This window comes from Streptomyces klenkii (assembly GCF_003626645.1).
Taxonomy (GTDB): domain Bacteria; phylum Actinomycetota; class Actinomycetes; order Streptomycetales; family Streptomycetaceae; genus Streptomyces; species Streptomyces klenkii.
In genome coordinates, this window is the sequence record NZ_RBAM01000003.1 from 1 (window position 1) to 228623 (window position 228623).

209 protein-coding genes, 1 tRNA gene, 1 rRNA gene, 1 pseudogene and 1 riboswitch (1 of these 213 running past the window's edge) are annotated in these 228623 nt (G+C 72.2%); of the genes and pseudogenes, 92 read left to right on the forward strand and 120 right to left on the reverse strand.

Annotated features, from left to right (window positions below):
* Both D7231_RS06710 and D7231_RS06720 read right to left on the reverse strand, forming a co-directional pair.
* Positions 1-322, reverse strand: a 16S ribosomal RNA gene (locus D7231_RS06710); the annotation flags it as partial.
* A gap of 588 nt (positions 323-910) precedes the next feature.
* The gene (locus tag D7231_RS06720) at positions 911-1558 is read right to left on the reverse strand and encodes a DNA-3-methyladenine glycosylase (RefSeq protein ID WP_120754035.1); all 648 of its coding nucleotides are present in this window, start codon (positions 1556-1558) and stop codon (positions 911-913) included.
* A gap of 70 nt (positions 1559-1628) precedes the next feature.
* On the opposite strand from D7231_RS06720, the gene D7231_RS06725 reads away from it, so the two are divergent.
* The gene (locus tag D7231_RS06725) at positions 1629-2411 is read left to right on the forward strand and encodes a sporulation protein (protein ID WP_120754036.1); all 783 of its coding nucleotides are present in this window, start codon (positions 1629-1631) and stop codon (positions 2409-2411) included.
* 58 nt (positions 2412-2469) lie between these two features.
* On the opposite strand, the gene D7231_RS06730 is transcribed toward D7231_RS06725, so the two are convergent.
* Both D7231_RS06730 and D7231_RS36945 read right to left on the reverse strand, forming a co-directional pair.
* Positions 2470-2901, reverse strand: a complete 432-nt coding sequence (locus D7231_RS06730) for a barstar family protein (RefSeq protein WP_120754037.1) — start codon at positions 2899-2901, stop codon at positions 2470-2472.
* Positions 2898-3365: a guanyl-specific ribonuclease gene (locus tag D7231_RS36945; protein WP_241999598.1), complete on the reverse strand. Its 468-nt coding sequence runs from the start codon at positions 3363-3365 to the stop codon at positions 2898-2900. The genes D7231_RS06730 and D7231_RS36945 overlap by 4 nt, the downstream gene beginning before the upstream one ends.
* Before the next feature lie 138 nt (positions 3366-3503).
* On the opposite strand from D7231_RS36945, the gene D7231_RS06740 reads away from it, so the two are divergent.
* Together D7231_RS06740 and D7231_RS06745 are read left to right on the forward strand one after the other, a co-directional pair.
* Positions 3504-4043, forward strand: coding sequence for a YbhB/YbcL family Raf kinase inhibitor-like protein (locus tag D7231_RS06740; RefSeq protein ID WP_120754038.1), 540 nt, complete (start codon positions 3504-3506; stop codon positions 4041-4043).
* Positions 4044-4471: 428 nt separating this feature from the next.
* Positions 4472-4966: an HNH endonuclease gene (locus D7231_RS06745; protein ID WP_120754572.1), complete on the forward strand. Its 495-nt coding sequence runs from the start codon at positions 4472-4474 to the stop codon at positions 4964-4966.
* A gap of 14 nt (positions 4967-4980) precedes the next feature.
* Here the strand turns inward: D7231_RS06745 and D7231_RS06750 are convergent, their stop codons facing one another.
* From D7231_RS06750 to D7231_RS06765, 4 genes are all read right to left on the reverse strand, one after another.
* A complete protein-coding gene (locus D7231_RS06750) occupies positions 4981-5754 on the reverse strand; it encodes a sulfite exporter TauE/SafE family protein (RefSeq protein WP_120754573.1) in 774 nt (257 codons plus the stop codon).
* A gap of 117 nt (positions 5755-5871) precedes the next feature.
* Positions 5872-6807, reverse strand: coding sequence for an SPFH domain-containing protein (locus tag D7231_RS06755; protein WP_120754039.1), 936 nt, complete (start codon positions 6805-6807; stop codon positions 5872-5874).
* A 124-nt stretch (positions 6808-6931) separates the two neighbouring features.
* Positions 6932-7342 carry an NfeD family protein gene (locus tag D7231_RS06760; RefSeq protein WP_194960986.1) on the reverse strand — a complete coding sequence of 137 codons (411 nt, stop codon included), beginning with the start codon at positions 7340-7342 and terminating at the stop codon, positions 6932-6934.
* A gap of 100 nt (positions 7343-7442) precedes the next feature.
* On the reverse strand, positions 7443-8252 hold the full coding sequence (locus tag D7231_RS06765) for an ABC transporter ATP-binding protein (protein WP_030366709.1): 810 nt from the start codon (positions 8250-8252) through the stop codon (positions 7443-7445).
* Positions 8253-8342: 90 nt separating this feature from the next.
* Here D7231_RS06765 and D7231_RS06770 point away from each other — a divergent pair, with 90 nt between their 5' ends.
* Positions 8343-9149: a hypothetical protein gene (locus tag D7231_RS06770; protein WP_120754574.1), complete on the forward strand. Its 807-nt coding sequence runs from the start codon at positions 8343-8345 to the stop codon at positions 9147-9149.
* Positions 9150-9242: 93 nt separating this feature from the next.
* On the opposite strand, the gene D7231_RS06775 is transcribed toward D7231_RS06770, so the two are convergent.
* The 4 genes from D7231_RS06775 to D7231_RS06790 form a co-directional block, all read right to left on the reverse strand.
* The gene (locus tag D7231_RS06775; protein WP_120754041.1) at positions 9243-9668 is read right to left on the reverse strand and encodes a chaplin; all 426 of its coding nucleotides are present in this window, start codon (positions 9666-9668) and stop codon (positions 9243-9245) included.
* A gap of 177 nt (positions 9669-9845) precedes the next feature.
* Positions 9846-10082, reverse strand: coding sequence for a chaplin (locus tag D7231_RS06780; RefSeq protein ID WP_120754042.1), 237 nt, complete (start codon positions 10080-10082; stop codon positions 9846-9848).
* A 163-nt stretch (positions 10083-10245) separates the two neighbouring features.
* Positions 10246-10890 (reverse strand): response regulator, encoded by a 645-nt coding sequence (locus D7231_RS06785; RefSeq protein ID WP_120754043.1) that lies wholly within the window; start codon positions 10888-10890, stop codon positions 10246-10248.
* Positions 10883-12058 (reverse strand): GAF domain-containing sensor histidine kinase, encoded by a 1176-nt coding sequence (locus D7231_RS06790; protein WP_120754044.1) that lies wholly within the window; start codon positions 12056-12058, stop codon positions 10883-10885. Before D7231_RS06790 ends, D7231_RS06785 begins: the two co-directional genes overlap by 8 nt.
* Before the next feature lie 181 nt (positions 12059-12239).
* Between D7231_RS06790 and D7231_RS06795 the strand changes: the two genes are divergently transcribed.
* Positions 12240-12938: a nitroreductase family protein gene (locus tag D7231_RS06795; protein WP_194960871.1), complete on the forward strand. Its 699-nt coding sequence runs from the start codon at positions 12240-12242 to the stop codon at positions 12936-12938.
* 362 nt (positions 12939-13300) lie between these two features.
* Positions 13301-14008, forward strand: a complete 708-nt coding sequence (locus D7231_RS06800; protein WP_194960872.1) for a transglycosylase SLT domain-containing protein — start codon at positions 13301-13303, stop codon at positions 14006-14008.
* Positions 14009-14087: 79 nt separating this feature from the next.
* Here D7231_RS06800 and D7231_RS06805 read toward each other — a convergent pair whose 3' ends face one another.
* Complete coding sequence (locus tag D7231_RS06805) at positions 14088-16697, reverse strand: ABC transporter ATP-binding protein/permease (protein ID WP_120754047.1); 2610 nt, start codon at positions 16695-16697, stop codon at positions 14088-14090.
* 229 nt (positions 16698-16926) lie between these two features.
* Between D7231_RS06805 and D7231_RS06810 the strand changes: the two genes are divergently transcribed.
* Both D7231_RS06810 and serB read left to right on the forward strand, forming a co-directional pair.
* Positions 16927-18591 (forward strand): streptophobe family protein, encoded by a 1665-nt coding sequence (locus D7231_RS06810; protein WP_120754048.1) that lies wholly within the window; start codon positions 16927-16929, stop codon positions 18589-18591.
* Positions 18592-18684: 93 nt separating this feature from the next.
* Positions 18685-19917 carry a phosphoserine phosphatase SerB gene (gene serB / locus D7231_RS06815; RefSeq protein ID WP_120754049.1) on the forward strand — a complete coding sequence of 411 codons (1233 nt, stop codon included), beginning with the start codon at positions 18685-18687 and terminating at the stop codon, positions 19915-19917.
* A gap of 200 nt (positions 19918-20117) precedes the next feature.
* Here the strand turns inward: serB and D7231_RS06820 are convergent, their stop codons facing one another.
* From D7231_RS06820 to D7231_RS06830, 4 genes are all read right to left on the reverse strand, one after another.
* On the reverse strand, positions 20118-20636 hold the full coding sequence (locus tag D7231_RS06820; RefSeq protein WP_120754050.1) for a SixA phosphatase family protein: 519 nt from the start codon (positions 20634-20636) through the stop codon (positions 20118-20120).
* Between the two features lie 86 nt (positions 20637-20722).
* Complete coding sequence (locus tag D7231_RS06825) at positions 20723-20953, reverse strand: hypothetical protein (RefSeq protein ID WP_120754051.1); 231 nt, start codon at positions 20951-20953, stop codon at positions 20723-20725.
* Between the two features lie 203 nt (positions 20954-21156).
* The gene (locus D7231_RS38100; RefSeq protein WP_267470821.1) at positions 21157-21276 is read right to left on the reverse strand and encodes an SGM_5486 family transporter-associated protein; all 120 of its coding nucleotides are present in this window, start codon (positions 21274-21276) and stop codon (positions 21157-21159) included.
* Between the two features lie 104 nt (positions 21277-21380).
* Positions 21381-22667 carry a CynX/NimT family MFS transporter gene (locus tag D7231_RS06830; RefSeq protein ID WP_120754052.1) on the reverse strand — a complete coding sequence of 429 codons (1287 nt, stop codon included), beginning with the start codon at positions 22665-22667 and terminating at the stop codon, positions 21381-21383.
* A 43-nt stretch (positions 22668-22710) separates the two neighbouring features.
* On the opposite strand from D7231_RS06830, the gene D7231_RS06835 reads away from it, so the two are divergent.
* The gene (locus D7231_RS06835; RefSeq protein WP_120754053.1) at positions 22711-23391 is read left to right on the forward strand and encodes a FadR/GntR family transcriptional regulator; all 681 of its coding nucleotides are present in this window, start codon (positions 22711-22713) and stop codon (positions 23389-23391) included.
* A 29-nt stretch (positions 23392-23420) separates the two neighbouring features.
* Here the strand turns inward: D7231_RS06835 and D7231_RS06840 are convergent, their stop codons facing one another.
* From D7231_RS06840 to fabG, 3 genes are all read right to left on the reverse strand, one after another.
* Entirely contained in the window at positions 23421-23804 is a 384-nt protein-coding gene (locus D7231_RS06840) for a hypothetical protein (protein WP_120754054.1), read from the reverse strand.
* Between the two features lie 156 nt (positions 23805-23960).
* On the reverse strand, positions 23961-24731 hold the full coding sequence (gene fabI, locus D7231_RS06845; protein WP_120754055.1) for an enoyl-ACP reductase FabI: 771 nt from the start codon (positions 24729-24731) through the stop codon (positions 23961-23963).
* Positions 24732-24736: 5 nt separating this feature from the next.
* A complete protein-coding gene (gene fabG / locus D7231_RS06850; protein ID WP_120754056.1) occupies positions 24737-25456 on the reverse strand; it encodes a 3-oxoacyl-[acyl-carrier-protein] reductase in 720 nt (239 codons plus the stop codon).
* Positions 25457-25753: 297 nt separating this feature from the next.
* Here fabG and D7231_RS06855 point away from each other — a divergent pair, with 297 nt between their 5' ends.
* The 3 genes from D7231_RS06855 to tyrS all read left to right on the forward strand — a co-directional run bounded on the left by D7231_RS06855 (position 25754) and on the right by tyrS (position 30264).
* On the forward strand, positions 25754-27301 hold the full coding sequence (locus D7231_RS06855) for a TldD/PmbA family protein (protein ID WP_120754057.1): 1548 nt from the start codon (positions 25754-25756) through the stop codon (positions 27299-27301).
* A gap of 82 nt (positions 27302-27383) precedes the next feature.
* A complete protein-coding gene (locus D7231_RS06860) occupies positions 27384-28775 on the forward strand; it encodes a metallopeptidase TldD-related protein (RefSeq protein WP_120754058.1) in 1392 nt (463 codons plus the stop codon).
* A gap of 88 nt (positions 28776-28863) precedes the next feature.
* On the forward strand, positions 28864-30264 hold the full coding sequence (tyrS, locus tag D7231_RS06865) for a tyrosine--tRNA ligase (RefSeq protein WP_120754059.1): 1401 nt from the start codon (positions 28864-28866) through the stop codon (positions 30262-30264).
* A 113-nt stretch (positions 30265-30377) separates the two neighbouring features.
* On the opposite strand, the gene D7231_RS06870 is transcribed toward tyrS, so the two are convergent.
* Positions 30378-30668: a GlsB/YeaQ/YmgE family stress response membrane protein gene (locus tag D7231_RS06870; RefSeq protein ID WP_120754060.1), complete on the reverse strand. Its 291-nt coding sequence runs from the start codon at positions 30666-30668 to the stop codon at positions 30378-30380.
* A 229-nt stretch (positions 30669-30897) separates the two neighbouring features.
* On the opposite strand from D7231_RS06870, the gene D7231_RS06875 reads away from it, so the two are divergent.
* A complete protein-coding gene (locus tag D7231_RS06875) occupies positions 30898-31272 on the forward strand; it encodes a DUF3099 domain-containing protein (protein ID WP_120754061.1) in 375 nt (124 codons plus the stop codon).
* 215 nt (positions 31273-31487) lie between these two features.
* Positions 31488-31718, forward strand: coding sequence for a hypothetical protein (locus tag D7231_RS06880; RefSeq protein ID WP_120754062.1), 231 nt, complete (start codon positions 31488-31490; stop codon positions 31716-31718).
* A gap of 76 nt (positions 31719-31794) precedes the next feature.
* Here the strand turns inward: D7231_RS06880 and moaA are convergent, their stop codons facing one another.
* The 3 genes from moaA to D7231_RS06895 form a co-directional block, all read right to left on the reverse strand.
* Entirely contained in the window at positions 31795-32784 is a 990-nt protein-coding gene (gene moaA, locus D7231_RS06885) for a GTP 3',8-cyclase MoaA (protein WP_120754063.1), read from the reverse strand.
* Positions 32785-32965: 181 nt separating this feature from the next.
* Entirely contained in the window at positions 32966-34603 is a 1638-nt protein-coding gene (locus tag D7231_RS06890) for a solute symporter family protein (RefSeq protein WP_391473645.1), read from the reverse strand.
* A gap of 14 nt (positions 34604-34617) precedes the next feature.
* Positions 34618-35007, reverse strand: a complete 390-nt coding sequence (locus D7231_RS06895; protein WP_120754065.1) for a DUF485 domain-containing protein — start codon at positions 35005-35007, stop codon at positions 34618-34620.
* A gap of 227 nt (positions 35008-35234) precedes the next feature.
* Here D7231_RS06895 and D7231_RS38105 point away from each other — a divergent pair, with 227 nt between their 5' ends.
* Together D7231_RS38105 and D7231_RS06905 are read left to right on the forward strand one after the other, a co-directional pair.
* Positions 35235-35369, forward strand: a complete 135-nt coding sequence (locus D7231_RS38105; protein WP_267470822.1) for a hypothetical protein — start codon at positions 35235-35237, stop codon at positions 35367-35369.
* 289 nt (positions 35370-35658) lie between these two features.
* Positions 35659-37200 carry a S8 family peptidase gene (locus D7231_RS06905; protein WP_120754066.1) on the forward strand — a complete coding sequence of 514 codons (1542 nt, stop codon included), beginning with the start codon at positions 35659-35661 and terminating at the stop codon, positions 37198-37200.
* Here the strand turns inward: D7231_RS06905 and D7231_RS06910 are convergent.
* Together D7231_RS06910 and D7231_RS06915 are read right to left on the reverse strand one after the other, a co-directional pair.
* Entirely contained in the window at positions 37158-37877 is a 720-nt protein-coding gene (locus D7231_RS06910; RefSeq protein ID WP_241999599.1) for a lysoplasmalogenase, read from the reverse strand. The genes D7231_RS06905 and D7231_RS06910 overlap by 43 nt on opposite strands.
* The gene (locus D7231_RS06915; protein WP_120754068.1) at positions 37874-38770 is read right to left on the reverse strand and encodes a sterol desaturase family protein; all 897 of its coding nucleotides are present in this window, start codon (positions 38768-38770) and stop codon (positions 37874-37876) included. Before D7231_RS06915 ends, D7231_RS06910 begins: the two co-directional genes overlap by 4 nt.
* A gap of 95 nt (positions 38771-38865) precedes the next feature.
* Between D7231_RS06915 and D7231_RS06920 the strand changes: the two genes are divergently transcribed.
* Genes D7231_RS06920 through D7231_RS06940 form a run of 5 tightly spaced genes read left to right on the forward strand, consistent with a single transcriptional unit; the run spans position 38866 to position 46526 of the window.
* On the forward strand, positions 38866-42018 hold the full coding sequence (locus D7231_RS06920) for an NACHT domain-containing protein (protein WP_241999600.1): 3153 nt from the start codon (positions 38866-38868) through the stop codon (positions 42016-42018).
* Between the two features lie 59 nt (positions 42019-42077).
* Positions 42078-43085: a DEDDh family exonuclease gene (locus tag D7231_RS06925; RefSeq protein ID WP_120754069.1), complete on the forward strand. Its 1008-nt coding sequence runs from the start codon at positions 42078-42080 to the stop codon at positions 43083-43085.
* A 60-nt stretch (positions 43086-43145) separates the two neighbouring features.
* On the forward strand, positions 43146-43949 hold the full coding sequence (locus D7231_RS06930; RefSeq protein WP_120754070.1) for an SURF1 family cytochrome oxidase biogenesis protein: 804 nt from the start codon (positions 43146-43148) through the stop codon (positions 43947-43949).
* A 29-nt stretch (positions 43950-43978) separates the two neighbouring features.
* Positions 43979-45766, forward strand: coding sequence for a glycoside hydrolase family 15 protein (locus tag D7231_RS06935; RefSeq protein WP_120754071.1), 1788 nt, complete (start codon positions 43979-43981; stop codon positions 45764-45766).
* 4 nt (positions 45767-45770) lie between these two features.
* On the forward strand, positions 45771-46526 hold the full coding sequence (locus D7231_RS06940; protein ID WP_120754072.1) for an SDR family oxidoreductase: 756 nt from the start codon (positions 45771-45773) through the stop codon (positions 46524-46526).
* 195 nt (positions 46527-46721) lie between these two features.
* Here the strand turns inward: D7231_RS06940 and amaP are convergent, their stop codons facing one another.
* The 5 genes from amaP to D7231_RS06965 all read right to left on the reverse strand — a co-directional run bounded on the left by amaP (position 46722) and on the right by D7231_RS06965 (position 49070).
* Positions 46722-47318 (reverse strand): alkaline shock response membrane anchor protein AmaP, encoded by a 597-nt coding sequence (amaP, locus tag D7231_RS06945; RefSeq protein WP_120754073.1) that lies wholly within the window; start codon positions 47316-47318, stop codon positions 46722-46724.
* Positions 47319-47331: 13 nt separating this feature from the next.
* Entirely contained in the window at positions 47332-47967 is a 636-nt protein-coding gene (locus tag D7231_RS37400) for a DUF6286 domain-containing protein (RefSeq protein WP_416385381.1), read from the reverse strand.
* On the reverse strand, positions 47964-48356 hold the full coding sequence (locus D7231_RS06955; protein ID WP_120754074.1) for an Asp23/Gls24 family envelope stress response protein: 393 nt from the start codon (positions 48354-48356) through the stop codon (positions 47964-47966). The genes D7231_RS37400 and D7231_RS06955 overlap by 4 nt, the downstream gene beginning before the upstream one ends.
* Positions 48353-48544, reverse strand: coding sequence for a hypothetical protein (locus tag D7231_RS06960; protein WP_120754075.1), 192 nt, complete (start codon positions 48542-48544; stop codon positions 48353-48355). The genes D7231_RS06955 and D7231_RS06960 overlap by 4 nt, the downstream gene beginning before the upstream one ends.
* A 97-nt stretch (positions 48545-48641) precedes the next feature.
* Positions 48642-49070 carry an Asp23/Gls24 family envelope stress response protein gene (locus D7231_RS06965; RefSeq protein WP_120754076.1) on the reverse strand — a complete coding sequence of 143 codons (429 nt, stop codon included), beginning with the start codon at positions 49068-49070 and terminating at the stop codon, positions 48642-48644.
* A 281-nt stretch (positions 49071-49351) separates the two neighbouring features.
* Here D7231_RS06965 and D7231_RS06970 point away from each other — a divergent pair, with 281 nt between their 5' ends.
* Both D7231_RS06970 and D7231_RS06975 read left to right on the forward strand, forming a co-directional pair.
* Positions 49352-50152, forward strand: coding sequence for a hypothetical protein (locus D7231_RS06970; protein WP_147449690.1), 801 nt, complete (start codon positions 49352-49354; stop codon positions 50150-50152).
* A gap of 87 nt (positions 50153-50239) precedes the next feature.
* Positions 50240-51004 carry a hypothetical protein gene (locus D7231_RS06975; RefSeq protein WP_120754078.1) on the forward strand — a complete coding sequence of 255 codons (765 nt, stop codon included), beginning with the start codon at positions 50240-50242 and terminating at the stop codon, positions 51002-51004.
* A gap of 64 nt (positions 51005-51068) precedes the next feature.
* Here D7231_RS06975 and D7231_RS06980 read toward each other — a convergent pair whose 3' ends face one another.
* From D7231_RS06980 to D7231_RS06995, 4 genes are all read right to left on the reverse strand, one after another.
* Positions 51069-51878, reverse strand: coding sequence for an enoyl-CoA hydratase/isomerase family protein (locus tag D7231_RS06980; protein WP_120754079.1), 810 nt, complete (start codon positions 51876-51878; stop codon positions 51069-51071).
* A gap of 117 nt (positions 51879-51995) precedes the next feature.
* Entirely contained in the window at positions 51996-52217 is a 222-nt protein-coding gene (locus D7231_RS06985; RefSeq protein ID WP_030366669.1) for a helix-turn-helix domain-containing protein, read from the reverse strand.
* A gap of 471 nt (positions 52218-52688) precedes the next feature.
* A complete protein-coding gene (locus D7231_RS06990; RefSeq protein WP_120754080.1) occupies positions 52689-54287 on the reverse strand; it encodes an ABC-F family ATP-binding cassette domain-containing protein in 1599 nt (532 codons plus the stop codon).
* 390 nt (positions 54288-54677) lie between these two features.
* Entirely contained in the window at positions 54678-55340 is a 663-nt protein-coding gene (locus tag D7231_RS06995) for a hypothetical protein (protein WP_120754081.1), read from the reverse strand.
* A gap of 141 nt (positions 55341-55481) precedes the next feature.
* Here D7231_RS06995 and ypfJ point away from each other — a divergent pair, with 141 nt between their 5' ends.
* Together ypfJ and D7231_RS07005 are read left to right on the forward strand one after the other, a co-directional pair.
* The gene (gene ypfJ / locus D7231_RS07000; protein ID WP_120754082.1) at positions 55482-56369 is read left to right on the forward strand and encodes a KPN_02809 family neutral zinc metallopeptidase; all 888 of its coding nucleotides are present in this window, start codon (positions 55482-55484) and stop codon (positions 56367-56369) included.
* A gap of 44 nt (positions 56370-56413) precedes the next feature.
* Positions 56414-56815, forward strand: coding sequence for a VOC family protein (locus D7231_RS07005; protein WP_120754083.1), 402 nt, complete (start codon positions 56414-56416; stop codon positions 56813-56815).
* A 52-nt stretch (positions 56816-56867) separates the two neighbouring features.
* Here the strand turns inward: D7231_RS07005 and D7231_RS07010 are convergent, their stop codons facing one another.
* From D7231_RS07010 to D7231_RS07020, 3 genes are all read right to left on the reverse strand, one after another.
* Positions 56868-58280: a hypothetical protein gene (locus D7231_RS07010; protein ID WP_199739321.1), complete on the reverse strand. Its 1413-nt coding sequence runs from the start codon at positions 58278-58280 to the stop codon at positions 56868-56870.
* 111 nt (positions 58281-58391) lie between these two features.
* Positions 58392-59519, reverse strand: a complete 1128-nt coding sequence (locus tag D7231_RS07015) for an alpha/beta hydrolase (protein ID WP_120754085.1) — start codon at positions 59517-59519, stop codon at positions 58392-58394.
* An 81-nt stretch (positions 59520-59600) separates the two neighbouring features.
* On the reverse strand, positions 59601-60254 hold the full coding sequence (locus D7231_RS07020) for a class II aldolase/adducin family protein (protein ID WP_120754086.1): 654 nt from the start codon (positions 60252-60254) through the stop codon (positions 59601-59603).
* A gap of 125 nt (positions 60255-60379) precedes the next feature.
* On the opposite strand from D7231_RS07020, the gene D7231_RS07025 reads away from it, so the two are divergent.
* From D7231_RS07025 to D7231_RS07070, 10 genes are all read left to right on the forward strand, one after another.
* Positions 60380-61624 (forward strand): inorganic phosphate transporter, encoded by a 1245-nt coding sequence (locus D7231_RS07025; RefSeq protein ID WP_120754087.1) that lies wholly within the window; start codon positions 60380-60382, stop codon positions 61622-61624.
* Positions 61625-61643: 19 nt separating this feature from the next.
* Positions 61644-61871, forward strand: a complete 228-nt coding sequence (locus D7231_RS07030) for a hypothetical protein (protein ID WP_120754088.1) — start codon at positions 61644-61646, stop codon at positions 61869-61871.
* 300 nt (positions 61872-62171) lie between these two features.
* Positions 62172-62292: riboswitch (cobalamin riboswitch) on the forward strand.
* A gap of 128 nt (positions 62293-62420) precedes the next feature.
* Entirely contained in the window at positions 62421-63386 is a 966-nt protein-coding gene (locus D7231_RS07035) for a cobalamin biosynthesis protein (protein WP_120754089.1), read from the forward strand.
* 29 nt (positions 63387-63415) lie between these two features.
* Complete coding sequence (locus D7231_RS07040; RefSeq protein ID WP_120754576.1) at positions 63416-64963, forward strand: cobyric acid synthase; 1548 nt, start codon at positions 63416-63418, stop codon at positions 64961-64963.
* 38 nt (positions 64964-65001) lie between these two features.
* Positions 65002-67056, forward strand: coding sequence for a putative cobaltochelatase (locus D7231_RS07045; protein ID WP_120754577.1), 2055 nt, complete (start codon positions 65002-65004; stop codon positions 67054-67056).
* Entirely contained in the window at positions 67056-67664 is a 609-nt protein-coding gene (gene cobO, locus D7231_RS07050; protein ID WP_120754090.1) for a cob(I)yrinic acid a,c-diamide adenosyltransferase, read from the forward strand. Before D7231_RS07045 ends, cobO begins: the two co-directional genes overlap by 1 nt.
* A gap of 10 nt (positions 67665-67674) precedes the next feature.
* Positions 67675-69123, forward strand: a complete 1449-nt coding sequence (locus D7231_RS07055; protein WP_241999601.1) for a cobyrinic acid a,c-diamide synthase CobB — start codon at positions 67675-67677, stop codon at positions 69121-69123.
* Positions 69123-69545, forward strand: coding sequence for a cobalamin biosynthesis protein (locus D7231_RS07060; protein WP_120754092.1), 423 nt, complete (start codon positions 69123-69125; stop codon positions 69543-69545). The genes D7231_RS07055 and D7231_RS07060 overlap by 1 nt, the downstream gene beginning before the upstream one ends.
* Positions 69546-69637: 92 nt before the next feature.
* Entirely contained in the window at positions 69638-70690 is a 1053-nt protein-coding gene (gene cobC, locus D7231_RS07065) for an Rv2231c family histidinol phosphate aminotransferase CobC (RefSeq protein WP_120754093.1), read from the forward strand.
* Between the two features lie 47 nt (positions 70691-70737).
* Positions 70738-71757 carry a bile acid:sodium symporter family protein gene (locus D7231_RS07070; RefSeq protein WP_120754094.1) on the forward strand — a complete coding sequence of 340 codons (1020 nt, stop codon included), beginning with the start codon at positions 70738-70740 and terminating at the stop codon, positions 71755-71757.
* 40 nt (positions 71758-71797) lie between these two features.
* On the opposite strand, the gene D7231_RS07075 is transcribed toward D7231_RS07070, so the two are convergent.
* On the reverse strand, positions 71798-72898 hold the full coding sequence (locus D7231_RS07075) for an amidohydrolase family protein (protein WP_199739322.1): 1101 nt from the start codon (positions 72896-72898) through the stop codon (positions 71798-71800).
* 389 nt (positions 72899-73287) lie between these two features.
* Here D7231_RS07075 and ectA point away from each other — a divergent pair, with 389 nt between their 5' ends.
* The 4 genes from ectA (at position 73288) to thpD (ending at position 76570) form a co-directional block, all read left to right on the forward strand.
* Positions 73288-73872, forward strand: a complete 585-nt coding sequence (gene ectA, locus D7231_RS07080; protein WP_194960895.1) for a diaminobutyrate acetyltransferase — start codon at positions 73288-73290, stop codon at positions 73870-73872.
* Between the two features lie 80 nt (positions 73873-73952).
* Positions 73953-75221 (forward strand): diaminobutyrate--2-oxoglutarate transaminase, encoded by a 1269-nt coding sequence (gene ectB / locus D7231_RS07085; RefSeq protein WP_120754096.1) that lies wholly within the window; start codon positions 73953-73955, stop codon positions 75219-75221.
* A gap of 50 nt (positions 75222-75271) precedes the next feature.
* On the forward strand, positions 75272-75670 hold the full coding sequence (locus D7231_RS07090) for an ectoine synthase (protein WP_120754097.1): 399 nt from the start codon (positions 75272-75274) through the stop codon (positions 75668-75670).
* Between the two features lie 3 nt (positions 75671-75673).
* Positions 75674-76570, forward strand: a complete 897-nt coding sequence (gene thpD / locus D7231_RS07095; protein ID WP_120754098.1) for an ectoine hydroxylase — start codon at positions 75674-75676, stop codon at positions 76568-76570.
* A gap of 55 nt (positions 76571-76625) precedes the next feature.
* Here the strand turns inward: thpD and D7231_RS07100 are convergent, their stop codons facing one another.
* Positions 76626-77702: an aminotransferase class V-fold PLP-dependent enzyme gene (locus D7231_RS07100; RefSeq protein ID WP_241999602.1), complete on the reverse strand. Its 1077-nt coding sequence runs from the start codon at positions 77700-77702 to the stop codon at positions 76626-76628.
* A gap of 141 nt (positions 77703-77843) precedes the next feature.
* Between D7231_RS07100 and D7231_RS07105 the strand changes: the two genes are divergently transcribed.
* The 3 genes from D7231_RS07105 to D7231_RS07115 are packed head-to-tail and all read left to right on the forward strand — an operon-like array spanning position 77844 to position 80874.
* Positions 77844-78929, forward strand: a complete 1086-nt coding sequence (locus tag D7231_RS07105) for a hypothetical protein (RefSeq protein ID WP_241999603.1) — start codon at positions 77844-77846, stop codon at positions 78927-78929.
* Entirely contained in the window at positions 78926-80203 is a 1278-nt protein-coding gene (locus D7231_RS07110) for a sensor histidine kinase (RefSeq protein ID WP_241999604.1), read from the forward strand. Before D7231_RS07105 ends, D7231_RS07110 begins: the two co-directional genes overlap by 4 nt.
* The gene (locus D7231_RS07115) at positions 80200-80874 is read left to right on the forward strand and encodes a response regulator transcription factor (RefSeq protein ID WP_120754099.1); all 675 of its coding nucleotides are present in this window, start codon (positions 80200-80202) and stop codon (positions 80872-80874) included. Before D7231_RS07110 ends, D7231_RS07115 begins: the two co-directional genes overlap by 4 nt.
* A 58-nt stretch (positions 80875-80932) precedes the next feature.
* Here the strand turns inward: D7231_RS07115 and D7231_RS07120 are convergent, their stop codons facing one another.
* Entirely contained in the window at positions 80933-82102 is a 1170-nt protein-coding gene (locus D7231_RS07120; RefSeq protein ID WP_120754100.1) for a serine hydrolase domain-containing protein, read from the reverse strand.
* Between the two features lie 202 nt (positions 82103-82304).
* Between D7231_RS07120 and D7231_RS07125 the strand changes: the two genes are divergently transcribed.
* A complete protein-coding gene (locus D7231_RS07125; protein ID WP_120754101.1) occupies positions 82305-83141 on the forward strand; it encodes an NAD-dependent epimerase/dehydratase family protein in 837 nt (278 codons plus the stop codon).
* 117 nt (positions 83142-83258) lie between these two features.
* Complete coding sequence (locus tag D7231_RS07130) at positions 83259-84473, forward strand: TerD family protein (RefSeq protein WP_194960993.1); 1215 nt, start codon at positions 83259-83261, stop codon at positions 84471-84473.
* On the opposite strand, the gene D7231_RS07135 is transcribed toward D7231_RS07130, so the two are convergent.
* The 3 genes from D7231_RS07135 to D7231_RS07145 all read right to left on the reverse strand — a co-directional run bounded on the left by D7231_RS07135 (position 84448) and on the right by D7231_RS07145 (position 88884).
* On the reverse strand, positions 84448-85482 hold the full coding sequence (locus D7231_RS07135; RefSeq protein WP_120754103.1) for an MsnO8 family LLM class oxidoreductase: 1035 nt from the start codon (positions 85480-85482) through the stop codon (positions 84448-84450). The two genes, D7231_RS07130 and D7231_RS07135, sit on opposite strands and share 26 nt — an antisense overlap.
* A gap of 40 nt (positions 85483-85522) precedes the next feature.
* The gene (locus D7231_RS07140) at positions 85523-86986 is read right to left on the reverse strand and encodes an alkaline phosphatase PhoX (RefSeq protein ID WP_120754104.1); all 1464 of its coding nucleotides are present in this window, start codon (positions 86984-86986) and stop codon (positions 85523-85525) included.
* 392 nt (positions 86987-87378) lie between these two features.
* Positions 87379-88884: a hypothetical protein gene (locus D7231_RS07145; RefSeq protein ID WP_120754105.1), complete on the reverse strand. Its 1506-nt coding sequence runs from the start codon at positions 88882-88884 to the stop codon at positions 87379-87381.
* A gap of 307 nt (positions 88885-89191) precedes the next feature.
* Here D7231_RS07145 and D7231_RS07150 point away from each other — a divergent pair, with 307 nt between their 5' ends.
* Together D7231_RS07150 and dapA are read left to right on the forward strand one after the other, a co-directional pair.
* Entirely contained in the window at positions 89192-91036 is a 1845-nt protein-coding gene (locus tag D7231_RS07150) for an endonuclease/exonuclease/phosphatase family protein (protein WP_120754106.1), read from the forward strand.
* A 92-nt stretch (positions 91037-91128) separates the two neighbouring features.
* Positions 91129-92022 carry a 4-hydroxy-tetrahydrodipicolinate synthase gene (gene dapA, locus D7231_RS07155; RefSeq protein WP_120754107.1) on the forward strand — a complete coding sequence of 298 codons (894 nt, stop codon included), beginning with the start codon at positions 91129-91131 and terminating at the stop codon, positions 92020-92022.
* Positions 92023-92101: 79 nt separating this feature from the next.
* On the opposite strand, the gene dapD is transcribed toward dapA, so the two are convergent.
* A complete protein-coding gene (gene dapD, locus D7231_RS07160; protein ID WP_120754108.1) occupies positions 92102-93091 on the reverse strand; it encodes a 2,3,4,5-tetrahydropyridine-2,6-dicarboxylate N-succinyltransferase in 990 nt (329 codons plus the stop codon).
* A gap of 106 nt (positions 93092-93197) precedes the next feature.
* Positions 93198-93563: a VOC family protein gene (locus tag D7231_RS07165; RefSeq protein WP_120754581.1), complete on the reverse strand. Its 366-nt coding sequence runs from the start codon at positions 93561-93563 to the stop codon at positions 93198-93200.
* 48 nt (positions 93564-93611) lie between these two features.
* Between D7231_RS07165 and D7231_RS07170 the strand changes: the two genes are divergently transcribed.
* From D7231_RS07170 to D7231_RS36440, 3 genes are all read left to right on the forward strand, one after another.
* Complete coding sequence (locus D7231_RS07170; RefSeq protein ID WP_241999605.1) at positions 93612-94604, forward strand: agmatine deiminase family protein; 993 nt, start codon at positions 93612-93614, stop codon at positions 94602-94604.
* Positions 94605-94717: 113 nt separating this feature from the next.
* A complete protein-coding gene (locus tag D7231_RS07175) occupies positions 94718-96955 on the forward strand; it encodes an SEL1-like repeat protein (protein ID WP_120754110.1) in 2238 nt (745 codons plus the stop codon).
* Positions 96956-97112: 157 nt separating this feature from the next.
* Entirely contained in the window at positions 97113-97274 is a 162-nt protein-coding gene (locus D7231_RS36440) for a hypothetical protein (protein WP_158673725.1), read from the forward strand.
* Positions 97275-97323: 49 nt separating this feature from the next.
* Here D7231_RS36440 and D7231_RS07180 read toward each other — a convergent pair whose 3' ends face one another.
* The 8 genes from D7231_RS07180 to D7231_RS07215 form a co-directional block, all read right to left on the reverse strand.
* Entirely contained in the window at positions 97324-97662 is a 339-nt protein-coding gene (locus tag D7231_RS07180) for a metal-sulfur cluster assembly factor (protein WP_120754111.1), read from the reverse strand.
* Positions 97659-98123: a Fe-S cluster assembly sulfur transfer protein SufU gene (gene sufU / locus D7231_RS07185; RefSeq protein WP_120754112.1), complete on the reverse strand. Its 465-nt coding sequence runs from the start codon at positions 98121-98123 to the stop codon at positions 97659-97661. Before sufU ends, D7231_RS07180 begins: the two co-directional genes overlap by 4 nt.
* Positions 98124-98135: 12 nt before the next feature.
* Complete coding sequence (locus D7231_RS07190; protein WP_120754113.1) at positions 98136-99392, reverse strand: cysteine desulfurase; 1257 nt, start codon at positions 99390-99392, stop codon at positions 98136-98138.
* Positions 99389-100156, reverse strand: a complete 768-nt coding sequence (gene sufC / locus D7231_RS07195) for a Fe-S cluster assembly ATPase SufC (RefSeq protein ID WP_030366627.1) — start codon at positions 100154-100156, stop codon at positions 99389-99391. The genes D7231_RS07190 and sufC overlap by 4 nt, the downstream gene beginning before the upstream one ends.
* Before the next feature lie 7 nt (positions 100157-100163).
* Entirely contained in the window at positions 100164-100490 is a 327-nt protein-coding gene (locus D7231_RS07200; RefSeq protein ID WP_120754114.1) for a non-heme iron oxygenase ferredoxin subunit, read from the reverse strand.
* On the reverse strand, positions 100487-101677 hold the full coding sequence (sufD, locus tag D7231_RS07205) for a Fe-S cluster assembly protein SufD (protein ID WP_120754115.1): 1191 nt from the start codon (positions 101675-101677) through the stop codon (positions 100487-100489). Before sufD ends, D7231_RS07200 begins: the two co-directional genes overlap by 4 nt.
* Before the next feature lie 92 nt (positions 101678-101769).
* Positions 101770-103191 (reverse strand): Fe-S cluster assembly protein SufB, encoded by a 1422-nt coding sequence (gene sufB, locus D7231_RS07210; protein ID WP_058044943.1) that lies wholly within the window; start codon positions 103189-103191, stop codon positions 101770-101772.
* Complete coding sequence (locus tag D7231_RS07215) at positions 103188-104006, reverse strand: helix-turn-helix transcriptional regulator (RefSeq protein ID WP_391473082.1); 819 nt, start codon at positions 104004-104006, stop codon at positions 103188-103190. The genes sufB and D7231_RS07215 overlap by 4 nt, the downstream gene beginning before the upstream one ends.
* A gap of 236 nt (positions 104007-104242) precedes the next feature.
* On the opposite strand from D7231_RS07215, the gene D7231_RS07220 reads away from it, so the two are divergent.
* The 3 genes from D7231_RS07220 to D7231_RS07230 all read left to right on the forward strand — a co-directional run bounded on the left by D7231_RS07220 (position 104243) and on the right by D7231_RS07230 (position 107097).
* Positions 104243-105202, forward strand: coding sequence for an ABC transporter ATP-binding protein (locus D7231_RS07220; RefSeq protein ID WP_120754116.1), 960 nt, complete (start codon positions 104243-104245; stop codon positions 105200-105202).
* On the forward strand, positions 105199-105966 hold the full coding sequence (locus D7231_RS07225) for an ABC transporter permease (RefSeq protein ID WP_120754117.1): 768 nt from the start codon (positions 105199-105201) through the stop codon (positions 105964-105966). Before D7231_RS07220 ends, D7231_RS07225 begins: the two co-directional genes overlap by 4 nt.
* A gap of 135 nt (positions 105967-106101) precedes the next feature.
* Positions 106102-107097, forward strand: a complete 996-nt coding sequence (locus D7231_RS07230) for a COX15/CtaA family protein (protein ID WP_120754118.1) — start codon at positions 106102-106104, stop codon at positions 107095-107097.
* On the opposite strand, the gene D7231_RS07235 is transcribed toward D7231_RS07230, so the two are convergent.
* The 3 genes from D7231_RS07235 to D7231_RS07245 form a co-directional block, all read right to left on the reverse strand.
* Entirely contained in the window at positions 107070-108116 is a 1047-nt protein-coding gene (locus D7231_RS07235; protein ID WP_120754119.1) for an amidohydrolase family protein, read from the reverse strand. The genes D7231_RS07230 and D7231_RS07235 overlap by 28 nt on opposite strands.
* A gap of 168 nt (positions 108117-108284) precedes the next feature.
* Positions 108285-108647 carry a hypothetical protein gene (locus tag D7231_RS07240; protein ID WP_120754120.1) on the reverse strand — a complete coding sequence of 121 codons (363 nt, stop codon included), beginning with the start codon at positions 108645-108647 and terminating at the stop codon, positions 108285-108287.
* 24 nt (positions 108648-108671) lie between these two features.
* Positions 108672-109613 carry a heme o synthase gene (locus D7231_RS07245; protein ID WP_241999606.1) on the reverse strand — a complete coding sequence of 314 codons (942 nt, stop codon included), beginning with the start codon at positions 109611-109613 and terminating at the stop codon, positions 108672-108674.
* Positions 109614-110046: 433 nt separating this feature from the next.
* Here D7231_RS07245 and tkt point away from each other — a divergent pair, with 433 nt between their 5' ends.
* The 5 genes from tkt to pgl are packed head-to-tail and all read left to right on the forward strand — an operon-like array spanning position 110047 to position 116672.
* Positions 110047-112134: a transketolase gene (gene tkt, locus D7231_RS07250; RefSeq protein ID WP_120754122.1), complete on the forward strand. Its 2088-nt coding sequence runs from the start codon at positions 110047-110049 to the stop codon at positions 112132-112134.
* A 36-nt stretch (positions 112135-112170) separates the two neighbouring features.
* Positions 112171-113286: a transaldolase gene (gene tal, locus D7231_RS07255; RefSeq protein WP_120754123.1), complete on the forward strand. Its 1116-nt coding sequence runs from the start codon at positions 112171-112173 to the stop codon at positions 113284-113286.
* A gap of 1 nt (position 113287) precedes the next feature.
* A complete protein-coding gene (gene zwf, locus D7231_RS07260) occupies positions 113288-114814 on the forward strand; it encodes a glucose-6-phosphate dehydrogenase (RefSeq protein WP_120754124.1) in 1527 nt (508 codons plus the stop codon).
* On the forward strand, positions 114811-115896 hold the full coding sequence (gene opcA, locus D7231_RS07265; RefSeq protein WP_120754125.1) for a glucose-6-phosphate dehydrogenase assembly protein OpcA: 1086 nt from the start codon (positions 114811-114813) through the stop codon (positions 115894-115896). The genes zwf and opcA overlap by 4 nt, the downstream gene beginning before the upstream one ends.
* Positions 115893-116672 carry a 6-phosphogluconolactonase gene (gene pgl, locus D7231_RS07270; protein ID WP_120754126.1) on the forward strand — a complete coding sequence of 260 codons (780 nt, stop codon included), beginning with the start codon at positions 115893-115895 and terminating at the stop codon, positions 116670-116672. The genes opcA and pgl overlap by 4 nt, the downstream gene beginning before the upstream one ends.
* A gap of 126 nt (positions 116673-116798) precedes the next feature.
* Here the strand turns inward: pgl and pgi are convergent, their stop codons facing one another.
* The 13 genes and pseudogenes from pgi to D7231_RS07335 all read right to left on the reverse strand — a co-directional run bounded on the left by pgi (position 116799) and on the right by D7231_RS07335 (position 131993).
* Entirely contained in the window at positions 116799-118451 is a 1653-nt protein-coding gene (pgi, locus tag D7231_RS07275) for a glucose-6-phosphate isomerase (RefSeq protein ID WP_120754583.1), read from the reverse strand.
* Between the two features lie 114 nt (positions 118452-118565).
* Positions 118566-118901: an RNA polymerase-binding protein RbpA gene (locus D7231_RS07280; RefSeq protein WP_003957010.1), complete on the reverse strand. Its 336-nt coding sequence runs from the start codon at positions 118899-118901 to the stop codon at positions 118566-118568.
* Between the two features lie 161 nt (positions 118902-119062).
* On the reverse strand, positions 119063-119293 hold the full coding sequence (secG, locus tag D7231_RS07285) for a preprotein translocase subunit SecG (RefSeq protein WP_030366610.1): 231 nt from the start codon (positions 119291-119293) through the stop codon (positions 119063-119065).
* A gap of 116 nt (positions 119294-119409) precedes the next feature.
* Positions 119410-120186, reverse strand: coding sequence for a triose-phosphate isomerase (tpiA, locus tag D7231_RS37200; protein WP_120754127.1), 777 nt, complete (start codon positions 120184-120186; stop codon positions 119410-119412).
* A 6-nt stretch (positions 120187-120192) separates the two neighbouring features.
* On the reverse strand, positions 120193-121404 hold the full coding sequence (locus D7231_RS37205; protein ID WP_120754128.1) for a phosphoglycerate kinase: 1212 nt from the start codon (positions 121402-121404) through the stop codon (positions 120193-120195).
* A gap of 128 nt (positions 121405-121532) precedes the next feature.
* Positions 121533-122537, reverse strand: a complete 1005-nt coding sequence (gene gap / locus D7231_RS07300; RefSeq protein ID WP_120754129.1) for a type I glyceraldehyde-3-phosphate dehydrogenase — start codon at positions 122535-122537, stop codon at positions 121533-121535.
* A 335-nt stretch (positions 122538-122872) separates the two neighbouring features.
* A pseudogene (locus tag D7231_RS07305) lies at positions 122873-125083 on the reverse strand (M14 family metallopeptidase); the annotation flags it as partial.
* Between the two features lie 157 nt (positions 125084-125240).
* Positions 125241-126239 carry a DNA-binding protein WhiA gene (gene whiA, locus D7231_RS07310; protein WP_120754131.1) on the reverse strand — a complete coding sequence of 333 codons (999 nt, stop codon included), beginning with the start codon at positions 126237-126239 and terminating at the stop codon, positions 125241-125243.
* Entirely contained in the window at positions 126230-127282 is a 1053-nt protein-coding gene (locus D7231_RS07315; protein ID WP_120754132.1) for a gluconeogenesis factor YvcK family protein, read from the reverse strand. Before D7231_RS07315 ends, whiA begins: the two co-directional genes overlap by 10 nt.
* Positions 127279-128211, reverse strand: a complete 933-nt coding sequence (gene rapZ / locus D7231_RS07320) for an RNase adapter RapZ (protein ID WP_030366603.1) — start codon at positions 128209-128211, stop codon at positions 127279-127281. The genes D7231_RS07315 and rapZ overlap by 4 nt, the downstream gene beginning before the upstream one ends.
* Before the next feature lie 66 nt (positions 128212-128277).
* On the reverse strand, positions 128278-130302 hold the full coding sequence (gene uvrC, locus D7231_RS07325) for an excinuclease ABC subunit UvrC (protein ID WP_120754133.1): 2025 nt from the start codon (positions 130300-130302) through the stop codon (positions 128278-128280).
* 202 nt (positions 130303-130504) lie between these two features.
* A complete protein-coding gene (locus D7231_RS07330; protein WP_120754584.1) occupies positions 130505-131350 on the reverse strand; it encodes a hypothetical protein in 846 nt (281 codons plus the stop codon).
* A gap of 16 nt (positions 131351-131366) precedes the next feature.
* Positions 131367-131993 (reverse strand): papain-like cysteine protease family protein, encoded by a 627-nt coding sequence (locus D7231_RS07335; RefSeq protein ID WP_120754134.1) that lies wholly within the window; start codon positions 131991-131993, stop codon positions 131367-131369.
* A 236-nt stretch (positions 131994-132229) separates the two neighbouring features.
* Here D7231_RS07335 and D7231_RS07340 point away from each other — a divergent pair, with 236 nt between their 5' ends.
* Positions 132230-133189, forward strand: a complete 960-nt coding sequence (locus tag D7231_RS07340) for a hypothetical protein (RefSeq protein WP_120754135.1) — start codon at positions 132230-132232, stop codon at positions 133187-133189.
* 18 nt (positions 133190-133207) lie between these two features.
* On the opposite strand, the gene D7231_RS07345 is transcribed toward D7231_RS07340, so the two are convergent.
* On the reverse strand, positions 133208-133660 hold the full coding sequence (locus D7231_RS07345) for a Rieske (2Fe-2S) protein (protein ID WP_120754136.1): 453 nt from the start codon (positions 133658-133660) through the stop codon (positions 133208-133210).
* A gap of 145 nt (positions 133661-133805) precedes the next feature.
* Positions 133806-136718 (reverse strand): excinuclease ABC subunit UvrA, encoded by a 2913-nt coding sequence (gene uvrA / locus D7231_RS07350; RefSeq protein WP_120754585.1) that lies wholly within the window; start codon positions 136716-136718, stop codon positions 133806-133808.
* A gap of 252 nt (positions 136719-136970) precedes the next feature.
* Between uvrA and D7231_RS07355 the strand changes: the two genes are divergently transcribed.
* The 3 genes from D7231_RS07355 to D7231_RS07365 all read left to right on the forward strand — a co-directional run bounded on the left by D7231_RS07355 (position 136971) and on the right by D7231_RS07365 (position 139927).
* On the forward strand, positions 136971-137663 hold the full coding sequence (locus D7231_RS07355) for a maleylpyruvate isomerase family mycothiol-dependent enzyme (protein WP_120754137.1): 693 nt from the start codon (positions 136971-136973) through the stop codon (positions 137661-137663).
* Between the two features lie 39 nt (positions 137664-137702).
* Positions 137703-138359, forward strand: coding sequence for an MBL fold metallo-hydrolase (locus tag D7231_RS07360; RefSeq protein ID WP_120754138.1), 657 nt, complete (start codon positions 137703-137705; stop codon positions 138357-138359).
* 284 nt (positions 138360-138643) lie between these two features.
* Positions 138644-139927 (forward strand): MFS transporter, encoded by a 1284-nt coding sequence (locus D7231_RS07365; protein ID WP_120754586.1) that lies wholly within the window; start codon positions 138644-138646, stop codon positions 139925-139927.
* Between the two features lie 38 nt (positions 139928-139965).
* On the opposite strand, the gene D7231_RS07370 is transcribed toward D7231_RS07365, so the two are convergent.
* The 4 genes from D7231_RS07370 to uvrB form a co-directional block, all read right to left on the reverse strand.
* Positions 139966-141015, reverse strand: coding sequence for a TerC family protein (locus D7231_RS07370; protein ID WP_241999607.1), 1050 nt, complete (start codon positions 141013-141015; stop codon positions 139966-139968).
* A gap of 111 nt (positions 141016-141126) precedes the next feature.
* Positions 141127-143001, reverse strand: a complete 1875-nt coding sequence (locus D7231_RS07375; RefSeq protein WP_120754139.1) for a TerD family protein — start codon at positions 142999-143001, stop codon at positions 141127-141129.
* Positions 143002-143108: 107 nt separating this feature from the next.
* Positions 143109-143687, reverse strand: a complete 579-nt coding sequence (locus D7231_RS07380) for a TerD family protein (protein WP_106681282.1) — start codon at positions 143685-143687, stop codon at positions 143109-143111.
* Between the two features lie 158 nt (positions 143688-143845).
* Positions 143846-145990, reverse strand: a complete 2145-nt coding sequence (uvrB, locus tag D7231_RS07385; protein WP_120754140.1) for an excinuclease ABC subunit UvrB — start codon at positions 145988-145990, stop codon at positions 143846-143848.
* A gap of 224 nt (positions 145991-146214) precedes the next feature.
* Between uvrB and D7231_RS07390 the strand changes: the two genes are divergently transcribed.
* The 4 genes from D7231_RS07390 (at position 146215) to D7231_RS07405 (ending at position 149835) form a co-directional block, all read left to right on the forward strand.
* A complete protein-coding gene (locus D7231_RS07390) occupies positions 146215-147180 on the forward strand; it encodes a glycerophosphodiester phosphodiesterase (RefSeq protein ID WP_120754141.1) in 966 nt (321 codons plus the stop codon).
* A gap of 133 nt (positions 147181-147313) precedes the next feature.
* Positions 147314-147895 carry a methylated-DNA--[protein]-cysteine S-methyltransferase gene (locus D7231_RS07395; RefSeq protein WP_120754142.1) on the forward strand — a complete coding sequence of 194 codons (582 nt, stop codon included), beginning with the start codon at positions 147314-147316 and terminating at the stop codon, positions 147893-147895.
* 125 nt (positions 147896-148020) lie between these two features.
* Positions 148021-149451, forward strand: coding sequence for a WGR domain-containing protein (locus tag D7231_RS07400; protein WP_120754143.1), 1431 nt, complete (start codon positions 148021-148023; stop codon positions 149449-149451).
* Positions 149452-149520: 69 nt separating this feature from the next.
* Positions 149521-149835: a DUF6343 family protein gene (locus D7231_RS07405; protein ID WP_120754144.1), complete on the forward strand. Its 315-nt coding sequence runs from the start codon at positions 149521-149523 to the stop codon at positions 149833-149835.
* A gap of 27 nt (positions 149836-149862) precedes the next feature.
* Here D7231_RS07405 and D7231_RS07410 read toward each other — a convergent pair whose 3' ends face one another.
* Positions 149863-152016: a tetratricopeptide repeat protein gene (locus D7231_RS07410; protein WP_120754145.1), complete on the reverse strand. Its 2154-nt coding sequence runs from the start codon at positions 152014-152016 to the stop codon at positions 149863-149865.
* A gap of 80 nt (positions 152017-152096) precedes the next feature.
* Between D7231_RS07410 and D7231_RS07415 the strand changes: the two genes are divergently transcribed.
* Positions 152097-152903 (forward strand): hypothetical protein, encoded by an 807-nt coding sequence (locus D7231_RS07415; RefSeq protein ID WP_241999608.1) that lies wholly within the window; start codon positions 152097-152099, stop codon positions 152901-152903.
* Between the two features lie 159 nt (positions 152904-153062).
* On the opposite strand, the gene D7231_RS07420 is transcribed toward D7231_RS07415, so the two are convergent.
* From D7231_RS07420 to rpsA, 6 genes are all read right to left on the reverse strand, one after another.
* Positions 153063-153794, reverse strand: coding sequence for a WXG100-like domain-containing protein (locus D7231_RS07420; protein WP_120754146.1), 732 nt, complete (start codon positions 153792-153794; stop codon positions 153063-153065).
* Complete coding sequence (locus tag D7231_RS07425; protein WP_120754147.1) at positions 153794-154114, reverse strand: WXG100 family type VII secretion target; 321 nt, start codon at positions 154112-154114, stop codon at positions 153794-153796. Before D7231_RS07425 ends, D7231_RS07420 begins: the two co-directional genes overlap by 1 nt.
* Positions 154115-154124: 10 nt before the next feature.
* Positions 154125-154715, reverse strand: coding sequence for a hypothetical protein (locus D7231_RS07430; RefSeq protein WP_120754148.1), 591 nt, complete (start codon positions 154713-154715; stop codon positions 154125-154127).
* Positions 154716-154871: 156 nt separating this feature from the next.
* Positions 154872-155474, reverse strand: coding sequence for a dephospho-CoA kinase (coaE, locus tag D7231_RS07435; protein WP_120754587.1), 603 nt, complete (start codon positions 155472-155474; stop codon positions 154872-154874).
* A 25-nt stretch (positions 155475-155499) separates the two neighbouring features.
* Positions 155500-156444 (reverse strand): PAC2 family protein, encoded by a 945-nt coding sequence (locus tag D7231_RS07440; RefSeq protein ID WP_120754149.1) that lies wholly within the window; start codon positions 156442-156444, stop codon positions 155500-155502.
* A 187-nt stretch (positions 156445-156631) separates the two neighbouring features.
* Complete coding sequence (gene rpsA, locus D7231_RS07445; protein WP_058044905.1) at positions 156632-158134, reverse strand: 30S ribosomal protein S1; 1503 nt, start codon at positions 158132-158134, stop codon at positions 156632-156634.
* Between the two features lie 444 nt (positions 158135-158578).
* Between rpsA and D7231_RS07455 the strand changes: the two genes are divergently transcribed.
* Both D7231_RS07455 and hrpB read left to right on the forward strand, forming a co-directional pair.
* Positions 158579-159382: a class I SAM-dependent methyltransferase gene (locus D7231_RS07455; protein WP_120754151.1), complete on the forward strand. Its 804-nt coding sequence runs from the start codon at positions 158579-158581 to the stop codon at positions 159380-159382.
* 162 nt (positions 159383-159544) lie between these two features.
* Positions 159545-162079: an ATP-dependent helicase HrpB gene (gene hrpB / locus D7231_RS07460; RefSeq protein ID WP_120754588.1), complete on the forward strand. Its 2535-nt coding sequence runs from the start codon at positions 159545-159547 to the stop codon at positions 162077-162079.
* Positions 162080-162241: 162 nt separating this feature from the next.
* Here hrpB and D7231_RS07465 read toward each other — a convergent pair whose 3' ends face one another.
* The 4 genes from D7231_RS07465 to polA form a co-directional block, all read right to left on the reverse strand.
* Positions 162242-162448, reverse strand: a complete 207-nt coding sequence (locus D7231_RS07465) for a hypothetical protein (protein ID WP_120754152.1) — start codon at positions 162446-162448, stop codon at positions 162242-162244.
* Positions 162445-163476, reverse strand: coding sequence for a cell envelope lipid trafficking protein PgfA (pgfA, locus tag D7231_RS07470; protein ID WP_120754153.1), 1032 nt, complete (start codon positions 163474-163476; stop codon positions 162445-162447). The genes D7231_RS07465 and pgfA overlap by 4 nt, the downstream gene beginning before the upstream one ends.
* A gap of 16 nt (positions 163477-163492) precedes the next feature.
* A complete protein-coding gene (locus tag D7231_RS07475; RefSeq protein WP_120754154.1) occupies positions 163493-163627 on the reverse strand; it encodes an SPW_0924 family protein in 135 nt (44 codons plus the stop codon).
* A 165-nt stretch (positions 163628-163792) separates the two neighbouring features.
* A complete protein-coding gene (gene polA, locus D7231_RS07480; protein ID WP_199739334.1) occupies positions 163793-166450 on the reverse strand; it encodes a DNA polymerase I in 2658 nt (885 codons plus the stop codon).
* Positions 166451-166747: 297 nt separating this feature from the next.
* Between polA and D7231_RS07485 the strand changes: the two genes are divergently transcribed.
* The 8 genes from D7231_RS07485 to D7231_RS07520 all read left to right on the forward strand — a co-directional run bounded on the left by D7231_RS07485 (position 166748) and on the right by D7231_RS07520 (position 176313).
* Entirely contained in the window at positions 166748-169036 is a 2289-nt protein-coding gene (locus D7231_RS07485; RefSeq protein WP_120754156.1) for an FdhF/YdeP family oxidoreductase, read from the forward strand.
* A gap of 76 nt (positions 169037-169112) precedes the next feature.
* Positions 169113-169568 carry a PaaI family thioesterase gene (locus tag D7231_RS07490; protein WP_120754157.1) on the forward strand — a complete coding sequence of 152 codons (456 nt, stop codon included), beginning with the start codon at positions 169113-169115 and terminating at the stop codon, positions 169566-169568.
* A 241-nt stretch (positions 169569-169809) separates the two neighbouring features.
* Positions 169810-170193: a hypothetical protein gene (locus D7231_RS07495; RefSeq protein ID WP_120754158.1), complete on the forward strand. Its 384-nt coding sequence runs from the start codon at positions 169810-169812 to the stop codon at positions 170191-170193.
* Positions 170194-170494: 301 nt separating this feature from the next.
* Entirely contained in the window at positions 170495-171736 is a 1242-nt protein-coding gene (locus D7231_RS07500) for a branched-chain amino acid ABC transporter substrate-binding protein (RefSeq protein WP_120754159.1), read from the forward strand.
* Between the two features lie 218 nt (positions 171737-171954).
* A complete protein-coding gene (locus D7231_RS07505) occupies positions 171955-172887 on the forward strand; it encodes a branched-chain amino acid ABC transporter permease (RefSeq protein WP_120754160.1) in 933 nt (310 codons plus the stop codon).
* 5 nt (positions 172888-172892) lie between these two features.
* Positions 172893-174725 (forward strand): branched-chain amino acid ABC transporter permease, encoded by a 1833-nt coding sequence (locus tag D7231_RS07510; protein WP_120754161.1) that lies wholly within the window; start codon positions 172893-172895, stop codon positions 174723-174725.
* Positions 174722-175600 (forward strand): ABC transporter ATP-binding protein, encoded by an 879-nt coding sequence (locus tag D7231_RS07515; RefSeq protein WP_120754162.1) that lies wholly within the window; start codon positions 174722-174724, stop codon positions 175598-175600. The genes D7231_RS07510 and D7231_RS07515 overlap by 4 nt, the downstream gene beginning before the upstream one ends.
* Entirely contained in the window at positions 175597-176313 is a 717-nt protein-coding gene (locus D7231_RS07520) for an ABC transporter ATP-binding protein (protein ID WP_120754163.1), read from the forward strand. Before D7231_RS07515 ends, D7231_RS07520 begins: the two co-directional genes overlap by 4 nt.
* A gap of 59 nt (positions 176314-176372) precedes the next feature.
* On the opposite strand, the gene D7231_RS07525 is transcribed toward D7231_RS07520, so the two are convergent.
* Positions 176373-177023 carry an ANTAR domain-containing response regulator gene (locus tag D7231_RS07525; RefSeq protein ID WP_030366561.1) on the reverse strand — a complete coding sequence of 217 codons (651 nt, stop codon included), beginning with the start codon at positions 177021-177023 and terminating at the stop codon, positions 176373-176375.
* A gap of 93 nt (positions 177024-177116) precedes the next feature.
* On the opposite strand from D7231_RS07525, the gene D7231_RS07530 reads away from it, so the two are divergent.
* Positions 177117-177199 (forward strand) — tRNA-Leu (locus D7231_RS07530).
* A gap of 88 nt (positions 177200-177287) precedes the next feature.
* The gene (locus tag D7231_RS07535; protein WP_120754164.1) at positions 177288-178076 is read left to right on the forward strand and encodes a helix-turn-helix domain-containing protein; all 789 of its coding nucleotides are present in this window, start codon (positions 177288-177290) and stop codon (positions 178074-178076) included.
* Between the two features lie 11 nt (positions 178077-178087).
* Here D7231_RS07535 and pyk read toward each other — a convergent pair whose 3' ends face one another.
* Together pyk and D7231_RS07545 are read right to left on the reverse strand one after the other, a co-directional pair.
* Entirely contained in the window at positions 178088-179509 is a 1422-nt protein-coding gene (gene pyk, locus D7231_RS07540) for a pyruvate kinase (protein WP_120754165.1), read from the reverse strand.
* A 120-nt stretch (positions 179510-179629) separates the two neighbouring features.
* Positions 179630-180307, reverse strand: coding sequence for an SIMPL domain-containing protein (locus D7231_RS07545; RefSeq protein ID WP_120754166.1), 678 nt, complete (start codon positions 180305-180307; stop codon positions 179630-179632).
* 157 nt (positions 180308-180464) lie between these two features.
* Between D7231_RS07545 and D7231_RS07550 the strand changes: the two genes are divergently transcribed.
* Entirely contained in the window at positions 180465-182279 is a 1815-nt protein-coding gene (locus tag D7231_RS07550; protein WP_120754167.1) for a bifunctional metallophosphatase/5'-nucleotidase, read from the forward strand.
* Here D7231_RS07550 and D7231_RS07555 read toward each other — a convergent pair.
* Positions 182235-183755, reverse strand: a complete 1521-nt coding sequence (locus D7231_RS07555; RefSeq protein WP_120754168.1) for a lysine N(6)-hydroxylase/L-ornithine N(5)-oxygenase family protein — start codon at positions 183753-183755, stop codon at positions 182235-182237. The genes D7231_RS07550 and D7231_RS07555 overlap by 45 nt on opposite strands.
* Positions 183752-185281 carry a pyridoxal phosphate-dependent decarboxylase family protein gene (locus D7231_RS07560; protein WP_120754169.1) on the reverse strand — a complete coding sequence of 510 codons (1530 nt, stop codon included), beginning with the start codon at positions 185279-185281 and terminating at the stop codon, positions 183752-183754. The genes D7231_RS07555 and D7231_RS07560 overlap by 4 nt, the downstream gene beginning before the upstream one ends.
* A 220-nt stretch (positions 185282-185501) precedes the next feature.
* Here D7231_RS07560 and atpF point away from each other — a divergent pair, with 220 nt between their 5' ends.
* Positions 185502-186056, forward strand: a complete 555-nt coding sequence (atpF, locus tag D7231_RS07565) for a F0F1 ATP synthase subunit B (RefSeq protein WP_120754170.1) — start codon at positions 185502-185504, stop codon at positions 186054-186056.
* A gap of 129 nt (positions 186057-186185) precedes the next feature.
* Here atpF and pepN read toward each other — a convergent pair whose 3' ends face one another.
* The 4 genes from pepN to D7231_RS07585 form a co-directional block, all read right to left on the reverse strand.
* Complete coding sequence (gene pepN, locus D7231_RS07570; protein WP_120754171.1) at positions 186186-188723, reverse strand: aminopeptidase N; 2538 nt, start codon at positions 188721-188723, stop codon at positions 186186-186188.
* A 743-nt stretch (positions 188724-189466) separates the two neighbouring features.
* Positions 189467-189772: a chorismate mutase gene (locus tag D7231_RS07575; protein ID WP_030364772.1), complete on the reverse strand. Its 306-nt coding sequence runs from the start codon at positions 189770-189772 to the stop codon at positions 189467-189469.
* 11 nt (positions 189773-189783) lie between these two features.
* Positions 189784-190674: a helix-turn-helix domain-containing protein gene (locus tag D7231_RS07580; RefSeq protein ID WP_120754172.1), complete on the reverse strand. Its 891-nt coding sequence runs from the start codon at positions 190672-190674 to the stop codon at positions 189784-189786.
* A 93-nt stretch (positions 190675-190767) separates the two neighbouring features.
* Entirely contained in the window at positions 190768-193851 is a 3084-nt protein-coding gene (locus tag D7231_RS07585) for an endo-alpha-N-acetylgalactosaminidase family protein (RefSeq protein ID WP_241999609.1), read from the reverse strand.
* A gap of 169 nt (positions 193852-194020) precedes the next feature.
* On the opposite strand from D7231_RS07585, the gene D7231_RS07590 reads away from it, so the two are divergent.
* Complete coding sequence (locus tag D7231_RS07590; RefSeq protein WP_120754174.1) at positions 194021-194401, forward strand: VOC family protein; 381 nt, start codon at positions 194021-194023, stop codon at positions 194399-194401.
* A 67-nt stretch (positions 194402-194468) separates the two neighbouring features.
* Here D7231_RS07590 and D7231_RS07595 read toward each other — a convergent pair whose 3' ends face one another.
* Positions 194469-195374 (reverse strand): hypothetical protein, encoded by a 906-nt coding sequence (locus tag D7231_RS07595; protein WP_241999610.1) that lies wholly within the window; start codon positions 195372-195374, stop codon positions 194469-194471.
* A gap of 291 nt (positions 195375-195665) precedes the next feature.
* Between D7231_RS07595 and D7231_RS07600 the strand changes: the two genes are divergently transcribed.
* From D7231_RS07600 to D7231_RS07615, 4 genes are all read left to right on the forward strand, one after another.
* A complete protein-coding gene (locus D7231_RS07600; RefSeq protein WP_120754175.1) occupies positions 195666-196472 on the forward strand; it encodes a S1 family peptidase in 807 nt (268 codons plus the stop codon).
* A gap of 280 nt (positions 196473-196752) precedes the next feature.
* Positions 196753-197478, forward strand: a complete 726-nt coding sequence (locus D7231_RS07605) for a hypothetical protein (protein ID WP_120754176.1) — start codon at positions 196753-196755, stop codon at positions 197476-197478.
* A 60-nt stretch (positions 197479-197538) separates the two neighbouring features.
* Positions 197539-198216: a response regulator gene (locus D7231_RS07610; protein ID WP_120754177.1), complete on the forward strand. Its 678-nt coding sequence runs from the start codon at positions 197539-197541 to the stop codon at positions 198214-198216.
* Positions 198213-199364, forward strand: a complete 1152-nt coding sequence (locus D7231_RS07615; protein WP_120754178.1) for a sensor histidine kinase — start codon at positions 198213-198215, stop codon at positions 199362-199364. The genes D7231_RS07610 and D7231_RS07615 overlap by 4 nt, the downstream gene beginning before the upstream one ends.
* A gap of 25 nt (positions 199365-199389) precedes the next feature.
* On the opposite strand, the gene D7231_RS07620 is transcribed toward D7231_RS07615, so the two are convergent.
* The gene (locus tag D7231_RS07620; RefSeq protein ID WP_120754179.1) at positions 199390-200463 is read right to left on the reverse strand and encodes a glycoside hydrolase family 113; all 1074 of its coding nucleotides are present in this window, start codon (positions 200461-200463) and stop codon (positions 199390-199392) included.
* Complete coding sequence (locus tag D7231_RS07625) at positions 200460-202292, reverse strand: DUF2334 domain-containing protein (protein WP_120754180.1); 1833 nt, start codon at positions 202290-202292, stop codon at positions 200460-200462. The genes D7231_RS07620 and D7231_RS07625 overlap by 4 nt, the downstream gene beginning before the upstream one ends.
* A 323-nt stretch (positions 202293-202615) precedes the next feature.
* Here D7231_RS07625 and D7231_RS07630 point away from each other — a divergent pair, with 323 nt between their 5' ends.
* The 4 genes from D7231_RS07630 to D7231_RS07645 are packed head-to-tail and all read left to right on the forward strand — an operon-like array spanning position 202616 to position 206008.
* Complete coding sequence (locus D7231_RS07630; RefSeq protein WP_147449692.1) at positions 202616-202861, forward strand: hypothetical protein; 246 nt, start codon at positions 202616-202618, stop codon at positions 202859-202861.
* Positions 202858-204114, forward strand: a complete 1257-nt coding sequence (locus D7231_RS07635) for a glycosyltransferase family 2 protein (protein ID WP_120754182.1) — start codon at positions 202858-202860, stop codon at positions 204112-204114. The genes D7231_RS07630 and D7231_RS07635 overlap by 4 nt, the downstream gene beginning before the upstream one ends.
* A gap of 41 nt (positions 204115-204155) precedes the next feature.
* Positions 204156-205346 carry a non-hydrolyzing UDP-N-acetylglucosamine 2-epimerase gene (gene wecB / locus D7231_RS07640; RefSeq protein WP_241999611.1) on the forward strand — a complete coding sequence of 397 codons (1191 nt, stop codon included), beginning with the start codon at positions 204156-204158 and terminating at the stop codon, positions 205344-205346.
* The gene (locus tag D7231_RS07645) at positions 205343-206008 is read left to right on the forward strand and encodes a 3-keto-alpha-glucoside-1,2-lyase-like domain-containing protein (RefSeq protein WP_120754183.1); all 666 of its coding nucleotides are present in this window, start codon (positions 205343-205345) and stop codon (positions 206006-206008) included. Before wecB ends, D7231_RS07645 begins: the two co-directional genes overlap by 4 nt.
* A gap of 90 nt (positions 206009-206098) precedes the next feature.
* Here the strand turns inward: D7231_RS07645 and D7231_RS07650 are convergent, their stop codons facing one another.
* From D7231_RS07650 to hisI, 14 genes are all read right to left on the reverse strand, one after another.
* Positions 206099-207559 (reverse strand): glutamate synthase subunit beta, encoded by a 1461-nt coding sequence (locus tag D7231_RS07650; RefSeq protein ID WP_120754184.1) that lies wholly within the window; start codon positions 207557-207559, stop codon positions 206099-206101.
* A complete protein-coding gene (gene gltB / locus D7231_RS07655) occupies positions 207552-212102 on the reverse strand; it encodes a glutamate synthase large subunit (RefSeq protein ID WP_120754185.1) in 4551 nt (1516 codons plus the stop codon). The genes D7231_RS07650 and gltB overlap by 8 nt, the downstream gene beginning before the upstream one ends.
* Before the next feature lie 338 nt (positions 212103-212440).
* Complete coding sequence (locus D7231_RS07660; protein WP_120754186.1) at positions 212441-213172, reverse strand: VIT1/CCC1 transporter family protein; 732 nt, start codon at positions 213170-213172, stop codon at positions 212441-212443.
* Between the two features lie 402 nt (positions 213173-213574).
* The gene (gene lgt, locus D7231_RS07665) at positions 213575-214444 is read right to left on the reverse strand and encodes a prolipoprotein diacylglyceryl transferase (RefSeq protein ID WP_120754187.1); all 870 of its coding nucleotides are present in this window, start codon (positions 214442-214444) and stop codon (positions 213575-213577) included.
* Between the two features lie 83 nt (positions 214445-214527).
* Positions 214528-215310 carry a DsbA family protein gene (locus D7231_RS07670; protein WP_120754188.1) on the reverse strand — a complete coding sequence of 261 codons (783 nt, stop codon included), beginning with the start codon at positions 215308-215310 and terminating at the stop codon, positions 214528-214530.
* Positions 215311-215392: 82 nt separating this feature from the next.
* The gene (gene trpA / locus D7231_RS07675; protein WP_120754189.1) at positions 215393-216208 is read right to left on the reverse strand and encodes a tryptophan synthase subunit alpha; all 816 of its coding nucleotides are present in this window, start codon (positions 216206-216208) and stop codon (positions 215393-215395) included.
* Entirely contained in the window at positions 216208-217449 is a 1242-nt protein-coding gene (gene trpB / locus D7231_RS07680) for a tryptophan synthase subunit beta (protein WP_120754190.1), read from the reverse strand. Before trpB ends, trpA begins: the two co-directional genes overlap by 1 nt.
* A 52-nt stretch (positions 217450-217501) precedes the next feature.
* A complete protein-coding gene (trpM, locus tag D7231_RS38440) occupies positions 217502-217642 on the reverse strand; it encodes a tryptophan biosynthesis modulator TrpM (protein WP_369049618.1) in 141 nt (46 codons plus the stop codon).
* A 5-nt stretch (positions 217643-217647) separates the two neighbouring features.
* Positions 217648-218457: an indole-3-glycerol phosphate synthase TrpC gene (gene trpC, locus D7231_RS07685; protein ID WP_120754191.1), complete on the reverse strand. Its 810-nt coding sequence runs from the start codon at positions 218455-218457 to the stop codon at positions 217648-217650.
* A 149-nt stretch (positions 218458-218606) separates the two neighbouring features.
* Positions 218607-219035, reverse strand: a complete 429-nt coding sequence (locus tag D7231_RS07690; RefSeq protein WP_241999612.1) for a DUF2752 domain-containing protein — start codon at positions 219033-219035, stop codon at positions 218607-218609.
* 100 nt (positions 219036-219135) lie between these two features.
* On the reverse strand, positions 219136-219369 hold the full coding sequence (locus D7231_RS07695) for an HGxxPAAW family protein (protein WP_120754192.1): 234 nt from the start codon (positions 219367-219369) through the stop codon (positions 219136-219138).
* Positions 219370-219477: 108 nt separating this feature from the next.
* A complete protein-coding gene (locus tag D7231_RS07700; RefSeq protein WP_120754193.1) occupies positions 219478-220080 on the reverse strand; it encodes a TIGR02234 family membrane protein in 603 nt (200 codons plus the stop codon).
* A gap of 48 nt (positions 220081-220128) precedes the next feature.
* Positions 220129-221655, reverse strand: a complete 1527-nt coding sequence (locus tag D7231_RS07705; protein WP_120754194.1) for an anthranilate synthase component I — start codon at positions 221653-221655, stop codon at positions 220129-220131.
* Between the two features lie 11 nt (positions 221656-221666).
* The gene (gene hisI / locus D7231_RS07710) at positions 221667-222035 is read right to left on the reverse strand and encodes a phosphoribosyl-AMP cyclohydrolase (RefSeq protein WP_120754195.1); all 369 of its coding nucleotides are present in this window, start codon (positions 222033-222035) and stop codon (positions 221667-221669) included.
* A 74-nt stretch (positions 222036-222109) separates the two neighbouring features.
* On the opposite strand from hisI, the gene D7231_RS07715 reads away from it, so the two are divergent.
* Genes D7231_RS07715 through D7231_RS07725 form a run of 3 tightly spaced genes read left to right on the forward strand, consistent with a single transcriptional unit; the run spans position 222110 to position 224220 of the window.
* Complete coding sequence (locus D7231_RS07715) at positions 222110-222964, forward strand: hypothetical protein (RefSeq protein ID WP_120754196.1); 855 nt, start codon at positions 222110-222112, stop codon at positions 222962-222964.
* Between the two features lie 46 nt (positions 222965-223010).
* On the forward strand, positions 223011-223643 hold the full coding sequence (locus D7231_RS07720) for a TIGR03085 family metal-binding protein (protein WP_120754197.1): 633 nt from the start codon (positions 223011-223013) through the stop codon (positions 223641-223643).
* Positions 223644-223683: 40 nt separating this feature from the next.
* Positions 223684-224220: a DoxX family protein gene (locus tag D7231_RS07725; RefSeq protein WP_120754198.1), complete on the forward strand. Its 537-nt coding sequence runs from the start codon at positions 223684-223686 to the stop codon at positions 224218-224220.
* Between the two features lie 17 nt (positions 224221-224237).
* On the opposite strand, the gene hisF is transcribed toward D7231_RS07725, so the two are convergent.
* The 7 genes in view from hisF to D7231_RS07755 are tightly spaced (each overlapping or abutting the next) and all read right to left on the reverse strand, a layout consistent with a single transcriptional unit that may run on beyond the window.
* Complete coding sequence (gene hisF, locus D7231_RS07730; RefSeq protein ID WP_120754199.1) at positions 224238-224993, reverse strand: imidazole glycerol phosphate synthase subunit HisF; 756 nt, start codon at positions 224991-224993, stop codon at positions 224238-224240.
* Entirely contained in the window at positions 224990-225391 is a 402-nt protein-coding gene (locus D7231_RS07735; RefSeq protein WP_120754200.1) for a Rid family hydrolase, read from the reverse strand. The genes hisF and D7231_RS07735 overlap by 4 nt, the downstream gene beginning before the upstream one ends.
* Positions 225388-226113 (reverse strand): bifunctional 1-(5-phosphoribosyl)-5-((5-phosphoribosylamino)methylideneamino)imidazole-4-carboxamide isomerase/phosphoribosylanthranilate isomerase PriA, encoded by a 726-nt coding sequence (gene priA / locus D7231_RS07740; protein ID WP_120754201.1) that lies wholly within the window; start codon positions 226111-226113, stop codon positions 225388-225390. Before priA ends, D7231_RS07735 begins: the two co-directional genes overlap by 4 nt.
* Positions 226110-226751, reverse strand: coding sequence for an imidazole glycerol phosphate synthase subunit HisH (gene hisH / locus D7231_RS07745; RefSeq protein ID WP_120754202.1), 642 nt, complete (start codon positions 226749-226751; stop codon positions 226110-226112). Before hisH ends, priA begins: the two co-directional genes overlap by 4 nt.
* Positions 226748-226915: a hypothetical protein gene (locus tag D7231_RS36960; RefSeq protein ID WP_194960938.1), complete on the reverse strand. Its 168-nt coding sequence runs from the start codon at positions 226913-226915 to the stop codon at positions 226748-226750. The genes hisH and D7231_RS36960 overlap by 4 nt, the downstream gene beginning before the upstream one ends.
* Positions 226916-227509 carry an imidazoleglycerol-phosphate dehydratase HisB gene (gene hisB, locus D7231_RS07750; protein WP_120754203.1) on the reverse strand — a complete coding sequence of 198 codons (594 nt, stop codon included), beginning with the start codon at positions 227507-227509 and terminating at the stop codon, positions 226916-226918.
* A protein-coding gene (locus tag D7231_RS07755) for a histidinol-phosphate transaminase (protein ID WP_120754204.1) crosses the window boundary here: on the reverse strand, positions 227506-228623 show its 3' portion. It continues 73 nt past the right edge of the window; 1118 of the gene's 1191 nt are visible here — the last part of the coding sequence; its start codon lies off the right edge, out of view — the gene reads right to left on this strand; its stop codon occupies positions 227506-227508. Before D7231_RS07755 ends, hisB begins: the two co-directional genes overlap by 4 nt.

Below are 228623 nucleotides of genomic sequence, written 5' to 3' on the forward strand. Positions count from 1 at the left end.
GTGTCTCAGTCCCAGTGTGGCCGGTCGCCCTCTCAGGCCGGCTACCCGTCGTCGCCTTGGTAGGCCATCACCCCACCAACAAGCTGATAGGCCGCGGGCTCATCCTGCACCGCCGGAGCTTTCCACCTTCAAGCATGCGCTCGAAGGTCATATCCGGTATTAGACCCCGTTTCCAGGGCTTGTCCCAGAGTGCAGGGCAGATTGCCCACGTGTTACTCACCCGTTCGCCACTAATCCACCCCGAAGGGCTTCATCGTTCGACTTGCATGTGTTAAGCACGCCGCCAGCGTTCGTCCTGAGCCAGGATCAAACTCTCCGTGAATGTTTACCGGTAATCCGGTGTGACACTCGCGTTGAGCGGAACAACCAGGAGGAATAATCCCGGTCGTTCACAGCGTCCTCGCTGTGTGCCTTCCTCAAGAGGAAGGACTTTTCAAAGGAACCGCGTCCCAGTCAGATGACTGGAGACGGGGTATTTTATAGTCTGGCGTTGACTTTTGGCACGCTGTTGAGTTCTCAAGGAACGGACGCTTCCTTTGTACTCACCCTCTCGGGCTTTCCTCCGGGCGCTTCCCTTCGGTATTTCGTGTTCCGACTCTATCAGATCGTTTTCCTTGCCGTTTCCGGCTCGAAATTCGTTTTCCGATCCCCGTCGGCGGGGTGTTCACTACTTTAGCGGCTTTCCCGTCCGGCTCCTAATCGAGCCGATCGAGTCCGTCCGGCGTCATATTTCGGCACAGCAAAATATGACCCCGATCCGGGGTGACCTCGTAGGTAGTGAGTGGTGCCGCCCACCGGTCCGTGCACACAGCGCGTCCGTCTCAAGCGGCTCGGGCTACGTTAGGTCCTCCTCACCCCGAAGTCAAGCACCGGCCTGTCGGCCGGTCTTGCCCCCGCCTCACCGCCCTCCTCACCGACCGCCTCCCCTGTTCCGCGGAACGTGCGCCCGGTACGGGCTGACCGTCGGGTCGCCGTCCGCCCAGAAGCGCCAAGGGTGGGTCGCCCCCTCGCCGCCCACGCCGGTGCGCGGGCCGTTGCGGATGCGGTCCGGGTGCACGGGGTGGCCGGTGAGGACGGACAGCGGGGCGTCGGGGCCCGCGCACACGTCCGTGCCGTTCAATCCCCGGTCGACACTCAGTGCCGTGGCCAGCCGCGCCGGGCCCTGGGCCAGCTCGCGGTCCTTGCGCGCCTTGGGGCGGCGTTCCCGGGCGAGCTCCTGGCCCCTGATCACTTCGCCCGCCCTGAGGAGGACGCCGCTCGCGGTGCCCTCCTCCCCGCAGACGAGGTTGAGGCTGAACCACATGCCGTAGATGAAGTAGACATACGCGTGGCCGGGCGGTCCGAACATCGAGGCATTGCGCTCGGTCCGGCCGCGGTAGGCGTGGGAGCCGGGGTCCGCCTCGCCCGCGTACGCCTCGACCTCCGTGATGCGGACCTCGATCGGCCCGTCGGGGGTCGTGCGGACGAGGGTGCGGCCGAGCAGTTCGGGGGCGACCTCGAGCACGGGACGGGCGAAGAAGTCCCGGGTGATGGGCATACGGTCAGGCGCTGCGATCATGCCGATCGAGCGTAACGGACCGGGACGGCAAGACCGGATCGGTAAGAACAGAAGAGGAGAGGTCGCGGTCATGGGGTTCAAGAAGCTGCTGGCGAGCCTGGGCGCCGGGGGCGCTTCGGTGGAGACGGTGCTGTTCGAGGAGAACGTCGTCCCGGGCGGCATCGTCCAGGGCGAGGTCCGCATCCAGGGCGGCTCCGTCGCCCAGGCGATCCAGGCGCTGTCCGTCGGGTTGCAGGCCCGCGTCGAGGTCGAGGGCGACGACAGCGAGTACAAGCAGGACGTCGAGTTCACGCGCGTGCAGCTGGGCGGGGCGTTCGAGGTGCAGGCCGGGGCGGTGCACACGGTGCCGTTCGGGCTGGAGATCCCGTGGGAGACGCCGGTCACCACCTTCCTCGGGCGGCACCTCACCGGCATGAACGTGGGGGTGACCACGCACCTGGCGATCGCGCGCGCCGTCGACTCCGGGGACCTCGATCCGGTGAACGTGCACCCGCTGCCGGCGCAGCAGGCGATCCTGGACGCCTTCGGGCAGCTGGGCTTCGCTTTCAAGAGCGCGGACCTGGAGCGCGGCCACATCCGCGGGACGCGTCAGCGGCTGCCCTTCTACCAGGAGATCGAGTTCCGGGCCCCGTCGCAGTACCGGGGGCTGAACGAGGTGGAGCTGTCGTTCGTCGCGGACGACCGCGAGATGGACGTCGTGCTGGAGATGGACAAGAAGCCGGGGCTGTTCACCGAGGGCAGTGACACGTACCGGTCGTTCACGGTCGACCTGCACGCGTACGGGCAGACGGACTGGGCGGCCTACCTCAACCAGTGGCTGGCGGAGGTCGGCGGCCGGCGCAACTGGTTCTGATCGCTCCGGCCGGCTCGCCCGCCGCTCTCCCCCATCCCCCGCCGGTCACCCCCACCGGCTAACCCAGCAGTACCGCCAGCGGTGACTCCGCCTCGGCCCAGTAGTCGACGGCGTCGCCGAAGACGGCCTCGGCCGTACGGGCCTCGCGCGACGCCGCCTTCCTGAAGGCCGCCCACTCCTCGGCGAGCACCAGGAAGCCGCGTGCCTTGCCTTCCTCCCGCCACCACGAGAGGTCGGTGAGGCAGTCGGCGAGGGCGTCCCAGTTGCGGCCGAACCAGTCGGGGAGTTCGAGGTCGGTGGCGCAGCGGTCCATGAAGGCGGTCTTGGTGGTCACCCCGCCCAGGTGCAGGGTGGCCCCCCGCCAGTCGGCCTCGGCGGCGAGCGCCATGACGCGGGGGGCGGTGTCGGCGGGGGGCAGCCGGTAGACGCCCGGCGGGGTCGTGCCGAGGAGGAGTCCGGTGAGTCCGGGGGCGGGCAGCAGGTCGGTCATGGCTGTACCACCGCTTCGAAGGTTTCGTAGTGGTCGCTGGTGTAGTAGCGCTCGGCGTGGCTGCCGGCGATGATGCGGCGTGCGCCGCGGTTGCGGGCCCCGGGCGTGGGGACGGTGTACTCGTGGTAGTAGCCGCGGGCCTGTTTCGGCAGCCGGTTCTCGTAGTTGCCGAAGACGGTGCCGTCCTTGTCGTGCGGGAACGGGCCGCCCTTGTCGATGAGGTCGAGGGTCTTGCGGGCCTCGGGCGGCAGCTTCTCCCGCGAGACGGTCTTCATGCCGTGTGCCCACGCGGGCGCGGGTGGTGCGGCGGTCGAGGCTCCGCCGCCCCCGCCCTTCTTGCTGTGGCTGCCGTCCGAGGAGGAGCAGGCGGGCAGGAGGAGCAGGGGGAGGGCGGCGAGGAGGACGGTCAGGCTGCGCAGGGCGCGGCCGGCCGGTCGTCCGATGAGGCTGAACTGTCGAAGCACGCTTCGTATGGTCTCAGCCGGAGGCTCTGAGGGCTCGTTAGGCTGGCGTCCTCAGTGGATCCGCAGATCCGCCAAGTGATCCGCCGCGATCCGCAGCAAGTGATCCGCAGCATCCCGCGCGTTACAGGAGGCCCAGAGGTGTCCGAGCAGAAGCGACGGCCGCTCCCCCACGATTTCCACCCGCCGGTGCCCTCGTTCACGGTGGTGAGCGACGATCTGACGGATGGTGGGACGCTCGGCCGGGGTCAGGTCCACAGCGGGGGGAACACGTCTCCGCACCTGCGCTGGGAGGGTTTCCCCGCGGGCACGAAGAGCTTCGCGGTGACGTGCTACGACCCGGACGCGCCGACGGGCAGCGGGTTCTGGCACTGGGTGCTGTTCGACATCCCGGCCTCGGTGACGGAGCTGCCGGCGGGTGCGGGCAGCGGGGACATGAAGGGGCTGCCGGCGGGCGTGGTGCACGCGCGCAACGACTACGGCACGCGGGACTTCGGCGGGGCCGCTCCGCCGGCCGGCGACGGGCCGCACCGCTACGTGTTCACGGTGTACGCCGTGGACGAGGAGAAGCTCGGCCCGGACGCGGACGCGTCGCCGGCCGTGGTGGGCTTCCACCTGCGGTTCCACGCGCTGGGCCGGGCCCGGCTGATCGGTGAGTACGAGGTGCCGGCCGCGGGCTGAGGCCCCCGGGCGGGCCCGCCCACCGGCGCGGGCCCGGCACGGCCCGGCGTGGCCGCGGAAATTCCGTTGCGCCCCGCCGCCCTTGGATCGCACAGTGGTGCATGGCTGACGGCTCCGCATGGCCGTCGGGCAGTGGACACCGCAGTGGCGGGGGCGGCGGGGCGCTTTTTGTGCCCGCGGTCTGCCGGAGCCGGGCTGCGTGCCGGGCGACCGCGTCCGCTGCCGTACGCTCCGGGCCCGTGTTCGTCACGGGGGAAGGGCCCGGAGCGTTGCCCCCCGTTCCTCCCCGTTCCCTCCCTGCTCACTTCCCGTCTCACTCCTCTCAACTTCCTTTTCGTATAAGGAAATTGCGTTGTCCGGTCCGCGACGGCACCGGCACAGTTGAGCCATCTCGCCGCTGGGGCGGGATGAGCCGGGAGGTGGCCGGGATGCGGGAGACGTTGGTCCTCAATGCGAGCTTCGAGCCGCTGGCGACGGTGTCGCTGCGGCGTGCGGTGGTGCTCGTGCTTCAGGGCAAGGCCGTGGTCGAGCAGGCCCGGCCGGGGCGCCGGGTGCGGGGCCCGGCGGTCGAGGTGCCCGCACCGCAGGTGATCAGGCTCTGCCGGTACGTACGGGTGCCGTTCCGAAGACGGGCGCCCTGGTCGCGGCGGGGAGTGCTGGTGCGGGACGGGCACCGGTGCGCGTACTGCGGGCGGCGGGCCACGACGGTGGACCACGTGGTGCCGCGGTCCCGCGGGGGCGAGGACAGCTGGCTCAATACGGTCGCGGCGTGCGCGGAGGACAACCACCGCAAGGCGGACCGGACGCCGGAGCAGGCGGGGATGCCGCTGCTGAAGCTCCCGTTCGAGCCCACTCCGGCGGAGTCGCTGCTGCTGGCGGCGGGGGCGTACGGCACCCCCGGTCGCCGCAGCGCCGTGGCCTAACTCAGCGCCGTGGCCTAACGCAGCACCATCTGCACGATGGCGACGACGCCCACCGCGACGATGACGCCGCGCAGCGCCGTGGGTGACAGGCGGCGGCCGACCTTGGCTCCTATCTGGCCGCCGAGGGTGGAGCCGGCGGCGATGAGGAGGGCGGCGGTCCAGTCGACGTGGGCGGCGAAGACGAAGACCAGGGCGGCGACGCCGTTGACGACGACGGCCAGGATGTTCTTGAGGGCGTTGATGCGCTGGAGGTCCTCGCGGAGCAGCAGGCCCATCAGGGAGAGGTAGAGCACTCCTTGGGCCGCTCCGAAGTAGCCGCCGTAGGCGCTGGCGAGGAGCAGGCCCACGAGGAGGGCGGGGCCGCCGTCGGGGTGGGCGGTCGCTTCGGTGCCGTTGCGTTCGCGGCGGCGGGCGAGCGCCTTGGCGAGCCGGGGCTGGAGGATGACGAGGACGAGGGCGATGCCGATGAGGGCGGGCACGATCGCGTTGAACGCCTTGGACGGCAGGGCGAGCAGCAGGACGGCTCCGGCGAGGCCGCCGACGAGGGCGGTGAGGCCGAGGCGGACGGCTCGGGCGCCCTGGCCGCGGAGCTCGCGCCGGTAGCCGACGGCACCGCTGATGTTGCCGGTGACCAGGCCGATGGTGTTGGAGACGTTGGCGGTCACCGGCGGCAGGCCGATGGCGAGGAGCACCGGAAAGGTGAACAGGGTGCCGGAGCCGACGATGGTGTTGATGGTGCCGGCGCCGATGCCGGCGGCGAAGACCGCGAGTGCTTCCCAGATGGACAAGGCCATCTCCTTCATGATCCGTTTGTCGCCTCCCCGCCGTGACAGGTCGGGGGGCCTCGTTGATCATGCAGGAGAGGGCGGCTGCCGGTCGAAGACGAATCGTCGGAGGACGAACCGTCAGTCGATGCCCGGCTGCTCGCGGCGCGGGGAGTCCTTGCGGATCTTGGGCGCACCGGCCGTGGGGCTGAGGCTGCCGACGGCACCGCTGAGGCCCTTGAGCGCGTCGCCGATCTCGCTGGGCACGATCCAGAGCTTGTTGGCGTCGCCCTCGGCGATCTTCGGCAGCATCTGGAGGTACTGGTAGGCGAGCAGCTTCTCGTCGGCGTCGCCGGCGTGGATGGACTCGAAGACCGTACGGATGGCCTGGGCCTCGCCCTCGGCGCGCAGCGCGGCGGCCCGGGCCTCGCCCTCGGCGCGCAGGATCGCGGACTGCTTCTCGCCCTCGGCGGTGAGGATCTGGGACTGGCGGATGCCCTCGGCGGTGAGGATCGCGGCGCGCTTGTCACGGTCGGCGCGCATCTGCTTCTCCATCGAGTCCTGGATGGAGGTCGGAGGCTCGATGGCCTTGAGCTCGACGCGGTTGACGCGGATGCCCCACTTGCCGGTGGCCTCGTCGAGGACGCCGCGCAGCGCGGCGTTGATCTCCTCGCGGGAGGTCAGGGTCCGCTCCAGGTCCATGCCGCCGATGATGTTGCGCAGGGTGGTGACGGTGAGCTGCTCGATGGCCTGGATGAAGCTGGAGACCTCGTACGTGGCGGCGCGGGCGTCGGTCACCTGGTAGTAGATGACGGTGTCGATGTTGACGACCAGGTTGTCCTGGGTGATCACCGGCTGCGGGGGGAACGGCACGACCTGCTCGCGGAGGTCGATGCGGTTGCGGATGGAGTCGATGAAGGGGACGACGATGTTCAGGCCGGCGTTGAGGGTGCGGGTGTAGCGGCCGAAGCGCTCCACGATGGCGGCGCTGGCCTGCGGGATGACCTGCACCGTCTTCATGAGGGCGATGAAGACGAGCACCACCAAGATGATCAGGACGATGATGATCGGTTCCATCGGGGCTCCCCGTGCCTCTGGTCATTGATCGGGTGGACCGGGCTGATCCAGTTCGAGTCTTTCAGAACGCGGGACCGCCGTGCAGGCGTTGACGGCACTTCATGGGGCCGCGTCGGATCGCGCGTCACATGACGAGGGCCGTCGCCCCCTCGATCTCGACGACGTCGACGTGCTCGCCGGCCTCGAAGACGCGGTCCTCGTCGAGGGAGCGGGCCGACCAGGTCTCGCCCGCGAGCTTGATGCGGCCGCCGTTGCCGTCGACCCGTTCGAGGACGACGGCCTGCCGGCCCTTGAGGGCCTCCACGCCGCTCGCCAGCGCGGGCCGCTGGGCGCGGTGCCGCATGGCGATCGGCCGGACGACGGCGATGAGGGCGACCGAGACGGCCGCGAAGACGATGAACTGCGCCACGGTGCCCGCGCCGAGCGCATTGGTCACGGCGGCGGCGACGGCGCCGATCGCAAGCATGCCGAACTCGGGCATCGCGGTCACGACCAGCGGGATGCCCAGTCCGACGGCGGCCACCAGCCACCACACCCATGTGTCCACAAGGTCATGGTAGGCGGGGCGGGCGCCCCGGGACAGGGCGCCCGCGGCGGGGCGCCCCGCTCCGGGCGCGGCGTCAGGAAAAGCGGCGTCAGGAGAGCGGCAGGCCCTGGGCCGTCCAGCGGTCGCCCTTGCGCTCGACGACCAGCGGGAGGCCGAAGCAGTGCGAGAGGTTGCGGGAGGTGAGCTCCAGCTCGACGGGGCCCGCGGCCAGCACCTTGCCCTGGCGGATCATCAGGACGTGGGTGAAGCCGGCGGGGATCTCCTCGACGTGGTGCGTCACCATGATCATCGAGGGGGCCAGCGGGTCGCGGGCGAGCCGGCCGAGGCGGCGGACGAGGTCCTCGCGGCCGCCGAGGTCGAGGCCCGCGGCGGGCTCGTCGAGCAGCAGCAGCTCGGGGTCGGTCATCATCGCGCGGGCGATGAGGGTGCGCTTGCGCTCGCCCTCCGAGAGGGTGCCGAACTTGCGGTCCAGCAGCTCGGTCATGCCGAGGACGTCGAGGAAGGCGCGGGCGCGCTGCTCGTCGACCTCCTCGTAGTTCTCCTGCCAGGTGGCCGTCATGCCGTAGGCGGCGGTGAGGACGGTCTCCAGGACGGTCTGGCTGCGCGGCAGCTTGTCCGCCAGGGCGATGCCCGCCACGCCGATGCGCGGGCGCAGCTCGAAGACGTCCACGGAGCCCAGCTTCTCGCCCAGGACCTTGACCGTGCCGGTGGTCGGGAAGAGGTAGCTGGAGGCGACATTCAGGAGGGTGGTCTTGCCGGCGCCGTTGGGGCCCAGGATGACCCAGCGCTCTCCCTCCTTGACCGACCAGGAGACCTGGTCCACCAGAGCCCGGCCCTCGCGGACCACGGATACGTCCACCAGTTCCAGCACTTCGCTCATGAGCGCGTTGTCTCCCATTGCAGTCTCGTCGTCGCGGCGCCGGTAAGCGCAGCCCCCAGGGAAAACCTACGCCACCCGCCGGGGGCGCCAGTCCTTAGGCTGGTGACCATGCTCGATGAACATCGCTCAGGACGCCTCACCGCGTGGGGAAATGCCCTTATTGCGGGTTTTGCCGCACCTGATGACGCCGCGCACCACATCACCGGAGATGACGTCGTCCACCGCGTCATGGGCCTTCCCGGTGAATCCGGGCCCGTCGGCCTGACGCTCGCGCTCGGCCGGCTTCGGGCCCTCGGGGCCACGGGGCTGCGCCTCGCGCTGCCCGCGCCCGGGCACCCGCTGGGCCTGAGCGGCCCGCCGGAGTTCAACGCCCGCGCCCTGGAGGCCGGGGAGGCGGTCGTCGCCACGGGGGCCGCGCTGGGGCTCGTGCCGGAGGTGTACGAGGCCGGGCCGGAGGGCGACGTGCACGTCGAGGTGCTCTGGCACTGCCTGCCCGCGCGGGACGCGCACCCGGCGGACGTGCCCTCGCTCGGAGAGGCCGAGCGGGAGCTCGCGGAGGCACTGCGGGACGCCACGGAGGTGCTCACCCGGCTGGACGTGGCGGGCTCGGGGCCCGTGGCGCAGGCGGCACTGGAGGCGTACCGGGCGCGCGCGGAGCGCGGGAGCGAGGTGCTGGCCCCGGGGTATCCGCCGCGGGCGGTGCGGGTGCTGGAGCTGGCGCAGCGCGTGGGGGCGCTGATCGCGATCGCCCACGCGCCGGGGGACGGCGGCGGCCGCGAGCACGGGGCCGCGGTGAGCGCGTCGGAGATAGCGGCACGGGCGCAGGCGCTGCGGCCGGTGGAGCGGACGGCGCGGCGGGCCCAGGTGGCCGCGTACAACGCGATCGTCGAGGAGCGGGCCCGCAGACGGCACTGAGGCGGTGACCGCGGACGGGGGCGACGAGGGCGGGGCGCGGGAAGGCCCCGCGGTCCCTGAGGTCCGCGGGGCCTTCCCGTTGCGCCGGTACGGTCAGTCGTCGTCGTGGTCGCCGTGACCGCCGTGGTCACCGTGACCGCCCCAGCCGCCTTCGTGGCCGTGCTTGTCGTGGCCACCTCCGTGGCCGTGGCCGTGGAACTCGCGGTGGGCGTGGAACTCGTCCCAGCCCGGGGCGGCGTTGACGCAGGTGTTCCCGAAGGTCGGGTTGAGCAGGCCGATGATGTCGATGCTGTTGCCGCAGACGTTCAGCGGGATCTGGATCGGCACCTGGATGACGTTGCCGGAGACAACGCCCGGCGAGCCCTTGGCGGCGCCGTTGGCGATGGCGCCTCCCGGGTGGTGGCGGTGCTGGAGCACCTGGCGGCCACCGTGGTCGTGCGCGGATGCGACGGCCGCGGTGGAACCGACGGCGAGCCCTGTGACCGCCAGAGCGAGGGCTGCTTTCTTGGCACTGTTCATGGAGGGTCTTCCTTCTGCTGACGTTCTCAGCGGCCCCAGCCGCGGGGTCGCGTAGTGATGAACGCCAGCACACCGCCGACGGCACGGCCATCGGCGGTGTTGCCCTCGTTCGGACGATTGCTCGCCCACGCCTGCCCGGCTATGCGGCGCACACCGGGCAGGCGGAACGCACCGGGCTTACTTGTTGATGCAGAGGTTGCCGGCGGCCGGGTTGAGGAAGCCGACCACGTTGATGGTGTTGCCGCAGACGTTCACGGGGACGTGCACGGGCACCTGGACGACGTTGCCCGCGACGACACCCGGGGAGTTGACCGCCTTGCCGTCGGCCTCGTGCGCGGAAGCAACACCCGCACCGGCGATGGCGAGACCGCCGGCGGCGATGGTGAGGACTGCGGCCTTCTTCATGTTCTTCACTCTTCTTATGACCTTCCTAGGGCGTTGCCACGGCCAGCCGCCGCGGTACGCCATGGAGAACGGGCTGCGGCCATTCGGGTTGCGGGGCCGGGGCGACAGCCACACGGTCGTATGAATCACTGATCAGAATGCGACGTTCCGCTTTGCCGTCCGCCGCCTCTGATCAGGCTCCGATCCCATGTCGGACGGCCCACAGGGCCGCCTGCGTGCGGTCGGCGAGATCCAGCTTCATCAAAATGTTCGACACGTGGGTCTTGACGGTCTTCTCCGAGAGCACCAGCGCCCGCGCGATCTCCCGGTTGGACCGGCCGTCCGCGATCAGCGCCAGCACCTCCCGCTCGCGCTCGGTCAGCGCGTTGCCCCGCCCGTGGCCGCCGCCGGGCTCGTCCTGCGACAGCAGCGCCCCGGCCACCTCGGGCTGGAGCAGGACGTGCCCGGCGTGCACCGAGCGGATCGCGCCCGCCAGGGCATCGGGGTCCACGTCCTTGTAGACGTAGCCCGCCGCGCCCGCGCGCAGGGCCGGGACGACCGTGCGCTGCTCGGTGAAGCTGGTGACGATCAGCACCCGCGCGGGGTTCTCCAGCTCCCGCAGCCGGCGCAGCGCCTCGATGCCGTCCATGCCGGGCATCTTCACGTCCATGAGGACGACGTCCGGGCGCAGCTCCTCCGCGCGCTCGACGCCCTCGGCGCCGTCCGCGGCCTCCCCCACCACCTCGATGTCGTCCTGGACCTCCAGGAAGGTGCGCAGGCCCCTGCGGACCACCTGGTGGTCGTCCACCAGCACCACGCGGATCACGTCCTCAGCCACCGGGCACCTCCATCTCGATCGCGGTGCCCAGGCCGGGCTCCGAGGTAACGGTCAGACTGCCGCCGACGCCGCTGGCACGGTCGCGCATGGACACCAGGCCCAGATGGCGCCCGGCCTTGCGGACCGCCTCGGGCTCGAAGCCGCAGCCGTCGTCGGCCACGCACAGGGCCGCGCCCTGCCCCGCCCGGGTGAGGGTGACCTGGACGCGGTCCGCCCCGGAGTGGCGCAGGGCGTTGTGCAGGGCCTCCTGGGCGACGCGCAGGAGCGCCTCCTCCTGGGCGGCCGGCAGGGCCCGTATGCCGTGGGAGGCGAAGGTGACCTTGGCGGTGTGGGCGCGGTCGAGGACCTGGACCTGGGTGCGCAGGGTGGCCACGAGGCCGTCCTCGTCGAGCCCTGCGGGCCGCAGTTCGACGACCGCGGCGCGGAGCTCGTCGGTGGCCTCCGCGGCGAGCCTGGCGGCCTCGTGGAGCTCCTCCTTGGCGCGGGCCGGGTCGCGGTCGACGAGCGCGGCGGCGGCCTGGGCGGTCAGCCGCAGGGAGAAGAGCTTCTGGGCGACGGCGTCGTGCAGCTCGTGGGAGAGGCGGGCGCGCTCCTCGGCGATGGTCAGCTCGCGGCTGCGCTCGTAGAGGCGGGCGTTGGTGAGGGCGATGGCCGCGTGCTGGGCCAGCACGCTCAGCAGCTCCTGGTCCTCCGCGGTGAAGCCGCAGGTGGGCGCGTCCTCCAGGCCGCAGGGCGGCTCGCCGGCGCGGTCGGGCCGCTTCTTGTTGGCGAGGAAGAGGGCGCCGAGGATCTCGTCGCCGTCGGCGACCGGCATGCCGATGAAGTCGCGCATGTTGGGGTGGGCGGCCGGCCAGCCGCCGAAGCGGGGGTCCGCGCGGACGTCGGCGAGGCGCTCGGGGGTGGCCTGCTGGATCATCGCGGCGAGGACGCCGTGCTGGCGGGGCAGGGGGCCGATGGCCTTCCACTGCTCGTCGCTGACGCCGTCGACGACGAACTGGGCGAAGCCGCCGTGGTCGTCGGGGACGCCGAGGGCCGCGTACCGGGCGCCCAGCAGCTCCCGGGCGGAGACGACGATCGTCTTGAGGACGTCGTGCACCTGTAGGTGTCTGCTCATGGCGAGGAGTGCGGTGCTCACGGCGGTGAGGCCGGAGCGGTGGCCGGTGGTCATGAGATCACGGTACCGAGGGTCCCGGGCCGGCCGGATCGGGCCGCCGACGGCCGGGGGCTGGTTCCCAAGCCCTAGGCCGGTGGTCCTGCCGGCGGGCCGATGGTCCGGTGGTCCGGTGGTGCCCGCCGGTTCCGTACGAGGGGACGATTGCCCGCGACCAGGTAGCGGGCATGTTCTCGTCATGTCTATACCAACCGAGTGGACGCCCACCCACGGCGATCCCTACCGGCCCGTGGCCTACCGCCCCGAGCGCATGCCCACCGCCGAGTCCCTCGCCCGTGCCGCGGAGCTGCGCGAGCGCATGGGGCGGCGCCGGACCGTACGGCAGTTCTCGCCGGACCCGGTGCCGGATCAGGTGGTGCGGGACGCGATCGCGTGCGCGGCCACCGCGCCCTCCGGGGCGCACCAGCAGCCGTGGACCTTCGTCCTGGTGAAGGACCCCGGGGTGCGGCGGCGCATCCGTGCGGCCGCGGAGGAAGAGGAGCAGCTGTCGTACGCGGGGCGGCTGGGCGAGGAGTGGCTGGAGGCGCTGCGGCCGCTGGGCACGGACGAGGTCAAGCCGCACCTGACGGACGCGCCGGCGCTGATCGTGGTCTTCCAGCAGCGGTACTGGCTGGGCGAGGGCGGGGAGAAGCGCAAGCACTACTACGTGGACGAGTCGGTCGGCATCGCGGTCGGGATGCTGCTGTCGGCGCTGCACCTGTCGGGGCTGGCGGCGCTGGTGCACACGCCGAGCCCGATGCGGTTCCTGTCGGAGGCGCTGGGGCGGCCGGTGAACGAGAAGGCGTTCGCGGTGATCCCGGTCGGCTATCCGGCGGACGACTGCGAGGTGCCGGACCTGGTGCGCAAGAGCCTCGATCAGGTGCTCGTGGAGGTCTGAGCAGGGTACGGGCAGAGGCCCGGCTCGTACGGGCACGCTGCGTGCGGGACCGGTCGCACCGGGCGATGAGGGCGCTCGCCCGGTGTGACGCCGCACATAGGACGCACGTCACCTACGACCGCGCTTAGTGGAGAGATAAATCCGGCGTAAGCGGGTGGCAGAGGCCCTTTTGACCTTCCTGCCGGGCCTCCCCGCCAGCCCCTCGGCAACGAAGCCGGGTAGTACGTCACTCCTTTGCCGAACCTTTTTGCGGCCGCTAAGAATTCTCACGTTGCACGGCGCCGTCGATCGAGACGCGGCGCTTTTTCGCGCCGATCCGGGCCACTGCGACTTGAAGCGATCAGAAGAGGTTCAGCACAATCATGCGCTCCCCCATCTCTGGCTATAGCCGCCTGACCAAGATCCAGAAGTTCACCACCGCGGGCATCGCCGCCGCGGGCGTCGCGGCCCTGACGTTCGCCGCGATACCGGACTCCTCGGACACCGGGACCAGCGCCCAGTCCATCGCCGTGAAGCCGGTCGCGTGGAGCGGGGAGGCCTTCGGCACCCAGGAGCAGCAGGAGCACCTCGGCAAGCAGGCCGAGACCGCTGCCAAGCAGGCGAAGGCCGAGGCCGAGGCCAAGAAGAAGGCGGACGCCGACGCGGCCGCCGCCAAGGCCAAGGCCGACAAGGAGCGCGCCGACAAGGAGGCCGCGAGCCGGTCCGCCGAGCGCAAGCCGGTCCAGGCCGCCCCGGCCCCGAAGACCTACGCCAACAACCTTGACGGCTGGATCAAGGAAGCCCTGGACATCATGAAGGCCAAGGGCATCCCGGGCTCCTACAACGGCATCTACCGCAACATCATGCGGGAGTCGACGGGCAACCCGAACGCCATCAACAACTGGGACTCGAACGCCGCCAAGGGCATCCCGTCCAAGGGCCTGCTCCAGGTGATCGACCCGACCTTCAAGGCGTACCACGTCGAGGGCACGTCCTGGAACATCTACGACCCGGTCGCCAACATCACCGCCGCCTGCAACTACGCGGCCAAGGTGTACGGCTCGATGGACAACGTGAACTCCGCCTACTAAGAGCGTGAGCGCGGACACAACGCCGAAGGGCGGCACCCGGTTGCGGGTGCCGCCCTTCGGCGCGTACGGAAGCGTGCGACTACTTGCGCATGACCTCGGGCTCGTGACGGCGCAGCAAACGTGCGACCGCGAATCCGCAGGCGACGCCGATGACGATGAGGGCCACGATGTCGATGCCCCACTGGGTGGCGGTGTGCTCCCAGAGCGGGTCGAGCTTGGGGGGCCTGCTCTTGTCGAACGGGGCCATGACGTGGGAGAGGTCCAGCGTGGTGCCGGAGCCGGCGATGGCCCAGCGGGCCGGCATCAGCCAGGCGACCTGCTCGACGCCGGGTGAGTCGTAGATCTTGAACAGGATGCCGGTGAAGACGACCTGGACGATCGCGAACATCACCAGCAGCGGCATGGTCTTCTCGGCGGTCTTCACCAGTGCGGAGATGACGAGGCCGATCATCATGCAGGTGAAGCCCAGGGCGATGATCACCAGGCAGAGCTCGACGGCGGGCGCGGCCTTGAAGATCAGGCCGCTCTCCGGCAGCTTGCGGACGGAGAAGCCGATGGCGCAGATGAGGGCGCCCTGCACCGCGGTGATCAGGCCGAGGACGACCACCTTGGACATCAGGTAGGCGGAGCGGGAGAGGCCGACGGCCCGCTCCCGTTCGTAGATGACCCGTTCCTTGATCAGCTCACGGACGGAGTTGGCGGCTCCGGAGAAGCACATGCCGACCGCGAGGATCAGCATGATCGTGCCGGCGTCCTGGTTGAAGTGGCCCTTGGTCGCGGGGCCGAGCCCGAAGTCGGACGGGATCACGGTGCTCACGCCGCCGAGGACGGCCGGGAGGATCAGCATCAGCGCCATGAAGCCGCGGTCCGAGGCGATGACGGAGGCGTAGCGGCGCATCAGGGTCCACAGCTGGGAGCCCCAGCTCTGGGCCTTCGGCGGGCGCACCATCTGCGGCTGGACGTGGACGGACTGCGGGGCGACGGCGTCGATGTCGGCCGCGTACATCTGGTAGTGCTGCGAGCCGCGCCAGCGGCCCGACCAGTCGTAGTCGCGGTAGTTCTCGAAGGCCGAGAAGACGTCCGCCCAGGTCTCGTAGCCGAAGAAGTTGAGGGCTTCCTCGGGCGGGCCGAAGTAGGCGACGGAGCCGCCGGGGGCCATGACGAGCAGCTTGTCGCAGAGCGCCAGCTCGGCGACGGAGTGCGTGACCACGAGGACGGTGCGGCCGTCGTCGGCGAGGCCGCGCAGCAGCTGCATGACGTCGCGGTCCATGCCCGGGTCGAGGCCGGAGGTGGGCTCGTCGAGGAAGATCAGCGAGGGCTTGGTCAGCAGCTCCAGGGCGACCGAGACGCGCTTGCGCTGGCCGCCGGAGAGGGCGGTGACCTTCTTGTCCTTGTGGATGTCGAGCTTGAGCTCGCGCAGCACCTCGTCGATGCGGGCCTCGCGCTCGGAGGCCGCGGTGTCGCCGGGGAAGCGGAGCTTGGCGGCGTAGCGCAGCGCCTTCCGGACGGTGAGCTCCTTGTGCAGGATGTCGTCCTGCGGGACCAGACCGATGCGCTGGCGCAGCTCGGCGAACTGCTTGTACAGATTCCGGTTGTCGTAGAGGACGTCGCCCTGGTTGGCGGGCCGGTAGCCGGTGAGCGCCTTGAGCAGGGTGGACTTGCCGGAGCCCGAGGGGCCGATGACGGCGATGAGGGACTTCTCCGGGACGCCGAAGGAGACGTCCTTGAGGATCTGCTTGCCGCCCTCGACGGTGACCGTGAGGTGGCGCGCGGAGAAGGAGACGTCGCCGGTGTCGACGAACTCCTCCAGGCGGTCGCCGACCAGGCGGAAGGTGGAGTGACCGACGCCGACGATGTCGTTGGGGCCGATGACCTGCTGGCGGACCGGCTGGCCGTTGACGTAGGTGCCGTTGTGGCTGCCGAGGTCGACGATCTCGAACCGGCCGTCGCCGGTGGCGCGGAACTCGGCGTGGTGGCGGGAGACCTGGAGGTCGGAGACGACCAGCTCGTTCTCCAGGGCACGGCCGATGCGCATCGTGCCGCGGCCGACGGCCATCTGGTGGAAGCTCGTGGGGCTGCGGTCGCCGTAAACGGGCGGGGCGCCGCCCTGCGAGGGCGTGCCGCCGTGCGCGGGGGGCTGGTGGCCGCCGGGGCCCGGCTGCTGGGGGACGTAGGCCTGCTGGGGCTGCTGCTGCCAGCCTCCCTGCTGCGGCTGCTGGTACTGCTGGGGCTGCTGCCCCGGCTGCTGCCAGGCGCCGGGCTGCTGGTGCTGAGGCGGCTGGTGCGGCGCCTGCTGCGGCGGGGCCTGCTGCTGCAACGGCGCGGCCATGGCCGTCTGCGCGCTGTAGAGGTCCGCGGCGGGGGCTCCGACTCCGGCGCCGGCGGCGCCCGCGCTGAGGTTCAGCCGCGGACCGTCCGTCGCGTTGCCCAGGTGCACCGTCGAGCCGGGGCCGATCTCCATGTGGTGGATCCGCTGGCCCTGCACGTACGTGCCGTTGGTGCTGCCGTGGTCCTCGATGACCCAACTGCGGCCCTCCCACCGTACGGTGGCGTGCCGCCACGAGACGCGCGCGTCTTGCAGCACCATGTCACCCTGCGGATCCCGCCCGAGGGTGTAGGACCTGGACGGATCGAGCGTCCAGGTCTGTCCATTCAATTCCAGTACGAGTTCCGGCACTCCATGCCCCACTACTTGTCCCCCGATGAGCCCCCTGCAAGGGGAGTCTAGGGATGGCGAACATCGGGAGGAACTATTTCAGGCACAGTCCCCGAACCGAAAGTCGGGGATTGCCGCGACCGTGTAACAGGCACCGTTGACGCCACCGAAACGCACCCTGAGAGTAGTTACCGCCACGGATATGTACGGATCATGCGTATCCGGGCAACAGCCAGGTTGCTGACCGGCACGGGGGGCCGTGATGAGCATGGACGGGGGCCGGCGCGCAGTGCGCCCGGCCGAGCTGCTGCTGACTTCCATTGCCGCTGTGAGCTGGGCTTTTCTGGCCATGGCCGGGATCGCCGCGCTGGGGCTGCACCTGCTGGGCGCGGATGCGGCGGGCGCGCTCGGGCCGATGACGGCGGCCGCCGTCGTACTGGCCGTGGGCGGATCCCTCATGCCTTCGGGCGATATTGAAGCATTCGGACTGAAGGGCGCCGGGGCGCACACCGCCATCGATATCGCGCCACTGGGAGTGAGCCTCGTGGGCGCCCTCCTGCTGGGAATGATCTTTGCGCGATCGTTGCGAAGGGCCGGTGCCACGATCGGCGCCGGAGAGCTCGCCGTACGGGCCGCCTCAGTGGCCGTCCTGTTTCTCGTCCTGCTCGCCGGCCTCGCCTGGGCCGGGGAGGACTCGATCACCTTCGACGGGAGCGGCCTGGGTCTCGGGGGCGGCGGGGGCGGAGGCGGCCCCAAGCTGGAGATCCCGGGGATCGGCGACATCGGGGACATCGCGGGCGGGCTGCCGGACCGGCTCAACGGGCTGGCGAACGCCAAGGCGGCCGTCGGCTTCAGCGTCCGGACCGGGCCCTCGCTGCTCGGCGGCGCGGCCTGGGTGCTGGGCGTGCTGCTGATCGCGGTGCTGGCCGCGCGGCGCGCGCCGCTCCCCCGCGGCTGGGAGGCGCTGCACCGCGGCGTGCGGCCCGCGGCGTCGGCGCTGTGCGCGGTGCTCGTCCTGGCGGTGGGGGCGGGCCTGGCCGCCGCGGCGTACGCGGCCACCGGGGACGACGCCCCGAAGCGGGTCCTCGGGGCGGCGCTGCTCGGGGCGCCGAACGGGGTGTTCCTCGCGGTGCCGCTGGGGCTGTTCGTCTCCTGGCGCGGTACGGCCAGCGGCGCGCTCACCAAGGTGCTGCCCTCGCCGCTGGACGAGCTGCTCAGCGCGCGGGCCGACGAGCCGGTCACGCTGGGGCGGCTGGCGGAGCTCGACTCGCTGGTGTGGCTCCTGGCGGTGGCCTGCGCGCTGATGATGCTGTGCGTCGGGGTGCTCACCGCGGTCCGTACGCCGCGGGACGGCCTGGGGGCGACGGCGTTCGCCGCGCGCTGCGCCGTGGCCCTGGGGGTGGCGACCGCCGCGGCCCTGCCGCTGCTGGTGCTGGCGACCCGCGTGAAGGCGGACGCGAGCCTGTCGGTGCTGGGCTTCGACGTGTTCGGGGCGGGCCTGGAGCTGCGGGGCAACGCTCCGATGGCGCTGGCCCTGGGCGCCGCGTGGGGCGCCGCCGCCGGGGCCCTGGGGGGCCTGCTGGCGTGCGCGACGGGAACGGCGGGGCGGCGGGCGGTGAGCCGGGGGCCGGGAGCGGCGGCCCGCCCGGCCCCGGCTGGCACGGCCGCGGCGGGCACGGGCCACCCGCGCCCGCAGGCCGCGGGGCCTCCCGGCCCGTACCGCCCCTCGCCGGGGCGGCCCGCGCAGGACGACACCAACCCGTACAAGCGGCCCCTGCTGCCCGACGAGCGCTCCACCGCTCCGACGCAGACGGGCCGGCCCCTGCCGCCGCCGAGGCGGCCCCGGAGCAGCGGATACCGCTACGGCGCCCCGCCGCCCGAGGAACCACCGCCTCCGCCGCCCGGGCCGCCGCCATGGCGGCGTTGACCAGGGTTCACACGAAGTAGGCCATGTCTTCGCCGTCCGCTCCCCGGGACACCTGTACGTATCGGGTACGGGGCCCGATACGGTAAGAGGACCATGAGTGCATCGCAGACCTCGCCTGCCACCCCCGTAACCAGCGACGACGAGCCGACGCTCCTCGTCAAGATCTTCGGGAAGGACCGGCCGGGCATCACCGCCGGGCTCTTCGACACGCTCGCCGCGTACGCCGTCGACGTCGTCGACATCGAGCAGGTCGTCACCCGGGGCCGGATAACGCTGTGCGCGCTGGTCACGGCGCCGGAGGGCGGCGGACACGCCGAGGGCGAACTGCGGGCCACGGTGCACAGCTGGGCCGAGTCGGTGCGGATGCAGGCGGAGATCATCTCGGGCCGGGGCGACAACCGCCCGCGCGGCACCGGGCGTTCCCACGTCACGGTGCTGGGGCACCCGCTCACCGCCGAGTCGACGGCGGCCATCGCGGCGCGGATCACCGGCACGGGCGGCAACATCGACCGCATCTTCCGGCTCGCCAAGTACCCCGTGACCGCCGTGGAATTCGCGGTGTCCGGCACGGAGACCGAGGCCCTGCGCACCGCGCTCGCGCTGGAGGCGCACCGGCGCGGGGTGGACGTCGCGGTCGTCGCGGCGGGGCTCCAGCGGCGGGCGCAGCGCCTGATCGTGATGGACGTGGACTCCACGCTGATCCAGGACGAGGTCATCGAGCTGTTCGCGGCGCACGCGGGCTGCGAGGCCGAGGTGGCGGAGGTGACCGCGCGGGCGATGCGCGGCGAGCTGGACTTCGAGGAGTCGCTGCACGCCCGGGTGGCACTGCTGGCGGGCCTGGACGAGTCCGTGGTGGACAAGGTGCGGGCGGAGGTGCGGCTGACGCCGGGCGCCCGGACCCTGATCCGCACCCTCAAGCGGCTCGGCTACCAGGTGGGCGTGGTCTCGGGCGGTTTCACCCAGGTGACCGACGACCTTCAGGAGCGGCTCGGGCTGGACTTCGCCTCGGCGAACACCCTGGAGGTCGCCGACGGCAAGCTGACCGGGCGGGTCACCGGGGAGATCGTGGACCGGGCGGGCAAGGCACGGCTGCTGCGGCGGTTCGCCGCCGAGGCGGGGGTGCCGCTCGCGCAGACCGTGGCGATCGGCGACGGCGCGAACGACCTCGACATGCTCAACGCGGCGGGGCTGGGCGTGGCCTTCAACGCCAAGCCGGTGGTCCGGCAGGCCGCGCACACGGCGGTGAACGTGCCGTTCCTGGACACGGTGCTGTATCTGCTGGGCGTCACGCGCGAAGAGGTCGAGGCGGCGCGCACGCACGAGTAGCCCCCGGCGGGCCGGGAACGCGCCGGTGCCGGGCGCTGCTCAGCGGGGCTGAGGCGCCGTCCGGCACGGCCGGTCCACCACGTCGTGGCTGATCGCCGTTGCGGCGGAAGAAGAGCGTCCGCCGCAATGGCGAGGTACCCCCGCGGCGAGGGTCCGGCGGAATGTGCGGCGCCCGGAGCCGTACGGACAGCGCGCCGCCGTCAGGAGTGAGGCGTCCAGAAGGCGACGAGGCGGCCCACGCCGTGCTCGACGGACTTCCACGATCCGGTGAAGGCCAGCACCGCGACGGCGGCGGTGGGGAAGCCGGAGCGGTTCATCCGGGCCAGCAGATCGCCCTCCGCCTCGCCCGCGAGGGCGTCGGCCAGGGCGTGCATGCCGGGGTTGTGCCCGATCAGAACGAGGTCCTGGACCTCGTCGGAGACCTCGTTGAGCAGGGCGATCAGCTCGCCGAGCGAGGCCTCGTACATCCGGTCCTCGTAGACCGTCCGGGGGCGCTCGGGCAGCTCGGAGACGGCGAGCTTCCACGTCTCACGGGTGCGGGCGGAGGTGGAGCAGAGGGCCAGGCCGGGGGTGACGCCGGAACCGGCGAGCCAGCGGCCGGCGACGGGGGCGTCCTTGCGGCCACGGTCCGCGAGGGGGCGTTCGTGGTCGTCGCCGTCGGACCATTCGGCTTTGGCGTGCCGGAGAATGACGATCCTGCGGGTCGGTTCGGAGCTCATGCCGTCCAGCTTCGCACGAAACCCACGGCGAGGCGCGGGGTGTTGGGGGGCTTGCACCCGAAGCGGCGCGCGCGCCCCGCATGCCGTCACGCGGCGAGCTCGCCCAGCGCCAGCTGGACGAATGCGACCACGCGGGCGACGGTGCCCGCGCCGGCGGCGTCCGGGCCGGGGTCGGCGGAGGCGGGCGAGGCCAGGAGGGCGAAGAAGCCGGCGAAGGCCGCGACGGCGAGCGCGAGGGCCCACCACGGCAGGCCCGTCTGCACCGTGCCGGCGGTCCGGGCCTTCGGACCGGCGGTCGCTTTCCTACCGGCGGGCATGGGATCGATCGCCTCCGAGCGCTCTGTGCACCGCCGCGTTGCGGTGTACTACGAAGCTACGGAGAACGGGGGGCCGCTCCCATCCGGTGGACCACCCACTTGTCCCTGACCCAGACCCCCTAGGGGACGGGGGGTTAGCCCCACCCCCGCATGGAGGCGGACCGCCAGGACCGGGGGGCTGGGGCCATCAGGGCCTCAGGGCCTCAGGGCGAGAACACCGTCGCGATGACCGAGATGACCACGGTGATGGCGAGCATCGCCCCGAGGATCGTCAGCAGGGCCTTCTGGCCGTTCTTGGGGTTCGGATCGAGCACAGGCTGCATGCCGACCAGTGTCCCACCCCGCGCGCCCGTGCCCGCGGCCGGGGCGGTACGGGGCAGGCCGGGGCGGAACGGGCACGTGCCGTCAGAGCTGGTCCTCGACGCCGTCAGAGCTCGTCCTCTACGGTGCGGGCGCGCCCGGCCAGCACTCCCGCCACGATCTGAGGAACCATCAGTGCGGCCATGAGGGCGAGCGGCACGTCCCAGCCGCCGGTGCGCTCGTTGAGCCAGCCCACGAGCAGCGGGCCGGGGATGGAGATCAGGTAGCCCATGCTCTGGGCGAACGCCGACAGCCGCACCACGCCCCCGCCGGTGCGGGCGCGCATGCCGATCAGCGTCAGGGCGAGCGTGAAGGCGCTGTTGGACACGCCGAGGAGCACGGCCCAGACCCAGGCGCCGCCGGCCGGTGCCAGCCACAGGCCCGCGTAGCCGGCCAGGCCGAAGCAGCCCAGAATGACGACCAGGACGCCCTGGTGGGGCAGGCGGGCGGCGAGGCGCGGCAGCACGAAGGCGAGCGGCACGCCGGTCAGCATCGTGACGGCGCTCAGGACGCCCGCGGTGGAGGGGGCCACCCCGGCGTCGCGGAAGATCGCCGGCATCCAGCCCATGACGATATAGGCGCCGGTGGCCTGGATGCCGAAGAAGATGCCGAGGGCCCAGGCGGTGGGGCTGCGGGTGATGCTGGTGCGCGGGGCGTCCTGCGCGGCGGCCGCGGGGGCCGCGGCGCCGTCCGTACGGTCACGGCGGGCGACCACGAGCCAGAGCAGTCCGGCCGCGGCGGCGAGCAGCGCCCACGAGCCGAGGCCGAGGCGCCAGCTGTGGCCCATCGCGTCGGCGAGCGGCACGGTGGCGGCCGCGGCGCCCGCCGCGCCCGCGGCGATGGCCATGGAGTACAGGCCGGTCATCGGGCCGACCCGGTCGGGGAACCAGCGCCTGACGGCCAGCGGCATCAGGACGTTGCTGACGGCGATGCCCGCGAGCGCGAGCACGCTGAGGGCGAGGAAGCCGGGGACCCCGCCCACGTACGGGCGCAGGGCGAGGCCGGCGGTTATCGCCGCCATGCCGGCGCAGACGACGGCGGCGGGACCGAAGCGGCGGGCCAGGCGGGGTGCGGCGAGGCCGAAGACGGCGAAGCAGAAGGCGGGCACGGACGTCAGCAGGCCGGCCACGGCCCCGCTCATGCCGAGGTCGGCGCGGACCTCCTTGAGGAGCGAGCCGAGGCTCGTGACGGCGGAGCGGAGGTTGAGCGCGGCGAGGACGAGGCCCACGACGAGGAGCGGGACGCCCCGGGCCCGGCGGGCCGGACCGGCCGGGGAGGAGGCGGGTGCGGCGGATGCGGGGGCGGGCGCGGAGGTGCCGGCTGCTCTGAGGTCTTCGTCTGCCGTGGATGCCATGATCGCATCATAGATAGAATCATGGGATGAATGGAGGCTGTCGATGCCACTGAACTCTCCCCGGCGCTCCTGCCTCGTCGACCAGGTCATCGCCGAGCTGCGCGGCCAGATCACCTCCGGCGAGTGGGCGGTCGGCTCGCGCATCCCCACCGAGCCCGAGCTGGTCGAACAGCTCGGTGTGGCCCGCAACACCGTGCGCGAGGCGGTGCGCGCCCTCGCGCACAACGGGCTGCTGGACATCCGGCAGGGCTCGGGCACGTACGTCGCCGCGACCAGCGAGCTGGCCGGCGTGATGAACCGCCGCTTCGCCGACGCCGACCCGCTGCACGTGGCGGAGCTGCGCAGCGCCCTGGAGGCCTCGGCCGCCCGGCTCGCGGCCCGCCGCCGCACCGAGCAGGACCTGGTGCAGCTGGCCGCGCTGCTGGAGCGGCGCGAGGAGGCATGGCGCTCGGGCGACGCGGAGCGGTTCGTGGAGGCCGACGCCACGCTGCACGCGGCCGTCGTCTCCGCCGCGCACAACGAGGTGATGTCCGAGGTGTACGCGGACCTCGGCGGGGTGATGCGCGAGTTCCTGCGGGCGGACGTGGGGACGGCGCTGCGGCCCGAGGGGCTCGTGGATCACGGGCGGCTGGTCGCGGCCATCGAGGAGGGGGACGAGGAGACGGCGGGGGCGGAGGCGAGCGCCTATCCGTTCGGCTGCCGGGGCGTGGCCGGCGCCTGCTGAGCTCCCGGGCCGGGCCCGAAAGAGCGGGCTCAGGCGGCGCGGTGGGTCACCCAGGCGTGGCGTATGCCGAGCCAGCAGCGCTGCGTGAGGGAGACGTGCCCGGCGGGGCCGACGGCGGCCCGGGCGGTGTCCATGTCCGGGTCCCACCAGCGCACGCACTCGACGTGCAGCTGGACGTGGTCGGTGGTCGCGTTGCCGTTGAAGCAGTGGGCGGTGGCGTGGGAGCCGTGGACGCGGGTGCGGCACTCGGCGTGCCGGGCACCTGCCCGGACACCTGCCCGGGCGGCGGCCGGCAAGGCGGTGGGTGCTGCGGTCGGTGCTGCGGCGGCCACGGGGGAGGCCGGGGCCGTGGAGCCCGCCAGAGCTGTGGCGGAGAACAGCAGGGCCGCGGTGCGGCGGAGCGGGGACCTCATGCGCGTACCTCCCGCCCTTCAGTGTGCGGGGGCCGGCCCCGGCGCACGAGCCGGAAAAGCCCAGTGCCCGTTCCGGAGTAACGGAACGGGCACCGGGCGTGCGCTACGGGTCCGGGGCGCCCATCATGGGCGCCCCGTCAAAGGCTGGGCCCTGACTCAGGCACCCATCATGTGGACGCCGCCGTCCACGTGGACGATCTCGCCCGTCGTCCGCGGGAAGAAGTCCGACAGCAGGCCGACGACGCCGCGGCCGGCCGGCTCCGGGTCGGCCAGGTCCCAGCCGATGGGCGCGCGGTGGTTCCACACGTCCGCGAGCTCCTCGAAGCCCGGGATGGACTTGGCGGCCATCGACTTGATGGGGCCGGCGGAGACCAGGTTGCAGCGGATGCCCTTGGGGCCGAGGTCACGCGCCAGGTAGCGGTTCGTGCCCTCCAGGGCGGCCTTGGCCACGCCCATCCAGTCGTACTTCGGCCAGGCGACCTGCGCGTCGAACGTCAGGCCGACGACCGAGGCGCCCTCGCTCATCAGCGGCAGCAGGGCCATGGTCAGCGACTTGTAGGAGTACGCCGAGACCTGGACGGCCGTGGAGACGTCCTCCCAGGTGGCCTCAAGGAAGTTGAAGGCGCCCTGGGGGCCGAAGGCGATGGAGTGCACGATGCCGTCGATCCGGGCGTCCTCGCCCTGGAGCTCGCGCACCTTGCCGGCCAGCCCGTCCAGCTGCTCCTGGTTGGTGACGTCCAGCTCGATGACCGGGGCTTCCTTGGGGAGGCGCTTGGCGATGCGCTCGACCAGGGAGAGCCGGCCGAAGCCGGTCAGGATGACCTCGGCGCCCTCGTTCTGGGCGACCTTCGCGGCCTGGAAGGCGATCGACGACTCCGTGAGGACGCCGGTGACCAGAATGCGCTTGCCTGCGAGGATTCCACTCATGTCGTTCAGTGACCCATGCCCAATCCGCCGTCGACAGGAATGACGGCTCCAGTGATGTATGCGGCCTCGTCGGAGGCGAGGAAGCGGACCGAGGCGGCGATCTCCTCGGGCTGTGCGTAGCGCGCGAGCGGAACCTGCTTGGTGATGCCCTCGCGCTGCTCGTCGGTGAGCACGCGGGTCATGTCGGTGTCGACGAAGCCGGGGGCGACGACGTTGCAGGTGATGTTCCGGGAGCCCAGCTCACGGGCGACCGAGCGGGCGAAGCCCACCAGGCCGGCCTTGGAGGCGGCGTAGTTGGCCTGGCCCGCGGAGCCCAGCAGGCCCACCACGGAGGAGATCAGCACGACGCGGCCCTTGCGGGCGCGCAGCATGCCCTTCGTGGCCCGCTTGACGACCCGGAAGGTGCCGGTGAGGTTGGTGTCCACGACGGAGGTGAAGTCCTCTTCGGACATCCGCAGCAGCAGCTGGTCGCGGGTGACGCCGGCGTTGGCCACCAGCACCTCGACCGCGCCCTGCTTCTCCTCGATCTCCTTGTAGGCCTGCTCGACCTGCTCGGGGTCCGTGATGTCGCACTTGACGGGGAGGCACCCCAGCTCCAGGAGGGCGGCCGGCGGCTCACCCGAGCGGTAGGTGAAGGCGACCTTGTCGCCCGCCTCCGCGAAGGCGCGGACGATGGCGAGGCCGATGCCCCGGTTTCCTCCGGTGACCAGAACCGAGCGGCTCAAAGGACCACCCTTCCTTCACGTGTAGCTGCCATTCGGCTGCCATTGGTCGTCTGTACCGTACGAAAACTATCTGGCCGCGGCGCACGGCGCGCAGCCCGCCCCAAACAGGAGCGCATGGCGGACCCTGTGGGGTCCCTACAGAAAACCGCGCTGCGCGCAGCGGCGCGGCCCGCGGGGGACGCTTCCCGGAGTGCGCCCCGGTCCGCCCCTGAACTGCGCAGAAGGCCGCCCCCGGGCGTGCTGCGGCGTGATTCACTGCGTCTTCGGGAGACATCGCACGCCTAGGGGAGGCCATCCGTGCCACATGAAATCGACGCGTCGTTCCTCGCGCTGCCGCTGCGGCAACTCGCCGACGCGGCCCTGGCGCGCGCCCGCGCACTGGGGGCCGACCACGCGGACTTCCGCCTGGAGCGGGTGCGCAGCGCGTCCTGGCGACTGAGGGACGCCCGGCCGGCGGGCACCTCGGACACCACCGACCTGGGGTACGCGGTGCGGGTGGTGCACGGCGGGAGCTGGGGCTTCGCGTCGGGCGTGGAGCTGACGATGGACGCGGCGGCGCGGGTGGCCGGGCAGGCCGTCGCGATGGCGAAGCTGTCGGCGAAGGTGATCGCGGCCGCGGGGCCGACTGGGGGCACCCCCAGCGGTAGCTGGGGGAGGGTGGAGCTGGCGCCGGAGCCGGTGCACGCCGACCGGACGTGGGTGTCCTCGTACGAGGTCAGCCCCTTCGACGTGCCGGACGCGGAGAAGAGCGCGCTGCTCGCGGACTGGAGCGCGCGGCTGCTGTCGGCGGACGGGGTGGCGCACGCGGACGCGTCCCTGCTGACCGTCCAGGAGAACAAGTTCTACGCCGACTCGGCGGGCACGACCACCACGCAGCAGCGCGTCCGGGTGCACCCGCAGCTGACGGCGGTCGCGGTCGACCCGGCGACCGGCGGCTTCGACGCGATGCGCACGCTCGCGCCCCCGGCCGGCCGCGGCTGGGAGTACCTGACGGGCACCGGCTGGGACTGGGACGCCGAGCTGGCGGAGATCCCCGAGCTGCTGGCCGAGAAGATGCGCGCGCCGAGCGTCGAGGCGGGCTCGTACGACCTGGTGGTCGACCCGTCCAACCTGTGGCTGACCATCCACGAGTCGGTCGGCCACGCCACCGAGCTGGACCGCGCGCTGGGCTACGAGGCGGCCTACGCGGGCACGTCCTTCGCTACCTTCGACCAGCTGGGCAAGCTGAAGTACGGCTCCCCGCTGATGAACGTGACGGGCGACCGCACCGCGGAGCACGGCCTGGCCACGATCGGCTACGACGACGAGGGCGTCGAGGCCCAGTCCTGGGACCTCGTCAAGGACGGCGTCCTGGTGGGCTACCAGCTGGACCGGCGGATCGCGAAGCTCACCGGCTTCGACCGCTCCAACGGCTGCGCCTTCGCCGACTCCCCCGCCCACGTCCCGGTCCAGCGCATGGCCAACGTCTCGCTGCAACCGGCGCCGGGCGGGCCTTCCACGGAGGAGCTGATCTCCGGCGTGGACCGCGGCATCTACGTGGTCGGCGACCGCTCCTGGTCGATCGACATGCAGCGGTACAACTTCCAGTTCACGCAGCAGCGGGCGTACGCGATCCGCAACGGGCGGCTGGCCGGGCAGCTGCGGGACGTGGCCTATCAGGCCACGACCACCGACTTCTGGGGGTCGATGGCGGCCGTCGGCGGGCCGCAGACGTACGTCCTGGGCGGCGCGTTCAACTGCGGCAAGGCGCAGCCGGGTCAGGTCGCGGCGGTCTCCCACGGCTGCCCCACGGCTCTCTTCGAGAACGTCAACATCCTGAACACGACCGAGGAGGCGGGGCAGTGAGCGGTCACCACGGAACCGGCCGGGGGTCCGGGGGTTGCCCCCCGGAAAAGCACAGTCTGAACACCACTGAGGAGGCGGGGCAGTGAGCCGTCGTAACCAGCCGCACGAGATCGTCGAGCGCGCCCTGGAGCTGTCGCGGGCCGACGGCTGCATGGTGATCGCGAGCGAGCGCTCCACGGCCAACCTCCGCTGGGCGCGCAACGCCCTGACGACCAACGGCGTCACCCGCGGCCGTACGGTCACCGTGATCGCCACCGTCGACGGCGCCGAGGGCACCGCCTCGGGCGTCGTGTCGCGCTCGGCCGTCACGGCCGGGGAGCTGGAGCCGCTGGTGCGGGCCGCCGAGGCCGCCGCGCGCGAGGCCGGGCCGGCCGAGGACGCCCAGCCGCTGGTGACGGGCGTGCCGCACTCCCCCGACTTCACGGCCGCGCCCGCCGAGACGTCCTCCGCCGTCTTCGACGCCTTCGCGCCCGCGCTCGGCGAGTCCTTCGCCGGGGCGCGCGCCGCGGGCCGCGAGCTGTACGGCTTCGCGCACCACGAGGTGTCCTCGTACTACCTGGGCACGTCCGCCGGGCTGCGGCTGCGCCACGACCAGCCGGCCGGCACCCTGGAGCTCAACGCCAAGTCGCCGGACGGCACGCGCTCGGCGTGGGCGGGCCGGGCCACCCGCGACTTCACCGACGTCGACCCGCGGGCGATGGACGCCGGGCTGGCGCGGCGCCTGGCGTGGGCGGAGCGGAAGGTCGAGCTGCCGGCCGGGCGGTACGAGACGCTGCTGCCGCCGACGGCCGTGGCGGACCTGCTCGTCTACCAGATGTGGTCGGCGGCCGCGCGCGACGCCGCCGAGGGCCGGACGGTCTTCTCGAAGGCCGGCGGCGGCACCCGCGTCGGGGAGAAGCTGTCTCCGCTGCCGCTGACGCTGCGCAGCGACCCGCGGGCGGCGGGCCTGGAGTGCGCGCCGTTCGTCCTCACGTCCGCCTCGGGGGACGACGCGTCGGTCTTCGACAACGGCCTGCCGCTGGGTCCGGTGGACTGGATCCGCGACGGCGTGCTGGAGCACCTGGTGACCACGCGGCACAGCGCCGGGCTGACGGACCTGCCGGTCGCCCCGCTCGTGGACAACCTGATCCTGGACGGGGGCGGTACGCGCTCGCTGGAGGAGATGGTCGCGGCCACCGAGCGCGGCCTGCTGCTGACCTCGCTGTGGTACATCCGCGAGGTCGACCCGGCGTCGCTGCTGCTGACCGGGCTGACCCGGGACGGCGTCTATCTCGTGGAGAACGGCGAGGTCGTCGGCGAGGTCAACAACTTCCGCTTCAACGAGTCCCCGGTGTCGCTGCTGTCGCGCGCCACCGAGGCGGGCCGCACCGAGCCGACGCTGCCGCGCGAGTGGAGCGACTACTTCACCCGGGCGGCGGCGCCCGCCCTGCGCGTGCCGGACTTCAACATGAGCTCGGTGAGCCGGGGGGTGTGACGGGAGCGGGGGTGTGACAGCGGGGGCGCGGTACCGGTCCGAATAGACTGGTCCGCGTCCACCGTCCCCTTCTCACCTCAGGAACGTCATGACACGCCTCGGCGAATCCGTCGCCCGCGCCGGCGAGCTCCTCGCGCAGGACCTCTCCTCCGACCAGACCGTCCAGCGGCTGCTCCAGGAGACGGGCTCGCGGCGCTATCTCGACCTGACGGACCTGTCGCCGAAGGAGCAGGCCGAGCTGATCGCCGCCCGCACCGTCGAGGTGCTGCCGGGCGTGGACAAGCTGGCCGGGCGCATCGAGGAGCGGCGCGCGGCGGGCAAGGGCCTGAAGATCAAGCTGGGCATCGACCCGACCGCGGCGGACGTGCACCTCGGGCACGCCGTGCCGGTGATCATCCTCAGCCGCTTCCAGCGCATGGGCCACGACGTCACCCTCCTCATCGGCGACTTCACGGCCAAGATCGGCGACCCGACGGGCCGTACGGCCGAGCGCCCGCCGCTGACCGACGAGGACATCGCGAAGAACCTCGCGGGCTACCGCGAGCAGGTGCGCCCGTTCTTCGACTTCGAGAAGGTCGAGTTCGTCCAGAACAGCAGCTGGCTGGCGCCGTACACCTTCCCGGAGCTGCTCGGGCTGCTCTCGCAGGTGCCGGTCTCGCAGCTGCTCCAGCGCGAGGACTTCCGCAACCGCCTGGCGGCGGGCTCGGGCCTGACGATGTCGGAGCTGCTGTACCCGATCGCCCAGGGCCTGGACTCGGTCGCGCTCGACTGCGACGTGGAGCTCGGCGGCGCCGACCAGCTGCTGAACCTCCAGATGGGCCGCAAGCTCATGGAGCTGAAGGGCCAGAAGCCGCAGCTCGTCGTCACGATGCCGCTGATCGAGGGCACGGACGGCACGGGCGCGAAGATGTCCAAGTCCAAGGGCAACTACGTGGGCCTGACGGCGCCCGCCGACGACGTCTTCGGCAAGATCATGTCGGTTCCGGACCGGCTGATGGAGCCGTACCTGAAGGCGTGGACCGAGTGGACGGACGAGGAGATCGCCCTCGTGCTGTCCCGGGTCGGGGAGCGCTCGCTGCACCCGATGGACCTCAAGAAGATCCTCGCGGGTGAGGTCGTCTCCGCGCTGTACGGGATCGAGGCGGCGATGGCGGCCCGGGCCGGGTTCGTCGCGCAGTTCTCGAAGAAGAGCTTCTCCGACGTGGAGACGCCCGTGGTGGAGCTCGCCGAGCACGGCGCCTCGCCGGCGACGGCGGTGCTCAGCCAGGTTCTGGGCTTCCAGCCGTCCGCTTCGGCGGCCCGCCGGGTCGCCAAGCAGAACGGTCTGCGGCTCGTGGTCGAGACGGACGGCGGCCAGGAGGCCGTCGTGCTGGCCGAGGCCGACGCGATCCGCCCGCTGGGCGAGGTCGTGACGGAGACGGTCGCGAAGGTCGCCGGGGCCGGACGGGTGTACCTCAAGGCCGGCCGGAAGATCGCCGAGCTGCGGTAGGGAATCCGCCGGATCCGCCGTTGACATGGCCGGGGCGGCCCGTGCGCGAGACGCGTGCGGGCCGCCCCGGCGCCGTTACGGGGCGCGTTACGGGGCGTGGCTCCGTCCGCCCCTCACGCCGCGTGTCTCCCGCCGCTCCTGTTGCGGCCGCGGATCGCGACCCACAGCCGGTCGCCGATGCCGACGACGAGGACGGCCCCGGCCAGTTGCAGCAGGTGCCGGCCCCAGTCGATGCCCTTGGTCTCGTTGATGCCGAGTCCCGTGGCCGCCCAGTTGCCGAGCAGGCTGCCGATCATGCCCAGGATGATCGTCAGCCACAGGGGGACCTGCTGCTTGCCCGGCAGGATGGCCTTGGCGATCAGGCCCAGGACAAGTCCGACGATGATGGCCCACAACCAGCTCATGTCGCCTCCTCAGCGGCGCGAGGTGCCGTGCCCCGCCATTCTGTGGCCGCCGCCGGTACGGCGCACGCCGGAGCGGTCCGTCCGCCGCCGTGCGGGCATGCCGTACGCAACCGCAGGTGGGAACGGGGACGCCGGGGGACCCGCTCTCGTACCCGGCGGCCACGCGGCGTAACGTGGAAGGAGTCCCGGCACGGGTGCGCGGGCACGGCGGATCAGGTGGTGGAACGTGATGCGGAAGCAGGGCGGGGCGGCGGTCTTCAGGATCACCGGTGCCCGTCAGGGCCTGGCCGAGGACGTGCGCGGCCGCCAGCGCCGCTACGTCATCTCGATGGCGATCCGCACCCTGTCGGTGGTGCTCACCGTGGTGCTGTGGAACGTCGAGCGCTTTGTGGCGATCGGCACGCTGATCCTGGGTGCCGCGCTGCCGTACGTGGCGGTCGTGATCGCCAACGCGGGGCGGGAGAACGCCCCTTCGCTGCCCGGCACGTTCGTCCCGGCCCCGACACGGCCGGTGCTGATGCCGGGTGCCGGTGCGGAGCCGGCGGAATCCGTCCCGGAAGCGGGCCGTCGCTCCGAGGCCGATCAAGGGCGTGACCACGGCTGATACGCCGTGGGGGCGCGGCGGTCGACACCGCGCGCCGCAAAGCTCAAGAAAACCTCAGATCAATCATGTGGTTTCAGTGCCGCACGCCGGGCACCCCGTGACATACTTCCTAAGCGCTCCGCATCCCCCGTCGGAGCGACAGACCGACGCCGGGCGGCTCCCCCCGTGGCTGCCCGGCGTCGCCGTGTCTGCACGCGGTTCGTAGAGTCCGGGGTATGACTTCCCCCGATGATTCCGCCGCCGTGATCTGTTCCGCCAAGGGCTGCCGTGCCCCCGCCGTCTGGGTGCTGGCGTGGAACAACCCCAAGCTGCACACGCCGGACCGCCGCAAGACGTGGCTCGCGTGCGACGAGCACCGCGAGCACCTGTCCAACTTCCTCGGGCTGCGGGGCTTCCTGAAGGACGTGGTGACGCTGGAGGAGTGGGAGGCGGCGCCGCGCCCGTAGGCACACCGGGCGAACTCGTGGGCGCCGGGCGAGCTCATAGCCGACGGGCGAGCTCGTAAGCAGCGGGTGCGGCGGGTCAGCCGCCGATCGCCGACATCGGCCGCTGCGGTTGCAGGAAGGCCGGGTCGTCCAGGCCCGAGCCCGCCTTCTTGCCCCACATGGCGTGCTTCCAGCGCTCGGCGATCTCCTCGTCCGGGGCGCCGGAGCGCAGCAGGGCGCGCAGGTCGCTCTCCTCGCGCGCGAAGAGGCAGTTGCGGACCTGCCCGTCGGCGGTGAGCCGGGTGCGGTCGCAGGCGCCGCAGAAGGGGCGGGTGACGGAGGCGATGACGCCGACCCTGCCGGGCCCGCCGTCGACGAGCCAGCGTTCGGCGGGGGCGGCGCCGCGCTCGCCGGCGTCCTCGGGGGCGAGGGCGAAGCGGGTGCGCAGGCTCGTGAGGATGTCCGCCGCGGTGATCATGCCGTCGCGGCGCCACCCGTGCTGGGCGTCGAGCGGCATCTGCTCGATGAAGCGCAGTTCGTAGCCGTGGTCGAGGGCCCAGGCGAGCAGGTCGGGGGCCTCGTCGTCGTTGAGGCCGGGCATCAGGACGGCATTGATCTTGACGGGCGTGAGGCCGGCGGCGTGGGCCGCGGCGAGGCCGTCGAGGACGTCCTGGTGGCGCTTGCGACGGGTCAGCCGCTGGAAGACGTCGGGCCGCAGCGTGTCGAGGGAGACGTTGACGCGGTCGAGGCCGGCGGCCGCCAGGGCCGGGGCGGTGCGCGCGAGGCCGATGCCGTTGGTGGTCAGGGATATCCGGGGGCGCGGCCGCAGGGCGGCGCAGCGCTCGACGAGGGAGACGAGGCCGGGGCGCAGCAGGGGCTCGCCGCCGGTGAAGCGGATCTCGGTGATGCCGAGCGCGGTCACGGCGATGCCGACGAGGCGGACGATCTCGTCGTCGGTGAGCAGGTCGGGCTTGGCGAGCCACTGGAGGCCCTCTTCGGGCATGCAGTAGGTGCAGCGCAGGTTGCAGCGGTCGGTCAGGGACACGCGCAGATCGGTGGCGACGCGACCGTAAGTGTCGATGAGCACGCTACGCCTCCTGCGGACTTAGGTTGAACGTTCGTTCACCTTCCGCAGCGTACGCGATCGCCCGGGGCGCAGGTGGTTTCGGGGCTGCGCCCCGGACCCCGGTCCGCAAACGCCGGACGGGCTGGATTCCAGCCCGTCCGGCGCATGGGTACGGAACGGTCGGCGGGGTCCGGGAGGGACCTCAGTGCGCGCCGTGTCCCGTGAGGGAACGGACTTCGAGTTCGGCGTACTTGGCGTCGGCGTCCGGCTCCGGCTCGGACAGCATCGAGCCGAGCCAGCCCAGCAGGAAGCCGAGCGGGATGGAGACCAGGCCGGGGTTGCCGAGCGGGAAGTAGTCGAAGCTCATGCCGGGGAAGAGGGACTTCTCGCCGCCGGAGACCACCGGGGAGAAGATCACCAGGCCGACGGACGAGATCAGCCCGCCGTAGATCGACCACAGGGCTCCCCTGGTGGTGAAGCGCTTCCAGAAGAGGCTGTAGAGGATGGTCGGGAGGTTCGCGGAGGCGGCGACCGCGAAGGCGAGGGCCACGACGGCGGCGGCGTTGAGCCGGTGGGCGAAGATGCTCAGGGCGATGGCGACGGCGCCGATGACGACGGCGGCGCACTTGGCTGTGAGGAGCTCCTCCTTCTCGCTGGTCTTCCCCTTGCGGATGACGTTGGCCCACAGGTCGTGGGCGAACGAGGCCGAGGAGGCGAGGGTGAGGCCCGCGACGACGGCGAGGATCGTCGCGAAGGCGACCGCCGAGATCACGGCGAGGAGCACGGCGCCGCCGGTCGAGCCGGCGCCGCCGCCGACCTCCTGGGCGAGCAGCGGGGCGGCGGTGTTGCCGGAGGGGTCGGAGGCGGTGATGGACTTGGAGCCCACGAGGGCGGCGGCGCCGAAGCCCAGCGCGATGGTCATCAGGTAGAAGGCGCCGATGATGCCGATGGCCCAGTTCACGGACTTGCGGGCGGCCTTGGCGGTGGGCACGGTGTAGAAGCGGATGAGGATGTGCGGCAGGCCGGCGGTGCCCAGGACGAGGGCGAGGCCGAGCGAGATGAAGTTGAGCTTGGTGGTGCCGTCCTTGCCGTACAGGAGGCCCGGTTCGAGGAAGGCCTTGCCCTTGCCGCTCTCCTCGGCGGCGCGCCCGAGCAGGGTGGAGACGTTCCAGCCCACCTTGTTGAGCACGAGGACGGTGATCAGCAGGGTGCCGAGGATGAGCAGGACCGCCTTGACGATCTGCACCCAGGTGGTGCCCTTCATGCCGCCGATGGTCACGTAGAGGACCATCACCAGGCCGACCAGGCCGATGATCCAGCGCCGCGAGCCCTCGCCCGAGGCGCCGAGCAGCAGCGCCACGAGGGCGCCCGCGCCGATCATCTGCGCGAGCAGGTAGAAGATCGAGACGACGATGGTGGAGGTGCCGGCGGCGGTGCGCACGGGCCGCTGCTTGAGCCGGTACGCGAGGGCGTCGGCCATGGTGAAGCGGCCGGAGTTGCGCAGCGGCTCGGCGACGAGCAGCAGGGCCACCAGCCAGGCGACGAGGAAGCCGATGGAGTAGAGGAAGCCGTCGTAGCCGTAGAGGGCGATGGCGCCCGCGATGCCGAGGAAGGACGCGGCGGACATGTAGTCGCCGGAGATGGCGAGGCCGTTCTGGAAGCCGGTGAAGGAGCGGCCGCCGGCGTAGAAGTCGGTGGCGTCCTTGGTCTGCCGGCCGGCCCAGACGGTGATGGCGAGGGTGGCGGCGACGAAGACGGAGAAGAGCGTGATGATCAGGGTGCGGTGCTCGCTCGCGGCACCGGCCGCGAGCGGGAGCCCGGTGTGCAGGGCGCTGGTCATGCTGGTCATGCCTTTCATTCCCCCGCTTCCAGGCGGGCCCGCAGGGCCTCGGCCTTCGGGTCGAGCTTGTCCGCCGCGTGCCGCGAGTACCACCAGGCGATCAGGAAGGTGGTGAGGAACTGGGCGAGGCCGAGGACGAAGGCCACGTTGATGTTGCCCACGACCTGGGTGCCCATGAAGTCGCCCGCGTAGTTGGAGAGCAGGACGTACAGCAGGTACCAGGAGACGAAGGCGAGGGTGAGCGGGAAGGCGAACGTGCGCTGGGCGCGGCGGAGTTCGCCGAACTCGGCGCTCGACTGCACCTCGCTGAAACGATCGGCCGCGGCGCCGGGCGCGGCGGCTGTGGTGGTGTCCGGGCCGTCGGGCTCGTCCGGCTCTTGAGTGGTGGCTGGTGCGGTGTCCACGGTCTCTCCTGACAAGGGGGGTGTGAGGCGCGAGCCGATGGCTTGTGATCCGGATCACGCATCGTAGAGGCAGGTCGCAGTATGCGACAGGGGGGAAGCCCGGAATTCGGGAGCGGCCGGCGGCGGGGGCGACACCGCCCGCCCGCGGACTCGTTGACCCTGGTGTGAGCGACGCACCTCCTCCTCCCCCGCCGTCCCCCGGTCGTCGGCCGTTCGGGATCGTCAGGTTGACGGCGCCCATAGCGGCGGTGCCGACCGGCCGGTCCGTGCCCCTGCCGAGGGCGGGCCGCTGGTACGGGCCGCGGGTGCCGCTGCCGCCGCTGAGCATCGACGCGCTGCGCGACAGCGACCTGGCTCCTTGAGCGCGTAAGGTCCCTGACTTGAGCGCGTAAGGTCCCTGACCGCGCCACCCCGGCCCGGGCCGCTGCCGCGCCACCCCCTTCGCGGGCCTCCCGATCCCACCCCTCGGATCCGGATGTTCCTCTTCCGAATTCCCGCCGCCCCAGGGCCATTTGTTGCCCGACGATGACTGTCAGGGCGTTTGTTCCGGAATGTATTGCCCGGTGCCATGATCGGCGCTAGCTTCACTCGTCATGTACCCGCCCGCGCGCGGCCCGCGCCCCGGCGGTCTTCGGATGATGTGGAGAACCCATGGCTCACCTGCGTCACAGACGGCACGCGCTGCTCGCCGTCCCCGTCGGTCTCGCCCTCACCGCCTCGCTCGGCCTCCTGCCGGGGGTGGCCTCCGCCGCGCCCCAGGCCGCGCCCGAGGCGAAGCAGGCCGCCACGGACGGCCCCCTGCTGTCGTACGTGGTGAACGCCTCCGCCGACCGCGCCACCGTCGCCCGGGTGAAGAAGGCCGTCGCCGCGTCCGGCGGCAGCGTCGTGACCGCCTACGAGCGGATAGGCGTGGTCGTCGCCCGCTCCGCGAACCCGGACTTCGCCAAGGAGCTGCGCGCGGTTCCCGGCGTGCAGTCCGCGGGCGCCACCCGCACCGCGCCGATCACCCCGGCCGCCACCACCGACGTCGGCAAGCCCGAGAAGGTGAAGCTGCCCAAGGCCAACGCCGCGGCGGCGGCCCGCCAGTCCGCCGGCGGGGCCGAGCCCCTCGAAAGCCTCCAGTGGGACCTGCCCGCCATCAAGGCGGACCAGGCCGCGAAGATCAACCCGGGCAGCCGCAAGGTGACCGTCGGCGTCATCGACACGGGCGTGGACGACACCCACCCGGACCTGGCCCCGAACTTCTCGCGGGCCCAGTCGGCGAGCTGCGTCAGCGGCAAGCCCGACACCAGCCCCGGCGCCTGGCGCCCGTACAACCCGGACAAGGACTACCACGGCACGCACGTCGCCGGCACGATAGCCGCGGCCCGCAACGGCGTCGGCGTCGCGGGCGTCGCCCCGAACGTCAAGGTCTCGGCCCTCAAGGTCTCCGACAAGAACGGCATGTTCTACGCGGAGAGCGTGGTCTGCGCCTTCGTCTTCGCCGCCGAGCACGACATAGCGGTGACGAACAACAGCTATTACGTCGACCCGTGGATGTTCAACTGCGCCGACGACCCGGACCAGAAGGCGATAGCCGAGTCGGTGGCCCGCGCGTCGAAGTACGCCCAGGACAAGGGCACGGTCAACGTGGCCTCGGCCGGCAACTCCAACTTCGACCTGGCCGCCAAGGAGATCACCGACGCCTCCAGCCCGAACGACAAGGGCCGGCCGGCGCAGACCCGCAAGATCGACCCGTCCGTCTGCCTCGACGTCCCGGCCCAGCTGCCCGGCGTGGTCACCGTCTCCGCGACCGGCGTGAAGGGCCAGAAGTCGTACTACTCCAACTACGGCCTGGGCCAGATCGACGTGGCGGCGCCCGGCGGCGACAAGTACCAGGTCCCGGACCTGCCCGCGAAGGACGGCCGCATCCTCTCCACGCTGCCCGGCGGCGACTGGGGCTTCCTCCAGGGCACCTCGATGGCCGGTCCGCACGTGGCCGGCGTGGCGGCGCTGCTGAAGAGCGCGCACCCCAAGTCGTCCCCGCAGGAGATCCAGTGGCTCCTCAAGGCGCAGGCCGACAACCCCGGCTGCCCGACGGCCCCGTACGACGGTGACGGCGACGGCAAGGTGGACGCCGTGTGCACCGGCACGAAGAACGTCAACGGCTTCTACGGCTTCGGCATCGTCGACGCCCTGGACGCGGTGCGCTGACGCTCGCGCTTGTGAGCGGAGGGGCCGGGCTCGCGCCCGGCCCCTTCCGCGTCAGGCAGGATCGCGCTGCGCAGGATCCCCTCGGCGAGCAGGAGCTGCGCGCCGATGTAGGTGAGCATGACCCAGAACTGGGCGGCGGGCGCCTGGGGCCAGCCGGCGACGCCGGTGGCGATCAGGGTGTCCGACACGACGAACAGCGCCCCGCCCGCCGCGGCGAGCGGCAGGGTGCGGGTCGCGCACAGCGCCATCGTGACGAGCAGCAGGCTGTAGAGCGCGACGGGCACGCGCAGCCCGGCCTCCAGACCGGGCCACAGCAGCGCGACGGTGACGAGCCAGGCCGCCCCGTAGCCCGCGGCGAGCCGGCGGGTGCGGGCGCCGCCGGGGCTGCCGTGCCGCGAGCAGAGCACGAGGTAGCAGACGTGCCCGGCGGCGAACGAGCCCATGCCGAGCAGGAACGGCACGTCGCCGCCGACCTGGAGGAGCGTGTCGCCGCCGCACCCGAACAGCAGCGCCACGACGAGCAGCCGGGGCCCGCCGCGCGCGAGGACGTACGCCGCGAGCAGGGGCATCAGGGCGGGCTTGGTGAAGAGCGCGGCGGAGGGCGCCGCCAGCAGGGCGCCGAGGTGGGCGAGGGCGGCGGCGCCGAAGAGGGCGGTGAGGGCGCGGTGGGCCCTCACGCGGCGTGCTCGTGCGCGGGAGCGGCCTCGGCCGCCGTGGCGGGGGCCTCCTGACGAGGCGCCGGCTGCCACCCCGGCCCGCGGAACACCCGCCCCAGCCGCTCCCGCCAGTCCCGCGCGGCGCGCAGGTCGCGGGCGATCGCGGCGTACTCGTGGGTGGCGACGCGCAGCGGGTTGTACGTGTCGATGTTCTTGGTCAGCCCGAAGACCGGCTTCTCGCCCTCGGGCACGAAGGAGCCGAACATCCGGTCCCAGACGATCAGGATCCCGCCGTAGTTGCGGTCCAGGTAGCCGCCCTGGGAGGCGTGGTGGACGCGGTGGTGGGAGGCCGTGTTCAGGACGTACTCGAAGGGCCGGGGCAGCTTCCGGACCCGCTCGGTGTGCACCCAGAACTGGTAGACGAGGTTCACCGACGAGCAGAAGGCCACCGCGGCCGGGTGCACGCCCACGGCGATCATCGGCAGGTAGAACGGCCACACGGTCAGCGTCGTCCAGGGCTGGCGCAGGGCGGTGGTGAGGTTGAACTTCCGGCTGGAGTGGTGCACCACGTGGCAGGCCCACAGGATCCTGATGACGTGGTGCCCGCGGTGCGACCAGTAGTAGAAGAAGTCCTGCACGAGCAGCATCAGGGGAAGCGTCCACCACAGGACGGGGATCCGCAGCGGTGTGAGCTCGTAGAGGGCGGTGTAGGCGGCGACGATCGGAATCTTCCACAGCGCGTCGAAGACGAGGCTGCCGGCACCCATTCCGATGCTGGTCGCCGCGTCCTTGGCCTCGTAGCCCGCATCGCCCGTCTCCTCGGCGGGGCGCAGCCGGTAGCTCACCAACTCCAGGGCGGTGAGCAGGAGGAAGGCGGGTATGGACCACAGCACGGCGTCGGGAAGGTGCGGCATGGCCGCACGATAAGCGCGTCATCGGGCGTGCCGCTAGGGGTAGTTACTCTTCGGTATCGAATTGTGTTACCGGAGGTTCGCGAAGGGGGTGCGGGGTGGTCGTAGCGGAAGCGGCTCTGGCGCGGGTGGCGGGGGCGGTGGCGGGGGCGCTCGCCAAGTCGGCGCTGGCCGGGAAGCCCGGGGCGGGGCTCGTGGCGAAGGCGGCCTCGCCCGTGGGGCCTGGGCGGCGGCGCCCCGAAGTCCTCGGGGAAGAGGAGACGTCGCGCCTGGTGCGACGGCTGTCGGCGCTGCGGAAGGGGCCGTGGGAGCGGCTGCCGGAGAACGAGTGGCGGGCGGCGGCCGATGCGGTGTGCGAGGTGTTCGCGGTGGCGGGCACGATCGACCAGAGGATGCTCTTCGTGGCCGACCTCGATCCCGAGAATTTAAGTGAGGAGTTACTCCTGCGCAGCCCGGGGATAGTGGAGCGAGCAGGGCTCGGGGAGACGGGGGCAGCGGCGTTCGCGGAACTGCTGGGGGCGGCCTGCCTGCACATCGTGGAGTACGCGACGTCGCTGCCGACGTTCGCGGCGCGGGCGGATGTGGAGCTGGTGCGGCGGTCGGGGGACTCGCAGCGCAGGCTGACGGAGTTGCTCGACCGCCTGCACAACACGCCGGGCGCGGCGGAGTTCGACGAGCGCTACCGGGACTACATCGCGCGGGCGTATGGACGGGTGGAGCTCTTCGGGCTGACGCTGGGGTGCGCGGAGCGGGAGTGGGCGCTGAGCACGGCGTACATCTCCCTCAAGGTGGCGGGCGGGGAAGAGGCCCGCTGGGCTGCCGACGCCTCACCGCACCTCGCGCAGGCGTCGGTCTCCACGGTCTCCACCGAGCAGGCGCTTGCGAGCTGTGAGCGGATGCTGCTGCGGGGGCCCGCAGGGTCGGGCAAAAGCACGCTCGTGCAGTGGCTGGCCACGAATGCGGCGCGGCGGACGTTCGACCCGCATCACTTCGAGTGGAACTGCTGCGTGCCGTTCGTGCTGCGGCTGCGGACGCTCACGCAGCGGGGCACGCTTCCGATGCCGGGAGAGTTCCTGAGTGCGACGGGGCATCCCCTGGCTGGTCTGGCGCCAGCAGGCTGGGTGGAGGGACTGCTCACCAGCGGCTGGGCACTGGTGCTGATCGACGGCGTGGACGAGGTCCCGGCCGACCAGCGGCGGCGTACGAGGGAGTGGCTCCAGTCGCTGCTGACCGCGTTCCCGAAGGCGCGATACGTGGTGACGACGCGGCCGTCGGCGGTCCCGGAGGACTGGCTGGACGCCCAGGGCTTCACCTCCTACGCGCTCCAGCCCATGGACCGCGAGGACATCCGCCGGTTCATCACCCACTGGCACCGGGCGGCGGGCGCGGAAGGTGCCTTCGAGGAGTCCCTGCAGCAGGCGGTGGCCACGCGACGGGAGCTGGGACGGCTGGCGACGAATCCTTTGATGTGCGCGCTGCTGTGCGCCCTGAACCGCGACCGGCGGATGCACCTGCCGCGGGCGCGGAAGGAGCTGTACGACGCGGCGCTCGACATGCTGCTCGTACGGCGGGACAACGAGCGCGACATCGGCACGGCCCTCGAAGGCGCCGACCTGACGCGCGACGAACAGACACTGCTGCTCCAGCGGCTCGCGTACTGGCTGATCCGCAACGGCCAGACGGAGGCGGCGTGCGGGGATGCCATCGAGATGATCGAGGAGTGGCTGGCGGCGATGCCGCAGGTGCGGGCGCAGGGGGATGCGGGGCGGGTATTCCGGCACCTGCTGATCCGCAGCGGGCTGCTGCGCGAGCCGATTCCCGGGTCGGTGCATTTCGTGCACCGGACGTTCCAGGACTATCTGGGCGCGAGGGCGGCCGTGGAGGCCCGGGACTTCGGGCTGCTGGTGAAGCAGGCGCACGACGACCAGTGGGAGGACGTCGTCCGGATGGCGGTCGGACACGCGCGGCCCGACGAGCGGGCGAGGGTGCTGCGGCAACTGATGCGGCGGGCGGATCGGGTGAAGCGGGATCGACATCGGTTGACGTTACTGATGGCGGCTTGCCTGGAGCAGGCGCCTGAGCTGGATCCCGGGGTGCGGGGTGAGATCGAGCGGCGGACGAAGGCGTTGCTGCCGCCGCGGAGCGATGAGGATGCGGAGGCCTTGGCCAAGGCGGGCGATCTTGTCCTGGAGCTGCTCCAGGGGCCGGAGGAGCTGGACGAGGAGAGTGCGCGGGCGACGGTGCGGACGGCGGGGCTGATCGGCGGGGACGGGGGGCTGGCGGTGATCTCGCGGTTTCGGGGGGATGAGCGGTCCCCCGTTCAGGTGGCCGTTACGAGGTGCTGGAGTGCGTTTGACACGCAGGAGTACGTCGACACGGTGCTCACGAATGCGCCGCTGGAATGCATCTGGGTGCTCATGCAAACGGTGGAACAGGTACGCGCACTCAGGCAGCTGCCCCGTGTCCGGCGTATCACCCTTCAGGGAGACCACAGCATCGCAGGGGACGTCGCCTCTCATGCCGGCTTGCAAGAACTCCACATCATCAACAACCACGGCTTAAACGACCTCTCGCCACTCACCTGCTGTCCTGAGCTGCGAAAGCTCTCCCTCACTGACTGCCCGGCTGTGCAGGACCTCTCACCACTGACAGAGACAGCACTCTCGGATCTCACCCTGAGGAACCTCGGGAGGAGCCTGTCCCTAGCTCCGCTCTCCGGACACAGCGCACTGCACCATCTGGTCCTTCACTGGCCCTACGCCAGGACGGTGGAGGGCATCCCTGCCGGGCCTCAGCTCACCGCACTCGGTCTCCACTACGAGGCACGTGCGACCTCCCTCGCTGGTCTCGACAAGTGGCCCGGCCTCACATGGCTCTCCATCACCGGAGGCCCACAGGCCGCCGAGCTCGATCGGCAGGCGACTCCCCCTCCCTTGACGTCCCTGCAACTGCGGGACCACCCGGCCTTAGACCCCCGGACCCTCGTCCACCACCAGAAGCTGCGAACCCTGTCGCTCGCGTTCTGCGACTTGAACGGAGACCTGGCTCCTCTGACAGAGCTGCCGGAGCTCAGTTCACTCCTCATGACCAAGTGCGCATCCGGAGAGGGGAAGCCCATCGACCTGTCCCCCCTGGCGCCTCTCGAACAGCTCACGGTCATTGTGGGAATGGACACCCCGGTCAAGGGCGTGGAGCTCTTTTCACCTGAGCGTCTCGACATCCGCCCGGGCCGTGGCGTCTTCCTCATCTGACGCCCTCGCCCCCGCCCGGCCCCCACCCCTGTCAGTCCACCCCCGTATTCTTTCTGACCATGCTCGAAGACCAGACCGCAGCCGCCGCTCCGACTCCGTGGCCGGCCGCGTACCCCGAGGGGTACGCGGTCGTCGACGTGGAGACCACCGGGCTCGCCCGGGACGACCGGATAGTGTCCGCGGCGGTCTACCGGCTGGACGCCAGAGGGCAGGTCGAAGACCACTGGTACACGCTGGTCAACCCCGAGCGCGACCCCGGGCCCGTGTGGATCCACGGCCTGACGACCGCCGTGCTCTCCTCCGCCCCGCTCTTCCCCGAGATCGCGGACGAGTTCGCCAAGCGCCTCGAAGGCCGCGTCCTCGTCGCGCACAACGCCGCCTTCGACTGGTCGATGATCGCCCGCGAGTACGCCCGCGCCCGGGCGACCGCGCCCGTCCGCCAGCGGCTGTGCACCATCGCGCTCTCCAAGGAGCTCGGGCTTCCGCTGCCCAACCACAAGCTGGAGTCGCTCGCCGCCCACTACGGCGTCGTGCAGGAGCGCGCCCACCACGCGCTCGACGACGCCCGCGTGCTGGCCGAGGCCTTCCGGCCGAGCCTGCACCTCGCGGCGGAGGCCGGTCTGCGGCTGCCGCTGCTCGCGTGCCAGCCGCTGACCGAGTGGTCCGACGGACCGGCAACACCCCGCCAAAGCGGACATATCGGACAACAGCGCTCGTACGGCTACGGGAACGGCTCACCCTCCTCCTGGCGGCCGAGCCGTAAGCGCCCGGCCTGCCCGTACCCCAACCCCGGGCGGTACAAAGAGGGTGAACAGCTCATTCAGGGCATGCGGGTGGCGTTCTCGGGCGACACCTCCATCGACCGCGAGCTGCTGGAGGACCGCGCCGTCGAGGCGGGGCTGCACGTCGCGACCAGCCTGTCCCGCCTCACCAGCGTGCTGGTCACCAACGACCCCGACTCCCCCACGACCAAGACCACCAAGGCTCGCTCCTTCGGCACGCCGGTGATCGACGAGGCGGCCTTCGTCCAGCTGCTCTCGCACGTCACGCCCGCGCCCAAGGGCTGAGGCCGCCGGCAGCGCCACCCACTGCACCCGGGGCGAACCGGGCCAGGTACCGTCAAATACGTGTACCGCTTCCTGTTGTCCCGGCAGTGGGTGATCCTCACCCTCGTGGGGCTCGTCCTCATCCCGGTGATGATCAAACTGGGCTTCTGGCAGTTCCACCGCCACGAGCACCGGGTCGCGCGCAACGGCTTCGTCGCCCGCAGCCTCGCCGCCGACCCCGTGCCGGTGACCGAGCTGTCCGCGCCCGGCAAGGACGTCTCCGACGACGTCTGGCGCCGGGTCAGCGCGAGCGGCACCTTCGACACCAAGGACGAGGTCGTCGTCCGGCTGCGGACCGACGCCGACGGCAAGTCCGGCTACATGGTCCTCACCCCCCTCCTCCTGGCCGACGGGCGGGCCGTCCTCGTCAACCGCGGCTGGATCCCCTCCACCGGCGACCTGACGAAGTTCCCCGAGGTCCCCGCCCCGCCCTCCGGCAAGGTCACCGTCACGGGCCGGCTGCGCGCCGACGAGACCGACTCCAGCGGCATCAAGGACACCCGCGGCCTGCCGCCCCGTCAGGTCATGCGCATCAACAGCGAGCGCCAGGCGCAGTCCCTGCACCGCCCCGTCCTCGGCGGCTACATCGAGCTCACCGACCCCGACCCCGGCACCAAAGGACCCGAGCCGGTGGCGGCCCCCGACCACGACAGCATCGGCCCCCACATGGCCTACGCCGTCCAGTGGTGGCTCTTCGCCGCCTTCGTGCCCGTCGGCTGGGTCATCCTCGTCCGCCGCGAGCGCCGCGACCGCGCCGCCGGAACCGCCCCCGCCGCCCCCGCCGCGCAACCGGACGTAGCCCGGACAGCGGCCACCCCCGAGTAGCCCTCCCACCGCGCGGGAAGACGCTCCGCGTGGCAGCACGCATCGAGGACTACGCGCTCATCGGCGATCTCCAGACCGCCGCCCTGATCGGCCGCGACGGCTCGGTCGACTGGCTCTGCCTGCCCCGCTTCGACTCGGCCGCCTGCTTCACCGCCCTCCTCGGCGACGAGGACAACGGCCACTGGCGCCTGGCCCCCGCCGGCACCGACCCCGGCACCCCCTGCACCCGCCGCTCCTACCTCCCGGACTCCCTCGTCCTCGAAACCGTCTGGGAGACGGCCGACGGCACCGTCAAAGTCACCGACTTCATGCCCCAGCGCGACCGCGCCCCCGACGTCGTCCGCATCGTCGAAGGCGTCTCCGGGACCGTCGGCATGCTCAGCGTCCTCCGCCTGCGCTTCGACTACGGCAGCGTCGTCCCGTGGATACGGCGCACCGACGGCCACCGCGTCGCCGTCGCCGGCCCCGACTCCGCCTGGCTGCGCAGCGAGCCCCCCGTCAAGACCTACGGCCACGACTTCAGCACCCGCTCCGAGTTCAGCGTCTCCGCCGGTGACAAGGTCGCCTTCGTCCTCACCTGGCACCCCTCCCACCACCCCCGCCCCGCCCTCGTCGACCCCCACGAGGCCCTGCGCCAAAGCCTCGCGGACTGGCGCGAGTGGGCGGGCCGCTGCACCTACGACGGCCCCCACCGCGAAGCCGTCGTCCGCTCCCTCATCACCCTCAAGGCCCTCACCTACGCCCCCACCGGCGGCATCGCCGCCGCCTGCACCACCTCCCTCCCCGAAGAGCTCGGCGGCGTCCGCAACTGGGACTACCGCTACTGCTGGCTGCGCGACTCCACCCTCACCCTCGGTGCCCTCCTCTCCGCCGGCTACGGCGACGAGGCCGCCGCCTGGCGCGCCTGGCTCCTGCGCGCCGCCGCCGGCGACCCCGCCGACCTCCAGGTCATGTACGGCCTCGCCGGCGAGCGCCGGCTGACCGAGGCCGAGCTTCCCTGGCTCGCCGGCTACGAGCGCTCCGCCCCCGTCCGCACCGGCAACGGCGCCGTCAAACAGCTCCCGCTCGACGTCTACGGCGAGGTCATGGACTCCCTCCACCTCTGCCGCCGCTGGGGCCTGCCCGCCAAGCCCCACGAGTGGAAGCTCCAGCGCTCCCTCATGGACTACATCAAGGACCACTGGCGCGAGCCCGACGAAGGCATCTGGGAGGTCCGCAGCCCCCGCCGTCACTTCGTCCACTCCAAGGTCATGGCCTGGGTCGCCGCCGACCGCGCCGTCCGCACCCTGGAGGCCGACCCCGGCCTGCCCGGCGACCTCGACGGCTGGCGCACCATGCGCGACGAGGTCCACCGCGAGGTCTGCGAACGGGGCTACGACGCCGAGCGCGGCACCTTCACCCAGTCCTACGGCTCCCGCGAGCTCGACGCCGCCACGCTCCTCATCCCCCGCGTCGGCTTCCTCCCGCCCGACGACCCCCGCGTCACCGGCACCGTCGACGCGGTCCGCCACGAGCTGTCCCACGGCGGGCTCCTGCGCCGCTACACCACCGACCTCAAGCCCATGGACGGCATCCCCGGCAACGAAGGCGCCTTCCTGGCCTGCTCCTTCTGGCTGGCCGAGGCCCTGCACCGGACGGGCCGCACCGAGGAGGCCCGCCACCTCTTCGAGCGGCTCCTCTCCCTCCGCAACGACGTCGGCCTCCTGGCCGAGGAGTACGACCCGGACGCCCTGCGCCACCTGGGCAACTACCCCCAGGCGTTCAGCCACATCGGCCTGGTCAACGCGGCCCTGACCCTCTTCTCTCCGCAAGACTGACCGCATGGATCTAGGACTGAAGGACCGCACGTACGTCCTCACCGGAGCAACGAGAGGCCTGGGCAACGCCACGGCCCGAGAACTGATCACTGACGGCGCAAAAGTAGTGATCACCGGCCGCACGGAGGAATCCGCCCGCTCCGCCGCAACGGCCCTGGGCCCCAACGCCCTCGGCGTGGCGGCCGACAACGCCGACCCCGCCACCCCGGACCGCCTGATCGCCGCGGCCCGCAATCACTTCGGTGGTTTCGACGGCATCCTCATCAGCGTGGGCGGCCCGCCCGCGGGAACCGCGGCGGCGGTCACCGACGACCAGTGGCGGAGAGCCATCGACACGATCTTCCTGGGCGCCGTCCGCACGGCCCGCACCGCCGCGGGCGAACTCTCCGAGGGCGGCGTGATCGGCTTCGTCCTCTCGGCATCGGTGCACGAACCGATCCCGGGCCTGACCATCTCCAACGCCCTGCGCCCGGGCCTGGCGGGCTTCGCGAAGTCCCTCGCCACGGAACTGGGCCCACGCGGCATCCGCGTCATAGGCCTCCTGCCGAACCGCATCGACACGGACAGGGTCAAAGAACTGGACGCCCTCTCGGACGACCCGCAAAAAACGAAAGCGCACCACACGACACAAATCCCCCTGGGCCGCTACGGCACCCCGACCGAATTCGGCAAGGCGGCAGCGTTCCTCCTCTCCCCCGCGGCCTCGTATCTGACCGGCGTCATGCTGCCGGTGGACGGCGGCGCGCGCCACGGCTTCTGAGGCCGGTGGTCAGAAGACGACGAGACGGGAGGGGCCGGGGCCGCAGGGGCAGGGGTCCGGGACGCTGACGTGTATTTGCGGGCCCGACGAGGGGCAACGCGACGGTGCGGGGGGCCCGTAAATATACGGTCCCGGACCCCTGCCCCGGAGGCCCCGGCCCCGCACGCACCGGCACCCCGCACCCCGCACCCACCCTCACCCAACCCGCTCAGCCCGATGCCGAACAGCCCGCACCCGTACCGACACCGCCAACCGCCCCACCCCCGCCGACACCCGCGCATGCTCCAGCGCCTCACCGTCCAGCCGCGACAGCGCCACCGCCGGCGACGCGTGCGGCGCCAGCGTCAGCCCCACCCGCGCCTCCGGCGCCCCCCGCCGCCCCTCCAGCGCGACGAACGCCCGCTCCACCCCCTCAAGCGCTTCCGCCTCCGCGCACACCGCCTCCTCCAGCGCTCTCCCCCGCAGCACCGCCTCCTCGCCGTCCCCGCAGTCCACGACGAGCTCCCGTAGCCGGCGCCGCCGCACCTGCGCCAGCAGCCACCACAGCGCCAGCAGCACCACGGCACCCAGCCCGGCGATGACCGCGGGCCACCACCAGCCGGCTCCCCGCCACTTCGTCCGCGCGGCCCGGCTCAAGAGCACGTCCCGCGGCCCGTCGAAGGGCCAGCCGGACGGCAGGGTGAAGCCCCAGCGCCGCTGAAGATCGAACGCACCGGCGAGAACAGCCACCCCCACCCCCGCGAGCACGACCCCGGCCGCGCCCACCAGCACCCGGTTAACACCCCTCAGCACCGCACACCGCCCCTCACCGCTTCGCCGGCGCCGGCCGCCCGACCCGTACCGACACCCCCGGTTCGTGCGCTAGCCCCAGCTTCCGCACGCCTTCCCGGATCACGTCTTCCACATCGGCCCGTACGTCGTCGAGGTCCCGGAAGTGGGACTGCGCGCGTACGGTCACGCGGCGCCGCCCGACCTTGACCCGTACGGACTGCACCCCGGACACCTCCATGGCCCGGTCCCGCAGGACGAGCGCCGCGGCCCGCCGGTCGATCCCGGCGCGGAGGTCGGTGCGGTCGGGCCGCATGGGCAGCACGGACCGCATCCCGGGAGTAACAGCAAGAGCAACCAGCCAAACGCCCACCACCACAGCAACAACAGCACCCCCCACAACCCACCCGTCGTCAAGCGGCCGAGTGGCGAGCTCATGGGCGAGCCGTCGCCGCCACTCCATGGCGGGCCGGTGAGCACGAACAGCAGCTACGTCGTACAGCAGCATCCCGGCCGCCCCCAGAACGACGGCAGCCACCAGAAAGGCGGGCACCCGCCGCACGGCCCAGAACCGGCGGAACCCCGGAACCGCACCCCGGCCCTCGACCGGGCCCTCAACCGGGCCCCGGCCTCCACCCTCTCCGCTCCCGGCCCCGCTCTCGACCCCGCTCACCGCACCCGCTCCCGCCCCGCCGCCCCCGTGTGCACGGAATGCAGCCGCTCCACGGTGACGGCCACTTCCGGCACGTCCATCCCGGCCAGGGCCTTCACCCGTTCGGCGATCCGCCGCCGCACCGCCCCGCACTGCGCCCCGATGTCCGAGGGGTAGCCGAGCTCAACGGCGACGCGCACCCGGACGATGTCGTCGTGCACGGTGACGTCGGCGTAGGGCGGCCCGACCTCGTCCTCACCCGAAGCGGAGGCGGAGGCACCCCGCACCGCCGCACCCCGGACCCCGGACCCGGCCCCGCGGAGCGCCTCCCGCGCCGCCTGCGCAGCGATCTTCGCCACCACGCGGTCCGCGATCCGGGTCGCCCCGCGCTCTCCGGCCGGAAGCGTCACCGCCGCCGCCCGTCCCGGTCCCGCGTCCGGAAGAACTCCCCCGGATCCAGGTCCCCGTCGGCGAAGCGGCCCACCACGAACCCGAGCGCCCCCAGGGCGGCTACGAGCAGAAACGCCCCGAACCCGCCGAAGTACCCGGCGAATCCGAGCGCCATGCCGGCGATCATGCCGACGACGGCCATGCTCATCGCGAGCTCCTCCACTCAGACCGGCTACGCGAACCCCGGCCGCTGAAAACCCGGCTGCTCAAAACCCGACTGCTCAGAACCGGCTACGCGAACCCGGCTACTGAATCCTCGGCTCCGGCTCGTCCTCTTCCTCGTCCGGCAGCTTCACGTCCGTGACGGCGATGTTGACCTCGACGACCTCCAGGCCGGTCATCCGCTCCACCGCCGCGATGACGTTCTCCCGCACGGACCGGGCGACGTCGGCGATCGCCACCCCGTAATCCACGACGATCTCCAGGTCGAGCGCGGTCTGGACCTCGCCGACCTCGGCCTTCACGCCGCGCGCGACGGACCGGCTGCCGCCCGGGACGCGGTCCCGGACCGCCCCGAACGTCCGGGAGAGTCCGCTGCCCATCGCGTGGACGCCGACGACGTCGCGGGCCGCGAGCCCGGCGATCTTCTCGACGACCCCGTCGGCGATCGTGGTGCGGCCGCGGTCCGCCGGGGCGGTGGGAACGCTCTCCTTGCTGCTCACGTGCTCGCTCATCGTCCATTCGCCCCTCTCGGCTACGGGCCATGGGCCACGGGCTCCCTTTGCCACCTTAGGTGCGCTTTCCCCGGACCGCTCGGGGGATCCGGGGGAAACGACGGGAGCGGACCGCCACCGGAGTGAGCCGCGGCCGGAAACGCGCCCGGGCGTGCGCGCGGGCATCGCGGCAGGCCGCGGGGACGCACGGCCCGGCCTGTCATGCCCACAGCGATAGAATCCCGCCTATTCGATCAAGAACGGCGGGGGCGGCGACGGCATGTCCCGGAGAGGGGCACGGCATGGCGGAGGCCGGGGCGAGTACGTCGGGGGACGGCTGCCTGGCAGCAGTCCTCACGTCGGCCGGAACAGTGGCCCAGGCACTCGGCTTCGGCCGCGAGGCCCTCGCGGAGTTCAACACACCGGGCCTCCGCTCCCTCCAGGGATTCCGGGCCTTCTTCGGCACGGTGGCGACGTTCGCCCTCATCTGGACGTACGGCGTGGACGGCGGCTGGAGCTCCGTCCTCGAAGACGGGCTGACCAAGCTGTTCATGGCACCCCTGGTGCTCATCGTCGCCGGGCCCCTCGTCATCACCGGCTTCATCCTCTACGCGCCGAAGGAGGACCGCCCGTGGCTGCGCGGGCAGCTGAAGTTCCCGCTGCTGACCGTGGGCGCCTACCTGGGCATACCCCTGGGCATCCTGAGCGTGACCGCCGGGACGTGGTGGCTGATCTTCAACTACATATCCGAGTGGGAGTTCGGGCTGATCGTCGGCCCGCTGCTCTCCCTCTTCCTCTCCTTCTGGCTGCTCGTCGGCCTGGTCTGGCTGGCCGTCTTCCTCTTCCTGGCCTCCGGCGTCGTCGCCCGCACCGCCTTCAACACCGGCATCGTGCACCCCATGCTGCCCGCCGTCTTCACCACGCTCGTCGTCTGGACGCTCAACCTCGTCTCGCTGGGTGACGGCCTGCCCAACGGCCCCCTGTACGTGAAGATCGCCGCGTTCCTCGGCGGGCCGCTCTCCGTCACCGCCCTCTCCGCCTGGGAGCTGTACGTCCTGCGCGTGCGCCACGGGATCCGCGTCCGCGGCGCACGCGCCGCATAAGCCCCGGATAAGCTTCCGCGAAAATCTTGACGCGCAGCAACGCAAGCGCGGTAACGCAAGTAACGCACCACAGGGGGAGCACACTTCATGTCGCTGAGACGTCTGCTGAAGATCAACGGGGTGAGCCTCGCACGCCACGCCCGCCGCCACGCCCACGGCATCTTCGCCGCCCCCAGCCCGGGCCGGGTCATCGACCCCGTCATAGGCCGCGTCCAGAAGGCGCGGGCCGCCGTCGGCGCGCTCACGACGTTCCTGCTGATATCCGTCTACGGCGTCGACGGCGGCTGGAGCGCCGTCTTCGAGGACGGCTTCACGAAGCTCTTCCTCGCACCGCTCGTGCTGATCCTCGTCGGCCCGCTCGTGATCGCCGGTTTCATCTGGTACGCACCGCCGCAGCACCGCCCCGTGCTGCGCGCCCGGCTGCGCTACCCGCTCCGGGCCATCGGCTGGTACCTGGGCATACCGCTCGGCGCGGCCGCCGCGATGCTGCTCCTGCTGGTGCTGAACAAGGCGCTGGCGGGGATCTTCGCGCTCCAGGCCGTGATCGCCCTGACCGTCCTGCTCGCCGGCATCCCGCTGCTGGTCTGGGCGGCGCTCTTCCTCTTCTTCGCCTCGGGCGCCGCCGCCCGCTACGCCTTCAACACGGCCGACGTGCACGCCGCCCTGCCGGCCGTGCTCACGGCCGTCCTCGTGTGGGTGCTGAACGTGGCCCAGCTCGGCGACGGCCTGCCGAACGGGCCGGTGGCCGTGCAGATCGCCGCGTTCCTCGGCGGGCCGCTCTCCGTGACGGCGGTGTCGTACTGGGAGCTGCACGTGCTGCGGACCCGCTACGGGGTCCGCGTCCGGGGCTGACCGGACGCGAACCCGGGAGCCGGCGCGAAGAGAGCCGCTCCGGCGTAACGGAGTGCCCCCGGTACTACTCCCCCACCCCGGCAAGATCCCGCAGCCGCCGCCCCTGCGCGGATCGCTCCGCCGCCCGCTGCTCGTCGTACGTCCGCCCGGCCGCGCCCCGCAGCAGCGCCTTGGTCTCGACCACGGCGTCGCGCGGGGCGGCGAGGATCGCCGCAGCGAGGTCGTGGACCGCGCCGTCGAGCTCGCCGGCCGGCACCACCAGGTTGGCGAGCCCGGTGCGCTCGGCCTCCGCGGCCCGTACGAAGCGCCCGGTGGCGCAGATCTCCAGCGCGCGGGCGTAGCCGACGAGGGAGACCAGCGGCTGCGTGCCGCCGAGGTCGGGCACCAGGCCCAGGCTGGGCTCGCGCATGGCGAACTGTGCGTCCTCCGCGCAGACGCGCAGGTCGCAGGCGAGCGCGAGCTGGAAGCCGGCGCCTATCGCATGGCCCTGGACCGCGGCGATGGAGACGATGTCGTTGCGCCGCCACCAGGTGAACGCGGACTGGTACGCGGAGATCTCGGCGTCGAGCGCCTCGTCGCTCCCGCGGGCCAGATCAAGGAACGAGGGCTCGCCCTCGAAGCCCTCGGGGGTGAAGGCCTGCCGGTCGAGCCCGGCGGAGAAGGACTTGCCCTCGCCGCGCAGCACGACGATCCGGACGCTGCCCGGGAGCAGCCGGCCGGCTTCGGTCAGGACCCGCCAGAGCGCGGGCGACTGGGCGTTGCGCTTGGCGGGGTTGGTGAGGGTGACGGTGGCCACCGCGTCATCCACGGTGAGCCGTACGCCGTCACGGTCGAGCAGGGTGTCGAGCAGAGTCTTGTCGCTGGGGGCGGTCATCGAAGGGCCTCCGATCGGGCTACTGCACAGTAGGTGACTGCACAGTAACCACCCGGCCGACTGCTCGACCGACCGGGTGGCACTGCCCACACTGTCGGTGCCCTGGGTGCGCGGGCGTCAGGCCGAGGCGGCCTTCTTGCCGCGCGTCGCTCCGCCGCGACCCCGGAGGATCACGCCGGATTCACTGAGCATCCGATGAACGAAGCCGTAGGAGCGGCCGGTCTCTTCGGCCAGCGCCCTGATGCTCGCACCGGAGTCGTACTTCTTCTTCAGGTCTGCCGCGAGCTTCTCGCGCGCGGCGCCGGTCACCCGGCTGCCCTTCTTCAGAGTCTCGGCCACCCGTGCCTCCTCATGGGAGATGCGCCTCTTGACTCTCATGATCACCCCTATACGGCCTCCTGGCCACCCATTCGACAAGGTCCATGAGAAGTCCGGGGCCGCCGAAGGCCCGGATTTCCGGCGCTCGCAGGCCTCGGAGCAGGTAATTCCGAACGATCGAGCTCGTACGACCGTACGGGTGGCGCGGCGAAGAGGCAGGTCAGACGGGGCACTCCCGGCCGGCGGTGCGAACGCCCCGGCGCATGGCACGGGGCGTGCGCCGGGGCGGCGGGTGGCAGCGGGGTACGAGCCGCACTCACTCAGATGATGGATCACCCGTCGGCCGAATGATCGGGACGGCACCGATCACGCCGGTCACGGAACGCTACGGAGCGCCCGGGCCCAGGGCAGGGCTCGGGCGGGCGGCCGCGGGGAAGGGCCGCGGGAGGCCGTGAGAAGCCGCGGAAGGGCGACGGCCGTCACGGCCCCGGATCAGGCGAGCGTGACCAGATCCGCGTAGTCCGGGCCCCAGAGGTCCTCGACGCCGTCCGGCAGCAGGATGATGCGCTCGGGCTCGAGGGCCTCGACCGCGCCCTCGTCGTGGGTGACGAGGATGACCGCGCCCTTGTAGGTGCGCAGGGCGCCGAGGATCTCCTCGCGGCTGGCGGGGTCGAGGTTGTTGGTGGGCTCGTCGAGGAGCAGCACGTTGGCGGACGAGACGACCAGGGTCGCCAGCGCGAGCCGGGTCTTCTCGCCACCGGAGAGCACGCCGGCCGGCTTGTCGACGTCGTCGCCGGAGAAGAGGAACGAACCGAGCGTCTTGCGGACCTCGACGAGATCCAGGTCGGGCGCGGAGGAACGCATGTTCTCCAGGACGGTGCGCTCGGGGTCGAGCGTCTCGTGCTCCTGGGCGTAGTAGCCCATCTTCAGGCCGTGGCCCTCGATGACCTGTCCGGTGTCGGGCTTCTCGGCGCCCGCGAGCAGGCGCAGGAGCGTGGTCTTGCCGGCGCCGTTGAGGCCGAGGATGACGACGCGGGAGCCCTTGTCGATGGCCAGGTCGACGTCGGTGAAGATCTCCAGCGAGCCGTAGGACTTCGAGAGGCCCTCCGCCATCAGCGGGGTCTTGCCGCACGGCGCGGGCTCGGGGAAGCGGAGCTTGGCGACCTTGTCGGAGACCCGGACCGCTTCGAGGCCGGACAGCAGGCGCTCGGCACGCTTGGCCATGTTCTGCGCGGCGACGGTCTTGGTGGCCTTGGCGCGCATCTTGTCGGCCTGCGAGTTGAGGGCCGCGGCCTTCTTCTCGGCGTTCTGCCGCTCGCGCTTGCGGCGCTTCTCGTCGGCCTCGCGCTGCTGCTGGTAGAGCTTCCAGCCCATGTTGTAGACGTCGATCTGCGAGCGGTTCGCGTCCAGGTAGAAGACCTTGTTGACGACGGTCTCGACGAGGTCGACGTCGTGGGAGATCACGATGAAGCCGCCGCGGTACGTCTTGAGGTAGTCGCGCAGCCAGACGATCGAGTCGGCGTCGAGGTGGTTGGTGGGCTCGTCGAGGAGCAGGGTGTCGGCGTCGGAGAAGAGGATCCGGGCGAGCTCGACGCGGCGGCGCTGACCGCCGGAGAGGGTGTGCAGGGGCTGGCCGAGCACCCGGTCGGGCAGGCTCAGCGCGGCGGCGATGGTGGCGGCCTCCGACTCGGCGGCGTAGCCGCCCTTGGTCAGGAACTCCGTCTCCAGGCGCTCGTACTTCTTCATCGCCTTCTCGCGGGTGGCGCCCTTGCCGTTGGCCATCCGGTCCTCGTTCTCGCGCATCTTGCGGAGGACCTCGTCCAGGCCGCGGGCGGAGAGGATGCGGTCGCGGGCGAGCACGTCGAGGTCGCCGGTGCGGGGGTCCTGCGGGAGGTAGCCGACCTCGCCGGAGCGGGAGATCGTGCCGCCCGCGGGCATGCCCTCGCCGGCGAGGCACTTGGTGAGGGTGGTCTTGCCGGCGCCGTTGCGGCCGACGAGGCCGATGCGGTCGCCCTTGGCGATGCGGAAGGACGCGTTCTCGATGAGGATGCGGGCGCCGGCGCGCAGCTCGATGCCGGAAGCGGTGATCACGGGATTACTCCAGGGCGGGGTGGACGGCGGTGGGGACGGGAGTCATCTCGGCCGCGCGGGGCCCCTGCGGGGCGGGCGGCCGGCGCCGTCTAATGCACGAGGAGGAATGCCATACCCATCAGTCTAACGGTGATCCGCAACCACGTTTGAGCTCCACCGGGCCCGGACCGGCACCACCGGAAGCCACAACGTCGCGGTCCGGCGGTGCCGCACGGGCCGGTGGCCGCCCGGGCCGGGGCATGGGCGGCCGCGCCCAGGAATCCGCCGCAACGGCGAGCAACCACGACGGCGCCGTCCGGCGGTGCCGAAACACCTGGCACGAGCGGCCGGACCGGCACCGCCGGAGGCGCCGGTGGGGGCTGATCGCCATCGCGGCGGGGAGCGCTCCCGCTACGCCGCAGGCGACGTCGCTGAGAGGGCGGCGATTCCGGTCGTCCAGGGTGTTCCGGGGGCGCAGTGGCGGGCGATGAGGAGGAGGCCCGCACGGTGGGCCGTGCGGGCCGGGTCGAAGGCGCAGCCGGGGCCCGCCTCGCGGTGCCAGCGGAGGTCGCCGTCGGCGGGCCCGTAGGCGGTGACCAGCCGTGGTGTGACGACGGCCACCGCGCCCGGCGGCGTGCCGAGCAGGTGGAGGGCGCCGCGCGCGGCCCGCCCGCCGGCGCCGGGGACGCCGCGGTGCCAGACGGTGAGGGCGCCGCCGCGCAGGGCGGTGCCGGTGACGAGGCCGTCGTCCCAGAGGGCGACGGCCCCGCCGCGGGCGGGGCGGGCGGTCTGGAGCGGGCGGTGGCCTTCGCGGGCGTACGTCCAGCGGCGGGCGCCCGTGCCGGGGTCGTACGCCTCCAGTCCGCCCCGCACGACGCGCACCCGGGGCGCATCCGCGGGCCGTGCGGCGTGCGCGGCGGCGTGCACGGTGAGCCGGTCGCCGAACGGGGCGTGCCGCCCGCGGACGGCGACGGCGGCCAGCGGCGGGGCCAGAAGCAGTACCGCGAGGAGGAGCGCGAGGGGGGCCCGGAAGGGAGTGCGGCGCCCGTCGTGCACCGTGTCCGCCGTCGCCATGGGGGCGCTCCTTCCGTACCGTTTGTCCTGGATATCCGGGCGCCGCCGGCCGGCCCCGCCGACACGCCGGACCGGACACCCGAGCAATAGCGACATACAGGGCGATTCACCGATACTCAGGGGTGGGAAGGCGGTGGGCGCATGCAGTTCGACGACGACGCGGGACTGGACACCTCCCAGGTCCAGGACCAGCGCGGCGGCCGGATCCCGGGCGGCGGGGTGACGATCGGCGGCGGCATCGTGGGCCTGATCGCCCTGGTCCTGGGGCTGTTCTTCGGCATCGGCCCGCAGGAGCTCGGCCTGACCTCGGAGCCGGCCCCCGGCGGCACGGCGAGCAGCGACGCGCAGGTCAACCAGCACTGCCGGACGGGCCGTGACGCCAACACCCGCGAGGACTGCCGGATCGTCGCCGTGGTCAACAGCGCGCAGTCGTTCTGGAGCCAGGAGTTCGCCCGCCGCTCGGGCACGTACACCCCCGCATCGACCGTCTTCTTCACCGGCCAGGTCCGTACGGCCTGCGGGACCGCGTCCTCGGCCGTCGGGCCGTTCTACTGCCCGGGCGACCGCAAGGTCTACCTCGACCTGGGGTTCTTCAACGAGCTGCGGACGAAGTTCGGGGCGAGCGGCGGCCCGTTCGCGGAGGCGTACGTCGTCGCGCACGAGTACGGGCACCACATCCAGAACCTGATGGGCACGCTGGGCCGCGCCCAGGACCGGCGCACGGGCGCCGAGAGCAACTCCGTCAAGGTCGAGCTCCAGGCCGACTGCTACGCGGGGGTCTGGGCCCGGCACGCGACGACCACGCCCGAGAAGTCCACCGGGCGGCCGCTGATCAGCAAGCTGACCAAGGCGGACATCGACGACGGCCTGTCCGCGGCCGCGGCCGTCGGGGACGACCGCATCCAGGAGAAGTTCCAGGGCCGGGTGACGCCGGAGAGCTGGACGCACGGCTCGGCCGCGCAGCGGCAGCAGTGGTTCAACACGGGCTACAGCACCGGGGACATGGCCCGCTGCGACACCTTCCGGTGAGCGGCGAGCCCCGCCGGCGAGCCACCGCTAAGGAGTGACATCTGATGACAGGCACGCACACGCCGAGCATGTACCCCACGCTGCTCTACCGCGACGCGAAGGCGGCGATCAAGCAGCTCACCAAGTCGTTCGGCTTCACGCAGGCCGCCCTGTACGAGAGCGAGGACGGCACGGTCCTGCACGCCGAACTCGCCTACGGCAACGGCAGGGTGATGATCGGTTCGAAGGGGCGGGTGGGGGTGTTCGCCGAGGCCATGCGGGAGAGCGGGCCGGTGGGCGTCTACGTCGTGGTCGAGGACACCGACGCGCACTTCCGGCGGGCCGAGAAGGGCGGCGTGGAGATCCTGATGCCGCCGACGGACCAGGACTACGGCTCGCGGGACTACATGGCGCGGGACCTGGAGGGGAACGTGTGGAGCTTCGGGACGTACGTCCCGGCGGGCTGAGCGCGGCGTGGGAGCCCGGCGCGGCCCGCGGGGCCGGCCGGGCTCCGGATTCCTAGGCTCCGCCCGTGTGGACCTGGAAGGCCGCCTTCCGGACGGCCTTGGCCAAGGCCGGGTCCGGATGGGCCGCCGCCAGGGCGACCAGCACCTGCACCGTGCGCGGATGCCCCACCGCCCGCACCTCCTCCAGCAGCCCCGGCACCGTGCCCTGCACCGCCGAGTCGAGGTGCCGCACGAGCAGCCGGCTCTCGCCGTGGTCGGCGACGGCCGCGGCCGTGTCGACCCACAGCCAGGTGGCCTCCTCGCGGGTGAGGACCTCGGCCGCCTGCTCCGGATCCCGCCCCTCGTGCTCGGCGAGCCACAGCAGGGCGTACGGCCGCAGGCACGGCTCCTCGACGACGGCCCGGACGGCGGGCTCCGCGGCCGCGCCGACCGCCCGCAGCGCCTCGAAGGCCAGGCCCCGGACGAGGGCGTCGTCGCCGCGGGCCGCGTCCAGCAGCTCGCACAGGGCGCTGCCGGCGGGGCGGGCGGCGAGCCACGCGCGGTACTCGGCGCGGGCCGGGCCGGGGGTCAGGTTGGCGCAGCCGCGCAGCATGGCCTCGGCGGACAGCTCGATGTTGCCCGCGGGGCTCTGCGCGGCGACGCAGATCTGCTCCAGCTTGACCCACACCGCCCAGTTGCCCAGCGGGGTCAGCACGGCCTCGGCCTGCGGCCCGGGGCCGCCGCGCATGACCAGGGCGCCGACGGAGGCGAGCCCTTCGAGGGCCCAGCCGAGGAGCTCCTCCAGCGGGTCGTCGTCGGTCGAGACGGACCGGGCCGCGGGGACGGGCCGGCCGCCGTAGGGGACCTCGCAGCGCTCGGCACGGATCTCGGCGACGCGCTGCTGGAGCAGGTCGAGGAGCATGGCGACGGGCACGGACCCGGCCGACAGGTGCATGACGGACAGCAGCTGGGGCGCGGCCTCGACGACCTCGGCGGCGACCGTGGCGTCCGCGCCCGCGGGTGCGGGGTGGGCCAGGGACCAGGCGTCGAAGAGGGCGACCCAGCCGCGCAGGACGGCGCCGTCGTCGCGGTCCCAGGCCTGCATCCGCCAGCCGGGGCGGGCGGTGCCGCCGTGCAGCTCGACGAGCCCGGCGAGGCGGGCGCGGTCCCAGTCGGCGCGCGCCCGGTGGGGCGTCAGGCCCAGGGCCGCGGCGGCCCGCCCGGCCGTCTCCGCGGAGAGCCCGCCGGTCGTACCGGGGCGCAGGGTGGCGCCGCGGCCTCGCTCGTCGGCCGCCCAGCGGGCCACGCGGACCGCGCCGGTGAGGCAGTCTCTGGCCTGCCGGGCCAGTTCCGCCGGGGCGGGGGTGCCGGCCGGCGGGCGGGGCGCCGGGCGGGTGCCTCGGTTGGCCACGGCCCGGCGGGCAGCGGCGATCGGCTGTCGGGGGACAAGTCTGAGCCGGGAGTCGCGCGGAGTACGGGACGTCACAGGAGCAGTCTTGCCGCTGCTGCTCCGAAAACCCAATCGGAATCAATTGTCCAGCTGTCCACCATTCACTTCCTGCCGCTGGATCAGGGCAGCTTGGAGGCTGTGGAGCCGTCACATGAAGGGGATGAGGAACCTCCGCAGCGCCTCTTCGTAACGCTCCGGGGCGGCGTTCCACATCGCGGCGTGCGGGGCCCGGCGGACGGTGTGCAGGACAATCAGATCGGGGCGGCCGGCCGCGAGTTCGCGTGAGGTGTGCCACGGGGCGACGGTGTCGTCGGGGCCGTGGGCGAGGAGGGCGGGGACGGTCAGCCGGGCCGGGTCGCGGAGCCGGTCGAGCCCGTCAAGGGCCATTCCGGTCCGGCCGCGGGCGGCGTGCACGGCGAGCGGCAGGAGCGGGGCGGGCACGCCGCGGCCGGCGGCCAGGGCGTGCAGGGCGGCCGGCCAGTCCAGGACCGGGGAGTCGAGGACGACGCCGCTGATGTGCGGGCGCAGCTCCGGGTCGGTGACGGCCAGCAGGGCCATGGTGGCGCCGGTGGACCAGCCGTGGAGGACGACCCGGCGGGCGCCGTGGGCCAGGGCGTAGCGGACGGCAGCGGCGAGATCGTGCCATTCGGCGAGCCCGAAACGGCTGATTCCGTCCGGTGGGCGGGGTGCCCCGGGGTCGCCCCGGTAGGCGAGGGCGAGGACCGGCAGCCGCAGGCGGTGCAGGAACGGCATGACGACCATGGGGTGCTCGCGGGTGGCGCCGAGGCCGTGCACGGCGATCACCCAGGTGTCGCGGGCGGCGGGCACGAACCAGGCGGGGAGCGGTCCGAACTCGCCGGGGACGGTGACGTCGGCGTGGTCCAGGCCGAGGGTGTCGCGGGGGTTCCCGGCGTGGACCTGCGGGGTGAGCCACACCCGGTCGCCCGGCTCCGGGGCGCCGCGTGTGACGCGCACCAGGCGGCGGACGACGGCGTCGGCGGAGTGCGGCGCGCCCTGGACGACGGGGCCGACGACGGCGTGCAGGCCTCGCCCGGTCAGCCCGTAGGTGCCGGGGCGCAGGGAGGCCTGGTGGCGGGTGAGGGTGATGCGGTCGCCGTCGACGGAGTGGACGGCGAGCCGCGGCTGGTCCGGCGGGGGGCCGCCGGGGGCGGCGCGGAGGGCGGCGTCGGAGGCGTACCGGCCGGCCGCGAGGGCGGCTGCGCCGGCACCGATCGCTGTCGCGGCGGCCGCGGCCGCCGTCGCTCGTATGCCCATCACGTCCAGTGTGAGCGGCCGCGCCGAACCCGGCCAGTGGGCGACGGCGGCGCCCGTACGCCCCTGGCCGGAACGCTGCGGTCAGCGTTGGGCGCCGTAGCCGCGGAGCTTCTCCGCGGCCCGGTTCGCCTGCTCAGGAGTGAGGAGCGTCGGTGCGCGGCCGGGTGCGGAGGAGGCGGTGAGCCAGACGCGGCACATCCACTCCAGCTGCGCGGTGCGGTCGTAGGCCTGGTCGAGGCCGGCACCGTAGGTCAGGATGCCGTGGTTGCGCAGGAGGCAACCGGTGCGGTCGTCGAGGGCCTGAAGGGCGTGCGCGGCCAGCTCGTCGCTGCCGTAGAGGGCGTACGGGGCGACGCGGACCGGCCCGCCGAGGGCGCCGGACATGTAGTGGATCAGCGGCAGCTCGTCGACGAGGGTGGAGACGGCCGTGGCGTGGACGGCGTGCGTGTGCACGATCGCGGCGGCGTCCGTGGCGCGGTAGACCGCCAGGTGCAGGGGGAGCTCGCTGGTGGGGGCCAGGTCGCCGAGGATCGGGCGGCCCTCCAGGTCGACGGCGACCACGTCGCGCGCGGTCAGCCGGTCGTACGGGACGCCGCTCGGTGTGACGACGATCACGTCGCCGGTCCGGGCGGAGACGTTGCCCGACGTGCCCACGACGAGGCCGTCGGCGGTGGTGCGGCGGGCCGTGGCCAGGACATCGGCCCACGTCCGGCGGATCTGCTCGGTCTCCCTCATCCGTCCTCCATCCGATCACTGCCTCCGGTTCGCGTCACTGCCGTGCCGGGATCAGTTCACCTTCCGTTCACCCAAGGTCTTTACGGTCCAGGCTGTACTGACCATCGAGCTGATTGCCTGGGTGAATGGAACACATCACGCTTCTCATCGGGATCGTGATCGTCACGGCCTTGGTGTTCGACTTTACGAACGGCTTCCACGACACGGCCAACGCCATGGCCACCACCATCTCCACCGGGGCCCTCAAGCCCAAGGTGGCGGTGGCGATGTCGGCCGTGCTGAACCTCGTCGGCGCGTTCCTCTCCGTGGAGGTCGCCAAGACGATCTCCGGGGGAATCATCGATGAGAGCGCGGGCATCAGACCGGAGATCATCTTCGCGGGCCTGGTCGGCGCGATCGTCTGGAACCTGCTGACCTGGCTCGCCGGCCTCCCCTCCAGCTCCTCGCACGCCCTCTTCGGCGGCCTCATCGGCGCGACCATCGTCTCCGTCGGCTTCGACGCGGTCAACGCCGACAAGGTCGTCATGAAGGTCCTCATCCCCGCCGTCGCCGCGCCGATCGTGGCCGGCCTCGCCGCCTGGTGCGCGACCCGGCTCACCTACCGGCTCGCCCGCGGTCGCGACGAGCGCGACACCGCCAAGGGCTACCGCGCCGGGCAGATCGCCTCGGCCGCCCTGGTCTCCCTCGCCCACGGCACCAACGACGCCCAGAAGACGATGGGCGTGATCACCCTCGCGCTGGTCGCCGGCGGCGTCGTCGCGCCGCACTCCGACCCGCCGATGTGGGTCATCGTCTCGGCCGGCCTGGCCATCGCGCTCGGCACGTACCTGGGCGGCTGGCGCATCATCCAGACCCTCGGCAAGGGCCTCACCGACATCAAGCCCGCGCAGGGCTTCGCCGCCCAGACCGGCGCCGCGACCGTGATCCTCGCCTCCTCGCACATTGGCTTCGCGCTCTCCACCACCCAGGTCTGCTCCGGCTCGATCATGGGCGCCGGGCTCGGCCGCAAGGGCGGCGTCGTGCGCTGGTCGACCGCCGGGCGCATGGTCATGGCCTGGGGCCTGACCCTGCCCGCGGCCGGCCTCGTCGCCGGCGGCGCGGCCCTCCTCGCCGACCAGGGCGACTGGGGCGTCGGCGCGGTCGCCGTCCTCGGCCTGGGCGTCTCCGCCGCGATCTGGCTGGCCTCGCGCCGCAAGCCCGTCACCCACGACGACCTGGACTCGCGCGACGCTGTCGCCGACGCCGAGCCGGCCGGTGTCGTCACCGCGGCCCTCCAGGCCGTCGCCCCGCCGCCGGCCGGGCCCCTGGCCCCCGCGGCCTCCTCCTCCCCCGAGGCCGGGCGGGCTCCTGCCGCCGCCGCGGCGAGCTAAGGCATAAGGAAGAAACAGCATGCACATCGACTGGGCAGCTCTCGGCCAGGTCTTCGGCGTCAGCCTCGTGGTGACGGTCGGCCTGGTGGGCATCTTCACCCTGGGCATCATGGGCACGGCGCCCCGCACGGGGGGCTCGGCGGACGCGGCCGCGGGTACGGGGGCGCTCGCGCGCTCCGGGGCGTACGCGTGCTTCGCACTGTGCGCGGCGGCCGTGGGTTACGGCATCTACTTGATCGTGGCGTAGGCGCCACGCTCCGCGTTTCGAACGGCCGGGTCCCCGAAGGGGCCCGGCCGTTCGCGCATTTGCATCCCGTTGCCGCGCAACCAACTCCCGCCGCGGCGAGCAACCACCGCGGTGGAGCCCGGCGGTGCCGTACCCACGGCCAGTCCGGCACCGCCGGACACGCACACAGTGGCCGCTCGCCGCGGCGGCGGTAAAAGACACCGGCCGCGCCCGGCACGGGAACCGCTCGGCCCAGGTCAGACGTGAGTTGACGGCGCCCGCGGCGCATGGTGGACTTCCGGAGCCAAACGGCGACAGCAGAGGAAGCCGGTGCGAATCCGGCGCGGTCCCGCCACTGTCACCGGGGAGCGTCTCCCCACACGATGGCCACGGCGGCGAGCCGGAAGGCCGGGGCGGACGCGGATCCGGGAGCCAGGAGACTCTGGTCGCCGGTCACGTCGAGCCAGGGCGCGGACCCTGAGTGAGGACACATCGTCATGCCCGGCGCCCGCCACCGAACGCCCCGCAGCACCCCCTCCCCCCGCCGAGGCGTGACGGCGGTCTGACCCGATGCGTGCCGACCCGATCGGTTTCGCGTGCGGCGCCGCCCTCGGCTTCCTCGGTGACCGCGTCCTGGGCGACCCCCGCCGCGGCCACCCCGTCGCCGCGTTTGGCCGTGCCGCGCTCGCCGTGGAACAACGCCTGTGGCGCGACCACCGCGGCCGCGGCGCCCTGCACACGCTGGTGTGCGCCGGGGGCGCGGCCGCCGGCGCCGCGCTGCTGACCCGTACCGTACGCGCCTCCCGTTCCCGTACCGCCGACGTCGCGCTGACCGCCGCCGCCACCTGGGCCGTGCTCGGCGGCACGTCGCTGGGCCGCGAGGCGCGCGCCATCGGCGGCGCGCTCGCCGCCGGTGATGTGGAGGTCGCCCGCGAGCGCCTGCCGCACCTGTGCGGCCGCGACCCGCAGGCGCTGGACGGTCAGCAGATCGCCCGCGCCGTCGTGGAATCCGTGGCCGAGAACACCTCGGACGCCGTCGTCGGCGCCCTCGTGTGGGGCGCGTTCGGCGGCGTGCCCGGCCTGGTGGCCTTCCGGGCCGTGAACACCCTGGACGCCATGGTCGGCCACAAGTCGGCCCGTTACCGCCGCTTCGGCTGGGCCTCGGCCCGCCTGGACGACGTGGCCGGCTGGCCCGGCGCCCGCCTGACCGCCGCCCTCGCCGTCCTCGCGGGCCCGGACCCGCGCGGCGCCTGGCGCGTGGCCCGGCGCGACGCCTCCCGGCACCCCAGCCCCAACGCGGGCCCCGTGGAGGCGGCGTTCGCGGGCGCGCTCGGCGTGCGGCTGGGCGGCACGCTCGCGTACGCGGGCCGGACCGAGCACCGCCCCGTCCTGGGCGCGGAGAACCGCCCCGTGCGGACGGACGACATCGAGCGCGCGGTACGCCTCTCGCGCCGCGTGTCGCTGCTGGCCCTGGGGACGGCGGTGGCGGCCCGCACAGTGGGCAGCCTGTTGACGACGGCAAGGAGGAACCGGTGACGGCTGACAGGAGCGGGCCCGGGGGCCCGCTGGGCGGGGGCCTGCTGGTGGCCGGCACCACCTCGGACGCGGGCAAGAGCGTGGTGACGGCCGGCATCTGCCGCTGGCTGGTCCGCAAGGGCGTCAAGGTCGCGCCGTTCAAGGCGCAGAACATGTCGCTCAACTCGTTCGTGACGCGCGAGGGCGCGGAGATAGGCCGCGCGCAGGCCATGCAGGCGGCCGCGGCCCGCGTGGAGCCGAGCGCGCTCATGAACCCCGTCCTGCTGAAGCCCGGCGGGGACCGCAGCAGCCAGGTCGTCCTGATGGGCAAGCCGGTCGGCGAGCTGAGCGCCCGCGGCTACCACGCGGGCCGCCAGGAGCAGCTGTTCGGCACGGTGACCGAGTGCCTGGAGGAGCTGCGGCGCACGCACGACGCGGTCATCTGCGAGGGCGCCGGCAGCCCGGCCGAGATCAACCTGCGGCGCAGCGACATCGTCAACATGGGCATCGCCCGGGCGGCCCGGCTGCCCGTGGTCGTGGTCGGCGACATCGACCGCGGCGGGGTCTTCGCGTCGTTCTTCGGCACGACGGCGCTGCTGTCGCCGGAGGACCAGGAGCTGATAGCGGGTTACGTCGTCAACAAGTTCCGGGGCGACGTGACGCTGCTGGAGCCGGGCCTGGGCATGCTGTACGAGCTGACGGGCCGGCGGACGTTCGGCGTCCTGCCGTTCGCGCACGGCCTCGGCATCGACGAGGAGGACGGCCTGCGGGTCTCCCTGCGGGGCGCGGTGCGCGAGTCGGTGGTGGCCCCGCCGCACGGGGCGGACGTGCTGCGGGTCGCGGTGTGCGCGGTGCCGCTGATGTCGAACTTCACGGACGTGGACGCGCTGGCGGCCGAGCCGGGCGTGGTGGTGCGCTTCGTCGACCGCGCGGAGGAGCTCGCCGACGCCGACCTGGTGGTCGTGCCGGGCACGCGCGGCACGGTGCGCGCGCTGGCGTGGCTGCGCGAGCGCGGCCTCGCGGACGCGCTGGTGCGCCGCGCGGCGGAGGGCCTCCCGGTGCTGGGCATCTGCGGCGGCTACCAGGTGCTGGGCGAGCGCATAGAGGACGAGGTCGAGTCGCGGGCGGGCGTGGTCGAGGGGCTGGGCCTGCTGCCGGTGCGCATCCGCTTCGCCGCGGAGAAGACCCTGGCGAGACCGGTGGGCACGGCCCTGGGCGAGCCCGTGGAGGGCTACGAGATCCACCACGGCGTGGCGGACGTGCGGGGCGGCGACGAGGCGTTCTTGGACGGGTGCCGGGTCGGCTCGGTGTGGGGCACGCACTGGCACGGCTCGCTGGAGAGCGACGGCTTCCGCCGGGCGTTCCTGCGGCGCGTCGCGGAGGCGGCGGGGAGGGCGTTCGTCCCGGCCCCGGACACGTCGTTCGCGGCGCTGCGCGAGGAGCAGCTGGACCGGCTGGGCGATCTGATCGAGGAACACGCGGACACGGACGCGCTGCTGCGGCTGATCGAGGACGGGGTCCCGAAGGGCGTCCCGTTCATACCGCCGGGCGCACCGGCTCCGCTCGCGCGGAACGACAACACTGGGGGTACCCGTTGACGGCCTCGGCCACCTATCCGTTCACCGCGGTCGTCGGCATGGACGACATGCGGCTGGGCCTGTTGCTCAACGCGATCTCGCCGTCGATCGGCGGAGTGCTCGTACGAGGTGAGAAGGGCACGGCCAAGACGACGACCGTACGGGCCCTGTCGGCGCTGCTGCCGCAGGTCGTGACGGTGCCCGGCTGCCGGTTCTCCTGCGATCCCGCCGCCCCCGACGCCACCTGCCCGGACGGTCCGCACGCGGGCGGGGAGGGCGACGCCCGCCCGGCCCGCATGGTCGAGCTGCCCGTCGGCGCCTCCGAGGACCGCCTCGTGGGCGCACTCGACATCGAGCGGGCGCTGGGCGAGGGCGTGAAGGCGTTCGAGCCGGGCCTGCTGGCGGCCGCACACCGCGGTGTGCTGTACGTCGACGAGGTCAATCTCTTGGGCGACCACCTGGTCGACTCGCTCCTCGACGCGGCGGCCACCGGCTCCTCCTCCGTCGAGCGCGAGGGAGTGTCGGTCCGTCACGCGTCCCGCTTCCTGCTCGTCGGCACCATGAACCCCGAGGAGGGCGAGCTCCGCCCTCAGCTCCTCGACCGGTTCGGGCTGACCGTCGAGGTCGCTGCCTCCCGGGAGACCGAGGAGCGCGTCGAGGTCGTGCGCCGCCGGCTCGCCTACGACGAGGACCCGGCCGCCTTCGCCGCCAAGTGGGCGGCCGAGGAGGACGCGCTGCGCGAGCGGATCGCCGCCGCGCGGGCGCTGTTGCCGGACGTACGGCTGGGTGACGGCGCGCTGCGCCGCATCGCCGCCGTGTGCGCCGGGTTCGAGGTGGACGGCATGCGCGCCGACATCGTGACCGCGCGGACGGCGACGGCACTGGCCGCGTGGGCGGGCCGTACGGACGTCACGACAGCGGATGTCCGGCAGGCGGCGCTGCTGTCACTGCCGCACCGCCGCCGGCGCAACCCGTTCGATGCGCCGGGCCTGGACGAGGACAAGCTCGACGAGATCCTCAACAGCTTCGAGGACGAGGAGCCGGAGCCCGAGCCGGATCCGGAGCCCGAGGGCCCGGACGACGACGGCCCCGGCGACGGCGGCCCCGACGGCGGCGGGCAGCAGCCCCCGCAGGACGGCCCGGCCACTGACGGCGCGCCCGACGTGCCGCAGCAGCGGCAGGAGCCCTCCGAGACCGGAGCCGACTCCGAGACCGGCTCCCGGGAGGCCCCGGACGCCCCCGAGGGCGCGCCCGCGACCGGAGAGGCCTCCGAGGCCCCCGCCGTGGCCGCCTCCGCCCCCTTCCGGACCCGCAGGCTCGACGTCCCCGGTCTCGGTGAGGGCGCGGACGGCCGCCGCTCCCGGGCCCGTACCGCGCACGGCCGGACGACCGGTTCCCGCCGTCCCCGCGGCACCCTGTCCCGGCTGCACCTGGCCGCGACGGTGCAGGCGGCCGCGCCGCACCAGCGGGCGCGCGGCCGCAGCGGCCCCGGCCTGGTCGTGCGCCGCGACGACCTGCGGGAGGCGGTGCGCGAGGGCCGCGAGGGCAATCTCGTGCTGTTCGTCGTGGACGCCTCCGGTTCCATGGCGGCCCGGAAGCGGATGAGCGCGGTGAAGGGCGCGGTGCTGTCGCTGCTGCTGGACGCGTACCAGCGCCGCGACAAGATCGGGATGATCACGTTCCGTGGCGCGGGCGCCGAGGTGGCGCTGCCGCCGACGTCGTCGGTGGACGCGGGCGCGGCCCGGCTGGAGAAGCTGCCGACGGGCGGCCGCACGCCGCTCGCGGCGGGCCTGTTGCGGGCGCACGAGGTGCTGCGGGTGGAGCGGCTGCGCGACCCGTCGCGGCGGCCGCTGGTGGTCGTGGTGACGGACGGCCGGGCCACGGGCGGCCTTGAACCGCTGGCGAGGGCGGCGCGCGCGGCGCGGCTGCTGGCCGGCGAAGGCACGGCGTCGGTGGTCGTGGACTGCGAGCAGGGGCCGGTGCGGCTCGGGCTCGCCGCCGGGCTGGGCCGGGAGCTGCGCGGCCCGGTCGTGACGCTGGACGAGCTGCGCGCGGACAGCATCTCCGCGCTCGTACACACCGTACGGACCACTCACACCAGGAGGGCCGCGTAATGCCCAAGGGGCAGCCGACCACCGTTCCCGACGACGGACTCACGACGCGTCAGCGCCGCAACCGGCCGCTCGTCTTCGTCCACACCGGCATCGGCAAGGGCAAGTCGACGGCGGCGTTCGGCCTGGCGCTGCGGGCCTGGAACCAGGGCTGGCCGATCGGGGTGTTCCAGTTCGTGAAGTCGGCGAAGTGGAAGGTCGGCGAGGAGAACGCGCTGCGGGTGCTCGGTGCGTCGGGCGAGGGCGGCAGCGTCGACTGGCACAAGATGGGCGAGGGCTGGTCCTGGATCCAGCGCGACGCCAAAGAGGGCGAGCTGTCGAACGAGGAGAAGGCCCGCGAGGGCTGGGAGCAGGTCAAGCGCGACCTGGCGGCCGAGCGGTACAAGCTGTACGTGCTGGACGAGTTCGCCTACCCCCTGCACTGGGGGTGGATCGACACGGACGAGGTGGTCGAGGTGCTGCGCAACCGCCCCGGCACCCAGCACGTGGTCATCACGGGCCGCAACGCTCCCGAGAAGCTGGTCGAGTTCGCGGACCTGGTGACGGACATGTCGAAGGTGAAGCACCCGATGGACACCGGCCAGAAGGGCCAGCGGGGCATCGAGTGGTGAGTATCAAGTGGTGAGTACGCGCATTCCCCGCCTGGTCATCGCCGCCCCGGCCTCCGGCAGCGGCAAGACCACGGTGGCCACCGGCCTGATGCGGGCCTTCGCGGACGCGGGCCTCGCCGTGTCCCCGCACAAGGTCGGACCGGACTACATCGACCCTGGCTACCACGCGCTGGCGACGGGGCGGCCGGGCCGCAACCTCGACGCGTACATGTGCGGCCCGGAGCGGATCGCCCCGCTGTTCCTGCACGGGGCCGCGGGCTGCGACGTCGCGGTGGTCGAGGGCGTGATGGGCCTGTACGACGGGGCGAGCGGGCAGGGCGAGCTGGCGTCGACGGCGCACGTGGCGAAGCTGCTGAAGGCGCCGGTCGTGCTGGTCGTGGACGCGTCGTCGCAGTCGCGGTCGGTGGCCGCGCTGGTGCACGGCTTCGCGTCCTGGGACCCGGAGGTACGGGTCGCGGGCGTCATCCTCAACAAGGTCGGCTCGGACCGCCACGAGGCGCTCCTGCGGGAGGCGCTGACGGAGTCGGGCGTGCCGGTGCTGGGGGCGGTGCGGCGGGTGCCTCAGGTCGACACGCCGAGCCGGCACCTGGGATTGATCCCGGTGGCCGAGCGACGTGCCGAGGCGGTGGAGGCAGTAGCCGCCCAGGCGGCTCAGGTCCGGGAAGGCTGCGACCTGGAGGGCCTGCTGGCGCTGGCCCACACGGCGCCTCCACTCACGGCTGAACCGTGGGACCCTGCCGCCTCGTTGTGGGCAGGCGTTCCGCAGGGCGATGGGGGTCCCCCCTGCTCGAGCGAAGCCGAGAGCTTGGGGGAGGGTGGGCACAACGCGACGACGGGCCCGCAGCCGAACGGTGCCCCCGTAGTGGCCGTCGCAGGCGGCGCCGCGTTCACCTTCTCGTACGCCGAGCACACAGAACTCCTGACCGCCGCAGGCGCGGACGTGGCCCCCTTCGACCCGCTGAGGGACGAGTCCCTCCCGGACGGAACCGCCGCCCTGGTCATAGGCGGCGGCTTCCCGGAGGTCTACGCCCCGGAGCTCTCCGCGAACGCCCCCCTCCGCAAGGCGGTAGCCGCCCTCGCGGCAACCGGCGCTCCGGTCATCGCGGAGTGCGCGGGCCTGCTGTACCTGTCGCGCGCGCTGGACGGCAAGCCGATGTGCGGCGTGCTGCCCGCGGAGGCGCGGATGTCCGGCCGTCTCACCCTCGGCTACCGCGAGGCCGTGGCGATCGCGGACAACCCGCTGGCGCGGGCGGGGACCCGTGTCCGGGGCCACGAGTTCCACCGCACGGTGACGGAGCCGGGCGCGGGCGGGACTCCGGCGTGGGGCTTCACGCACCCGGAGCGCCGCACGGAGGGGTTCGTGCTCGGCGGGGTCCACGCCTCGTACCTGCACGTGCACTGGGCGGGCGCCCCCGGCGTGGCCGCCCGGCTCGTGGCGGGCGCCGCCGCCCGCGCGTGATGCCGGTGGCCGCCGTCTACGTGGGCGTGGGCGCCCGGCGCGGCGTGCCGGCCGCGGAGGTGCTGGAGCTGATCGAGCAGACGCTCGCGGAGGCGGAGACGGAGACGGAAGCGGGGGCCGCCGGGCCGCCGCGGCCGTCCGCGCTGGTGACGGTGGAGGCCAAGGCCTCCGAGCCCGGTCTGCTGGAGGCGGCGGCCCGGCTGGGGGTGCCGCTGCGGTCCTACGGGGCGGACGCCCTGTCACGGGTCGCCGTGCCGGCGGGTTCGTCGGCGGGTTCGTCGGCCGCCGCCCTGGCCTCCGTGGGCACACCCTCGGTGGCGGAGGCGGCGGCGCTGCTGGCGGCCGGGCCGGGCGCCGTACTGGCCGTGGGGAAGCGGAAGTCCGCGCGGGCGACGTGCGCGGTCGCGTACGGACCCGCTTGACGGCCCTTCGGCGGCCGTCAGTACCGTTTCCGGGTGGGCCGCACGCGCCCGCCGACGACGATCCGGCACTCAGAAGAAGGCGGCCCTCGGCCATGCACACTCCCAGCGAACCCGACCTGCGCCACCACGGTGACGCCGAAGTGCGGGGTGCCGGCGCGGAGCTGACGGACCTCGCGGTGAACGTGCGGGCGGGCACGCCGCCGGTGTGGCTGCGCGAGCGCATCGCCGCGTCGCTGGACGGGCTCGCCGCGTACCCGGACGGGCGGGCCGCGCGGCGCGCGGTGGCGGCGCGGCACGGGCTGCCGGAGGAGCGGGTGCTGCTGACGGCGGGCGCGGCGGAGGCGTTCGTGCTCCTGGCGCGGGCGCTGCGGGTGCGGCGGCCGGTCGTCGTGCACCCGCAGTTCACGGAGCCGGAGGCGGCGCTGCGGGACGCGGGGCACCAGGTGGAGCGGGTGCTGCTCGACGAGGCGGACGGCTTCCGGCTGGATCCGCGCGCGGTGCCGGGGGACGCGGACCTGGTCGTCGTCGGCAATCCGACGAACCCGACGTCCGTGCTGCACCCGGCGCGGGACCTGGCGCGGCTCGCCCGGCCGGGGCGGACGCTCGTCGTGGACGAGGCGTTCATGGACGCGGTGCCGGGCGAGGCGGAGTCCCTGGCGTCGGTCACGGACCTGCCGGGGCTGGTCGTGCTGCGCAGCCTCACCAAGACGTGGGGGCTGGCGGGCCTGCGCATCGGCTACGTCCTCGCGTCGCCCGGGACCATAGCCCGGCTGGAGCGCGCGCAGCCGCTGTGGCCGGTGTCGTCGCCGGCGCTGGCGGCGGCGGAGGCGTGCAGTGCCGCCCCGGCGCTCGCGGAGGCCGAGGACGCGGCGCGGCGGCTCGCGGAGGACCGGACGTATCTGGCGGCCGCGGTGGGCCAGTTCGAGGGGGTGCGGGTGCACGGGCCGGCGGCCGGGCCGTTCCTGCTGATCCGGGTACGGGGCGGCGCGGCCGTACGGGGCAGGCTGCGGGGGCTGGGGTTCGCGGTGCGGCGCGGCGACACGTTTCCGGGGCTGGGGCCGGACTACCTGCGCCTCGCGGTCCGGGACCGCGCGACGACGGACCGCTTGGCGGAGGCGTTGGGCAAGGCGCTCGCCGAGGGGTGAGACCGGCTCTGGCCGAGGGGCGGGGATGATCGCTAAGGTGCCGCCGTATGTCGACCCCGCGGATATCCCCGGCAGCAGCCTCAGCCGACGACCCGGCCTCGCCCCCGGCCTCGGCCTCGTCCTCAGCCGACCGGAAGGCGCGGCTGGCCGTCACCGTCTTCCCGCTGCTCGTGGTCGCGGCCGGGGCGCTGGGGCTCGCCGCGCCGTCGCACTTCACGGGCTGGGCGCCGGCCGTGCCGTACCTGCTGGGCGTCGTGATGTTCACGATGGGCCTGACGCTGACCGGTGACGACTTCCGCGCGGTGGCCAAGCGGCCCTGGGCGGTCGGGCTCGGCCTCGTCGCCCACTACGTGATCATGCCGGGGCTGGGCTGGCTCATCGCCACGGCGCTGGGGCTGCCGCCGCAGCTGGCGGCCGGGGTGATCCTGGTGGGCTGCGCGCCGAGCGGGACGGCGTCGAACGTGGTCACGTACCTGGCGCGCGGGGACGTCGCGCTGTCGGTGTCCGTCGCCACCGTCTCGACGCTCGTCGCGCCGCTGGTCACACCGCCGTTGACGCTGCTGCTGGCGGACCGGTTCCTGGACGTGGACGCGGGCGCGATGTTCACCGACATCCTCAAGACCGTGCTCGTGCCGGTGGTCGGCGGGGCGCTGGTGCGGATGGCGGCGGGGCGGCGGGTCGCCAAGGTGCTGGGTGTCCTGCCCTCGCTGTCGGCGCTGACGATCGCCGTGCTCGTCCTGATCGTGGTGTCGGGCAGCGCGGCGCGCATCAAGGACGCGGCGGCCCTCGTCCTCCTGGCCGTCGTCCTCCACAACGGCCTCGGCCTGGCCCTCGGTTACGCGGCGGGCCGCGCGGCCCGCCTGGGCGGCCCGTCGAGCCGCGCGATGGCCTTCGAGGTCGGCATGCAGAACTCGGGCCTGGCGGCGTCTCTGGCGACGGCCCACTTCAGCCCCGCGGCGGCGCTCCCGGCGGCGGTCTTCTCGGTGTGGCACAACGTGTCGGGCTCGGTGGTGGCGGCCGTCATGTCCCGCCGAGCCCCGAAACCGACGCCGCGCACCCCCGATTAGATCGACGCCGCGCAGCCCCGATCAGGCCGCGCCGCGCGTCTCAGCGGATCACCCGCCCCCTGAGGATCACCCGGCTCGGGGAGCCCAGGACCCTCACGTCCGCCCGGGGGTCCGCGTCGTAGACGACGATGTCGGCCGGGGCGCCCTCTTCCAGGCCGGGGCGGCCCAGCCAAGCGCGGGCCGCCCACGTCGTGGCGGCGAGGGCGTCGACCGGCGGGAGGCCGGCCTTGACGAGCTCGGCGACCTCCTGGCCGACGAGGCCGTGGGCGAGCGAGCCCCCCGCGTCCGTACCGACGAAAATCGGGATGCCCGCGTCGTACGCCGCCCGCACCGTGTCGTAGCGCCGCGCGTGCAGGCGCCGCATGTGGTCCGACCAGCGCGGGAACTTGGCCTCGCCGCCCTCCGCGAGCCGCGGGAACGTCGCGATGTTGACCAGCGTCGGCACGATGGCGACGCCCCGCTCCGCGAACAGCGGAATCGTGTCCTCGGTGAGCCCGGTCGCGTGCTCGATGCAGTCGATCCCCGCCTCCACCAGCGGCGCCAGCGACTCCTCCGCGAAGCAGTGCGCCGTCACCCGCGCCCCCAGCCGGTGCGCCTCGGCGATCGCCGCCGCCACCTCTCCCCGCGGCCAGCAGGCGGACAGGTCACCGGTCTCGCGGTCGATCCAGTCGCCGACGAGCTTGACCCAGCCGTCGCCCCGCCGCGCCTCGCGCGCCACGTACGCGACGAGGTCCTCCGGTTCGATCTCGTGCGCGTAGTTGCGGATGTACCGGCGCGTCCGGGCGATGTGCCGCCCGGCGCGGATGATCCGCGGCAGGTCCTCGCGGTCGTCGATCCAGCGCGTGTCGGAGGGCGAGCCGGCGTCCCGCAGGAGCAGGGCCCCCGCGTCCCGGTCGGTCAGCGCCTGCTTCTCGCTCGTGGACTCGTCGACCGGCCCGTGGGCGTCGAGCCCCACATGGCAGTGCGCGTCCACGAGGCCGGGCAGCGCCCACCCCTCGATCGTGGTGACGTCCCGCGCCCCCACCGGCCGTTCGAAGGTGATCCGGCCGTCGACGACCCACAGCTCGTCACGCACCCCGCCGTCCGGGTCCGCGCCGACGAGCACCCGCCCCTTGATGTGCAGCACACCACTGTCGCTCATGAACCGCACTGTACGAGCCCGCTCCTCCCGCACGCCAAGGGGCTGCCGGCCCCGGGATACCGGCCGGCTCCGCCCGCACCCCGGGCAATTCCCCGGGACCCGCCTTTCCTATTCACGCAGACAACTCCCCGCGCATTCTCTTTCCCGCTTTCCCGCACCTTAAACGCAGCTTTTTTCTTACGTTTCCGCAAGGGAATTCATCCGCCCCGCAACCCCCTGTGACACACTCCACATCCCGCCCCTTTCACCCGGTTATTTCCGGGCAAACCGCCACGTATCACAGCCACCTCGCCCGCCCACGCGCCTCCGCGCGATAACACAACCACCCATCGCCGGGTAACCCGCACCCCCGATGCGATTTCCGATCCGCATCGGTAAATTCCCTCCGCATGACCGCCGCACAAGCAGACCTTGCACGTGCCCACCCCGCCTCGCCCCGGGAATTCCCGGGAATTCCGGAGGACCTCACGCTCGACGCCCCGCGCGTCGACGACGGAGCCGCGATCTGGCGCATCGCCCGCGACTCGGGAACCCTGGACCTCAACTCCTCGTACAGCTACCTGCTGTGGTGCCGCGACTTCGCCGCCACCTCCGCCGTGGCACGCCGCCCCGGCGACGGGGAGCCCGCGGGCTTCATCACCGGCTACATCCGCCCCGCCCGCCCCCGCACCCTGGTGGTCTGGCAGGTCGCCGTGGACCGCCCCCACCGCGGCCGCGGCCTCGCCGCCGGGCTGCTCGACGGCCTCGTCGCCCGCGTGGCCCGCGAGACGGGCGGCCTCGACGGGATCGAGACCACCATCACGCCGGGCAACACCGCCTCCAACCGCCTCTTCGCCTCCTTCGCCGAGCGGCACGGCGCCACCGTCGAACGCGAAGTCCTCTTCCACGGCGGACTGTTCCCCGAGGACGGCCACGACCCGGAAGTGCTGCACCGCATCGGCCCCCTCGGGCCCCTCGGGCCCCTCACGCACTGAACGCGCTCACCGACGGCATCACACGCACCGAGCGCATCGATCACACCGAACGCACCGATCGCATCGAACAGGAGCAGCCCATGACCATCACCCCGCCCGCCCTCAGCGTCTTCGAAGCCCTCGAGTCGGAGGTCCGCAGCTACTGCCGCAGCTGGCCCGCGGTCTTCGACCGGGCCCAGGGCAGCCGGATGTACGACGAGGACGGCCACACGTACCTCGACTTCTTCGCCGGTGCCGGGGCGCTCAACTACGGCCACAACAATCCGGTCCTCAAACGCGCGCTGCTCGACTACATCGAACGCGACGGCGTCACCCACGGCCTGGACATGGGGACCACCGCCAAGCGCGCCTTCCTGGAGGCCTTCCAGGACGTCGTGCTGCGCCCGCGCGACCTGCCGTACAAGGTGATGTTCCCCGGCCCGACGGGCACCAACGCCGTCGAGGCCGCGCTCAAGCTGGCCCGCAAGGTCAAGGGCCGCGAGGCGATCGTGTCCTTCACCAACGCCTTCCACGGCATGTCGCTCGGCTCACTCGCCGTCACCGGCAACGCCTTCAAGCGGGCCGGCGCCGGCATCCCCCTCGTGCACGGCACGCCCATGCCGTTCGACCACTACCTCGACGACACGGTGCCGGACTTCCTGTGGTTCGAGCGGCTCCTCGCCGACCAGGGCTCGGGCCTGAACACCCCCGCCGCCGTCATCGTCGAGACGGTGCAGGGCGAGGGCGGCATCAACGTCGCCCGCCCCGAGTGGCTGCGCGGGCTCGCCGCGCTGTGCGAGCGGCACGACATGCTGCTGATCGTCGACGACATCCAGATGGGCTGCGGCCGCACCGGCTCCTTCTTCTCCTTCGAGGAGGCGGGCATCACCCCGGACATCGTGACGCTGTCCAAGTCCATCGGCGGCTACGGCATGCCGATGTCGCTCACCCTCTTCCGCCCCGAGCTCGACGTGTGGGAGCCGGGCGAGCACAACGGCACCTTCCGCGGCAACAACCCGTCCTTCGTGACCGCCGCCGCGGCGCTCGACGCGTACTGGACCGACGGGCAGATGGAGAAGCAGACCCTCGCCCGCGGCGAGCAGGCCGAGGAGGCCCTGCGCGCCATCTGCGCCGAGCACCCGGGGCTCGGCGCGCGGTACCGGGGCCGCGGGCTGGTGTGGGGGCTGGAGTTCGCCGACAAGGCGCGGGCCTCGGCGATCTCCCGGCGCGCCTTCGAGCTGGGCCTGCTCGTGGAGACGTCCGGCCCGGAGGGCGAGGTCGTCAAGCTGCTGCCGGCGCTGACGATTTCGCCGGAGGAACTGGACGAGGGGCTGAGGATCCTGGCCCGCGCGGTCCGCGAAACGGCCTGACCGGCAAAGCACCGAGAAAGAAACCGGGAACGAACAGAAAGGCAACCATCATGATCGTCCGCTCCCTCAAGGACATCGAAGGCACCGAACGGCACGTCAAGGCCCGCAGCGGTACGTGGGAGAGCAAGCGGATCGTCCTCGCCAAGGAGCGGGTCGGCTTCTCCCTGCACGAGACCGTCCTCTACGCCGGGACCGAGACGTCCATGTGGTACGCCAACCACATCGAGGCCGTGCTGTGCGTGGAGGGCGAGGCCGAGCTCACCGACGACGAGACCGGCGAGAAGCACTGGATCTCGCCCGGCACGATGTACCTGCTCGACGGCCACGAGCGGCACACCCTGCGGGTGAAGACGGACTTCCGCTGCGTGTGCGTCTTCAACCCGCCGGTCACCGGGCGGGAGGACCACGACGAGAACGGCGTCTACCCGCTGCTGACCGAGGAGGGCTGAACCATGGCCTCGGTCACCGACCTCTACCCCACGCGCGGCACGCGCGAGGCCGCCGTACCGCGGCGGGACCCGGTGGTGTGGCCCTCCGGCTCCGGGGCCCCGGCCCCCGGGCCGGTCGGCGCGGCCGGCCTCGCGGACTACGAACGCGACGGCTTCCTCACCATGGACGAACTGATCACCCCGGAAGAAGTGGCCGCGCTGCGCGCCGAACTCGACCGGCTGATCGGCGACCCGGCGGTGCGGGCCGACGAGAGAGCGGTCGTCGAACCGCACTCGCAGGACGTGCGGTCGGTGTTCGAGGTCCACCGGATCAGCGAGGTGTTCGCGGAGCTGGTGCGCGATCCGCGGATCGTGGGCCGGGCGCGGCAGATCCTCGGCTCCGACGTCTACGTCCACCAGTCGCGCGTCAACGTCAAACCGGGCTTCGGGGCCGCCGGGTTCTACTGGCACTCGGACTTCGAGACGTGGCACGCGGAGGACGGGCTGCCGCGGATGCGGACGGTGTCGGTGTCGATCGCGCTGACGGAGAACCTCCCCACCAACGGCAGCCTGATGATCATGCCGGGGTCGCACCGGACGTTCCTGGGCTGCGCGGGGGTGACGCCGCGGGACAACTACAAGCGGTCCCTGCGGATGCAGGAGGCCGGCACGCCGTCGGACACGGCCCTCGCCGGGCTCGCGGAGCAGCACGGCATACGGCTCTTCACCGGCCCGGCCGGTTCGGCGACGTGGTTCGACTGCAACTGCATGCACGGTTCGGGCGACAACATCACGCCGTTCGCGCGGAGCAATGTGTTCATCGTCTTCAACAGCGTCGAGAACACGGCCACCACCCCCTTCGCGGCCCCCGCCCCCCGCCCGGAGTTCATCGGAGCGCGCGACTTCACCCCGGTGAGGTAGCGGCGGCCTCCGGCGGCGTGGGTGCACCCCGCCGGAGGCGGCCCGGCGGCGCGGCTTAGGAGAGTGCGGCCAGGGCCGCGTCCACGTCCGATGTGTCGTTGTAGATGTGGAACGCCACGCGCAGGCGGCCCGCGCGGGCGCCGGCCCGTACCCCCGCCGCCGAGAGGCGCCCCGTGGCGGCGCCCAGGCCGGAGACGGAGACGATGGCGGAGTCGTCCGCCGGCACCGGCCGGTGGCCGAGCCGGGCGAGGCCCTCGCGGAAGCGGCCCGCGAGGGCCCGGTCGTGCGCCGCGATCCGCTCCGGGCCGAGCTCCTCGATGATCCGGAGCCCGGCCAGCGCCCCGGCGAAGGGCAGGATGGCGGGGTTGTGGTCGTAGCGCCGCGCCGAGGAGGCGAGCTCGGTCACCGGCCCGTACGTGCTCGCCCAGGGGTCCTCCCCGGCCACCCACCCGGCGAAGACGGGGCTGAGGCCGCCCAGGTCCTCCGGCACGGTGAGAAAGGCCGTGCCGCGCGGCCCCATGAGCCACTTGTAGCCGACGCACACGGTGAAGTCGTACGCACCGGCATCCGTCGGCAGCCACCCCGCGGACTGGCTGATGTCCACGAGCGTCCGGGCCCCGCACGCGCGGGCGGCATCCCCGATCGCCCGCAGGTCGGCAAGGCGCCCGTCCGCGGACTGCACGGCGCTGACCGCCACGAGCGCCGTCCCGGGCCGGATCTCCGCGGCGAGCTTCTCCAAGGGGACGGTCCGGACGTGCAGGCCCGCCCGGACGTGGAACGGGTTGACCAGGGAGCTGAAGTCGCCCTCGGCGCACAGCACTTCCGCGCCGTCCGGAAGTGACTGGGCGACGAGGCCGCAGAAGACCGCGGCGGATCCGCCCGCGGCGACGCGCCGCGCGGGCACGCCCACCAGCCGGGCGAAGGCGCCGCGAACGGCGTCCACCACCGCGAAGTGGTCCTCGCTGCCGGCCCGTCCCCGGGCGGACGCCGTCGCGGACTCGTGCATGGCGGCGACGGCCGACGCGGGGATCAGCCCCGCGGCGGCAGTGTTCAAGTAGACGGCTTCGGGCGCGAACTCCTCAGGCGCAAGGCTCTCGGCGCCCATTCCCACGATCATGCTCATCTCGTCCATTCCTTCACTATGCGCGGCCGTGATCGCGCCGTCCACGGCCTCGGGGTGGACCCGAGGTGGAGACGCCGCTCCACCCTGCGGTGGAGGCGGTCCGCCGCTCAGGCCGATGCCCGGCCGCGCGCACGCCGGAACCCTGGTCCCATGACCCGTACGACGACGCCCCTCCGGGACGACCACGCCACCAAGCGCCGCGCCCTCCGCGCGGTGGCCATCGCCGCCTGCCTGCCCTACCTCGGCCTCAAGGCCGCCTGGCTGTCGGGAAGTCACCTCGGCATTCCGGAGGGCAGCGTCCTGCTGGATGCCGACCCGTGGCTGGCCGTGGCGAACGCCGTGACCGTACTGATGGACGCCGCCGTAGTGGTTCTCGCCCTGCTGCTGACGCGCCCGTGGGGCAGGCGCGTACCGGCGTGGCTGCTGCTCCTGCCGATGTGGGGCGCGGTGGGGCTGCTGACGCCCATCATGTACGGGTTTCCGGCGCAGTTGCTGGTCCGGGCGCTGGGCGGGAGCAACCCCACGGCCAGCGCCGGCGGCGGCGGGGAGCGGCCGTTCCTGGACGCGTGGGTGTTCGGGGTGGTGTACACGGGCTTCATCGTCCAGGGGCTGGCCCTGGGCGCCCTGTTCGTGCTGTACGCCCGCGACCGCTGGGGGCACCTGTGGCAGGGCGGCGTCGGTGAGCTGACGGATGCCGCCCCGGGCCGCGGGCAGCGTGCCGCGCTGACCGCGGCGGCGGCGCTGGCCGTCGTGCCCGGCGCGGTGCACCTGCTGTGGGCGTGCGGCCGGTCGGCGGGCCTGTCGCCGCAGATCGCCCGGGGGTACGGCGCCGACTCCGCGACCGTGGAGTCGGGCTACGTGCTCTACGCCGCCGCGACGGTCGCGGGCATCGCCCTGCTGCTCTCCGGCGCGAACAGGGGCAGCCGCCTGCCCCTGCGCGTGCCGCTGCTCCTCGCGGGCGTCGGCTCTGCCGCCTCGGCCGCGTGGGGCGGCTGGCAGTTGCTCGCGATGCTGACGTCGCTGGCCGCCGACGGCCGGGGGCCGACGGCGGCGATGGCGCTCACCTACGCTGTGCAGGTGATCACCGGCCTGCTGGTCCTCGGCGCGGGCGCGCGCTTCTTCGCCGTGCGCTCGGCGGCGCGTACGCCTGCGGCGCTTCCGTTCCCGGTTCCGGTCTCGGTTCCGCTTCCGGTTCCGGTTCCGGGGCGCACCGGCGCGGAGGCGTTCACCCCGTGACAGCCCTTCTCCGGCGCGGCGCCCGCGCGTTGCTGGGCCGCCGCGCCCGCCTCCGGTGGGTGCACCTCCTGCTCGGCGGCGCGCTGCTGATGCCGTACTACCTGCTGGCGGGCACCCTGTTGTCGGTCTTCATCAGCAGCAAGAACGTCTTGTTTCCCGACACCCTGGGACGGCAGCTCGCCGTGTTCGCGCTGGCGCTGGTGCCCGCCGCCGTGACGGCGCTGGTGCCACTGGTGCGGACCCTGGAGTCCGCGGCGGCCCGGGCCCTGTGCGGGCTGCCCGAGGAGGCGCTCGCGACGGGCCCGGCCGAGTCGTGGGCCGCACGCGGCCGGGCCGCCCTGTGGTACACGCTGCACCTGCTGGCCGGCGGCATCATGAGCGGCATGTCGCTGGCCATGCCCCCGTTCGCGCTGGTGCTGATCGCCCTGCCGGTCACCGGCGCGCCCGGCGGCGCGGACGCCCCCTACGGGCTGGGCGGCCTGTTGCTGCCGGGGCAGTTGCTGATGCCGTTCGCCGGGCTGGCGTTGCTCGCCCTGCTCGCCGCGCTGTCCGCGGGCGCGGGGGCGCTGCTCGCGCGCTGCGCGCCCGCCCTGCTCGGGCCGACGGCCGCCGACCGGCTGGCCGCCGCCGAGCAGCACGCCATGCGGCTGGCCCTGCGCAACCGGCTGGCGCGCGAACTGCACGACTCGGTGGGGCACGCCCTCAGCGCGGTGACGCTCCAGGCGAGCGCCGCGCGCAAGGTGCTCGACGCCGACCCGGAGTTCGCCCGGCAGGCGCTCGCCGCGATCGAGGAGACCACGCGCGAGGCGGTCGGCGAACTGGACACCGTCCTGGGGCTGCTGCGCGAGGACGGCGCCGCCTCCGCCGCGCCCGCCCCGACCCTCGCCGGCCTGGACGGGCTGCTGGAGCGCGCCCGGGCGGCGGGCGGCACGGTCGTCCTCACCGCGCCGCCGGCCCTGGAGCGCGTACCGCCGGTCGTCTCCCGCGAGGCGTACCGGATCGTGCAGGAGGGGCTCACCAACGCCCTGCGGCACGCGGGCCGGGTGCCCGTCCTGCTGCGGATCACTGTGGACGACGAGGCCGTGGAGGTCGCTGTGGAAAATCCGGTCACTCCCGGCAAGGGACACGCACACCGCCGCACCGGAGGCGGCCGCGGTCTGACGGGCATAGCCGAGCGCGCCCGGCTGCTGCGCGGCAGCAGCAGTGCGGGCGAGCGGGACGGCGTGTGGCGGCTCGCCGTCCGCCTGCCGCTGGGCGGGAGTGCGGGCCGGTGACGGCGGCCGCGCCCCTGCGGATTGTGCTCGCCGACGACGAGCGCATGGTGCGGACGGCCCTGCGCGCCATCCTCGGCGCGGAGGAGGACCTGGAAGTCGTCGGCGAGGCCTCGACCGGCGCGGAGGCCGTCTCCGTCGTCCGCGAGCTGCGGCCGGACGTCGTGCTGATGGACGTACGGATGCCCGGCGTCGACGGGATCCGCGCCACGGAGCAGTTGCTGGACGGCGGGATGGAGAAGCCGCCGCGGGTCATCGTCGTGACCACGTTCGAGAACGACAGTTACGTGTACGACGCGCTGCGCGCCGGGGCGAGCGGCTTCCTCCTCAAGCGGTCGGACGCGGACGAGCTCGTCCAGGCCGTCCGGCTGGTGGCCCGCAGCGACTCGCTTCTCTTCCCCGCCGCCGTGCGCGCCCTCGCCGCGGAGCACGCGGAGGCGCGCCGGGCGCGGGCGGCCGCGGGGCGGCTGCGCGCGCAGCTGTCGGAACGGGAGGCGGAGGTGCTGCGGCTGATGGCCCGGGGCCTGTCGAACGCGGAGATCGCCGCGGAGCTCTTCCTCGGCGCGGCGACGGTGAAGACGCACGTCGCGGGCGCCCTGTCCAAACTGGGCGTCCGCAACCGCACGCAGGCGGTCATAGCCGCCTACGAATGCGGCTTCGTCTCCCCCCGCTGAAAGCCGCACCCGACGGCACGGGCAGGGGCCCGGCACCACCGGGCCCCCCGAACCCGCGTCAGCGGGTTGCGGCCTCGTGGAGGGTCTTCGCCAGGCGGGTCACCTGGGCGTCGTTCTCCTCGCGGAAGGCGAACCGGCGGCGGTTGAAGCCGAAGGCCAGGCCCGTGGACGGGTCCGCGAAGGCCTGGGAGCCGGCGGCGCCGCCGTGGCCGAAGGCGCGGGCGCCGAGGAACGGGAACTTGCCCGCGGACATGTTCCCGAAGCCGAGCCCGAACGCCCCGAACGCACCCGCGACGAGATCGTGCCCCGAGGAGTGGATCTGCGCGAACTCGGCGGCCGTGGCGGGCGTCAGCAGCGCCTCCTTGCCGTCGAGGCCGCTGATCGCGGCCGCGTACATCCCGGCGAGCCCGCGCGCGGACGCCGTGCCGCCGACGGACGCGGGGCCGCCCGCACGGATGACGCGGTGGTTCGGCAGCTCCTCCAGGACGGTGGGCACGGCGTGGTGGAGGTTGAAGGCGACGCCGGTCAGGCTGTGCGGCCCGGGGGCGTTCTCCGTCAGGGCGCGCTTCTGGGCGGGCGTCGGGTCCATGGGCTGGGTGGTGAGGAAGCGGTGCTCGTGCTCCTCGGGCAGGACCATGTAGAAGTCGAGGCCGTACGGGGCGCGGATGCGCTCCTCGTAGAGCTCCTGCACGCTCCGCCCGGTGGCGCGCCGTACGACCTCGCCGGTCAGGGCGCCTATGACGTAGGCGTGGTAGCCGAAGGCGGTGCCGGGGCGCCAGTAGGGACGCTGGGCGGCCAGCTTCCGGGCGATGGCGCGGTCGTCGGCGAGCTCTTCCAAGGTGAAGCCGTCCTCGGCGCCGATGACGCCGGCCCGATGGGCGAGGAGGTCGCGCAGGGTGACGTGTTCCTTGCCGGCGGCGGCGAACTCGGGCCAGTAGTGGCGCACCTCGCGGTCGAGGTCCAGGACGCCTTCCTGGACGAGCAGGGCGACGACGAGGTGGGCCGCGCCCTTGGTGGAGGAGAACACGCCGGTGAGCGAGTCGCCTTCGATGCCGGGCCCGCCCCACAGGTCGACGACCTGCTCGCCGTGGACGTAGGCGGCGAGCTGGGCGGAGTGCCCGGCGCGCTCCTCGGCGAGGGTGGCCTCGAACGCCTCGCGCACGCCCTCGTACCCCTTGGCGACGGTTCCCTGGACGGCGCTTGCGTGCACGGCTGTCGGGGTCGGCATGGGTGCTCCTTGTGGTTCAGTGATGGTGGTTCAGTGATGCGAGTGCAGCTTCCGGTGGAGGAAGTCGAACGGGTTCGCGGATATTTCGTGACCATCGTCATCTCGCCCCCGGAATAATCGGATTGGAAAGTTCCTCTTCCCGTTCCGCTCTTCTCTCCGCTTCCGTTCCGCTTCCCGTTCCGCCCTTCAGGAGGCCCCGCCCATGACCCCGTCCCGCACCGTCCTCCTCACCGGCGCGGCCGGCCGCATCGGCACCCACCTGCGCACCCTGCTCCCCGCCCACGGCCACCGGCTGCGCCTCCTGGACGTCCGGCCGGTGCCGGGCGAACCGGAGGCGATCACCGCGGACCTCGCCGACCCGGGCGCCGGAGGCGACGCGCTGCGCAAGGCCCTCGACGGCGCGGACGCGGTCGTCCACCTGGCGGGCATCCCCCTGGAGGCGCCGTTCGCGGACATCCTGCGCGCCAACATCGAGGGCACGTACCGGCTTTACGAGGCCGTCCGGGAGGCGGGCGTACGGCGCGTGGTGCTCGCCTCCAGCAACCACGCCGTCGGCTTCACGCCCCTGCCGCCCGCCGAGGACGGCCGTCCGCTGCCCGTGGAGACACCGCACCGCCCCGACACCCTCTACGGCCTCTCCAAGTGCTTCGGCGAGGACCTCGCCTCCCTCTACCGGGACCGGCACGGCATCGAGACCGTCTCGCTGCGCATCGGCGCGTGCTTCCCGGAGCCGACGTCCGTGCGCATGCTGTCGGTCTGGCTGAGCCCCGGCGACTGCGCGCGGCTCGTGCACGCCGCGCTCACGGCCGAGGGCGTCGGCCACACCGTCGCCTACGGCAGCTCCGCCAACACCCGGGCGTGGTGGGACCTGTCCTCGGCCCGCGCGCTCGGCTACGAGCCCCGGGACGACTCGGAGGCGTACGCGGCCGCCCTGCTCGCCGGAGAGCGGCGCTCTCCGCGGGAGGACCACGAGCTCGGCCGCACCTTCGTCGGCGGCGAGTTCTGCGGCGCCGAGCCGCCGCGCTGGCACCCCGACTGACCTGCGACGACAGCTAAGGAACGGCCGACTCCGTAAAGGAAGCGCATCGACCCCGCATCAGGTGTTCGGTAATGGAACCGCAAAGAGCGGCCACTCGTTACCCGGGGCATGACCGCTATGACACCCGGCTCGAACATCCCTCTCTCCGTCGCCCGCGTGACGGTGGACGTCGCCGCCCCGGTGCGGCTCGACGTATCGGGCCTGCTGCTCACCGCCGACGGCAAGGTGCGCTCCGACGACGACTTCGTCTTCTACAACCAGCCCTCCGGGCCGGGCGTGGCCCACCGCGCCGCGTCCGGCGGCGCGCCCGACGCCATCACGGTGGACACCGCCGGTGTCCCCGCCGACATCGACAAGATCGTGGTGACCGCGAGCCCGGACGCCCAGGGCCAGACGTTCGCGGGCATCGAGCCCACCGCCACCGTGCGCAACGCGGACGACGGCTCCGTCCTGGCCACATTCACGCCGCCCCGGCTGGGCTCCGAGACCGCGCTCGTCGTCGTGGAGGTCTACCGGCGGGCCGGCGCCTGGAAGGTGCGTGCAGTCGGCCAGGGGTACGCGAACGGCCTGGCGGGGATCGCCACCGACTTCGGCGTGAGCGTGGAGGAGCCCGCGGCGCCCGCCCCGGCTCCCGCAGCCGCGCCCGCCGCCCCGGCCCCCGTGCAGCCGCCCGTCGCCGCCCCGCCGATGCCCGCGGCCGCACCGCCCGTGCCCGCCGCGCCCCCGGCGCCGCCCGCCCCGGCCCCCGGCACCGGGAAGATCAACCTGGACAAGGGCCGGGTCAGCCTCCAGAAGAACCAGACGGTGTCGCTGGTCAAGGGCGGCCGGCCGCTGACGGAGTCGGTGAAGATGGGCCTGGGCTGGGAGCCCGCCTGGGGCGGCCGGGCCATCGACCTGGACGCCTCCGTCATCGCCTACGGCCCCGACCGCAACATGATCGACGCCTGCTACTTCGGCAAGCTCCAGATCCTCAACGGCGCCGTCCAGCACTCCGGCGACAACCTCACCGGCGAGGGCTCCGGCGACGACGAGACGATCACGGTCCACATGGGCGGGCTGCCGCCGGAGGTGACCGGCCTGGTCTTCACCGTCAGCTCCTTCAACGGCCAGAAGTTCAGCGAGGTCGCCAAGGCCTACTGCCGCCTCCTCGACGCCCGCACCGGCGAGGAGCTGGTGCGCTTCGACCTCACCGGAGCCGAGCCCAAGACGGGCGTGCTCATGGCGAAGTTCGTCCGGCAGTACTCGGGCGAGTGGGAGATGACCGCCCTCGGCGAGTTCGTGAAGTCCCGCACCGTCCGCGACCTCGTCAAGCCGGCGGCGCAGGCGCTGTGAGCACCGGGGTTCCCGCCGCCGGCAGGCCCGCGATCCGGGCCAGCCGGCGGTAGGAGTCCAGCAGGGCCTCGCGGTCGTACGAGGAGGTGGTGACCAGCACCTCGTCGGCACCGCTGCGCTCCACCAGCGCGCCGAGCGCGGCGGCCACCTCGTCCTCCGTGCCGTGGAGGTGCCCGCGCAGGCCCTCCTCGTACAGGCGGCGCTCGCGCTCGGTCATCGCCCGCGCCTCGGTCTCCGCCGCGGGCTCCAGGGGCGGGAAGACGCCGTGCGTACGGGAATGGGCCAGCGCCCACGCCTCGGGGACGAGCAGCCGGCGGGCCTCCTCGCGGGTGCCGGCGACGGCCACGTTGCCCGCCACCACGACGTACGGGCGCTGCCACCACGACGACGGCCGGAACGCCCGCCGGTAGCGTCCGACGGCGGCGAGCATCCGCTCCTCGCCGCTCAGGCCGCCGATCACCAGGGCCGCGCCCGCGGCGGCCGCCACGTCCGCGCCCGCCTCGTTGGCCAGGACGAACGCGGGGATCCGCAGGCCCTCGGCCGGCCGGGCGTGCACCTCGGAGTGCGTCCGCGGGCCGTCCGTGAACCAGCCCTCCAGCTCGGCGAGCTGCCCGCCGAAGTCCCCCATGGCCTCCTTCTCCGTGCCCAGGGCCCGGCGGATGCCGTCCGTGAAGCCGACGGAGCGGCCCAGGCCCATGTCGATGCGGCCCGGGAAGAGGGACTCCAGCACCCCGAACTGCTCGGCCACCACCAGGGTGCGGTGGTTGGGCAGCATCACGCCGCCCGTGCCCACCCTGATCCGCGAGGTCGCGGCGGCGACCGCCGCGGCGAGCACGGTCGGGGCCGAGCCCGCCACGCCGGGCACGCCGTGGTGCTCCGAGACCCAGAAGCGGTGGTAGCCGAGCGCCTCGGCCCGCTGCGCGAACCGCACGGTGTCGCGCAGTGCCTCGGCCTGGGGGCGGCCCAGGCGGGTGCGGGAGCGGTCGAGTACGGAGAGCCGGATCGTCACCTCTCCTTCAACAAGGGCGACCGGCCATGATTCCCGGACGCTACTGGCGGCGCCAGGGGCCGGTGATCGCCAGCATGATGCCGGGCTCCTGGATGTTGGCGAAGAGCGTCCTGCCGTCCGGCGAGAAGGTGACGCCGGTGAACTCGCTGTACGAGGGCTTCTCCGCGCTGCCGCCCGCCGCGCCGGCGGCTGATGTCAACGCGAGGTCGTTGCGGGCGATGGGGTACGTGCGGCCGTCGTCCAGGGCGCCGAAGAGGTGCTGCACGCCCTCGCCGTCCTCGGCGATGACCAGGCCGCCGTGCGGGGAGACCGTGATGTTGTCCGGGCCGTCGAAGGCGCCGTCCCGCTCCGGGTCCTTGTTGACGCCGAAGCGGACCTTCAGCGTGAGGGTCCGGCGCCGGGGGTCGTAGAACCACACCTGGCCGTCGTGCTGCACGGGGCTCTCCTCGCGGGCGAACGACGACACGACGTACGCGCCGCCGTCCGCCCACCACATGCCCTCCAGCTTGCGGGCCCGGGTGACCTCGCCGCCCTTGAACTGCTTGCGGACGGAGACGGACGCGGCGTCGCGGTCGGGCACGTCCACCCAGTCGACGCCGTACACCGTGCCGGGGCGGGTGGCGCGGGAGAGGTCGTCGACGAACCGGCCGCCGGAGTCGAAGCACTTGAAGGCCTGGAGCCGGCCCGCGCCGGCGGCGAGGGTGCGCAGCCGGCCGCGGCCGTGCCGGAAGCCGGCCGGCGGGGTCCAGCGGTAGAGCAGGCCGTTGGGGCCAGCGGCGTCCTCGGTGAGGTAGAGGTGGCCGCGGGCCGGGTCGACGACGACGGCCTCGTGGGCGTACCGGCCGAGGGCCTTGACGGGCTCGGGGGCGCGGCCCGCACGGCGGTCGTGCGGGTCGACCTCGAAGACGTAGCCGTGCGTCTTCGTCATGCCGTTCTGCCCGGCCTTGTCCTCGGTCTCCTCGCAGGTCAGCCAGGTGCCCCAGGGGGTGGCGCCGCCGGCGCAGTTGGTGGACGTGCCGGCGATGCCGACCCACTCCGTGACGTGCGCGCCGTCGTGCGAGACCTCGACGACGGTGCAGCCGCCGGACGCGGCGGGGTCGTAGACGAGGCCCTGCGCGAGCGGCACGGGGTACTTCCAGCCGGCCCGGGGGCCCTTGAGCTCGTGGTTGTTGACGAGCAGGGTCGTGCCGCGGGGGCCCTCGAAGGCGGCGGTGCCGTCGTGGTGGGAGGGGGTGGGCTCGCCCGACTCCAGCTTGGTGACACCGGCCCGGGTGATGACGCGGTACGAGAAGCCGGCCGGCAGGGCGAGGAGGCCCTTGGGGTCCCGTACGAGGGGGCCGTAGCCCGGCGGGCGGGCCGGGCGGGGGCGGGCGCCGCGCTGCTCCGGCACGGTGCCGGCGAGCGCGCCGGGGGCGGTGGCGAGGACGCCCACGCTGCCGGTGAGCGCCACCCCGGCGCCGGCGACGGCGGATCGCTTCGCGAAGTCTCTTCGGCTGAGGGTCATCTGCACTCCCGGGTCCGCTGGCTCACGCGCCTACGGTCCCGTTCCCCACGGAATACGGTATGAACACCGCACAAAGCGCGAGGGAAGGGCGCGGGGCGCGCGATCCGCGCGGGGCTCGCCCGCCGTGTCACCGCCGCGGACCGGCAGTGCCGAACCCGGCCCCGGCCGGCCCGGCGCCACCCCGGCCCCCCGCAGGGGTAAACGGTGAAAGGGCGGGACCGGGGCAGTTCCCTCCGCCGCGGCGGCGAGCAACCACCGCGGACGCATCCGGCGGTGCCGGACCCGGCTCAGGCCGGCCGGGCACCGCCGGAATCCACCGCCGTGGCCGATCGCCGTCGCGGCGGAGAAATCCCCGGCGCCCCGGACCGAGAAGGGCCGGGCCACCGGGAAGGTCAGCCGCGGGAGCGGGCCTTGAACGCCGCCTTGCGGGCCTCCTTGGCCACCTTCTTGTCCGGGTGGAGGCGGCCCATCGCCTCCAGGACGTCCGCCGTGGCCGGGTGGTCCACCCGCCACGCAGCGTCGAAGAACCCGCTGTGCTGCCCGACGAGGCCCTCCACCAGCCCGCGCAGCTCGTCCGTGTCGCCGGACGCCGCCAGCTGGGCGGCGATCGTGTCGATGGTCAGCCAGAAGACCATCTCCTCGCCCGGCTCGGGCACGTCCGCCGCGCCGTGCTCGGCGAGCCACACGCGGGCGAGGCCGCCGAGCTCGCGGTCGTCGAGGACCTCGCGCACGGCGGGCTCGGCGCCGGCGCCGAGGAGGGAGAGCGTCTGCTGGCAGGCGAGGCGGCGGGACGGCGCGTCCAGGTCGTCGCCGCGCCCGGCGGCGAGCAGCTCCGCGGCGGCCTCCGCGGGCGTGCGGCGGGCGAGCCACAGCTCGGCCTCCGCACGCGCGGCCGTCTCCGGGTGACCGGGCAGCGCGGCCAGGAGCGCGTCCGCGCCCTTGTCGGCGAGGTCGCCGACGACGGGGGCGTCGACGCCCGCCTCCTGCATCCGGTCCCGGACGGCGAGGACGCCGAGCGGGGTGAGGGAGACCATGCCGTAGCGGCTGACGTCCTCCTCCTCGGGGCTGTCGGAGGTGACGCCGTCGACGGACTCGCGGATGCGGCCCTCGCCGTCGACCTCCTCGATGAGCGACTCGTCGACGGGCCGGTACGCGATGATGCCGGTGGGCGCGAGCAGCCGGAACTGGTCGTCCAGGCGCATCATCGCGTCGGAGACCTCTTCGAGGATGTCGTCCGTGGGCTCGTCCATGTCGTCCGGCACGATCATGGACGCGGCGAGCGCCGGCAGCGGCACGGGCCGCTCGGCGTCGCTCTGCTCCAGCGCGGTGAGCAGGTAGAGGTTGCCCAGGACGCCGTCGAGGAAGTCGGCCTCGCCCTCGGGGTCCCAGTCGAGGGAGTCGAGGTCGAGGTCCTCGCCCTCGGCGATCCGGTCGGCGATGTCGCCGAGGTCGGGCGCGGCGGCGTCGGCGAGGACGCTCTCGAAGCCGGCGAGCCACAGCTCGAGGATGTCGGAGGGGCTGCCGGAGGCGAGCGTGGCGAGCTCCTCGCCGGCGACGGCGGTGCCCCGGGGCTCGTCCTCGTCGGGCTCCACCCCTTCGCCGTCCCCGGTCTCCTCGGCCTCCTCGAAGTCCACCAGGCCCGTGTCGAGCGCGTGCTGCCACGCGTCCATGGCGTACGCGTCGCCGTCCTCGTCGCCCGCGAGCCCGAGGAGCTCCGTCGCCTCGCGCAGCTGCGGCGCGAGCAGCTCGCCGCCGACCCCGACCGGGATGCCCTCCTCGCCGGCCCAGCGCGCGAGCTTCGCGGCGCGGGCGAGCAGCGGCGCGGACAGCGCGTCACGCGCGAGCTCCGCGTCGGAGGGGAGCCGCACCGGCGGCATGGTCGGACGGTCTCCGGACATCAGGGGAGTCTCTCCTCGTCGTGACATGCGCCGCGGCACGTGCGGTGACGTGCGGCGACACGCGTGGTGACATGCGGTGTGGCATGCGGCGCCGCAGACCGGGCGCGGTTCCCAAGCGTAGACGGGATTTCCGTCCTGCCGCCCGGTTCGCCGAACCGCCGCCGGACATATGGCTGACGGTTACCCGCGGAACCTTGACAACTTCCCCGGGCCCGCAAGACATTGACGCGCGTAGAGATCGTCAGGATCGCGTCAACGACGATTCCTCCACGTCATACCCCCCTCGCAATCCCTACCGGAGGCCACCGTGCCCACTCCCCCGTCCGCCCGCCGCGCCGCCCTGCGCAGACCCGCGGCCCTCGGCTCCCTCCTCGCCACCGCGCTCGCGGCCGGGCTGCTCGCCGCCCCGGAGGCGGCGAGCGCCGAGGGCCTGCGCATCCACGACATCCAGGGCACGACCCGCATCTCCCCGCTCGCCGGCCGGCAGGTCGCGGACGTGCCGGGCGTCGTCACCGGCGTCCGCGCCTTCGGCTCGGCCCGCGGCTTCTGGATGCAGGACACGCACCCGGACCGCAACGAGGCCACGAGCGAAGGCATCTTCGTCTTCACCGGCTCCACCTCCCCGGCCGTGGCCGTGGGCGACGCCGTGACCGTCTCCGGCACCGTCACCGAGTACTACCCGGGCGGCGAGGCCGCCGGCCTCCAGTCGGTCACGGAGCTCACCAAGGCCACGTGGCGGGTCGCCTCCTCCGGCAACGCCCTGCCGGCCCCCGTCCGGCTCAGCCCGTCGCAGATCCCGGACCGCTACGCGCCCGACGCGCACGGCGGCTCGATCGAGAAGCTGGCGCTGCGCCCGGGCACGTACGCCCTGGACCGCTACGAGTCGCTGGAGGGCATGCGCGTCTCCGTGCAGAACGCCCCTGTCGTCGGCGCGACCAGCCCGCACAACGAGCTGTGGGTCACCGCCGAGCCCCGCCGCAACCGCACGGGCCGCGGCGGCGCGCTCTACGGCGCGTACCGCGACCCGAACGCCGGCCGCGTCAAGGTCACCTCGCTGATCCCGTTCGCCCAGCGCCCCTTCCCCGTCGCCAACGTCGGCGACGAGCTGTCCGGCACCACCGCCGGCCCGCTGGACTACGACAACTTCGGCGGCTACACCCTCCAGGCCACCGAGCTCGGCAAGCTCACCGACCGGGGCCTGAAGCGCGAGACCACGCGCAAGCAGCGCGGCGACGAGCTGGCGGTCGCCACGTACAACGTCGAGAACCTCTCCCCCAAGACGTCGCAGGCGAAGTTCGACCGGCTGGCGTCCGCGCTGGTCACCAACCTCGCCTCGCCCGACATCGTCGCCCTGGAGGAGGTCCAGGACGACAACGGCGTCACCGACAACGGCGTGGTGGACGCGGGGCAGACGCTGAAGAAGCTCACGGACGCCATCAAGGCGGCGGGCGGCCCGGCCTACGAGTGGCGGCAGATCAACCCCGTCAACGACCAGGACGGCGGCCAGCCGGGCGGCAACATCCGTACCGCGTTCCTCTTCAACCCCGCCCGGGTGTCCTTCACGGACAAGCCCGGCGGCGACTCCACCACCGCGGTGAAGGCCGTCCGCGAGGGCGGCAAGGCCGCGCTGTCCGCCTCCCCGGGCCGGGTCGAGCCCGGCGACGCCGCGTGGGCGAACAGCCGCAAGCCGCTCGCGGGCCAGTTCACCTTCCGTGGTCAGCGGGTCTTCGTCGTCGCGAACCACTTCAACTCCAAGGGCGGCGACCAGGGCGTCGACAGCCGCTTCCAGCCGCCGGCCCGCTCCTCGGAGGTGCAGCGCACCCAGCAGGCCAAGATCGTGAACGCGTTCGTCAAGCAGCTGCTGGCGGCCGACCGGAACGCGAACGTCATCGTCGCGGGCGACCTGAACGACTACCAGTTCTCGCCCGCGCTGAAGGCCCTCACGGCGGGCAAGGTGCTCACCGACCAGGTCGCCCGGCTGCCGCGCGCCCAGCGCTACGGCTACGTCTACCAGGGCAACTCCCAGGTGCTCGACCATATCCTGACCAGCTCTCACGTACGCCGGGTGGACTACGACATCGTCCACGTCAACGCGGAGTTCGCCGACCAGGCGAGCGACCACGACCCGCAGGTGCTGCGCTGGAAGCCGTGAGCGACACCCCACGAGCGCTAAGCAATGCTTAGCGGTCACCAGGAGAACAATTAAATAGACCTGTACGGTCGGAGGGGCCGAGAATCGTGTCCATGACGATCACGACTCCCGCCAGCCCCTTCGGCCGTACCGTCTGCGCGATGGTCACCCCCTTCACCCCGGAAGGAGAGCTCGACCTCGACGGGGCGCAGGCCCTCGCCGACCGCCTCGTCGGGGAGGGCCGCTGCGACGGGCTCGTCCTCAGCGGCACCACCGGCGAATCGCCGACGACCAGCGACGCGGAGAAGAGCGCGCTCATCCGCGCCGTGGCGGAGGCCGTCGGCGACCGGGCGCGGATCACGGCGGGCGTCGGCACGGCCAGCACCCGGCACACCGCCGAGCTGGCACGGGCCGCCGAGGCGGCGGGGGCGCACGGAGTCCTGGTGGTGACCCCGTACTACAGCCGGCCGCCTCAGGAGGACATCGCCGAGCACTTCCTGACCGTGGCCGACGCGAGCGGGCTGCCGGTGATGCTCTACGACATCCCCGGCCGCACCGGAACCCGCATCGAGCCCGCCACCATGCTGCGGCTCGCGGAGCACCCGCGCATCGCGGGCGTCAAGGACTGCGCCTACGACCTGCTGGGCAGCGCGAAGGTCATCGCCGCGACGGGCCTGGCCTACTACTCGGGCTCCGAGGAGCTGAACCTTCCACTGCGCTCGGTGGGAGCCGTCGGATACATCAGCACGGTCGCGAACGTCGCGGGCGGGGCGCTGGCGTCGGTGCTCGACGCGTACGACCGCGGCGACACCGCGGAGGCGGCCCGGCTGCACGCGCGGGTGCTGCCCCTGGTGGAGCTGATGATGGCGTCGGGCCTGCCGGGCACAGTGACGGCGAAGGCGCTGCTGAGCGCTCTCGGCCTGTCCGCCGGTCCGGTACGGGCGCCGCTGCGGGCGGCGGCCCCGGAGCGCACGGAGGCGCTGCTCCAGGCGTACAAGGCGCTCTGACGCCCCCGCCGACGCAGGAGCGGCCGCACCCCTCGCCCAGGGTGCGGCCGCTCCGCTGCGTCGCCGTGCTCAGCCCTGCTTAGTTGTGGCTGTGCAGGATCTCGTTCAGGCCGCCCCAGGAGCTCTTGTACGGGCGGGCCTCGACCGCGCCCGTGGTGGAGTTGCGGCGGAAGAGGATGTTGTCGGCGCCCGACAGGGTCAGCGCCTTGACGACCTCGCCGTCCGGCAGGGTGACGCGGGTGCCCGCGGTCACGTAGAGGCCGGCCTCGACCACGCACTCGTCGCCGAGGGCGATGCCGATGCCCGACTCGGCGCCGAGCAGGCAGCGCTCGCCGATGGAGATGATCTGCTTGCCGCCGCCGGAGAGCGTGCCCATGGTGGAGGCGCCGCCGCCGATGTCGGTGCCGTCGCCGACCACGACGCCCGCGCTGATGCGGCCCTCGACCATGGAGGTGCCCAGCGTGCCGGCGTTGAAGTTGACGAAGCCCTCGTGCATGACGGTGGTGCCCGCGCCGATGTACGCGCCGAGGCGGACCCGGTCGGCGTCGGCGATGCGGACGCCGGACGGGGCGACGTAGTCCGTCATCCGGGGGAACTTGTCGATGCTCGTCACCTGGAGGTGCAGGCCCTCGGCACGGGCGTTCAGGCGCACCGTCTCGACCTGGTCGACGGCGACGGGGCCGAGGGAGGTCCAGGCGACGTTGGCGAGCAGGCCGAAGATGCCGTCCAGGTTCTGGCCGTGCGGCTTCACCAGGCGGTGCGAGAGCAGGTGCAGGCGCAGGTAGGCGTCGTGGGCGTCGAGCGGCTTGTCGTCCAGCGAGGCGATGACCGTACGGACGGCCACGACCTCGACGCCGCGGCGCGGGTCCGGGCCGACGGCCTTGAGGGCGTTCTCGCCGAGCAGCTCGGCGGCGCGCTCGGCGGTCAGCCGCTCGGTGCCGGCCGGGCCGGCTTCCCCGGTGAGCTCCGGGGCGGGGAACCAGGTGTCGAGGACGGTCCCGTCCTGGGTGATCGTGGCGAGGCCGGCGGCGACGGCGCCGGTGGTACGGGGGGCAACAGCATCGGTCATGCTCGAAAACCTAACCGGCCGGAGCCTCTCAAGGCGAACCGGTCGCCGCGGCGGGGCGCCCGCGCCCCGGCACCCGGCCGCCCGTGCCCCCGCCCGGCGCCGGCGGCTAGCCCACGAGCGAGCGCTTGGGGCTCAGCACGCAGAACTCGTTGCCCTCGGGGTCGACGAGGACGCGCCAGGTGACGTCCGGGCTCTGCCCGACGTCGGCCGGGCGGGCGCCGAGCGCGGTGATGCGGGCGACCTCGGCGTCGAGGTCGTCGGGGTTGAGGTCGATGTGCAGCCGGTTCTTGAGGGTCTTGCCCTCCTCCACCGGGACGAATGTGATGCCGGGAGTCGCGGACTCGTCAACGCCGATGACGATTTCCGCGTCATCCTCGTAGAGCACCTTCCAGTCGAGGACCCCGCACCAGAACTGTGCCTGTGCGCGGAGATCGTGTGCGTCGATGACGACGGTGTAGAGCGAAGAAGCCATGATCACAGTCTGTCCGAGCGGCTCCGAGGAGTCCCGACGATGCATCAGATGTCTGCCGAATCACAGCCCCACCTGCGCACCTTCATGGGCTGGCCGCCGGCCGGCTCCGTCTGGGGCCGGTACACCGGCGCCGTGCGGAGGGATGTCGCGGCCATCGCCCGGGTGATCGCGGAGTACGAGCCGGTGGCGCTGCTCGCCGGGCCGGAGGACGCGGCGGCGGCGCGGAAGGCGTGCGGCGGGGGCGTGGAGGTCGTGGAGGTGCCCGTCGACGACCTGTGGCTGCGGGACTCCGGGCCCGTCTTCGTGACCGGCCCGGACGGCCCCGCCGGGATCGACTTCGGCTTCAACGGCTGGGGCGGCAAGCAGGCCCACCCGAGGGACGCTTTTGTGGCCCGCCGGGTGCTGGAGGCCTTCGGCGTGCCGCGCGTCGCGGCGCCGCTCGTCGCGGAGGGCGGTTCGCTGGAGACCGACGGCGAGGGCACGCTGCTGGTCACCGAGAGCTCGCTGGTGAACGACAACCGCAACCCGGGCCGCACCCGCGACGAGATCGAACGCGCGCTCGCGGACCTGCTCGGCGTCAGCAAGGTGATCTGGCTGGAAGGCGTCCGCGGCGAGGACATCACCGACTGCCACGTCGACGCCCTGGCCCGCTTCGCCGCCCCCGGCACCGTCCTGCTCAGCAGCCCGCCGCCGGGGGCGAAGCCGGACGTCTGGACGCGCGTGTACGAGCAGGCGCGCGCCACCCTGGCGGCGGCCACCGACGCCCGCGGCCGGTCCCTGGAGATCGTGGAGCTGCCCGAGCCGGACCCGGCCGCCCTCGGCCGGCGCGGCGAGGACTTCCTCGGCTGCTACGCCAACTACTACGTGGCGAACGGCGCCGTGATCGTCCCCCGCTTCGGCGACCGCCGCGCCGACGAACGCGCCGCCTCGCTCCTGGCCGGCCTCCACCCGGGGCACGCCGTCCGCACGGTCGAGATCCACGACCTGGCCGAGGGCGGCGGCGGCATCCACTGCGCCACACAGCAGCAGCCCGCCGCCTGACTCAAAGCCTCTGCTCTGTCAGTGCCTTCGGGCAACATCGGCTCATGCATTCAGAGAACACTGCGCATCCGGCGGGCGCTCGGGAGGAACTGGCCCGTGCCATCCGAGCCGCCATGGACGAGGTCACGCGTGAGGGCGCCAGACGTCCCACCCAGGCACAGATCGCCAAGGCCACGGAAGGCAGGAGCCGGCATCGTGTGAGCAGGACGGCCATCAGCGCGTGGCGGAAGGGCGAGAGGGTTCCCGAATCGTGGGCAGCCCTGTCTTCTTTCCTGAGCGCTCTGGAGGAGGCTGCTTCGCTTCCACGGGGCCGGCTCGACGCCCCCAAGTGGGTAAGGCTCTATGAACGAGCCCGCGCCGAACAGGTTCCCGAGCCCGGGCCACAGGCCGTGACGTTCCGGGTTCGCGATGCCGACCCGCTGGAGCTGAAGGTGCACCGCGCCCGCACGGTCGAGGGCGGCGATGCAGTGCCCGCGTACATCCCCAGAGACGTTGACCCTGCGGTCCGTCAAGCCATGTCCCACGCCGGACAGCGCGGTGGAGTGATCCTGCTGGTGGGGGACTCCACAGCCGGCAAGACACGATGCGCCTACGAGGCGATGACCGCTGTCCTTCCCGATCATCTCCTCGTCGTACCGCGCCACGTAACCGAGGTGCCGGAGGCGGTCGCCGCTGTGACCCGATCGGCCAGGGCCGGGGAGCGCTGCGTTCTCTGGCTCAACGACATGGAGCGCTACCTCGGCCCCGAAGGCATGGATCTCCATGGCATCCGGGCACTGCGCACCGCCAAGGCCACCGTGCTCGGAACCATGCGCACCCGCATGCATCAGCAATTCACGGATGATGAATTGGTACGACTCGCGGAGGAATTCCAGGTCGAGCGCCTGTGGTCGAGCTGCGAACTCGACCGAGCGCACGAAGAACTGCGTTCGAACCGCGATCCGAGACTGCGCCTGGCACTCGACCAGGCCACCGACTTCGGCGTCGCAGAGACCCTGGCCACCGGCCCGCAGCTGTGGCAGCGTCTCTGTAGCGCCTCGGTGGTCAACGGCAACCCTCGGGGCGCCGCCCTGGTGTGGGCCGCCATCGACCTGGCCCTGGCAGGCCTGACGGACCCACTCCCGGCCGAACTGCTCGAGGAACTGCACGAGGACTACCTCCCTGGCCGCAACAAGCAGTTGATCGGCCCTGAACCACTGGATGAGGCGCTGGCATGGGCCACGACCCCTCCTGACGCCGTAACGCGGCTGCTGATCCCCGACGGCGCCGGACTGCGGGCCTTCGACTACCTGCTGGACGCCCACCTCCGGGCCAAGGGAGCTTCGCCCGAGTTCATCCCGGAGAGGGTCTGGGAGACCGCTCTCCGCGTGGGTACCGAAAGGCGGCAGCGCTTCGACATCGCCCTGGCCGCCCACGCCAATGAGCGCATCGACATCAGTCGCCGCGCGCTCCGACCGCTCGCCGACGCGGGAGATGTGGACGGGCTGCGTGGGCTTGGCGTCCTGTGTGAACGTGAAGACCGTACTGAAGCCGCTCGGTGGCTTCAGCTTGCTTGTGACGCCGGAGACGTGCTCTCGCTGCGTCTCATGGGCAACCTTCACTTCCGTCGGCAGGACCGCAAGGCCGCCGCCGAGTGGTACCGCAAGGCTGCCGAGGCCGGGGACGAAGTGTCCCAGTCGTACTACCACGGCGAACCCAGCCCTGTTCCTGCCCGCCCTACGCAAGCGCCCAGCGCCCCCTTGCCCACGCACGAGGAGGACGAGGAAGGTGAGTGGGAGGACGAGGACTACGGGCCCACTCCACGCACGCTGTGCCTACTCGGGGCTGCCTTCGAAATTCTGGCGGACATGGCATATGACGAGCTGGAAGAAATCGGCGACACCCGCGTTGACCTCCGCGACAACTACGCCTGCCCCTTCAGCGACATGCCTGTGCTGACCTGGGGACAGAAGGCCGGGTGGCGCCGACAGATGGCGCGGTGCTTCGACGACCTGGCGAACGACATCGAAGCCGGTAATTGGCCTCTCCCTACGTGCACGGGGGAGGAAATGGCCATGCACCTCGCACTCGAACATGCTTCGGCCATGGTCAGGGACGAACCGGACTTCGTCGCGGCGCTGGTGAAGAGCCTCCCAGAGGATTCCCAGGACTACGACTGGGACCTGTGCATGACCTTGTTCCTGGAAGACACTGATGTCCTCTTCCTCTACGAGCCGTGGTCGCAGGGCATCGAAGATCCGGACAGCTTGCTCAACCAGCACTTGGGGATCGCCAACCTGCAAGCGGACCGCTGGTTCGAGCCCTTCCGTGAGGACAAGACGCGCGACCCGGGCCGGGGCTTCCGCCGTTGATCACGTGTCCCGCCGGGAATTCCCGTCCGCGCCGCCTGACCTGCGGCAACAGTGCCCGGAATTAGGGAGGCCATGGCGGAAGAGAGCTGGCTCGGCTTGTGTATCGCCCAAGCGATCGGATCCTGAACCGGCCCCGCAACCAAAGGCAGTCGCACTCATGTCCTTCAGTCACGAACTTCTGGTCCTGGCTCTTCTCCCGACCGTCGTGGTCGTCAGCCTCCTCATCGGCCACCTGACAACGTTGCGCGGCCTGCGCGGCGATCAGCGCGTGGCCGTCTTCCGCATCCTTGCGGACGTGCTCGACAAGCGCCGCCGATGACACAGCGAGGCCCCCGGCAAGTTGCCGGGGGCCTCGAAGCAGCCAGGTGTCAGACGTTGAAGCCGAGGGCGCGGAGCTGCTCGCGGCCCTCGTCGGTGATCTTGTCCGGGCCCCACGGCGGCATCCAGACCCAGTTGATCCGGAGCTCGTTGACGATGCCCTCCGTGCAGGACTTCGCCTGGTCCTCGATGACGTCGGTCAGCGGGCAGGCCGCGGACGTCAGGGTCATGTCGAGGGTGGCGATGTTGGCGTCGTCGATGTGGATGCCGTAGATCAGGCCGAGGTTGACGACGTCGATGCCCAGCTCGGGGTCGACCACGTCGTAGAGGGCCTCGCGGACCTCCTCCTCGGTGGCCGGCTTGGTGGTCATCCCTGCGTTGTCGCTCATGCGGTCTTCCTCTCAGCGCCATCGCCCACTGCCTGGGCGGTCGCGTCCTTCCACGCCATCCAGCTCAGCAGAGCACACTTCACGCGCGCCGGGTACTTGGAGACGCCGGCGAACGCGACCGCGTCCTCCAGCACCTCCTCCATCGAGTCGTCCGGCTCGATGCGGCCCTTGGACTGCATCAGCTCCAGGAAGGTCTCCTGGATCTTCCGGGCCTGCTCCAGCTCCTTGCCGACCAGCAGCTCGTTGAGCACGGAGGCGCTGGCCTGGCTGATGGAGCAGCCCTGGCCCTCGTACGAGACGTCCTCGATGGTGTCGCCGGACATGCGCACCCGCAGCGTGATCTCGTCGCCGCAGGTGGGGTTGACGTGGTGCACCTCGGCGTCGCCGTCCCGCAAGCCCCGCCCGTGCGGGTGCTTGTAGTGGTCCAGGATGACGTCCTGGTACATCGAATCAAGCTTCACAAGTACCCCGCTCTACCCGAAGAAGTTCCGGACGTGCTCCAGACCCGCGACCAGGGCGTCGACCTCGCCGGGGGTGGAGTACAGATAGAACGACGCTCGCGTGGTCGCGGGAATTCCGTACCGGAGGCAGACGGGCCGCGCGCAGTGGTGGCCGACGCGGACGGCGATGCCCTGCTCGTCGAGGACCTGGCCCACGTCGTGCGGGTGGATGTCGCCGAGCGTGAAGGAGATCGTGGCGCCGCGGTCCTCGGCCGTGGTGGGGCCGATGATGCGCAGGTCCGGGACTTCCTGGAGGCGCGTGACCGCGTACTGCGTGATCGCGTGCTCGTGCCGGGCGATGTTCTCCATGCCGATCGCGGAGAGGTAGTCCACCGCGGCGCCGAGGCCGACGGCCTGGGCGATCGGGGGCGTACCGGCCTCGAACTTGTGCGGCGCGGGCGCGTAGGTCGAGGAGTGCATCGAGACGGTCTCGATCATCTCGCCGCCGCCGAGGAACGGCGGGAGGTCCTCCAGCAGCTCCTGGCGGCCCCACAGGACGCCGATGCCCGTCGGGCCGCACATCTTGTGGCCGGTGAAGGCCACGAAGTCGGCCTGGAGGGCCTGGACGTCCAGCACCATGTGCGGGGCGGCCTGGGAGGCGTCGATGACGACGAGCGCACCGACCTCCTGGGCGCGCCGGACGATGGTCTCGACGGGGTTGATCGTGCCCATGATGTTGGAGACCAGCACGAACGAGACGACCTTGGTCTTCTCGGTGATGATCTCGTCGATGTTGGACAGGTCGAGCCGGCCGTCGTCGGTGAGGCCGAACCACTTCAGCTTCGCGCCGGTGCGCTGCGAGAGCAGCTGCCACGGGACGATGTTGGAGTGGTGCTCCATCTCCGTGATGACGATCTCGGTGTCGTGGTCGACCCGGTAGGGCTCGTCGGCCCAGCCGAGCATGTTGGCCACGAGGTTGAGCGACTCGGAGGCGTTCTTGGTGAAGATGACCTCGTCGCGGCTGGGCGCGTTGATGAAGGCGGCGACCTTGTCGCGCGCGCCCTCGTACAGCGCCGTGGCCTCCTCGGCGATCGTGTAGACGCCGCGGTGGACGTTGGCGTTGTGCCGCTCGTAGTACTCGTTGAGTGCGTCGAGCACCTGGCGCGGCTTCTGGGAAGTGGCCGCGGAGTCCAGGTAGACGATCTTCTTACCGTCGTGGACCGTGCGGTCCAGGATGGGGAAGTCCTTGCGAATCGCCTCGGTGTCGAGGAGGCCCGGCAGTATGGTCACGCGGTTACGCCGCCCTTCGTCTGGTAGGCCTCGTAGCCCTCGGACTCCAGCTTGTCGGCGAGCTCGGCGCCGCCGGACTCGACGATGCGGCCGCCGGAGAAGACGTGGACGAAGTCAGGCTTGATGTAGCGCAGGATGCGCGTGTAGTGCGTGATCAGCAGGGTGCCGACCTCACCGGTCTCGCGGACGCGGTTGACGCCCTCGGAGACCTGGCGCAGCGCGTCGACGTCGAGGCCGGAGTCGGTCTCGTCGAGGATCGCGATCTTCGGCTTGAGGAGCTCCAGCTGGAGGATCTCGTGGCGCTTCTTCTCACCGCCGGAGAAGCCCTCGTTGACGTTGCGCTCGGCAAAGGCGGGGTCCATGTTGAGGCGCTCCATGGCCCCCTTGACCTCCTTCACCCAGGTGCGCAGCTTGGGGGCCTCGCCGCGGATGGCGGTGGCGGAGGTGCGCAGGAAGTTGGAGACGGAGACGCCGGGCACCTCGACGGGGTACTGCATGGCGAGGAAGACGCCGGCGCGGGCGCGCTCGTCGACGGACATCTCCAGGACGTCCTCGCCGTCGAGGGTGACGGTGCCGCCGGTGATCGTGTACTTGGGGTGACCCGCCAGGGAGTACGCCAGGGTCGACTTGCCGGAGCCGTTGGGGCCCATGATGGCGTGGGTCTCGCCCTGCTTCACAGTCAGGTCGACGCCCTTGAGGATCTCGCGCGGGCCGTTCTCGGCTTCGACGGAGACGTGCAGGTCGTGGATCTCAAGCGTTGCCATGGGGAACTCAGGACTCCTGGGTGACGGAGACGAGCACGTCGTCCCCTTCGATCTTGACGGGGTATACGGGGACGGGGCGCGTGGCGGGCAGGCCGGAGGGCTTTCCGGTGCGCAGGTCGAAGCTGGAGCCGTGCAGCCAGCACTCGATCGCGCAGTCCTCCACCTCGCCCTCGGAGAGCGAGACGTTCGCGTGGGAGCAGATGTCGTTGATGGCGAAGACCTCCCCCTCGGTGCGGACGAGGGAGACGGGGACGCCGTCGATCTCGACCCGCTTGGGGGTGTCCTCCTCCAGGTCGCTCAGGGCGGCCACTCGGACGTAGAGGGTCTCGCTCATGCCACCGACGCCTCCAGCTCGGCCTCGATCTTGGCGATGAGGCGCTCCTCCAGCTCCGGGATACCGATCTGCTGGACCAGCTCGGCGAAGAAGCCCCGGACGACCAGGCGCCGGGCCTCGTCGGCGGGGATGCCGCGAGCCATCAGGTAGAACAGCTGCTCGTCGTCGAAGCGGCCGGTCGCCGAGGCGTGGCCGGCGCCGACGATCTCGCCGGTCTCGATCTCCAGGTTGGGCACGGAGTCGACACGGGCGCCGTCGGTGAGGACGAGGTTGCGGTTGAGCTCGTAGGTGTCGGTGCCCTCGGCCTCCGCGCGGATGAGGACGTCGCCGATCCAGACGGCGTGGGCGTCCTGGCCCTGCAGCGCGCCCTTGTAGGCGACGTTGCTGCGGCAGTGCGGGGTGTCGTGGTCGACGAAGAGGCGGTGCTCCTGGTGCTGGCCCTTGTCCGTGAAGTACAGACCGTAGAGCTCGGCCTCGCCGCCGGGGGCGCCGTAGACGACCCGGGGGTGGAGGCGGACCAGGTCGCCGCCGAAGGTGACGACGACGGACTTGAAGGAGGCGTCGCGGCCGATCAGCGCGGTGTGCTGGGCTGCGTGCACCGCGGTGGCGTCCCAGTCCTGGATGGAGACGACCGTGAGCTTGGCGCCGTCGCCGATGAGGAACTCGACGTTGGCGGCGAGCGTGGTGTCACCGGTGTGGTCGAGGACGACGACGGCCTCGGCGAAGGCGCCGACCTCGATCACCTGGTGGCCGAAGGCCACGCCGCCCTCGCCGTGCACGGAGATCGTGACGGGCTCGGTGAGGACCGCGTCCTTGGGGATCGAGACGACCGAGGCCTTCTCGAAGGAGCTGTAGGCCTGGGCGGCGACGCGGTCGACCGGCTTGCCGGACCGGCCGAGGCGGGCGTCGTCGCGGCCGACGGTCTCGACGGTGACGCCCGCGGGGGCGCTCACCTCGACCTTCACGCCGCCACCGTCCACGCCCTTGCCCGCGGCCGTGCCGTCGTGCAGACCGCGCAGGCGCTCCAGCGGGGTGAACCGCCACTCCTCCTCGCGGCCGTGCGGCACGGGGAAGTCCGCCACGTCGTACGAGGCGGGGGCGCTCACGCGCGCGTCGATGGGCTGCTGCGGCCCGCCCACCTGGATGGCGCCGTCGGTCGTGCTGCCGGCGGGGGTGTTGTCAGCCATGGCTGTCGTCGTGCTCTCTTCCTGTCACAAAGGGTTCGCTGCTGCGGTCGGGGGCGTCCGTGCCCCTCCCCCGCCTCCGGGCGGGGGGAGGGTCAGCCGACGGAGCCTTCCATCTGCAGCTCGATCAGCCGGTTGAGCTCCAGCGCGTACTCCATGGGCAGCTCGCGGGCGATCGGCTCCACGAAACCACGCACGATCATGGCCATCGCCTCGTCCTCGGAGAGACCGCGGCTCATCAGGTAGAAGAGCTGGTCGTCGCTCACCTTGGAGACGGTCGCCTCGTGGCCCATGGAGACGTCGTCCTCGCGGACGTCGACGTAGGGGTAGGTGTCCGAGCGGGAGATGGTGTCCACGAGCAGGGCGTCGCAGAGCACGTTCGACTTGGAGCCGTGGGCGCCCTCGCCGATCTCGATCAGGCCGCGGTAGGAGGTGCGGCCGCCGCCTCGCGCCACCGACTTGGAGACGATGTTGGAGGAGGTGTTCGGCGCCATGTGGACCATCTTGGCGCCGGCGTCCTGGTGCTGGCCCTGGCCGGAGAAGGCGATGGACAGCGTCTCGCCCTTGGCGTGCTCGCCCATCAGGTAGACGGCGGGGTACTTCATCGTCACCTTGGAGCCGATGTTGCCGTCGACCCACTCCATGGTCGCGCCCTCGTAGGCCACGGCGCGCTTGGTGACCAGGTTGTAGACGTTGTTCGACCAGTTCTGGATGGTCGTGTAGCGGCAGCGGCCGCCCTTCTTGACGATGATCTCCACGACGGCGCTGTGCAGCGAGTCCGAGGAGTAGATCGGGGCGGTGCAGCCCTCGACGTAGTGGACGTAGGCGTCCTCGTCGACGATGATCAGCGTCCGCTCGAACTGGCCCATGTTCTCCGTGTTGATGCGGAAGTAGGCCTGGAGCGGGATGTCCACGTGGACACCCTTGGGGACGTAGATGAAGGAGCCGCCGGACCACACGGCGGAGTTCAGCGAGGCGAACTTGTTGTCGCCGACGGGGATGACCGTGCCGAAGTACTCCTGGAAGAGCTCGGGGTGCTCCTTCAGGGCGGTGTCGGTGTCCAGGAAGATGACGCCCTGCTCCTCCAGGTCCTCGCGGATCTGGTGGTAGACGACCTCCGACTCGTACTGCGCGGCGACACCGGCGACGAGGCGCTGCTTCTCGGCCTCCGGGATGCCCAGCTTGTCGTAGGTGTTCTTGATGTCCTCCGGCAGGTCCTCCCAGGTGGCGGCCTGCTTCTCGGTGGAGCGGACGAAGTACTTGATGTTGTCGAAGTCGATGCCGGAGAGGTCGGAGCCCCAGGTCGGCATGGGCTTCTTGTCGAAGAGCTTCAGGCCCTTCAGGCGCAGCTTGAGCATCCACTCCGGCTCGGACTTCTTGGCCGAGATGTCGCGGACGACCGCCTCGGAGAGGCCGCGCTTGGCTGCGGCGCCGGCCACGTCGGAGTCGGCCCAGCCGTATTCGTACGTGCCCAGGCCTTCGAGCTCAGGGTGGGCAGTCTCCGTGGGGAGAGTCATGCGGGGTTCCTCCCGGCCGTGCTGGCGGATGCTGTGGTGGTCTTGGTCTTGCTCTTCGGGATGAACGTCGTGCACACCCCGTCGCCGTGGGCGATGGTGGCAAGACGCTGCACATGTGTCCCGAGCAGGCGGGAGAAGACCTCGGTCTCCGCCTCGCACAGCTGCGGGAACTGCTCGGCGACATGGGCGACCGGGCAGTGGTGCTGGCAAAGCTGTTCGCCGACCGGCGCGCTACGCGCCGTAGCAGCGTACCCGTCCGCGGTCAATGCCCTGGCAAGGGCCTCCGTGCGGGACTCGGGCGGGGCCGCCTCCAGCGCGCGGCGGTAGCCCTCGGCCTGGGCGGCCATCCGGGCGCGGGCGAAGGCCGCGACGGCGGCCTCTCCCATCTCGCCACCGCCGGCGGCCTGCGCGATCCAGCGCAGGGCGTCACCGGCCAGCTGGTCGTAGGCCTGGTCGAAGGCGTCGCGGCCGCAGTCCGTCAGGGCGAAGGCCTTGGCGGGGCGGCCGCGGCCGCGGGCGCCGTAGACCCGCTTCTCGCGGGGCTCGACGACGCCCTCGGCGACGAGGGTGTCGAGGTGGCGGCGGACGGCGGCCTGGGTGAGCTCCAGGCGCAGCGCCAGCTCGGCCGCGGTGGAGGGGCCGTGATCGAGGATGGAGCGGGCGACGCGATTGCGGGTGCCGCGCTGCTCGTCATGGCCGTGCTCGCGGCGCTCGTCCTCGCGCACGGGCCCGGGCGCAGGCTGCTGCGGCCCGGCGGCCACGGGTCCTGCCGGACCGGCCGCGGGGCCCTGCGAAGCCTCGCCCGCGTATTTCACAACACCATTGTTGCGTAATTACCCGGAGGCGGACAAGCCTCGCCCCCGCCGTCCGGCGGTGTCCTCGATCACTAAGGGTTACCTAACCGCCACCCGTCGATCTTGCTCGGAGGCACCGGGAGCGGCCGGAGGGGACGGCCCGGAGCAGCCCGGAGCGGGCGGGCGAGGGCCGCCCTCCGTATCCGGTTCCACCCCGGGGCCTCCGGGGACACGCCCGGCTTCGTAGACTTCCCGCCATGCGCAGCGTCTTCCCGGGGGACACCCCCGAGGCCCCGGACCGGCCCGCGGTCGAGATCCGCGGCCTGGTCAAGCGGTACGGACCGAAGGCCGCGGTGGACGGGCTCGACCTGTCCGTCGCCCGCGGCGGCCTCACCGCCGTCCTCGGCCCCAACGGAGCCGGCAAGACCACCACGATCGAGACCTGCGAGGGCTACCGGCGCCCCGACGCGGGGACCGTCCGCGTCCTCGGGCTCGACCCCGTCGCCGACTCCGCGGCCCTCCGCCCCCGCGTGGGCGTCATGCTCCAGAGCGGAGGGGTGTACGCGGGGGCGCGCGCGGAGGAAATGCTGCGCCACGTCGCCGCCCTGCACGCGCACCCCCTGGACGTGCCCTCCCTCATAGACCGGCTGGGCCTCGGCAGCTGCGGCCGGACCGCCTACCGGCGGCTCTCCGGCGGCCAGCAGCAGCGCCTCGCGCTCGCCATGGCCGTCGTCGGCCGCCCCGAGCTGGTCTTCCTCGACGAGCCGACGGCCGGCCTGGACCCGCAGGCCCGGCACGCCACCTGGGACCTGGTGCGCGAGCTGCGCACCGACGGCGTCACCGTCGTCCTCACCACGCACTACATGGACGAGGCCGAGGCCCTGGCCGACGACGTCGCCATCATCGACAGCGGCCGCGTCATCGCCCAGGGCAGCCCCGAGGAGCTGTGCCGGGGCGGCGCGGAGAACACCCTGCGCTTCAGCGGCCGGCCCGGCCTGGACCTCGGCTCGCTCCTGAAGGCCCTGCCCGCCGAGTCCACGGCGACGGAGCTGACCCCGGGCACGTACCGCGTGGGCGGCCGCATCGACCCGCAGCTGCTCGCCACGGTGACCACGTGGTGCGCGCAGAACGGCGTCATGCCGGACCGCATCGCGGTCGAGCGGCACACGCTGGAAGACGTCTTCCTTGAACTGACCGGCAAGGAGCTGCGGGCATGAGTGCCGAGACCTTCACCCCGCGGCCCGGCGCCGCGCCCCTCTCCCGGATGATCCGCGCGCAGGCCGCGCTGGAGACGCGCATGCTGCTGCGCAACGGCGAGCAGCTGCTGCTGACCGTCGTCATCCCCACGCTGCTGCTGGTGCTCTTCAGCGCCGTCGACATCGTCGACACGGGCGAGGGCAAGGCCGTCGACTTCCTCGCCCCGGGCGTGCTCGCGCTGGCGGTGATGTCCACGGCGTTCACCGGCCAGGCCATCGCGACCGGCTTCGAGCGCCGCTACGGCGTGCTCAAGCGCCTGGGCGCCACGCCGCTGCCGCGCTGGGCGCTGATGACGGCGAAGACCTGCTCGGTGCTGGTCACCGAGGTGCTCCAGATCGCGCTGCTGACGGTGATCGCCTTCGCGCTGGGCTGGTCGCCGCAGGGCAACCCCTTCGCGGTCCTGCTGCTGCTCGTGCTGGGCACGGCGGCGTTCTCCGGGCTGGGGCTGCTGATGGCCGGCACGCTGAAGGCGGAGGTGACGCTCGCCGCGGCGAACCTCGTCTTCCTCCTGCTGCTGGTCGGCGGCGGCGTGATCGTGCCGATGGAGAAGTTCCCCGGCGGGGTGCGGGCGGTGCTGGAGCTGCTGCCGATCTCGGCGCTCTCGGACGGCCTGCGGGACGTCCTCCAGCACGGCGCGGGCATGCCCTGGGGCGACCTCGGCATCCTCGCGGTGTGGGCGGTGCTGGGCCTCGGCGCGGCGGCGAAGCTCTTCCGCTGGGAGTGACACCCGGGAGTGACACCGGGGACGGGAAGCGGCGGTGAGGGACACACCCACCCCTCGTGCTGCTTTTCTCCGGGGAGACGACTCCCCCATGCCCCCTCGTGAACGCGTGCACAAGCTCCCCCTTACGATGAGCCCGTGCCGAAAACGCTGAATCCCCTCCAGATCGTCGCCGACCGCTGGCAGCCGTCCGCGCGCTTCGTCGAGCGAGCGGCCCTCGCCTGCGTGGTGATGGGCGTGATCATCGTGGTGACGGGCGGCGCCGTCCGGCTCACCCAGTCGGGCCTCGGCTGCCCGACGTGGCCCACCTGCACCGAGGACAGCCTGACGCCCACCCCCGAGATGGGCATCAACGGCATCATCGAGTTCACCAACCGCATGCTGACGTACGTGCTGTGCGCGGTCGTCGGCGTGGCGATCGTGGCGGCACGCGCGCGTGCCCCGCGCCGCCGCTCCCTGACGCAGCTGGGCTGGGCCCAGTTCTGGCTCATCGCGAGCAACGGCATCATCGGCGGCATCACGGTCCTCACCGGCCTCAACCCGTACATCGTGGCCCTGCACTTCCTCGCGGCGACCGCGCTGCTGACGGTGGCCGTGGTGATGTGGCACCGCTCGGGCGAGGGCGACGACGCGCCGCGCGACCTGGTGGCCCGCCCCGTGCGGCAGCTCAGCTGGGTGCTGGTCGTGGCGACCACCGTGCTGATCCTCGTCGGCACGATCGTCACCGGCTCCGGCCGGCACGCGGGCGACGCCTCGAAGGACGTCCACCGCATCCCGCTGGACTGGCGCGAGGTCACGCAGCTGCACGTCGACTTCGTCTACATCGTGGTCGGCCTGACCGTCGCCCTGTGGTTCGTCCTGCGGGCCGTGAAGGCGCCGGCCCTGCCGCGCCGCCGGGTCGTCGAGCTGTTCGCCGTACTGATGCTCCAGGGCGTCATCGGCTATGTGCAGTACTTCAACGACGAGCCCGAGATCGTCGTCGGCGCCCACATGTTCGGTTCCTGCCTGGTGTGGATCGCCGTGCTGCGGGTCTTCCTGTCGCTGCGCGACCGCGGCGAGCGGCCCGTCGTGCCCGGCCCCGCGGACGGGCACGAGTCCCTCCCGGCTCAGCCGGCCGGCGCGTCCAGCCGGTAGACCCTGCGGGCGGTGCCGGCCCCGACGAGCGAGGCGATCCTGCGCGCGTCCGCCCGCCGGCACCAGCCGTCGGCCACCCAGTCGCTCATCAGCCGCTCCATGGCCTGCGAGAACGACCGGGCGGCGACCACGTAGAGCTCCGCCGGGCCGCGCGCGCCGGAGGAGAACAGCAGCTTGCCGAAGGGTGCCTCGCGCAGCGTCTCCCCGGGGTGCGGCCCCACGTCCGCGTAGACGTGCGGGAAGGCCCCTGCGAGCCGCGCGGCCTGCCGGTGGTGCCAGGGGTCCGGCAGCAGCACCAGATCGCACCCCAGGCCCGCCGTGGCCCGCAGGAAGCGGGACAGCCGCAGCGGGTCGGCGCAGTGCAGCTGTACGGGGAGCCCGGCGGCGAGCGCGCTCCACAGCAGGTGCCGGGCGAGCACGGGGTCGTCCAGCCGGCCGCCCGGGCGGCGCGACCGCAGCCACTGCCCCGCGGCCCTGCGCACCTCCGCCAGGCCCGGCGGGCTCCCCTCGCAGAAGGGGACGCTGCACGCGAACGCGATGGCGCCGCGGGCGGCCGCGTAGAGCGCCTCGGCCAGGTACGCGGTGAAGGAGTCCGCGCTGCCGGAGGTGTCCGCGACCTGTTCGGCGAGCGGTTCGAGCCGGACGACCTCGTGCGCGCTGCCGTCGGCGGCCCCGGCCAGCTCGGCGGCCGACGTGAGGGCGTTCGGCTCGCCCGTCTCCAGCAGGAACGTGCCGATGCCTGCGCCGCGCAGCAGCAGCTGCCCGGCCCGGTAGGCGCCCAGCTCGCGGCGGCGCGCCAGGTAGCGGACGGGCGAGCAGTGCGGGTCCAGGCCGAGGAGCGGCGGGCACCAGCGGCGCAGCGCGAGGCCGGTGCGGCTGTCGAAGAAGGACGTGCCGGGCGGGGCGGGGCCCGCGGCGCCGGCGGCCGCGGCCAGGTGCGCCTCGAACCCGCCGAGCCCCAGCTCGCCGTGGACCGCGCCGTGGCTGTGCTGGTCGACGAGCGGCGGCATGCCGTCCATCCGCCCCCCCCTCGTGCCGTCCCCGCCCCGAGCGGCGCGCATGCGGCCGCTCCCCGGGGGTCTAACGGCCGAGGGGCCCGTCAGTTATCGGCGCCGGTCATCGGCTCTTGACGCCGGCCGTCGGCTGCCGGCGCCGACAGCCGACCGGTCACCGGCCCCGTACGCGGCTCACTGCGCGGCGGGGTTGCGCGGGCCGCCGACCTGGATGCCCGCCATGCGCGACCACTCGTACGGGCCGGTGCGGACCTTGGCGGCGAGCTCGCCGTCGAAGTCGTCGTGGAGGGTCAGACCAGCCTTCTCGGCGGCCTTCTGCGCGACGTCCAGGGAGGGGGCGACGAGGTTGCCCCACTCGCCGTCGGCGCCCACGAGCGCGACCCGGACGGTGCCGCGGGCGATGTGGGCCAGCTGGCCCTCGGCGGAGCCGCCGTGGCTCTTGGCGAACGTGTCGATCTGCCGGGCGAGCCGGGCGGCCTTGCGGTCCGCCCGGGCGTCGGGTGCGGCCGGTGCCTGCGGGGTGGTGTCATCTGCCATGCCGCAGATGCTACCCACCAGTAATTAACGAAGGAAGGGATCCACGGCCACGGCGACGAACAGCAGCGACACGTACGTGATGGACCAGTGGAAGAGCCGCATCTCCTTGAGCTTCGCGCCCGTGATGCCGGCGTTGGCGCGGATCTGGAGGGCGTGGGCCTCCTTGAGCCAGAAGGCGCCCAGCGCGGCCGCGACGACCGTGTAGAACCAGCCGGTGTAGCCGAGCGGCTGGAGGGAGAGCGAGACGGCGACCATCACCCAGCTGTAGAGGACGATCTGCTTGGCGACCGCCTTGTTGCCCGCGATGACGGGCAGCATCGGCACGCCGACGCGCTCGTAGTCGTCCTTGACCTTCATCGACAGCGGCCAGTAGTGCGGCGGCGTCCAGAAGAAGATCACCAGGAAGAGGACGACGGCGGCCCAGGAGACGGAGTTCGTGACGGCCGACCAGCCGATGATGACCGGCATGCAGCCCGCGATGCCGCCCCAGACGATGTTCTGCGCGGTGCGGCGCTTGAGGATCATCGTGTAGATGACGACGTAGAAGGCGTTGGCACCGAGGGAGAGCATCGCCGACAGCGGGTTGACCAGGAACCAGAACCACAGGGTCGAGCCCACCGTCAGCGCGGAGGCGAAGACCAGGCACTCCTTCGCGGAGACCATGCCGGTCACCAGCGGGCGCTGCGACGTACGGTCCATCAGGGCGTCGATGTCGCGGTCGTACCACATGTTGAACGCGCCGGCGCCGCCCGCGGACAGGTATCCGCCGATGCAGGTGGCCAGGACCAGCCACAGGTCCGGCACACCTTGCGCCGCGAGGAACATCACCGGCACGGTGGTCATCAGCAGCAGCTCGATGACACGCGGCTTGGTCAGCGCCACGAACGCCATGGCACGGGCCCCGAACGGCCGGTGACCGGGGCTCTCCGGAAGCACCCCCGCAGGACGGGATTCGACGGCCGTCACGCACACCCCTGACAGAGATAAGGCCAGCAAGCACATCCGGGACGGAAAGCCCGGTAAAGACTTGCGCGTACCACGCCACTTTAGACGCAGGGCATGGCGCGGCCTCCGCCGGGGTGGGTCGTGTTGGGGGCGCGCACAACGGATCACGGACGTGTCGCCGCGCGCCCCGGACAGCACCGCGGAGCTCCCCGGACATGACGGAACGGTCGTCTTCGGGAGGCGGGCGGGCGCGCCGCCCGTCAGGCTGGACCCAGGGCGCCGCACCCGCGGCGGGAATCCCTGCCGCCGCGATTCGGTTGCCCGCGAACGGGCAGCCGACTGTACGTCGAAAAGATGCGCGTCCCCGCAGGGGTAGGCTCGACCACGCCGCGTCGTGGCGGAACATACCGCCCCCGGCAGACAAGACCATGTGGAGAGGAGCCCTGATCCAAGGGTGAGCACCAAGCCGACCACCACAGACCTCGAATGGACCGAACTGGACCAGCGGGCCGTCGATACCGCCCGCGTCCTGGCCATGGACTCCGTGCAGAAGGTCGGCAACGGCCATCCGGGCACGGCCATGAGCCTGGCGCCCGCCGCCTACCTGCTGTTCCAGAAGATGATGCGGCACGACCCCAGTGACGCCGACTGGACCGGTCGCGACCGCTTCGTCCTCTCCCCCGGCCACACCAGCCTGACGCTGTACGTCCAGCTCTTCATGGCGGGCTACGGCCTGGAGCTGTCGGACCTGAAGTCCTTCCGCACCTGGGACAGCAAGACCCCCGGCCACCCGGAGCACGGTCACACCCGTGGCGTCGAGACGACGACCGGCCCGCTGGGCCAGGGCATCGCCAACGCCGTGGGCATGGCCATGGCCGCCCGCTACGAGCGCGGCCTGTTCGACCCGGAGGCGCCGGAGGGCACCTCCCCGTTCGACCACACCATCTGGGCGATCGTCTCCGACGGCGACCTGGAGGAGGGCATCTCCGCCGAGGCGTCCTCGCTCGCCGGCCACCAGAAGCTCGGCAACATCGTCGCGCTCTACGACGACAACCACATCTCGATCGAGGGCGACACCGAGACGGCGTTCTCCGAGGACGTCCTGGGGCGCTACGAGGCCTACGGCTGGCACGTGCAGCGCATCGAGCAGGCCGCCAACGGCGACTTCGACGTCCACGCCCTGCACGCGGCCCTGAAGGCCGCGCAGGAGGAGACCGAGCGCCCCTCGATCATCGCCGCGCGCACGATCATCGCCTGGCCGGCCCCGAACGCCCAGAACACCGAGGCCTCGCACGGCTCGGCGCTGGGTGCCGACGAGGTCGCCGCGACCAAGCGCGTCATGGGCTTCGACCCCGAGCAGGACTTCCAGGTCGAGGACGAGGTCTTCAGCCACGTCCGCAAGGTCGTCGACCGCGGCCGCGAGGCCCACGCCACGTGGGACAAGCGCCTCCAGGAGTGGCGTCAGGCCAACCCGGAGCGCGCCGCGGACTTCGACCGCATCGCCGCGGGCGAGCTGCCCGACGGCTGGGAGAAGGCCCTCCCGGTCTTCCCGGCCGGCAAGGACGTCGCCACCCGCAAGGCGTCGGGTGAGGTCCTCAAGGCGCTGGGCGGCGTGATCCCCGAGCTGTGGGGCGGCTCCGCCGACCTCGCCGGTTCGAACAACACGACGATCGACCCGTCGTCGTCCTTCCTCCCGAAGGGCAACCCGCTTCCCGAGGCGAACCCGTACGGCCGCACGATCCACTTCGGCATCCGCGAGCACGCCATGGGTTCGACCATGAACGGCATCGCGCTGCACGGCAACACCCGCGTCTACGGCGGCACCTTCCTGGTGTTCTCCGACTACATGCGCCCGGCGGTCCGCCTGGCCGCGCTGATGAAGCTGCCGGTCACCTACGTGTGGACGCACGACTCCATCGGCCTCGGCGAGGACGGCCCGACCCACCAGCCGGTCGAGCACATGGCCGCCCTGCGCGCCATCCCGGGCCTGAACATGGTCCGCCCGGCCGACGCCAACGAGACGGCCATCGCCTGGCGCGAGATCACCAAGCGCCACACCGTCAAGCCCGCGCCGCACGGCCTGGCCCTCACCCGCCAGAACGTCCCGACGTACGAGGCGAACGAGGGTGCGGCCAAGGGCGGCTACGTCCTGTTCGAGGCCGAGGGCGGCCGTCCGCAGGTGATCCTGATCGGCACCGGCTCCGAGGTCCAGCTGGCCGTCGAGGCCCGCGAGCAGCTCCAGGCCGAGGGCATCCCGACCCGCGTGGTCTCGATGCCGTCCGTCGAGTGGTTCGAGGAGCAGGACCAGGCGTACCGCGACGGCGTGCTGCTGCCGGACGTCAAGGCCCGCGTCGCCGTCGAGGCGGGCATCGGCCTGACCTGGCACCGCTACGTCGGCGAGGCCGGCCGCATCGTGTCGCTGGAGCACTTCGGCGCCTCCGCCGACTACAAGGTGCTCTACCGCGAGTTCGGTCTGACCACCGAGGCCGTCGTCGCGGCCGCGCGCGAGTCGATCGAGCACGCCGACGCCAACCGCCGCTGACGCCCCCTTAACGAGCAAGTAGGAGATGCAGAACCCATGACAGACGCACTCAAGCGCCTCTCCGACGAAGGCGTCGCGATCTGGCTGGACGACCTGTCCCGCAAGCGCATCACGTCCGGCAACCTGGCCGAGCTGATCGACCAGAGCCACGTCGTGGGCGTCACGACCAACCCGTCGATCTTCCAGAAGGCGATCTCCAGCGGTGAGGGCTACGAGCAGCAGCTCGCCGACCTCGCGGCCCGCAAGGTCACCGTCGACGAGGCCATCCGCATGATCACCACGGCGGACGTCCGCGACGCCGCCGACATCCTGCGCCCGGTCTTCGACGCGACGAACGGCCAGGACGGCCGGGTCTCCATCGAGGTCGACCCGCGCCTCGCGCACGACACCAAGGCCACCGTCGCCGAGGCCAAGCAGCTGGCCTGGCTGGTGGACCGCCCCAACACGCTGATCAAGATCCCGGCCACCAAGGCGGGCCTGCCGGCCATCGCCGACGTGATCGGCAAGGGCATCAGCGTCAACGTCACGCTGATCTTCTCCCTCGAGCGCTACCGCGCGGTCATGGACGCCTACCTGACCGGTCTGGAGACGGCCAAGGCCGCGGGCCTGGACCTGTCCCTGATCCACTCGGTCGCGTCCTTCTTCGTGTCCCGCGTGGACACCGAGATCGACAAGCGCCTGGACGCCCTGGGCACCGACGAGGCGAAGGCGCTGCGCGGCAAGGCCGCCCTCGCCAACGCCCGCCTGGCCTACCAGGCCTACGAGGAGGTCTTCTCCTCGGACCGCTGGGCCGCCCTGGAGAAGGCCGGCGCCAACAAGCAGCGCGCGCTGTGGGCCTCGACCGGCGTCAAGGACCCGGCCTACAAGGACACGCTGTACGTGGACGACCTGGTCGCCCCGAACACGGTCAACACCATGCCGGAGGCCACCCTGGAGGCCACGGCCGACCACGGGCAGATCACCGGTGACACGGTGCGCGGCACGTACGAGCAGGCCAAGGCCGAGCTCGACGCGCTCGCGAAGATCGGGATCTCGTACGACGACGTCGTGCAGCTCCTGGAGGACGAGGGCGTCGACAAGTTCGAGCAGTCCTGGAACGACCTGCTGAAGTCCACCGAGGCGGAGCTCAAGCGCCTCGCTCCGGAGGCGTGAATTGAGCACAAGCAGCAATCCGCTGCGTGACGCTCTGGACCGACGGCTCCCGCGCATCGCGGGGCCGTCGGGCCTGGTCATCTTTGGCGTCACGGGCGATTTGTCCAGGAAAAAGCTGATGCCGGCGGTGTACGACCTCGCCAACCGGGGTCTGCTGCCGCCGGGCTTCTCGCTGATCGGCTTCGCGCGCCGCGACTGGGAGAACGAGGACTTCGCCCAGATCGTCCACGACGCGGTCAAGGAGCACGCCCGCACGCCCTTCCGCGAGGAGGTCTGGCAGCAGCTGGTCCAGGGCTGCCGGTTCGTGCAGGGCGACTTCGACGACGACGAGGCGTTCGAGACGCTCAAGACCACCATCCACGAGCTCGACGCGGCCCAGGGCACGGGCGGCAACTTCGCCTTCTACCTCTCCGTGCCGCCGAAGTGGTTCCCCAAGGTCGTCCAGCAGCTGAAGAAGCACGGCCTGGCCGACCAGAAGGAGGGCTCCTGGCGGCGCGCCGTCATCGAGAAGCCCTTCGGCCACGACCTGGCCAGCGCCCAGGAGCTCAACCGGATCGTCCACGAGGTCTTCCCGACCGAAGAGGTCTTCCGGATCGACCACTACCTCGGCAAGGAGACCGTCCAGAACATCCTGGCGCTCCGCTTCGCCAACACCCTCTTCGAGCCGATCTGGAACCGGTCCTACGTCGACCACGTGCAGATCACCATGGCCGAGGACATCGGCATCGGCGGCCGCGCCGGCTACTACGACGGCATCGGCGCCGCGCGCGACGTCATCCAGAACCACCTCCTCCAGCTGCTCGCGCTGACCGCTATGGAGGAGCCCGCCTCCTTCGACGCGGACGCGCTGGTCGCCGAGAAGACCAAGGTGCTGGGCGCCGTCCGGCTGCCCAAGGACCTCGGCAAGGAGACCGTCCGCGGCCAGTACGCGCACGGCTGGCAGGGCGGCGAGGAGGTCGTCGGCTACCTGGAGGAAGACGGCATCGACCCGAACTCCAAGACCGACACCTACGCCGCGATCAAGCTGGAGATCGACAACCGCCGCTGGGCGGGCGTCCCCTTCTACCTGCGCACCGGCAAGCGGCTGGGCCGCCGCGTCACCGAGATCGCGGTCGTCTTCCAGCGCGCCCCGCACTCGCCCTTCGACCACACCGCCACCGAGGAGCTCGGGCAGAACGCCCTGGTCATCCGGGTGCAGCCGGACGAGGGCGTCACCATGCGGTTCGGCTCGAAGGTGCCCGGCACCCAGATGGAGGTCCGGGACGTCTCGATGGACTTCGCCTACGGCGAGTCCTTCACCGAGTCCAGCCCCGAGGCCTACGAGCGGCTCATCCTCGATGTGCTGCTGGGCGACGCCAACCTCTTCCCGCGCCTGAAGGAGGTCGAGCTGTCCTGGCAGATCCTCGACCCCATCGAGGAGTACTGGGACAAGAACGGCAAGCCCGCGTCCTACCCCGCCGGCACCTGGGGCCCGGTCGAAGCCGACGAGATGCTCGCACGAGACGGACGGAGCTGGCGCCGGCCATGAAGATGGACCTCACGGACACCACGTCCAGCAAGATCAACAATGCTCTGGTCCAGGGCCGCCGAGCGATCGGCACCCCGGCCGTCGGCATGGTGCTCACCCTCGTCATCGTCACCGACGAGGAGCACGCCTACGACGCGCTCAAGGCCGCCAACGACGCGTCCCGCGAGCACCCCTCGCGCAAGCTCGTCGTCATCAAGCGCGTCAGCCGCTCCCCGCGCGACCGCGCCAAGGCCCGCCTCGACGCCGAGGTCCGGGTCGGCACCTCCGCCGGCACCGGCGAGACGGTCGTCCTGCGGCTCTACGGCGACGTGATCGACCACGCCCAGTCGGTCGTCCTGCCGCTGCTGCTGCCGGACGCCCCCGTCGTCGTCTGGTGGCCCGTCGGCTCCCCGGTCGACCCCCACGAGGACCCGCTCGGCGCCCTCGGCCAGCGCCGCGTCACCGACGCGTACGCCGCCGAGGACCCCGTCAAGGAGCTCTCGGCCCGCTCGGCGCACTACACGCCCGGCGACACCGACCTCGCCTGGGCCCGGATCACGCCGTGGCGCTCCATGCTCGCGGCCGCCCTGGACCAGCAGCACGCCGACGTCGTCTCCGCGGAGGTCGAGGGCGAGGGCTACAACCCCAGCGCCGAGCTCCTCGCCCTGTGGCTCGCCGACCGCCTCGGCGTCCCGGTGCGCCGCACCGTCTCCGACGGCCCCGGCCTGACGGCCGTCCGCCTGGAGACCAAGGCCGGCCCCGTCGTCCTGGGCCGCCCGGACGGCTCCCTGGCCACGCTCTCCATGCCCGGCCAGCCCGACCGCGCCGTCGCCCTCCAGCGGCGCGAGACGGCGGAGCTCCTCGCGGAGGAGCTGCGCCGGCTCGACCCGGACGACATCTACCAGTCCGCGCTCAAGTACGGCGTGGACCGGCTGAACCACGCGCCGGCCGCCAAGGCCCCGGCTACGGAGGCCGCTCCGGCGCCCGCCGACGCCGAGGCTCCGGCCGCGGAGGCTCCGGGCTCTGAGGAGAAGGCCGCTCCGGCCGCCTCCGCGGCTCCCGCCAAGAAGGCCGGCGGCGGCAAGAAGGCGGCCGGCAAGTGAGCACCCCGCAGATCGTCGTCCACCGGGACAAGGAGCTGATGGCCCAGGCCGCGGCGGCCCGGCTGATCACGAAGATCGTCGACGCCCAGGCCGCCCGCGGCTCGGCGTCCGTGGTCCTCACCGGCGGGCGCAACGGCAACGGGCTGCTCGCGGCCCTCGCCGAGGCGCCCGCCCGGGACGCGGTCGACTGGTCCCGGCTCGACCTGTGGTGGGGCGACGAGCGCTTCCTGCCCCAGGACGACCCGGAGCGCAACGCCACGCAGGCCCGCGAGGCCCTGCTGGACGCCGTGGACCTCGACCCGGCGCGGGTGCACTACATGCCCGCCGCCGACGGCACCCACGACGACGCCGACGCGGCGGCCGAGGCCTACGCGGCCGAGCTCGCCAAGGCGGCGCGGCCCGAGGACCACGGTCCCGTGCCGTCGTTCGACGTGCTCCTGCTGGGCGTCGGCCCCGACACGCACGTCGCCTCGCTCTTCCCCGAGATGCCGGGCGTACGGGAGACCGAGCGCACGGTCGTGGGCGTCCACGGCGCGCCCAAGCCGCCGCCGACGCGCGTCTCCCTGACGCTGCCGGCGATCCGGGCGGCGCGGGAGGTCTGGCTGCTCGCGGCGGGCGAGGACAAGGCGAACGCGGTTGCGCTCGCGTTGAGCGGTGCGGGCGAGATCCAGGCGCCGGCCGCCGGGGCGTACGGCCGCAGCCGCACGCTGTGGCTGCTGGACGCCGCCGCGGCGGCGCGCCTCCCGCGGGGCTTGTACCCGCCGGCGTCCCCCTGACGGGGCTCTGCTCCGCAAACCGACGGCCCGGTCCCCCACGAGGGGGGCCGGGCCGTTTTAGAGGCCCCGGTCCCGCCGCGACGGCGATCAGCCACCGTCAACGCGACCGGCGGTGCCCAGCCCGGCTCAGCGGCCCCGCAGCTCCCGGTAGCGGGCTACCAGCGCCGCCGTGGACGCATCCAGCCCCGGAACGTCCGCACCCTCCGTCAGCGCCGGCTCCACCCGCTTCGCCAGGACCTTCCCCAGCTCCACGCCCCACTGGTCGAAGGAGTCGATGTTCCAGATCGCCCCCTGGACGAACACCTTGTGTTCGTACAAGGCGATCAACTGCCCCAGCACCGACGGAGTCAGCTCGCTCGCGAGGATCGTCGTCGTCGGGTGGTTCCCGCGGAACGTCTTGTGGGGGACGAGCTCGGCCGGGACGCCCTCCGCCGCGACCTCCTCCGGCGTCTTGCCGAAGGCCAGCGCCTGGCCCTGGGCGAACAGGTTCGCCATCAGCAGGTCGTGCTGGGCCACGAGCCCCGGCAGGAGGTCGTCCACGGGCTTGGCGAAGCCCAGCAGGTCCGCCGGGATCAGCTTCGTGCCCTGGTGGATCAGCTGGTAATACGCGTGCTGCCCGTTCGTGCCGGGGGTGCCCCAGACGACGGGCCCGGTCTGCCAGCCGACGGGCTGTCCTTCCCGGTCGACCGACTTGCCGTTGGACTCCATGTCCAGCTGCTGCAAGTACGCCGCGAACTTGGACAGGTAGTGGCTGTAGGGCAGGACCGCGTGCGACTGCGCGCCGTGGAAGTTGCCGTACCAGACGCCCAGCAGGCCGAGCAGCAGCGGGGCGTTCTCCTCGAAGGGCGCCGTGCGGAAGTGCTCGTCGACGAGGTGGAAGCCGGCGAGCATCTCGCGGAAGCGGTCCGGGCCGATGGCGAGCATCAGGGAGAGCCCGATGGCCGAGTCGTAGGAGTAGCGGCCGCCGACCCAGTCCCAGAACTCGAACATGTTGGTGGTGTCGATGCCGAACTCGGAGACCTTCTCCTCGTTCGTCGACAGGGCCACGAAGTGCTTGGCGACGGCGTCCTCGCCGGCCCGCAGCTCGGTCAGCAGCCAGTTCCGCGCGGAGGTGGCGTTGGTGATGGTCTCGATCGTCGTGAACGTCTTGGAGGCGACGATGAAGAGCGTCTCGGCGGCGTCGAGGTCGCGCAGGGCCTCGTGCAGGTCGGCGCCGTCCACGTTGGAGACGAAACGGAACGTCATGTCGCGGGCGGTGTAGGCGCGCAGCGCCTCGTAGGCCATCGCCGGACCGAGGTCGGATCCGCCGATGCCGATGTTGACGACGTTCTTGATGGGCCGGCCCGTGTGGCCCTTCCAGTCGCCCGAGAGCACCCGGTCGCAGAAGACCTGCATCTTGCGGAGCACGGCGTGCACGGCCGGGACGACGTTCTCGCCGTCGACCTTGACGACGGCGGACTCCGGGGCGCGCAGCGCGGTGTGCAGCACGGCGCGGCCCTCGGTGGTGTTGATCTTCTCGCCGCGGAACATGGCGTCGCGCAGCTCCGCGACGCCCGTGGCCGCGGCGAGCTCGCGCAGCAGGCACAGGGTCTCGTCGGTGACGAGGTGCTTTGAGTAGTCCAGGTGGAGGTCGCCGACGGTGAGGGCGTACTTCTCGGCCCGCCGCGGGTCGTCCGCGAAGAGCTCGCGCAGGTGCACCTCCCCCAGTTCGTCCCGGTGTTTGGCCAGAGCATTCCACTCCGGGGTCCGGTCCAGCCTGGTGCGGTCCTCTGCGTTCATCTCGGACATCAGCCCATTCGTTGTCGTAACTGCCCCGCCGCCCTCCAACCTAATTGATCTGCGGCCGGTTCGAGCGCAACGCGAAACGGCACCCACGAGGGGTGCCGTTCGGTGTCAGATCTCGCCGCGGAGCTTCGCGAGCGCCTCGGCGAGGATCGCCTCGCCGTCGGCGTCGCTGCGCCGCTCCCGGACGTAGGCGAGATGGGTCTTGTACGGCTCGGTGCGCGGCGGGTCCGGCGGATTGTCCCGGTCCTGACCTGCCGGGAAGCCGCAGCGCGGGCAGTCCCACGTGTCCGGCACCTGTGCGTCGCTGGCGAAGCTCGGCTGCGTCTCGTGCCCGTTAGAGCACCAGAAGGAGATGCGGAGGCGCGGCGCGGACTCGCCCCGCTCGGCCTCACCCATCGGCCCCGCTCCGACCCGGCTTCCCCGGATCGCGTTGCCACTTGCCACGGTCGTAACTCCCTGCGTAATGGTGCTGCGGACCGTCTGAACCGACGGCTCCGCTGCGGGCGCCCCAGTCTACGTAAGGCCCAACGCGCGTCCAGTGGCAGGAGTTACAGCCCGGCCGTGTGGACGCGACCTCAATGATAGGCCGCGTTCACGACGGGACGTCAGCTATCGAGCTTCATCAGCAGGCCGAGTGCGACGATGCACGCGAACCAGAGCAGCCCGACGACCACGGTGATGCGGTCGAGGTTGCGCTCGGCGACGGAGGAGCCGCCGACGGAGGACTGCATGCCACCGCCGAACATGTCGGACAGGCCGCCGCCCTTCCCCTTGTGCATGAGCACCAGCATCATCATCAGCACGCTGAAGATGATGAGGGCGATCGAGAACCCCATGACCACGGCTGGACCAACTCTCTCGGACGGTGAACGGTGAGGGGCCGGGCGGCACGGAAAGTGCCGGTCCCGGCCCCGACAGGGTACGACGGACCGCGTCCGTCGTCATAGCGCCGCTACTGGTCGCGGAAGCGCACGATCTTGACGAAGTCGTCCACGTCCAGCGCGGCGCCGCCGATCAGGGCGCCGTCGACGTCCGGCTGCGCCATGATCGCGGCGATGTTGCCGGACTTGACGGAGCCGCCGTACTGGATGCGGATCTTGTCGGCGACCTCGCGGCCGTAGAGCTCGGTCAGGCGGCCGCGGACGGCCCCGCAGACCTCCTGGGCGTCCTCGGGCGTGGCGACCTCGCCGGTGCCGATGGCCCACACCGGCTCGTAGGCGATGACGATGCTCTCGGCCTGCTCGGCCGGGACGTCCTTGAGGGCGCCGTCGACCTGCGCGAGGGTGTGCGCGACCTGGGCGCCGGCCTTGCGGACGTCCAGGCCCTCGCCGACGCACAGGATCGGGGTCAGCCCGTGCCGGTAGGCGGCCTTGACCTTGGCGTTGCAGAGCTCGTCGGTCTCGCCGTGGTACTGGCGGCGCTCGGAGTGCCCGATCGCCACGTAGGTGCACTTGAGCTTGGCGAGCATGGCGCCGGAGATCTCGCCGGTGTAGGCGCCGGAGTCGAACGCCGAGACGTCCTGGGCACCGTACTTGATCTTCAGCTTGTCGCCGTCGACCAGCGTCTGCACCGAGCGGAGGTCGGTGAAGGGCGGCAGGACGGCGACCTCGGTGCCGTCGTAGTCCTTGTCGGCGAGCGCGAAGGCGAGCTTCTGGACGTGGGCGATGGCCTCGAGGTGGTTGAGGTTCATCTTCCAGTTGCCCGCCATCAGCGGGGTACGTGCACTCACAGTGGTTCAGTCCTCCAGTGCGGCGAGGCCGGGGAGCGTCTTGCCCTCGAGGTACTCGAGGCTGGCGCCGCCGCCGGTCGAGATGTGGCCGAAAGCATTCTCGTCGAAGCCCAGGATGCGCACGGCCGCGGCCGAGTCGCCGCCACCCACGACGGTGAAGCCGTCGCAGTTCAGCAGGGCCTGGGCAACGGCCTTGGTGCCGTTGGCGTAGTCGGGGTGCTCGAAGACGCCCATCGGGCCGTTCCAGAAGACGGTGCCGGCGTCGGCGAGCTTCGAGGCGTAGAGCTCACGCGTCTTCGGGCCGATGTCCAGGCCCTCCTTGTCCGCCGGGATGGCGTCCGAGGCGACGAGCTCCGGGTTGGCCGGGGCCTTGGTCTTCAGGTCCGGGAAGTCGGCCGAGACCAGGACGTCGACGGGGAGGACGAACTCCACGCCGCGCTGCTCGGCGCGGGCCAGGTACTCCAGGCAGACCGGGATCTGGTCCTCCTGGAGCAGCGAGATGCCGACCTCGTGGCCCTTGGCCTTGAGGAAGGTGTACGACATGCCGCCGCCGATGAGGATGCGGTCGGCCTTCTCCAGCAGGTTGTCGATGACACCCAGCTTGTCGGAGACCTTGGCGCCGCCGAGCACGACCACGTAGGGGCGCGCGACGTCCTCGGTGAGCTTCTTCAGGACGCCGACCTCGGTGGCGATCAGGTCGCCGGCGGCGTGCGGCAGGCGCGCCGGGAGGTCGAAGACCGAGGCGTGCTTGCGGTGCACGGCGCCGAAGCCGTCGCCCACGTACAGGTCGGCCAGGGACGCGAGGGCGTCGGCGAAGGCGCCGCGCTCCGCGTCGTCCTTGCTGGTCTCGCCCGCGTTGAAGCGGAGGTTTTCCAGCAGCGTGACCTCGCCGTTCGCCAGTGCGGCGACGGTGGCCTTCGCGCTGTCGCCGACCGTGTCGGTGGCGAACGAGACCTTCTTGCCCAGGATCTCGCCGAGCCGCGTCGCGGCCGGGGCGAGGGAGAACTGAGCGTCCGGGGCGCCCTTGGGACGGCCCAGGTGGGAGGCGACGATCACCTTGGCGCCCGCGGCGGCGAGCTTGGCGATCGTCGGGGCGACGGCGCGGATGCGGCCGTCGTCGGTGATGGTGGTGCCGTCGAGCGGCACGTTGAGGTCGGCGCGGACGAAGATCCGCTTGCCCTCGACACCGTCCTGGATGAGTTCGTCGATCGTCTTCATGCGGTGACTCCGGTACTTCCGTAAGGGGTCATTCATGAGACGGGGCTCGTACGACGCTTCATCGCGTCGTACGAGCCCCGTCCCCTACATCCCGATGCCTGTGATCGTACGACCAGCTGGCAGTGAGATCAGAGCTGGCCGCCGACGAAGACGGTCAGGTCCACCAGGCGGTTGGAGTAGCCCCACTCGTTGTCGTACCAGCCGACGACCTTGACCTGCTTGCCCTGGACCATCGTCAGCTGCGAGTCGAAGGTGCAGGAGGCGGGCCAGTTGACGATGTCGGAGGAGACGATCGGGTCCTCGGTGTACTCGAGGATGCCCTTGAGCTGCCCCTCGGCGGCCTTCTGGAAGGCGGCGTTGATCTCTTCCTTGGTGGTCTCGCGGTCGAGCTCCAGGACGAGGTCGGTGACCGAGCCGGTCGGGACCGGGACGCGCATGGCGATGCCGTCCAGCTTGCCCTTCAGCTGCGGGAGGACCAGGGCGGTGGCCTTGGCGGCACCGGTCGAGGTCGGGATGATGTTCTCCGCGGCGGCGCGGGCGCGACGCAGGTCGGAGTGCGGGAAGTCCAGGATGCGCTGGTCGTTGGTGTACGCGTGGACCGTCGTCATCATGCCCTTGACGATGCCGAAGGTCTCGTCGAGGACCTTGGCCATCGGCGCCACGCAGTTGGTGGTGCAGGAGGCGTTGGAGATGACGTGGTGGTTGGCCGCGTCGTACTTGTCCTGGTTGACGCCCATCACGATGGTGATGTCCTCGTTCTTGGCCGGAGCCGAGATGAGGACCTTCTTCGCGCCGGCGGCGAGGTGCTTGGCGGCATCCTCGCGCTTGGTGAAGATGCCGGTGGACTCGATGACGATGTCGGCGCCCAGCTCGCCCCAGGGCAGGTTCGCGGGGTCGCGCTCGGCCATCGTCTTGAAGGTCATGTCGCCGACAGTGATCGTGTCGTCGGTGTGGCTGACCTCGTGCTTGAGACGACCCAGGATGCTGTCGTACTTCAGCAGGTGCACCAGAGTGGCGTTATCGGTGAGGTCGTTGACACCGACGATCTGGATGTCCGCACCCTGCTCCAGCAGCGCGCGGAAGTAGTTGCGACCGATACGGCCAAAGCCGTTGATGCCTACGCGGATCGTCACGAACCGATCTCCTCGTTGGTGTGCCGGACTGTCCGCCGGCGGGCTGTATTGGGATGTCCCCGACCACCACCGACCCTACCTCTAAGAAGGGAGGGACGTGACATTGGCGTCACTGGGCCTCCAAGGCGGCTTCACCCCTTGACAGAGCGCAGGGCTGCACTAATGAGCGCGGACCTTTCGGCGGGGTCCGGGACGTGCTGGAGACCGAAGCCCAGGAGCACCGTGGCGGGGGTGGAGACGGCGGCCGCGCGGCGTACATCGGCCGTCGCCGCGCAAGCTCCGTCACGGAGCGTGACGACTGTCCCGGTGCACGGAGCGCCCGTTGCGCCGTTCGTGTACTCCCCCGCGGCGGCGCTGCGGAACTGCGGGAAGCCCGCCGGCGGCAGCTCGTCGGAGACGGGGGTGTACGTGCCCGCGCCGTCCACCCGGTCGCCGGGGGCGTCGCCGAGGCGGACGGCGGTGCCGGCGAGGGCGCCGGTCCCGGTGAAACGCGCGGGGGCGGGCTGCGCGGCCCGGCTGCCGGCGCCCAGGTAGTACTGGCTGAAGTCGTTCGTCTCGGCGGCGCCGACGACGGCGTATCCGCCCGCCTGCTTGCCCGCGGCGATGAGCTTGCCGCCCTCGTTGACGAAGTCCCGCACGGCCAGCAGGGTGGCGCCGCCGGGCCGGTTGTCGCCGGAGTACCACAGGACGCTCTTGAAGTGGCCGAGCACGCCGAGCGCGTGGGGCGCGCCCCGGGTGGCGACGTCCCAGACGGCGGCGTCGCGGCCGGCCGCGGCCAGGGCTCCGGTGTAAACGGCGGCGTGCCGGGCGACGGTCGTGCCGCCCTCGTCGGCGATCACCAGGGTGTCGGCCTCGGGGCGGTGCGCCACGGCGTAGGTGAAGGGTTCACTGGCGGTGGGCCTGCCGTCGGCCGTCCTGCCGGTGTACCAGACCCGGACGCTGGAGCCGGGTTCGGCGCCCTCGACGTAGCCGCGGTACTCGGCGAAGCGGATGCTGTCCCGGCCGCCGTAGCGGTCGCCGCCCTTCCATGCCTTCAGCGGCGCGGAGTGCGTGCGCCCGCCGTCGATGCGGTAGTTGAGGCGGAGTTCGCGCAGGCTCTTGCGGGCGGTGACGGAGACCTCCTGCTCGTCGCCGAGGGCGTAGGAGGTGGTGAAGGCGTCGGGGGTGAAGTCGGGGGCGGTGAGGCCGACGGACGAGCGGGGCCGGTCGGCGCCCTCGCGGTTGACGGCGGTCTCGGCCACGGAGAGCGCGAACGGGATGTTCTTCGCGAACTCCTGCTGGATGAGCTTCTCGTCGTCGGGGAAGCTGAAGGACGACGGGCAGTCGGCCGGGTCCCAGCGGTCGTGGGGGTCGGCCTCGGAGGCGGTGCGGCAGGTCGACATCTCCGGGGTGAACATCATCGTGCCGTTGACGTTCGCCGCGTGGCCGTCGGCCTCGCCGTTGGTCGTGTAGAGCTCGGAGGAGACCTGCGGGCGGTAGCCCGGGATCGCGGACTTCTCCGGGGTGCCGGCGAGCGCCTTGTACAGGACGTCGTCCGGAGTCGGCGTGGCGACCTGCCAGCCGACGCCGTAGAGCAGTAGTTCGGCCGCCGAGTGGTAGTTCACGGCGTAGCCGAAGCGGTGCTTCTTCTCGAAGGCGTCGAGCGCCCGCGTCTCCGGCTCGGAGGCGGGGGCCGGGCCGCGGTAGGTCTCGGAGCCCGGGCGGGGGGACGAACCCTCGTTGTCGTAGCCCCACTTGTAGGGGAAGTTGCGGTTGAGGTCGACGCCGTCGCCCGGGGTGATCTTCCCGTCGCCGTTGTTGTCGCGCAGGTTCTTGCGCCACAGGCGGGTGGCCGGGCTCTGGAAGGTGTAGTCGTAGCCGTCGGGGTTGGCGGAGAGGACGAACCAGAGTTCGGCGCGGTCCACGACGTCGGTGAGGCGGGCGTCCTTGCCGTAGCCGTCGAGGTAGTGGTGGAGCAGCCGCCTCGTCATCTCGGGCGTGATCCACTCACGGGCGTGCTGGTTGGACATGTACAGCACGGCGGGCTTGCGGCCGTCGGCCTCGGTGCGGGCGTCCTTGCTCAGCTTCAGGGCGAGGATGTCCTGGCCGCGGACGGTCTTGCCGATGCTCACGACCTTGGTGAGGCCGGGGTGGGCCTTCGCGGTATCCAGGAGCTCCTGCTGGAGGCCGTTCTTGCCGCTGTACGGGCGGAAGACGCCGTCGCCCGCGGCCTTGAGGCGCTTCCGCGTGCGCTCGGGGATCCGCTTCTCGGTGAGGCCGATGCCGCGTGCGCGCAGGTCACGGGCCTGGCCGGGGGTGAGGTAGAGCTCGACGGAGGCCGCCTTGGTCCCTTGCGGGCGCTCGGCGAGCTCCTGGCCGTCGACGCCGGCCGCGAGCAGCAGCGGCACCTGGTCGGCGGTGATCCTGGCGGTCCAGACGGCCGGTGCGCCGTCATCGTCGCGCGCCGCGGCCGCGGCGGCGGGTTGTGCGTGGGCGAAGGGTGCCGCGGCCAGTCCGCCGAAGAGCAGCGAAGCCGCCGCGAGGACCGATCTCGTCCTGCGTCTCATGAGCCCCCCTTGCTGTTGTCTGCCACGTCAGTGCACGGACGCCAGACTGGAGAGACTGCATGATCATGTCAACGATGCAGAAAGAGCCACCCTCCGGCGCCCTGCACGGCACCGGGGTGGCTCGAACCGGAGGCGAATGGCCGAAGGCGGCGGCCGGTCAGCCGGCCATGCCCTCCACCATCTCCTCGGACAGGTCCGAGAGGTTGGACTCGGTGCCGGGGATGCCGAGGTCCTGGGCGCGCTTGTCGGCCATGGCCAGCAGGCGCCGGATGCGGCCCGCGACGGCGTCCTTGGTCAGCGGCGGGTCGGCCAGCGCGCCGAGCTCCTCCAGCGACGCCTGCTTGTGCTCCATGCGCAGCCGGCCCGCGGCGGCGAGGTGCTCGGGCACCTCCTCGCCCAGGATCTCCAGCGCGCGCTGCACCCGGGCGCCGGCCGCGACCGCGGCGCGGGCCGAACGGCGCAGGTTGGCGTCGTCGAAGTTGGCGAGGCGGTTGGCCGTGGCCCGGACCTCGCGGCGCATCCGCCGCTCCTCCCAGGCCAGCACCGACTCGTGCGCGCCCAGCCGGGTCAGCAGGGCGCCGATCGCGTCGCCGTCGCGGACGACCACGCGGTCCACGCCGCGCACCTCGCGCGCCTTGGCCGCGATCTGGAGCCGGCGGGCCGCGCCGACCAGCGCGAGCGCCGCCTCGGGCCCGGGGCAGGTCACCTCCAGGGAGGAGGAGCGGCCGGGCTCGGTGAGGGAGCCGTGCGCGAGGAAGGCGCCCCGCCAGGCGGCCTCGGCATCGCAGGTGGCACCGGAGACGACCTGCGGGGGCAGCCCGCGGATCGGCCGGCCGCGGCCGTCGACCAGGCCGGTCTGGCGCGCCAGCTGGTCACCGCCCGCCACCACCCGGACCACGTACCGGCTGCCTCTGCGGAGCCCGCCGGGGGCCATCACCACCAGGTCGGAGGCGTGCCCGAAGATCTCCAGGATGTCCTTGCGCAGCCGCCGGGCGGCGATCCCGGTGTCCAGCTCCGCCTCGATCACGATGCGCCCGCTGACCAGGTGCAGACCGCCCGCGAACCGCAGGATCGCCGAGACCTCCGCTTTCCGGCAGCAGGTGCGGGTGACGGGGAGCCGGGAGATTTCATCCTTCACCGCTGCCGTCATCGCCATGGGCCGATCCTTCCATGCATCCGAAAAATACGGTCGTACGCGGCGGCCAACAGCTCCGGGTCATGGGTCGGGGAGCCGTCGGGCGCGGCGACCGGCGCCAGCTCGACCGCGGCCCCGAGCCGCTTCGCGGCTTCGGTGAGGCTCTCCCGGTCGGGCACGGCGGCCTCGTCGGCCAGCACCACGTCCAGGGCGAGTTTAGGGGCGTGTCGGGCCAAAACCTCCAAATGACGCTGCGGGGAGAAGCCATCGGTTTCACCCGGTTGTGGTGCGAGGTTCAACGACAGCACCCGGCGGGCCTTGGTCTCCTGGAGGGCTTCCAGCAGCTCGGGGACGAGCAGGTGCGGGATGACGGAGGAGAACCAGGAGCCGGGGCCGAGCACGACCCAGTCGGCGTCGAGGACGGCGGCGACGGCCTCGGGCACGGCCGGCGGGTCCTCCGGGACGACGTGCACGGACTGCACCTCGCCGCGGGTCAGCGCCACCGTGGCCTGGCCGCGGACGGTCGTGACGGCATCGGGCTCGGCCGGGTCGTGGCCGCGGACGAGCGCTTGCAGCTCCAGCGGCACGGCGGACATGGGCAGCACCCGGCCGTGCGCGCCCAGCAGCTTGCCGACCAGGTCGAGGGCCTGGACGGGGTCGCCCAGCTGCTCCCACAGGGCGACGATCAGCAGATTGCCGACGGCGTGGTCGTGCAGATCGCCCTCGCTGGTGAAGCGGTGCTTGATCACCCGGGCCCAGGTCTGGCCCCAGTCGTCGTCGCCGCACAGGGCGGCGAGGGCCTTGCGCAGGTCGCCGGGGGGCAGCACGCCCAGCTCGTCGCGGAGCCGCCCGCTGGAGCCGCCGTCGTCGGCGACGGTGACGACGGCGGTGAGGTCGCCGGTGATCCGGCGCAGGGCGGCGAGCGAAGCGGACAGGCCGTGACCGCCGCCGAGGGCGACGACCTTGGGCTGGGCGCCGCGCTTCGTGCGCCCCTCGGGGCCGCGCGTGACCCGCCCGGGGACGAGACGGCGCACCCGGTGGAGCCTGGACGTGCGGCCGGTCACTCGCGCCCCATGTCCCGGTGCACGACGACCGTCTCCACGCCCTCGGAGACGAGGCGGTGGGCGAGCTTCTCGGACATCGCCACGGAGCGGTGCTTGCCGCCCGTGCAGCCGACCGCGATGGTCACGTAGCGCTTGCCCTCGCGGCGGTAGCCCGCGGCGATGAGCTGGAGGAGCTCGGTGTAGCGGTCGAGGAACTCCTTGGCACCGGGCTGGTTGAAGACGTAGCCCGAGACCTCCTCGTTCAGGCCCGTGAAGGGGCGCAGCTCCGGCACCCAGTGCGGGTTGGGCAGGAAGCGGCAGTCCACCACGAGGTCGGCGTCGACGGGCAGGCCGTACTTGTAGCCGAAGGACATGACCGTGGCCCGCAGCTCCGGCTCCTCCTCGCCGGCGAACTGGGCGTCCATCTTGGCGCGCAGCTCGTGGACGTTCAGGCTGGAGGTGTCGATCACCAGGTCGGCGTCGCCGCGCAGCTCGCGCAGCAGGTCGCGCTCGGCGGCGATGCCGTCGACGATGCGGCCCGAGCCCTGGAGGGGGTGCGGGCGGCGCACCGACTCGAAGCGGCGCACCAGGGCGTCGTCCGAAGCCTCCAGGAAGATCACGCGCCGCTTGACCTGCTTGGCGGCCAGGTCGGCCAGGGACTCGCGGAGGTTGTCGAAGAAGCGCCGGCCGCGGACGTCCACCACCACGGCGATGCGGGCCACGTTGCCCTGGGAGCGGGCGCCGAGGTCCACCATGGTGGGGATCAGGGCGGGCGGCAGGTTGTCGACGACGAACCAGCCGAGGTCCTCCAGGCACTTGGCGGCGGTGCTGCGGCCCGCCCCCGACATGCCGGAGATGATCACCAGTTCGGGGATGCCCGCCGTCTCGGCCGCCGCATCCGCCGTCGTGCCCGTACTCACCTGTGCTCCGTCTCGGTCGTTCCCGGTCATGCTGCTACCCCCGTCTCACCGACGGCGCCGCGGTCGCGGCCCCGTCCTTCCATACTGCGTGTCCCGTCATTCCCCCGCCTCTTCCATGATCTCGCCCGTCGCCGTGTTCACGGCGGGGGCGGGCGGGGCGGCCGCCGCGAGCGCGGCGGCGATCGTCTCGGCGGTCTTGCGACCGATGCCCGGCGTCTCGCAGATCTGCTCGACCGTGGCGGCGCGCAGCCGCTTGACCGAGCCGAAGTGCTTCAGCAGGGCCTTCTTGCGGGTCTCCCCGAGGCCCGGGACCGCATCCAGCGGCCCGGCCTTGAGCGTCTTGGTGCGTTTGCTGCGCTGGTAGGCGATGGCGAAGCGGTGGGCCTCGTCGCGCACGCGCTGGAGGAGGTAGAGGCCCTCGCTGGTGCGGGGCAGGACGACGGGGTCGTCCTCGCCGGGCAGCCAGACCTCCTCCAGGCGCTTGGCGAGGCCGCAGACCACCACATCGTCGATGCCGAGCTCGTCCAGCGCGCGGCGGGCGGCGGCCACCTGCGGCTGCCCGCCGTCGACCACGACGAGCTGCGGCGGGTAGGCGAAGCGCTTGGGGCGGCCGTCCTCGGTGCGGGCGGTCCCCTCTTCGGCTTCGGCTTCAGCGGCCTCGACGGCGTTCTCCTCGGACCACTCCCCCGCCTTCTGCTTCTCCAGCAGATAGCGGCGGAAGCGCCGGCCGATCACCTCGTGCATGGACCGGACGTCGTCCTGGCCCTCGCCGTGCCAGACCTGCGTGTCTCCGACACGACCCTTGATCTGGAAGCGGCGGTACTCGCTCTTGCGGGCCAGGCCGTCCTCGAAGACGACCATGGACGCGACCACGTCCTGCCCCTGGAGGTGGGAGATGTCGAAGCACTCGATGCGCAGCGGCGCGGAGTCCAGCTCCAGGGCCTCGGCGATCTCCTCCAGCGCCCGGGAGCGGGTGGTCAGGTCGGAGGCGCGCTTGGTCTTGTGCAGGACGAGGGCCTGCTGGGCATTGCGCTCGACCGTCGCCATCAGGTCCTTCTTGTCCCCGCGCTGGGGGATGCGCAGGTCGACGCGGGAGCCCCGGCGCCGGCCCAGCCACTGGGCGACGGGCTCCACCGGCTCCGGCAGGGCCGGGACCAGGACCTCCTTGGGCACCGCGTCGCCGCTCTCCTCGCCGTAGAGCTGCTGGAGGGCGTGCTCGACGAGGCCGGCGGTGTCGACGGCCTCCACCTTGTCGGTCACCCAGCCGCGCTGGCCGCGCACCCGGCCGCCGCGCACGTGGAAGATCTGGACCGCGGCCTCCAGCTCGTCCTCCGCGACGGCGATGAGATCGGCGTCGGTGGCGTCGGCGAGGACGACGGCGTTCTTCTCCATGGCGCGCCGGAGGGCCTCTATGTCATCCCGCAGGCGGGCGGCCTTCTCGTACTCCATCTCCTCGGCGGCCTCGTGCATCTGCTGCTCCAGGCGGCGCAGGTAGGTGCCCGTGCGGCCGGCCATGAAGTCGCAGAACTCCTCCGCCAGTTCGCGGTGCTCCTCGGGGCTGACCCGGCCGACGCAGGGGGCGGAGCACTTGCCGATGTACCCCAGCAGGCAGGGGCGGCCGATCTGGGCGGAGCGCTTGAACACCCCGGCCGAGCAGGTGCGCACGGGGAAGACGCGCAGCATCAGGTCGACGGTCTCGCGGATGGCCCAGGCGTGGGCGTACGGGCCGAAGTAGCGCACGCCCTTCTTCTTGGGGCCGCGCATGACCTGGACGCGCGGGAACTCCTCGCCCAGGGTGACGGCGAGGGAGGGATAGCTCTTGTCGTCGCGGTACTTGACGTTGAACCGCGGGTCGTACTCCTTGATCCAGGAGTATTCGAGCTGGAGCGCCTCGACCTCGGTGGAGACCACGGTCCACTCGACGGAGGCGGCCGTGGTCACCATCGTGCGGGTGCGCGGGTGCAGGCCGGCGAGGTCCTGGAAGTACGACGAGAGGCGCTGGCGCAGGCTCTTCGCCTTCCCGACGTAGATCACCCGGCCGTGCTCGTCACGGAATCTGTAGACCCCCGGCGAGTCGGGGATCTGTCCCGGCTTGGGTCGGTAGCTGCTGGGGTCGGCCATGTCACACACCCTACTTGCGGGCAGTGACAATCGGCGTCCGCCCGCGGAGGGACCGGCTCCGGCCCCGGCGGGGGGTGGTCGCCGGGGACGGAACCGGGAACGCGGGGTGGATCAGGGTGAATCGGAGCGGATCAGAACGGATCAGACCCGGTCAGGACCGGTCAGGACGGGTCGGCGGGGACCCGTCCTGACCGGGCCGGGGTCAGCGGCGCCGGAGCCTGCGGCGCGCCACCACCGCCCCCGCGCCCAGGAGCAGGGCCGTGCCGCCGGCCGCCGCCGCGGACGCCGTGGTCAGCGGGCCGGAGCCGCCCTGCGGCGCGGGGGCCGCCTGCTGCTCCGCGGCCGCGGCCGGCTCCTGCCCGTAGCCGCCCGCCTCCCCCTTCTTCGCGTACGCGGAGCCGGGCAGCTTGTCGCCGTACGCCTTGTGGACCCGGGCGCGGTAGCCGTCGAGCGTAGTGCCCTGCGCGCCCACGGCCCGGACGGCATCGTCGTCCAGCGGCAGGACCCGCTCGCCGCGCTGGACGTACCACGCGTCGATCTGGGGCTCACGGAAGACGGTGCCTCCGCTGAGCTTCCGCTGCCCTTCGGCGGCGTAGCGCGTCTCGTCGTCACCGGTGGCGATGTTGACGACCTTCCAGTCACCTCCGCTGCGCGCGGTCCACACCGACGCCTTCCGGCCGTCGGCCGAGACCGCCTTGCTGGCGAGGAACTCGAGCGTGGCGACGGGGGCGCCGTTCTTGCCCGCCACGAACTCCGGGGAGAGCGTGTAGACGGGCACGGTCGCGCCCTCGATCCTCGGCTGCGCCTTCGCCGCGGCGACCGCACCGTCGCGGGCGAAGAAGCGGGACAGCGTCCCGAGGGTCGCCGGGGAGGCGGCCGCCTCGTGCGCGGCGGAGACTCCGGCGGCGGTGGGGGCCGCGGGAGGCGCCGGGGTGGCGGCGTGGGCGAGCGGGGCGAGGCCGAGCGCGGCGGCGGTGACGGCGCCGGCGGCCACCGCACGGGCCGCGTTGCGCCGGGAGTGCTGCTGCCGGGCTGCCTGACGGGTCATCCGGTCGGTCATGTCGTCACGCCCCGATCCGGTAGAGCGAGTGGGTCCAGGAGAAGTTGCTGTTGTTCACGTACCAGTCGTGCGAGGCCCAGTTGTAGCGGTTGCTGGAGGGCCAGGGGTCGCCCCAGTACACGAACCCGCTCGCGTCGTCGTAGCCGTAGAGGACGTGCATGTGGCCGCCGCCGGAGGACCACTGGATGCGGGTCTCGATGGGCCGGTTGCCGTTGACCTCGCTCTGGACGGTCGGGTAGCGCAGCCAACCGGTCACGTACGAGCCGGGGTTGATTCCGGCCCACTGGAGGCCTGTCTGCACATTGCCCAGCGTGGCCTGGTTGTTGGGGCACTCCGTGCCCTGCTGGCGGTTGAACGCCGCGTTGCAGAACTGGTTCTGGGTGTAGTTGCGCCCGAACCAGGTGGCGATGGTGTTGCCGGAGGCGGCCCAGCACCAATTGCTCTTCTGCTGGGCCTGCATGGTGATGTTGAGCTTCTTCGAGGCCTGCAAGGACGCGTGGTCCCCGCCGGCTGCCGATGCCGTGGTGGGGACGGCGAGCAGCGTGGCCGCGACGACGGCTGCGGTGGACAGCCGTCTGCCGCGTATGCGGGCCTTCCGGGGCTTGTTCAGTTGTGCCGATGCACGGGACATGGACGTTCCTCCCGAGGCGGGGGGTGGTGATGGAGGCGCGTCCGGACGCTGGTGAGGAGCATCAGGGAGTTGTCAGTGAATGGTCAACAGGCTTCAATGCTCGGTGAGCCGACGGTGTGAACGAGGCGTACCGGATGTGAACGTCCGCTGCCCGGCCACGCGGATCACGGCGGTCCGGCGGGCCCCGCCGCATTCACCGCTTGTGAATATTCACAGAGCACAAGGGGTGGGAACGGATGGCACGCACACGGCCCGGCGGGGGCCCGGAAGGCCACGCGGCCGAGGCCGAGCTGGCCCGCGCCCTGCGCACCGGGCCGTTCCACGTGGCGCTGCGGACGGCGCTGACCGTGCGGGGGCTCGCGCTGCACCGGGTACAGCGCCGGCTCGCGCAGCGCGGCGTGCACATCGGCGTGACGAGCCTGAGCTACTGGCAGCAGGGGGCGCGGCGGCCGCAGCGGCCGGAGTCGCTGCGGGCGGTGCGGGTCCTGGAGGAGGTCCTGGAGCTGCCCGCCCACGCCCTCACCCGGCTGCTGGAGCCGGTCGCCCCGCGGACCGGCGCCGAGCGGCCGGCCGCGCGCTCGTACCGCTCGCTGGTCGAGGAGTCCCGCGCGCTGGAGCGGCTCCTCGCCGAGCTGGAGTCGCCCGCCGACGGCGGCCTGCACACCGTCTGCCACCTGGAGCGGGTCCGCATCGGGGCCGGCCGTGAGCTGCGGGGGCGCGACTCCCACCACGTGGTGCGCGCCCACCGGGACGGTGTGGACCGCTACCTCGCCATCCACCACGGGGACGAGGGCTGCGACCCCGGCCGGGTGGCCGTGCGGGCGAGCGAGAACTGCCGCGTGGGGCGCGTGCGGTGGCACACGGCGGCCGGTGTCCTGGTGGCCGAGCTGCTGTTCGACACCCGGCTGCGGGCCGGGGACACCCACGTCTTCGGCTACGGCTTCGACGACGGCACGGCCGGGCCGGGCAGCGAGTATGTGCGCGGCTTCAGCTTCGCCGGCGGGCAGTACGTGCTCCAGGTCCGCTTCGACGCCGCCGCGCTGCCCGCGCGCTGCCTGCGCTTCACCCGCAGCTCGGCGGTGGCGCCCCGCGGCGGGTTGCAGGAGCTGACCCTCACCGGCCGCCACCGCATGGTGCACCTGGTGGAGCCGTCCGTACGGCCGGGCATCGTGGGGATCGCCTGGGAGTGGGCGTAGGGCCCCTCCGGGCAGGCGTTACGCCTCGGGGCCCGCGATCAGCTTGCCGCCCGTCGAGCGGACCGGCACGGAGGGCAGCGGGTCACCGGCCGGGCCCTGGAGGACCTTGCCGGTGTTGACGTCGAACTCGCTGCCGTGGCAGGGGCAGCGGACCTTGCCGTTGTCCACCTTGTCGGCCACGCAGCCCGCGTGCGTGCACACCGCGCTGAACGCCTTGTACTGGCCCTGCACGGGCTGCGAGACGATCAGCCGCTGCTCGCGGAAGAGCCGCGCCTGGCCGACGGGAACGTCGGCCGCCGGGCCGAGGTCCACCGGCGCCGTGGGCACCGCGGCGGCCTTGGGGCCGGTCTTGCCGTCGCAGGCGGCGGCGCCCAGCCCGGCGACGCCCGCGAGCGCCGCGCCCCGGAGCACGGTGCGCCGCGACGCGCAGGGGGTCTCGGCGGGGCTCTGCGGGGACGAGGGGGTGCTCATGGGGGCTCCAGCGCTGGACTCACGGTGACTGCGCACCGACCTTACCCGGCGCCGGAAGCCTCCCCGCGGGTGGCCGGGCGGGCTCTTCGCGAGCGGGCGGGCTCTTCAGGAGAAGAGCCCGCCCGGCGACCGGCGCAGGAGGCGGTCAGCTCCGCCGCGCCGCGGCCTTCTTCCTGGCCGCGGGCTTCTTCCGCGGCAGCGGAACCGCGTCGCTGACGCGGTCCCCGAGGAGCTCCCGCAGGAACTTGCCGGTGTGGCTGGACGGCACGGACGCGACGTCCTCGGGCGTGCCCTCGGCGATGACGAGGCCGCCGCCGTTGCCGCCCTCGGGGCCCATGTCCACGACCCAGTCGGCGGTCTTGATGACGTCGAGGTTGTGCTCGATGACGATGACGCTGTTGCCCTTGTCGACCAGGCCGGACAGCACCGAGATGAGCTTGTTGATGTCCTCGAAGTGCAGACCCGTGGTGGGCTCGTCCAGGACGTAGACCGTGCGGCCCGTGGAGCGCTTCTGGAGCTCGCTGGCGAGCTTCACACGCTGGGCCTCGCCGCCGGAGAGCGTCGGCGCGGACTGCCCGAGGCGGACGTAGCCGAGCCCGACCTCGTTGAGCGTGCGCAGGTGGCGGGCGATGGTGGGCACGGCCTCGAAGAAGGACAGGGCCTCCTCGATGGGCATGTCCAGCACCTCGGCGATGGACTTGCCCTTGTAGTGCACCTCCAGGGTCTCCCGGTTGTAGCGCGCGCCGTGGCAGACCTCGCACGGCACGTACACGTCCGGCAGGAAGTTCATCTCGATCTTGATGGTGCCGTCGCCGGAGCAGTTCTCGCAGCGGCCGCCCTTGACGTTGAAGGAGAAGCGGCCGGGCAGGTAGCCCCGGACCTTGGCCTCCATCGTCTCCGCGAAGAGCTTGCGGACGTGGTCGAAGACGCCGGTGTACGTGGCCGGGTTGGACCGCGGCGTCCGGCCGATGGGCGACTGGTCGACGTGGACGACCTTGTCGACGAGGTCGTCGCCGTCGACGCGGGTGTGGCGGCCGGGCACGGCCCGGGCGCCGTTCAGCTCGCGGGCGAGGTGGGTGTACAGGATGTCGTTGACCAGCGTGGACTTGCCGGAGCCGGAGACGCCGGTGACGGCCGTGAGCACGCCGAGCGGGAACGAGACGTCGATGTCCTGGAGGTTGTTCTCGCGGGCGCCGCGGACGGTGATCCGGCGGCCGGGGTCGACGGGGCGGCGGGCGGCCGGTATGGCGATGGCCTTCTTGCCGGAGAGGTAGTGCCCGGTCATCGACTCCTTGTTGCGCAGGAGCTCCTTCAAGGGGCCGCTGTGCACGACCTTGCCGCCGTGCTCGCCGGCGCCGGGGCCGATGTCCACGACCCAGTCGGCGACCTTGATGGTGTCCTCGTCGTGCTCGACGACGATGAGGGTGTTGCCCATGTCGCGCAGGCGGACGAGGGTCTCGATCAGGCGGTGGTTGTCGCGCTGGTGCAGGCCGATGGAGGGCTCGTCCAGGACGTAGAGCACGCCGACGAGGCCGGAGCCGATCTGCGTGGCGAGGCGGATGCGCTGGGCCTCGCCGCCGGAGAGGGTGCCCGCGGCGCGGTTGAGCGAGAGGTAGTCCAGGCCGACGTCGACGAGGAACTTCAGGCGCTCGTTGACCTCCTTGAGGACCCGCTCGGCGATCTTCTTCTCGCGGCCGGTGAGCTTCATGTCCCGCAGGAAGTCGGCGCACTCGCTGATCGACATCGCCGAGACCTCGGCGATGGACCGGCCCTGGACGGTGACGGCCAGGACGATCGGCTTCAGGCGCGTGCCCTCGCAGGTCGGGCAGTCGACCTCGCGCATATAGCCCTCGAAGCGCTCGCGGCTGGCGTCGCTCTCGGCCTCGGAGTGGCGCCGCTTGACGAACGGCACCGCGCCCTCGAAGGCCGTGGTGTACGCGCGCTCGCGTCCGTAGCGGTTGCGGTAGCGCACCTCGATCTGGGTCTTGTGGCCGTTGAGGAGGGCCTTCTTGGCGCGCGCGGGCAGCCCGGCCCAGGGGATGTCCGTGCGGAAGCCGAGGGCGTCGGCGAGGGCGTCGACCAGGCGGCTGAAGTAGTCCTTGGTGTGGCCGTGCGACCAGGGGCTGATCGCGCCCTCGTCCAGCGACTTCTCCGGGTCCGGGATGATCAGCTCGGGGTCGACCTCCATGCGGGTGCCGATGCCGGTGCACTCGGGGCAGGCGCCGAAGGGCGAGTTGAACGAGAAGGAGCGCGGCTCCAGCTCCTCGAACGACAGGTCGTCGTAGGGGCAGTAGAGGTGCTCGGAGTACATCCGCTCGCGCTCGGCGTCGTCCTCGGGGAGGTCGACGAAGTCGAGGATGACCATGCCGCCGGACAGGCCCAGGGCGGTCTCGACCGAGTCGGTCAGGCGGCGCTTGGCGCTGTCCTTGACGGTGAGGCGGTCGATGACCACCTCGATGGTGTGCTTCTCCTGCTTCTTGAGCTTGGGCGGGTCGGAGAGCTGGATCGTCTCCCCGTCCACCCGGGCCCGGCTGTAGCCCTTGGTCTGGAGGTCGGAGAAGAGGTCGACGAACTCGCCCTTGCGCTCGCGCACCAGCGGGGAGAGCACCTGGAAGCGGCTGCCCTCGGGGAGCTCCAGCACCTTGTCCACGATCGCCTGCGGCGACTGGCGGGAGATCGGGCGGGCGCACTCGGGGCAGTGCGGCTTGCCGATGCGGGCGAAGAGCAGCCGGAGGTAGTCGTAGACCTCGGTGATCGTGCCGACGGTGGAGCGCGGGTTGCGCGAGGTCGACTTCTGGTCGATGGAGACGGCCGGGGACAGGCCCTCGATGAAGTCCACGTCGGGCTTGTCCATCTGCCCGAGGAACTGCCGTGCGTAGGAGGAGAGCGACTCGACGTAGCGGCGCTGCCCCTCGGCGAAGATCGTGTCGAACGCGAGGGACGACTTGCCCGAGCCGGAGAGCCCCGTGAAGACGATCAGGGAGTCGCGGGGGAGGTCGAGCGAGACGTTCTTGAGGTTGTGCTCGCGAGCGCCACGGACGATGAGACGGTCAGCCACGCCGGTCGGCACCTTTCTTGAGAACGATATCGATGGGGTCCGCTCCTGCGGTCGCCTTCGGGAACGCTTCCCGGGAGCGGTTCTTGCGGGCGGATCCTGGGGCGGTGAGGCGCGCGCCCCCGGTCCAGGGTAGGGGGGCCGCGGCGTTGTTGTCGGATGCGATGCCCCACCGAGCCTATAGCACGCACATTCGATTTACGGTCGGAGTCCGACACCTTCACCCGGACGAGTGGCGGCGCTATCGTCGGCCGCATGATCGATCACGTGCGCGACCTGGCATCTGTACGCGAAGCGACCGACCGCTTCCTGAGCGCAGCCGGAAAACTCGGCGACGACGCCGTCGCCGGGCCGTCCCGGCTCCCGGGCTGGACCCGCGGCCATGTGCTGGCACACATCGCGCGCAACGCCGACGCGCTCGCCAACGTCCTGTCGGGGCGGCCCATGTACGCGAGCAGCGAGTCCCGCGACGCGGACATCGCCCGGGACGCCGCCCGCCCCCTGGACGCCCACCTCGCCGACCTGCGCGAGAGCGCCGAGCGGCTGAGCGCCCGGGCCGCCGCGCCCGCCGACTGGACCCGCACCGTCGTCATGCGCAACGGCGTGACCGATCAGGCCGCCCGCGTCCCCTTCCGCCGCTGGATCGAGCTGGAGCTGCACCTGGTGGACCTGGACGCCGGCTACGAGCTGGCGGACCTGCCGGAGGAGTTCACCGGCCGGGAGATCGCCTTCCTCGCCGAGCGCTGGTCGGGCCGCCCGGAGGTGCCCGCCGTCACGCTCGTCGCCGACGACGGCAGGAGCTGGCGCACGGGCGGCACCGCGGAGGGCGCCCCGGTCACCCTCACCGGCTCCCCGGCGGCCCTCCTGGGGTGGCTCGCGGGCCGCGGCGGCAAGGGTGCGGAACTGGACACGGGCGGCGCCGCACTGCCCGCTCTTCCCCCGCTTTAGCGGGGGTGGGAGAACGGGGTGAAGGCATAGGCTGGCGGCATGACGTACAGCGGAGCGGTGAAGGTCGGCGGACCGGCGGACGTGCACGAGCTGACCGACCTGATGATCTCGAAAGTCGCGGTCGGCCCGATGGACAACAACGCCTACCTGCTGCGCTGCCGCGCGACGGACGAGCAGTTGCTGATCGACGCGGCGGCCGAGCCGCACACCCTGATGAGCCTGATCGGTGACAGCGGCATCGCGTCCGTGGTCACCACGCACCAGCACGGCGACCACTGGCAGGCCCTGCGCGAGGTGGTCGACGCCACCGGCGCCACCACCTACGCGGGCCGCGAGGACGCCGAGGGCATCCCCGTGCCGACGGACGTTCCGGTGGACGACGGGGACGTCATCCGCGTCGGCCGCGTGGAGCTGACCGCCCGCCACCTCGTGGGCCACACCCCGGGCAGCATCGCGCTGGTCTACGACGACCCGCACGGCCACGCGCACGTGTTCACCGGGGACTGCCTGTTCCCGGGCGGCGTGGGCAACACCCACAACGACGCGGAGGCGTTCGCGAGCCTCCTCCACGACGTGGAGACGAAGCTCTTCGGACAGTTGCCGGACGAGACCTGGGTCTACCCCGGCCACGGCGCGGACACCACGCTGGGCGCCGAGCGGCCCCACCTCGCCGAGTGGCGCGCACGCGGCTGGTGACCCTCCCCGCCCCGAGCCCCGGGAACGAGTGATGCCCCGGGTAGGCAGGGGCCGCGGGGCATGCAGTGAGGCCGTCCATCCAAATCACTCCGGATGCGGCGGCCTCATCTCTTAAAGTACTCCCCCTCGAGCCGGATCGCCATATCTACGCAAATCCGGACGAAAAATCTTTGCGACTCCCCCGCGCCCCCCGTAGCGCGCCCGCACGCCCGTTGCTTCCCTACCGACTGACTGTTGGGCACTACATGCACCCGCAGCACACCGCGCCCCACCGCGCGCCGTCCATGCCGCGCCTGGCGCTCGCCGCCATGACCGGCACCGCCATCGAGTTCTACGACTTCTACGTCTACGGCACCGCCGCCGCGCTCGTCCTCGGCCCGCTGTTCTTCCCCACCGCGTCGCCGCTGCTCGGCACCCTCGCCGCCTTCGGCACCTTCGGCATCGGCTTCCTCGCCCGCCCGCTGGGCTCGGTGCTCTTCGGGCACATCGGCGACCGGCACGGCCGCCGGCCCGTCCTCATGGCCTCCCTGCTGCTGACCGGCGTGTCCACGGTCTGCGTGGGGTTCGTCCCCGCCTACGACACCATCGGCGTCGCCGCGCCGCTGCTCCTGCTCGTCCTGCGGTTCGCGCAGGGGCTGGGGGTCGGCGGCGAATGGGGCGGAGCGGTGCTGCTGACCGGGGAGCACGCCCCGGCGCACCGCCGCGCCCTGTGGACCAGCTTCCCGCAGCTCGGCGCGCCGGTGGGGTTCCTGCTGGCCAACGGCCTCGCCCTCGCGCTGTCGGCGGGGCTCTCCGAGGCGGACTACCTGGCCTGGGGCTGGCGGGTGCCGTTCTGGGGCGCGGGCCTCATGGCGGCGGCGGGCCTGCTGCTGCGCTCCCGGCTCCCGGAGACGCCGCAGTTCCGCGCGCTGGAGGCCACGGACACCCGGGCCGACCTGCCGCTCGCCGAGCTCCTGCGCGGCCACTGGCGGCCGGTCCTGCTCATCGCGGGCGGGCTCTCCCTCGTCTACGCCGTCCACTACGCGATGAGCACCTGGGCCCTGGCCTACGGCACCGAGCGGCTGGGCGTCGGCCGCACGGCCATGCTCGGCTGCATCATGGCGGGCATCGCCGTCTCCACCCTGCTCATCCCGCTCTTCGCGCTGCTGGGCGACCGCTACGGGCGGCGCTCCCTGTGCCTGGCCGGCAGCGCGGGCCTGGCCCTGTGGATGGTGCCGCTGATCGGCCTGCTGCACACCGGGCGACCGGTGTGGATGACGCTGGGCTTCGCGGGGGCGGCGGTGCCGTTCTCGGCGGTGGTCAGCGTCGTCGCCGCGTACCTGCCGGAGCTGTTCGAGACCCGGGTGCGCTGCACGGGGGCGGCGGTCGGCTACAACCTGGCCGGGGTGGTGGGCGGCGGCCTCACGCCGGTCGTGGCGACGGCGCTGGCGCAGGGCTCCGGCCCGCCCTGGGCGGTCGCCGGCTATCTCGTGGCCGTCTCCCTCGTCAGCCTGGGGTGCTTCGCCCGGCTGCCCGAGACCCGGCCCGGCACGGCGCCCGGAACCGCGCCGGAGGCCGCCCCCGCCTGAGCGGGGACGGCCTCCTGAGGCACGCGGCATCGGCGCCGTCAGACGCGGGCGGCGTCCTTGGCGTCGCCTGCGTTCCCGCCCTCCGGAGCAGCCGCGGCGGCCCGGAGGGCCTCCGCCTGAGCCCCGGCCTCGACCTCCGCCTCCGCCTGCTTCCGCGAGGCGCGGAGGCTGGTGATGGTGGTGACGACCAGCACCGCGCAGATGACGCCGAGGGACACCGGGATGCTGATCTCCGGGACGCCCACGCCGTTCTCGTGCAGGGCGTGCAGGACGAGCTTGACGCCGATGAAGCCGAGGATGACCGACAGCCCGTACGAGAGGTGGACGAGCTTCTTCAGCAGGCCGCCGATCAGGAAGTACAGCTGGCGCAGGCCCATGAGGGCGAAGGCGTTGGCGGTGAAGACGATGTACGGGTCCTGGGTCAGGCCGAAGATCGCGGGGATCGAGTCCAGGGCGAAGAGGACGTCGGTGGTGCCGATCGCCAGCATGACGATCAGCATCGGCGTCATCAGGCGCTTGCCGTTCTCCACGACGAAGAGCTTGGTGCCGTGGTAGCGGTCGGTGGAGGGGAAGCGCTTCTCGACCAGCTTGAGGAAACGATTCTCCTCGAACTCTTCGTCCTCCTCGTCGGCGCGCGCCTCCTGGATGAGCTTCCAGGCGGTCCAGATCAGGAAGGCGCCGAAGATGTAGAAGACCCAGGAGAAGTTGGCGATGATCGCCGCGCCGGCGCCGATGAACACGGCCCGCAGCACGAGGGCGATGAGCACGCCGACCATCAGCACGCGCTGCTGGTAGACCGGCGGCACCGCGAACTTCGCCATGATCAGGACGAAGACGAAGAGGTTGTCGACGCTCAGCGACTTCTCGGTGATGAAGCCCGCGAAGAACTCGCCGGCGGGCTGACCGCCGCCGAAGACCAGCAGGCCGAGGCCGAAGAGGCCGGCCAGCGCGACCCAGACCGCCGTCCAGATGCCGGCTTCCTTGAGGGAGACCTCGTGCGGCTTGCGGCCTCCGATGAAGAAGTCGGCGGCGACGAGGGCGCAGAGACCAAGGATGGTCAGCGCCCACAGGGTCAGGGAGACGTCCACTGTTCCTCCGGTACGTCGTACGGGGCGTACGGCAGTCCTCAAAACGGTACAGGAAGAACCAAGGAACGGTAAAGGAAACCCAAAAAGCCCAGGTCGGAGGCGCTTTACCTACTAGATGCCGTAGGCCTGCCGCGCCTGCCCCACCCGTTGCAGCACCTGCCGCACGACGTCGCTGCCGGCCGGCACGAGCGACGGCTCGTACGTCCAGGTGTGCCCGACCCACGGGTCGGCGAGGTGGTCGTCGGGGACCGGCGTGATCCTCAGCAGGGCGCGCCAGAGCGGGTCGAGCACCGGCCCGTACCCGCGGGCGTCCTCCCGGTCGGCGACCATCATCAGGTGCACTCCGACGGACGGGCCCTCGTCCGCGAGGTAGCGCAGCTGGTTGACCGCGCGGTCGTCGAAGCCGTGCGGGAAGTCGTTGACGATCAGCAGCTGCTCGGCGGTGTCCACGTCCGGCGGGAGGGAGTCGGCGGCGCCGCTGCGCACGGCCATCTGCACCAGGTCGACGCGGCGCGTCAGCCGCTGGAGCAGCGCGGAGACGCCCTGCGCCCCGGCCGCGGGCGGCTCCTTCAGCGCGCCGGTCTGCAACAGCGGCGCGAGGGCCGTGCCGGCCGCGCCCGCCGGGTCGATGACGTGCACGGTGAAGTCCCCGACCGGGTACACGGCCAGCAGCCGCGCCGCGTGGGCGACCGCCGTCTCCATGGCGAGGCGGCGCAGCTCGGTGGCGTCCACGACCGCCGATTCGAACCCGGTGGGGCGGCCGCTGTCGATCCACAGGCCGCGCTCCAGGGGCAGCCGCACCAGCATGGGGATCCGCAGGCCGGTGCCCTCCGGCAGGTGCAGATCGCCCAGGCGCAGGGCCATGGGGGTCTCCAGCGGCACCTGGTAGCCGTGCCAGACGGGATTGTCCCAGCGGGCGAAGGCGGGCGGCAGGGCGTGCTCGACGACCTCGGCCTCGGCGGTGAGCTGAGTCAGGTCCCGGTCGAGGACGGCGCGGGCCTGCTCCACCAGGCTCGCCTGCCGGGCGCGGGCCTCCGCCCGGGCCGCGTCGGCGGCGGGGCCGACCCGGGTGGCCGGGTCGGAGAGCACCTTGTCCAGCTCCTGCTCCAGGCGGGACTCCGCGAAGTCGACGGCGCTGCGGTAGGCGGCGGCGGAGCGGGCCAGGTCCTCGAACATGCCCCACACCTGGTTGTAGAGCCGCTCGTCCATGGTCCAGCCGTTGGCGTCGCCGGCCACGGGGCGCGGCGGCTGCCCGGGCTCGGCGGGCGGGGCGGCCGGGGCGGGTGCGGGAGGCGTGGCGGTGGCACGGCGGGGGTGGCGGTAGTCGACGGGCCCGCCCCCGGCCGCGGGGCTCTGCGGGGCGGGGTCCGGGGCGGGGCGCGGGGGCGCGGCGTCCGGAGCCGTGCGCGGGGGCGGCGGTGCGACGGCGCGGGCCGTGCCGCGGGTGACGGCCTCGTTGATGGCGGCGGCCGTCTCCAGGGCCCGCTCCAGGCCCTGGTCCTGGAGCAGCGCGGCGAGGCCGCCCGCGTAGCCCTGGCCGACGGCGCGCACCTTCCAGGCGTCCTGCCTGCGGTACAGCTCCACGGCGACGACGGCGGACTCGGCGCCGAGGTCCGTGATCGTGTACGTGGCGATCTCCGCGCCGTCGAGCTCGGTGACGGCGACGAACGGGGCGGCCAGCACCCCGAAGGAGGTGGGGCCGCCGGCTCCGGCGGGCAGCGCGAGCAGCACGTGGACGCGGTGCACGTCCTCGGGGAGAGCGTCCAGGTCGACGGCGAGCCGGTGGTCGGCCGCGGCCTGCCGGGAGACCTCCAGGCCGGGCAGGCGGTGGGAGGCGGGGTGCGCGACCCGGTCGGCGCCGGACACCGTGCCGTTCGCACCGGCGAGCGTGGCGCCCGCGACGACGGGGCCTTCCGCGGAGACCCGGATCTCCAAGCGGGTCCCGGACAGCGGGTGGTTCTGCCCCCGCACCAGCTCGGCCGTCATTGCTTGCGCCCCCTAGTTGCTCGTGCTCGTTCTGCGCTTGTCGTGCCCGCGGGCCCGGCGGAAGCGCTCTCCGCCGGGCCCGGGATGTGGTGTCAGGACGCGTGTGCCTACAGGCTCGGCAGGATCGCCGGCATGAGGTCCTGGAAGGTCTTGCCGTTGGCCGGCGTGCCGATGGCGGTCATCGCCCAGCCGCTGCCGGAACGGTGCACCTTCGCCATGATCTGCGCGGTGTACGCGCCGCCGCCGTCCAGGGTGTAGCGGGCGAGCTCCTGGCCGTTGGTCTCGTCGACGAGGCGGCAGAAGGCGTTCTGCACCTCGGAGAACGTCTGGCCGGTGAAGGAGTTCACCGTGAAGACGATCTGGTCGATGTGCACGGGAACGCGCTGGAGGTCGACGAGGATGGCCTCGTCGTCGCCGCCGGTGCCGGCGCCGCCGACCAGGTTGTCACCGGTGTGGCGGACCGAGCCGTCGTCGCTGACCAGGTGGCGGAAGAAGACCACGTCCACCGGCTGGCCGCCGGCGAACAGCACCGCCGAGGCGTCGAGGTCGATCTCCCTCGTGCGCGACCCGAACAGTCCGCGGCGGGGGGCGGCCTGCCAGCCCAGCCCCATCCGCACGGCGGTCAGGGTGCCCCCGTCTGCCTTCTGCAGGCTGATGCCCTGACCCTTGGACAAGTTGACCGTCACGCGCAGTCCCTTCTCGTTCTATCCCCGTGGGCCGGGCGTCCGCACGGCCTCCGGCCCCGACCCTACGCACGGACCCGGACCGCACACGAATCCGGACGGGATTTGTGGCGGTCTTGCAACATCCGGCCGCGGCCCCCGCGGCGGGTGGTGCCGGAGCGTCAGGCGAGGCCGGCCTCCCTCATCTGCCGCAGCTCCTTCTTGAGCTCGCTCACCTCGTCGCGCAGCCGGGCGGCGACCTCGAACTGGAGCTCCGCGGCAGCGGCCCGCATGCGGTCGGTCATGTCCTCGATCTGCTGCGCCAGTTCGGCGGCGGGCTTGTCCGTCACCGCGACGGCGCCCTTCGCCTTGGCGCCCTTGGCGGCCTTCGCCCCCTTGCCGGCCGCCTTTCCGGCCGCGGCGGTGGGCACCGGCGCCTTGCCCTTGGCGCCCTTGTCGCGGTAGCCCGAGCCCAGCAGCTCCTGCGTGTCGATCTCCTCGCGGGCGAGGGTCGCGACGATGTCGCCGATCTTCTTGCGCAGGGGCTGGGGGTCCAGGCCCCGCTCCTTGTTGTACGCGATCTGCTTCGCCCGGCGGCGGTTGGTCTCCTCGATGGCCTTCTCCATGGCCGGGGTGACCTTGTCGGCGTACATGTGCACCTGGCCGGAGACGTTGCGCGCGGCGCGGCCGATGGTCTGGATGAGGGACGTCCCCGAGCGCAGGAAGCCCTCCTTGTCGGCGTCCAGGATGGCGACGAGGGACACCTCGGGCAGGTCGAGGCCCTCGCGCAGCAGGTTGATGCCGACCAGCACGTCGTACTCACCGGCCCGCAGCTCGCGCAGCAGCTCCACGCGGCGCAGGGTGTCGACGTCGCTGTGGAGATAGCGGACCTGGATGCCGAGCTCCAGGAAGTAGTCCGTGAGGTCCTCGGCCATCTTCTTGGTGAGGGTGGTGACCAGGACCCGCTCGTCCTTCTCGGTGCGCTTGCGGATCTCGTGCACCAGGTCGTCGATCTGGCCCTCGGTCGGCTTGACGACGACCTCGGGGTCGACGAGGCCGGTGGGGCGGATGATCTGCTCCACGAAGCCGTCGGAGCGCGAGAGCTCGTACTTGCCGGGCGTGGCCGACAGATACACCGTCTGGCCGATGCGCTCGGTGAACTCCTCCCACTTCAGCGGGCGGTTGTCCATGGCCGACGGCAGCCGGAAGCCGTGCTCGACCAGCGTCCGCTTGCGGGAGGCGTCCCCCTCGTACATGGCACCGATCTGCGGGACGGTGACGTGCGACTCGTCGATGACGAGGAGGAAGTCCTCCGGGAAGTAGTCCATGAGGGTGTTGGGCGGGGAGCCGGGCTCGCGGCCGTCCATGTGCAGCGAGTAGTTCTCGATGCCGGAGCAGGAGCCGATCTGACGCATCATCTCGATGTCGTACGTGGTGCGCATGCGCAGCCGCTGCGCCTCCAGCAGCTTGCCCTGCTTCTCCATCCGGGCGAGGGTCTCCTCCAGCTCCGCCTCGATGCCGGCGACGGCCTTCTCCATGCGCTCGGCGCCGGCGATGTAGTGGCTGGCGGGGAAGACGTACAGCTCCTGGTCGTCGGAGAGGACCTCTCCGGTGAGGGGGTGGAGCGTGGAGAGCGCCTCGATCTCGTCGCCGAACATCTCGATGCGGACGGCGAGCTCCTCGTAGACCGGGAAGATCTCGATGGTGTCGCCCCGGACGCGGAAGGTGCCGCGGGTGAACGCGACGTCGTTGCGGGTGTACTGGATCTCCACGAAGCGGCGCAGCAGGTCGTCGCGGTCGATCTCCTCGCCGATCTTCAGCGGCACCATGCGGTCGACGTACTCCTGGGGGGTACCCAGGCCGTAGATGCAGGACACCGAGGCCACCACCACGACGTCACGCCGCGTGAGCAGGGAGTTGGTGGCGGAGTGGCGCAGCCGCTCCACCTCCTCGTTGATCGAGGAATCCTTCTCGATGTACGTGTCCGACTGCGGAACGTAGGCCTCGGGCTGGTAGTAGTCGTAGTACGAGACGAAGTATTCGACGGCGTTGTTGGGCAGGAGCTCGCGGAACTCATTGGCGAGCTGGGCCGCCAGGGTCTTGTTCGGCGCCATGACGAGCGTCGGCCGCTGGAGCTTCTCGATCATCCACGCGGTGGTCGCGGACTTGCCGGTGCCGGTGGCACCGAGGAGGACGACATCCTTCTCACCTGCGCGGATACGCCGCTCCAGCTCGGCGATGGCCGCGGGCTGGTCACCGCTGGGCTGGAAGGGGCTGACGACCTCGAAAGGCGCCACCTTGCGTTCGATCTTCGATACGGGCCGCATGGGACCACGGTACGACCCGCCACTGACAACGGCCGGACACCCGCCGTCCGGCCCCTGTTCCCGGGGCGAACGGCGGGCGGCGATCCGGCGAAGAACACCCGTCGGCGTGCGCCCGGCGCGCTCCCGTCGCGTACTTGTCTGAGGTAGGCCCATCCCGTACACCAGGGGTCGGGGCGCCGCGGGCGTCCGCGACCGTCCGTGTCCAGCCGCCGCGAGGAGCCCCCATGCGCATCCGCCCCGTCTCCGCCGTGACCGGCGTGCTGCTCGGCCTGTCCGCACTCCTCCTCGCCGCCGCTCCCCCGACCGGGGCCGCCGTGGAGGCCGCACCCGCCGCGAAGACCCTGCGGGCGGGCACGCCGCTGGCGATCGGCCACCGCGGGGTGCCGGTCCGGGCGCCGGAGAACACGCTGGCATCGATCGACGAGGCGGCCGGCCTGGGGATCACCTGGGTGGAGAACGACGTGCAGCGCACCAAGGACGGCGCCCTGATCGTCATGCACGACACCACCCTGAAGCGCACCACGGACGCCGGACGGCGCTTTCCCGGCCGCGCCCCCTGGAAGGTCGCCGACTTCACGCTCGCCGAGATCCAGAAGCTCGACGCGGGCAGCTGGTACGACCGCAGGTTCGCCGGCGAGCGGGTGCCCACGCTGCGGCGCTACCTCCAGCGCGTGGACCACAACCGGCAGAAGCTGCTGCTGGAGGTCAAGGCGCCCGAGCTGTACCCGGGCATCGAGCGGCAGCTGGCGGGCGAATTGCAGCGCGCCGGGTGGCTCAACGCCCGGCACGTGCGCGACGCCCTCGTCGTGCAGTCCTTCAGCGCGCCCTCCCTCAAGGCCTTCCACCGGGTGCGGCCGGACGTGAAGACGGGCTTCCTGGGCGCCCCGAAGCCTTCGGAGCTGCGCTCGTACGCCGCGTTCGCCGACCAGATCAACCCGAGCCACAAGAGCGTCACCGCCGCCTACGTACGGGCGGTGCACGCCGTGCGGGGAGCGCACGGGCGGCCGCTGGAGGTGTCCGCGTGGACGGTGGACAACGGCGACCGGGCCGTGGCGCTGGCGCGCATGGGGGTCGACGGCATCATCAGCAACGCCCCGCAGGTGATCGAGGAGGCCCTGGAGGGGGCGGCGGACGAGCAGGAGGAAGAGGACGACGGCCCCCTGTCGTTCCTGAGCTTCCTGGGGTTCTAGCGGGCTCCGGGCTCCGGCGGGGCGCGCGGCCCGGGCCTGCCCAGGGTCTGCCTGAGGCCCGCTGATCGCATGATCGTGGATCACTTGTGCGGTCCGTGCCCGGCGGGGCCCCCGGACGGCCTACGCTGGCCTCATGACGGACCTGGAAACGGCCCCCGCGGCCGCGCCGCCCCGGCCGCAGGAGTGGGCGTGGGCGACGGTCGGCGCCTCCATCGGCCCGCTGGGAATCGCCGCGACGCCCCGGGGGCTGCTCCAGGTGATCTTCCGCGCCGGTGCGGCGGAGACGGCGGAGGCCGTCGCCGGCCTCACGCGCCGCATGGGCACCGGCCCGGCGAGCGGGCCGTGCGCCGCGCGAGAGGTCCTCGACCGGGCGTCCGCCGAGCTCACGGCCTATTTCGCCGGCCGCCGGGAGACCTTCTCGGTCCCGCTGGACTGGTCGCTGACCTCCGGGTTCAACCGCCGCGTGCTGCGCGAGCTGGCCGGCGGCGTCCCGTACGGGACCGTGGTCAGCTACCAGGACCTGGCCGACCGCGTGGGCGAGCGCGGGGCGGCCCGGGCCGTGGGCGTGGCCATGGGCAGCAATCCGCTGCCGGTCGTGGTGCCGTGCCACCGCGTCATCGAGAGCAACGGCGGCCTCGGCGGGTTCGGCAGCGGGCTGGAGATCAAGCGCGCACTCCTGTCCCTCGAAGGAGTGCTTCCCGAGCCCCTTTTCTAACGGTTCGTCTGTTTGCCGTGGCGCTCGGGCCGGTGCGCGAGCGCTGATTGTCAGTGGCAGCCCCTAGCGTGCTCGGCACGGAGATCGGCCGGCGTGGCCGACGGACGGGGAAGAGGGGCTTTGCCATGGCGGGAGAGACGACGTACCTGGAGCTTTCGCAGGACGGCGGCGGGGCGCACAAGTTCTACGAGGTCACCGTCGCCGGCACGGCCGTCACGGTCCGCTACGGCCGCATCGGCGCCCCCGGCCAGACCCAGACGTCCGCGTTCCCGACCGCGGAGAAGGCCCGGGCGGCAGCGGCGAAGAAGGTCGGCGAGAAGGTCCGCAAGGGCTACGCCCCGGCCGTGGCCGGACAGCGCGCCGCCCGCCCCGTGACGCATCGTCAGGTCTCCTCCGCGCCGTCGACCGCGCGGGCCGTGGCGCCGGTGCTGTGGCGCTTCGACACCGGCTCCGCCGCCTTCGGCATCCACGTCGACGAGGACCGCTGCTGGGTGGGCAACCAGGCGGGGCACGTCCACACCCTCGGCCACGACGGCGAGGTGCTGGCCCGCTACCAGCTGCCCGCCGGCGTCAAGTGCCTGGTCGCGGACGACTTCTGGATCTACGCCGGGTGCGACGACGGCACGGTCTACGACCTGTCCTCCAAGCTGCCCTTCGCCGCGTACGAGATCTCCTCCGACGTCGACATCTTCTGGCTCGACATCCGCGAGGGCGTCCTCAACGTGGCCGACCGCAACGGCAGGCTGACCGTCATCGACCACGAGGACGAGCACCAGTGGTCGCGCAACAGCAGCGGCGACCACGCCTGGATGGTCCGCCGCGACGAACGCGCCGTCTACCACGGCCACTCGCGCGGCGTGACCGCCTACGCCCAGGACGGCAGCGGCGAGCTGTGGCACACCCCCACGTCCGGCTCGGTGCTGTTCGGCTGGCAGGAGGACCACGCCGTCTACGCCGGCACCAACCGCCGGGTCGTCCAGCGCCTGTCCAAGGCCACGGGCGCCGTCGAGGCCACCTACCCGTGCGACACCGTCGTCTACTCCTGCGCCACCTCCCCCGGCGGCCGCTACGTCTTCGCGGGCGACTCCTCGTCGTCGGTGTACTGCTTCGCGGCGGACGGCACCCGGCTGTGGAAGCTCGGCACGGGCGGCGGCTCGGCTCTCTCCATGCAGTATCTGGACGAGAAGCTGTACATGGTCACCACGGACGGCGCGCTGGTCTGCGTCGACGCCAGTGACCGCGCGGTCGCCGCGGCGCAGGCGGGCGACGTCCCGGTGCCCGTGGACGTCAAGTCGGCCGCGGCCGTGCCCACGTACACCCCGTCCCGCACCCTCGCCACGGTGAGCGCCGCGCCCGCGACGGGCGTCGTCGTCGAGTGCGTCCAGGAAGGCGGCCGGCTGCGGGTCCACGTCGTCTCCGAGGGCTACGACCCCGGCTGGAAGGTCCAGTTCCCCCGGCACATACGCGAGGCCGGCGCCCGCTACGTCATCGACGCCCTCGCACCCGCGGCCGGCGGCTTCTACCGCATGCGGGGCGAGATCCGGCGCCTGGTCTGAGCCCTGCCGCCCGGCCGGGCGGCGCCCTTCAACCGTCCGGGTGGATCCTGGAGGCAGAGGTGCATCGCCATGCGTACCGGCAACGAACCCGCCACGGCCCGCAGCCCCCTGCGGCTGCGCTGCGGGCTGGCCTCCTGGGGCCTGTTCTGGGCCGTCACGGGCACCGTGCTCTTCGCGATCACCGGCCACCCCGGCTGGGCCCTCGCCTGCGGGGTGCTGGTCGCGGTGACCGCGGTCGACCTCACCCTGGTGATCCGGCACATCCGGCAGGGCCCGCACTTCCAGCCCGGCCGGGACGTCCCGCCGTACCGGCCGGTCAGCGACCGCCGGGATCCCTGGGAGCACCGGAGCCCGGGGGACGACGGGCGCGGACCGTATCCGTAGCGGCCCACTCCTTCCCCCGGGAAGGTCTCAGGCCGCCGACAGGCCGAAGTCGGCGCCGGAGATGCCGGCGAGTTCGCCGACGATCCGCAGCAGCGGCGTGCGCAGCTCCGTGAGGGCCGCGCGCATGGCCGGGGCGTCCGCCCACGCCTCTTCGTGGGCGACCGGGCTCGTACCTTCCGGGCGGAGCGCCTCGTGGGCGGCCAGCCGGGGGTGCCAGGTGCTGGTGAAGGGCCTCAGGGTGCGGTTGAGGAGGTCGTCGGCGATCGCGTGGACGGTGCGGGCGTCGCCGGGCGGCGGCCCGCCGGCGAGGCTGATGCTGTACTGCCGCAGTGTGGAGCGCGTGAACTCGAACATGGCGTGGAGCGAGCCGAGCGCCTCGCGCAGGCTGCCGGTGCCGGGGGCCAGCTCCTGGACGCCGATGCGGGTGGCGAGCTCGACCTGGAGGTCGAAGGCGGCCATGCGCTCCAGCTCGCCGGGCGCGCCGGCCGGCGGCGCGGGCGTGTGCGGCTTCATCCGCGGCTCCCTCGTGCTGCTCGTGCCGGCCGTGCCGGGCCGGGCTGCGACGCCGCCCAGCGTAGTGCCGTGGACGGTGCGCAGGGCCCTCATGACGGCGTGCCGCAGCTGTTCGGCCCGGCCGGGCTCGGGGTCGTGCCGCAGCCAGGCGTGGACGGTGAGCGGGTGCACCGACCAGGCGCGGGTGCCCGCGGGCGCGAGGAGGCCGCGGCCGCGCAGCACGGCGATGCCCGCGTCGAGCCGGCGGGCGGCGACGACATCCGGGGCCGTGCTGCCCGGTGACAGGGCTCGTAGCGCGTCGTCCCTGGTCAGCGGGGTGGGTGAGAAGGCGGCCGCGAGCCGCAGGGCGTCCATGGCGCTCGGGCCCGCCTCCTGGACGTCCCGGACGAGCGCGGCGGTCACCCCGGCGGGGTATCCGGCGGGGTATCCGGTGGGGAGGACGCGGTCCCGGCCGAGGACGTCCAGGAGCGAGCGCCCGGGCGTGTGGAAGCGGTCGAGGAGGGTGGTGTAGCCGTCGGCCGCGGCGGAGGACAGCAGGTCGAGCGCGAGCGGGTGCCCGGCGACGGCCGTGCACAGCGCTTCGGCGGCCGTCTTCTCCTCGGGGGAGGCGGGCGGCGCGGCGTGGGTGAGCAGCGCGTACGCCTCGTCGTGCGGCAGCGGGTCCAGGTCGACGGGGGTGGCGAGCGTGTCGTAGCGGCGGCTGCGGGTCGTCAGCAGGGTGCGGCCCAGCGGGTGGGGGGCGCACAGCCGCGCCATCTGCTGGGCGGTCAGCCGGTCCGGGAGGTCGTCGACGATCCAGAGGAACGGTTCGCCGGCTGCGGCGAACCGGTCCCGCAGCCGGGCCGCGACGGCCTCCGCGCCGCCCTCGCCCGGCAGGCCGTGCGCGGCGGCCAGCGCCCGCAGGCCGCTCTCGTAGGGCGCGTATGGAGAGGCGGGGCCGTGCGGCTCCGGGCCGGCGTCGCGGGAGAGCCAGTGGATCCCGCCGGGGTAGGCGGCGGCGAAGCGTGTCGCGTACTCCTGGGCCAGCAGCGTCTTGCCGATCCCGGCCATGCCCCGGACCTGCACCGGCCGGGGAGCCGAGTGGCCGGTGGTGAGCGGGGCGTCGTGCTGGTGCAGGCAACTGTGCACCTGCCACAGACGGGGCAGGCGGCCGGTGAACGCGGGCGCGGGCGACGGGGCCGGGCCCGGGAACCAGCGGGCCGGCGCGGCCTCGGTCGCCCCGATGGTCCCCTCCAGCGCCGCGACGTGCGCCCGCACGTCCGCCACCAGGGCGTCGAGCCCGGCCGCTCCGGAGGGCAGGGCCCAGTGCTTGGCGTCGCGCAGCTCCACGGGGTGGATGTGCCCGGTGCCCGGCTCGGGGTTGACGACCATGACGCGGCGGCGCGGGTCGCCCTCGGCGAGGCCCGCCAGGTAGGCGGCGGTCAGCTCCCACTGGCACGCCTGCCGCGTCGGGTAGGCCGCCGAGTAGCAGGCCAGCAGCGCCTTCGAGCGGGCCAGGCCGGCGCGGATGCTGCCGCTGATGCCGGCGAAGCCCGCGACGGTGACCTCGTCGACGAAGACCTCCAGGCCGGAGGCGAGGAGCCGGTCGCGCAGGGGCGCTATGCGCCGGGCGTCGCCCCGGCTGTAGCTGAGGAACACGTCCCACGTACGGGCGCCCTGTCCCTCCACGCTCTCTCCCACGGTGTTCCGGCCAACGCCTGTCTGCTACGGCCGGACTAGCCTACTGTGGGGCCCCGGGGAGGAAGATCATGCGACGGAAACGCAACGCCGCCGGCCGGGCCAGGCCGAAGCAGGTCACGGTCCGGATGGCCATTCCGATGCTGGGCGACATCACGGGCGTCTGGGAGCCGGTGGAGGCCGAGCGCAAGGCCGCCTGGGAGCTGTACGCGGAGCTGGCCACGCGCATATCGACCGTCGAGCTCGGTCCGGAGGACGGCTTCCTGCGGGAGGCCCTGTCCTCCTTCTACAGCCTCTTCGGCACCACGCGTGACATCCTGCGCCGCTACGGCCCCGACGTCGCGCCGCGCCGCGGCCCGGGCGAGATCACCTTCGGCGCGCTGGCGGTCACCGTCCTCAACCAGGCCCTCCGCCCCGTCCTCGCCACCTGGCACCCCCGCCTGGCCGCGTACGAGTCCCTGCGCCCGGCGGACGTGGACCCCGTCACGTACGAGCGCGGCTGGGAGCACGCGTCAGCGCTGCGGGCGGAGATCGCCCGGGTGCGGGAGGTCCTGGTGGCGCTGGCGGAGGCCCTGGCGGAAGTGGCGGGCTCCGCCGACCTGTTACGACCGGCCACCATGCCCTACCCCCCCCGGAGGCCGGGGAGGAGTGAGGGTGCGGGCAGTCAGTACGGGGACGGCGCGTCCCCGTCGCCTCCGCGCGCCGCGAGCGTACGCCGTGCCTCGTCCGCGTACCGCGCGCGTTCCTCTTCCGGCAGGGCCTGCCATGCCGTCCGCAGAGCCCGCGCCCCTTCACCCAGGGCGTCGGCGTACGCCCCGACCCGTACGGCGTCCCGCAGGCCGACCCGGCCGGTGAGGACCTCGCGGGCCATCTCCTGAAGCACGTCGCCGGCGCTGCCGGTGGCGAGCCGCTCCAGTGCCCCGTGCAGGGCGCGCGCCCGCTCGGGGCCGCGCCCGCGGGTCACGAACTCCTCGAATCCCACGTGCCGTTCGCTCACGCGTTCTTCTCCCGTCTCGGATCCCGTCTCAGGCCCTGTCTCAGACCGCGGGGTGGTCGTAGCCCGTGCGGGGCAGCGGGAAGGCGTTGATCCCGGTCAGGACTTCCGCGCCGGTCCGGGCGAGGGCCGCGCCGCCGGCATGCATGAGCGTCTGGGCCGTACTGAGGAACTCGTTCATGCGCTCCCACTCCCTCAGGACGGTCAGCAGCTCCTGAGTGCCCAGCGCGGCGGCCATGGCCGCGGCGCCTCCGCCCGGGGCGGCCGAGGCGGCGGCCTCGATCGCGGCGGTGATCAGCGCGTCGAGCATCGCCGTAAGGCAGTCGGCGATAGCCGCCGCGGTGGAAGTGACCGACCAGGCAAGAGCGCGGTATTCGCGGCCCATCGTGTCGAGGGACCGGTGGAATGCGTCGAGGTTCCCGGCGAGAGCAGCAAAGTAATGGGCGGCCGATCCGGCTGCGTTGCCGTCCCAGGAGGCGTCGACGCGTACGCCGCCGGAACGGAGATTGCGGGCGATCCCGTCGCAGGCCCGCCCCATTGCGTGCCACGCGGAGGCGCACTCGGCATAGGCTTTCCAGTCGCCGGAGAGCTTCTCCCCGGCCCACTTCACGGGGTCGGTTCCGGTCATCAACTCGGCCATTTTCAACAGCCACTGGTTCGGGCTGAGGAAATCCGCCACCACGTTGAACGGCTCCAGCGGATCGACGTACTCCGCGGGCGTCGCGGGCGGCACGAGATACGCGGCCGGCTCGACCACGTCGGCGAAGAGCGTCATCACTGTCCGGCTCCCTTTTCCCGGGCGAGCGCGTCGAACGCGGCGGCGGAAGCGCGATCGGTACGGCGGTAGTAGCCGGCCGCCGCGGCCAGCTCCTCCGAGGAACTCTGCAAGATCTCGGCCATGCGCCGCACGGCGCTCAGGACGTCGTTGCGCAAGGCGTTGTGCAGGTAATGCGTCTCTCCGTACAACCCGTCCGCACCCGGCGGCAGCACGGTATGCCGCCGGGCGTACGCCAGCACTTCCCGCATATCCTCGGCCCCCCGCCCGACCTGCCGCGCAAACGCTTCGAGGTGCCCGGGCTCGACTCTCAGGTCCATATTCTTCTCCTCAGGACCAGGCAAGGGCCAGCACAGCGCACGCAGCCGTGCCGGCTCCGCCGACCCGGAACAGCCAGGAAACGTACGGCCCCACGGATTTCCGGCGCAGCACCTCCCAGGCGGCCCTGCTCTCGCCGACGGTCCTCGTCCGGTAGCCGACCGCCGTAATCACCAAACCGAAGGCGGTCATCAGCAGTCCGGCGAAGAAGAAGGCCAACCGCCCCCAGAAGAACCGCCAGCTGACCGGCTGATAGCCGTAACCCTCGCGATAGACGCGAACCTTCTCACCCGTCGCGTACCAGCCGCGGAGACCGGCGCCGTCATGCACGACCCGGCCGTTGTCCGCCCGGAAGGAGCCGAAGCAGACGTCATGCACAGCCGAGGAATACCGCCCGCCGGAACTCCGCTGCTCCTCGCATCGCTTCACCACCAGCGTGCCTTTGTTCGCCACGAACCCGGCCGACTTCTCCGCCTGACGGGCCATGAAACCCATGCAGGCCAGCGAGAGCACCATGAGGCCGACGCCGGCGAGGCGCGGCAGGATGCGCGGCGCAGGCAGCGCGGTGAACGGGCTCGTCGCGGCTAACTCGGGCACGGCCATGAGGTCTCCTCGGCGTCGGATGAGGAGACCCTATGCACACCGCACCGAGTGAACGCCGCGCGAATGCGGGCCGCGAATCGCGGGCACCCAGCCTCAGCCCTTGTCCCGCCTGCGTGCCGCCCGCGGGCCGGTCCCGCCGGCCCTCACCCGATATGACTAATGCCGGGCGCTGCGCTCGCGCAGGTTCTCCCAGACCTTCGCCACCTGCTGTTCCAGCGCCTCGACCGGGCCGTCGTTGTCGATGACGATGTCGGCGACGGCGAGGCGGGCCTCGCGGGTGGCCTGGGCCGCCATGCGGGCACGGGCCTCGTCGGGGGTCATGCCGCGGAGGCGGACCAGGCGGTCCAGGCGGGTTCCGGTGCCGGCGTCGACGACGACGACCAGGTCGTAGAGGGGCGCCAGGCCGTTCTCGGCGAGGAGGGGGACGTCGTGGACGACGACGGCGTCCGGGGCCGCGGCGGCTTCCAGTTCGGCGGAGCGGGCCCGGACGAGGGGGTGCACGATGGCGTTGAGGGCGGCGAGGCGATCGGGGTCGGCGAAGACGACCGCGCCCAGCCGGGGCCGGTCGAGCGCGCCCTCGGGGGTGAGGACCGCGTCGCCGAACTCGGCGACGACCGCGGCCAGTCCGGGCGTGCCCGGCTCGACGACTTCGCGCGCGATGCGGTCGGAGTCCACGATCACCGCGCCGTACGACGCGAGCAGCCGCGACACCTCGCTCTTGCCGGCTCCGATTCCGCCCGTGAGGCCCACTCTCAGCATGGGCCCCACGGTATAGGGCGGGCGGTCAGTGACCGCTCTCGCCCTCCCTGTCGGCGAGGAAGCGCTCGAACTCCGCGCCCAGTTCGTCGGCGGAGGGCAGCTCGACGGGCTCGGCGACGAGGTTGCCACGGGTCTCCGCGCCGGACACCGCGTCGTACTGGTGCTCAAGGCCGCGGACGAGGGTCACGAGCTCGTCGTCGCCCTCGGCGATCTGCCGCTCGATCTCCTCCTGGGTGCGCAGCGCCTCGGACCGCAGGGCGTGCGCGGCGTTGGGCAGCACCAGGCCGGTGGCGGCCGTGACCGCTTCGAGGGCGGTGAGGGCGGCGTCCGGGTAGGGCGAGCGGGCGACGTAGTGCGGGACGTGGGCGGCGACGCCCAGGACGGCGTGGCCGGCCTCCGCCAGGCGGTACTCGACGAGGGCCTCGGCGCTCCCGGGCACCTGCGCCTCGTCGAAGAAACTGCGGTGACCGGGCATCAGGTCGGTGCGGTTGCCGTGCGGGGTGACGCCGACGGGGCGGGTGTGGGGGACGCCCATGGGGATGCCGTGGAAGTTGACGGACAGCCGCACGCCGAGCCGCTCGACCAGCTGCCCGACGGCGGCGGCGAACCGCTCCCACTCCACGTCCGGCTCGGGGCCGGAGAGCAGCAGGAAGGGCGCGCCCGTCGCGTCCTGGACGATGCGCAGCTCGATCGCCGGGGTCTCGTACGCGCTCCAGCGGTCCCGCTGGAAGGTGAGCAGCGGCCGGCGGGCCCGGTAGTCGATGAGCCGGTCGTGGTCGAAGCGGGCCACGACCTGGTGCGGCAGGGTGTCCAGGAGACGCGAGACGATCAGCTCGCCGGTCTCCCCCGCGTCGATGTAGCCGTCGAAGTGATAGAGCATGACCAGGCCGGCCGTCTCCTGGGCCAAGGCCAGGTCGGCCACGGCGAGCCCCTTGGGCTCCCATTCGTACAAACCCTGCGGATCCAACACAGTGACCGCTCCTCCTCATGTTCCGTACCGGGGAACGCGCCCGGAGGGCCCGGCCATTCCCGCCTTCCGGATCGAGCCGGCGGCCGCCGGCGCATCTCGCATGACGGAACGACAGCACGAGTAAGGCCCGCTCCCCAAGGGGAACGGGCCTTACTCAGTCAGCTGTCAGCTGCCGTGGTGCAGAGCCTCAGCTCTGGCCGCCGGCGAGCTTCTCGCGGAGGGCGGCCAGCGCCTCGTCCGACGCCAGGGCGCCGGAGTTGTCGGCCGACTCCGAGGAGTACGAGCCGCCGGAGACCTGGGCGCCACCGGCCTGCGGGGCAGCCTGAGCACCCTCGGCCGCAGCCTCGGCGTCCGCCTCGCGGGACTTGATGACCTGCGCCTGGTGCTGCTCGAAGCGCTGCTGCGCCTCGGCGTACTGGCGCTCCCACTCCTCGCGCTGCTTCTCGTAGCCCGGCAGCCAGTCGTTGGCCTCGGGGTCGAAGCCCTCGGGGTAGATGTAGTTGCCCTGGTCGTCGTAGGACGCGGCCATGCCGTACAGGGTCGGGTCGAACTCGACCACGGACGGGTCGGCACCGAAGGACTCGTTGGCCTGCTTCAGCGAGAGGCTGATGCGGCGGCGCTCGAGGTCGATGTCGATGACCTTGACGAAGATCTCGTCGTTGACCTGGACGACCTGCTCCGGGATCTCCACGTGGCGCTCGGCCAGCTCGGAGATGTGGACCAGGCCCTCGATGCCCTCGTCGACGCGCACGAACGCACCGAAGGGAACGAGCTTGGTGACCTTACCCGGGACGACCTGACCGATCTGGTGGGTCCGGGCGAACTGCTGCCACGGGTCTTCCTGGGTGGCCTTGAGCGACAGGGAGACGCGCTCGCGGTCCATGTCGACGTCCAGGACCTCGACCGTGACCTCCTGGCCGACCTCGACGACCTCGGACGGGTGGTCGATGTGCTTCCAGGACAGCTCGGAGACGTGGACGAGACCGTCGACGCCGCCCAGGTCCACGAAGGCACCGAAGTTGACGATGGAGGAGACGACGCCGGAGCGCACCTGACCCTTCTGGAGGGTGGTGAGGAAGGTCTGGCGGACCTCGCTCTGGGTCTGCTCCAGCCAGGCACGGCGGGACAGGACCACGTTGTTGCGGTTCTTGTCCAGCTCGATGATCTTGGCCTCGAGCTCCTTGCCCACGTAGGGCTGAAGGTCGCGGACGCGGCGCATCTCGACCAGGGAGGCCGGGAGGAAGCCACGGAGGCCGATGTCGAGGATGAGACCACCCTTGACGACCTCGATGACGGTACCGGTGACGATCCCGTCCTCTTCCTTGATCTTCTCGATGGTGCCCCAGGCGCGCTCGTACTGGGCGCGCTTCTTCGAGAGGATCAGGCGGCCTTCCTTGTCCTCCTTCTGGAGAACCAGGGCCTCGATCTCGTCGCCGACCTTGACGACCTCGTTCGGGTCGACGTCGTGCTTGATCGAGAGCTCGCGAGAGGGGATAACACCCTCGGTCTTGTAACCGATGTCGAGCAGGACCTCGTCCCGGTCGACCTTCACGATGACGCCGTCGACGATGTCGCCGTCGTTGAAGTACTTGATCGTCTCGTCGATCGCGGCGAGGAAGGCTTCCTCGTTACCGATGTCGTTGACCGCAACCTGCGGGGTGGTGGCGGTGGTCTCGGTGCTGCTCGTCATGTGGGAAAGGGCTCCGGTACGGACATTGAGTCGTAGGTACTGCTACGCCGAGAGCCCGTATCGCACCGCCGAAGCCGGACAGCCTTGGAGACGCGCGATCCGACGGTCCAAGGACCGCCGTACGCGCCTCGTACAACCGAGGGGACATACAACAAGTGCGAGCGCGACCTGCTCCGTCTGAGGCGCGCAGGCCCGCAGCGCAACTTGTAGCATACGGGGGCAGCCGGGCACGGTCAATGCGCGAAGGCGCACACCAGGGATGAATGCCGTCATATCGGGCACAACTTCTGTTTGGCGAGGCTGCGGGGCTGCCGCAGGCGAGCTTTTCGCCGCGCCGAGCGCCTCTTCCGGGCACCTCGCCCGGGCGTCTCGCCGCTCCCCCGGCCGCACACCGCGGCGGCCCGTCCGGGCCGCATCACACTACTGCCGGGGGCACGACCGCCGATGATCCACGAGTACGAACCGGAAGCTACCCGGCGCGTCACGGGCGAGACCGAGAGCAGCCGGGCCAGCCGCGGCTGGTGGGACCGCAACGCCGACGAGTACCAGACCGAGCACGGCGCCTTCCTCGGCGACGACCGCTTCGTCTGGGGCCCCGAGGGGCTCGACGAGGCCGAGGCCGGCCTGCTGGGCCCGGCGGAGGGCCTCAAGGGGCTCGACGTCCTGGAGATCGGCGCCGGCGCAGCCCAGTGCTCGCGCTGGCTCGCCGCGCAGGGCGCCCGCCCGGTGGCCCTGGACCTCTCCCACCGCCAGCTCCAGCACGCCCTGCGCATCGGCGGGAACATCCCCCTTATCGAGGCCGACGCGGGCGCCCTGCCCTTCGCCGACGGCTCCTTCGACCTGGCCTGCTCCGCCTACGGGGCCGTGCCCTTCGTCGCGGACCCGGTGCGCGTGATGCGCGAGGTGCGGCGCGTGCTGCGGCCCGGCGGCCGCTGGGTCTTCTCCGTCACCCACCCCATACGCTGGGCGTTCCCCGACGAGCCGGGCCCCGAGGGCCTCTCCGTCGCGGCCTCCTACTTCGACCGCACGCCGTACGTGGAACAGGACGAGCAGGGCCGCGCCATCTACGTGGAGCACCACCGCACGCTCGGTGACCGCGTGCGGGACGTCGTCGCGGCCGGCTTCCGCCTCACCGACCTGGTCGAGCCCGAGTGGCCCGCCTGGAACACGCAGGAGTGGGGCGGCTGGTCCCCGCTGCGGGGGAACCTCATCCCGGGCACGGCGATCTTCGTCTGCGACCGCGACTAGCCCGGCGGGCGGCTTCCAGGGGGGTGGTTCACCGGCCGCGGGCCGTCGGGGGGCTGGTCGCGCGGTTCCCCGCGCCCCCCTCGGGCCACGTCCAGCGCGCTTCCGAGGACAGCCGGGTACATCCCTTACGGGGCGTATCCGGCCGTGGGCGAGACTTGGCACGTGATCCGTGACGACGCCCTCACCCAGTTGCCCGTGCGGTCCGTGCTGCCCGCCCTCAGGGAGGCCCTGGACGCGCACGGCGCGGCGGTGCTGTGCGCACCGCCCGGCACCGGCAAGACCACGCTCGTGCCGCTGGTCCTCGCCGGGCTCACCGGGGACGGCCCGCGGCAGCGCGTCGTGGTGGCCGAGCCGCGCCGGATCGCCGCGCGGGCCGCGGCGCGCCGCATGGCGTGGCTGCTCGGCGAGGGCGTGGGCGAGCGGGTGGGCTTCACCGTGCGCGGGGAGCGGCGGGTGGGGCCGCGGACCGTGGTCGAGGTCGTCACGACCGGTGTGCTGCTCCAGCGCTTGCAGCGCGATCCCGAGCTCGCGGGCGTGGGCACGGTGGTGCTGGACGAGTGCCACGAGCGGCACCTCGACGCGGACACCGCGGCCGCCTTCCTCCTGGACGTACGAGCCGCCCTGCGGCCCGAGCTGCGGCTGGTGGCGGCGTCCGCGACGACGGACGCCGAGGGCTGGGCCCGGCTGCTGGGCGATGCGCCCGTGGTGACGGCCGAGGGCGTCTCGCACCCGGTCCGGGTCGTGTGGGCGCCGCCGGAGCGGCCCGTGCGGCCGCCGCACGGGATGCGGGTGGACCCGGCCCTGCTGGAGCACGTCGCCTCGGTGGTGCGGCGGGCGCTGCGGGAGCGGGAGGGGGACGTCCTGTGTTTCCTGCCCGGTGTCGGGGAGATCGCGCGCGTGGCGGGCCGGCTGGGCGGCCCGGAGGCGCTGGGGGCCGAGGTGCTCCAGGTGCACGGGCGGGCCCCGGCCGCCGTGCAGGACGCGGTGCTGGCGGGCTCGTCCGGGGGGCGGCGGGTGGTCCTGGCGACGTCGGTGGCGGAGTCGAGCCTGACGGTGCCCGGGGTGCGGGTCGTGGTGGACGCGGGTCTGGCCCGCGAGCCCCGTACCGACCACGCGCGCGGGCTGAGTGCGCTCACGACCGTACGGGCTTCGCGGGCGGCGGGGCGGCAGCGGGCCGGGCGGGCGGGGCGCGAGGCGCCCGGGGCGGTGTACCGCTGCTGGTCGGAGGCCGACGACGTGCGGCTGCCGGGGTTCCCGGCAGCGGAGATCCTGGTGGCCGATCTGACGGCCTTCGCGCTCCAGGCGGCGTGCTGGGGCGACCCCGCCGCGTCGGGGCTGGCCCTGCTCGACCCGCCGCCGGCCGGTGCGATGGCCGCGGCCCGCGAGGTGCTGACGGCCACGGGCGCGGTGTCGGCGGACGGCCGGGTCACGGACCGCGGGCGGCGCATGGCGCGCTTGGGGGTGCATCCGCGGCTCGCGCGCGCCCTGCTGGACGGGGCCGGTGAGGCCGGTGCACGCCGTGCGGCGGAAGTGGTCGCCCTGCTGAGCGAGGAACCGCCGCGGGAGTACGGGGACGACCTGGCGGCGGCCTGGCGCACGGCGCGGCGCGGCGGGGACGCGTACGGCGCGCGGTGGCGTACGGAGGCGCGGCGGCTGGAGAGTGCGCTGAAGGGCGTGCTGGAGGAGGGCGGCGGGGCGGGCGCCGCGGGCGCGCTGTCGGACGACGCCGTGGCCGGGCTCGTCACCGCGCTCGCCTACCCGGAGCGGGTGGCGCGGCTGCGCGGCGAAGGCGCGTACCTCATGGTGTCCGGTACGGGGGCGCAGCTCGGGGACGGGTCGCGGCTGCGGAGTGCGCCCTGGCTCGCGGTGGCCGTCGCCGACCGGCCGGTCGCGGCGGCGTCGGCGCGGGTCCTGCTGGGCGCGGTGATCGACGAGGACACGGCGCGGGCGGCCGCGGGGGCGCTGTACGCGGAGGGCGAGGAGGTCGGCTGGTCCGAGGAGCGGCGGGACGTCGTGGCGCGGCGGGTCGAGCGGCTCGGTGCGGTCGAGCTGGCCTCCCGTCCGCTGCCGGCGCCCGGCCCCGGGCTGGTACGGGCGGCGCTGGAGGACGGGCTGCGGCGGGAGGGCCTTGCGCTGCTGCGCTGGACGGCCGACGGGGCGGGGCTGCGGCAGCGGCTGGCGTTCCTGCACCGGGAGGTCGGCGAGCCGTGGCCCGACGTCTCCGACGCCGCGCTGCTGGAGCGGCTGGACGAATGGCTCGGCCTGGAGCTGGACCGGGCGCGGCGGCGGGCCGACCTGGAGCGGCTGGACGGCGGGCGGATGCTGGAGCGGCTCCTGCCGTGGGCGTCCGGGGACGCGGCGCGGCTGGAGGAGCTGGCTCCGGAGCGGATCCGGGTGCCGAGCGGATCCCGGATCCGGGTGGACTACGGGGGCGGGCAGCCGGTGCTGGCCGTGAAGCTGCAAGAACTGTTCGGCTGGCAGGAGGCGCCGCGGCTCGCGGGCGGGCGGGTCCCGGTGCTGGTCCATCTGCTGTCCCCCGCGGGGCGGCCCGCGGCGGTCACGGCGGACCTGGCGTCGTTCTGGCGCGACGGCTACCGCGCGGTCCGGGCGGAGCTACGGGGCCGCTACCCCCGCCATCCCTGGCCGGAAGACCCGACCGCGGCCCCTGCGACCCGCCGGGCGACGGGCGGGCACTGAGGGGGGTACGGCGGGGGCTTACGGCGAGGGCTTACGGCGGCGCGCGGCCCGGCACCGCCGGACAGCGCGCATGCGACAGCCCGTCGTCGCGGCGGAATCGGTGTTCCCGCGCACCTTTCTTTCCGCCGCGACGGCGGGCCGCCACGTCCTGGCGAGCACCTCTCAGGGGAGGTACCGCTCCACCGCCGCCCAGCCCTTCTCCTCGATGAGCCGCTTCGCGCGCTCCACGCGTTCGGGTGTCACGTCCCGGCCGGAGGCCATGACCAGGTCCTCGGGGTCGATCGGCCGCTCGCCCCCGGTGTAGAGCTCCCTGGGCCGGGACGCGATGGATCCGTCGTCCGTCTTCTCCTTCGTGGTCTTCTCCTTCACGGCGAGCCTCCTCTGCTCCGCGCGGCCCTCTTCCCCGGGGCCTGCCGCTCGGTTTTCCCTCCATCGTGTTCCTTTTGTCCGGTAAATGCACGACGAGGGCGGGCGCGGGCTTCCAGGTACAGGGCGAGGCCCGCCAGCGCACCGGCCAGCCCCGCGCTCCCCCAGGGCAGCCACGAGGTCAGCAGGAGGACGAGCCGCCGCTGGGAGGTCACCATGGCGACGGTGGAGTCGACGTAGTCGGCGCGCATCTTCACGTGCCCGGCGAAGGCGGTGACCGGCTTCTTGTCCGGCTGCCCGGTCCACCGCAGCTCCTCGCGGTGGACCTCCTCGCCGTTGACGGGTGCGCCGGTCACGGGGTCGACCCAGAACATGCGCCGGGTCGTGTACCACCGCTCCAGGCCCATCCCGCCGAGGGCCTCGGGCGTCACCCCGAGGGGCAGCGTCTTGGGGAAGGGGACGCGGGTCCAGGGGACGGTCTGCTCGAAGTAGTAGACGTCGAGCCCCCGGAAGGAGCGGGTGCCGCGGTAGTGGATGGGCGCGGAGGTGCGGGTCTGCATGTCGAAGTAGCGGTAGTCGCGCTTCTCGACCAGGAACGGCCACTTGTACTCAATGCCGTCGCGCCGTACGGGCGTGCCGTCGACGTGTTCGCCGCCCGCGTGCAGGGGCTGCTGGCCGTGGGCGTCGAAGACGTACCGCTCGGGGATCCGGGAGATCATCGCCCCGTCGGGCCCGGCCATGTACGTGAGGGTGTCCCAGACGACGGCGTCGCGCCCGGTCCCGCGCTTGACCTTGCGGGCCTCTTCGACGTTGCCCTTGAGCGTCTGGACGAGGGTCACCTTGGGGACGGTCCGCGGCTCCATGCGGGCGTAGTCGACGAGCGTCGCGTCCTTCGCCTCCAGGACGGCCGTCTGGTACGTGCCCGCCGGCACCTCGGCCAGGCGGGGGAAGGCGTACCAGCGCAGCAGCGGGGCGAGGGCCGCGAGGAACACGGCCACCGCGAGAAGGACGAGGCTCGCTCTGCGGCGCACGGCGCGGCCCGGCCCGTCAGGGGTGTGCGGGGACGGAGGTGAGCAGGGGCCTCGGGGAGGTCGCGCCCTCGGGCGGGCCGATCGCGGTGACGGTGAGGACGAGGGCGAAGGCGGCGGCCAGTCCGACGGCCGCGGCGAGGAGTGCGCGCATGTGTAGCCTCCCGGCGGATCGCCCCGGACCCAACGCATCTGACGCCTAGTCAGGAGCAGGCAGGGCACGGTAGCAACGCACGGCGCAGATGAGAACCACGCGCACGGCCCCTCTCCCGCGCGGCGGACGCGAAGAAGAGGGGCCGTACGGACATCACGGGCGCACTCAGTGCGCGGCGGACTCCCAGTCCCGCCCGACACCGACCGACACGTCCAGCGGCGCGCGCAGCGAGACCGCACCCGCCATCTCACGGCGGACCAGCGCCTCGACGGTCTCCCGCTCGCCCGGCGCGATCTCCAGCACGATTTCGTCGTGGACCTGGAGCAGCATCCGGGACGAGAGCTTCTCCGCCTCCAGCGCCTCCCCCACCCGCAGCATCGCGATCTTGACGATGTCGGCGGCGGTGCCCTGGATCGGGGCGTTCAGCGCCATCCGCTCGGCCATCTCGCGGCGCTGGCGGTTGTCGCTGTTGAGGTCCGGGAGATAGCGGCGGCGGCCGAGCATCGTCTCGGTGTAGCCCGTGGCGCGGGCCTCGACGACGACCCGCTGGAGGTAGTCCCGCACGCCGCCGAAGCGCTCGAAGAAGGTGTCCATCAGCTTGCCCGCCTCGCCGGGGGCGATGTTCAGCTGCTGGGACAGGCCGAACGCCGACAGGCCGTAGGCCAGGCCGTACGACATCGCCTTGATCTTCCGGCGCATCTCCGGGTCGACCTCGGTCCGCTCCACGTCGAAGACCTGGGAGGCGACGGTGGTGTGCAGGTCCTCACCGGAGGCGAACGCCTCGATGAGGCCCTCGTCCTCGGAGAGGTGCGCCATGACCCGCAGCTCGATCTGGCTGTAGTCGGCGGTCATGAGGGACTCGTAGCCCTCGCCGACGACGAAGCCGCGGCGGATGGCCCGGCCCTCGTCCGTCCGCACCGGGATGTTCTGGAGGTTGGGGTCGGTGGAGGACAGCCGGCCCGTGGCCGCCACCGTCTGGTTGAAGGTGGTGTGGATCCGGCCGCCGGCCGCGATGGCCTTGATCAGGCCCTCGACCGTGGACCGCAGCTTCGACTGCTCACGGTGCCGCAGCATGATCACCGGGAGTTCGTTCTCGGTCTGCGCCGCGAGCCACGCCAGGGCGTCGGCATCCGTGGTGTAGCCGGTCTTGGTCTTCTTCGTCTTCGGCAGGCCGAGCTCGCCGAAGAGCACCTCTTGCAGCTGCTTGGGCGAGCCGAGGTTGAACTCGTGGCCCGCGGCCGCGTGCGCCTCCTGCACCGCCTGCTGCACCGCGGCGGCGAACTGCTGCTCCATGCGCTCCAGCCAGCCCCGGTCGGCGGCGATGCCCGCCCGCTCCATACGGGCCAGCAGCGCGCTCGTCGGCAGCTCCACATTGCGCAGGAGCTCCGTCGCCCCGACCTCCGCCAGGCGCGTGGTGAACGCGGCACCCAGATCCAGGACCGTGCGGGCCCGGCCCATGAGGGCATCGGCCTCGGCCTGCTCGTCGGCACCGAAGGCCAGCTGCCCGTCGCCCGCGGCGGCCGTGGCCAGCTCCCGGCCCAGGTACTCCACCGACAGGGCGTCCAGCGCGAAGGAGCGGCGCCCGGGCTTGACCAGATAGGCGGCCAGCGCCGTGTCCATGCTGACGCCCTCGACGGACCAGCCGTGCTCGGCGAAGACCCGCATCGCCGCCTTGGCGTCGTGCATGACCTTCGGCGCGCCCGCGCGGGCGCTCCACGCGGCGAACGCCTTCTCGTCGGCCTCGTCGAGCTCCGCCGGGTCGAACCACACGGCCGGGCCCTCGCCCGTGGCCAGCGCGATCTCCGCGACGCGGCCGCTGCCCAGCGACCACGCGTCGACGGTCGCCACACCGAGCGGGGACGCGCCGTGCTCCGCGAGCCACGGCGCGAGCTCACCCGCCGCGAGCACCGTGCCGTCCACCTCGGCGCCGGCCGCCGGAGCGACCTCCTCCTCGGCCTCCGCGCCCGGGTCCGCGGCCAGCAGCCGGTCCCGCAGGCCCTGGTTACGGATCTCCAGACCCTCCAGGAACGCGATCAGCGCCGTGCGGTCGTAGGCCGCGCGCAGCAGGCCCTCCGGGCCCACCGGCAGCTCCACATCGCGCACCATCTCCGTCAGGCGGCGGTTCAGCTTGACCGCCTCCAGGTGATCGCGGAGGTTCTGCCCGGCCTTGCCCTTGACCTCCTCGACGCGCTCCACCAGCTCCGCGAACGAACCGAACTGGTTGATCCACTTCGCGGCGGTCTTCTCACCCACGCCCGGGATGCCCGGCAGATTGTCCGACGGGTCGCCGCGCAGGGCCGCGAAGTCCGGATACTGCGCCGGGCTCAGGCCGTACTTCTCCTGGACCTTCTCCGGCGTGAAGCGCGTCAGCTCCGAGACGCCCTTCGTCGGATACAGCACCGTGACGTCATCGGACACCAGCTGGAAGGAGTCCCGGTCACCGGTGACGATCGAGACGTGGAAACCCTCGGCCTCGGCCTGCGTGGCCAGCGTGGCGATCACGTCGTCCGCCTCGAAGCCGTCCACCGCGAAGCGCGGCACCCGCATCGCGTCGAGCAGCTCGCCGATCAGCTCGACCTGCCCCTTGAAGTCATCCGGCGTCTTCGACCGCGTCGCCTTGTACTCCGGGAACTCCTCCGAGCGCCACGTCTTGCGCGACACGTCGAACGCCACGGCGAAGTGCGTGGGCGCCTCGTCACGCAGGGTGTTCGCCAGCATCGACGCGAAGCCGTACACCGCGTTCGTCGTCTGCCCGGCCACCGTCGTGAAATTCTCCGCGGGCAGCGCGAAGAACGCCCGGTACGCCATCGAGTGCCCGTCCATGAGGAGCAGGCGGGGGCGACCTCCCTCCGCTGCCTCGGTGCCGGTCGGTCCGTTCGTCTTCACTGCCTTTGCTGCCACGCCCCCGATCCTGCCACGGACCACTGACAATCCCGGCCACGGCGACCGGACCGGCCCCTCCCCGGCGACCCCGGCCGGCTCACCGACCCCACCCGGCACCCGCCACCGACCTCACCCCGGCACCCGCCACCGCCCCGTGACAGGATCGGATCCGTACGTCAGACGCGCACGGGAACCCGTACGCGACACCGCGCACCACCAACGCTCAAGGGGGAGCGAATGGCAGGCAAGCCACCCACCGGCGATCCCGTCCAGGACGCACCGGACGTCACAGCCCCGCAGCACGCCGCCGCCGGACTGCCCGCCGTCGCCCACTCCCTGCGCATGGCCCACCAGCAGATGGGCGCACGCCGCACCGCCCTCACCCTCCTCAAGGTCAACCAGAAGGACGGCTTCGACTGCCCGGGCTGCGCCTGGCCCGAGCCCGACAAGCGGCACGCCGCCGAATTCTGCGAGAACGGCGCCAAGGCCGTCGCCGAAGAAGCCACCCTGCGCCGCGTCACCCCCGACTTCTTCGCCCGCCACACCGTGACCGACCTGGCCGGGCGCAGCGGCTACTGGCTCGGCCAGCAGGGCCGCCTCACCGAGCCCATGTACCTGGCCGAGGGCTCCGACACCTACGAGCCGGTGACCTGGGAACGCGCCTTCGGCATCATCGCCGAGGACCTCGCCGCCCTGGACTCCCCCGACGAAGCCGTCTTCTACACCTCCGGCCGCACCAGCAACGAAGCGGCCTTCCTCTACCAGCTCTTCGCCCGCGAGTTCGGCACCAACAACCTGCCCGACTGCTCCAACATGTGCCACGAGTCCTCCGGCTCAGCGCTCTCGGAGACCATCGGCATCGGCAAGGGCAGCGTCCTCCTCGAAGACCTCTACAAAGCCGACCTGATCATCGTCGCCGGCCAGAACCCGGGCACCAACCACCCCCGCATGCTCAGCGCCCTGGAAAAGGCCAAGCGCGGCGGCACGAAGATCATCACGGTCAACCCGCTCCCCGAAGCGGGCCTGGAGCGCTTCAAGAACCCGCAGAACGCCCGCGGCCTCGCCGGCAACGGCACCGCCCTGACCGACCTCTTCCTCCAGATCCGCCTCGGCGGCGACCAAGCGCTCTTCCGCATCCTCAACCGCCTCGTCCTGGAGACCGAAGGCGCCGTCGACACCGAGTTCATCGACGAGCACACCCACGGCTTCGAGGACTTCCGGCGCACCGCCCTCACCGCCGACTGGGACGAGACCCTGCGGGCCACCGGCCTGAACCGCGCCGAGATCGAGCAGGCCCTCACCATGGTCCTCGCCTCCAAGCGCACCATCGTCTGCTGGGCCATGGGCCTCACCCAGCACAAGCACGCCGTCCCCACCATCAAAGAGGTCGTCAACCTCCTCCTCCTGCGCGGCGACATCGGCCGGCCCGGCGCCGGCGTCTGCCCCGTCCGCGGCCACAGCAACGTCCAGGGCGACCGCACCATGGGCATCTTCGAACGCCCCGCACCCGCCTTCCTCGACGCCCTGGAGAAGGAGTTCGGCTTCACCCCGCCGCGCGAACACGGCCTTGACGTCGTCCGCGCCATCCGCGCCCTCCGCGACGGACAGGCCAAGGTCTTCTTCGCCATGGGCGGCAACTTCGTCTCCGCCACCCCCGACACCGACGTCACCGAAGCCGCCGTCCGCCGCGCCCGCCTCACCGTCCACGTGTCCACCAAGCTCAACCGCTCCCACGTGGTCACCGGCGCCCGCGCCCTCATCCTGCCCACCCTCGGCCGCACCGAGCGCGACCGCCAGGCCGGCGGCGAACAATTCGTCACCGTCGAGGACTCCATGGGCATGGTCCACGCCTCCCGCGGCGGCCTGAAGCCCGCAAGCCCCCACCTGCTCTCCGAACCCGCCATCGTCTGCCGAATGGCCCGCCGCGTCCTCGGCGACACCTCCCCCACCCCCTGGGAGGACTTCGAGCAGGACTACGGCACGATCCGCGACCGCATCGCCCGCGTCATCCCCGGCTTCGAAGACTTCAACACCCGCGTCGCCCACCCCGGCGGCTTCACCCTGCCCCACGCCCCCCGCGACGAACGCCGCTTCCCCACAGCCACCGGCAAAGCCAACTTCACCGCCGCACCCGTCGAATACCCCCGCGCCCCCGAAGGCCGCCTGCTCCTCCAGACCCTGCGCTCGCACGACCAGTACAACACCACCATCTACGGCCTCGACGACCGCTACCGCGGCATCAAAAACGGCCGCCGCGTCGTCCTCATCCACCCCGACGACGCCGCCGCACTCGGCCTCGCCGACGGCAGCTACGCCGACCTCGTCAGCGAATGGACCGACGGCAGCGAACGCCGCGCCCCCGGCTTCCGCGTCGTCCACTACCCCACGGCCCGCGGCTGCGCCGCCGCCTACTACCCCGAGACGAACGTCCTCGTCCCGCTCGACCACACCGCCGACACCAGCAACACCCCGGCGAGCAAGTCACTCGTCATCAGGATCGAGCGGAAGAGCGAACAAGCCGGCTGACGACGGTTGACGGCAAGGCCGCTGAACTGAAAAAACTTTCACACCACAACGGCCGAGGGTGATCGGAGCACGACGCATGGGCGAGCACGGCAAGACCACGTTCCCGCAGGAGGTCCTGGACCAGTGGGCCGGCAGCGGGCTCGACCTGCCCGCCCTCTTCTCGGCCGGGCACCTCGGCGAACGCATGGGCGTGCGCGTCGTCGAGGCCTCCGCCGACCGCGTCGTCGGCACCATGCCCGTCGAGGGCAACACCCAGCCGTACGGACTGCTGCACGGCGGCGCCTCCGCCGTGCTCGCCGAAACCCTCGGCTCCGTCGGCGCGATGCTGCACGGCGGGCCCTCGCGCATCGCCGTCGGCGTCGACCTCAACTGCACCCACCACCGCGGCGTCCGCTCCGGACTGGTGACCGGCGTCGCCACGCCCGTCCACCGGGGGCGCACCACCGCCACGTACGAGGTCGTCGTCACCGACGAGCAGGGCAAGCGCGTGTGCTCCGCGCGGCTCACCTGCGTCATCCGCGACGCGGGGTGACCGGCGCCGCCGAAGCGTGACCACCGGCGGGGGCGACTTGGCATTCCGCCGGGCCCCGCCGCCTGGGTTTCTCGCCGTTGCGGCGGACAAATCTGTTTCCGCCGCACCACACGGCTTACTGCCGGCACGCCAAGGACTTCCCTCCGCCGCAGCGGCGAGCAACCACCACGTCGCAGACCGGCGGTGCCGAACTGCGGGCAGACGACTTCCCCGCATCCCGGATGCGCTCTACCTTCGCACCATGCGGGCACCCCTACGCGGCCGAACGGCCTGCGCCTCGCTGCTGACAGCCGCCCTCCTTTCCGGCTGCGGAGGCTCCGCAGCCGGCCCCGCCCCGCAATCCCCCGAGCCCGCCTCCCCCGTGCAGCTGTGCACCAAGCTCATCTCGTACTGGGCCGAACAGGACCTCACCGGCGGCAAGTGGGCCGGCCTCGACTGGGAACAGAAGGGCCTGTCGAACGAGCAGTACGAGCTCTACAGCGACATCGTGCAGGCGGCGCGCGCCGAACAGCGACAGCACGGGACGGACGCGGCCCTCACATGGCTCCGGCGCCGATCCGCCGAGCGCTGCAAAGCCACCAACGGAGCGACCGGCAGCTCCGAGAACTGGCGACCCCCGACGTAACGTTGTGTAACCACAGGGCAGAGCGGGAAGCGTAGGGGCGGCGACGCAAGCACCGCCCGCATGGCCGGACATCCCCCTCCCGCACCCCCGACCACTTAGCGGAACTGCACTTTCTGGCTCCGCACTCGGGGGACAAATCACCATCCGCGAAGATCATTCGCTCAGCACTGCTACACAGAATTCCCCAGAAGTGAGCTGCGTCATAACAAGACAGTCACATCATGGCCAGCACCTCTGCCCCCCGTCGCCGCACCCCCTTAGAGTCACGGCCAGTCACCACCCCGCGGGGAAAGGACACACCGTGCGCCATCGTCCCCTGCTCCTCCTCACCAGCACCCTCGCCGCCGGCGCCCTCACCCTCAGCGCCTGCGGCTCACGCGACGACGGCGGCAAGAGCGACGACAGCGACGGCGGCGGCGCGCAGACCACCGTGGTCATCGGCGTCGACGCCCCGCTGACCGGCTCCCTCTCCGCCCTCGGCCAGGGCATCAAGAACTCCGTCGACCTCGCCGCCCGCACCGCCAACAAGAACAAGGAAGTCAAGGGCGTCACCTTCCGCACCGAAACCCTCGACGACCAGGCCGTCCCGGCCTCCGGCCAGCAGAACGCCACCAAACTCGTCGCCGACAAATCCGTCCTCGGCGTCGTCGGCCCCCTCAACTCGGGCGTCTCCCAGTCCATGCAGGGCGTCTTCGCCCGCGCCGACCTCACCCAGGTCTCCCCCGCCAACACCAGCCCCGAACTCAGCCAGGGCGACAGCTGGCTCAAGGGCGACAAGAAACGCCCCTTCAAAACCTACTTCCGCACCGCCACCACCGACATCATCCAAGGCCGCTTCGCCGCGCAGTACGCCTACAACGACGCCAAGAAGAAAAAAGCCTTCATCGTCGACGACAAACAGACCTACGGCGTCGGCCTCGCCTCCATCTTCGGCCAGGAATTCAAACGCCTCGGCGGCGAAGTCGTCGGCACCGACCACATCACCGTCAAAGAAACCGACTTCTCCAGCGTCGCCAACAAGGTCAAGAACAGCGGCGCCGACATCGTCTACTACGGCGGCCAGTACCCCGAAGGCGGCCTGCTCTCCGACCAGGTCAAGAAGGCCGGCGCCCACATCCCCCTCATGGGCGGCGACGGCATCTACGACCCCGCCTTCATCAAGGCCTCCAGCGAGAGCAACGACGGCGACCTGGGCACCTCCGTCGGCTACCCCGTAGAAGACCTCGACTCCGCGAAGGCCTTCGTCCAGAACTACAAAGCAGCCGACTACAAAGACCCCTACGCGGCGTACGGCGGCTACTCCTACGACGCCGCCTGGGCCATCATCCAGGCCGTCAAGAGCGTCGTCACCGCCAACAACGGAAAACTCCCCGCCGACGCCCGCGCCAAAGTCACCGAAGCCATGGGCAAGGTGTCCTTCGAAGGAGTCACCGGAAAGGTCTCCTTCGACGAATTCGGCGACACCACCAACAAACAACTGACCGTCTACCAGGTCAAGGGCGACGCCTGGAAGTCCGTCAAGAGCGCCACCTTCAAGGACTGAGCTCTCGCAGGCGCCGAGCACGCGTCAAAGACTGAGTCCTCTCCAGCACCGAGCACTCGTCAAGGACTGAGCTCTCTCAAGCGCCGAGCACACGTCAAGCACCGCGCACCCGTCACCGACCGAGCACCCACCCGGACCCCGGCCCACCGCGCGAGGAAGCGACCAACCCACGCCCTCGCGCGGACCCGCACCCGACCACCCGCAACGGAGGCCCAGCGGTGCACCAACTGCCGCAAACGCTGGTCAACGGACTCGCCCTCGGTGCCCTCTACGGCCTCATCGCCATCGGGTACACCATGGTCTACGGCATCGTCCAGCTCATCAACTTCGCCCACGGCGAGATCGTCATGATCGGAGCCTTCGGCGCCCTCACCATCCACCTCTGGCTCCCCGGCGGCACCCCCCTGCCCGCCGCCCTCCCCCTCATGCTCATCGGCGGCGCCATAGCCTCCGTAGCCGTCGCCACCGCGGCCGAACGCTTCGCCTACCGGCCCCTGCGCACCGCCCCCCGGCTCGCCCCCCTCATCACCGCCATCGGCCTCTCCATCGCCCTCCAGCAAATCGTCTGGGCCTTCTACCCCGACGCCAAGAAATCCCGCGGATTCCCGCAGTTCCAAGGCGACGCCTTCGAACTCGCCGGCAACCTCCACCTCCAGCGCGACGACCTCTTCGTCCTCATCGCGGCACCCCTGTGCATGCTCGCCCTCGGCCTCTTCGTCGCCAAAAGCCGCACCGGCCGCGCCATGCAAGCCACCGCCCAGGACCCCGACACCGCAAAACTCATGGGCATCAACACCGACCGCATCATCGTCCTGGCCTTCGCCATCGGCGGCGCCTTCGCCGCCGTCGCCGCAGTCGCCCAAGGACTCCGCGCCGGACAGATCAACTTCGAAATGGGCTTCATCCTCGGCCTCAAAGCCTTCACCGCCGCCGTCCTCGGCGGCATCGGCAACATCTACGGAGCCATGCTCGGCGGAGTCGTCCTCGGCATCGCCGAAGCCGCCGCATCCACCTACATCCAGCACATCCCCGGAATGCAGCAACTCGGCGGAGGCGGCTGGAAAGACGTCTGGGCCTTCGCCCTCCTCATCCTCGTCCTCCTCATCAGGCCCCAAGGGCTGCTCGGCGAACGCGTCGCGGATCGGGCGTGAGAGCAATGAACCCACAGACAACCCCGGCAGCACACACACCCCCCACCGCCGAAGCCGTCCCCCTCATCCCCCTCCCCCTCAACACCGCTCGCGCCCTCACCACCGCCGGCGCCCTCCTCAGCGCCGCCTCCACCTTCCTCTCCTGGACCTGGACCACCCGCTTCCCCGGCAACCTCACCGTCAACGGCTACCCCGGCGGACTCCAGCTCCTCACCCTCACCGGCGCCCTCCTCACCCTCGCCTACGCCCTCACCTCCTGGAACATCCCAGGCCTCCGCTGGCTCAACCCCACCGGCAGCCACAACGCCACCGCCCTCCTGGCCATCGCCACCCTCGCCACCACCTGGTACACCCTCATCGCCATCGCCGCACAACTCGGCGGCCTCGCCAACCTCGAACCCGGCGGCTACACGGCCGCCCTCACCACACTGCTCACCCTCCTCGGCACCCTCGCCCTCCCCCTCGACCGACGCCCCGCCGACCCCGCCCCGGCCACCGGCCGCCTGAGCAGCACCCGCGCCGCAACCGCCGTACGCTCCGCCCTGCGCACCCTCGGCCCCGGCCGCACCGGCAAGCAGCCGCCCCTGCCCCGGCCCCTGCCGCCCTGGGCCGAAATCCTCGTCATCGCCGCAGCTTTCGGCCTCGCCCTCGGCATCGTCACGTACGGAATCGGCACCGCCTACGGCGAACTCTTCACCGGCTTCCTGCTCCTCGCCGGCTTCGGCACCGCGGGCCTCGCCCGGGCCGGACTCCTCGGCCGGCTCACCGCACTGACCGCCAAGCACCGCACACCCACCGTCACCGCCGCCTTCGTCGCCGCGGCCCTCTTCCCCCTGACCCAGGACACCGACCAGTACACGCTCATCGCCGTCAACATCCTGATCTTCTCGACCGTCGCCCTCGGCCTCAACGTCGTCGTCGGCCTCGCCGGCCTCCTCGACCTGGGCTACGTCGCCTTCCTCGGCGTCGGCGCCTACACCGCCGCCCTCGTCTCCGGCACCACCGCATCCACCCTGGACATCCGGTTCCCCTTCTGGGCCGCCGTCCTCACCGGCGCCGCCGCCTCCCTCGTCTTCGGCGTCGTCATCGGCGCCCCCACCCTCCGGCTGCGCGGCGACTACCTCGCCATCGTCACCCTCGGATTCGGCGAGATCTTCCGCATCACCGTCGGCAACCTCAACGGCGAATCCGGCCCCTCACTCACCAACGGCCCCAACGGCATCCCCAACATCCCCGACCTCGTCCTCTTCGGCTACTCCTTCGGCAAGACCCACCACCTCGGCAGCATCACCCTCAACCCCTTCGCCAACTACTACCTCCTGATGCTCCTCTTCACCGTCATCGTCGTCCTCGTCTTCAGCCGCGCCGGCAACTCCCGCATCGGCCGCGCCTGGATCGCCATCCGCGAGGACGAAACCGCCGCCACCGCCATGGGCATCAACGGCTTCCGCCTCAAACTCCTGGCCTTCGCCCTCGGTGCCACCCTCGCCGGACTCGCCGGCACCGTCCAGGCCCACGTCGCCTACACCGTCGTCCCCGAGCAGTACGTCTTCGCCGGCCCCGTACCGCCCAACTCCGCCTTCCTCCTCGCAGCAGTCATCCTCGGCGGCATGGGCACCATCAGCGGCCCCCTCCTCGGCGCCGCCCTCCTCTACCTCATCCCCGCCAAACTCCAGTTCCTCCAGGACTACCAACTCCTCGCCTTCGGCGCCGCCCTCATCCTCCTCATGCGCTTCCGCCCCGAAGGCCTCATCCCCAACCGCCGCCGGCAACTCGAATTCCACGACGGAACCACCACCGGCAGCACCCTCACGCACGCGGAGGCGACCACCCCATGACCACCCCCGCCACCGCCCCCGCGAAAGCCCCCGCAGCAACCCCCGTCCTCACCGCAACAGGCGTCACCATGCGCTTCGGCGGCCTCACCGCCGTACGCGACGTCGACCTCACCGTCCACCACAACGAAATCGTCGGCCTCATCGGACCCAACGGCGCCGGCAAAACCACCTTCTTCAACTGCCTCACCGGCCTCTACGTCCCCACCGAGGGCACCGTCGCCTTCAAAGGCGCCAAGCTGCCACCCAAACCCCACCTCGTCACCAAAGCCGGCATCGCCCGCACCTTCCAGAACATCCGCCTCTTCGCCAACATGACCGTCCTCGAAAACGTCCTCGTCGGCCGCCACACCCGCACCAAAGAAGGCCTCTTCTCCGCCCTCCTCCGCGGCCCCGCATTCCGCCGCGCCGAAAAAGCCTCCGAAGAACGCGCCATGGAACTCCTCACCTTCACCGGACTCGCCGGCAAACGCGACCACCTCGCCCGCAACCTCCCCTACGGAGAACAACGCAAGCTCGAAATCGCCCGCGCCCTCGCCAGCGACCCCGGACTCCTCCTCCTCGACGAACCCACCGCCGGCATGAACCCCCAGGAAACCCGCGCCACCGAAACACTCGTCCACGCCATCCGCGCCCAAGGCACCGCCGTCCTCGTCATCGAGCACGACATGCGCTTCATCTTCGCCCTCTGCGACCGCGTCGCCGTCCTCGTCCAAGGCGAAAAACTCACCGAAGGCACATCAGAAGCCGTCCAAGCCGACGAACGCGTCATCGCCGCATACCTGGGCACACCCTTCGAAGGCGCACCGGGAGAAGAAGAAGCCGCGGAAGTCGCCGCGGCCGAAGCACGCACCGAAGAAGGGGAGGAGAACCAGTGACCGCCCTCCTCGAAGTCAACGGCCTCCGCGTCGCCTACGGCAAGATCGAAGCCGTCAAAGGCATCAGCTTCAGCGTCGAAGCCGGCCAGATCGTCACCCTCATCGGCACCAACGGCGCCGGCAAAACCACCACCCTGCGCACCCTCTCCGGACTCCTCAAACCCCTCGCCGGCACCATCCGCTTCGACGGCCGCCCCCTCGCCGGCATCCCCGCCCACCGCATCGTCGCCCTCGGCCTCGCCCACTCCCCCGAAGGCCGCCACATCTTCCCCCGCCTCACCATCGCGGAAAACCTCCAGCTCGGAGCATTCCTCCGCAAAGACGGCGAAGCCATCGCCAAGGACGTCCAGCGCGTCTACGACCTCTTCCCCATCCTCGGCGAACGCGCCCGCCAAGCCGCCGGCACCCTCTCCGGCGGCGAACAGCAGATGCTTGCCATGGGCCGCGCCCTGATGTCCCGCCCCAAGCTCCTCATGCTCGACGAGCCCTCCATGGGCCTCTCGCCGATCATGATGCAGCGGATCATGGCCACGATCACCGAGCTCAAGGCCTCCGGCACGACCATCCTGCTCGTCGAGCAGAACGCCCGGGCCGCGCTCTCCCTGGCCGACCGCGGCCACGTCATGGAAATCGGAAAGATCGTCCTCTCCGGAACGGGGGCGGACCTCCTCCACGACGAGTCGGTACGCAAGGCGTACCTGGGCGAGGACTGACGAGGGCCCGTGTCCTGTACGGACACGGGCCCTCGCTCGCGGTGCGGGTACGGCCGGGGCTACTGCCCCTTCGCCGCCTTCTTCTCCTCGGCGTCCTCAATGACCGCCTCGGCGACCTGCTGCATCGACAGACGGCGGTCCATCGACGTCTTCTGAATCCAGCGGAACGCCGCCGGCTCGGTCAGCCCGTACTGCGTCTGAAGGATGCTCTTCGCCCGGTCCACCAGCTTCCGCGTCTCCAGCCGCTGCGAGAGGTCGGCGACCTCCTTCTCCAGAGCCTTCAGCTCCGTGAAGCGGGAGACGGCCATCTCGATGGCCGGGACGACGTCGCTCTTGCTGAACGGCTTCACCAGGTACGCCATGGCCCCGGCGTCCCGGGCCCGCTCGACGAGATCGCGCTGGGAGAAGGCGGTCAGCATCAGGACCGGGGCGATCGAGTCCCGGGCGATCTGCTCGGCGGCGGAGATCCCGTCCAGGACGGGCATCTTCACATCGAGGATCACCAGGTCGGGCTTGTGCTCCCGGGCCAGCGCGACCGCGGTCTCACCGTCGCCCGCCTCGCCCACGACGGAGTAGCCCTCTTCCTCAAGCATCTCTTTGAGGTCGAGCCGGATCAGGGCCTCGTCCTCGGCGATCACCACGCGGGTGACGTGGGGAGGGGTGTGCGTCGGCTCGTCGTCGACGGGCGGCGTGGGCTCGGCGGCGGTCACGGGTCTCCTCGTTCCAGGACAGGGTGCTGCTGCACGAGCCTACCCGCGCGACTTCCGCGGGCCCCACAAGGTAAGCTGACCGCGCCATGCCTGGCCGGGTTGGTGGAACGGTATACACGGAGGTCTCAAACACCTCTGCCTGAGAGGGCTTGCGGGTTCGAATCCCGCACCCGGCACATAGCTTCCGCTAAGCGGATCATCCCCTTCTCGTGAAGTTTGACCGCTTTCACTCCGTGCAGCCGTTCCATCGCGCACGGTTGTTCCATGCAAATGCACGGCTCCAAGCTGCGTCAGAAGGCCCTGGACCTCATTGCCTCCGGCACGACGAACGCTGAGGTCTCCCGACGGCTGGGCATCCCCGTAGGCACAGTCAGCTACTGGCTCCACATGGACCGGTCCAAGCGTGGGGAATGCCCGGGTCCCCACCGGCCCAAGTGTCCGCGGTGTGATGGCAGTGAGCTCGACGAGGCCGCCTACTCGTACCTCCTCGGTCTCTACCTCGGCGACGGCCACATCAGCCAGCCCATCCAGCACCGGGTCCCCAACCTCATGATCACCTGTGACGAAGGCTGGCCCGGGCTCATGGACGCCTGCGAGGCCGCCATGCAAGCCGTGTTTCCCGACAACCGGGTATGCCGGGTCAGACGGACCGGCTGTCGCAACGTGAAGGTGTACTCCATGCACTTACCCTGCATGTTCCCCCAGCACGGCCCCGGCAAGAAGCATGACCGGAAGATCGCCCTGGAAGCCTGGCAGCAGGAGATCGTCGACGCGCACCCGTGGGAGTTCATCCGCGGACTCATCCACTCCGACGGCTGCCGCATCACGAACTGGACCATTCGCCACGTCGGCGGGGAGCGCAAGCGCTACGAGTACACGCGCTACTTCTTCACCAACAAGTCCGACGACATCCGGAAGCTCTTCTCAGACACCCTCGACAAGGTCGGCATCGAGTGGAAGATGACCCGGCGCGGGGCCGACCCTTTCAACATCTCCGTCGCCCGGCGTGACTCCGTCGCACTGATGGACCTCATCATCGGCCCGAAGCACTGACGTAGTCGGCACTACTCCTCACCAATGTGGTGCACCCGCACCATATTCGTCGTGCCCGGCGTCGCCGGGGGCGAGCCCGCTGTGATGATCACCCGGTCCCCCTTCCGGCATCGGCCGATCCTCAGCAGGTACTCATCCACCTGGTCGACCATCTCGTCCGTCGTCTGGACCATCGGGCCCAGGAACGTCTCCACTCCCCACGTCAGGCTCAGCTGGGCCGCCGTTGACGCCTCCGGCGTGAACGCCAGGAGGGGGATCGGGGAGCGGTACCGGCTCAGGCGGCGGACCGTGTCGCCGGATTGGGTGAAGGCGACGAGGAACTTCGCTTCCAGGAAGTCACCCATCTCGGCGGCCGCACGCGCCACCGCGCCGCCCTGGGTGCGGGGCTTGCTCCGCTCGCTCAGGGGCGGGAGGCCCTTCGCGAGGAGGTCCTCCTCCGCCGCGGCGACGATGCGGCCCATGGTCTTGACCGTCTCGACGGGGTACTTGCCCACGCTCGTCTCGCCGCTGAGCATGACCGCGTCCGTGCCGTCGATGACGGCGTTGGCGACATCCGACGCCTCGGCGCGCGTGGGGCGGGAGGCGTCGATCATCGAGTCGAGCATCTGCGTGGCCACGATGACCGGCTTCGCGTTCCGCTTCGCGAGCTTGATGGCTCGCTTCTGGACGATCGGGACCGTTTCCAGCGGCATTTCGACGCCGAGGTCGCCGCGGGCGACCATGATGCCGTCGAAGGCGGCGACGATGCCGTCGAGGTTCTCGACGGCCTGCGGCTTCTCGATCTTGGCGATGACGGGGCGGCGGCGGCCTTCCTCGTCCATGACGCGGTGGACGTCGGCGACGTCGTCCGCGCTGCGGACGAAGGACAGGGCGATGATGTCGGCGCCGATGCCGAGGGCCCAGCGCAGGTCTTCGACGTCCTTGTCGGAGAGGGCGGGGACGGAGACGGCGACGCCGGGGAGGTTGAGGCCCTTGTGGTCGGAGACCATGCCGCCCTCGATGACGATGGTCCGCACGCGCGGGCCGTCGACCTCGGTGACCTCCAGGGTGACGCGGCCGTCGTCGACGAGGATGCGCTCGCCCCGGCTGACGTCGGCGGCGAGGCCGTCGTAGGTGGTGCCGCAGGTGTGGCGGTCGCCTTCGACGGGCTCGACGGTGATGGTGAATTCATCGCCGCGTTCAAGGAGTACGGGTCCTTCGCGGAAGCGGCCGAGGCGGATCTTCGGGCCTTGAAGGTCGGCGAGGACGCCGACGCTGCGGCCGGCTTCCTCGGCCGCCTTGCGTACGCGCTGGTAGCGGGCCTCGTGGTCGGCGTAGGTGCCGTGGCTGAGGTTGAAGCGGGCTACGTCCATGCCGGCGTCGACGAGTGCCTTGATCTGCTCGTACGAGTCGGTGGCGGGCCCGAGGGTGCAGACGATTTTTGCTCGGCGCATGCTTCGACCTTATGACCTACCGGTGGGTAGTGGATCCGTCGCCGGCGACAGCCCAACGGCCTTTCGGTAAAAGGTTTTTGACAATGCATGAACGTGCGGGTGCGCGCTCCGATGAGCGGTTCAGAGGCGGGGCGGCGTCATGGTGAAACGGGCGTTGACCTGGGCGTGGACGGTCTGGCGCTGGGGTTCGAGATCCAGTTCGGGTTCGGGTGCGGCTGCGGCTCCGTATCCGCCGCGGGCCATCCCGGGGTAGCCGATGTTCTCGGCGCCGTCGTCGGCGAGTTCCAGGAGGGCGGTGAGGCGGGCGCCGAGGGCGTCGGCGTATTCGCGGGCGCGCTGGACGGCTTCTTGTACGGCGAGGCGGCGGGCTTCGCGGTGTGCGGGTGAGTCGGGGCGGAGGGACCACCAGGGGCCGGTGATGCTGGTGAGGGGGAGGTCGGCGATGCGGGTGGTGAGTTCGCCGAGGACGGTGAAGTCGTTGAGGGTGGCGGTGAGGTGGACGCTGCCGTGGTAGGAGCGGACGCGCTCGTGGCGGCCTTTGTCGGCGAACTGGGGGGCCACCGTGATGAGGCCGGTTTCGAGTTTTTCGACGGCGTCGCCGTAGGACTTGACGAGGTCGAGGGCCCGGGTGTTGCGGAGTGTGAGTTCTTCGAGGGTGGTGGTGCGGTCGGTGTTGCGTGCGGTGACGGCGATGTGGATGTGGGCGATTTCGGGGTCGACTTCGAGGCGGGCTTCGCCGCGGACGGAGACGCGGGGGGTGTCGGGGGTGCCGTAGGGCAGGGGTGTGGATGCGGTCATGTGGTCAGTGTGGCCTCTCGTTGCTCGGGGTGGGGTTACTGGGGAGTCACCGGATCGCAACCTTGGGAGGGTGTCGCGTTGCGGGGCGGGCGGGTCAGAATCTACGCGCGTTGTGAGCATGTCAGCGCTGTCAGCTTTGCGACTTTGGGGAGAAGAAGTGCCGCTGAACCGGAGGAATTTTCTGGAGCGTACTGCCGCGACGGGCGCGGGGGTCGCGCTCGTGGGGGCGGTGGGTGCCGGGTCGGCCGAGGCGCAGGGGGTGGATGCGGGTCTCGTGGGTGGCCGGGGGAAGCGGAAGTATTCCTTCACCGTGATGGGGACGACGGATCTGCACGGGAACGTCTTCAACTGGGATTACTTCACTGACGCCGAGTTCGATGACAAGGCACACAATGACGTGGGCCTGGCGAAGATCTCGACGCTGGTGAATCAGGTGCGGTCGGAGAAGGGGCGCCGGAACACCCTGCTGATCGATGCGGGTGACACGATTCAGGGCACCCAGTTGTCGTACTACTACGCCAAGGTGGATCCGATCACCAAGGCGCACGGTCCGGTGCATCCGATGGCGCAGGCGATGAATGCGATCGGGTATGACGCGGCGGCGCTGGGGAATCACGAGTTCAATTACGGTATTCCGGTGCTGCGGAAGTTCGAGGAGCAGTGTGATTTTCCGCTGCTGGGGGCGAATGCGCTGGATGCGAAGTCGCTGCGGCCGGCTTTTGCTCCGTATGTGATGAAGCGGGTGTGTACGCCGTTCGGTCGTGATGTGAAGGTGGCGATTCTGGGACTGACGAATCCGGGTATTGCGATCTGGGACAAGGCGAATGTCCAGGGGAAGATGGTGTTCCCGGGTCTGGAGGAGCAGGCGGCGAAGTGGGTGCCGCGGCTGCGTTCGATGGGTGCGGACGTGGTGATTGTTTCTGCGCATTCGGGTTCGAGCGGGACGTCTTCGTACGGTGATCAGCTGCCGTACATCGAGAATGCGGCGGCGTTGGTGGCGGAGCAGGTGCCGGGGATCGACGCGATTCTGGTGGGGCACGCGCACACGGAGATCCCGGAGTACCGGGTGGCGAACAAGAAGACGGGCAAGCAGGTGGTGTTGTCCGAGCCGCTGAAGTGGGGGCAGCGGCTGACGCTGTTCGACTTCGGGCTGGTGTGGGAGCGGGGCCGCTGGCAGGTGGAGTCGGTGTCGGCGAAGGTTCTGAACTCGAACACCGTGCCGGAGGACAAGAAGATCACTCGGCTGCTGCGTGATGAGCACGAGAAGGTCGTGGCGTATGTCAATCAGGTGATCGGTACGTCTACGGCGGCGATGAGCGCGGCCGAGGCGGCGTACAAGGACACTCCGATCATCGACTTCATCAACCATGTGCAGAAGGAGACGGTGAAGGCGGCGCTGGCGGGGACGGCGTACGCGGCGCTGCCGGTGCTGTCGCAGGCATCGTGCTTCTCGCGGACGGCGTCGGTGCCGGCGGGCAAGGTGTCGATCCGGCAGGTGGCGGGGCTGTATCCGTTCGAGAACACGCTGGAGGCCCGGGTGCTGACGGGTGCGCAGCTGCGGGAGTATCTGGAGTTCTCGGCGCATTATTACGTGCGGACGGCGGCCGGTGTTCCGGTGGATCCGGCGAAGCTGACGAATGCGGAGAGCATTCCGGATTACAACTATGACGTGGTCAGCGGCCTCTCGTACGAGATCGACATCGCGAAGGCGCCGGGGGCGCGGGTCGCGAAGCTGATGTTCGACGGGAAGCCGCTGGATGACGCGGCCGAGTTCGTCCTGGCGGTGAACAATTACCGGGCCAGCGGTGGGGGGAATTTCCCGCACGTGGCGCGGGCGAAGCAGGTGTGGGCCAACTCGGAGGAGATTCGTAACACGATCATTTCCTGGGTGAAGGCGCAGGGGTCGATCGATGTGGAGCGGTTCGCGTCAGTGGACTGGAAGCTGACGCGGGATGGTGCGCCGGTCTTCTGATCCGGTGTTGCGGGGTCGTGGTTGAGTCCGCGGTTCCAGGCCGAATGTGGTGAAGGCGGTCCGCTCCGGGAGGGGGTAGGCCGCCTTTCCTGTGATGGCGTTGAGGATGGTGGCGCTGCGCCAGGCGGCGAGGCCGAGGTCGGGGGTGCCGACGCCGTGGGTGTGGCGTTCGGCGTTCTGGACGTGGATGGCGCCGCGGACGAGGGGGTCGAGGACGAGGCGGTGGTTCTCGTCGATGCGGGGGCGTTCGCTGTGGTCGCGGCGGATGTAGGGGTCGAGGGCGGCGAGGAGGGTGTCGACGGGGCGTTCGCGGTAGCCGGTGGCGAGGATGACGGCGTCGGTGGTGATGCGGGAGCGGGTGCCTTGCTGGGCGTGTTCGAGGTGGAGTTCGACGCGGGTGGTGCCGACGCGGCCGGCGGTGCGGACGAAGACGCCGGGGGTGAGGACGGTGTCGGGCCAGCCGCCGTGGAGGCTGCGGCGGTAGAGCTCGTCGTGGATGTCGGCGAGGGTTTCGGTGGCGATGCCTTTGTGGAGCTGCCATTGCTGGGGCAGGAGTTGGTTGCGTACGGCTTCGGGGAGGGCGTGGAAGTAGCGGGTGTAGTCGGGGGTGAATTGTTCGAGGCCGAGTTTGCTGTATTCCATGGGGGCGAATGCGGGGGTGCGGGCGAGCCAGTGGAGTTTTTCGCGGCCGGCGGGGCGGTTGCGGAGGAGGTCGAGGAAGACTTCGGCGCCGGATTGGCCGGAGCCGATGACGGTGATGTGTTCGGCGGCGAGGAGGCGTTCGCGGTGGTCGAGGTAGTCGGCGGAGTGGATGACGGGGACGGCGGGGGCGTCGACGAGGGGGCGTAGGGGGTCGGGGACGTGGGGGGCGGTGCCGACGCCGAGGACGAGGTTGCGGGTGTAGGTGCGGCCGAGGGCTTCGGCTTCGCCGTCGGAGTCGAGCTGGGTGAAGTCGATTTCGAAGAGGCTGCGTTCGGGGTTCCAGCGGATGGCGTCGATCTGGTGGCCGAAGTGGAGGCCGGGGAGGTGCTGGCTGACCCAGCGGCAGTAGGCGTCGTATTCGGCGCGCTGGATGTGGAAGCGCTCGGCGAAGTAGAAGGGGTAGAGGCGTTCGCGTGATTTGAGGTAGTTGAGGAAGCTCCAGGGGCTGGTGGGGTCGGCGAGGGTGACGAGGTCGGCGAGGAAGGGGACCTGGAGGGTGGTGCCGTCGATGAGCAGGCCGGCGTGCCAGCGGAAGGTGTGGTTCTGGTCGTAGCAGGCGGTGCGGAGGCCGGGGATGCCGTGGGCGAGGGCGGCGAGGGAGAGGTTGAAGGGGCCGATGCCGATGCCGGCGATGTCGAGCGGCTGGTCGGGGGTGGTCTGGGGGGCTTCGGCGGGCGAGGGGGGCGTCTGGGCCCGGGGGCCCGGGTCGGGCTGGGGCGGCGGGGTGCCGGGGGTGTTCTCCGGGGGGTTGTTGGGGGGTGGCGGGGTCTTCATCGGCGTACCTGGCCTTCCACGAGGGTGAGGAGTGTGCGGAGGTCGTCGGGGGTGGTGTGGGGGTTGAGGAGGGTGGCCTTGAGCCAGAGGCCTTCGGGGGTGGTGGTGCGGCCGAGGACGGCGTGGCCGTGGTGGAGGAGGGTGCGCCGGAGTGCGGCGGTGGTGCGGTCGTCGGTGCCGGTGGGGCGGAAGAGGACGGTGCTGAGGGTGGGGCGTGCGTGGAGGTCGAAGGAGGGGTGGGCCTCGATGAGGTCGGCGAGGTGCTGTGCGGCGGTGCAGACGCGCTCGACCAGGTCGCCGATGCCGCGGCGGCCGAGGGCGCGGAGGGTGACGGCGATCTTGAGGATGTCGGGGCGGCGGGTGGTGCGCAGGGAGCGGCCGAGGAGGTCGGGGAGGCCGGCGCGGGTGTCGTCGGGGGCGTTGAGGTATTCGGCGTGGTGGGCGAGGGGGGTGAGGGCGGTGGTGTCGGGGACGGCGAGGAGGCCGGCGGCGACGGGCTGCCAGCCGAGTTTGTGGAGGTCGATCGCGATGGTGTGGGCCTGGTCGAGGCCGTCGAGGGCGGGGCGGAGGGTGTCGCTGAAGAGGAGCGGGCCGCCGTAGGAGGCGTCGGCGTGGAGGCGGGCGCCGTGGGTGCGGCAGAGCTCGGCGACGGCGGGCAGGGGGTCGATGCGGCCGGTGTCGGTGGTGCCGGCGGTGGCGATGACGAGGGTGGGGGCGCCGGTGGCGGTGAGCTCGGTGAGTGCTGTGCGGAGGGTGGCGGGGTCGAGGACGCCGGTGGGGGTGGGGAGGGTGAGGGGGGCGGGGAGGCCGAGGAGCCAGGCGGCGCGGTGGATGCTGTGGTGGGCGTTGGCGCCGCAGACGACGCGGAGGGGCGCGGGGGCGCGGCCCTCGGCCTGCTCTTTGGCTGCTTCCCCGGCTTCTCCGGCCGCCTCTCCGGCCGCCTCTCCGGCCGCCTCCCCGGCTGCTTCCCGGGCCGCCTCTCTGGCCAGGAGCAGGGCGAGCTGGTTGGACTCGGTGCCGCCGGTGGTCACCAGGGCGTCCGCGGAGGGGCGTCCGGGGTAGGCGAGGGCGGCCAGGGCGCGGGTGGTGAGGGTTTCGAGGGCGGTGGCCGCCGGGGCCTGGTCCCAGGAGTCGAGGGAGGGGTTGAGGGACGCGGCCGCGAGGTCGGCCGCGGCGGCCAGGGCCAGCGGCGGGCAGTGGAGGTGTGCGGCGCAGTGGGGGTGTGCGGGGTCGGCGGCGCCTTCGGCGAGGGCGCTGACGAGGGTGTGGAGGGCTTCGTGGGCGCCGGTGCCGGTCTCTGGGAGGGCGGGGGCGGCCAGGGCGCGCAGGCGGGCGGTGACGGCTTCGGGGCCGCCGGCCGGGAAGGGGCCCGCGCGGGTGGCGGCGCCCTGGGCGAGGGCGTCGAGGGTGGTGTCCAGGAGGGGGTGGAGGGCGTGCGGGCCGTGGGATCCGCCGGCGAGTGGGACAGGGGTGTCCTCGGGGGCCTCGCGGGGTGAGGCGACGGTGGGGCCGGCGGACGCAGGCATGGCTTTGCCCCTTTTGGGTTGACTTCGTGCGCGTGCTGTGCGGTCGCTTGCGGGCGGTGACGAGCAGCAACTGCAACAAGTTACGTTCGGCGCACGGTCGGTGACCGGCGTAGGGGCGGGTTTCGCTCGATGGTGGTACGGCCGTGCGACGGGCGTGAGTTGTGTCTGCTAATGGGGTCCGGGGCGGACGCACCCTCTTCCGTCGACTAATCTGCACCCCATGGCCATGAACTTTCTCGCTCTCGACGTAGGGCCGCTCAAGCCCGAGCCCGCGCCGCTCGTCCTCGGCGCGGTGCTGTTCTTCATCACCTTCGCCCTGATGGCGAAGGTGCTGCTGCCCCGGATCAACAAGGTCCTCGTCGAGCGCGAGAAGGCCACCGAGGGCCGCTTCGACGAGGCGGAGGAGACGCGCGCCGAGGCGGCCCGCGTCCACGCCGAGTACCAGGAGCTGCTGGCGGAGGCCCGGCACGAGGCCGCGCGCCTGCGCCAGGAGGCGACCGAGCAGGGCACCGCGATCGTCGCCGAGCTGCGGGCCGAGGGCCAGCGCCAGCGCGAGGAGATCATCTCCGCGGGTCACGCAGTGATCGACGCCGAGCGCGCGGTCGCCGAGGCCGAGCTGCGCGAGCAGGTCGGCGTGCTGGCCACGGAGCTGGCGGGCCGCATCGTCGGTGAGGACGTCGCCCAGTCCGCGCGCGACAACGGCACGGTGGACCGCTTCATGGAGGAGCTGCGCACCGCGCAGGCCTCCGACGCCGCCCGCGAGGCGCGCGGCTGACGCCGGCCGCCGCTGGGACATTCTCGGACGCCGAAGGCTCCGCACCCTTTCCGGGGTGCGGAGCCTTCGGCGTTCTCGGCGTTCTCGGCGTTCTCGGCGTTCTCGGCGTTCTCGGCGTTCTCGGTATGCCTACCGGCCGGCGTTCCTGATACGCAGGGCGCGGCGCAGGTCGTCGAGCTCGTCGGTGAGCCGGCGGCGCAGGGCGGGGAGCGGGTCCGCGGCGGCCAGGCACTCCTCGCCGAGGTCGAGGGTGCGCTGCTCGACGAGGGTGCGGGGGAAGCCGGCGGCGCCCGCGGCGGTGGCCAGGGCCGGGCCGCGGCGGGCGGCGAGGGCGACGGCTGCGGGGTAGTAGCGGTCGAGGTAGGGGCGGACGAGGGCGTGCTGCTCGGGCTGCCAGAAGCCCTGGGCGGTGGCGGTGAAGAGGTAGTTGGAGAGTTCGGGGCGGTGCCCGGGGTCGTACATGGCCTGCCAGGCGGCTTCCTTGGCGGCCGGGTCCGGCAGGGCGGCGCGGCAGCGGGCCGCGCCTTCCTGGCCGGTGGCGCTGGGGTCGCGGGCGAGTTCGGCGTCGATGTCCTCGGTGGTGGTGGCGCCGAGGGCGGCGAGGCGGGCGAGGGCGCGCCAGCGCAGTGCGGGGTCGAGGGCGGGGCCGCCGGGGACGGTGCCGTCGCGGAGCCAGGCGTGGAGGGTGTCCGGGGCGGTGGTGCTGTCGATGAAGGTGCGGACGGCCGTCAGGCGCAGGCCCTGGGCGGCGGTGTCCTCGCCGCGTTCCCGGGTGCGGTCGAGGAGGTCCCGGGCGAGGGTGGTGAGGCCGGTCAGGGCCGCGGGGCGGTCGGCGGGGGTGACGTAGCGGTCGGCGACCTGCCCGCGGGCGAAGGTGAGGACGGCGCCGGTGATGGCCACGTCGCTCTCGTGGGGCAGGTGGGTGCGGGCGGCGTTCAGGTAGGCGGCGGGGGTGAGTTCGCCGTCGCGGACCATGTCGCGGGCGGCGTTCCACAGGACGGCGCGGTTCAGCGGGTCGGGCAGGCCGTGCAGGGAGCGCAGGGCGGTGTCCCAGGACGCGGGGTCGAGGCGGATCTTGGCGTACGTGAGGTCGCCGTCGTTGAGGAGGAGCAGGTCGGGGCGGGTGCCGGGGAGGGACGTGGCGGGGCCTGTCTGCGGCACGTCCAGTTCGAAGCGGTCGCGGAGCGTGAGGCGGGCGGGGTCCGCGGGGTCCCGGTCGTACGCGCCGACGGCGATGCGGTGGGGGCGGGTGCCGTCCTGGCCGACGGTGAGCTGCCAATGGCCGTCGGCGTCGCCGGTCGCCGCGGTGAGGGTGTCGACGCCGCTGGTGCGCAGCCAGCGGTCCGCCCAGGCGTGGACGTCGCGGTCGGTGTGGCGGGCCAGGGAGTCGAGGAAGTCGGCGAGGGCGGCGTTGCCGAAGCGGTGGCGGGCGAAGTGGTCGTTGATGCCCGCGAGGAAGTCCTTCTCGCCCAGCCATGTGACGAGCTGGCGCAGGGCGGAGGCGCCCTTGGCGTAGGAGATGCCGTCGAAGTTCAGGAGTGCGGAGGCGGTGTCCGGGACGGCGGCGGGGTCGGGGGCGACGGGGTGGGTCGAGGGGCGCTGGTCGGCGTCGTAGCCCCAGCCCTTGCGGGCGCAGGCGAAGTCGGTCCAGGCGCCGCCGAAGCGGGTCGCTTCCGCGAGGACCTGGTAGCCCATGTACTCGGCGAACGACTCGTTCAGCCAGATGTCGTCCCACCAGCGGAGGGTGACGAGGTCGCCGAACCACATGTGGGCCATCTCGTGGGCGATCGTCACGCCGCGGGTCTCGCGTTCGGTGTCCGTGACGGCCGACCGGAAGACGTATTCGTCGCGGAAGGTGACCAGGCCGGGGTTCTCCATGGCGCCGGCGTTGAACTCGGGCACGAACGCCTGGTCGTAGGAGTCGAACGGGTACGGCTCGTCGAAGATCTCGTGGAAGCGGTCGAAGCAGCGGCGCGTGATGTCCAGGAGCTCGTCGGCGTCCGCGTCGAGGTGCGGGGCGAGGGAGCGGCGGCAGTGCAGGGCGAACGGCAGGCCGGCGTGCTCGGTGCGGACGGTGTGCCAGGGGCCGGCGGCGAACGCCACGAAGTAGGTGCTCAGGGGCTGGGTCGTGGCGAACTCCCAGCGGCCCTCGCCTCCGGCCCCGGCCGGGTCGTTGGTACGGGTCGCCACGGCGTTGCCGAGGACGGTCCAGTGCGGCGGGGCGGTGACGGTGGCGTCGAAGACCGCCTTCAGGTCGGGCTGGTCGAAGGACGCGAAGACGCGCTGGCTGTCGTCGAGGAACGCCTGGGTGTAGACGTACGTCTCGCCGTCGGCGGGGTCGGTGAAGCGGTGCATGCCTTCGCCCGTACGGGAGTAGCGCATGTCCGCCTCTATGAGCAGCTCGTGCTCGCCGGCGGTGAGGGAAAGGGGCAGCCGGTTGTCGTCCAGCGCGGCCGGGTCGAGGGGGCGGCCGTCGAGGACGGCGCGGCGCAGGGCGGCGGGCTTGACCTCGGCGAAGGTGTCGCCGGCTTCGCGTGCGGTGAAGCGGATGAGGGTGGTGGAGGCGAAGAGGTCGTCGCCGCGGGTGAGGTCGAGGGCGACGGTGTAACGGTGCACGTCGAGGAGGCGGGCGCGGGTTTCGGCTTCGGCGCGGGTGAGTACGGGCATGGCTTCATCCTGCCGGGTCGCCGGCGCTGTGCCGAGGCCGGATTCCGGGCCGTGCGCGTTCCCGGTGCGGACCGGGTTACGGGCGAGCCCGGGGGCTGAGCGCCGCCGCGGCGGGGGTGAGGGGGCGCGGATCGCCCCCTTGCCCCCGTGGCGGAGGCCGGCGGTGCCGGACCGGACTGCCGGTCAGTCCGGCACCGCCGAAACACTCCGTGGGGGCCGAGCACCGCTGCGGCGGAAGGAGGGGGGCGCGGACCGCCCCCCTTGCCCCCGTGGCGGAGGAGAGCACGTCTCCGCAGGGCTGGTGCCCCGCGCCCTCTCCCCCGCCGCGGCGGCGAGCAACCGCCACGGCGGAGGCCGGCGGTGCCCGGCCGGGCAGGAGGTTGGTTCGGCACCGCCGAGACAGATCGTGGGGGCTGAGCGCCGCCGCGGCGGAAAGAGAGGGCGCGGACCGCCCCCTCACCCCCGCGGCGGCGGAGGGCACGCCTCCCGGCGAAGGCCGGGCGCTGCGGGGCGAGACTGGGGCCCCGCACCCTGACCCCCGCCGCAACGGCGAGCAACCGCCACGGCGGAGACCGGCGGTGCCCGGCCGGGCAGGAGGCCGGTTCGGCACCGCCGAGACAGATCGTGGGGGCTGAGCGCCGCCGCGGCGGAAAGAGAGGGCGCGGACCGCCCCCCTCGCCCCCGCGGCGGCGGCCGGCCGGTGCCGGGCTGGGCCTCGTTGGCGGGTTGCCGTGCTGGACGCGCTACGCGCGGGCGATCGTTTCGTGGTGGCGGATTACCTCGGCGATGATGAAGTTCAGGAACTTTTCCGCGAACGCGGGGTCGAGCTTGGCGTTCTCGGCCAGTTCGCGGAGGCGGGCGATCTGGCGGGCCTCGCGCGCGGGGTCGGCGGGGGGCAGTTTGTGGGCGGCCTTGAGGTGGCCGACCTGCTGGGTGGCCTTGAAGCGCTCGGCGAGCATGTGGATCACCGCCGCGTCGATGTTGTCGATGCTGTCGCGCAGCCGGCCCAGCTCGGCCCGTACGGACTCGTCCATGGAACTGTTGCTCATGGCCACCGAGCCTATGCGGACGGACGGGGTGCGATCACCGGTGGGTGGTCCGGGTCGGGGATCCGTGCGCTCCAGCCTCCGGGCACGGCGCGGCCCTGCCGGGCGCGGAAGCGGACGGGCGCGGTGCCGACCCGGCGGGTGAAGAGGCGGCTGAAGTAGGCGGGGTCGGCGTAGCCGACGCGGCGGGCGACGGCGGCGACGGGCAGTTCGGTGGCGGCGAGGAGTTCTTTGGCGCGGCCGAGGCGGATGTTCAGGAGGTAGTCCTTGGGGCTGCAGCCGGCCCCGCGGCGTACCGCGGCGCGCAGTTCGGCGGGGGTCATGCCGTGGCGGGCGGCGTGCTGGGCGACGGTCAGCGGGAGGAAGGCGTCCTGGGCGAGTGCCTGGAGTACGGGTTCGCCGCCGGGCGTGGTGTCGGCGCGGGCGTGGCGCAGGGCGACGAGGAGTTCGTGGACGGCGGCGGACGTCTCGATTTCCAGGAGCGGGTTGCCGCGGTGCGCGGCGCGGGCGATGCGGTGGACGGCGGTGCGTGCGGCTGTGGTGTCGGTGAGGGGTACGAGGGGCCGGTGGGGTTCGATGCAGCCGAGTTCGGTGTAGGCGGCGACGGCGGGGCCGGTGAAGTCGACGAAGCTCTCGTCCCAGCCGGTGCCGTCGGCGGCGCCGTAGTGGTGGGGGACGCCGGGGGCCAGCCAGAGCAGTGCGGGGGCGGTGACCGTGCGGTGGTGGCCGTCCGGGGTGCGCAGCCATCCGCTGCCGGCGTGGATGACGACGGCGACGTGGTGGCCGAGGGTGCGGGGCCCTACGGCGGGCAGTGCGCCGTGCTGGAGGCCGACGCCGAGGCAGACGAGGCCGAGGCGGTGGTGGACGGGGCCGGGGCTGAAGTAGCGCATCCATGTCTGGTACATGGGTCCCGGCCTCCTGCGGTGTCGGCGCCGTGGGCCGATCTTCGCGCATGGGGGTGTGCTTCACCAGAGTGCTGTCACGAGAGGCCGGGAGCCTCACCCGTCTCGTACGCCGTGAAGTTCGTACACGGTGAAGCCGTCCAGGACGAACTCCGCCGTCCCGCTGTCGCCGGTCTTGCGCAGCCCGACCCATGCCTCGCCGGTCTCCGGCGCGGTGAATTCGTACGTGTGGGTGGCCGGGGCGTGGGCGGCGGGCAGGGGTGTGTTCCGCAGTTCGCGGCTTTCGGGTGTGTCCACGGCGGTGATCCAGGCGTACTGTCCGTCGGCTTCGTTCTCGTAGCGGAAGGCGATCCGGTAACGGCGTCCGGGCTGGAAGCGCACGGTGTGGGGGACGGTGCGGTAGACGATCCCGGTGTTCTCACCGCGGGATTTCAGGGACTGCGTGCCGTCGATGACGTCGTCCACGGCTTTGCCGTTCCAGCCTCGCTGTGTGTACGGGGCGTGCCGCTGGGCGATGTGGGTGCGCGGGTCGGTGGCGCCGCCGGCGTCGCCTTTGACGAAGGGGCCCCAGCCTTGGGGGACGTTTTCGAAGTCCTCGTGGAGGAGTGCGCCGGGGCGTGCTGTCGCGGGCCCGGCGGGTACGACTCGCAGGGCGTCGAAGCGTACGCGGGCGCTGCCGGCGGCGGCGGTGAGCGTGAGGGTGGTGGGCCCGCCGCCCGCCGGGACGGTGAAGCGGGTGAACATGCGCTGGAAGCGGGTGCCGTGTTTGCGGTCGGCGGCGACGTGGTTGCCGGCGGTGGAGGTGTCCGTCCAGTTGGTGGCGGTGGTGCCGTCGGCGGTGCGGACGTGCAGGCCGGCCCGGCGCCGCTCCCCCGCGGTGGCGCCGACCTCGACCTGCACGGACGCGGCGTACGTGCCGGGTTTCAGCCGGGCGAGCCGCTGTCCCGCCGTGGCGGCCGCTCCGGCACGGATGACGAGCTCGTAGTCGCCCAGCGGGCTGCGTTCGACGGCGGCGGGGCCGGTGACCTGCCAGCCGTCGAGGCCGCCGGAGTGGAAGCCGGGGTCGTGCAGCGGCGTGCCTTCGCCCCATGCGGGCCGCGGGGAGCGGTCGTGGTCGCGGGTGAGGACGTAGGGCTGCCCGGGCTCGGCGTCGATGGTGACCTCGCCGCCGCGGACGGGCAGCTCGGCGGGGTCGGTGCGGCCCTGGTCGGTGAGCCGGTGGCGGACGACCGTCGTCCGGCCGGCCCAGCCGCGCGGCAGGCGCCAGCGGGTGGTGCCGCCCGCGGGGTTGTAGTGGTAGAGCTTGGCCGGGTCGAGGGCTTCGCGCGGCTCCCAGGGCAGCAGGTACGTGCCGCCGCGGTAGACGACGCGCCCGTCGGTGGTGATGGTGCGGGTGCCGTCGGCGTCGCTGACGGCGGTGCGCGCCGGGCCCTCGAAGGTGATCTCGTGTTCGCCCCAGGTGCGGATCGGGTGTGCCTGGAGGTATTTGGCCGGGAGGTTCTCGGTCCACAGCAGGCGGTGGAAGGGCGCCCAGTCGGTCTTGCCCTGCCAGCCCTCGAAGGTGCCGAGTTTGGCCGTGCCGAGGAGGGGCCACTTGTCGGCGAAGACGTCCTTGTGGTGGTGATGGAGGAGGCGGATGAGGCGGGAGTTGATGCCGCGCGAGGTGTCGGGCCCGTAGTCGGTCTCGTTGGCCCAGTGCGCCCAGAGGCTGGAGCGTTCCAGGCCGTGGCCCCATTCGGTGGCGATCTGCCAGCCCTGGTCGCGCAGGGCGCGCTGCAGCCGGTCGGAGTTCCAGCCGGATTCGCGGAAGACGTCGATGTAGAGGGTGGTCAGGGCGGGGTCGGTCTCGGCGCGCAGCTGCCGGAAGCGGCGGACGGCGTCGCCGGAGAGGAGGTCGCGCCGGGGGTCGATCCGGTACGACTGGTCGAGCCAGTCCCACTGCCGGTCGTGGCGGTCGACGAGGGTCTCGGAGAAGGCGTGGGCGACGGGGTAGGACTCGGTGGTGTTCACGTGCACGGCGAAGTCGCTGTTCCACTTCTTTCCGGCGCGCAGGAGGGTGTTGAGGTCGGTGAGGCCGCCGGCGCGGGTGTTGTAGTGGCCGCCGTAGTCGGGGTGGGCGGAGTCGTGGCCCTCGGACTGGTAGCCCTTGAGGAGGGTGAACTGGCGCAGCCCGTCCGTGGCGAGGGCGATGCGTTTGACGTTGTCGAGGGTGGCGAGGAAGGGGTTCGTGGCCTGGCTCGCGAAGTTGAACGGGATGTGGGGGACGACGCGCAGGTGCTGTTCGGCGGCGCCGAGCGGCGCGGTCATGACGTCGCGCAGGGCGATGGCCGCGTCCTGCCAGTCGGCGCGGCCGTCGCCGTTGCGGTCGCGGGTGACGACGACGGTGGCGCGGGGCAGGGGCTCGGTGTCGGCGGTGGCGGCGCCGGCGGCCCGGTGGGTCCACTGGCCGCAGGTGATCCGGGCCTCGGTCCCGTAGGTCCGGGTGCGGGTCTGCCGCCGGAGGCGGCCGTTCTCCCAGGCGGTGGCGGCGTCCGGCCGGTCCTGGACGGTGTTGGTGTCGAGGGCGGCGGCGAGCCGGCCGGTGCTGACGACGGCGTAGGCGCAGCCGATGGGTGCCTCGTCGGCGGGCGTGTCGGGGCCGGGGCGGACGAGGGTGTCGCCGTTCTTGGCCTTGTCGAGCTGGATGCGGGCGGCGAGGAGTTCGGCGCCGGGCTGGGTGCTGCGGACGCTGAGCAGGGCGAGGCCGGGGACGCGCAGGGTGCCGATGCGCAGGGCGGGGGTGTCGGTGATGCGGGTGACGCGCCAGTCGAGGCGCGTGCCGGTGACGCGGATCTCGACGTCGATGCGCGTGCCGCCGGGGAGGGCGAGGACGTACGCGGCGCTGTCGTCGTGGACGGTGGTGGTGACGTGGGGGGTGTGTTCCTTCTCGTCCACGAGGAGGGAGGTGACGGGGTCCTCCTGGCCGTGGACGACGTCTCCGGTGGTGCGGTCGGTGTAGGAGATGACGTAGGGGAAGGCGGTGCTGACGCGGACGTCGAGGGCGGCGGAGCGCAGGACGGCTTCGGCGGGGGCCGCGGCGGAGGCCGTTCCGGTGAAGCTGGTGAGCGCGGCGAGCCCGGCGGCGGCGCCTGTGGTGACCACGGTGCGGCGGGTGGGGGTGTGCGGGGCGGCGGCGTCCACTCTGTCCTCCTCCTCGGTACCGGTGTGCCGACGTGCTGCTGTGCCGGCGTACCGATGTACCGGTGTGCCGATGGCCACGGGCACACAGTGGAGGGTGGGGGCCGTGACGCCCATGGACAAAAGCGGTACGGGTGTTGGACTCCTGTCCGCGGCGGGGCAGGATCGATTCATGATCGCGAAACTGATGTATCCCGTCGTCGACTGTCCGGACCCGGCGGCGCTGGCCGGCTTCTACGCCCGGATCCTCGACTGGGAGGTGGACGCCTCCGACCCGTCCTGGGTGTGGCTGACCTCGCCCGCGGGCGAGCGGATCGCCTTCCAGGAGGCGAAGGACCACCGGCCGCCGCGCTGGCCGGACCCGGCCTTCCCGCAGCAGTTCCACCTGGACTTCGAGGTCGCCACGCGGGAGGACGTGGAGCGGGCGCGGGGCGAGGTGGCCGCGCTGGGGGCGGAGTTCCTGCACGACAGCGGCGGCGAGGAGAAGGGGTGGCTGGTGTTCAACGACCCCGCGGGGCACCCCTTCTGCCTCTGCTACGGGCAGTCGTCGTAGGCCGCGGGCCGGTAGGACTAGGACCGGCCCCGGCCCGGGCACCGGTCAGGTTCGGCCCGGGCGCCGGTCAGGTGTCGCACTCCAGCACCGACCGGCACAGCCCGCACCGCACGCGTACGCTCCCCCGCACCGGCACCCGGATCCGCTGGTGGCACGTGGGGCACGGGAAGCTCACCCGCAGCGGGTCGTGCCCCTCGAAGGCGTAGCCCCGTCCGGACGGGGCGCTGCCTCCGGCGTTCTGGACGGCGCGGCGGTCGCGGGCGTAGCGGTGGCGGCCGAGCCGGCCGGTCGCGGCGAGCGGGGGCCGGCGTCCGTCGCGCCGGGCCTCCGCGAGGCCCTTGGTGTAGGCGTCGTACGCCTGGGGGCTGGTGAACCACGGGGAGGGGTCCTCGCCGAAGGCCTGCGCCCGCTTGGCGAGGACGTAGCCGAACTCCTCCGGGGTGAGGTAGCCGAGCTTCTGCGTGGAGACCGCCGACTCGCGGTAGGCGTCCAGCAGCAGCCACCCCGCCCCCAGGTACGCCGCCGCGGTGTCGGTGAGGATCTCGTTGTCGCGGGTGCCGGGGAAGGCGAGGCCCAGCCGGTGCAGGTAGACGTGCATGACCTCGTGGGAGAGGGCGGCGCCGATGTCCTTGCGGTGGGTCTTGAAGCGGGAGTTGAGCTCGATGAAGTACTCCGGGCCTGCCGCGAGCTCGATGCTTCCCGCGTGCCGCATGTCGCGGAAGCTGACGATCATCCGGGCGTCCGGCAGGTGCAGGTGGCGCACCATTGCGCCGGCGACGCGCTGCACGCCGAGGTACGGGTTCTCGTCGTCGTCGAAGGCCACGTCGGCCGGGGGCATGCTGAGCTCGAAGGTGTGCACCGTGTCGTAGGAGAGGCGTTTGTACAGGGCGGTGATCGCGGCGCGCACGGTGTTGATGTGCGGGAAGCCGTGCACGATCTCGACGCCGTGTCCCGTTCCGGTCCCGGTGCCCACGCGTGACCACCCCCTGGGGTCCCCTGTCTCCACTGTACGGGGGCGGTGCGGTGCGGCGGCAGTGCGCGGCGACGGCGGTACGGGTGGGAGGACGCCGGCAGTACGGCCGGGACGCCGGCGGTACGGCTGACAGGGCGCCGGCGGTACGGCTGGCCGAAACGGGGTGCTTGTCGCACGTTCGTTCGCTGCTCATAATCGCACCGCGCAGCGAAGGCTCGATTCCGGTAATCGGACGGCCGGGATTGTCATGAGCCTGACATTCGTGCGCAACCTCCCACGAAAGGAAGACCGTTGCGTTCCTTCCTCTTCCTCGGCACGCTCAGGAGAACCCTCGCCGTCGGCGCCGCGGCCCTCGCCGCGCTCACCTTCACCGCCGGGTCCGCCCTCGCCGACGGCCCGCGCGACGCGCGCCCGCACGAGGGCGTCGTCGGCGGCACCCCCGCCCAGCAGGGCGAGTTCCCGTGGATGGTGCGGCTGTCCATGGGCTGCGGCGGCGCGCTCTACACCCAGCAGATCGTCCTCACCGCCGCGCACTGCGTCGGCGGCAGCGGCGCCAACACCTCCATCACGGCCACCGCCGGAGTCGTGGACCTCAACTCCTCGCAGGCCGTCAAGGTCAAGTCCACCCAGGTCCTCCAGGCGCCCGGCTACAACGGCTCCGGCAAGGACTGGGCACTGATCAAGCTCGCCCGGCCGGTCGACCAGCCGACCCTCAAGATCGCCGACACCGACGCGTACAACAACGGCACCTTCACCGTCGCCGGCTGGGGCGCGGACCGCGAGGGCGGCAGCCAGCAGCGGAACCTGCTGAAGGCCACCGTGCCCTTCGTCGACGACACCGCCTGCCAGCAGGCCTACGGCAACCTCATACCCGGCGAGGAGATCTGCGCCGGGTACCTCGACCAGGGCGGCGTCGACACGTGCCAGGGCGACTCCGGCGGCCCGATGTTCCGCAAGGACGGGGCGGGCGCGTGGATCCAGGTCGGCATCGTCAGCTGGGGGCAGGGCTGCGCGCGGCCGCACTACCCCGGCGTCTACACCGAGGTGAGCACGTTCGCCGCGGCCATCAAGAGCGCGGCGGCAAGCCTGGGCGGCTAGCCCCTGCGGGGGGTGTGCGGCCCCGTACGGTCCGCCCCGGCTCCCCCGCCGTTGCGCCGTCCGGAGGGTCCCCGACGCCCGGACGGCGCAATCACGCGTCCTCCTCCGGAGCCCGCGCACGCGACTCCGGTATGACGTGGGCGGGCCCTCGTCATCCTTTCGGCCGAGGCGAGAATGGTCGGACAGTCGAGGTGTGGGCGCCGTAAAGGCCCGTAACGTGAAGTCGTGGCCGCAGACCGGCGGCCGCAGACCGAGCCGACCGTTACGGAAGAGGGACCCCGTGTCCGCCAAGCACCGCATCGCCGCCGCCACCGTCCTCGCCGCCGCCGTCGGCGCGGTCGCCTGGCCGACGGCCAGTGCGCTCGCCGCGGACGCCCACTCCTCCGGCGGCAGGGACACCGGCTCGGGCCGCCCCGTGGTCGTCCGGCAGGTCCAGCTGCCCGACGGCAGCCGCGCCCAGCTGGCCTCCGGCGAGCGCGGCACGTCGGTGACGGTGACCAAGCACGGCAAGCAGCAGCACACGATCGACGCGTCCCGCCCCGCGGCCGACCTCGACCGGCTCCACCTGCGCATCCTCGGCGGGGACACCGCCAAGCCCACGCTGCGCGCCTCCCTCGACGGGGCCCAGCTGACCAACTACTACGACTTCGCCTCGGGCACCCTGCGGCACACCCCCGACGGCGCCGAGTCCACCGCGGTCCACCACAAGGGCGCCAAGGACATCAAGGGCGTCAAGCACGCCCCCGGCACCACCACCGGTTCCGGCCATGTCGTCACCGTGCGCAACAGCGGCGAGCCACAGGCCCCGTCCCGCCAGCGCACGCTCCACGCCGCCTCCAGCAACCCCGTCAAGCGGGTCGTCGAGGCGGGCGAGGTCATCAAGGGCCGGCACGACATCGGCGCCCCGGCCCTCGCGGGCGGCGTCGGCCTGCTCGCCCTCGGCGGCGGCGCCTACGGCGTGCGCCGCCTCGCCGCCCGCCGGGCCGTCCGCGGCACCGGGAAGTAACCCCGTACGGCGGGCACCGCCGCACGGTCAGCACAGCGCAAGGGACCGCAAGGAACGAGTATGGCGATCACCGTGGTCATCGCGGACGACCAGGAGATGGTCCGCACCGGGTTCCGCATGATCCTGGAGAGCCAGCCCGACATCGAGGTCGTCGCCGACGTCGTGGACGGCGAGGCCGCCCTCGCCGCCGTCGAGGAGCACGAGCCCGACGTGCTGCTCCTCGACATCCGCATGCCCAAGCTCGACGGCCTGGAGGTCACCCGCCGCCTGTCGGCGCGCACGACCGGCCGGCCGGGGCTCGGCGGGCGCCCGCGCATCGTCATCGTCACCACCTTCGACCTCGACGAATACGTGCACACCGCGCTCCGCAACGGCGCCTCCGGCTTCCTCCTGAAGGACGCGAGCCCCGCCATGCTCGTCGAGGCCGTGCACGCGGCCGCCGTGGGCGACTCCCTCATCTCGCCCGCCATCACCGTCCGCCTCCTGCGCGACATGGCGCCCGGCGGCCCCGCGGGCCCGGCGAGGGCCCCCTCCGAGCCGCTGACCGACCGCGAGGCCGACGTCGTGCGCTGCCTGGCCCGCGGCGCGACCAACGCCGAGATCGCCGCCGAGCTGTTCGTGTCGCTGTCCACGGTCAAGACCCACCTGGCCAACGTGCAGACGAAGCTGGACGCCCGCAACCGCGTCGAGATCGCCGCCTGGGCCTGGGAGAGCGGGCTGGCCGCGGGCGGCACGTGACCAGGTGGGCCGGCTGGGCCGTCCGCCACCCCCGGCGGGCGGCCTTCGCGAAGGCCGGGCTCGGGGCGGTCCTGCTCTGCCTCGTGGCCCTGGAGGGCATCGCGCTCACCCGGCAGCCGAGCGAGCCGCACGCCATCGTCCTCGCCTCGGGCGTCCTCGTCTGCCTGTGCGCCGTGCCCTACGGGTGGATCCCGCTGACCGTACGGGCGTCCGTCGCGGCCGCGGTCTCCCTCGTCGCCTCCGCCGTCCTGATGATCGGGCCGCACCCCCGCGTCGTGTGGGGCATGGGCGAGGACGTCGCCCTGCTCGTCCTGTTCACCCTCGTCGTCAGCAGGTCCTCCAACCGCGTCGCGGCCGTTCTCGGCCCGCTGCTCGCCGTCGCCGTCGTGGCCGCGCCCATGCGCGACCTCAAGCCCGAGTGGTTCACGGCCCTGTTCTCGATGCTGCTGGTCGTCGTGGGCACGTACTCGCTGCTGCTGCGCGGCCACGCCACGCAGCGCGTACGGGACCTGACCGCCGTCCGCACCGCCGAGCGCCTCGAACTCGCCCGCGAGCTCCACGACCTCGTCGCCCACCACATCACCGGCATCGCCGTGCAGGCCCAGGCCGCCCGCTTCACGGCGGTGGAGGGGCCCGCGGCGGTCGGCGCGTTCGAGCGCATCGAGACGTCCGCGGGTGAGGCGCTCGGCGCGATGCGCCGCCTGGTGAGCGTGTTGCGGGAGGGGGAGGCGGAGACGGAGCCGGTCGCCGGGCTGCCCGAGGTGCGTGCGCTGACCGAGTCCTTCGCGCGCACGGGTCCGCCCGTCGTCCTCTACATCGAGCAGGGGCTGGAGAGCTGGCTCCCCGCCGAGGTCGCCGCGGGCGTGCACCGCGTCGTCCGCGAGGCCCTCACCAACATCCGCAAGCACGCCGCGGACGCCACGGCCGTACGGATCGGCATCCGGGGTGTGCCCGCGGGCGTCGAGCTGCGCATCGCCGACGACGGCAGGCACGCGGCCGCGCTCCCGGAGAAGGCCCGGGGCGGCGGCTTCGGCCTGGTGGGCCTGAGCGAGCGCGCGAAGGCGATGGGCGGCCTGCTGCGGGCGGGCCCCGCGCCGGAGGGCGGCTGGGAGGTCACGGCACGCTTCCCGGTGGATCGCAGGAGGTGAAGGGCGGCCGCGGGGGCGGGCCCCTTCACTTCCAGTGCTGGCGCAGCACCTTCTCCGCCGGCTTGCCGTGGGGTGTGTACGCGAGGCGGCGCGGGGTTTCGCCGGCGTCGGGCCAGTCGTCCCACATCCACCAGCAGACCCCCGCCCACCAGGGCTTTCCGTCGAGGGCGGTGAGCAGCGCCTCGTACGCGGCGGCCTGTTCGTCCTCGCCGCCGCTCTTGCTGACGGTCCAGGAGTAGGGGGCGGTGGTGGTGCCGCGCTGGCTGACGTAGCCGGCCTCGGTGAAGAGGATCTTGCGGTGGTGGCGGGCGGAGAAGGCGGCGAGTTCGCCGGTGATGGGCTTCCAGGCGTCGCGGAGCCGGGCCGCGTCGGCCGTGGGGCGCTCGGCGAGGGGCCAGTAGGCGTCGATGCCGATGACGTCGAGGTCGTCCCAGAAGGCGACGGTGCGGTACTCGTCGTAGTTGGCGGCGTAGGTGAGGGGGCCGTGGTAGCGGTCGCGGACGGCGCGCACGACCTTGCTCCAGCGGGCGCCGTCGCGGGAGGTGCCGGCCAGTTCGGTGCCGACGGCGAGCTGGTCCGTCTTCGTGTCGGTGGCGAGCGTCGCGTAGTGGGTGATGAAGCGCTCGTAGGCGGTGAACCAGGCGCCGGGGTCGCCGGGCCGGATGCCGGCCCGGTCGCCGCCCTTCACGAGGTCGACGTGCGGTTTGAGCATGACCTTGAGGCCGGTCTCGTGGGCGAGGCCGATGATGTGCCGCAGGGCGTCGTCGCCGGCGGTCTCGCCGGTGGTGTGCATGCCGGGGTCGCCGGTGCCGTCCTGGTACCAGGTGGGGGTGAAGGTCACCCAGCGGGCGCCGGTGGCGGCGATCTGCCGCAGGTAGGGGGCGGCGTCGGGGCCGGTGTAGTCGCCGGTGTTCCAGGAGGGGAGGGTGATGCCGCGCATGCCGGCCGCCTTTGCGTCATCGGGGCGGGCGCTGGGCCCGGGCGGGGTCTCCTCGCCGGAGTCCCCGTCCGGGCCGCCCGAGGAGCAGCCCGTGAGGCACCCGGCGAGGAGGAGGGCGGCCGTGAGCAGCGCGCCGGCCGCTCTCCTCCCGGCGCTCACCGGTTCAGGTCCGTGGGGCCGACGAAGGTGTAGCCGAGGGCCTTGATGCCCTCGATCGTCTGCTGCAACGGCGCCAGCGGGTAGTAGGGGTGGTAGAAGAAGCTGGCCACGCCGTCGCGGACGGCCAGGTTGGCCTTGGCGGAGGCGATGAGGTCGGCGGGCAGCCGCGGTGGGTGGTTGTTGTACGGGTCGGGCTCGTAGTTGCCGATGTTCTCGGGCAGGACGGTCGTCCCGTAGACGTCCTTGACGGCGTACGGGAAGAACTGGCCGATGTAGCGGCTGTTGTCCGGTGTGCCACCGGTGAGCGTGCCGGCGAAGTACAACGAGCGCTCCAGGCGTGCGGAGTAGTTCTGGCCGAGGACACGGTAGTCGGTGGCGGAGGCCGCGTAGTGCGGAGTGGTCCACAGGGCCGGTTTTGGCAGTCCGGCGGCGGTGAATCCGGCCAGGGCCTGGGTGATGCGGCTCTGGGCCCAGGCGGTGGAGTCCTCCGCGGGCGGTCCGTCGAGGACGACGTTGTTCGCCGTGTCGATGTGGGCGCGGAAGAACTCGAAGTCGTCGCCGGTGACGCCGTTGTACGGGTTGTTGGCCGTGCCGTACTGGTGGGTGTAGCCGTGGTTCATCAGGACGGCGCCGCCGGCGAGCATGTTCTTGAGCTCGGTGACGACGGCCGGGGCCTGGGCGAGCGTGAGGGTTTCGGGGACGCCGTTGTTGTAGGTGCCCTTGGGGTCGGTGTAGACGGGGATGACGTTGATCCCGTACGGGATCTTCTGTGCCTTGAGGTAGTCGGCGATGGTCTTCAGCTGGGCCGGGTCGGACTTGGGGCTGATGTCCTCCAGGCGGACGAAGGCCTGGTGACGCTCGGCGGTCGTGGGCGCGAGGGCGTCGAAGAGGAGGTCCTCGAAGACGATGACGCGGTCGCTCTCGGAGACGTACGCGAAGGGGATCTCACCGAGGTAGGTGAGGTTCGAGGAGCGGATCGCCCAGGGGCTGACGGCGCCGGTCGTGGCGTCCTTGGCGTCGGCGAGGCGGGTGACGGCCGGGATGCCGGGGCCGGTGACGAGGGCGGGGTGGAGCACTCCTCCGTCCTGGCCGGCGGGGATCTGCCGGGTCAGCTGCTGTCCCTTGTACGTGACCTGGTTGATGTTGCCGACGGAGCCGCCGCTCTCGTAGTACGAGTTGGTGGGGTCCCAGCCGTACTTCTGCTTGAACTGGGCGATGCCCACGGCGCCGGCCATGTTCCAGATGTTGTCGCCGATCCAGGTGACGGGCCGGCTGGTGGCCATGGCGTCCTGGTAGAAGGCGGCGGGGACGGCGTCGGGGACGGTGCCCCCGTAGTAGGTCGAGCCGAGGTAGACCGTGGCGGTGTACTGGTTGACCATGCCGGCGGTGTAGGCCGAGACGGGCTTGGCGGTGACGGTGCCGAAGTGGCCGGCGAGGTTGGCGGTCGCCATGGCGTAGAGCTCGCCCAGTTGCCCGTAGGGGCCGGTGTTGTCGTAGAGGACGAGGGCGGAGGTGCCGGCCGGCGCGGCGAGCGCTGTCGCGGCGAGGGCGGTCTTCTGCACGCCCGTGCCGGGCGCCGGGGTGATTTTGAGGGCGCCCTGGCGGCGGAGCCGGTCGTTGGCGAGCCGTTCCCTGGCCGCGGCGGTGAGTTGTTTCTTGCTCGCCGGGGAGAGCGCGAGCGGGTTCACGGCGTCGGTGCTGCGGGGCCCGGGCTTGGATATCGCGGCCCCGGCGGCCTGGGAAAGCAGGACGCCGCCCAGCAGGGCGGCGAGGAGCATGGCGATGGCGGAGATCCGGATTTTCCTGGATCTCCCTCGCTTGTTTTGCATGAAATTCCCCCTGGTATTGCTGCGGTCGCACCCCCGTTGCTTCAGGGGCCCGACAGTCGCCAGATTCTTCTGGCCAGGAAGGATGCATGTCAATAGACAACTTCGGTCCTGAGCGGGCAGTTCCGTACAGGACTATTGGTGCAGACCAGAGTTCCCACCCGTCACATCCGGCCACGATCAGGCATAACGACCGGTAGGTTCTTCGAATTTGAGATTCCACTCCAACAATAGCCACCAAGTCCGACAGTAATACCGGTCTGATCTGATAGCTTCCCTGCGCATGCCATGCCTCGTCATCGAGAGGCGCAATTCGGGGGGAACTCATGTACGGAAAACCCGCTCTGGGCTCCGTCCTGCCCATGGCCGGGCTGACGGTCGCGCCCCAAGTGCTACCGGGCATTCCTTTTGCCAAAGGATTGCAGGAAGCCGCCGGGGCCGGATTCCTGCTCTACTGCACGAGCGCGTTCGTCCTCATAGCCGTCAAACTCTGGTTCGCCGCCCGCGGCACGCTCGGCAGCGGGGCTCCGGAAGGCGGCGCACCCGCCGGGACCACCGGCAGCCGGCCTTGACCGGCGAGGTCCTGCTGGGATCCGCCATCGCCATCATCGTGATGGCGGGCTGCTACAACACCACGTTGTTCCTGCTCTCCCGGCGCCGGATACGCCGCGTCCGGGGCCCCCGGCAACAACGCCTGTACGTCTTTCTGCTCGCCTGCCTGAACGAGGAAAAGGTCCTCGCGGAGAGCCTCGCGCGGATCACCGCCCTGCCCGCCGGCAATTTCCTGGCCCTGGTGATCGACGACGCGTCCGACGACGGCACCGCCGACATCGCCCGCGCCGCCGGCCCCGAGCGCGTCCGTCTCCTCCAGCGCACCCTGCCGAACGCGCGCCGCGGCAAGGGCGCCGCCCTCAACGCCGGAATCCGCCACCTGCGCGAGTCGGGCCTCATGGACGGCTACGACCCGCACGACGTCATCATCTGCGTCGTCGACGCCGACGGCCGGCTCGACGAACACGTCGTCCAGTCCGTCGACCCCTTCTTCGACAATCCGCGCGTCGGCGCCACCCAGATCGGCGTGCGCATGTACAACCGCCACCTAGGCCTGCTGGCCCGGCTCCAGGACATGGAATTCGTCATCTACGGCGATATCTTCCAGTGCGCCCGGCGCTATATCGGCAGCGTCGGAATGGGCGGCAACGGACAGTTCATGCGGCTCGCCGCACTCGACTCCCTCGCCGTCCCCGGCCGGGAGGGCGGGCCCTGGAGCGACTCCCTCACCGAGGACCTCGACCTCGGGGTCCGGCTCATCGCCCGCGGCTGGACCAACCAGCACTGCACCGCGGCCGCGGTCTCGCAGCAGGCCGTGCTCGACGTCCGCCGCCTGGTCCGCCAGCGCTCGCGCTGGTTCCAGGGGCACTTGCAGTCGGCGGGGCTGGTGCCGCTGATCCTGCGCTCCGTCCCCACCCGCGCCGCCGTCGACCTGCTCTACCACCTCTCCAGCCCGGTCCTCATCCTGCTCACCTCGCTGCTGCCGCTGTCCTTCCTGGTCGCGGTGGCCGGCACCGTCATCGGCTCCGTGCAGGCCGGGCGCCCGCTGATCACCCCGATGTGGGTCATCGGCCCGTACGTGCTGTCCTTCACCGCCGCCTACGCGTACGGATTCGTCTACCGCAGACGCGAACGCGGCCTCGGGCTCGTGCGCTCGATCCTGCTCTCCCACGTCTTCGTCTTCTACGGCTACATCTGGTTCGCGGCCGGCTGGTGGGGGCTGTGGCGGATGCTCACCGGCAAGCAGACGTGGCTGAAGACCGCGCGCACCTGAACCGAACCTCCTCGCCCGACAGGCCCTTCCCAGGGAGAACCATGTCCGCTGACCTCATCACCGCGCCCGTACGCGCCATGCTCGTGCTGGGCACCCGACCCGAGGCCATCAAACTGGCGCCCGTGGCCCGTGCCATGGCGCTCTCCCCGCTCTTCGACCCGCTCGTCGTCACCACCGGCCAGCACCGCGAGATGCTCCACCAGATGCTGGACCTCCTGCGCGTCCCGGTCCACACCCGGCTCGACGTCATGCGCGACCGGCAGCAGCTGTCCACGCTCACGGCCCGCCTCGTGGACGGCCTCGGCGAGGTCGTCCGGGCCGAGCGCCCCGACCTCGTCATCGTCCAGGGCGACACCACCACCGCCCTGACCGGCGCCCTCGCCGCGTTCTACGAGCGCATCCCCATCGCCCACGTCGAGGCGGGGCTGCGCACCGGCGTCCTCGACAACCCCTTCCCCGAGGAGCTCAACCGCCGCCTGATAGGCCGGATGGCGCGCTGGCACTTCGCGCCCACGCAGCGGGCCGCGGACCACCTGACCGCCGAAGGCGTCCCCGGGGCCGAGGTGTTCACCACCGGCAACACCGTCATCGACAACCTCCTGTGGGTGCTGAAGGAGGGCACCGGGCGCAGCCTCTTCCGCACCGGCATGCGGCGCGTCCTCGTCACCCTGCACCGCCGCGAGAACCAGGGCGCCGTAATGCGCTCCATGGGCAAGGCCCTGCGGCGGCTCGCCGACCGGGGAGACGTGGAGATGGTACTGCCGCTCCACAAGAGCCCCGCCGTCCGCGACGCGCTCCTGCCCGAGCTGACCGGCCACCCGCACATCGCGATCAGCGAACCGCTCGGCTACCTCGACTTCTCCGCCACCCTCGCCTCCTGCGACCTGGTCCTCACCGACTCCGGCGGCATCCAGGAGGAGGCCCCCACCCTCGGCAAGCCGGCCCTCGTCCTGCGCACCACCACCGAGCGCCCCGAGGCCGTCGAGGCCGGCGCCGCCCGGCTCGTGGGCACCGAACCGGAGGCCATCCTGGAGGCCACCGTCCACCTTTTGGATGATCCTGCCGCCTACGCGCGGATGGCCACGGCCGGCAATCCCTTCGGGGACGGCCACGCCACCGACCGCATCATCGCCCAGCTCGCGGAGGACTTCGGCGCCGACCCGGACGACAGCGGCGGCGCCGAACTGATCGCCACCCGTACCGAGGGGCCGGGGTCATACTCGACGGCATGACGAGAGTTCAGCGGCTGCTCGGTCTCGCGCTGCTCGCCGCCCTCGCGGTGGCGGGCGCCGCCCTCGCGGTGAGCAGCCTCTGGCCCGGCGACGGCGGGCCGGGCCGGCCGTGGGCCGAGGGATCGGTCCACGGCCCGTGGCGGTCGGTCTTCGACGGCCACGGCGAGAACATCGGCCGCCACGACGGCCTCTTCCTCTCCCCCAAGCCCTCCCGGGTGCCGGACGAGACCCACGCCGGGCTGATCGTCTCCACGGCCCGCTTCGAGGACGTGGACTTCGAGGCGCGCATGCGGACGGTCGCCCAGCTGCGCACGCCCGAGCCCAACCCGTGGGAGGTGCCGTGGCTGCTGTGGGCGTACACCGACCCCGAGCACTTCTACTACATCACCCTCAAGCCGAACGGCTGGGAGCTGGGCAAGCGCGACCCCGCCTACGCGGGCGGGCAGCGCTTCCTGGCGACCGGCCAGGGGCGGTTCCCCATCGGCGCGTGGTCGTCGGTGCGGGTGGCGCAGCGCGGGGCGCGCATGGAGGTGAGCGTCGGCGGGCAGGGGCTGGTCGCCTACGAGGACCGGGAGCGGCCGTACCGGGAGGGCGCCGTGGGGGTGTACACCGAGGACGCGAAGGTGGAGTTCCGCGATCTACTGGTGCACCCGACGGAGTAGCGGGTACGACAGCGCGGCGCCTGCCACCTGTGGTCGGGGTGGGGCAGGCGCCGCGAGCTCGTTCCGGCACGAGCCGGTTTCGGGGACGGGTCAGACCGTCAGGGCGCGGTCCGTGGGGCGGACCGGGGCCGGCAGGGTGCTGGTGCCGGTGAGGTAGCGGTCCACACCGCGGGCGGCGGAGCGGCCCTCGGCGATGGCCCAGACGATGAGGGACTGACCGCGCCCGGCGTCACCGGCGACGAACACGCCGGGGACGTTGGTGGCGTAGTCGGCGTCGCGGGCGACGTTGCCGCGGGGGTCCAGCTCCAGGCCGAACTGCTCGACGAGACCGTTCTGCCGGTCCGTGCCCGTGAAACCCATCGCGAGGGTGACGAGCTGGGCGGGGATGCGGCGCTCGGTGCCCGGCTTCTGTTCGAGCTTTCCGCCGGTGAACTCGACCTCGACGAGGTGCAGCCACTGGACGTTGCCGTCCTCGTCGCCCTCGAAGTGGGTGGTGGAGACGGAGTAGACGCGCTCGCCGCCCTCTTCGTGGGCCGAGGTGACCTTGTAGAGCATGGGGAAGGTCGGCCAGGGCTGGTTCGCGTTCCGCTCCTCCCCCGGCCGCGGCATGATCTCCAGCTGGGTGACGGAGGCCGCGCCCTGGCGGTGGGCGGTGCCGACGCAGTCGGCGCCGGTGTCGCCGCCGCCGATGACGACGACGTGCTTGCCCTCGGCGGTGATCGGGGCGACCGTCAGGTCGCCCTCCTGCACCTTGTTGGCCATGGGCAGGTACTCCATGGCGAAGTGGACGCCCTTGAGGTCGCGGCCGGGGACGGGCAGGTCGCGGGAGGTGGTGGCGCCGGCGGCGATGACGACGGCGTCGTAGCGCTTGCGGAGCCCCGCGGCGTCGATGTCGCGGCCGATCTCCACCTCGGTGCGGAACTTGGTGCCCTCCGCGCGCATCTGCTCGATGCGGCGGTTGATGTGCCGCTTCTCCATCTTGAACTCGGGGATGCCGTAGCGCAGGAGGCCGCCGATGCGGTCGGCGCGCTCGTAGACGGCGACCGTGTGGCCGGCGCGGGTGAGCTGCTGGGCGGCGGCGAGGCCGGCGGGGCCGGAGCCGATGACGGCGACGGTCTTGCCGGAGAGCCGCTCGGGCGGCTGGGGGGTGACGTCGCCCGCGGCCCAGGCCTTGTCGATGATGGTGACTTCGACGTTCTTGATGGTGACGGGCTGCTGGTTGATGCCGAGGACGCAGGCGGACTCGCAGGGGGCGGGGCAGAGCCGGCCGGTGAACTCGGGGAAGTTGTTGGTCGCGTGCAGCCGCTCGCTGGCCGCCTGCCAGTCGTCGCGGTAGGCGTAGTCGTTCCACTCGGGGATGAGGTTGCCGAGCGGGCAGCCGTTGTGGCAGAAGGGGATGCCGCAGTCCATGCAGCGGCTCGCCTGCTTGCTGATGACCGGCAGCAGGGAGCCGGGGACGTACACCTCGTTCCAGTCGCGGACGCGCTCGGCGACGGGGCGGGTCTCGGCGACCTCGCGCCCGGTGGTCAGGAAGCCCTTGGGGTCAGCCATTGGTCGCCGCCTCCATCATCTTCTCGTGGGTCTCCGTCTCGGAGAGACCCGCTCGCTCGGCGGCGTCCTTGGCGGCGAGCACTGCCTTGTAGGTGGCCGGGACGACCTTGCTGAAACGGCCGGCGGCGGTGTCCCAGCCGGCGAGGAGGCCGGCCGCGACGGTGGAGGCGGTCTCCTCCTGGTGGCGGCGCACGACGTCGTGCAGCCACTGCCGGTCGGCGGCGTCGAGGGGTTCGACGGCGGCGGCCAGCTCCTTGTTGACGTTGTCGGGGTCGAGGTCGATCACGTAGGCGACGCCGCCGGACATGCCGGCCGCGAAGTTGCGCCCGGTCTCGCCGAGGACGACGGCCCGGCCGCCCGTCATGTACTCGCAGCCGTGGTCGCCGACCCCTTCGGAGACCACGGTGGCGCCGGAGTTGCGGACGCAGAAGCGCTCGCCGACGCGGCCGCGCAGGAACATCTCGCCGCCGGTCGCGCCGTAGGCGAGGGTGTTGCCGGCGATGACCGAGTACTCGGCGAGGTGGTCCGCGCCGCGGTCGGGGCGGACGACGATCCGCCCGCCGGAGAGGCCCTTGCCGACGTAGTCGTTGGCGTCGCCCTCCAGGCGCAGGGTGACGCCGCGGGGCAGGAAGGCGCCGAAGGACTGGCCGGCGGAGCCGGTGAAGGTGATGTCGACGGTGTCGTCGGGCAGGCCGGCGCCGCCGAAGCGCTTGGTGACCTCGTGGCCGAGCATGGTGCCGACGGTCCGGTTGATGTTGCGGATGGCGACCTGGGCGCGGACGGGGCGGGCGTCCTCGGCGGTGGGGACCGCGAGGGCGTCGGCGGCGAGCTCGATGAGCTCGTTGTCGAGGGCCTTGGCCAGGCCGTGGTCCTGGTCGGTGGTGCGGTGGCGGACGGCCCCGGCGGGCAGCTCCGGCACGTGCAGCAGCGGGGCGAGGTCCAGGCCCTGGGCCTTCCAGTGGGTCACCGCGCGGCCGGTGTCGAGGAGTTCGGCGTGGCCGACGGCCTCCTGGAGGGTGCGGAAGCCCAGCTCGGCGAGGAGTTCGCGGACCTCTTCGGCGATGAACTCGAAGAAGTTGACGACGAACTCGGCCTTGCCGTTGAAGCGCTCGCGCAGGACGGGGTTCTGGGTGGCGATGCCGACGGGGCAGGTGTCCAGGTGGCAGACGCGCATCATGACGCAGCCGGAGACGACGAGCGGGGCGGTGGCGAAGCCGAACTCCTCGGCGCCGAGGAGGGCGGCGATGACCACGTCGCGGCCGGTCTTCAGCTGGCCGTCGGTCTGCACGACGATGCGGTCGCGCAGGCCGTTGAGCAGCAGCGTCTGCTGGGTCTCGGCGAGGCCGAGCTCCCAGGGGCCGCCCGCGTGCTTGAGGGAGGTCAGGGGCGAGGCGCCGGTGCCGCCGTCGTGGCCGGAGATCAGGACGACGTCGGCGTGGGCCTTGGAGACGCCCGCCGCGACCGTGCCGACGCCGACCTCGGACACCAGCTTCACGTGGATGCGGGCGGCCGGGTTGGCGTTCTTCAGGTCGTGGATGAGCTGGGCGAGGTCTTCGATGGAGTAGATGTCGTGGTGCGGGGGCGGCGAGATCAGGCCGACGCCGGGCGTGGAGTGCCGGGTCTTGGCCACCCACGGGTAGACCTTGTGGCCGGGCAGCTGGCCGCCCTCGCCGGGCTTGGCGCCCTGGGCCATCTTGATCTGGATGTCGTCGGAGTTGACCAGGTACTCGCTCGTCACGCCGAAGCGGCCGGAGGCGACCTGCTTGATGCTGGAGCGGCGCTCGGGGTCGTAGAGGCGCTCGGGGTCCTCGCCGCCCTCGCCGGTGTTGGACTTGCCGCCCAGCCGGTTCATGGCGATGGCGAGGGTCTCGTGGGCCTCGCGGGAGATCGAGCCGTACGACATGGCGCCGGTGGAGAAGCGCTTGACGATCTCGCTGACGGGCTCGACCTCGTCGAGCGGGACGGGCTCCCGCCCGGTGGCGAGGGAGAACAGGCCGCGGAGCGTCATCAGCCGCTCGGACTGCTCGTTCACGCGCTCGGTGTACTGCTTGAAGATGTCGTAGCGGCGGGCGCGCGTGGCGTGCTGGAGCCGGAAGACGGTGTCCGGGTCGAACAGGTGCGGCTCGCCCTCGCGGCGCCACTGGTACTCGCCGCCTATGTCGAGGCGGCGGTGGCTGGCGGCGATGCCGGTGGCCGGGTAGGCCTTGGCGTGGCGGGCGGCGACCTCGCGGGCGACGACGTTCAGGCCCGCGCCGCCGATCTTGGTGGTGGTGCCGTGGAAGTAGGTCTCGACGAAGCCCTCGTCCAGGCCGATCGCCTCGAAGACCTGGGCGCCGCGGTAGGAGGCCACGGTGGAGATGCCCATCTTGGACATGACCTTCAGGACGCCCTTGCCGAGGGCCTTGATGAGGTTGCGGATCGCGTCCTCGGGCTCGATGTCCCGCAGGAACGTCCCTGCGCGGACGAGGTCCTCGACGGACTCCATCGCCAGGTACGGGTTGACGGCGGCCGCGCCGTAGCCGATGAGGAGCGCGACGTGGTGCACCTCGCGGACGTCGCCCGCCTCGACCAGCAGGCCCACGTGGGTGCGCTGCTTGGTGCGGATGAGGTGGTGGTGGACGGCGGAGGTGAGCAGCAGGGAGGGGATCGGGGCGTGCTCGGCGTCGGAGTGGCGGTCGGAGAGGACGATGAGCCGGGCGCCGTCGGCGATGGCGGCGTCGGCCTCGGCGCAGATCTCCGTGAGGCGGGCGGCCAGGGCCTCGCCGCCGCCGGCGACGCGGTAGAGGCCGGAGAGGGTGACGGCCTTCAGGCCCGGCATGTCGCCGTCGGCGTTGATGTGGATGAGCTTGGCGAGCTCGTCGTTGTCGATGACGGGGAAGGGCAGGGTGACGCTGCGACAGGAGGCCGCGGTGGGCTCCAGGAGGTTGCCCTGCGGGCCGAGGGAGGAGATCAGCGAGGTGACGAGCTCCTCGCGGATGGCGTCCAGCGGGGGGTTGGTGACCTGCGCGAACAGCTGGGTGAAGTAGTCGAAGAGCAGCCGGGGCCGCTCGGAGAGCGCGGCGATCGGCGAGTCCGTGCCCATGGAGCCGATCGGCTCGGCCCCGGCCTTGGCCATGGGGGCGAGGATGACGCGCAGCTCTTCCTCGGTGTAGCCGAAGGTCTGCTGGCGGCGGGTGACCGAGGCGTGGGTGTGCACGATGTGCTCACGCTCGGGGAGGTCGGCGAGGTCGATCAGGCCGGCCTCCAGCCACTCCCCGTAGGGTGCGGCGGCGGCGAGCTCGGCCTTGATCTCGTCGTCCTCGATGATGCGGTGGCGCTCGGTGTCGACGAGGAACATCCGGCCGGGCTGGAGGCGGCCCTTGCGGACGACCCGGGCCGGGTCGATGTCGAGGACGCCGACCTCGGAGGAGAGCACGACGAGGCCGTCGTCGGTGACCCAGTAGCGGCCGGGGCGCAGGCCGTTGCGGTCGAGGACGGCGCCGACGAGGGTGCCGTCGGTGAAGGTGACGCAGGCCGGGCCGTCCCAGGGCTCCATCTGAGTGGAGTGGTACTGGTAGAAGGCGCGGCGGGCCGGGTCCATGGAGGCGTGGTTCTCCCAGGCCTCGGGGATCATCATCAGCACGCTGTGCGGGAGGGACCGGCCGCCGAGGTGGAGCAGCTCCAGGACCTCGTCGAAGGAGGCGGAGTCGGAGGCGTCGGGGGTGCAGACGGGGAAGGTGCGGCCGAGGTTGCCGTCGGCGCCGAACAGCTCACTGTCCAGCTGCGATTCGCGGGCCCGCATCCAGTTGCGGTTGCCCTGGACGGTGTTGATCTCGCCGTTGTGGGCGACGAAGCGGTACGGGTGGGCGAGCGGCCAGCTCGGGAAGGTGTTGGTGGAGAAGCGGGAGTGCACCAGGGCGATGGCGGTGGCGCAGCGGCGGTCGGAGAGGTCCGGGAAGAAGGGCTCCAGCTGGCCGGTGGTCAGCATGCCCTTGTAGACGATCGTGCGGGCGGAGAGCGAGGGGAAGTAGACCCCGGCCTCGCGCTCGGCGCGCTTGCGCAGCACGAACGCCTTGCGGTCCAGGGCGAGTCCGGTGCTCGCGCCGTCGGCGACGAAGAGCTGGCGGAAGTCCGGCATGGTGGCGCGGGCGCTGGCGCCGAGGAGCTCGGGGGCGACGGGGACGGCGCGCCAGCCGAGGACGGTCAGGCCCTCCTCGCGGGCGATCGTCTCGATGGACGAGACGGCGGCGTCCGCCTCCGCGGGGTCCGCGGGCAGGAACGCGATGCCGACGGCGTACGCGCCGGGCTCGGGGAGGGAGAAGGGGACGCTCTCGCGCAGGAAGGCGTCGGGGACCTGGAGCAGGATGCCGGCGCCGTCGCCGGAGTCGGGCTCGGAGCCGGTGGCGCCGCGGTGCTCCAGGTTGCGCAGGACGGTGAGGGCCTGTTCCACGAGCGCGTGGCTCGCCTCGCCGGTGAGGGTCGCGACGAAGCCGACGCCACAGGCGTCGTGCTCGTTCCGCGGGTCGTACATTCCCTGCTGGGCGGGGTGGGATGCGGATCGCATCGGCGGCTCCCGTCGTCGTCTTGGCAGTCCCGGCCGGTGCGGCCGGTGCATGTGCCGAGGGACGACGTTGGCCCTCTGCGGAAGAAATTTGGTGCAGGTTACATGATGGGGCGCTTCTCAAAAAGCGGAAGCCCCGGTTCAGCATGTGGACACTGCGGGTGAGGCACTGCGGGTGATGCGGCGAGCTGCCGGAAGCCTTGGGGATCGCCCGGCCCGGCGGCGCCGGACACAGCACAGAGCGGGCGGCGTTGCCCGCTGCGCTCCCGGATTGTGCCCGGTCGTCGAGGGCCTGAAACCGCTCCGTCATCCGTACGTTATGCGGGACCCCGCATAAAGCATCACCCCAGGGCGGTGCCGAAGGCAATACCAAGGGCGTAAGTCACACCCGCCGCGGCCGCGCCGAGGAACAGCTGGCGCAGTCCGCTGAACCACCAGGAGCGGGCCGTCACCCGGGCCACGACGGCGCCGCAGGCGAAGAGGCCGGCCAGCGCCAGCAGCACGGCGGGCCACAGGGACGTGGCCCCCAGCAGGTACGGCAGCAGGGGCAGGAGCGCGCCCAGCGCGAACGAGCCGAACGAGGAGACGGCGGCGACCATGGGCGACGGCAGGTCGGAGGGGTCGATGCCGAGCTCCTCGCGGGCGTGGATCTCCAGCGCCTGCTCGGGGTCGCGGGAGAGCTGCATGGCGACTTCCAGCGCCAGCTTCGGCTCGACGCCCCGCGACTCGTAGAGCGCGGCCAGCTCCGCCAGCTCGTCGGCCGGGTGCTTGTGCAGCTCGCGGCGCTCCACGTCCAGCTCGGCGAGGACGAGCTCGCGCTGCGAGGCCACGGAGGTGTACTCGCCGGCGGCCATCGAGAACGCGCCGGCGGCGAGGCCGGCCAGGCCGGCGATCACGATCGTGCCGGGGGCGGCGGCGCCGCCCGCGACGCCCGTCATCAGCGCGACGTTGGAGACCAGGCCGTCCATGGCGCCGAACACCGCGGGACGGAGCCAGCCGCCGTTCACGTCGCGGTGGGTGTGGTTGTCGCGGTGCGCTATGTGCGGTGTCGCGACGGCTTCCAGGACAGACATCTCCGGTTCGCTCCCTTCGCCGGGGCGTGACGGCTTGCCCGTGCGCCCCCCGATGCGTTCGAAGGTACGCAGGATGAGCTTGATCCGCTAGCAAGGAAGGCCTGGCTGACCTGGGTAGACATACGGGGTGAGGCCGGTTCGGCACGGGGCGCTTCCGGCCGGGGTGCGCGCGGTCGCGGCGGGATCTTGCTGCCCGGGCAGCGGCCGGCCTACGCCCGAAGGCCGGTTCGGCACCGCCGATGTCCCCGGTGGGGGCTGATCGCCGTCGCGGCGGATTTTGTTTGCCTGCGGCACGAGAACGCCTGCCCGGCCGCGGGCCCCGTGCCGCGGGCACGAAAAAACCGCCGCAGCGGCGATCAGCCACTGCGGCGGAGTTCGGCGGTGCCGATCCGGACCGGCCCGTCAGACCTTCTTCTTTTGGGGGGACGCGTCGTCCATCGACGCGTCACCGTCAAGCACCGGCTCGACGACCTTCTCCCGCCCCGGCGCCTTCTTCGCGGAGATGATCATGTAGGCGACGGCCCCCAGGAACACCACGATCGACGTCCAGCCGTTGAGCCGCAGGCCCAGCACGTGGTGGGCGTCGTCGACGCGCAGGTACTCGAACCAGAAGCGGCCCACCGTGTACGAGGCGACGTAGAGCGCGAACGCCCGCCCGTGCCCGAGCGTGAAGCGGCGGTCCGCCCAGATCACCAGGCCCGCGATCAGCAGGCACCACAGCGACTCGTACAAGAACGTCGGGTGGTAGGTGCCCGCCACCCGCCCGATCGCCGGGTCCGCGTCGATCTTCAGCGCCCACGGCAGGTCCGTCGGCTTGCCGTAGAGCTCCTGGTTGAACCAGTTGCCCCAGCGGCCGATCGCCTGGGCGACGGCGAGGCCGGGGGCGAGGGCGTCCGCCCAGGCCGGCAGCGGGATGCCGCGGCGCCGGCAGCCGATCCACGCGCCGACCGCGCCGAGCGCGACCGCGCCCCAGATGCCGAGGCCGCCCTCCCAGATCTTGAAGGCGTTGACCCAGTCGCGGCCCTCGCCGAAGTACAGCTCGTAGTCGGTGATGACGTGGTACAGCCGGCCGCCCACGAGCCCGAAGGGCACCGCCCAGACGGCGATGTCCGCAACCGTCCCCGCCCGTCCGCCGCGGGCGATCCAGCGCCGGTTGCCCAGCCAGACCGCCACGAAGACGCCGATGATGATGCAGAAGGCATAGCCGCGCAGCGGGACCGGGCCGAGGTGGACCACGCCCGTCGACGGGCTGGGAATGTATGCGAGTTCCATGACGCCCCCGACGCTACCCTGCCCGGGCGACGGAACGGCAACCCACCCGGCGCAACAGCTGCGTAACGCCCGGGGAGCCCCGCTCAGCCCTTGGCGGCCTCCGCCACCATCTGCCGCAGCTTGTCCGGAGTGAGTGGGTTGGCCTGGTCGGCGTAGATGCTCTTGCCGTTGAGCAGGACGGTCGGGGTGGCGCGGTAGGAGGTCTTGCCGAAGGCCTCGTGGGACTTCTTCACCCAGCTGTCGTGGGTGCCGTCGTCGACGCACGTGCGGAAGGCGGGCGTGTCCAGCCCGGGCACCTGGCCGGCCAGCTCCAGCAGGCGCGCCTTCTTGCCGAAGGCGTCGTCCGTCTCCGGCGGCTGGTTCTTGTAGAGCAGGTCGTGGTAGGCGGAGAACTTCCCGGCGTCCTGGGCGCAGGCCGCCGCGTTGGCGGCGTTGAGCGAGCCGGTGCCGCCGAGGTTGTTGTCGATCAGTGTGACGATGTGGTACTCGGCCTTGAGCTCGCCCTTCTGCTCCAGCTCGTTGACCACGTCGCGGAAGCCGTTCTCGAACTGGCTGCAGGCGGGGCAGCGGAAGTCCTCGTAGACCGTGAGGGTCGACTTCGCGGCGGGCTTGCCGACGGGGATGGTGACGCTGTCCTTGCCGGTGGCGCCCTGCGGGGCGACCAGCGGGCCGGCGGGCTCCTTCTTCTTGCCGCCGCCCGAGTTCGCCACGAGCGCCGCGATGCCGGCGCCTGCGCCGAGCACGGCGACGACGACCGCTGCGGCGATCAGGGTGCGCCTGCGCCTTCCCCGGCTCTCCTCGCGCTGCCGCTGTTCCTGCAGCCGCTCGCGGGCGCTGCGCTTACCGTCCGAGTTCTTCTGGCTCACATCCCCCTACAACGAACCGGGGGCGCGCCGCAGCGCGCCCCCGGTCGTGGGTTCCTTCAAAAGAGTTACCCGCCCGAAAGGGTTATCCCCGCTTGCGCACGCCCTCGGCCAGCTCGCCGGCGAGGGCGCGGACGGCGGCCAGGCCCGTCTCCAGGTCGGGCGCGTCCAGGAGCCGCTTGACGAAGGCCGAGCCGACGATCACGCCGTCGGCGAAGGCGGCGACCTCCGCGGCCTGGACGGCGTTGGAGACGCCGAGGCCCACGCAGACCGGCAGGGAGGTGACGGCACGCGTGCGCCGGACCAGGTCCTGCGCCTCGTTGCCCACGGACTCCCGGGTGCCGGTGACGCCCATCAGCGAGGCCGCGTACACGAAGCCGCTGCCCGCCGCCGTGATCTTGGCGAGGCGCTCGTCGCGGCTGCTGGGCGCGACCACGAAGACGGTGGCGAGGCCGTGCTGCTCGGCGGCCTTGCGCCAGGCCTCGGACTCCTCGACGGGCAGGTCGGGCAGGATGCAGCCCGCGCCGCCGGCAGCCGCCAGGTCGGCGGCGAAGCGCTCCGGGCCGTAGGCGTCGACGGGGTTCCAGTACGTCATGCACAGCACGGGCGCGCCCGTGATCTCGTGCGCCTCCTTGACCGTGCGGAGGACGTCGGCGATCTTGATGCCGCCGCGCAGCGCGATGTCGTCGGCGGTCTGGATGACCGGGCCGTCGAGGACCGGGTCGCTGTGCGGCAGGCCGACCTCCACGACGTCGCAGCCGCCGTCGAGCATGGCCGTGATCGCCCGTACGCCGTCGTCCACGGTGGGGAAGCCGGCGGGGAGGTAGCCGACGAGGGCCGCGCGGTTCTCCACCTTCGCCGCGGCCAGCACGGAGCCGAGGAGTTCGATGTTGCCCGCCATCACTTGGCCCCCGTCGTGTCGTCGTACAGCCCGAAGTAGCGGGCCGCCGTGTCCATGTCCTTGTCGCCGCGGCCGGAGAGGTTCACGAGGAGCAGCCCGTCCTCGCCCAGCTCCCTGCCGATCTCCAGGGCTCCGGCCAGCGCGTGCGCGCTCTCGATGGCCGGGATGATGCCCTCGGTGCGCGAGAGCAGGCGCAGGGCCTGCATGGCCTCGTCGTCGGTGACGGCGCGGTACTCGGCGCGGCCGGTGTCCTTGAGGTAGGAGTGCTCCGGGCCGATGCCCGGGTAGTCGAGGCCGGCCGAGATCGAGTACGGCTCGGTGATCTGGCCGTCCTCGTCCTGGAGGACGTAGCTGCGGGAGCCGTGCAGGATGCCGGGGGTGCCGGCGGTGAGGGTGGCCGCGTGCTCGCCGGTGGCCAGGCCGTGGCCGCCGGGCTCGCAGCCGATCAGGCGCACGCCCTCGTCGGGCAGGAAGGCGTGGAAGAGGCCGATGGCGTTGGAGCCGCCGCCCACGCAGGCCACGGCGGCGTCCGGCAGGCGGCCGGTGCGCTCCAGGATCTGGCGGCGCGCCTCGACGCCGATGACGCGGTGGAAGTCGCGCACGAGGGCCGGGAAGGGGTGCGGGCCGGCGACCGTGCCGAAGAGGTAGTGGGTACGGTCGACGTTGGCGACCCAGTCGCGGAACGCCTCGTTGATGGCGTCCTTGAGCGTGCGGCTGCCGGACTTCACGGCGATGACCTCGGCGCCGAGCATCCGCATCCGGGCGACGTTCAGCGCCTGGCGCTGGGTGTCGACCTCGCCCATGTAGATGGTGCATTCGAGGCCGAAGAGGGCGCAGGCGGTGGCGGTGGCGACGCCGTGCTGGCCGGCGCCGGTCTCGGCGATGACGCGGGTCTTGCCCATGCGCTTGGTGAGCAGGGCCTGGCCCAGCACGTTGTTGATCTTGTGCGAGCCGGTGTGGTTGAGGTCCTCGCGCTTGAGGAAGACCCGGGCGCCGCCGGCGTGCCCGGCGAAGCGCGGCACCTCGGTGAGGGCGCTGGGGCGGCCGGTGTAGTTGACCATCAGGTCGTTGAGCTCGGCGGCGAAGGCGGGGTCCGCCTTGGCCTTCTCGTACTCGGCGGCGACCTCGTCGACGGCGGCGACGAGGGCCTCCGGGATGAATTTGCCGCCGAACGCGCCGAAGTAGCCCTCGGCGCTTGGAACTTGACCCTCCGGGTCCGGGACGAAGAATTCGCTGGGCATGCCGGTCTCCTCAGGAGATGAGTGAGGTTGACGTGATCACTGAGCCGAACGCTCAGCCACGCCATCGCATCCCGTTGATCTGCCCCGGCTCACAGCCGATGTGGTACCGCACGCGGCGCCCGAGGACGCGCCGCGCGGGCGCACGGCAGCCACGCGGCCGGCAGCCGCGGGCGAGCCGTGCGTACGCCCTCATGCAGGTCAGCCCCTGCCGTGCCGCAGCGCGGGGTGGGCGCCCGCGGCGACCAGGTCGGCCACGGCGCCCTTCGGGTCGCGGCCGGTGACCAGGGACTCGCCGACCAGCACCGCGTCGGCGCCGTCGTTGGCGTAGGCGATCAGGTCGTGCGGGCCGCGCACGCCGGACTCGGCGATCTTGATGATGCCGTCCGGGATCTCCGGGGCGACCCGGGAGAAGTTGTCCCGGTCCACCTCGAGGGTCTTGAGGTTACGGGCGTTGACGCCGATGATCCGCGCGCCGGCGGCCACCGCGCGCTCGGCCTCCTCCTCGTCGTGCACCTCGACCAGCGGCGTGAGGCCGATCGATTCGGCGCGCTCGATGAGGGAGACCAGGGCCTCCTGCTCCAGCGCGGCGACGATCAGCAGGGCCAGGTCGGCGCCGTAGGCGCGAGCCTCCCACAGCTGGTAGGCGGTGACGATGAAGTCCTTGCGCAGGACGGGGATGTCGACCCGGGCGCGGACGGCTTCCAGGTCGGCCAGCGAGCCGCCGAAGCGGCGCTGCTCGGTCAGGACGCTGATGACGGACGCGCCGCCGGCCTCGTAGTCGGCGGCGAGGCCGGCGGGGTCGGCGATCGCGGCCAGCGCGCCCTTGGAGGGGCTGGACCGCTTGACCTCGCAGATCACGCCGACGTTCTCGCCGCTGAGCGCGGCGACGCCGTCCTTGGCCTCCGGCGCCCTGGCGGCCCGCTCCTTGAGCTCGTCGAGGCTGACGCGCGCCTGCCGCTCCGCGAGGTCGGCACGGACGCCCTCGATGATCTCGTCGAGCACACTCACGCGAGCGGCCCCCTTCCGGACTCGGATGGTCTGGGCTGGTGCGGCGGGAATCCTCCCCCACCAGGCACTGCGATGGTACTTGCCGCCGGGCGAAGGTTTCGCATCCGGTTGACGCGGGTCCCATCTGGTGGACGCCCGGCGGACACCCGTCAGGGGGCGAGGGCGGCGCCCACGGGCAGGTTCCGTACGACGGTGAAGAGCAGGACGACGGCGCCGAGGCCCCACCAATGGCGGGCGCGCGGCGAGAGCGACACGCCCCCGCGGCCCCGCAGGGCCCTGGTGAACCACACGCACCAGAAGACGGCGAAGGCGGCGTACGCGGCGACGGCCAGGGCGTTGGCCCCGAGCGCGCCCGGCAGGTCGCCGTGAGTGAGGGCGTGGAGGCCGCGCAGCCCGCCGCAGCCCGGGCAGTACAGGCCCGTGCAGCGCAGCAGGGGGCAGGCCGGGTAGCGGCCGGGGTGGTTGGGGTCCACGGCGGCTACGTAGCCGGCGGCCGCGGCGAGGCCGGCCGCGACGCCCAGCGGGGCGGCCAGCCGGCGCGCGCCGTCCCCGAACCGGCCCCTCGTCCAGCCCTTCACAGGGCACAGTCTCCGCCGGACAGCACGAAGGCGCAGCTCTAGGCCGTCGTACGGGGGTCGTACGGGCCCGGGGCCGCGCCTCGGGGCGTCAAGGGCGGGGTCAGCCCTGGTTCGTCTGCCCGGACACCTTCAGGGGAGCCCGCTTGGGCATGCCCATGCCCATCATGGCCATGACGCCGCCCACGATGCCGCCGATCGCGATGATGGCGATGCCGGCCCAGAAGCCGACCGGCTTCGCGGCCACCGTGAAGGCGCCGGAGACGCAGAAGCCGATGAAGGCGATGGTGACACCGGTCCAGGCGGCCGGGGTGTGTCCGTGGCTGGTACCCGCCATGACTAAGACTCCTCGTTGCTGTGGCGCGCCCGCGGGCGCGGAGAACGCTCATGGTCATTGTCCCCGACGGCCCGGGCAGCCTCTATCCGGGGGGCGGGGCGGGGCGTGTCACGCCCCCGTCGGGTCCTCGCCGCGGTCGAGGGCCTTCCACAGCTCCTCGGGGCGCTCGGGGTCCGGGGCGGTCCGGGCGCGGCGCGGGCGCGGGGTGCCGTCGCGCTCGTAGCGGCCGGACATGGCCGGCCAGTGGCGGCCGAAACGCAGGGCCAGGAGCCCGGCGAGCAGCAGCAGGACACCGCCCGCAAGGGCGACCCACGGCCAGGCGGTGTGGGTGACGTGGTCGACGGCGCCGCTGGTGAGGCCGTTGGCCTTGGCGGCCTGCTCCTCCAGGGCGGAGGTGTCGCCCGCGCCCGTGACCGCGCCGGCGACGACGCCGGCGCCCGTGAGGACGAGGCCGGCGGACACCACGGTGCGCCAGACGCCGCGGACGGCGAAGACCGCGACGAGGGCGGCGAGTCCGACGACGGCCAGGGCGCCGGGCAGGCCCGTGATGTCCGATCCGCTGACGTGCTTGGTGACGCTGCTCCCGGCGACGGTCGTCGTGCCCTCGGCCCAGGTGCGGCCGCCCGCGAGCAGGGCGAGGGCGGCGCCGGCGGCGCCCAGGAGCAGTGCGGTGCCGACGGTTCCGCGGCGGGGGGTTACGGCTTTGCTCACGGGTCCACTATCCCTTGTGGGGGTGTTTGGGGTGCTGCCGGGGTCGCGCTAGGCGAGCCGGTTCGCCGAGTGCACGGCGCGCAGCACCGCCGCCGCCTTGTTGCGGCACTCGGCGTCCTCCGCGGCCGGGTCCGAGTCGGCGACGACGCCCGCGCCGGCCTGGACGTAGGCCGTGCCGTCCTTCAGGACGGCGGTGCGGATGGCGATGGCGGTGTCGGAGTCCCCGGCGAAGTCCAGGTAGCCGACGCAGCCGCCGTAGAGCCCGCGCCGCGACGGCTCCAGCTCCTCGATGATCTGCATGGCCCGCGGCTTGGGCGCGCCGGAGAGCGTGCCGGCGGGGAAGCAGGCGGTGAGCACGTCGAAGGCGGTGCGCCCGGCGGCCACGCGGCCGGTGACCGTGGAGACGATGTGCATCACGTGGCTGTAGCGCTCGATCGACATGAAGTCGACGACCTCGACGCTGCCGGGCTCGCAGACCCGCCCGAGGTCGTTGCGGCCGAGGTCGACGAGCATGAGGTGCTCGGCGCGCTCCTTGGCGTCGCCGAGGAGCTCCTCGGCGAGGGCCGCGTCCGCCTGCGGGGTGGCGCCGCGCGGCCGGGTGCCGGCGATGGGGTGCACCATGGCCTGCCCGTCCTCGACCTTGACGAGCGCCTCGGGGCTGGAGCCGACGACGTCGAACCCGTCGAAGCGGAGCAGGTACATGTACGGACTCGGGTTCGTGGCCCGCAGCACGCGGTAGACGTCGAGCGCGGAGGCCGTGCAGGGCGTCTCGAAGCGCTGGGACGGCACGACCTGGAAGGCCTCGCCGGCGCGGATGCGCTCCTTGATGTCCTCGACGGCCGCCATGTAGTCGGGGCCGCCCCAGCGGGCGGTGCAGCCGGGCAGTTCGGAGGGCGGCAGGGCGGTGGGGGCCGAGGGCGCGGGCCGGTGGAGGTCGGCGGCCATGGCGTCCAGCCGGGCGACGGCGTCCGCGTACGCCTCGTCGACGCCGCTGTCGAGGTCGTTGTGGTTGATCGCGTTGGCGATCAGCAGGACGGTGCCGTTCCAGTGGTCGAGGACGGCGAGGTCGGAGGTGAGGAGCATGGTGAGCTCGGGCAGGCCGAGCGCGTCGCGGTCCTCGCCGCCGTGCTCGCCGATCTTCTCCAGGCGGCGGACGACGTCGTAGCCGAGGTAGCCCACCATGCCGCCGGTGAAGGGCGGCAGCCCGGCGCCCTCCATGAGGTCGCGCGGGGTGTGCAGGGCGGCCACGGTGGCGCGCAGCGCCTCCAGCGGGTCGCCGTCGGTGGGCACGCCGACGGGCGGGGTGCCCAGCCAGTGCGTCCGGCCGTCGCGCACGGTCAGCGTCGCGGCGCTGCGGACGCCCACGAACGAGTAGCGCGACCAGGTGCGGCCGTTCTCGGCGGACTCCAGCAGGAAGGTGCCGGGCCGCTCGGCGGCGAGCTTGCGGTACAGGCCGACGGGCGTGTCGCCGTCGGCGAGGAAGCGCCGGGTGACCGGGATGACCCGGCGGTCCTTCGCGAGCGTACGGAAGGTCTCGGCGTCCGGGGTGATGTCACCGGAGGTCGTGGCAGCCATGGCAGCGGAGCCTACTGGCCGAGCGGGAGGACATCGGCATCGAAACAGGTGCGGTCGCCTGTGTGGCAGGCGGCGCCGGTCTGGTCGACCTTGACGAGGAGGGTGTCGCCGTCGCAGTCGAGGGCCACCGACTTCACGTGCTGGACGTGTCCGGACGTGTCGCCCTTGACCCAGTACTCCTGGCGGCTGCGGCTCCAGTACGTGCAGCGGCCGGTGGTGAGGGTGCGGTGGAGCGCCTCGTCGTCCATCCAGCCGAGCATGAGGACCTCGCCGGTGTCGTATTGCTGGGCGATGGCGGGGACGAGCCCGTCGGCGCTGCGCTTGAGGCGTGCGGCGATGGCGGGGTCGAGGGAGGACGCGGGGGCGGTGTTGCCGGTCATGGGTCCATTCTGCCGCGCTGACGGGCCGGGACCCCCGGGGCGGCGCTGTCAGTGGCGTACGGCATGCTTCGCCCATGAGTACTCCGCCCTCGAACTCCCCGCAGCCGCCCGGTGGCGGCGGTGGGTTCGGCCCGCCGCAGCAGTTCGGGCCGCCGTCAGCCCAGCCGCCCGCCCAGCCCTACGGACAGCCGCAAGCTCCGCAGGGGTACGGACAGCAGCCGGGCTTCGGTCAGCCCGGGCAGCAGCCGGGCTTCGGCCAGTACGGGCAGCAGCAGTACGGGCAGCAGTTCGCCCCGCCGATGCCGCCCCCGCCGCCGCCCTCGGGCAACAAGGGCGCGAAGGTCGCCGGGTTCGTCATCGGCGGCGTGCTGGTGCTCGGTCTCCTCGTGGGCGGCTTCATGCTGGCCACCAGCGGCAGCAAGGGCGACGACAAGCCGTCCGCCAAGGGCTCGTCCACCCCGTCGGCGGCGCCCTCCGCGCCGAGCGCCGCCCCCGGCGGCATCGGCGGCCCGGGCGCCGACCCGTCGAACCCCGACCCGTCGGCCTCCTCCTCGTCCCCGTCGGTGTCCCGCGTGCCGTACGTGGTGCTCAAGCCCGGCCAGTGCTTCGACCACCCGCGCATGTCCCTCGGCCTGACCGAGGTGAAGACGAAGCCGTGCACCGGTCCGCACGACGGCGAGGTCATCGCCAACGAGACCCTGACCGGCAAGTTCGACTCCGAGCTGGACATCCAGACCAAGGCCCGGGACATGTGCAAGAAGGACGCACAGGACCGGATGCGGTCCATAACCGACGGCAAGAACTACTACTCGTACGTGCTCTACCCGACCCCGGTCACCTACTCCCGCGGCCAGGACCAGATCACGTGCTCGATGACGCTGAGCGTCTCGCAGGGCGGCCAGAAGATGGACAAGCCGCTGCCCGAGTAGCCGAGGCGGCGTGGCAGCGGCGTGGCGCCGGCCGTAGGGTGGCGCCATGTCGACCCACGCCCAGCGCGAACGTCTGCTCCTCGCCGATCTGTTGGAGTCGGCGGGCCCGGATGCCCCGACGCTCTGCGACGGCTGGCGGACGCGTGACCTGGCGGCCCACGTCGTCGTGCGGGAACGCCGCTCCGACGCCGCCGCCGGGCTCGTGTTCAAGCCGCTGGCCGCCCGCCTGGAGCGGGTGCAGGCGGAGTTCGCCGCCAAGCCGTACGAGGAGCTGGTCGGGCTCGTGCGCGGCGGGCCGCCGCGGCTGTCGCCGTACGCCCTCAAGCAGATCGACGAGGCCGCGAACACCGTCGAGTTCTTCGTCCACGCCGAGGACGTGCGCCGGGCCCAGGAGGAGTGGGCCCCGCGCGAGGTGGACCCCGTCTTCGCGGACGCCCTGTGGTCCCGCCTGGAGCGGGTGGCCCGGATGCTCGGCCGCCGCTCCCCCGTCGGCCTGGTCCTGCGCCGCCCCGACGGCCGCACGGCGGTCGCCCGGCGCGGCGCGCCCGTGGTGACCGTCACGGGGGAGCCGGCCGAGCTGACCCTCTTCGCCTTCGGCCGGCAGACCGCCGCCCGGGTGGAGCTTGAGGGCGACAAGGACGCGGTGGCGAAGCTGCAAGGGGCTCAGCTGGGAATCTGAGGGTCCCTCGCCGGACCCGACCCGCAAAGGTGCCCCCGCCATGGCGTACACCAGCAGCCCCCTCCGCTCCGCCCCGGCCGCCGCGCTGTCCCCGGGCGGCTTCTCGCTCGGGGTCCTGCTCCTGCGGATGATGCTCGGCATCATCATGGTCGCGCACGGCACGCAGAAGCTCTTCGGCTGGTTCGACGGGCCGGGCCTCGACGGGACCGCGAAGGGCTTCGAGTCCTGGGGCTATCCCGTGCCCAAGGCGATGGCGGTCATCGCCGGCCTCAGTGAGGCGCTGGGCGGCGCGGGCCTCTTCCTCGGGCTGCTCACGCCGCTGGCCGCGGCCGCCGTGCTGGGCACGATGGTCAATGCGCTCGGGGTGACGTGGGACGGGGGCTTCCTGCTGCCCAAGGGCGTGGAGTTCACCCTGCTGGTCGCCGTCTCGGCGGCGACGCTGGCCCTCACGGGCCCCGGGAAGTACGCGGCGGACGCGTACCTCCCGGTGCTCCGGCAGCACCGGCTGTCCTACGGGATCGCAGCGATCGCCCTCGCCCTGGTGGTGGGGGCGATCTTCCTGCTGATCCGGGACTGAGCGTCCGGCGGACGCCCCTAGCGGACCGGGTGGCCCGACTCGCGGAGGGCCTGCTTGACGTCGGCGATGCGCAGGTCGCCGAAGTGGAAGACCGACGCGGCCAGGACCGCGTCCGCGCCCGCGTCCACCGCCGGGGCGAAGTGCTCCAGGCGGCCCGCGCCGCCGCTCGCGATGACCGGGACCGTGACGTGCTTGCGCACGGCCTTGATCATCTCGGTGTCGTAGCCGTCCTTCGTGCCGTCGGCGTCCATGGAGTTCAGCAGGATCTCGCCGGCCCCGAGCTCCGCCGCGCGGTGCGCCCACTCGACGGCGTCGAGGCCCGTGCCGCGCCGCCCGCCGTGCGTCGTCACCTCGAAGGAGCCCGCCGGGGTGCGGCGGGCGTCCACGGACAGGACCAGGACCTGGCGGCCGAAGCGCTCGGCGATCTCGCGGATCAGCTCGGGCCGCTCGATGGCCGCGGTGTTCACGCCCACCTTGTCGGCACCGGCCCGCAGCAGCTTGTCGACGTCCTCGGCGGTGCGGACGCCGCCGCCGACGGTCAGGGGGATGAAGACCTGCTCGGCGGTGCGGCGCACCACGTCGTAGGTGGTCTCGCGGTTGCCGGAGGAGGCGGTGATGTCGAGGAACGTCAGTTCGTCGGCACCCTCCTGCCCGTAGACCTTGGCCATTTCCACGGGGTCGCCCGCGTCGCGCAGGTTCTGGAAGTTGACGCCCTTGACGACCCGGCCGTTGTCGACGTCCAGGCAGGGGATGACTCGGACCGCCAGGGTCATGTGCTCGTTGCTCCTCGGTACGCTTCTACTTCTACTTCGACCAGCACGCGCGAATCGACGAAGCCGGAGACGACCGCCAGGGTCGACACGGGCCGTACAGCGTCGAAGAGTTCCTTGTGGGCGCGGGCGACCGCGTCCACGTCCCGCGCGTGGGTCAGGTACATCCGGGTGCGGACGACGGCGTCGGCGCCGAGGCCGAACCGCTCCAGCTCGGCGAGGGCGTTGCCGAAGGCCGCCCTGGCCTGCTCGTAGGGGTCGCCCTCCCCGTGCAGCACGGAGCCGTTGAACGGCAGGGTTCCCGCCACCAGCACCCGGTCTCCCGCCGCGACCGCGCGCGCACAACCAAAGGCCTCTTCCCAGGGACTGTCGCTCTGCACACGCTGCACGGCTTCGGTCATGCGGACACAGCCTCCAGGGCCTCTTCCAAGGTGAACGCCTTGGCGTAGAGGGCCTTGCCGACGATGGCGCCTTCGACACCCTCCGGTACCAGGTTGGCAATTGCGCGCAGGTCGTCAAGGGAGGAGACGCCGCCGGAGGCGACGACCGGCTTGTCGGTGGCGGCGCAGACGTTCTTCAGCAGCTCCAGGTTGGGGCCCTGAAGAGTGCCGTCCTTGGCGATGTCGGTGACGACGTAGCGGGCGCAGCCCTCGCGGTCGAGGCGGGCGAGGGTCTCGTAGAGGTCGCCGCCGTCGCGGGTCCAGCCACGGCCGCGCAGGGTCGTGCCGCGGACGTCGAGGCCGACCGCGATCTTGTCGCCGTGCTCGGCGATGACCTTGGCGACCCACTCGGGGGTCTCCAGGGCGGCGGTGCCGAGGTTGACGCGGGTGCAGCCGGTGGCGAGGGCGGCGGCGAGCGAGGCGTCGTCGCGGATGCCGCCGGACAGCTCGACCTTGATGTCCATGGCCCCGGCGACCCGGGCGATGAGCTCGCGGTTGTCGCCGGTGCCGAAGGCGGCGTCGAGGTCGACGAGGTGCAGCCACTCGGCGCCGGCCCGCTGCCACTCCTGCGCGGCGGCGAGCGGTTCGCCGTACGACGTCTCGGAGCCGGACTCGCCGTGGACGAGGCGTACGGCCTGGCCGTCACGGACGTCGACGGCGGGGAGGAGTTCGAGCTTGCTCACAGGGTTCCGATCCAGTTGGTGAGGAGCTGGGCTCCGGCGTCGCCGGACTTTTCCGGGTGGAACTGGGTGGCCCACAGAGGACCGTTCTCCACGGCCGCGACGAACGGCTCGCCGTGCGTGGCCCAGGTGACCTTGGGGGCGCGGATGTTGGGGTTGGTCACCTCAAGGCCCCACTCGCGCACCGCGTAGGAGTGCACGAAGTAGTAGCGGGTGTCCGCGCCGAGGCCGGCGAAGAGCTGCGAGTCCGCGGCGGGGGTGACGGTGTTCCAGCCCATGTGGGGGACGACGTCGGCCTTGAGGGGCTCCACGAGACCGGGCCACTCGTCGAGGCCCTCGGTCTCCACGCCGTGCTCGACGCCGCGCTCGAAGAGGATCTGCATGCCGACGCAGATGCCCATCACGGGGCGCCCGCCGGAGAGGCGGCGGCCGACGATCCAGTCGCCGCGAGCGGCGCGCAGGCCCTGCATGCAGGCGGCGAAGGCGCCGACGCCGGGCACGAGGAGGCCGTCGGCGTTCATGGCCTTCTCGTAGTCGCCGGTGATCTCGACGTCCGCGCCGACGTGGGCGAGGGCGCGCTCGGCGGAGCGGACGTTGCCGAAGCCGTAGTCGAAGACGACGACCTTCTTCGGGGCGCTCATGACCACAGTCCTTCGATCCGGAGGGTGCCGGCGCCCAGGCACATCGCGGCGCCTATGCCGAGGAGCACGACGATGCTCTTGGGCATGCCCTGCTTGAGGAAGGAGATGATGCCGCCGACCAGGAACAGGCCGACGACGATGAGCGTGGTGGACAGGCCGTTCATCTAGAGCGCACCCTTCGTCGACGGAATGATCCCGGCCGCGCGCGTGTCGTGTTCGCACGCGTAGCGCAGGGCCCGGGCGAGCGCCTTGAACTGGCACTCCACGATGTGGTGGGCGTTGCGCCCGTACGGGACGTGCACGTGCAGGGCGATCTGCGCCTGCGCGACGAAGGACTCCAGGATGTGCCGGGTCATCGTCGTGTCGTACGCGCCGATCATGGGCGCCATGTTCTCGGGCTCGGTGTGCACGAGGTAGGGGCGGCCGGAGAGGTCGACGGTGACCTGGGCGAGGGACTCGTCCAGAGGCACGGTGCAGTTGCCGAAGCGGTAGATGCCCACCTTGTCGCCGAGGGCCTGCCGGAAGGCGGCGCCCAGCGCGAGGGCGGTGTCCTCGATGGTGTGGTGGGTGTCGATGTGCAGGTCGCCGTCGGTCTTGACGGTGAGGTCGAAGAGGCCGTGGCGGCCGAGCTGGTCGAGCATGTGGTCGTAGAAGCCGACCCCGGTCGACACGTCGACCTGCCCGGTCCCGTCGAGGTCGATCTCGACGAGGACGGACGTCTCCTTGGTGGTGCGCTCGACGCGCCCAACGCGGCTCATGAGTGGTTCTCCTTGCGAACGGGCCTCTCCGGACCCTGAGCGACAGCGGCGCCGGCCCGGCCGGGGGTCCGGGGGTTGTCCCCCGGGAATTGCAGCTTCAGTACTGCGCGGACCGCGTCCAGGAACGCGTCGTTCTCCTGCGGGGTGCCGGCGGTGACCCGCAGCCGGCCCGGCACGCCGTTGTCCCGCACCAGCACGCCGTGGGCGAGGATGGCCCGCCACGTGGCGGCGCTGTCCTCGAACCGGCCGAACTGGACGAAGTTGGCGTCCGAGTCGGTCACCTCGCAGCCCATCGCGCGCAGCTCGGTGACGAGGCGGTCGCGTTCGGCCTTGAGCTGCTCGACGTAGCCGAGCAGGGTGTCGGTGTGCTCCAGGGCGGCGAGGGCCGTGGCCTGGGTGACGGCCGACAGGTGGTACGGCAGGCGCACGAGCTGGACGGCGTCGACGACCGCGGGGTCCGCGGCGAGGTAGCCGAGGCGGAGCCCGGCGGCGCCGAAGGCCTTGGACATGGTGCGCGAGACGACGAGGTTCGGGCGGCCCTCGATGAGGGGCAGCAGCGAGGGGCGGTGGCTGAACTCGCCGTACGCCTCGTCCACGACCACGAGCGAGGGGCGGGCCGCCTGCGCGGCCTCGTACAGCCGCAGGACCGTCTCCGCGTCGACCGCCGTGCCCGTGGGGTTGTTGGGCGAGCAGATGAAGACGACGTGCGGGCGGTGCTCGGCGATGGCGCGCTCGGCGGCCTCGACGTCGAGGCGGAAGTCCTCGCGGCGGGGGCCGGAGATCCAGCCGGTGCCGGTGCCGCGGGAGATCAGGGCGTGCATCGAGTACGAGGGCTCGAAGCCGATCGCGGTGCGACCGGGGCCGCCGAAGGCCTGGAGGAGCTGCTGGAGGACCTCGTTGGAGCCGTTGGCGGCCCAGACCTGCCCCGTGGTGACCTCGTGGCCCGTGGTGCGGGTGAGGTACGCGGCGAGTTCGGTGCGCAGCTCGACGGCGTCCCGGTCGGGGTAGCGGTTGAGGTGCCGGGCGGCCTCGGCGACGCGCTCGGCGATGCGGGCGACGAGGGCCTCGGGCAGCGGGTAGGGGTTCTCGTTGGTGTTCAGGCGTACGGGCACGT

Excerpts from the sequence above, each read along its gene's own strand:
- D7231_RS06720 (WP_120754035.1), bottom strand. The coding sequence starts at position 1,558 with ATGATCGCAGCGCCTGACCGTATGCCCATCACCCGGGACTTCTTCGCC.
- D7231_RS06725 (WP_120754036.1), top strand. The coding sequence starts at position 1,629 with ATGGGGTTCAAGAAGCTGCTGGCGAGCCTGGGCGCCGGGGGCGCTTCG.
- D7231_RS06730 (WP_120754037.1), bottom strand. The coding sequence starts at position 2,901 with ATGACCGACCTGCTGCCCGCCCCCGGACTCACCGGACTCCTCCTCGGC.
- D7231_RS06745 (WP_120754572.1), top strand. The coding sequence starts at position 4,472 with ATGCGGGAGACGTTGGTCCTCAATGCGAGCTTCGAGCCGCTGGCGACG.
- D7231_RS06755 (WP_120754039.1), bottom strand. The coding sequence starts at position 6,807 with ATGGAACCGATCATCATCGTCCTGATCATCTTGGTGGTGCTCGTCTTC.
- D7231_RS06765 (WP_030366709.1), bottom strand. The coding sequence starts at position 8,252 with ATGGGAGACAACGCGCTCATGAGCGAAGTGCTGGAACTGGTGGACGTA.
- D7231_RS06770 (WP_120754574.1), top strand. The coding sequence starts at position 8,343 with ATGCTCGATGAACATCGCTCAGGACGCCTCACCGCGTGGGGAAATGCC.
- D7231_RS06775 (WP_120754041.1), bottom strand. The coding sequence starts at position 9,668 with ATGAACAGTGCCAAGAAAGCAGCCCTCGCTCTGGCGGTCACAGGGCTC.
- D7231_RS06790 (WP_120754044.1), bottom strand. The coding sequence starts at position 12,058 with ATGACCACCGGCCACCGCTCCGGCCTCACCGCCGTGAGCACCGCACTC.
- D7231_RS06795 (WP_194960871.1), top strand. The coding sequence starts at position 12,240 with ATGTCTATACCAACCGAGTGGACGCCCACCCACGGCGATCCCTACCGG.
- D7231_RS06800 (WP_194960872.1), top strand. The coding sequence starts at position 13,301 with ATGCGCTCCCCCATCTCTGGCTATAGCCGCCTGACCAAGATCCAGAAG.
- D7231_RS06810 (WP_120754048.1), top strand. The coding sequence starts at position 16,927 with ATGAGCATGGACGGGGGCCGGCGCGCAGTGCGCCCGGCCGAGCTGCTG.
- serB (WP_120754049.1), top strand. The coding sequence starts at position 18,685 with ATGAGTGCATCGCAGACCTCGCCTGCCACCCCCGTAACCAGCGACGAC.
- D7231_RS06820 (WP_120754050.1), bottom strand. The coding sequence starts at position 20,636 with ATGAGCTCCGAACCGACCCGCAGGATCGTCATTCTCCGGCACGCCAAA.
- D7231_RS06825 (WP_120754051.1), bottom strand. The coding sequence starts at position 20,953 with ATGCCCGCCGGTAGGAAAGCGACCGCCGGTCCGAAGGCCCGGACCGCC.
- D7231_RS38100 (WP_267470821.1), bottom strand. The coding sequence starts at position 21,276 with ATGCAGCCTGTGCTCGATCCGAACCCCAAGAACGGCCAGAAGGCCCTG.
- D7231_RS06830 (WP_120754052.1), bottom strand. The coding sequence starts at position 22,667 with ATGGCATCCACGGCAGACGAAGACCTCAGAGCAGCCGGCACCTCCGCG.
- D7231_RS06835 (WP_120754053.1), top strand. The coding sequence starts at position 22,711 with ATGCCACTGAACTCTCCCCGGCGCTCCTGCCTCGTCGACCAGGTCATC.
- D7231_RS06840 (WP_120754054.1), bottom strand. The coding sequence starts at position 23,804 with ATGAGGTCCCCGCTCCGCCGCACCGCGGCCCTGCTGTTCTCCGCCACA.
- fabI (WP_120754055.1), bottom strand. The coding sequence starts at position 24,731 with ATGAGTGGAATCCTCGCAGGCAAGCGCATTCTGGTCACCGGCGTCCTC.
- tyrS (WP_120754059.1), top strand. The coding sequence starts at position 28,864 with ATGACACGCCTCGGCGAATCCGTCGCCCGCGCCGGCGAGCTCCTCGCG.
- D7231_RS06870 (WP_120754060.1), bottom strand. The coding sequence starts at position 30,668 with ATGAGCTGGTTGTGGGCCATCATCGTCGGACTTGTCCTGGGCCTGATC.
- D7231_RS06875 (WP_120754061.1), top strand. The coding sequence starts at position 30,898 with ATGCGGAAGCAGGGCGGGGCGGCGGTCTTCAGGATCACCGGTGCCCGT.
- D7231_RS06880 (WP_120754062.1), top strand. The coding sequence starts at position 31,488 with ATGACTTCCCCCGATGATTCCGCCGCCGTGATCTGTTCCGCCAAGGGC.
- D7231_RS06890 (WP_391473645.1), bottom strand. The coding sequence starts at position 34,603 with ATGACCAGCGCCCTGCACACCGGGCTCCCGCTCGCGGCCGGTGCCGCG.
- D7231_RS06905 (WP_120754066.1), top strand. The coding sequence starts at position 35,659 with ATGGCTCACCTGCGTCACAGACGGCACGCGCTGCTCGCCGTCCCCGTC.
- D7231_RS06915 (WP_120754068.1), bottom strand. The coding sequence starts at position 38,770 with ATGCCGCACCTTCCCGACGCCGTGCTGTGGTCCATACCCGCCTTCCTC.
- D7231_RS06925 (WP_120754069.1), top strand. The coding sequence starts at position 42,078 with ATGCTCGAAGACCAGACCGCAGCCGCCGCTCCGACTCCGTGGCCGGCC.
- D7231_RS06940 (WP_120754072.1), top strand. The coding sequence starts at position 45,771 with ATGGATCTAGGACTGAAGGACCGCACGTACGTCCTCACCGGAGCAACG.
- D7231_RS06960 (WP_120754075.1), bottom strand. The coding sequence starts at position 48,544 with ATGAGCATGGCCGTCGTCGGCATGATCGCCGGCATGGCGCTCGGATTC.
- D7231_RS06965 (WP_120754076.1), bottom strand. The coding sequence starts at position 49,070 with ATGAGCGAGCACGTGAGCAGCAAGGAGAGCGTTCCCACCGCCCCGGCG.
- D7231_RS06970 (WP_147449690.1), top strand. The coding sequence starts at position 49,352 with ATGGCGGAGGCCGGGGCGAGTACGTCGGGGGACGGCTGCCTGGCAGCA.
- D7231_RS06975 (WP_120754078.1), top strand. The coding sequence starts at position 50,240 with ATGTCGCTGAGACGTCTGCTGAAGATCAACGGGGTGAGCCTCGCACGC.
- D7231_RS06980 (WP_120754079.1), bottom strand. The coding sequence starts at position 51,878 with ATGACCGCCCCCAGCGACAAGACTCTGCTCGACACCCTGCTCGACCGT.
- D7231_RS06995 (WP_120754081.1), bottom strand. The coding sequence starts at position 55,340 with ATGGCGACGGCGGACACGGTGCACGACGGGCGCCGCACTCCCTTCCGG.
- ypfJ (WP_120754082.1), top strand. The coding sequence starts at position 55,482 with ATGCAGTTCGACGACGACGCGGGACTGGACACCTCCCAGGTCCAGGAC.
- D7231_RS07005 (WP_120754083.1), top strand. The coding sequence starts at position 56,414 with ATGACAGGCACGCACACGCCGAGCATGTACCCCACGCTGCTCTACCGC.
- D7231_RS07015 (WP_120754085.1), bottom strand. The coding sequence starts at position 59,519 with ATGGGCATACGAGCGACGGCGGCCGCGGCCGCCGCGACAGCGATCGGT.
- D7231_RS07020 (WP_120754086.1), bottom strand. The coding sequence starts at position 60,254 with ATGAGGGAGACCGAGCAGATCCGCCGGACGTGGGCCGATGTCCTGGCC.
- D7231_RS07025 (WP_120754087.1), top strand. The coding sequence starts at position 60,380 with ATGGAACACATCACGCTTCTCATCGGGATCGTGATCGTCACGGCCTTG.
- D7231_RS07030 (WP_120754088.1), top strand. The coding sequence starts at position 61,644 with ATGCACATCGACTGGGCAGCTCTCGGCCAGGTCTTCGGCGTCAGCCTC.
- D7231_RS07035 (WP_120754089.1), top strand. The coding sequence starts at position 62,421 with ATGCGTGCCGACCCGATCGGTTTCGCGTGCGGCGCCGCCCTCGGCTTC.
- D7231_RS07045 (WP_120754577.1), top strand. The coding sequence starts at position 65,002 with ATGGACGACATGCGGCTGGGCCTGTTGCTCAACGCGATCTCGCCGTCG.
- cobO (WP_120754090.1), top strand. The coding sequence starts at position 67,056 with ATGCCCAAGGGGCAGCCGACCACCGTTCCCGACGACGGACTCACGACG.
- D7231_RS07060 (WP_120754092.1), top strand. The coding sequence starts at position 69,123 with ATGCCGGTGGCCGCCGTCTACGTGGGCGTGGGCGCCCGGCGCGGCGTG.
- cobC (WP_120754093.1), top strand. The coding sequence starts at position 69,638 with ATGCACACTCCCAGCGAACCCGACCTGCGCCACCACGGTGACGCCGAA.
- D7231_RS07070 (WP_120754094.1), top strand. The coding sequence starts at position 70,738 with ATGTCGACCCCGCGGATATCCCCGGCAGCAGCCTCAGCCGACGACCCG.
- D7231_RS07075 (WP_199739322.1), bottom strand. The coding sequence starts at position 72,898 with ATGAGCGACAGTGGTGTGCTGCACATCAAGGGGCGGGTGCTCGTCGGC.
- ectA (WP_194960895.1), top strand. The coding sequence starts at position 73,288 with ATGACCGCCGCACAAGCAGACCTTGCACGTGCCCACCCCGCCTCGCCC.
- ectB (WP_120754096.1), top strand. The coding sequence starts at position 73,953 with ATGACCATCACCCCGCCCGCCCTCAGCGTCTTCGAAGCCCTCGAGTCG.
- D7231_RS07090 (WP_120754097.1), top strand. The coding sequence starts at position 75,272 with ATGATCGTCCGCTCCCTCAAGGACATCGAAGGCACCGAACGGCACGTC.
- thpD (WP_120754098.1), top strand. The coding sequence starts at position 75,674 with ATGGCCTCGGTCACCGACCTCTACCCCACGCGCGGCACGCGCGAGGCC.
- D7231_RS07100 (WP_241999602.1), bottom strand. The coding sequence starts at position 77,702 with ATGGACGAGATGAGCATGATCGTGGGAATGGGCGCCGAGAGCCTTGCG.
- D7231_RS07105 (WP_241999603.1), top strand. The coding sequence starts at position 77,844 with ATGACCCGTACGACGACGCCCCTCCGGGACGACCACGCCACCAAGCGC.
- D7231_RS07120 (WP_120754100.1), bottom strand. The coding sequence starts at position 82,102 with ATGCCGACCCCGACAGCCGTGCACGCAAGCGCCGTCCAGGGAACCGTC.
- D7231_RS07125 (WP_120754101.1), top strand. The coding sequence starts at position 82,305 with ATGACCCCGTCCCGCACCGTCCTCCTCACCGGCGCGGCCGGCCGCATC.
- D7231_RS07130 (WP_194960993.1), top strand. The coding sequence starts at position 83,259 with ATGACACCCGGCTCGAACATCCCTCTCTCCGTCGCCCGCGTGACGGTG.
- D7231_RS07140 (WP_120754104.1), bottom strand. The coding sequence starts at position 86,986 with ATGACCCTCAGCCGAAGAGACTTCGCGAAGCGATCCGCCGTCGCCGGC.
- D7231_RS07145 (WP_120754105.1), bottom strand. The coding sequence starts at position 88,884 with ATGTCCGGAGACCGTCCGACCATGCCGCCGGTGCGGCTCCCCTCCGAC.
- dapA (WP_120754107.1), top strand. The coding sequence starts at position 91,129 with ATGACGATCACGACTCCCGCCAGCCCCTTCGGCCGTACCGTCTGCGCG.
- dapD (WP_120754108.1), bottom strand. The coding sequence starts at position 93,091 with ATGACCGATGCTGTTGCCCCCCGTACCACCGGCGCCGTCGCCGCCGGC.
- D7231_RS07165 (WP_120754581.1), bottom strand. The coding sequence starts at position 93,563 with ATGGCTTCTTCGCTCTACACCGTCGTCATCGACGCACACGATCTCCGC.
- D7231_RS07170 (WP_241999605.1), top strand. The coding sequence starts at position 93,612 with ATGTCTGCCGAATCACAGCCCCACCTGCGCACCTTCATGGGCTGGCCG.
- D7231_RS07175 (WP_120754110.1), top strand. The coding sequence starts at position 94,718 with ATGGACGAGGTCACGCGTGAGGGCGCCAGACGTCCCACCCAGGCACAG.
- D7231_RS36440 (WP_158673725.1), top strand. The coding sequence starts at position 97,113 with ATGTCCTTCAGTCACGAACTTCTGGTCCTGGCTCTTCTCCCGACCGTC.
- D7231_RS07180 (WP_120754111.1), bottom strand. The coding sequence starts at position 97,662 with ATGAGCGACAACGCAGGGATGACCACCAAGCCGGCCACCGAGGAGGAG.
- sufC (WP_030366627.1), bottom strand. The coding sequence starts at position 100,156 with ATGGCAACGCTTGAGATCCACGACCTGCACGTCTCCGTCGAAGCCGAG.
- D7231_RS07200 (WP_120754114.1), bottom strand. The coding sequence starts at position 100,490 with ATGAGCGAGACCCTCTACGTCCGAGTGGCCGCCCTGAGCGACCTGGAG.
- sufD (WP_120754115.1), bottom strand. The coding sequence starts at position 101,677 with ATGGCTGACAACACCCCCGCCGGCAGCACGACCGACGGCGCCATCCAG.
- sufB (WP_058044943.1), bottom strand. The coding sequence starts at position 103,191 with ATGACTCTCCCCACGGAGACTGCCCACCCTGAGCTCGAAGGCCTGGGC.
- D7231_RS07220 (WP_120754116.1), top strand. The coding sequence starts at position 104,243 with ATGCGCAGCGTCTTCCCGGGGGACACCCCCGAGGCCCCGGACCGGCCC.
- D7231_RS07225 (WP_120754117.1), top strand. The coding sequence starts at position 105,199 with ATGAGTGCCGAGACCTTCACCCCGCGGCCCGGCGCCGCGCCCCTCTCC.
- D7231_RS07235 (WP_120754119.1), bottom strand. The coding sequence starts at position 108,116 with ATGGACGGCATGCCGCCGCTCGTCGACCAGCACAGCCACGGCGCGGTC.
- D7231_RS07240 (WP_120754120.1), bottom strand. The coding sequence starts at position 108,647 with ATGGCAGATGACACCACCCCGCAGGCACCGGCCGCACCCGACGCCCGG.
- tal (WP_120754123.1), top strand. The coding sequence starts at position 112,171 with ATGACAGACGCACTCAAGCGCCTCTCCGACGAAGGCGTCGCGATCTGG.
- opcA (WP_120754125.1), top strand. The coding sequence starts at position 114,811 with ATGAAGATGGACCTCACGGACACCACGTCCAGCAAGATCAACAATGCT.
- pgi (WP_120754583.1), bottom strand. The coding sequence starts at position 118,451 with ATGAACGCAGAGGACCGCACCAGGCTGGACCGGACCCCGGAGTGGAAT.
- secG (WP_030366610.1), bottom strand. The coding sequence starts at position 119,293 with ATGGGGTTCTCGATCGCCCTCATCATCTTCAGCGTGCTGATGATGATG.
- D7231_RS37205 (WP_120754128.1), bottom strand. The coding sequence starts at position 121,404 with ATGAAGACGATCGACGAACTCATCCAGGACGGTGTCGAGGGCAAGCGG.
- whiA (WP_120754131.1), bottom strand. The coding sequence starts at position 126,239 with ATGGCGATGACGGCAGCGGTGAAGGATGAAATCTCCCGGCTCCCCGTC.
- rapZ (WP_030366603.1), bottom strand. The coding sequence starts at position 128,211 with ATGACCGGGAACGACCGAGACGGAGCACAGGTGAGTACGGGCACGACG.
- uvrC (WP_120754133.1), bottom strand. The coding sequence starts at position 130,302 with ATGGCCGACCCCAGCAGCTACCGACCCAAGCCGGGACAGATCCCCGAC.
- D7231_RS07330 (WP_120754584.1), bottom strand. The coding sequence starts at position 131,350 with ATGACCCGTCAGGCAGCCCGGCAGCAGCACTCCCGGCGCAACGCGGCC.
- D7231_RS07335 (WP_120754134.1), bottom strand. The coding sequence starts at position 131,993 with ATGTCCCGTGCATCGGCACAACTGAACAAGCCCCGGAAGGCCCGCATA.
- D7231_RS07340 (WP_120754135.1), top strand. The coding sequence starts at position 132,230 with ATGGCACGCACACGGCCCGGCGGGGGCCCGGAAGGCCACGCGGCCGAG.
- D7231_RS07345 (WP_120754136.1), bottom strand. The coding sequence starts at position 133,660 with ATGAGCACCCCCTCGTCCCCGCAGAGCCCCGCCGAGACCCCCTGCGCG.
- D7231_RS07355 (WP_120754137.1), top strand. The coding sequence starts at position 136,971 with ATGATCGATCACGTGCGCGACCTGGCATCTGTACGCGAAGCGACCGAC.
- D7231_RS07360 (WP_120754138.1), top strand. The coding sequence starts at position 137,703 with ATGACGTACAGCGGAGCGGTGAAGGTCGGCGGACCGGCGGACGTGCAC.
- D7231_RS07365 (WP_120754586.1), top strand. The coding sequence starts at position 138,644 with ATGCCGCGCCTGGCGCTCGCCGCCATGACCGGCACCGCCATCGAGTTC.
- D7231_RS07375 (WP_120754139.1), bottom strand. The coding sequence starts at position 143,001 with ATGACGGCCGAGCTGGTGCGGGGGCAGAACCACCCGCTGTCCGGGACC.
- uvrB (WP_120754140.1), bottom strand. The coding sequence starts at position 145,990 with ATGCGGCCCGTATCGAAGATCGAACGCAAGGTGGCGCCTTTCGAGGTC.
- D7231_RS07390 (WP_120754141.1), top strand. The coding sequence starts at position 146,215 with ATGCGCATCCGCCCCGTCTCCGCCGTGACCGGCGTGCTGCTCGGCCTG.
- D7231_RS07395 (WP_120754142.1), top strand. The coding sequence starts at position 147,314 with ATGACGGACCTGGAAACGGCCCCCGCGGCCGCGCCGCCCCGGCCGCAG.
- D7231_RS07400 (WP_120754143.1), top strand. The coding sequence starts at position 148,021 with ATGGCGGGAGAGACGACGTACCTGGAGCTTTCGCAGGACGGCGGCGGG.
- D7231_RS07405 (WP_120754144.1), top strand. The coding sequence starts at position 149,521 with ATGCGTACCGGCAACGAACCCGCCACGGCCCGCAGCCCCCTGCGGCTG.
- D7231_RS07415 (WP_241999608.1), top strand. The coding sequence starts at position 152,097 with ATGCGACGGAAACGCAACGCCGCCGGCCGGGCCAGGCCGAAGCAGGTC.
- D7231_RS07420 (WP_120754146.1), bottom strand. The coding sequence starts at position 153,794 with ATGACGCTCTTCGCCGACGTGGTCGAGCCGGCCGCGTATCTCGTGCCG.
- D7231_RS07425 (WP_120754147.1), bottom strand. The coding sequence starts at position 154,114 with ATGGACCTGAGAGTCGAGCCCGGGCACCTCGAAGCGTTTGCGCGGCAG.
- D7231_RS07430 (WP_120754148.1), bottom strand. The coding sequence starts at position 154,715 with ATGGCCGTGCCCGAGTTAGCCGCGACGAGCCCGTTCACCGCGCTGCCT.
- coaE (WP_120754587.1), bottom strand. The coding sequence starts at position 155,474 with ATGCTGAGAGTGGGCCTCACGGGCGGAATCGGAGCCGGCAAGAGCGAG.
- rpsA (WP_058044905.1), bottom strand. The coding sequence starts at position 158,134 with ATGACGAGCAGCACCGAGACCACCGCCACCACCCCGCAGGTTGCGGTC.
- D7231_RS07455 (WP_120754151.1), top strand. The coding sequence starts at position 158,579 with ATGATCCACGAGTACGAACCGGAAGCTACCCGGCGCGTCACGGGCGAG.
- D7231_RS07475 (WP_120754154.1), bottom strand. The coding sequence starts at position 163,627 with ATGCGCGCACTCCTCGCCGCGGCCGTCGGACTGGCCGCCGCCTTCGCC.
- polA (WP_199739334.1), bottom strand. The coding sequence starts at position 166,450 with ATGGACGGGCACTCGATGGCGTACCGGGCGTTCTTCGCGCTGCCCGCG.
- D7231_RS07485 (WP_120754156.1), top strand. The coding sequence starts at position 166,748 with ATGGCAGGCAAGCCACCCACCGGCGATCCCGTCCAGGACGCACCGGAC.
- D7231_RS07490 (WP_120754157.1), top strand. The coding sequence starts at position 169,113 with ATGGGCGAGCACGGCAAGACCACGTTCCCGCAGGAGGTCCTGGACCAG.
- D7231_RS07495 (WP_120754158.1), top strand. The coding sequence starts at position 169,810 with ATGCGGGCACCCCTACGCGGCCGAACGGCCTGCGCCTCGCTGCTGACA.
- D7231_RS07510 (WP_120754161.1), top strand. The coding sequence starts at position 172,893 with ATGAACCCACAGACAACCCCGGCAGCACACACACCCCCCACCGCCGAA.
- D7231_RS07515 (WP_120754162.1), top strand. The coding sequence starts at position 174,722 with ATGACCACCCCCGCCACCGCCCCCGCGAAAGCCCCCGCAGCAACCCCC.
- D7231_RS07535 (WP_120754164.1), top strand. The coding sequence starts at position 177,288 with ATGCAAATGCACGGCTCCAAGCTGCGTCAGAAGGCCCTGGACCTCATT.
- pyk (WP_120754165.1), bottom strand. The coding sequence starts at position 179,509 with ATGCGCCGAGCAAAAATCGTCTGCACCCTCGGGCCCGCCACCGACTCG.
- D7231_RS07545 (WP_120754166.1), bottom strand. The coding sequence starts at position 180,307 with ATGACCGCATCCACACCCCTGCCCTACGGCACCCCCGACACCCCCCGC.
- D7231_RS07555 (WP_120754168.1), bottom strand. The coding sequence starts at position 183,755 with ATGAAGACCCCGCCACCCCCCAACAACCCCCCGGAGAACACCCCCGGC.
- D7231_RS07560 (WP_120754169.1), bottom strand. The coding sequence starts at position 185,281 with ATGCCTGCGTCCGCCGGCCCCACCGTCGCCTCACCCCGCGAGGCCCCC.
- atpF (WP_120754170.1), top strand. The coding sequence starts at position 185,502 with ATGGCCATGAACTTTCTCGCTCTCGACGTAGGGCCGCTCAAGCCCGAG.
- pepN (WP_120754171.1), bottom strand. The coding sequence starts at position 188,723 with ATGCCCGTACTCACCCGCGCCGAAGCCGAAACCCGCGCCCGCCTCCTC.
- D7231_RS07575 (WP_030364772.1), bottom strand. The coding sequence starts at position 189,772 with ATGAGCAACAGTTCCATGGACGAGTCCGTACGGGCCGAGCTGGGCCGG.
- D7231_RS07580 (WP_120754172.1), bottom strand. The coding sequence starts at position 190,674 with ATGTACCAGACATGGATGCGCTACTTCAGCCCCGGCCCCGTCCACCAC.
- D7231_RS07590 (WP_120754174.1), top strand. The coding sequence starts at position 194,021 with ATGATCGCGAAACTGATGTATCCCGTCGTCGACTGTCCGGACCCGGCG.
- D7231_RS07610 (WP_120754177.1), top strand. The coding sequence starts at position 197,539 with ATGGCGATCACCGTGGTCATCGCGGACGACCAGGAGATGGTCCGCACC.
- D7231_RS07625 (WP_120754180.1), bottom strand. The coding sequence starts at position 202,292 with ATGCAAAACAAGCGAGGGAGATCCAGGAAAATCCGGATCTCCGCCATC.
- D7231_RS07630 (WP_147449692.1), top strand. The coding sequence starts at position 202,616 with ATGTACGGAAAACCCGCTCTGGGCTCCGTCCTGCCCATGGCCGGGCTG.
- wecB (WP_241999611.1), top strand. The coding sequence starts at position 204,156 with ATGTCCGCTGACCTCATCACCGCGCCCGTACGCGCCATGCTCGTGCTG.
- D7231_RS07645 (WP_120754183.1), top strand. The coding sequence starts at position 205,343 with ATGACGAGAGTTCAGCGGCTGCTCGGTCTCGCGCTGCTCGCCGCCCTC.
- D7231_RS07650 (WP_120754184.1), bottom strand. The coding sequence starts at position 207,559 with ATGGCTGACCCCAAGGGCTTCCTGACCACCGGGCGCGAGGTCGCCGAG.
- gltB (WP_120754185.1), bottom strand. The coding sequence starts at position 212,102 with ATGCGATCCGCATCCCACCCCGCCCAGCAGGGAATGTACGACCCGCGG.
- D7231_RS07660 (WP_120754186.1), bottom strand. The coding sequence starts at position 213,172 with ATGTCTGTCCTGGAAGCCGTCGCGACACCGCACATAGCGCACCGCGAC.
- lgt (WP_120754187.1), bottom strand. The coding sequence starts at position 214,444 with ATGGAACTCGCATACATTCCCAGCCCGTCGACGGGCGTGGTCCACCTC.
- trpA (WP_120754189.1), bottom strand. The coding sequence starts at position 216,208 with ATGGCGGGCAACATCGAACTCCTCGGCTCCGTGCTGGCCGCGGCGAAG.
- trpB (WP_120754190.1), bottom strand. The coding sequence starts at position 217,449 with ATGCCCAGCGAATTCTTCGTCCCGGACCCGGAGGGTCAAGTTCCAAGC.
- trpM (WP_369049618.1), bottom strand. The coding sequence starts at position 217,642 with ATGAGGGCGTACGCACGGCTCGCCCGCGGCTGCCGGCCGCGTGGCTGC.
- D7231_RS07695 (WP_120754192.1), bottom strand. The coding sequence starts at position 219,369 with ATGGCGGGTACCAGCCACGGACACACCCCGGCCGCCTGGACCGGTGTC.
- D7231_RS07705 (WP_120754194.1), bottom strand. The coding sequence starts at position 221,655 with ATGGCTGCCACGACCTCCGGTGACATCACCCCGGACGCCGAGACCTTC.
- hisI (WP_120754195.1), bottom strand. The coding sequence starts at position 222,035 with ATGACCGGCAACACCGCCCCCGCGTCCTCCCTCGACCCCGCCATCGCC.
- D7231_RS07715 (WP_120754196.1), top strand. The coding sequence starts at position 222,110 with ATGAGTACTCCGCCCTCGAACTCCCCGCAGCCGCCCGGTGGCGGCGGT.
- D7231_RS07720 (WP_120754197.1), top strand. The coding sequence starts at position 223,011 with ATGTCGACCCACGCCCAGCGCGAACGTCTGCTCCTCGCCGATCTGTTG.
- D7231_RS07725 (WP_120754198.1), top strand. The coding sequence starts at position 223,684 with ATGGCGTACACCAGCAGCCCCCTCCGCTCCGCCCCGGCCGCCGCGCTG.
- hisF (WP_120754199.1), bottom strand. The coding sequence starts at position 224,993 with ATGACCCTGGCGGTCCGAGTCATCCCCTGCCTGGACGTCGACAACGGC.
- D7231_RS07735 (WP_120754200.1), bottom strand. The coding sequence starts at position 225,391 with ATGACCGAAGCCGTGCAGCGTGTGCAGAGCGACAGTCCCTGGGAAGAG.
- hisH (WP_120754202.1), bottom strand. The coding sequence starts at position 226,751 with ATGAGCGCCCCGAAGAAGGTCGTCGTCTTCGACTACGGCTTCGGCAAC.
- D7231_RS36960 (WP_194960938.1), bottom strand. The coding sequence starts at position 226,915 with ATGAACGGCCTGTCCACCACGCTCATCGTCGTCGGCCTGTTCCTGGTC.
- hisB (WP_120754203.1), bottom strand. The coding sequence starts at position 227,509 with ATGAGCCGCGTTGGGCGCGTCGAGCGCACCACCAAGGAGACGTCCGTC.